Genomic DNA, 230,686 nt, shown 5'->3' on the forward strand with positions numbered 1-230,686 from the left:
GCGCGGTACGCCCTCAGCACGGCTTCCGAGATCTCCTCGGCCGTCGAGAACTGCGGAGTGTCGGTATCGCCGACCCACTGCTCGATGCTCGGCATGCGACGGAACTGGAAGTACCCGACCGCCTTGCGCCCGACGAGGTAGAACACGACCTCTTTGCCCTGCGAACGCAGGAGCTCCGCCAGCTCGAGACCCTCGCGGAGGATCTGCGAGTTGAAGGCGCCGGCCAGACCGCGGTCGGAGGTGAAGATGACCACGGCCGAACGGCGGATGGTCTCGCGCTCGGTCGTCAGCGGGTGGTCGACGGACGAGTACGTGGCCACCGCGGAGACGGCGTTCGTCACGGCCCGCGCGAAGGGGGATGCCGCGCGCACACGCGCCATCGCCTTCTGGATGCGCGAGGCCGCGATGAGCTCCATCGCCTTGGTGATCTTCTTGGTCGTCTGAGCAGAGCTGATCTTCTGCTTGTAGACCCGGAGTTGTGCGCCCATGATTTACGTTCTCGTACCGTCGCGCTTAGCGACGGCCCTTGACGATCCGCTCCTGGTTGACGTCTTCCGCCTCGGCGGCGTCGACCTTCTCGGCGCCGACGACGCTCTGGTCCTTGCCGGGCTGGAATTCCTTCGTGAACGCGTCGATCTTCTGCTCGAGCTCTGCGAGCGTGTCGTCACCGAGCACGTTGGTCTCGCGCAGCGTGTCGAGCACCGTCGAGTTGCGACGCAGGTAGTCGAGCAGTTCACGCTCGAAGCGCAGCACGTCGGACACCTCGATGGTGTCGAGCTTGCCGTTGGTGCCGGCCCAGATCGAGACGACCTGCTCCTCGACCGGGTAGGGCGAGTACTGCGGCTGCTTGAGCAGCTCGGTGAGACGGGCACCGCGAGCGAGCTGACGACGCGAGGCCGCGTCGAGGTCGCTGGCGAACATCGCGAACGCCTCGAGAGAGCGGTACTGCGCGAGCTCGAGCTTCAGCGTTCCGGAGACCTTCTTGATCGACTTCACCTGAGCGTCGCCGCCCACGCGCGAGACCGAGATACCCACGTCGACCGCGGGACGCTGGTTGGCATTGAAGAGGTCGGACTGGAGGAAGATCTGGCCGTCGGTGATGGAGATCACGTTGGTCGGGATGTACGCCGAGACGTCGTTGGCCTTGGTCTCGATGATGGGCAGACCCGTCATCGAGCCGGCGCCGAGCTCGTCGGACAGCTTCGCGCAACGCTCGAGCAGACGCGAGTGCAGGTAGAAGACGTCGCCGGGGTACGCCTCGCGGCCCGGCGGACGACGCAGGAGGAGGGACACGGCGCGGTAGGCCTCGGCCTGCTTCGACAGGTCGTCGAAGATGATCAGGACGTGCTTGCCGCCGTACATCCAGTGCTGGCCGATGGCCGAACCGGTGTAGGGGGCGAGGTACTTGAAGCCGGCGGGGTCGGAGGCGGGGGCAGCGACGATGGTGGTGTACTCCATCGCGCCGGCGTCTTCGAGGGCACCCTTCACCGAAGCGATGGTCGAGCCCTTCTGGCCGATCGCGACGTAGATGCAACGCACCTGCTTGTTGACGTCGCCGGACTCCCAGTTGGCCTTCTGGTTGATGATCGTGTCGATCGCGATGGCCGTCTTGCCGGTCTGGCGGTCGCCGATGATGAGCTGACGCTGACCGCGGCCGACGGGGATCATGGCGTCGATCGCCTTGATGCCGGTCTGCAGCGGCTCGTGAACGCTCTTGCGCTGCATGACGCCCGGAGCCTGGAGCTCGAGGGCACGACGACCCTCGATCGCGATCTCGCCGAGACCGTCGATGGGGTTGCCGAGCGGGTCGACGACGCGGCCCAGGTAACCATCGCCGACGCCGACCGAGAGCACCTCGCCCGTGCGCGTGACGCTCTGGCCTTCTTCGATGCCGGAGAACTCGCCGAGCACGACGACACCGACCTCGTTCTCGTCGAGGTTCTGGGCGAGGCCGAGCGTGCCGTCCGCGAAGCGGATGAGCTCGTTGGCCATGACGCCGGGAAGGCCCTCGACGTGAGCGATGCCGTCGGCCGCGTCGACGACGGCGCCGACCTCGGTCGCCGCAGCGCCGGTGGGCTCGTAGGCGGTGACGAAGTCCTTCAGCGCGTCACGAATGACGTCGGGGCTGATAGAGAGATCTGCCATTGTCTTCCTTCGTTCGTGGGGCTCTTGGCCCCCAGATCCACACCCTGACGGGCGGAAAGTCTTCAGCCTGCGATCCGCTGGCGGAGGTCCGCGAGACGTGCGGACACGCTCGCGTCGATGACGTCGTCTGCGACCTGCACGCGCAGTCCGCCGACCACCGTCGGGTCGATGACGGTGTTCAGCGTGACCGCTGAACCGTAACGGGCGCTGAGCGCGTTCTGCAGACGGGTCTGCTGCTCGGCGCTCAGGGGCGCGGCCGCCGACACCGTGGCGACGATGCGCGAGCGCTGGTCGGCGACGAGACGCTCCGCGCGGCGCAGCAGCGCACGAACGCGGCGGCCACGCGCGTGCTCGACGAGCGAGGACACGATCAGCGCTGTGCCGGCGCTCGCGCGACCGTCGAGGAGGGTCGAAACCAAGGTGCCCTTCGCCGAGGCGCCGCCCATGCGACCGCCCAGGGCGAGTTCGAGCTCTCCGTGAGTGGCCACGGTGCGAGAGAACGAGAACAGTTCTGCCTCGATGTCGCCCGTCTCGGCAACGGCCGTCGCGCGGACGGCGAGTTCTTCGAGTCCCTCGACGAACTCGGCTGCGCTGGACCAGCGCTGCCGTGCCGCGCCGCTGAGCAGTCCGACGGTGACGGGGCTGTACGACGGGCCGAAGACCGCCGAGACGAGCCCCGCACGGGCATCGGACGGCACCGACGAGTCGGACAGCGCGCCGCTCAGCTGCGACGATCCGCTCACGGCGGCGACGGCCGCGAACAGCTCGCGCGCGACGTCGAGATCGACGGCGGACGTGGAGGTGAGGGCCTCCGACGTCGCGGTCCGGGCCTGAGTGGTCGCGCTGCCCATTACTTGGCCGCCTTCTCGGATGCTTCGAGCTCGGCGAGGAAGCGGTCGACCACGGCGTTCGCGCGGGCGTCGTCGGTCAGGGTCTCGCCGATGACGTTGCCGGCGAGGTCGACCGCGAGGGTCCCGACCTCGGAACGCAGCTGGACGAGGGCCGTCTGGCGCTCCGCCTCGATCTGCGCGTGCGCGGACGCGGTGATGCGGGCGGCGTCGGCAGCCGCGGTCTCGCGCGCCTCGGCGACGATCTTGCGGCCGTCCTGAGTGGCGGACTCGCGGATCTCACCGGCTTCGCGACGCGCCTCGGCGAGCTGAGCGGTGTACTGCTCGAGAGCGGCCTCGGCCTGGCGCTGGGCCTCGTCGGCCTTGGCGATGTTGCCCTCGATGGCAGCACTGCGCTCGTCGAGCAGCTTCGCCATGCGCGGCAGAGCGACGCGCCACACCACGACGGCGATGATGACGAAGCACACCGCCGACCAGATGATGTCGTACGCGGCAGGCAGGAGCGGGTTGTGCGCTTCTTCGCCCGCGGGCTCCGCGGCGAGTGTGACAAGAGCGTTCAGCATCCTGTCTCCTTACAGTGAGTCGAGAGCGGCCGGATCAGGTGAAGATGAAGCCGGTCGCGATACCGATGAAGGCGAGCGCCTCGGTGAAGGCGATACCGATGAACATCAGGACCTGCAGGCGGCCCGCGAGCTCGGGCTGACGGGCGACACCCTCGATCGTCTTGCCGACGACGATGCCCACGCCGATGGCGGGGCCGATGGCGGCGAGGCCGTAGCCGATCGTGGCGACGTTACCGGTGACCTGGGCGAGAACCGTAGTTGCGTCCACGGGTTTTTTCCTTTCGTTGGGTGGCTCGGCGTGCGCCGGGCCGCTCAGTGCTCTTCTGCGACCGCGAGCTGGATGTAGACCGCGGTGAGGATCGCGAAGACGTACGCCTGGAGGAAGGCGACGAAGATTTCGAACAGGGTGAAGGCGAGACCGAAGGCGAGGGAGCCGGCGCCGAGCGCCGTCCACCAGCCGCCGAGCCCGACGACGAAGAACTGCGTCGCCGAGAAGAACAGCACCAGCATGAGGTGACCGACGACCATGTTCATCAGCAGACGCAGCGTCAGCGTGACGGGACGGATGATGAAGGTCGAGAGGAACTCGAGCGGGACGATGATGATGTACAGCGGCCACGGCACACCCGAGGGCAGCAACGCATTCTTGAAGAACCCGCCGGGGCTCTTCTTGATGCCGGCGTAGATGAAGGTGACGTACGCCACGATGGCCAGCAGCATGGGCACGGCGATGACGCTCGTACCGGCGATGTTCAGACCGGGGATGACACCCGTGATGTTCATGAACAGCACCATGAAGAAGATCGTGGTGAGGATCGGCAGGAAGCGCTTGCCGTCCTTGCGTCCGAGGATGTCTTCGGCGATGTTGACGCGGACGAAGTCGAGGCCCATCTCGGCGATGCTCTGGAAACGACCGGGGACGACCTTCATGCGGCGCGTGCCCAGCACGAGGAAGAGCACCAGCGCGAGCGTGGCCAGCATCTGCGTGAGGTTGATGCGCGTGATCGCGAAGATCGTGCCCTCGAACAGCACCGCGTCGGGGAAGAACTCCGAGATGGACGGCGGGTGGAACTCGGCACCCGCGGACGCGAAGTTCGTGATCAGGGTCGCAGCTTGAGTAGTCAGCGCTGGCTCCAGCTTCGGGGCATCGGTGTGAACCGTTGCGACGATGGTCGGTGATGGTACCCGAAGTGCAGACCTGGAGGAGAGTTCCTATCGCGGGTGGGTACTTATGCCACCCTATCAAACTCCCAGCCTGTGCATGCGTCCGGGGGGGGCGATCGTCTCGCCGCCGGAGTAACGCGCACGACGCGGCCGGCCCGCGGGCGAGGCGCCGCGTGTCACGCGCGCCGGTCTCCGGCCTCGGGGTCGGTGGGCAGCATCACATCGCTCGCACTGGGCACGCGCATCCTCATCAGCACGACGACGTCGACCGCCAGCGACGCGAGGACGCTCACCACGAGCGCCACGTAGAAGACGACCAGGTCCACCCAGTCCTGCCCGCGCAGCACGGCGATGGCGACGATGAAAAGAATGAGCTTGAGCAACCAGCCGCCGAGGACGATTCCGAAGAAGATGGGAACGTAGAGCGCGTCGCCGTACCAGCGGTTCGCGACGAGGATGCTGGTCGCCGTCACCGCCAGGAAGATCGCGCTGACGGCGACTCCCGCGAGGGCGCTGCCGAGCCCCGGCCCTCCCCCTACCAGGAAGCCGACGACGGCGCCGATCATCAGCAGGACGACGGTGACGATCCCACCCCAGACCAACGCGGTGCGAAGTACCGGCGTGCTCGAGAGGGGTCGAGGTGCGTCGGGCGTGGTGCTGCTCATGAGGGGGTCTCCGGTCGGTTCGGTCGGACGCGACGGGACAACCGCCGCAGACGATGCTGTGAAGGAAGAAGTGTGAGCACGGCGCACGCGGCCACTCCGGTCAGACCGAAGACGATGCCGATGGCGTAGTCGCCGGGCCAGCTCTGCTGGGTGCCGATGTACATCAGCAGGAACGCCAGGCTCACCACGGCGGTCCAGCTGTAGAAGATGAGCACCGCGTCGCGGTCGGTGTGGCCCATGTCGAGCATGCGGTGGTGCAGGTGCTTGCGGTCGGGCGAGAAGGGCGATCGACCGGCCCACTGGCGGCGGGCCACGGCGAGGCCGAAGTCGAGCAGCGGCAGCAACACGATCACCACGGGCAGCAGGATGGGGATGAACGCGCCGAGCAGTTGCGAGCGGCCGATCTTCTCGGGGTCGAGGACGGCGGGATCGAGCTGGCCGGTGATCGCGATCGCCGAGCTGGCCATCAGCAGCCCGAGCATGAGCGCGCCCGCATCTCCCATGAAGAGCTTGGCCGGCGTCCAGTTCATCGGCAGGAAGCCCAGACATGCGCCGATCAGCACCGCGGCGATGAACGAGGCGAGGTTGAAATAGGTGCTCGCTCCGGTGTCGCGCACCAGCAGGTACGAGTAGGCGAAGAAGACGCCGTTGGCGATGAGGCACACACCCGCGACGAGACCGTTCAGGCCGTCGATGAAGTTGACGGCGTTCATCACGACAACGAGCGCGAAGACGGTGAGCAGGAAGCTCACCCAGCTCGACCCGACGGTCAACGCCCCGATCGGCAGCGACAGGATCTGCAGCTGTCCGAACCACGCGATGATGCCCGCGGCCACGAACTGCGCGCCGAGCTTGATCATCCAGTCGAGATCCCAGAGGTCGTCCGCCACACCGACGAGCACGATGAGCAGTACCGCCCCCAGCAGCGACAGCACGGGCACGGGGTCCGCCCAGAGGATCGCGAAGTACGGGTTGCGGCTCGACAGGGCGAAGGCCGCCACGACGCCGAGGAACATCGCCACACCGCCCAGGCGCGGTGTGGGCGTCTGGTGCACGTCACGATCCCGGATGCCGGGATACAGCTTGAAGCGCAGGGCGAGCTTCCACACCACCCACGACAGCGCGAGCGTCACCGCCGCCGTGAAGAAGATGATGAGGAGATACTGGGTCACGGACCCGGCGCCTCGGCATCCGGTGTCGGCTCGATCGACGGCTCGGCGGGGGCGACGGTGTCGTCGACGGGGTCGGGCTCGAGGAGGTCGCCGAGCACCGCGCGCAGTCGCGTACGCGAGATGGCGCCCTCGCGGAGCACGCGCACCTGCGGCTGCGCACCGCCCACGAGAGTGGTGGCATCCACGATGGTCGAGGCGATGCCCGTCTCGCTGGGGCCGGCGTCGAGGTAGGCGGCGACGCTGTCGCGCAGCATGTCGCGCGCGGAGTCGATGTCGACGGCAGCGGCCATGCCGGTGAGGTTCGCGCTCGACACGGCGAGCGGGCCCGTCTCCTCGAGCAGCTCGAGGGTCAGCTTCTGTGCGGGCATGCGCACAGCCACCGTGCCGTGGGTGTCGCCGAGGTCCCACGACAGCGAGGGCTGTGCGGGCAGGACGATGGTCAGGCCGCCGGGCCAGAATTCGCGCACCAGATCGTCGACCGCGGGCGGGATCTCGGCGACCAGGGCGCGAAGCGTCGCGACGCCGGCCGCGAGGACGGGCGGTGGCTGCTGGCGTCCGCGCCCCTTCGCTTCGAGCAGGCCCGCGACGGCGCGCGCATTGAACGCGTCGGCGGCGATTCCGTAGACGGTGTCGGTGGGAAGCACGACGAGTTCGCCTCGGCCGATCGCCTGACGCGCGTGGCGCATCCCGGACAGCAGCTGCGACTCGTCACGGCAGTCGTAGACGGGTGACATGTCGCGCGCCAGTCTAGCCGGGCCGTGCGGGGTGCGTGATCAGGGGCGGACGGCGACGGTCGCGCGATCGCGCAGCGTGAGGTCCTGATGCGTGGCGGCCGAGCGCCACCCGTCGGCGGTGAGGATGTCGCGGATCGCGGCCCCTTGCCACTCGCCGTGTTCGATCACGATGGTGCCGCCGGAATGGGCGAGGCGCAGGCCCACCTCGCTGAGCCGGCGCACGGCATCCAGGCCGTCCGGTCCGCCGTACAGGGCGGCCGGCGGGTCGTAGAGGCGCACCTCGGGATCGCGCGGGATCGCGTCGTCGGGAACGTACGGCGGATTGGATGCCACCACCGAAACGGTTCCGTCCAGCTCCGGGAACGCCACGGCGAGGTCCGCGAAGGCGAGGGTGAGGTTGTCAGCGCCGACGCGCGCGACGTTGTGCTTGGTCCAGATGAAGGCATCGACCGAGTTCTCGGCGGCGAAGACGCGCGCGTGAGGAACCTCCGTCGCCATCGCGAGGGCGATCGCGCCCGACCCCGTTCCCAGATCCACGGCGATCGGGGAGTCGGATGCCACGGCGCGCAGGGCGTCGATCGCGAGCTGGGCCACCATCTCGGTCTCGGGCCGGGGAACGAACACGCCCGGTCCGACGGCGAGCTCGAGTGAGCGGAACGGCGCCACACCGGTCAGGTGCTGCAACGGCTCGCGCTGGCAGCGCCGGTCGACGAGCGAAGCGAGAGCGGTGGCAGCGGCATCCGGCATGCGGTCGCCGCGCACGGCCGCGGCCTGCACTCCCCCGCGCGAGGTGTCGAGCACGTGCGCAACGAGCAGCTCGGCGTCGACCTGGGCGTCGGGGACTCCGGCCGCACCGAAGCGGCGGGCGATATCGCGGACGATGTCGGTGACGAGAGCGGGGGAAAGCGGGGGCGAGGGCGTCTCGGGCATGACGGAACCCCAGCTTAGTAGCGCAACGTCATACAAGAACCGGTGTCGGAGGCCTCGCCTAGGATCATCACGTTCTGATCGACGGCGAAAGGCGCCCCATGCCCGGCATTCACTCCGACATCACTTCAGCATTCGGCGACACTCCTCTGGTGCGGTTGAACCGCGTCGCCGAGGGGACACAGGCGCAGATCCTGCTGAAGCTGGAGTTCTACAACCCGGCTTCGAGCGTCAAAGACCGTCTGGGCATCGCGATCGTCGACGCGGCCGAGGCGTCGGGAGAGCTCAAGCCCGGTGGCACGATCGTCGAGTCGACCAGTGGCAACACCGGCATCGCACTCGCCATGGTCGGCGCGGCGCGCGGCTACAAGGTCATCCTCACCATGCCCGCGTCGATGTCGAAGGAGCGCCGCACCCTGCTCAAGGCCTTCGGCGCCGAGCTCGTGCTCACCGACCCCACCAAGGGCATGAAGCTCGCCGTCGACGAGGCCAAGCGCATCGTCTCCGAGACCCCCGGTGCCGTCTGGGCCCGTCAGTTCGAGAACGAGGCCAACCCGGCCATCCACCGCAAGACCACGGCCGAAGAGATCCTGCGCGACACCGAGGGCAAGGTCGACTACTTCGTCGCCGGCATCGGCACGGGCGGTACCATCACCGGCGTCGGCCAGGTGCTGAAGGAGCGCGTCCCGGGCGTGCAGATCGTCGCGGTCGAGCCCGCCGACTCCCCCATCCTCACCAAGGGCCACCCCGGCCCCCACAAGATCCAGGGCATCGGCCCCAACTTCGTCCCCGAGATCCTCGACCGCGACATCCTCGACGAGGTCATCGATGTCGAGTTCGACGACGCGATCCGCCTCGCCCGCGAGACGGCGGCCAAAGACGGCATCCTCGTCGGCATGTCGTCGGGTGCCGCCATCTGGGCCGCCCTCGAGGTCGCCCGTCGCCCCGAAGCCGCGGGCAAGAACATCGTCGTGATCATCCCGTCCTACGGCGAGCGCTACCTCTCGACCGCGCTGTACGAGCACCTGCGCGAAGACTGACGGTGGGGGCACTCTCCCGCATCCGCGAAGACATCTCCTCCGCCAAACTCCGCGATCCCGCGGCGCGTGGCGGGCTGGAGATCGCCCTGCTGTACCCGGGCTTGCACGCCGTCTGGTCGTACCGCATCGCGAACCTCCTGTGGCGACGGGGCCTGCGCTTCACGGCGCGGGCTCTGTCGCAGGTGACCCGGTGGCTGACCGGCGTCGAGATCCACCCGGGTGCGACGATCGGCCGCCGTTTCTTCATCGACCACGGCATGGGTGTCGTCATCGGGGAGACCGCCGAGGTGGGCGACGACGTCATGCTCTACCACGGCGTGACGCTCGGTGGTCGGCAGCGGGAGGGCGGCAAGCGTCATCCCACACTGCACGACGGCGTGGCCGTCGGGGCCGGGGCGAAGATCCTCGGACCCATCACGTTGGGGGCGGGGACCGTGGTCGGCGCGAATGCCGTCGTCACGCGCGATGCACCAGCCGACAGCGTGCTCGTGGGCGTTCCGGCGAAGGCCCGCACGCGGCGTGCCGGCGAAGACACCCGCGCCCTGCTGACAACGCCGGAGTACTGGATCTGACAACCCTCGTGCGGGTCCGCCATCGCCGCGGACCCGCACGAGAGCGGCTCGGTCAGACCGACAAGCGGTTCTCCGCCGCGGCCAGGTGGTCGTATCCGGGGGTACGCAGCATCTCGTGCAGATGGCGGCGCCGCACGCCCATGTTGCCGCCGTCGTAGATCGGCAGGCACAGCACGTCCTGCATGATGTCGCCGAGCGGGACGCGGTCGCCGTAGGAGTCCACCCCGACCAGGCGCATCGCGTCGTAGACCGTCTGCACGGCGAGCTCCGAGTTGTAGATCTTGGACATGTTCGACAGCTCGCGGTCCAGTCCCCCGGTCTTGTCGAAGTGATCGGCCGCCTTCCAGGCGAAGTATCGCCCCACCTCGATCCGGGTCTTGATGTCGGCGAGCATGTAGCCGGCGTTCTGATGGTCGATGACGGGGACGCTGCCCGAGCGCTTCTCGGTCGAGACGAAGTCGTAGGCGATCTCGAACGCGCGGCGCATCTTGCCGACCGCCGCCGCGGCGATGCTGGAGCAGGTCCACGAGAAGGCTCCCTTCGTCAGCGCCATCCCGTCGCCGGGCGCACCGATGAGGTTCTCCACGGGCACGCGGACGTCGACGAAGTCGACATACGGCGAGTTCGTGGCGAGGTGGCCCATCGTGTCGATGATGCCCGAGAAGGTGACGCCGGGCGTGCCCTTCTCGACGACGATGATGGCGAGCGACTCCGCCGGGGGCTTGGTCTCGTCGATGCGGCAGACGACGCTGATGATGTCGGCGCCCTCGTCGTCCCAGCCCGAGGCGTTGGTCGTGTACGCCTTCCGCCCGTTGATGACCCACTCGTCACCGTCGCGGACGGCGAAGGTCTGCACGCCGTACCGGGGGTCGGGGTGGTCGAAGTTGGCGCCTCCCGCGGCCTCGGTGAACGCGATGGCCGCGAGAGCAGGGCTGCCGTCGACGAAGGGGGCGAGGAAGCGCTCCTTCTGCTCGGGCGTACCCGCCGTGATGATCGGGAACGTGCCGAGACCGGTACCCAGGACGATCGTCGGGGTGTTGATCTCGACTCGCGCGAGCTCTTCGCAGGCGAGGGCGAACTGCAGGTTGCTGAAACGATGACCGCCGTTCTCGGCGGGGATGAGTCCCTTGACGAAACCGGCATCCACCATCTGCTGGTAGAAGGGCTTCAGTGCGCGGAACCGGTCGAGCGGGTCGGGAATCGGCGCGATGACGTCGGGGACCTGGCTCAGAACGGTCTCGGCGAACTCGCGCGCCTGCAGGCGCAGACCGAGCTGCTCGTCGGAGAGGGTGAAGTCGATGGCCACGGGGGTGCTCCTCGTTCGTTCGGGTGAAGGTGTGGGTAGCGTCGCAACGACTCGCCCGGTGTGGATTGGACGCCCGTGCACGCCCGTATGGACCACGGTGCACCCGTGCCCGCGGTGAGCATTTCGTTACCGGTGCGACATGAGACGCGATGTCGCGGGAAACAGCTCGTTGCTCTGCTGAGTTCGTCGACCCGTTTCGCGCCCGCACCCGGGCGCCGAGGAGGAACCCATGCAGCGCTGGGACACGCGCGAGAGACCGCCGGCGGAGCAGTACGCCTACTGGCGCGAGGTGGTGTGCGCCGCGTTCACGCCATTGCGTCCCGCCGCTCGCGGCGCCCGCGACGACTGGCCCCGCACGGGCCTTGCGGGCCATGTCGAAACGCGCCCGTTCGGAGAGACCAACGGCGCGGAGATCGCCACCGTCGCCCAGGTCATCCACCATGGCCCGGAGGAGGTGCGACGGGTCTCGGAAGACGTCGTGTTCCTCAATCTCATGCTCAGTGGACGGTGCGTGGTCGCGCAAGACGGTCGTCGTGAGATGTCGGGCCCCGGGACGTTCTCGATCGTGGATGCCACCAGACCCTTCACCCTCGACTATCTCGACTCGTGGCGGACGGTATCGTTCCGCCTGCCCGCCGAGAAGGTCTCGGACGACCTCCGCCGAACCGCGACCGCACGCCGTTTCTCGGGCGCTTCGGGTCTGGGGGCGGTCGTCGCCGACACCCTGCGTGCGTCGTGGGCGCACGCCGCCACGATGAGCGAGGGAGAAGCGGATGCCGTCGGCACCGCCGTCGCGTCGTTGAGCAGGGCCCTCTCGCACGGGTCGTCCGTGCGGGCGCTCGGCGAGACCCAGGGCGGACCGCAGCTCCTGCGCGGAAGCATCGAACACCATCTCGAGCGCCACGTGCGCTTCGTCGACACCTCGCCGGCGGCCACCGCGCGGCATTTCGCCATTTCGGTGCGAAAGCTCCACCAGCTGTACGAAGACGCAGAGCTCACGTACGGACAGACGGTGATGCAGGTGCGCGTGCGGGGATGCGCCGACGAGTTGCGCGCCGAACGCGGTCAAGTGACGATGACCCATCTGGCCGCGAAGTGGGGCTTCAGCGACCTCTCTCACCTGCACCGGGCGTTCCGGCAACACCTCGGCATGACGCCGCGCGAGGTGCTCGCGCAGCTCGAGGACGATGCGACCGCCTGGGAACGCGCCGGCTGAACGTCGTCCGCCGCTTCTTTCCGCGCCGGCTCCCGTGGCGTCCTCGCGACCGTCCACCGTAGGCTCGATGCATGGCACCCCTGCACGACCTCTCGCTGGTCGCGCAGATCGCCGCCCTCCGCGAGGGCTCCGTCGGCCCGAGCGAGCTCGCGAGGCATTACCTCGACCGCATCGCCCGGTGGTCCGACCTCGGCGCCTTCGCGGAGGTGACCCCGGATGCCGCGCTCCGTCGCGCGACCGACGTCTCGGCCTCGCCCACCCGGGGTGCGTTGTGGGGCGTACCTCTCGCCGACAAAGACCTCGTGGCCCGCGCCGGCGTCCCTACCCGGTACGGCTCGCGCTCCCGCGCTCACCTGGTGCCGACGGCATCCGATCCTCTCGCCGAGGCTCTCGACGCCGCCGGCGCCGTCAACCTCGGCAAGACCAGCACGTCGGAGTTCGGGCTCACCGGCTTCACCGAGCCGCTCATCCACCCGCCCGCCCGCGACCCGTGGCGCCCGACGGCCAGCGCCGGGGGATCCAGCGGCGGAGCAGCCGTCGCCGTGGCGGCGGGGCTCCTGCCCGCCGCCGTGGGCTCCGACGGCGGCGGATCGATCCGCATCCCCTCGGCCACGGTGGGCGTGGTCGGCCTCAAACCATCGCGGGGTCGCCTGCCCCTCGGGTCGGGGTTCGACTCCCCCGACGGCCTGTCGGTCACGGGCCCGATCGCGCGCAGCACCGAAGACGCCGCGTTGCTGCTCGACGCCCTGGTCGCTCTCGCGCCCTTCACGTACGCCACGGCCGCTCCCGGCTCCGGCCCGTTCGTCGACGCGGCACGCCGCGATCCCGGCCACCTGAGGGTGGGCGTCACGACCGTCTCGCCCTGGGACGACGACGAGGACATCGTGCTCGACAGCGACGCGCGCGCCGCGTTCGACACGGCCGCCGACTGGCTGAGCGACACCGGACACGCGGTGGGGGATGCCGCGTGGCATCCATTCGGCTATGCCGCGCTCTTTCGCGTGCTGTGGCGCGCGAGCGCCGCGCGCATTCCGCTCAGCGACGACGACATGACCCTCGTCGAGCCGCTGACGGCCTGGCTCGTGCGGGAGGGACGGCGTCTGTCGTCGCTGGAACTGCTCGGTGCGCTGGCGTCAGCGCGTGCCTTCGAGCGTCGGACGATCGCCGAGTTCGCTGCGTTCGATGCCGTGCTCATGCCCGCGCTGGCCCAGCGTCCGCAGCCGGTGGGCGCGTACGCGGGCCACTCCCCCGAGCGCACCTTCGCGATGCAGGTCGAGTACGCGCCGTATTCGAGTTTCGTCAACGTCGCGGGCCTGCCCGCCCTGACGATGCCCGTGACGACGGATGCCACGGGCCACCCCGTGTCGGTGCAGCTCGTCGGCCGTCCCGGCGGCGAGGCCACCCTGCTGTCGCTCGCCGCGCAGCTCGAGCACCGTCGCGGCCCGCTCCCCCACCCGCCCGTCTGGGACGCCTGAGCGCCCACCCGCCCGCCCGTCCGGCCCGCCTGACCCCCACCCGGCCGTACGGCCCGCTTGACCCCCACCCGGCCGTACGGCCCGCGACCCTCCCGGTGGCTTGCGCCATATGCTCGCCTTTTGAGCCGGCCGGCGGGCATTCGCCGCAAGTCAGTGGCGGCGCGACCCGCACGCGTCCGCCACCAGACGGACGAGGAGACCGGGGCGCTGGAAGAGGACATCGCGAGTGACCCGCACTATGCGCCATCCCGCGGCGGCGAGTCGCTCGTATCGTTCGAGATCGCGCTGCCACTGCGCGGGGTCCGTCCGGTGCTGATCGCCCTCGTACTCGACACCGACGCGCTGGTCGGGGTAGGCGAGATCGACGCACGCGACGAACCCCGCACCGTCGTAGACGTCGTGATTCAACACGGGCTCGGGGAGCCCGCCGTCGACGAGAGTCAGCCTCGTCCAGGTCTCCGTTCGCGACCGCACTCCCGACCGCACGCGGGGCAGGGCCTCGCGGACGGCGATGATGCCCCGGCGTTTGCAAACATCCTCGACCACCCGCCCCAGGTCTTCGATCGACGCCAGCGCGTCGCGGACGACCCCTCCGTGCGGTCCGGCGACGCGCACCGGAGACACGATGGCATCCCCGACCGCCACGAGGTCGTACGGATGCCGAAGCCTCGACCCGAGGAGCGACCACGTCGTCGCCGGATCGGCGAGACGGACCCCCGGCTCGCTCTCGACGACCCGGACGCCGCGTCGGTGGAGCTGGTGCCCCCGAACGCCTCGTCCCGCCGGCGCGCGGGAGGGGGCGAGGACGGCGACGTGCAGGTCGTCGTCCGACAGAGGCGGCAGGGGAAGACCCCACAAGAGCGCGGCGGTGGTGTGTGAGAAGAACGCGTCGCGCCCCATGACTGTGCGGTAGGCATCCGCATGAGCGAGCAAATGCTGCTCGCGCTGGGTCGCCGGGTGCGCCAGGGCGTCCGGGCTCGTCCTCGGCATCCGGACACCGTGGAATGGGCGATCCCACTGCGGTGCGTCGACGAATCGACGTGTCGCACCGGCCCGGCGAGCCGCACCGGATGCGAAAGCGTGGGAGGGGGTCGATGACATCACGACATCCTGTCGCTCCCGGCCGTCATCCCCTCGGAGTTGTTCACAGCTCCCTCCCGCCCCTGCATTGACTTGCGCCATATGCACGGCAAACGAGCGAGCGCGCGAACATACGGCGCAAGTCACCCTGCCGACCACGCTTCTCCCCTGGCCACCACACTCCCCGACGTGACGCGCGCCGTATGCACACGGAATGCGCCAGCGCGCGGGCACGTGGCGCAAGTCATCGACAGAGAACGGGCTCCACGACGAGCGGGCCTCGAGAGCGCGACGCCCCCGACGTGACGCGCGCCGTATGCACACGGAATGCGCCAGCGCGCAGGCACGTGGCGCAAGTCAACGACAGAGAACGGGCTCCACGACGAGCGGGCCTCGAGAGCGCGGGGTTTCACTCGCCGGCGAGAGCCGCCAGACGCGCCTCCTCGTCGGCGGTGATCGCCGACTCGATGATGGGGCCGAGGGCGCCGTCCATCACCTGATCGAGGTTGTACGCCTTGTAGCCGGTGCGGTGGTCGGCGATGCGGTTCTCGGGGAAGTTGTAGGTGCGGATGCGCTCGGAGCGGTCCATGCCGCGGATCTGCGAGCGGCGCGCGTCCGCGGCGACGGCATCCCGCTCCTCCTGCTGCTTGGCGAGCAGGCGGGCGCGCAGCACGCGCATTCCGGCCTCGCGGTTCTGCAGCTGCGACTTCTCGTTCTGCATCGACACGACGATCCCGGTGGGCACGTGGGTGATGCGCACGGCCGAGTCGGTGGTGTTCACCGACTGCCCGCCGGGGCCCGACGAGCGGAACACGTCGATCTTGAGGTCGTTCGGGTCGATCGCGACCTCTTCGGGCTCGTCGACCTCGGGGAAGACCAGCACGCCTGTCGTCGAGGTGTGGATACGTCCCTGCGACTCGGTGGCCGGCACGCGCTGCACGCGGTGCACGCCGCCCTCGTACTTCAGGTGCGCCCATACGCCCTGCGCCGGGTCGCTGGATGAGCCCTTGATCGCGACCTGCACGTCTTTGTAGCCGCCGAGGTCGGATTCGGTGCGTTCGAGCAGCTCCGTCTTCCAGCCCATGGATGCCGCGTACTGCAGGTACATCCGCAACAGGTCGGCCGCGAACAGGGCGCTCTCGGCCCCGCCCTCGCCGCCCTTGATCTCCATGATCACGTCGCGCGCGTCGTCGGGGTCGCGCGGGATGAGCAGACGCCGCAGACGCTCCTGCGTCTCGGCGACCCGCTCCTCCAACGCCGGCACCTCGTCGGCGAACGCCGCGTCTTCTTTCGCGAGCTCGCGGGCGGCATCCAGATCGTCGGATGCCGAGACCCAGGCGTCATGCGCGGCGACGATGCGCGACAGCTCGGCGTAGCGCCGGTTGACGCGCTTGGCCCGCGCGGCGTCGGCGTGCACGGCCGGGTCGGAGAGCTCCTCCTGAACGGCTTTGTGCTCGTCCAGGAGGCCGCGCACCGACTCGAACATCGCGGGCACCGACATCGCGTCTGCGCCCCGGGTCAGCGGATGCTGTTGTCGTCACCGCCGCGCGCGGGCGCCGGGATCGACTTCTGCATCTGCACGAGGAACTCGACGTTCGACTGCGTCTCTTTGAGCTTGCCGAGCACGACTTCCAGGGCCTGCTGCGGCTCAAGGCCGGCGAGTGCGCGGCGGAGCTTCCAGGTGATCTTGACCTCGTCGTTCGACAGCAGCATCTCCTCGCGGCGCGTGCTGGAGGCGTTGACGTCGACCGCGGGGAAGATGCGCTTGTCGGCGAGCTGGCGGTTCAGGCGCAGCTCGCTGTTGCCCGTGCCCTTGAACTCCTCGAAGATCACGTCATCCATCTTCGAACCGGTCTCGACCAGCGCGGTGGCGAGGATCGTGAGAGAGCCGCCGTTCTCGATGTTGCGTGCCGCGCCGAAGAAGCGCTTGGGCGGGTACAGGGCCGAAGCGTCGACGCCACCGCTCAGCACACGTCCCGAGGTGGGGGCGGCGAGGTTGTACGCGCGACCGAGGCGGGTGATCGAGTCGAGCAGCACGACGACGTCGCGACCGAGTTCCACCAGGCGCTTCGCACGCTCGATGGCCAGCTCGGCGACCGTGGTGTGGTCTTCGGCGGGGCGGTCGAAGGTCGAGGCGATGACCTCGCCGCGCACCGTGCGCTGCATGTCGGTGACCTCTTCGGGGCGCTCGTCGACGAGCACGACCATGAGGTGGACCTCGGGGTTGTTCGTGGCGATCGCGTTCGCGATCTGCTGCAGAACGATCGTCTTGCCGGCCTTCGGGGGCGCGACGATGAGGCCGCGCTGGCCCTTGCCGACAGGTGCGACCAGGTCGATGATGCGCTGCGTGAGCTTCTCGGGTCCGGTCTCCAGGCGCAGACGCTCCTGGGGGTACAGCGGGGTGAGGTTGTTGAATTCGACGCGTGCGGCGGCATCGTCGACCGACAGACCGTTGATCGAGTCGACCTGCACGAGCGCGTTGTACTTCTGGCGTCCCTGCTGGTCGCCCTCGCGGGGCTGCTTGATGGCGCCGACGACCGCGTCACCCTTGCGCAGGTTGTACTTCTTCACCTGGCCGAGCGAGACGTAGACGTCGCTCGGGCCGGGGAGGTAACCGGTGGTGCGCACGAACGCGTAGTTGTCGAGCACATCGAGGACACCGGCGATGGGGATGAGGACGTCGTCTTCGCCGATCTCGGTCTCGAACTCGTCGCCCGTGGTGTTCTGGCCGCGACGCTTGTTGCGCTGACGGTTGCGGCTGTTCGCCGCTCCTTGCTGCTGCTGAGCCTGCTGGCCGTTCTGCTGCGCGTTGTCGCGCTGTGCGCCGCCCTGCGGCGCGTTGTCACGCTGCGCGCCGCCCTGCTGCGCGCTCTCGCGGGCGGTGTTCTCGCGGGCGGTGTTCTCGCGCGGGGCGTTCTGCGGCGCGTTGTCGCGCTGCGCACCCTGCTGCGCGGCGTCGGCCTCGTCGACGGGAGCCTCGGCCTTGTCGGCGGCTGCGTCGGGCCGGTTGCGGTTGCGCGAGCGCGAACGGCTGCGGCCACGGCCGCGGGCCGGAGCCTCGTCGGCCTGCTCGGCGGTCTCGGATGCCGTTGCGTCACCCTCGGCGGCCTCACCGGACTGTGCATCAGCCGTGTCGGCCTGCGGTGCGACGGCATCCGCCGCGGGCGTCTCGGCGTCGGCGACCGGCGTCTCGGTCGAGGCCGCGACGTCGTCGGCCACGTCGGCGGCCGTGGTGACCGGGGTGGTGGGCGTCTCGTCTGACGCGGCCTCAGGAGCGGTCACCTCGGCGGCGGGCGCGTCTGCACCCTCGGCGGCGGGCTTCTCGGCGGCGTCCGCGGGGTCGGCAGCGGCAGCCTCGGCGGCAGCGGCTTCGGCGGCAGCTGCTTCGGCGGCAGCTGCCTCGGCAGCGGCCTTCTCTTTGGCGGTCGCGGTGGTCGCACGACGGGGAGCGCGCTTGCGCGGGGCGCGGGCGGGCTTCTCGGCCGGCGCGGGCTCCTCGGCCGGCGCGGGCTCCTCGGCCGGCGCGGGCTCCTCGACCGGCGCAGCGGCCTCGGCCGGCTCGGCGGCGGGGGCCTCGGCCGACTGCTCGGCGGTAGCGGCGTCGGCCGGCGCGGCGTCGGGGGCACCAGCCGGCGACTCGGCGGCGGCGAGCGCCTCGTCGGTGAACAGCGCCTCGGGCTGCGCGTCGGCGTCGGACGAAGCGGCATCCGGGGCATCCGTGCCCTCGGTCGGCTCGGCCTCGCCTGCGGCCTGATCGATGTCGGTGCCCGGGGTGTCGGTGCCCGGGTTGTCGGCGCCCTGCGCGTCAGCCGTGGGCTGCTCGTCGGCGGGGTTCTCAGCGCCCTCGGGCGCGTCGACGGACTGGGTCTCGGAGATGGACTCCACGAGTGCTCCTCAGAATGAAACGTGTCAGATCGCGCTTCGGCGTGCAGATCGCAGACGAAGAGACACCAGCGGTTCGGGAGATTGCAGCCGATACCGGGTTCGCGATGTGTTGCGGATTTCGCAGTGGTGCAGAGGCTCAGATTCGCGAAGTTACGCGGAACCCTCTGCGTTTTTCACTGTACCACCCTTGACGTCGACGGCGAGCATGAGCGCCTGCCACGGGGTGTCGACCACGGATGCCATAAGATCCGCTGCCGCGAGGCGCTGCCCCGGCCCGTCGGCGAGCACCAGCACGCTCGGGCCGGCGCCCGAGACGACGGCCGCGTATCCCTCGGCGCGGAGCGCGCGCACGAGGCGGTCGGTCTCGGGCATCGCCTGCGCGCGATAGTTCTGGTGCAGCTTGTCTTCGGTGGCGGCCATCAGCAGCTCGGGGCTCTGCGTCATCGCGGCGATCAGCAGCGCCGAACGAGAGACGTTGAACACGGCGTCTTCTCGCGGCACCTGCAGCGGCTGCAGGCTGCGGGCGACGGCGGTCGACATCGTGAAGCTCGGCACGAACACCAGCGGCGACACACCGCGGTGCACGATGAGCTGCTTGTGCTGCGGGCCCTCGGCATCCATCCACGCGATCGTGAGACCGCCGAAGAGGCCGGGCGCGACGTTGTCGGGGTGCCCCTCCATCTCGGTGGCCAAGCGCAGCAGATCGACATCGCTGAAGTGCGCCTCGCCCTCGAGAAGGCCCTTGGCTGCCAGGATGCCGGCGACCACCGCCGCCCCCGATGACCCCATGCCGCGCCCGTGCGGGATGACGTTGTGGGCGGTCAGCCGCAGCCCGGGGAGGGTACGGCCGACCGATGCGTACGTGTGCGCCATCGCGCGCACGACGAGGTGCGACGCGTCGCGCGGCACGTCGACTGTGCCCTCGCCCGAGACCTCGATCTCGAGGCGGCCGTCGTCGATCTGCTCGACGACGAGGTCGTCGTAGACGCTCAGCGCCAGACCGAGGGTGTCGAAGCCGGGGCCGAGGTTCGCGCTCGTGGCGGGAACGCGGACCGCGACCCGGCGACCGGGGCCTGAGCTCACGCGGTCACCGGCTGCAGGTCGAGCACGGAGGCGACCTCCGAGGTGGTCGCGTCGACGACGGTGGGCGTGACGTCGGAGCCGTCGGCTTGGCGGAGAGCCCACTGGGGGTCCTTCAGACCGTGGCCGGTGACGGTCAGCACGACCTTCGCCCCGGCGGGGACGAGGCCCGCCTCGGCGCGCTCGAGCAGACCCGCGACGCTGATCGCCGAGGCGGGCTCGACGAAGACGCCCACCTCGCCGGCGAGGATCTTCTGCGCCTCGAGGATGCCGGCGTCGTCGATCGCGCCGAAGTAGCCGTCGGTGGCGTCGCGCGCTTCGAGCGCCAGCTCCCACGAGGCGGGGTTGCCGATGCGGATCGCGCTGGCGATCGTCTCGGGGTTCTTCACGACCTCGCCGCGCACGAGCGGGGCCGAGCCGGCGGCCTGGAAGCCGAACATGCGGGGCACGCGCGTCGCGACGCCGCGCGCGGCCTCCTCGCGGTAGCCGCGCGAGTAGGCGGTGTAGTTGCCGGCGTTGCCCACCGGGATGAAGTGGAAGTCGGGGGCGTCGCCGAGCTGCTCGACGACCTCGTACGCCGCGGTCTTCTGACCCTCGATGCGATCCGGGTTGACCGAGTTGACCAGGTGCACCGGGTAGTGATCGGCGAGCTCGCGAGCGATCTCGAGACAGTCGTCGAAGTTGCCGCGGATCTGGATGAGCCGACCGTTGTGGGCCACGGCCTGGCTGAGCTTGCCCATGGCGATCTTGCCCTCGGGCACGAGGACGGCGGCGGTGATGCCGGCGTGCGCGGCATATGCGGCGGCCGAGGCCGAGGTGTTGCCCGTGGAGGCGCAGATGACCGCCTTGGCGCCGTGCTCGACGGCGCGCGAGAGCGCGACGGTCATGCCGCGGTCCTTGAACGAACCGGTGGGGTTCATGCCCTCGAACTTCACCCAGACATCGGCGCCGGTGCGACGCGACAGGGCGGGAGCGGGGATGAGGGGCGTACCGCCCTCGCCGAGCGTGACGACGGTGGAGGCGTCGGTGACGCCCAGGCGGTCGGCGTATTCGCGGAGGACTCCGCGCCAGAGGTGAGCCATAATCAGTTCCCTTCCACGCGCAGCACGGACACCACGCGCTCGACGACGCCGCTCGCGGCGAGACGCTCGACGGTCTCGCTCAGGTCCTGCTCGCGGGCCTTGTGTGTTCCGATGACCAGGCGGGCGGAGCCGCCGGTCTGAGTGGTCTGGTCCGCCTCGATGACGGTCTGCTCGACGGTCGCGATTGACACGCGTCCTTCGCTGAGGATGCCGGCGACGGTGGCGAGCACGCCCGGCTTGTCGTCGACCTCGAGGGTGATCTGGTAGCGCGTGATGACGTGTCCGATCGGCACGGCGGGGAGGTTCGCACGGGTCGACTCCCCCACGCCCACGCCGCCGGCGATGTGGCGGCGCGCGGCCGAGACGACGTCGCCGAGCACGGCGGAGGCGGTCTGCACGCCGCCGGCACCGGCGCCGTAGAACATGAGGTCGCCCGCGGCTTCGGCCTGGACGAACACGGCGTTGTTCGCGCCGTGGACGCTCGCGAGCGGGTGGGTGCGCTCGACGAGCGCGGGGTAGACGCGCACGGAGATCGATTCCGAGCCGTCCTCGGCCGTGAGGCGCTCGCAGACGGCGAGGAGCTTGATCACGTAGCCGGCGTGACGCGCCGACTCGATCATCGCGGCGTCGACCGCGGTGATGCCCTCGCGGTGCACGGCATCCAAGGGGACGGTGGTGTGGAACGCGAGGCTGGCGAGGATCGCGGCCTTCTGCGCGGCGTCGTAGCCCTCGACGTCGGCGGTGGGGTCGGCCTCCGCGTACCCGAGGGCCTGCGCCTGCGCGAGCACGTCGGCGAAGTCGGCGCCCTCGGTGTCCATGCGGTCGAGGATGTAGTTCGTCGTGCCGTTGACAATGCCCATGATGCGCACGACGCGGTCGCCGGCGAGCGAGTCGCGCAGCGGCCGGATGATCGGGATGGCACCGGCGGCGGCGGCCTCGTAATACACCTCGGCGCCGACCTGGTCGGCGGCCTCGAAGACCTCGGACCCGTGGGTGGCCAGCAGCGCCTTGTTCGCCGTGACGACATCGGCGCCCGAGGCGATCGCGTGCAGCACCTGCGTGCGGGCCGGCTCGATGCCGCCCATCAGCTCGATGACGATGTCGCTGCCGACGATGAGGGTCTCGGCATCCGTCGTGAAGAGCTCGCGGGGCAGGTCGGCGTCGCGCTTGGAGTCGAGGTTGCGCACCGCGATGCCGGCGAGCTCGAGCTTCGCGCCCGCGCGATCGGCGAGTTCGTCGCCGTGCTTGAGCAGCAGATCGGCGACCTGCGAGCCGACGGCGCCGGCGCCGAGGAGCGCCACGCGGAGCGTGCGGTAGTCGGTCATTCGGTGTCTCCGTGGGGTGTGGCGGTCGTGTCGGATGCCGTGAGGCCGGCGTCGCGCGAGAGCAGGTCGTCGACGGTCTCGCCGCGGACGATGACGCGCGCGTGTCCGTCTCGGACGGCGACGACCGGCGGACGGGGGGTGTAGTTGTAGTTGTTCGCGAGCGAGAAGCAGTAGGCGCCGGTCGCGGGGACGCCGAGCAGGTCGCCCGGGGTCACGTCGCGCGGGAGGTATTCGGCATCGACGACGATGTCGCCCGACTCGCAGTGCCGGCCGACGACGCGCGCGAGCGCCGGCTCCTCGTGGCTCACCCGCGACACCAGACGTGCCGAGAAGTCGGCGCCGTACAGGGCGGGGCGGGCGTTGTCGCTCATGCCGCCGTCGACGCTGACGTAGGTGCGCTCGAGGTCCTCGGATGCCGCGACGGTCTTGACCGTTCCCACCTCGTAGAGGGTGACCCCGGCCTGGCCGACGATGACGCGGCCGGGTTCGGTGGCGACGTCGGGCATCGGGATGCCACGCACCGCGCACTCGTCGGCGATGGCATCCAGGATGCCGTCGGCGATCTCTTCGATGGGCTTGGGGTCGTCGACGGAGGTGTACGAGATGCCGAATCCGCCGCCGACGTTGAGCAGCGGGATCTCTCCTCCGGCCAGCAGATCGGCGTGCAGGTCGACCAGTCGCGCCGCCGACTCGCGGAAGCCGGAGGAGTCGAAGATCTGCGAACCGATGTGCGCGTGGAGCCCGACGAACCGCAGGCTCGGGAGCTCGCGGATGCGCGCGACGGCCTCGACCGCGCCCTCGAGCGAGAAGCCGAACTTCTGGTCTTCGTGTGCGGTGGCGAGGAACGCGTGGGTCTCGGCGTGGACGCCGGTGCGCACGCGCACGAGGACCGACTGCACCGCTCCGCGACGATCGGCGATGGCAGCCAGGCGCTCGATCTCGATGGGGCTGTCGACGACGACCGAGCCGATGCCGACCTCGACCGCGCGCTCGAGCTCGCCGACGCTCTTGTTGTTGCCGTGGAAGCCCAGACCCCCGGGCTCGGCTCCCGCCGCGAGGGCGACCTCGAGTTCGCCGCGGGTGCAGACATCGACGGAGAGCCCCTCGTCGACGACCCAGCGCACGACCTCGGTCGAGAGGAACGCCTTGCCTGCGTAGTAGACGCGGGCCCGGATGCCGTGTCGTTCGGCGGCGGAGTCGAAAGCGGCGCGTGCACGGCTCGCGTGCGCGCGCACCTCGTTTTCGTCGAGCACGTAGAGCGGTGTGCCGAAGCGGTCGCGCAGGTCGAAGACCGACACCCCGCCGATCTCGACCGAGCCGTCGTCGACGCGACGGGCGGATGCGGGCCAGACAGGGGCGACGAGCTCGTTCGCGTGGGCCGGGGCGGTGAGCCACTCGGGCACGAGCGCGGAGTGCGAGGCGGACACAGGGGGACCAATCGGGTTTGCGGCGACGCGACGGCCGCGGATCACGGCTCCCACCTCCGCGGAGAGTCACGCGAGAAGGTGGTGCTTGCAGTCTAGGGCACGGCGTATGCCGCTCCCTTCCCCCGCGGATCGACCGCCGCACCGAGCGGGGTCAGATGGCGAAGCGGCCGTCCACCGTGCGGACGATCTGCGTTGTCTGCGTGAGTGTGCCCGCCGGCTGATCATCCTGATATATCCGCACCCGTGTCGGTTCCGCGGACCTCACGACGAGCATCGCTTCGTCAGGCAGGACGAGACCGTTCAGGGCGCTCACGACCGATGCGGCGGAGTCTTCTCCCCGCACTGTGGCCGACGACACCACCCGGCCCGCGGAGGTGAGGACATCGACCCGGTAGTAGGTCGTACCCGAGAAGTACGAATGAGCGGGGTTCCCAAGGGATGTGGCGACGAGCCGCTTCCCATCGGCGCTGAGGCCGATCGAGCCGACCATGACATCCGCGAGGCCGACGAATTCCAGGACCGACACCGCGGTGACATCAACGGGCTGCGTCAACGCTTCCGACGCGCCGTCCCTCGCGCGCAGCACCGCGAACACCCGTCCAGCATTCGAACCGATCTGCGCCGCCACGACGCCGGTTCGGACGACGTCGCACCGGCTCCCGTCGGATTCCGTCGGAGAGGTCACCCGCACGCCCGCCGTGTCCGTCTGGCCCAAGTACACGGACCGGGGTACGCCCGAAAGACTCCCGGTCGGCGGACCGTAAGGCACGTTCCCTTCGACCGGTGAGTCGTTCGACAGCAGGGCAGTCCAGATGTCTTTCGCGAGCGGCGCCCTGCTCGCCGCGATCGCGAGCGACGAACGGGAGACACCGAGCCCCCACTGCGTGTAGAAGGGCCCCAGGTCGCGACCCGCCACTTCGGAAGTGACCTCCGCGAACAGGTCGATCTTCTCTTGATCCGAGAGGGGGGCTCGTTCGCCTGTCGCGCGGCGGATGCGATACGCCTGGCTCACGGCCGGGTAGAAGCCTTCCCCGAACGACCGCCGAAGCTGGTCGAACATCATCAACGGGAAGAAGGGGCTTTCGCTGACGAGGTCGGCGAACCGTCGGTCCACGATGGGCTGGGCGAAGTATCTGGTCAAGCGCTCCTGAACGTCGGGCGACCGATCGAGGGTGTTGCTCCCTCGATCCCGCTGTTCGATGGCCAACGACGAGATGTTGACCGTCACCTCGAGCAAGCCGCTCCAGGTGTAGTCGAGGGTCTGATAAGTGTGACCGATCTCGTGCCACAAGACCCATTGATCCGACCCCGAAGCCAATGCAGCGCTCGCTCCGTGGCTCACGTGCAGGGAAAGCCACCCCTCGGTCGCGAAGGCGTACGCGCCGCCCGAGTCGGGGCCAGCGATGTAGACGCGGCCGGGATGTTTTCGCGCGACGCCAACCGCCCCGTAGCGGAGTCCGTAGACGTCGTCCGTGTGGCTGCGGACGCGATCCAATCGCGCACATATCTCGCCGGGATCGTATGCGCGTGCCACGTCGGGCGTATCGAGCACGCTCCTCTGGATGTCGGCGAAGACGCGCTGAGAGACGTGTGTGACGACGGGCGCGGCGGCGAACGCCTGCATTTGCCGCCCGAAGTCGGCGGGGTCGGTGGATCCGTCGATCCAGACGGGATGAGCGTTCCCCCCGGAGATGTCCACGACGACGGCAGACCACTCGCTGTGATTCACGAGGAAGAGCAATCCGTCGCGCTTCGCGGTCAGGGTCGTGCGGCCACCTCGCAGAACCGTGCGCTCGAAGTCGACCGTGCCGTCGCTGCGAAAGACGGCCATCGGCCCGCGGGATCCGATCACCGCCTCCAGCCACCAGGTCGGGGACCCTTCGACGTCGAAGGTGAGCACATCACCCGAACGGACCCAGCGCCCGGTGGGCTGAAGGTCACTGTGCGACATACCCCGGTTTTCCGCAACTCGGAACTGCGTCTGATCTCCGTGCGGAAGCGCCACGACCCGAGTCGTCGTTCCATCGATCGAGTGGCGGATGAGGATGTCGTCGACGACTTCGAAGGTCGCCGACGCATGCGCCGACGCCGTCATGGCGGTGACGACCCCCGTACCCGGCTTGATACCCACTTCCACCCAGAGGAGTGCGGAGAGGATGCCACGGCCGTCGGTGATGCCGTCACCTGAATCGATGACGCCTGCGGCCCCGTCGACGGAGAGCATCACAGATACACCCGCTGACGGGGCGCCCGTGTCGTCGCGAACCTCCACTTCCAACGCGATGACCTCACCCGCGAGCACGGACGACCGCAGAAGGCGAACCGTGGGCAGGAGTTGTCCGCTCGACGCGAACGCCGGAGTAGCCACTGTCACCATCACCACCGGCACCGCGATCGCGGCGGACGTCAGAACGGCACGTCGGGGAACGAGCGGACCCACCTGCTGAGATGAGCGCCAGCCCTGCCGGTCGTTCTTCTCTGGGCCCATGTCTGATCCGCCTTCTCACAATTCATCGCCTCGACCAGCGAGCGGAACCCGAGAACCCGGGTCCCGCTCGCGTCCTCACGCCGTCTTCACGAGGAAGTAGGTGGCGCTGGTGGTGACGGAGGCGGTGATGATGGTGCTCACCGTCTGCCCCGACACGGGGGTCAACTGCGTCGGGGTAGCACGGTTGGTGGTGGTGCCATCGCCGAGCTGCCCGGCGGTGTTGTCACCCCACCCCCACACTTTCCCGTCGGAGGTCTTCGCGAACGCCGACGACCCCGTTCCGCTGAGGGTGGTCACGTTCGACAGACCCGACACCGCCACCGCGCTCAAGCGCGTCGTGGTCGACCCGTCACCGATCTGAGCCTGGTCGTTACCACCCCACGCCGTCACGGACTTGTCCGTCATCACCGCGTACCCGGTGGTGCCACCCGCCACGACCTGCGCAACACCAGTGAGAGACCCGCTCGCGCCCTGCACGGTTCCCATCGGCAGCGGACTGTTCGACGTCGGCTGACCCTGACCGGCCTGACCGGCGTAGTTTGCCCCCCACGACCGCAACGTCCCATTCGACATGAGGGCGTACCCCACGCCACCACCGGCGGCGATCTGCTGCACGTTCGACAGCCCCGACACCGTGATCGGGGCGCCCTGGTCCGCCGTCGCGCCCGCGCCGAAGCCGGCGTCACCGCGACCCCAACCCTTCACCGAACCGTCCGACAACAACGCGTACGCCTGTTGCGCCCCCGCCGCCACCTGCGTCGCCGTCGTGATACCCGACACCTGCACCGGCGTATTCCGCTGATTCCGCGTCGTCCCGTCGCCGACAGTGCCGAACCAGTTATCGCCCCACGCCCAGATCTTCCCCCCGGCCAACGCATAGAACGTCAACGCCCCCGACGCAATCTGCGTCACACCCGACAGCCCCGGAACCTTCGACCACGTGCTGCGCGACGAGGACGACCCATCACCCAACTGGCCGTACTCGTACGCCCCCGTCGTCCACACCGTCCCATCCGCCAACAACACCGCCGACGCCTGACTCGTCTTCTTCGAAGCCGCCACCTGCACAATCGGCGAGGGGAACTGCGTCAACAACTGCACCGGCTGCGACCGCGCCGACGAATCCGACTGCGCCAACGTCCCCAAACGCCCCGACGGATCCAACCCACACCCCACCGCATTCGCACCCAACACCGTCGTCGTCTGGCTCATCGACGAGTTGCTCGTGGAGGCCGAGACGAGGATGCTCGCCCCGGGATTGGTCCAAGCGCCGGGAGTGATGGTCACCGAAGCGTTGCCGCTCGAATCGGTGCTCACGGACGACGCGCTCAGCGCAGCCGAACCGGAGGTGGAGAAGTCCACGGTTGCGCCCGCGACGCCGGACGAATTCGCCGTGACCTTGGCTTGCACGACCGATGCAGACCCTGCCGGGGCCGGCACAGGAACGGTCAGCGCCAGCGTGGACGAAGCCGTGAGGAAGTAGGTGGCGCTGGTGGTGACGGAGGCGGTGATGATGGTGCTCACCGTCTGCCCCGACACGGGGGTCAACTGCGTCGGGGTAGCACGGTTGGTGGTGGTGCCATCGCCGAGCTGCCCGGCGGTGTTGTCACCCCACCCCCACACTTTCCCGTCGGAGGTCTTCGCGAACGCCGACGACCCCGTTCCGCTGAGGGTGGTCACGTTCGACAGACCCGACACCGCCACCGCGCTCAAGCGCGTCGTGGTCGACCCGTCACCGATCTGAGCCTGGTCGTTACCACCCCACGCCGTCACGGACTTGTCCGTCATCACCGCGTACCCGGTGGTGCCACCCGCCACGACCTGCGCAACACCAGTGAGAGACCCGCTCGCGCCCTGCACGGTTCCCATCGGCAGCGGACTGTTCGACGTCGGCTGACCCTGACCGGCCTGACCGGCGTAGTTTGCCCCCCACGACCGCAACGTCCCATTCGACATGAGGGCGTACCCCACGCCACCACCGGCGGCGATCTGCTGCACGTTCGACAGCCCCGACACCGTGATCGGGGCGCCCTGGTCCGCCGTCGCGCCCGCGCCGAAGCCGGCGTCACCGCGACCCCAACCCTTCACCGAACCGTCCGACAACAACGCGTACGCCTGTTGCGCCCCCGCCGCCACCTGCGTCGCCGTCGTGATACCCGACACCTGCACCGGCGTATTCCGCTGATTCCGCGTCGTCCCGTCGCCGACAGTGCCGAACCAGTTATCGCCCCACGCCCAGATCTTCCCCCCGGCCAACGCATAGAACGTCAACGCCCCCGACGCAATCTGCGTCACACCCGACAGCCCCGGAACCTTCGACCACGTGCTGCGCGACGAGGACGACCCATCACCCAACTGGCCGTACTCGTACGCCCCGTCGTCCACACCGTCCCATCCGCCAACAACACCGCCGACGCCTGACTCGTCTTCTTCGAAGCCGCCACCTGCACAATCGGCGAGGGGAACTGCGTCAACAACTGCACCGGCTGCGACCGCGCCGACGAATCCGACTGCGCCAACGTCCCCAAACGCCCCGACGGATCCAACCCACACCCCACCGCATTCGCACCCAACACCGTCAGAGACTGAGACGTGGAGTCTGATCCAGCGGTGGCGCCGAGGACGACTGACGAGCCTGGGGCGGCCCAGGTGCGCCCCAGCGTGAAGTTGGTTGTATATGTGCCGGTCCCGTCGGTGACACCGCTCGCGTTGGCGAATGAGGAGGGGGACGGGGCAGTCAGGGAGACGGGGGCGGCAGAGACACCAGCACCGGAGGCTTTGACAGAAACGCTGATGGGCACAGTGCTCGCGGCGGGGATGCCGCCGGCCGGTCCGCTGATCGTGACGACCCGAGCGACGGAATCCGCGAATGCCGGCGTTCCGGACACCATCGAGATCGCCGGCACGGCCCAGGCCGCACCGATCATGATCGTGCGCCGGCTGGGCCCTTCCGGTCCCCCGATGTCGCGGGTCGCATCGGTACGAACGGTTACTTCATCCATCAGTGGTCTCCCTCGGAAGTCGGCACCGCTGCACAGGTCGTGCGCATGCAGACATTACGAACCCACGACTCGAAGGGAACAGCGCCCCGCCCTGCAGCCGAGCGGGTGAAGTGCGAGCAGAGGCCTCGACGCGGTGCCGTCCTTCAGCTGGGTGGGCGGAACACTCGTCTCGTCGTTCGCTCGGCACCGGCTCGCGCGTCCCATTTCTGCGGTGTCCGACTCGCCGTGGAAGGCTCGACCCGCGAGCCCCGGTATGCCGGAGCAGTTCTCCATCGCTCGCCACTGTGCCTCGCCTCCATGCGCTGCGCACCGAGGAGAATTCACCTGTGGGGTGAACCTGCCCGCCATCGTGCCTGCCGGAGCCGGGGGGGGGATTTCGCCACGTCCCGCGCTGTCAGCGGACGGGGGGGTGGGCGCCGAGAGGACGCCCGTCGCAGCAGCCCCGGCGGGCGCGCTCTTCCAGGTCGGAGCCGCCTTAGGGTGAGGCGGTGCAGATCACGCCGATTCAGACCCCGCTCATCGTGGCCGCCGTTGGCGCGCGCGTCGGCATTGCAACCGACGGGCTGCCCGCCGCCGGTCGGCATGCAATCACCGCCGCGTGGGCCGACGCCCGCCTTCGGCGGCGGTCGGACGCTGACGTCACGGTCCGAACGCCGACAAGTGCAGACGAGCGTCAGAGTCTCTCCGACCTCTCGAGCCTCGTGACGCACGCGGCCATCTCGGCCCGACGCGGTGAGCTGTGGATGCTGCACGCGGCTGGGCTAGCCGCTCCTGATGGAGGCGTCGTCGTCCTGGTTGGACGTTCAGGTGCGGGGAAGACGACTGCCACGAAGGTCCTCGGCCGTTCTTTGGGGTACGTCTCCGACGAGACGATCGGCATCGAGGAGGACGGCACGGTCCATCCGTACCGCAAGCCGCTTTCGGTGATCACGCCCGGAGAACGATTCAAGCTGCAGCATCCTCCGCGCAGTCTCGGATTGCTCCCGCTTCCGAGCGCCAAGCTGCACGTTCGTCGGATCATTCTGCTCGATCGCGATCCGGACACCATCGGCGCCCGTCTGAGCAACGTCCCGCTGACGGAAGCCCTCGTCACCCTCAGCGAACAATCCAGCGCTCTGGCCGCGATGCCGACGCCATTACGCACCATGGCTTCGCTCATCCGTCGAACGGGAGGAGTTCTGCGCGCCTCCTACGCGGAAGCGCACTTTCTCACGAGCCTTCTCGACGACATCTTCACCGGTGAAACATGCCCCGCAGATGCCGCAGACGCACGAGAAGCCACCGTCACCGCTCCGCCGGTACATCCCGCCCCCCACGCCACGGACGTGCGCTACCGCCGCCGTTCGGACGTGGTCGACTGGTGCACCGTACCGGACGACCAGATCGCCGTTCTCACCTCGGAGGTAGACGGACGAGGCACTCTGCGTATTCTCGGTCCCCTGGCATCCGCCCTGTGGCGCGCGTCGGATGGGTCCACTCGGTACGAGCTCATGGCGGATTTGCCTCGCTGTTTCGCCGAACCGGACCACGCCGTTGACTTCACCCTGAGTCAGCTCGTCGAAGCCGGACTCCTCACCGTCGACATGTGACCGGCGCTCAGCCGCAGGTGCCGTCGCTCTGCAGCGCGGGGTCGCTGATGATCCCGCCGGCGATGTCGAAGGTCGCGACGAGGTCTAGCCCCTGCACCGTGGCACCGGTGAGGGTGAGGCCGGCGGGCAGGCGATCGGCGATGCACAGGTTCGACGTCTGCAGCACGGGATCGGCGATGCCACCGAACTGCCCTCGCAGCGTGTCGGCGTCGATCACGTTTCCCCCCACCGTGAACGAGGTGGGCGTCAGCGTCAGGTCACCCTCGGCCGCGCCCGGTGTGACGGCGACTCCGACGGGGATCGCGATCCCGAACAGCGACAGCGACGTCTCGAAGGTGACATCCGGTGCCGCAACGTCGACGGTGCCCGCGGGAACGTCGGGGAGCTGCGCGAGCAGGGCGCGAAGCTGCTCCCTGTCGAGTCGCACCGACGCCACACCGCCGTCGGCGGCGGAACCGCGAGACACCGGCACTCCCCGCAGATCCACCAGCACGTCGCCCTGCAGAGGCCCCAGAGCGACGTCGTTCGAAGAGACGGCGACCTCGTCGAGCCGCCCGCCGAGCACCTGCGGAAGCACCAGGCCGGCCACCTGCACGTCGACATCCTGGTCTTCGGGCAACCCGAGGTTCTGCACCACGAGAGAGCGCACGGTGCTGGTGACGACCGAGCGCGCGATGAATTCCGCCGCCACGACCGCGCCGACCAGCAGCACGACAGCGACCACGATGACGGCGATCCAGCGCCCGGTGTGTCGTCGGCGCGGGGCCGTGGCATCCGTCACGTCTACATCCGCTCCGGGGCGCCCACGCCCAGCAGGGTCAGACCGTTGCGCAGCACCTGACCGGTCGCGTCGTTGAGCCACAGGCGGGTGCGGTGCACCGGCTCGACGGGGGCGTCGCCCAGCGGGATGACACGGCAGTTGTCGTACCAGCGGTGGTACAGACCGGCGAGCTCCTCGAGGTAGCGCGCGACGCGGTGCGGCTCGCGCACCTCGGCGGCGTACGCGACGATGCGGGGGAACTCCTGGAGCACGCCCAGCAGCGCCGACTCGGTCTCGTGGTCGAGCAGTTCGGGCGCGAACTCCGACCGGTCGACCCCGGATGCGGCGGCGTTGCGCGCCACGTTGTGCGTACGCGCGTGGGCGTACTGCACGTAGAACACCGGGTTGTCGTTGGTGCGCTTCTGCAGCACGTCGAGGTCGATGTCGAGGTTCGAGTCGGCCGAGCTGCGCGTGAGGGCGTAGCGGGCGGCATCCACTCCGACGATCTCGACGAGGTCTTCGAGGGTGACCACGGTGCCGGCGCGCTTCGACATGCGCAGGGGCTGGCCGTCGCGAACGAGGTTGACCATCTGCCCGATCAAGACCTGCAGGTTGACGTGCGGTTCGTCGCCGAAGGCGGCGCACATCGCCATGAGGCGCTGGACGTAGCCGTGGTGGTTCGGCGCCGAGCATGATGATGCAGCGGTTGAATCCGCGCTCGCGCTTGTCGAGGTAGTACGCCAGGTCACCCGAGATGTAGGCGGGCTGCCCGTCGGACTTGATGATGACGCGGTCTTTGTCGTCGCCGAACTCCGTGGAGCGCAGCCACGTCGCGCCGTCGGCCTCGAAGATGTGGCCGAGCTCGCGCAGCCGCGCGACGGCGCGGTCGACGGCGCCGGAGTCGTGCAGATCGTTCTCGTGGAAGTACACGTCGAAGTCGACGCCGAACTCGTGCAGCGACTGCTTGATCTCGCCGAACATGAGGGTCACGCCGAGCTCGCGGAAGGCCTCCTGCTTGGCATCCGGCTCGAGGGCGTCGATGTCTCCGTCGTAGGCCTCGGCCACGCGCTTCGCGATGTCGTGGATATATGCACCGCCATAACCGTCTTCGGGCGTCGGGTCACCCTGGTGAGCGGCGACGAGGCTGCGGGCGAAGCGATCGATCTGGGCGCCGTGGTCGTTGAAGTAATACTCGCGGGTGACCTGGGCGCCCTGCGACGACAGGATGCGCGCGAGGGCATCGCCGAGGGCGGCCCAGCGGGTGCCGCCGAGGTGGATCGGACCGGTCGGGTTCGCGCTGACGAATTCGAGGTTGATAATCTCGTCGGCGCGGGAGTCGTTGGTGCCGAACGCGCTGCCCTGCTCGACGATCGTCTTGGCGAGAGCGCCTGCCGCCGCGGCATCCAGGCGGATGTTGATGAAGCCCGGGCCTGCGACCTCGACGCTCGCGATGCCGTCGACGGCTTCGAGGCCCGCGGCGATCTCGGCGGCGAACTCGCGCGGGTTGGCCCCGACGACCTTCGACAGCTTCAACGCGGCGTTGGACGCCCAGTCGCCGTGGTCGCGGTTCTTCGGCCGCTCGAGCGGCAGGTCGGCGGCCGAGAGCCCGGCCGAAGACCCCTCTCGTCGCGCCTCCGCGAGCGGGGCGATGACGGCGAGCAGGGCGGCGGAGAGGGCAGCGGGATCCATAGCCCTGCAAGTCTAGGCGGAGCGGGCTCGCTCCCCCGCCTGCGAACGCGACGCAGGAACACCCGTGGTTCGTGGCGGAACGACCTGTCCGTGGCGGGCCGAGGCCGCGATTCCTGCGTCGCGCACCAGGGGCGGGGCCGGGGCCTTCGCGGCACACGATGGCGGGCCGATCATGAAGCGCGGCGGATGCGTCAGCCGATCTGCACCAGAGACTCGTGGTCGTCGGGGGCAGCGGCATCCGGAACCTCGTCTTCGAGCACCGCGTCGACGTGCATGCGCTCGAGCCCGACGTACCCGCCGTGATAGCTGAGGAAGGCGCAGTCGGCGGCGTCGCGTCCGGTGGCGATGCGCACGAGGGAGCGACGGTCGGCGAGACGAGTCGCGTCGACGACGTACCAGACGCCGTCGATGTACGCCTCGGCGACGGCGTGGAAGTCCATCGGCTCGAGCCCGGGCGCATAGCAGGCGGCGTAGCGCGCGGGCATGTCCATGGCCCGCAGCAGCGCGATCACGACGTGCGCGTAGTCGCGGCAGACGCCTTGACCGGTCATCAGCGTCGTGACGGCGCTGTCGGTGCCGAGACTGAGCCCCGGCGTGTAGGTGACGGTGGATGCCACGAAGTTCGACACCGCCGCGAGCAGCTCGACGCCGGCGAGTCCGCGGAACTGGCGGCGCGCTTGAGCGAAGACCTCATCGGACTGGCAGTAGCGGCTCGGGCGGAGGTAGGTGATCGTCTCGAGATCGCTCGTGCGGGGGCTCTGGGCGGAACCCGTGACGACCGCTTCGTAGCGTACGGAGAGGGGTCCTTGCTCACCCGTCAGGCGGTGCAGACGGCTGCCGGACTGGTCGACGATCTCGGTCGGCGTGTAGACGCGCTCGCCCTGCGAGAAGGTGAGGCGCTCGTGCGCGAACGGCACCCCCTGCGCCGCGGTGATCTGGAAGATGAGATCGACGGACGCCCCCAGATCGAGGTCGAGTTCAGCGGTCACACGGCGCGGCACCGGGCAATCCTCGCACGCTGTCGGGCACCCCCGGACCACGCGGCGGCAATCCGGTCATCCGTCTTTCTTGCCCGGTTCCGACGGACCTTCGTCGCCGGGCTTCTTGTCGTCTTTCCCACCGGGTCCGCCGTTTCCCCGACCCTTGTTCCCGTTGCCGTTCGAGGGGGTGGCCTTGTCGTTCTCCGTCGGCTCGGAGGGGGTCTGCTCGGCCGTCTCGGAGGGTGTCGGTTCCGCGGTCTCCTCCGGCTCGACCGTCTCGTCCGGTTCGCTCGTCTGCTCTGGTTCGCTGGTCTGCTCCGGAGACGGCGTTGCCGACGACGTGGGCGCGGGGGCGGTCAGGTCGGCGCGGACGGTCGCGATGCGCGCCAGGATGGCGTCGGCCTCCGCCGTGGTGATCTCGCCCGCGTCGCGACGGGCGATGACGTCGGCCTCGAGCGCGTCGAGGCTCGCGAGCGCCGATGCGTAGTCGCCCGCCGACGCCTGCTCGGCGACGGTCCGGACGGACTGCTGCCACGCGGTGGGCGCGGCGGCCGGAGGCGTGCAGGCGGCGAGCGCGACGGTGGCGGCGAACACGAGGGTGGCGGCGGGGGCAGCGCGGCGTATCACGGCCCGACCTCCTTCCACAGGTCGTCCATGTGTTGATCCAGCGGCTGCGGGAGGGTCGGCAGGTTCGGGTCGGCGCTGCCGCCGGAGTTCGCCAGCGCGACGGCGCTGACCGCCACCCCCGCGGCGAGGAGAAGCGCGACCACGGATGCCACGATGACCCCCGTGCGCGGCCTGCGGCGCGGATCGCGATCCGGCGGGGACGAGGGCGGCCGGCCGGGCGTGGACGAGGCGGGAGCGGAGGAGAGTAGGCGCGTGCGATCGTCGGCCGCGGACGAACGGATGCCGTCGGGCTGCGCAACGGCGCGGGTGCGGTCGCCGTTGCCGAGGACGCGCGTCGGTGCGGTCGCCGATGGCAGGATCGCGGTGGCCGCGTCGACCGAGGAAGCACCCGCCGCGCCGCCCGCGAGCGTGCGCAGCGCCATGATGACGCCCGCGGCATCCGGTCTCTCGCCCGGTTCGAGGGCGGTCATCCGCTGCAGGACGTCTCGCCACGGTGGGGGGACGTTCGCGGGGATGTCGGGCGCCGAGACGATGCGAGCGGCGAGCGCTTCGTGCGGAGTCCGAGCGCCGAACGGACGGGTTGCGGTCAACGCCTCGAGTAGGACGAGCCCGAGCGCGTAGACGTCGCTCGCGGGGGCCGCCGGCATGCCCGTGGCCTGTTCGGGACTGAGGTACGCGGCGGTGCCGATCACGGTGTCGGCGCGCGTGACCCGCGTGACACCCACCAGGGCGGCGATGCCGAAGTCGGCGAGGGTCGCACGTGGCGATTCGCCGGTGTGCGCGGCGGGGCGGATCAGGATGTTCGACGGCTTCACGTCTCGGTGCACGATGCCACGGGCGTGGATGACGGCGAACGCCTCGGCGATCTCGCGACCGATGCGCGCCACCTCCGGTGCGGGCAGGCTGCCGCGCGCGATGCGGTCGGACAGGGTGGGCCCCGAGATGAGTTCCATCACGAGGTAGGCGGGGCTCCCCGCCAGCTTGGCGTCGTACAGCGTCACCAGAGAGGGATGCGAGAGCGAGGCGAGCAGCCGGATCTCGGAACGCACCCGCGCCACGTCGGCAGGGTCGGCCCCGTCGCCGTCGATGATCTTCAGCGCGACCGTCCGCTCGAGTGCGGTGTCCACGGCCTCGTGGACGCGCGCGTATCCGCCGCGGCCGAGGAGCCGACCGAGGCGGTACCGCCCGTCGAAGAGTTCGTCGTCGATGCGATAGGCGACGGTGGGCGTCTGATCGCTCACGACGGCGCCCCGGGGAAGAGCCCCGAGCGCATCAGACGAGGTCGTCGTTCGAACGCGTCGTCGACCGTGTGACCTGCGCGTCGCCCACGCCCTGGGTGCGGGTGACGGTGTCGGTCTGCCGGCGGCGCGCCAGCAGCACGATCCCGATGAGGAAGACGACGACACCGGCGCCCATCATGATGTAGCCGATCATGCTGAGACTGACGTAGTCGTTGGGAAGGTTCACCGCGAAGGCGAGGATGGCGCCGATGACGAACAGCGCGATGCCGGCTCCGATGCTCATGTCGAACCCCTTTCGAAGGTGGATCCAGCATCGCAAGAGCAGGCTGCACCGGCTCATACTCTTGACAACGACTGTCAAGTCGGGTGCCGTTCGCCCCCGCCGGGTGTGACATGGATGCCATGAGCGCTCACGATGTCACCACCCGATCCAACCGCGGCCAGTGGGAGAACGCGGTCGAGGGCCGCCCCGAGCTGTCCGCCAGCTTCTCGAGCAAGGAGGAAGCGGTCGATCAGGGCCGCGCCATCGCCGACGAACTCGGTTCGCAGCACATCGTCGAGGATGCCGAGCCGACCGGCGCAGTCACCGACGAGGAGTGAAGGCGGCGGAGACGACGAAGGCCGCGATCGCTGATCGCGGCCCTCTCTTCGTGGTGCCCCCGACAGGAATCGAACCTGCGACCTTTGGTACCGGAAACCAACGCTCTATCCCCTGAGCTACGGAGGCGGACAGCTTCAGGCTATCACCGCGAGGCGGGTCGCCCCGACGGTACGGGGCGGTGCGGCAGACGCCGGGCGCCGCCCCGCGGCATCCGGATCATTCGTCGCCGATGACGCCGATACCCGTGGCCTGGTGGTCGGCGTTCGGGTCGTCTTTCGTGGGTGCCTTCGATCCCTCGTCGGGGTCGTTCTCCTGGCTCGGCTTGACCGTGGGGTCGTCGCCGAGGTCGGCGGCGTCGTCGGTCGGCTGCTCTGCGGGGGCGGAGTTCTGGGGGTCGCTCATGGGGTGTCCCTTCGTCGCGTGAACTCCCAGCCTGGCAATGTCGGCCGTCGGGACGCAGCGGCTTGACCGCGGACGCCCGCGGGCTTAGCGACCGAGCAGAGCGCGCAACCGCCGTGCGAGAGGCTGGGTCAGGATGACCTGGCGCCCGTCCACGTCGACCGTGATGGTGGATCCGCCGAGACCCCGCCCCGGCGCGGGACGCGCGTCGCCGCGGACGTACGCCTCGGCGACATCGACGTACGCGGCGAGGAGTTGGGCGCTCTGATCCTTCGACGAATTCGCGTCCACGAGCTGCAGTCGATGTCCGGTGTCGGTCTCGACCGAGAACCAGCGCGAGCCCGGCGTCGACACGAGCGCCCACCGCCGCCCGCGCGTGAACCGCGCCCACGCCGCACCGTCGCGCACCGCCGTCGTGACCGACAGGTCGGCCTGGGCCACGCACAGCACCTCGAGCATGGCGAGGGCCTCCGCCGCGGTGACGTAGTCGCCGCGGTCCGCACCGAGTCCTCCCCACTCGAATCTGCGCTCGCTCATCCCCTCACCGTCCCTGGACTCATCCTCCCCAGAGGGTAAACCCCGGGGCAGCGGTCGGCGCCGTGCGAAGCGGCCGGGGGCCCACGAAAACCGCGTGGTCACCTCGTCACCGGTTTCAGCGGCGACCGACACCGCCCCGCGGGCCTGTTCTGACCGGACGGAACGGATGCCATGGACGCGGTGCAGCGTCCTTGGCATCCGAGTCAGTCGCCCTTCACGTCGACGATCTGACGCAGCGTGTGCCACACGGTCACCAGGTCGGCGGCATCCGCCATGACCCGGTCGATCGGCGTGCGATCCGCGGTCATCGTCTCGTCTTTCGTCGGCTGTCGCACCGAACGGCGCGGACGTGCGAACACAGCAGATGCCGTGGACCCCTCGCGAGTGCCATCCCTGTTGCCGAGGCGGGCCCTCGTTACGCCTGAGTCGGCTGATCGAAGTCCCAGTCGATCGGCTCGTCATCCTCGTCGAGCGTCGACGGAACGGCCCGCAGGTGCGGTCGCGGGAACAAGCGGTGCTTGCGCAGTTCTTCTGCGGCGGCGGTGAAGTCGGGTTCTTCGTCGTCCCACTCGACCGGGGACGACAGCACGTCGTTGCCGACGCCGATGACCAGTTCGGCCTGGGCGACCTTCTTGGCGTCCGTGACGATGGGGATGCTCACGGCTTCGGCATGACCTTCCTGCGCCACGGCCGCCGTCAGCTCGACGAGCGACGCGGCGACGTCATCGGTGGTGGTCACGGTCTCGCCGGCATAGGTCACGCATCGCATGCCCCCACCCTGCGGCCCCCCTCCGCGGGCCGGGGGTGGGTTGCCCGGACGACGCGAGTGGGATACGCCTCAGTCTCGCCGCTGAGCGGAGCGGAACATCGCCTCGTCGAGCTCGAACCACACGGCGCGCACCGTGTCGAACTCGGCGAACGGTTCGGGCTGCGGGTCGCTCAGCGGCAGACGATAGCCGCGAGGCAGGTCGTCGACGTGCTGTCCGTCGCGCGGGCCGCCGACGAGCACGTAGATCACGGGGAGTCGACCGCCGGCGTTTCGACCGCGACACCGTCGACGGCGTCGCTCATGCGCTGGAGGAACGCGACCACGGCCGCGGACTCCTCGGGCGTCATGTCGATGACGGCCGCGAGCATGCGATCGTGCATGTTGCCGAGCGTGCGGCGCACCTCGGCATCAGCCCTCGGTGTGACCTGGATGAAGATGCTGCGTCGGTCGTCGGGATTGGCGGCCCGGGTGATGTGTCCGGAGCGTTCGAGGCGATCGAGGATGGCAGTCGTCGACGCCGTCGAGAGACCCAGGTACTTCGTGAGCTCGCCCGGACGAACCTGCCGCGACGAATCGCGCAGCAGATACCGCAGCACGAGGAGTTCGTTCTCGCCCATCGACATGGAGTCGCGTGTGCGGCGACGCATGGCCACCTCGGCCGCTCGGTAGATGCGCAGGGCCTCGAGAACCGCTTTGCTGCGGTGGCGCCGATCTTGGGGTTCGTCGCCGTACCAATAGGTGACGTCGGCACCCGGCTGGCTCGTCGGGGGTACGCGGGGCGTGGTCTCGACGTCTGTCATGGCACACTCCTCCCGCTCGTACCGTGACTATACATCGGAAATAATAGTTAGACAAACTAGTTACTAAGCGAGTATGTTCTCAGTGCAGCTAATCGCTTTGAAGGGAGCACCCCATGGGCCACCTGTTCTACGGGACGTCGACCGAGTCGATCCAGATCCCCGACCGCCTTCTCGCGCACATCAAGGTCGTCGTCACGACCAAGCTCCGCCGCAGCGAGAGCTTCACCCTCAGCTGGGCACACGTCGACGGCGCCCCCGGGCGTTCCACCCTGTGGCTGCAGCCCGCGATACCCCTCCGCTTCGTCTTCGACTCGACCGAGCCCGAAGCCCTCAGCTCCTCGACCCTGAAGAGCATGGCCGACATGGCGAACTCCTCTGCGGGCCTCACGGTCGACCTGAAGGCGGAGATCCCCACGACCGAGCCGGCTCCGCGCCCGGCATCCGTTCGCTCTGCGGCGCCCGCCGCTCGCCGTCGCACTCTTCCCGTGGCGGCGTGACCATGTCCGATGTCTCCCTGACACCCCCTACGCCGCTCGTCTCCGCCCGCACCCTGTGGGCGAAGGTCGACACGGGATTCTGGGTGGCACACCGCGGCGGCGAGTACTTCGGATGCGTCGATGCCGTGGCGGGCGGATTCGTCGCCCGCGACGCACACGGTGTGCCCATCGGCCGGTACGACTCGCTCGAGACCGCGAAATCATCGCTGCGCTCGACCACCCACCCGGCCAACGCGTCGCGTCGGCGTCTCATCGACCGTACGGCACTGGTCGCAGCCACCGCGCTCGGCGGGACCGCGCTGGCGCTCGGCCTGACGGCGGGAGCACTCGCCCCCTACCTGTGAGCCGTCACGACGGTTCGCGGTCGACCCCCTGGACACCGCCCCGGCGGCGTGCAACCGTGTCATTTCTGCGTGCACGGGATGGAGAAATCATGACGCACCACGACGGCCACTCGAACGACGACCACTCCGCAGCGCCCGACGACGCATCGAACGGCGCCGGCAGCGAATCCCCGGAAGAGGGTGCCGCGGCCCAGAAGGACGCGGACGACGCCGCCACCACCGACGCCTCGCCCACCGGCGACATCGGCTGACCGCTCAGAACGCGTAGCGCACTCGGCAGTAGGGAAGTAGTCGCGCGATGAGGTCGGTGAGCGCGGCGACGGCCTGGGCCTTGAGCGGATGCCGATAGCGCACGTTGACGGTGCCGTTCTGCGAGCGCTTCTGTTCTTGCACCGACGGCGTCCACAACAGTTCTTCGCCCTTCGGATGCCACCCGAGGTTGACGTCGTGCAACCCCTCGTTGTGCGTGAGGAAGATCACCTCGCACGCGAGTTGTGCCTTGGCGCGAGCGTGGAGCGCCGCGTCGAGCTGGTCGAAGAGCTCAGCCCAGTCGGCGAGCCATGTCGGCGTGATGATGACGGGCGAGAAGTTCACGTGGACCTCGTAGCCGGCGTCGACGAAGTCGTTGATGGCGGCGATCCGCTCCGCCATGGGCGACGTGCGCAGGTCGGTGACACGGGCCGTTGCGGCGGGCATGAGCGAGAAACGGATGCGGGTGCGCCCGGCGGGGTCCCACTCGAGCAGGTCTCGATTGACGAACTTCGTCGCAAAGGAGGCCTTGGCGGTCGGCGACATGCGGAAGAGATCGCACACGTCGCGTACGTTCTCGCTGATCATCGCGTCGACCGAGCAATCGCCGTTCTCACCGATGTCGTACACCCACGCCTCGGGATCGCACTGGTTCGGCTCGCTCTTCGGCCCCCTCGCCGCGACATGCCGCGCGATGTGACGAGTGATCTGGTCGATGTTGGCGAAGACCGTGATCGGATTGCTGTAGCCCTTGCGCCGCGGCACGTAACAGTAGCTGCAGGCCATGGCGCAGCCGTTGGACAGCGACGGAGCGATGAAATCGGCGGAGCGGCCATTCACGCGCGTGGCGACGCTCTTCTTGGCGCCCAACACGAGCGCCTCGGTCTTGATGCGCACCCAGCGGGCCACGTTCGTCTCGTCACCGTGCACCTCGGGGATCTGCCAGTGCGACGCGATCGGCACGATCTCGGCCTCGGGCCACCGTGCCACGATCTCGCGGCCTCGCTCGAGCTCGAGTGCGGCGTCTTCGGCGTAGATGCGGGTGACGCGCAGCAGGTTCTCTCGTTCGACGGCCATGGTCTCGTTCTACTCCGGGGTTCCGACATCGGCCTCGCCGGGCAGGGGCTGACACCGTGGGCACCACCAGGTGCGTCGCTGCTCGGGATCGTTCGCCACCTCGTCCCTCACGCGCACCCGCGTGCCGCACCGCAGGCACGGACGGCCCGCCCGACCCGCCACCCAGTGCGACGCGCCCCTGCGGCGATCCCCGGTCGTGACCTGATACATGCCCGGCACCGTCGCCGAGATCCGCAGGCACCGCGCCGCCAGCGCGACGAGGGCGTCGAGATCCGTCGCCCCGATCGGGGCGAAGGGATGGATGCCGCGCAGGAAGGCCAGCTCGTTCACCCAGAGGTTGCCGAGCCCCGCGATACGCGTCTGATCGAGGAGGGCGGCCACGAAGGGCCGGTCGCCCCGTGCCGACAGGCGGCGCACCGCCTCCGCGGCATCCCAGTCCTCCCGTAGCGGGTCCGGGCCGAGGTGGCCGACGACGTCGCGCTCCCGAGAGGTCGCCACCATCTCGACCACGGGAAGATCGAGGCCCCACACCTCGCGTCCGTCGCCGAGGCGGAGGCGAACACGGGCCTTCTCTCGCGCAACGGACGGCAACGACCGGCCCGCGCGGGTGATCGTCCAGCTCCCCTGCATCCGCAGATGCGTGTGGAGCGTCGAGCGGTCGTCGAAGCGCGTCAAGAGGTGTTTGCCGTGCGTGGCGTACGACGCGATGGTCCGCCCCGCCAGCGACAGTCCGGCTGCGTTGCCCGAGCGCACCTCGCCGTCGATCACGCGACTGCCGCGGGTCGCGGCATCCAGCCGCTCCCGCAGACGGTAGACACTGTCCCCCTCGGGCACGATCAGGATGCCGCGGCGATGAGCTGATCCTCACGCGGGGCCAGGTCGGGGCGCAGGCGCGTGCCGAACTCGTGACGCAGCGCGCTGAGGGCCGCCTGCCAACCCGCGAGGCCGTGCACCCCCGGTCCGGGGCTCGTCGACGACGAACACAGATAGACGCCCTTCATGGGTGTGCGCCAGGGGTCGGGGGAGAAGACCGGCCGGCCGAGCAGCTGCAGGAGGGTCGGCGCGCCCGCGGAGATGTCTCCGCCGGGGAAGTTGGGGTTCCACGACTCGACATCGACGGCGGTGCGCGACGACGAAGCCAGGATCGTGTCGCGGAACCCCGGGGCGAACCGCTCGATCTGGGCAACGATGGCGACTTCGCGGTCGGCGGGGCTTCCCGCGGGGACGTGCGTGTAGGCCCACAGGGTGTGCGCCCCCTCCGGGGCGCGGGTGCGGTCGAACAGCGACGGCTGCGCCGCCAACACGTAGGGCGCGTCGGGCAGGTCTCCCCGGGCGACGGCGTTCTCGGCCGCGGCGATCTCGGCTCGCGTCCCGCCGACGTGCACCGTCCCCGCCCGCGCGACGTCGGCATTGGTCCACGGCACCGGCTCCGACAGGGCGAAGTCGACCTTCGCCACACCGCCGCCGTATCGGAACCGCTCCAGCGCGCGACGGTAGCCCGCCGGCATCCGTTCTCCCGCCAGCCGGATCAGTGCGCGAGGAGTGGTGTCGAGCAGCAGCGCGCGGGTCGGCGGCAGCTCATCGAGCGATGTCACCTCGACGCCGGCGTGCAGCACTCCCCCGTGCGCACGGATGTCGGCGATCATGGCATCGGCGATCGCCTGGCTGCCCCCGACGGGAACGGGCCAGCCACGGCCGTGCCCGTATGTCGCCAGGACGAGGCCCGCTCCCCCGGCCGCGAGGCTCGGCTGGTGCAGGATCGTGTGGGCCGACACACCCGTGATCAGGCTGGGCGCGACGTCCTCGCGGAAGCGCGCGTTCCACCACGGCCCGCCCTGCTCGAGCGCACGGATGCCGAACAGGACGGCCGCGAGGGGATCGCCGGGGACGCGCAGCAGCGCGTTGCCGGTGAAGTCGGCGACGCCGCGCAGGTGGTCCACCAGCGGGCGCATGAGCCGCGCGTAGGCGGGCCCGTCGACGCCCAGACTCTCGGCGGCGCGCGCGAGATCGCGGTAGGCCAATCCCGCTCGTCCGCCGTCGAGGGGATGCGCATACGACAGCTCGGGAACGACGAGGGGGATGCGACGGTCCAGGCCGAACTCCCGGAAGAACCATGATTCGAGCGCCAGGGGATGGATGGCCGATCCGACGTCGTGGCGGAAGCCGGGGAGAGTGAGTTCCGCCGTGGACGACGCGCCCCCGAACGACGCCGATCTCTCGTACACGGCGACCGACAGCCCCGCCCGGGCGAGCGTGACCGCCGCGGCCAGGCCGTTCGGCCCGGAACCGACGATGATCGCGTCGTAGCTCTCGTTCATCGGTCGATCGGCTCCCTCTCGGCCGTGGATTCGTGGCCGATGGCGTCGGCACCTCCCGTGGTGCCCGGCGCCCCGCCCTCGGCGAGGTATGCCAGACGGTGCAGCGTCTCGGCGTTACGCCACCGTGTGATCGCGTCGAACACCGTGTCGGGGAGGATCTTGGTGGGGCCGGTGACCGGCTCCTCCTGGATGCGCACGACGCACGCGTCGCCGCGGGGCTTGACGTCGAGGGCGACGCGGGCGATCCCGATCGGACCGCCGTGCGGTTCGAGAACCGCGCGATACGGCGGATCCCACACCCGCATGACGGTGGTGTCGTTCACCAGTAGGGGCCACGAGCCGAACGAATGGTGCAGCGTGGCCCCTTCCGCCGGCCACCTCTCGTCGACGTCGCGCATGCGGGAGGTCCCCACCACCCAGAGCGGGTACAGCCATCCGTTCGCGAGCACGCGGAACACATCGTCGGGAGTGCAGTGCATCAGTCTGACGTTGCGGGCCATGGATCGCTCCTCCTTCGCGACACGGGCGGATGCCACGGCTCTCACGCCGCGACAATGCCCACGCTACGGCGCGCCGGCGACGGTGGTCGCGGAGGTTGCGTCCGGGCGCGCCGCCGGGTAGCGCCGGGGCGGCCGTGCCGCCGCGGGCGCGACGAAACGGGCACGCCTGCCGCCGGGCGACCACGAGCGGCCTCGCCGCCGCGGGCGCGACGAAACGGGCACGCCCGCCGCCGGGCCCCGGACGGCTATGCCACCGCGGGCAGGACGAACCAGGCGCGCGTGCCGCCGGCGGGCGACTCGTCGAGGCCGATCGACCCGCCGTGCGCCTCGACGATGCGTCGACACGTCGCCAGACCGATGCCGATGCCCTGCACCTCGGGACCGTGCCCGCGCTCCATCGGCTCGAATACGCGATCGCGCAGCTCCGGCTCGACGGCGTCACCGTTGTCGTCGACATTGATGCGCCACCCGTCGGGCAGCGTCTCGACGAGCACGCCGATCCGCGGGACGCGCCCCGCGGCGACCGTGAACTTTACCGCGTTGGCGATCAGATTCTGCAGCAGGACGCGGAAGAGCGTGTCATCGGCACGCACGAAGACGGACGCGTCGACCGTCACCTCGGCGCCCGCGCGCAGGATCGCGCCGTCGAGGTCTGCGAGCACGGCATCCACCGCGTCGGCGACATCGATGTCGGTGACGTGCGGTCGCGTGCCGCCGATGCGCGCGAAGTCGAGCAGGTCGGTCACCATCGTCGACATGCGCGTCGCCGCCGCCTCCGCACGGGCGAGCGCCTGAGCGGCCCGCGGCGCTCCCCCCATCTCGGGGCTGTCCGCGGCGAGCTCGAGAAAACCGGAGAGCGCGGTAAGGGGGTTGCGCAGATCGTGGCTCACCTGCACCGCGAAGTTCTCCAGCATCTCGTTGGACTGCAGCAGATGCCGCTGCACACGGCGGAGCTCGAGCACGTCGATCACCTGCCGGGCGAGCAGATCGAGGCCGTGAGCCGCGTCGGGCGAGAGCTCACCCACCTCCGAGTCGAAGACGCAGAGGGTGCCGATGGCAACGCCCGCGGGTGTCACCAGGGGGCTCGACGCATAGAAGCGGGTGTGAGCGATCTCGCCCGTGACGAAGGGGTTCTGCGCGAACCGGGTGTCCAGCCGCGCATCGGGAACGACGACACGCCGCGGGTCGGAGATCACCGCGGCGCACATCGAGTCATCGCGCGCGCACGACGCCGCCTGCACACCGATGGCGGCGACCTGGTGCTGCATCCGGTCGTCGATGATGTTGATCACCGCGGTCGGCACCCGACACACCGTGGCCGCCAGCTCGACGAGTCCCTGCAGGTCGGGCTCGGGTGGTTCCCCGATCAAGCGGTATTGCGCGATGGCTTCCCGCCGCGTCACATCGTGTGCCGTCGACACGTCATCCCCCCGTGATTCGTTCCCGCGAGCCTATACGCCCGCGGTTACACCGTCGGGGACGCGACCGGAAGGGGCTCGCGGGCCCCTGGCCGCATCGAGCAGAGTCGACATATGAGCACCCCGGCCCCCTTCCCCCAGACACCGTCCGATCCCGGCATGCCCGCCCCCGCGGAACCCACCGCCCCGCACCCCTCGGAGCCCACGGCGCCCACGCCGGCCGAACCCACGATCCCGCTCTCCCCCGAGACGCAGCCGGCGCCCGCGTCGAGCGCCGACACGTTAGACGAGGTCAGTGCGTCGGGCGATGCGGCGGGCGCCTTCGCGCAGGACGACGACGACGCCGTCGGATCGGCGGAGATGGATGCCGACAACCCGGTCGAGCAGGACACCATCGACGCCATCGATCCCGGCGGTCGTCCCGACTGACCGACCCGGAGACGACGAGAGGGCGGAGCCGTTCGGCTCCGCCCTCTCGTTCATGGATGGGCGATCACGGGTTGCCGCGAGTCCACAGCAGCAGGATGGCGACGGCCTGGAGCACGAGGCATCCGACGAGGATCGCCGTCCGGCGTCGGGGCGTCGACGACCAGCGCTCGTCGCCGAGCAGGGGCGCCATCGGCATGAGCAGGCGGAACGTGCTCTGCTGCGGCAGGAAGACGGCGAGGATGTAGACGCCGTAGCTGAAGACGTAGGCGACGACCATGAGGCCGAGCTTGCGCACCGGGCGCGACCACATCAACGCGAGGAACCCCACGATCAGCGCGACCACGAGGATGACGCCCACGACGCCGAGGTGCGTCGAGGCCTGGCGGAACCAGGGCGTGAACGGCGTGAACTCGTCATTGCCGACGTAGTCGAGCCACCAGCCCAGCTCTGTGCGGATGTAGGCGTTGTGCGTGCCCGTGGCGTACTGAGCGATATGGTTCCACGACAGTCCGGTCACGGCGATGGCGAGACCGGATGCCATGAGCGGCGCCCATTCCTTCATCGGGAACGGATCCACCTTGCGACGGAAGAACCGCACGAGGAAGACGATGCCGAGGGCGAGTCCCAGCGCGAGGACACCCGGGCGCGTGTACGCCGTGATCACGCCGATCGGCAGGATCCACATGTATCGGCGTTTGATCGCCAACAGCATGCCCGCGAACATCAGCAGCATGAACAGGCCTTCGCTGTAGCCGATCACGAAGAGGAACGACATCGGCGCGAAGGAGAAGAACACGACCGCCCACCACGAGGCCTGGGGCTTGGTCACCGTGCGCATCAGCACGAACAGCAGCCACGTGGCTCCGAGGCTCGCACCCAGACTCAGCAGCACGGCGACCGGCTGCCACCCGAGGCCCGTGACATCGGAGATGCCGCGGACCAGCGCGGGGAACACCGGCAGGAACGCCCAGTTGTTGGGCAGGATGTCGCCGGAGACGTTCATCGGCAGCGACATGGGGTAGCCGTCGGCCGCGATCTGGCCGTAGCGGTCGGCATCCCATCCGGTGAGGTAGTCGAAGAAGGTGCCGAGGCGCTCGCTGTCGGGTCCGAAGCCCCAGCGCGCCGCCTTCGCGATGGAGTAGTACCCCCACAGCATGCCGAAGTTGACGACACGGGCGATCGCCCACAGCAGCAGCACGCGCGCGAACGCGCCGCGCTCGATCGGGACGATGCCCTCGGGCTTGCGGAGGACGTCGTGACCGTACTGGCTGAGGGCACGACCGACGCGCGAACCGCGCAGTCGATCGAGGCGACGCGGTCGCGCGATGACGCGCGACGGACGGGTCGGGGAGACAAGCTCGCTCGGCGGTGCGCTCACTCGGAACCTTTCACAAGGGAAGATGTGGGCGAGTGACGACGGTGTCGGGCCCGGACAAGTGCAAGAAGCCAGATGCTACCGGATGAAAATGAGCGTCCGATACCGTTGACTTTCAGGAAAACGCCCAGGTCAGTGGGCGTCTCCGACGAGTTTCAGCCCGATGACGCAACCGACGAGGCCGAGCACCAGCAGGACCTTCACCAGGGAGATCGCCTCCGTGCCGGTGATCATCGCCACCACCACCGTGAGCGCCGCCCCGATTCCTACCCAGACGGCGTAGGCGGTACCGGTCGGGATCTCGCGCATCGCGAAGGCGAGCCCGCCCATGGATGCCACCAGGGCCACCCCGAAGATCACACTGGGCCAGAGCTTGGAGAAGCCCTCCGACCGCCCGAGGGCCGTGGCCCACACGGCCTCGAGGACGCCGGAGAGGATGAGGACGATCCACGACATGACGATGCTCCTTGGCCAGTCTTGTCGCAGTCCGGGTACTGATCCCTCGTCCGGGGACGCGGCGGGCGTCCGGTGTCCACGATAGCGACCCCGCCTGGGCGCCGCCCGTGCAGTCCGCTCCGGCTCCCACCGCCCGGACGCCGTCGCGCGCACGCCCTGGCTACCCTCGCCCGGCCGCCGTCGCCCGCACGCCCCGGCTCCCCCGCCCGGCTGCCGTTCGCGTGTGCCCCGGTTCCAGCGCCGAGAAACGCTCTCTCGTGCAGGAAACGCCGCGGCGCACCATTTCTCACTCAGCGGAGCGTTTGTCGGTGCCCCGACCGGAGCCCGGGGCACGCGTCAGATGAGGAAGATGGATGCCGCACCGGGGTTGTGCGCGTGCACGAGCACGCCGAACACCACGGCGTCGAACAGCAGGTGCACCGTGACGACGTACCAGAGCGAGCGCGTCTTCAAGAAGAGGAAGCCCTGCACGATCGCGAACGGGATGGTGAGCAACGGGCCCCACGACTGGTAGCCGAGCTCCCACAGGAACGACACGAACACGACAGCCTGCAGCAGGTTCGCCGTGAGGTCGGGGAAGTGTCGGCGCAGCAGCACGAACACGGTGCAGATGAAGAAGAGTTCGTCCCAGATGCCGACCGCGCCGACGCCGACGAACAGGCGGGCGATCAGCTCGGGGGTGGTCACTTCGGGCCAGTTCCGGTAAACGCCGGAGGTGATGAAGTAGAACGGCAGGATGAGATAGCCGAGCACGATGACCCCGCCGAGCCACGCCCACTGCCACCAGGTCCAGCGGCCCCCGCCGCGCCACGGGAAGCGGATCGCATAGTCGCGGTAGACGAAGCGCGAGATGACGTAGGGCACGACGACCGCGCCGCCGAGAGCGAGGGTGAAGCGCACGAAGGCCGCATTGTCGAGCTCGGCGTGCAGCGGGATGAGGCTGACGATGAACTGGCCGATCGCGACCAGCGACACGTCGCGGGCGATGCTCGGCTCCTCGCCGCGGGCGAGGGCGACGCCCGCGCGGCGATCGACGAGAATCCCGGATGCCACGGCGAGCGCGAGCAGGATCCAGCCCAGCCACACGATCTGCACGACGAACAGCGCCGGGGCGGCGAGGCACACCAGCAGCGCCGGGACGAGTTTGGGCGTCCACGTGGAACGTTCGCGGACCGGCACCGCGGTGTGCGCGGTCACGGCGAGACCCGGGTGTAGGTCAGGTCGCGGATGTCGCGTCCGACCCGCAGGCCCTTGCGCTCGAAGGCCGTGAGCACACGGCCGTCGAAACGCTCGGCCCACTCCCCCTCGAACGCCCGCTCGAAGCCCGGGGCCTCGTCGAGCACGTCGCGCATCTGGTCGGCGTAGTCCTGCCAGTCGGTCGCCAGACGCAGTGTGCCGCCGGGGCGCAGCGCCTGTGCGGTGATGCGGGCGAAGTCGGGGGCCACCAGCCGGCGCTTGGTGTGCTTGTTCTTGTGCCAGGGGTCGGGGAAGAACACCCAGAGCTCGTCGATGGATGCCGCCGGCAGCAGGTGCTCGAGCGCCTCCGGCGCGTTGGCCTCCACCAGGCGCAGGTTCTTCACGCCCTCGCGATCGGCGTCGAGCATCGTGCGCGCGAGGCCCGCCGTGAACACCTCGACGGCGAGGAAGTCTTTCTCGGGGTGAGCTGCGGCCGCCGAGACGATCTGATGGCCCTGCCCCGAGCCGATCTCGACGACCAGCGGGGCGTTGCGTCCGTACACAGCGGCGGGATCGATCGCCGTCCCGGGCTTCACGCTCGTGGCGGCCGCGGCGCGCTCGACGGGCAGCAGATAAAACGGCGAGAGCTCGGCCCACGCACGATCCTGCGCCTCCGACATGCGGCCGCTGCGGCGCACGAACGACACCGGCTTGTCGCGGTAAACGGGCGCGGCATCCATGGCATCCAGGCTATCCGCCGCGTGAGGGGTCAACTTTTGTCGCCCAGACGACGCCGAAGCGACAGAATCTGACCCCTCACGCGAGAGGGCTCGCTTGCGGCCGCTCACGGGACGGTCACGAAGTCGATGAGTTCCTCGACGCGGCCGAGCAGGGCCGGCTCGAGGTCGCGGAACGTGGTGACCTTCGACAGGATGTGCTGCCACGCGCGGGCGGTGTCGGCCTGCTCCTCAGCGGGCCAGCCGAGGGCACGGCAGACGCCGACCTTCCACTCGATACCGCGGGGGACCTCGGGCCATGCGGCGATGCCGAGGGCGCGCGGGGTGACGCACTGCCACACGTCGACGAAGGGATGCCCCACGATCCGCACGTGGGCGCCGTGGCGGCCGCGGGCGATTTTTTCCGCGATGCGCGACTCCTTCGAGTTCGGCACGAGGTGGTCCACGAGCACGCCGTAGCGTCGCTCGGCGGTGGGGGGCTCGGCATCCAGGGTCTGTTCGAGCAGGTCGACGCCCTCGAGGAACTCGACGACCACGCCCTCGGCCCGGAGGTCTGCGCCCCACACCTTCTCGACGAGCTCGGCGTCGTGCTTGCCCTCGACGAAGATGCGGCTGGCGCGGGCCGTGCGCGCGCGCTGGTCGGCGACGGCGAACGACCCGGATGCCGTGCGCGTGCGCCCCTTCGGAGCCGCTGCCGGGGCGGTCAGCACCACCGGCTTGCCGTCGACGAGGAACCCGCCGCCGAGGGGGAACAGCCGGCGTTTGCCGAAACGGTCCTCGAGCTCGACGTTCATGCCGTCGACGCGGGTCACCGCGCCGACGTAGCCGTCGCCGGCGACTTCGACGACCAGATCGGCGGATGCCGCGACCTGGGCGGGCTTCACACGTCCGGCGTCGCGCCAGCCTCGGGCGAGCACATCGGTGCCGTAGCGGTCGTCCATCTGTACCTCCGAACGCCCGAGCCTAGGCCGCCGAGCCGTGCGCTGACAGCGGACGCGCCGGACCTACCCGGGTGTCGGAGGTCGTTTATAGGGTGGGAAGTCCAGCGACCGAAGGGGAACGCATGCGAAAGCCCAGGGCGGCACGAGTGATCGCCGCGCTGCTGCTCGGGGCCGTCGGGGTGCTGGCGGCACCGTTGACCGCCGTCGCCGTTCCGCCTCCCAGCCTGGGTTCGAGCTATGTGCTCGACAGCGTGGACGCCCTCACCGACGCCGAGGAAGCCGCCGTACAGAGTCGACTCGTCGCGCTCCGCGAGCAGACCGGGCTCGACATGTGGGCCGTGTACGTCCCGGAGTTCACCGATCCCCCCGCCGCCGCGGACTGGGCCAACGAGACCGCGAACAAGAACGAGCTCGGGCCCGACCAGTACGTCCTGGCGGTGGCGATCAGCGGCGACACGTTCGCCTACTACCTGTCCGGAGACGTCGACGACGGCGTGCTCTCCGCCGCGCAACTCGGCGACATCGAGCAGACGCGGATCGAGCCCGCCCTCGAGGCCGGCGACGACGCCGGAGCCGCGATCGCGGCCGCCGACGGCATCCGAGCCGCCTACGGCCAGGCCGGCGGCGGCGAGCCCGCTCCTCCTCCCACCCCCGCCACCCCGAGCGGGCCGGCCGTCGGTCCTGCCCTCATCGTCGGCATGCTGCTCCTCGGCATCGCCGTTGCGCTCGTCTGGTTCTGGCTGCGGCGGCGACGGCAGGCGACCGGGGATGCGCCGGGTGCGCCGGCCGAGGCCATTGAGAATCTCGCACGGCGCGCGGGATCGGCGCTGGTGTCGACCGATGACGCCATCAAGACCAGCGAGCAAGAACTGGGCTTCGCCCGAGCCCAATTCGGCGACGATGCCGCCGCGCCCTTCACCGACGTGCTCGCGCAGGCGAAAGCCGACCTCGACCGGGCATTCACGATCCAGCAGCAGCTCGACGACGACGTGCCCGAGACGCCGGAACAGCAGCGAGCGGGCTACGCCGAGATCCTCCGCTTGTGCACGAGTGCCGACGAGGCGCTCGATGCCAAAGCCGCCGCCTTCGACGAACTCCGCGCCCTCGAAGCCGACGCCCCGCGGGTCCTCGTCGCGGCTCGAGAGCAGCATGCCGCCGCCGAGGCGGCGCTCCCGGCAGCCGAGAACGATTTGACCCGGTTGCGCGAACGCTTCACCGACGATGCCCTCGCGCCCGTGGCGGACAACACGTCGCAGGCACGCGCCCGTCTCGAGGTCTCGACCGCTCAAGCGGCCGCGGCCGATGCCGCTCTCGCGTCAGGCCGCGCCGGCGAGGCCGCCGTCGCGATCCGTGCAGCTCAGGCCGCCGTCGCCCAGGCCGAGACGCTCGAGCGTGCCATCGCGACTCTGGGCGACGACCTCGCCGACGCCGAGAAGCGCGCCGCCGCGCTGGTCGCCGAGATCGAGGGCGACCTGGTCGCCGCGTCGCGGCTCGCCGACCCCGACGGGCGCGTCGCGGCAGCGGCGGCGTCGGCGCGCACCCAGCTCGACGCTGCGCGGGGAGCGCTCGGCCCGGGTCGCACCAGCCCGCTCCGCGCGGTCGAGACGCTGCAACAGGCCAACGCGACGATCGACGCGGTGCTCGGCGAAGCGCGTGACGCCGCCGAACGGCGGCAGCGGGCCGAGAGTCGACTCGACGCCGTTCTCGCGCAGGCACGCGCACAGGTCTCGGCGACAGAAGACTTCATCTCGGCGCGACGCGGAGCGGTCGGGCCGACCGCGCGCACGCGTCTCGCCGAGGCGGGCGCGGCGCTCGTGCAAGCCCAGCAGCTGCGCGCAACCGACCCGGTCACCGCTCTCGCCACGGCGCAGCGCGCCGCGCAGCTGGCGAGCGACGCCGCCTCCCTGGCGCAGAGCGACGTCGGCGCGTTCGGCGGCATGGGCGGACTCGGTGGCCTGACCGGCGGCGGCGGAAGCGGCGGCGGCATGATGGGCGCCATCCTCGGGGGCATCGCGGTCGACGCTCTGCTCGGCGGCGGGGGGCGACGACGGGGCGGTTTCGGCGGCGGCGGACTCGGGAGCCTCGGAGGGCTCGGCGGTCTCGGCGGCGGACTCGGCGGCGGCCGTTCTCGCAGCGGCGGCGGACTCGGCGGAGGCTTCAGCGGCGGCGGGCGCAGCCGCTCGGGTGGCGGCGGGGGCTTCTCCGGGGGCGGCCGCAGCCGTGCCGGGGGCGGCGGAGGCAGACGCCGCTAGTCCACCCCTCGCGGGTGCCCCGCTCGATCACAGACAATTCGTAGCATCCGACACCAGACTCGACACCGTCGCCCTCAGGAAGGAACACCCCGCATGGCCAAGCAGTCCATCTTCGGTCGCATCCAGACCCTCGTCCGCGCGAACGTCAACGCGCTCCTCGACCAGGCCGAGGACCCGCAGAAGATGCTCGACCAGCTCGTCCGCGACTACTCCAACTCGATCGCCGACGCCGAATCCGCCATCGCCGAGACCATCGGCAACCTGCGTCTGCTCGAGCGCGACCACCAGGAAGACGTGCAGGCTGCCGCCGAGTGGGGCAACAAGGCCCTCGCCGCCAGCCGAAAAGGCGACGAACTGCGCGCCGGGGGCAACGTCGCCGAGGCCGACAAGTTCGACAACCTGGCCAAGATCGCCCTGCAGCGTCAGATCACGGCCGAGGGTGAGGCGAAGGCCTCCGCTCCCACCATCGCGGCACAGACCGAGGTCGTCGACAAGCTCAAAGACGGCCTGAACGGCATGAAGACCAAGCTCGAGCAGCTCAAGGCCAAGCGCAATGAGCTGACCGCACGCGCCAAGGTCGCCGAGGCGCAGAACAAGGTGCACGACGCGGTGAAGTCGATCGACGTTCTCGACCCGACCAGCGAGCTCGGCCGCTTCGAAGACAAGATCCGGCGCGAAGAGGCGATCGCCGCCGGCAAGCAGGAGCTCGCGGCCTCGAGCATCGATGCGCAGTTCAACGCCCTCGAAGACGTCGGCGAGCTCACCGAGGTCGAAGCGCGTCTGGCCGCCCTCAAGGTCGGCGGCCCCCAGCGCGCGGCCATCGACGCCCCCAGCCCCGACCAGGTCTGACCCCTCGTGAGTGCACCGCCCGATCGGTCGGGCGGTGCACTCACGTCTTCCGGCGAGGAGCATCCATGACCCGTTTCATCGTCGCCCCGCAGTGGCAGGGCTCGTCATCCTCTCGCGCCATGCAGCTGATCGACGGCGCCGAGGCCATCGCGGGTGATCTGCCGCGCGCTTCCACCACGGTTCTCGAGGCTCCGACCGAGGCCGGCGATGCCCAGGGCACCGCCGTGCACCGCCTCAGCGCCCTGGTGCGCATGAGAGAGCGCATCGAAGAGGCCGTGCGGGGCGCCGGAGAAACCACCGTCGTGGTCGGCGGCGATTGCGGCGTCGCACTCGGCTCGGTGTCCGCGGTGGCCGGAGACGATCTGGCCGTGGTGTGGATCGACGCGCACGCCGACCTCAACACCCCCGCGTCCTCTCCCAGCGGCGCCTTCCACGGCATGGTGCTGCGCGCCATCACGGGCGAAGGCGAAGCGCTCCACCGCCTCGATCCCGGCATCCCACCCACCCGCGTCGTGCTCGCGGGCGCACGAGCACTCGACCCGGAAGAGAAACGCTTCATCGATGAACACGGCGTGCGTGTCATCACCCCGGGGGACCTCGCGGATGCCGAGGTGCTCGCCGACGCCGTCGCCGCCACCGGAGCTGCGCGCGTGTACGTGCACGTCGACCTCGACGTGCTCGATCCCGCCGAGATGTCGGGGGTCGCCCTGCCCGAGCCCTTCGGCGCACGCACCGCCGAGGTGGTGGCATCCATTCGACGTCTGCGCGAACGCTTCCCCCTGGCCGGGGCGACGCTGACGGAGTTCTCCCCCTCGTCGCCGGCCGCGGCCGTCGACGATCTCGGCACGATCCTGCGACTCATCGGAGCCCTCGCATGAGCCCGATCCCGCGCCCGCCGGCCGGCTGGAGGGAACGCGCCGACCGCGCCGTCGCCCGAGGGAGGAGGCTCGACCGCTTCATCCCGGCGATGCTGCTCGACTCCCCCGTCAGCCGTGTCGGTTACTGGTACGGGTGCGCCCTGGGGTGGACCTGGGGTTCGCTGTGGAGCACCGGTCGGATCGAGAAGCGGCAGGGCCTCTGGGTCTTCCGGGGGCTCCCCACCTGGGCCTTCCCCCGCGGAGGGGTGTGCGTCGGCGGCTGCTTCCTGACCGGCGACGAGCGCCCCACCGACACGGTCCTCGGTCACGAGGCCGTCCACCGGCGTCAGTGGCGCCGCTACGGGTTCCTGATGCCGGTACTGTACGCCCTCGCGGGCCGAGACCCGTTGCGCAACCGCTTCGAGATCGAGGCCGGCCTGGCCGAGGGCAACTACGTTCCGCGCGGAGGGTGAGCCGCGGGGCCACCCGTAGCGGCGGGGCGACGGGCGACGGCAGGCGCGCGAGGCCGCGTCACCGCGCGGTGGCGGCAGCGCCGTCGCGTCAGCGCGCGGTCGCGTCAACGTCCCGTCGCGTCACCGCGGGCGCGTCAACGTCCCGTCGCGACACCGCGGTCGCGTCACCGTCCCGTGGCGTCACCGCCATCGCGTCAGCGTCCCGTCGCGTCAGCGTGCCGTCGCGTCAGCGCGCGGTCGCGAGTCCGAAGCGTTCGGGCGTGTGGATCGCCTGCGCGTCGACACCGTGGCGGGTGGTGAGGTCGTCGACGATCTCGGCCGTGCCGAGGTAGCCGCCGAGCAGGACGACGCGGGTCGCGTCGTCGTCGGCGCACAGCATCTCTCCGGCCCAGCCCGAGACGGCACGGGCGAGGGCCTGACCGGCGGCGCATCCGCGACCGGTACCGGGCGCTCCCGCGCGGCGCGAGCGATCCAGCCACGTGAGGGTCATTCGCGCCGGGGCCGCGACGGGCGCGATCCAAGACTCGTCGGGCACCTCGATGAAGACGCGCCCCGTCGAGCAGATCGGCAGCGTCGCCAGGAGAGTCTCGAGCTCGACGAGGGAGGTCTCATCGGCGGTCACGAGGTGCTGCACGCGCGTGTGTCGCGAGGCGCGGCAGGCAGCGTCGTTGTGCTCGGAAGAGGGGGCCATGATGGCATCCACTATACCCCCGGCATAGGGTTGCCTAACCTGAGTTCACGCCCTGTATCTCGACGTCGAGGACACGAGGCAGCACGACCCGCGCCGAAGCCGGCCCTCCACGGCGCCGCCCGGATCGACCGCGATCGCCTGCGTCGCGTGGTGGACGACGCAGGCGGGCCCCGACGAGCGCGTCGTCAGCCGACGAGCACCGCCCGTAGGCGCTCGAGTTCGCCGTCACGCAGGCCGTGCGCCCGCAGATAGCCGGCCGCAGAGCCGTACTCGCGGTCGAGACGCTCCAGCAGAGCTCGTATGACCGGGGCGGGCGACCGCGTCGCCAGGGCCTCGGCGTGCACGGCCTCCGGATGCAGCGACCGGATGGCCCGCAGCACGGCGGCGTTGCGTTCGGGCGAGAGCAATCCCTCGGTGCGGGCGTAATCGGCGACGACCGCCTCACGGTCGACACCCGCCGCATCGAGCGCGATCGCGACCGTCACCCCGGTGCGATCCTTGCCGACGGTGCAGTGCACGAGGACGGGCTGTGCGGACAGGATGCCGCGCACCACCGACACCACCCGGTCGGCCGAATCGTCGACGATGGCGGCGTACAGCGCATCGAGGCTGACATCGCGCGCGAAGAACGACGCGACGGAGCCGAGGAAGAGCGGCTCGTGCTGCACCTCGATCGACAGGTCGCCGAGCCGACTCGGCGCGTGCGCCACCTCGCTGTCGTCGCGGAGGTCGATCACCCGCCGGATGCCGAGCTCGCGAATCGTCCGCAGGCCGGCGTCGTCGACGGCGACGAGGTTGCCGGAGCGGAACAGCACACCCTGCCGCGTGCGCGCACCACCCGCGGGCAACCCGCCGACGTCGCGGAAGTTGGTCGCGCCCGAGACCAACGACGCGGTCACGCCCGCTGCTCGCCGTGATCGTGCGGGCCCCGGGGCTCGGTGATCGCCGGGGGCGTGGCATCCGGGGCGATCTGTGCCGTCGTGCCCGTGCGCGGCGGCACGGGGTAGCGGCCGGCGATGGCCACCCGGTTGAAGGCGTTGATCGCCACGAGCACCCAGCTGAGCGCGACGTACTCCTGTTCGCTCAGGATGCCGCCCGCCTGATCGTAGACGTCGTCGGGGATGCCGTCCTCGTGGATGAACGTGAACGACTCGGTGAGTTCGAGCGCTGCGCGTTCCCGCTCGTCGAAGACGCCCGACTCGCGCCAGGTCGCGATCTGCGCGATGACGTCGGCGTCGAGACCGGCCTTGACCGCGGCGTCGACGTGGACGCGGACGCAGTAGGCGCAGCCGTTCAGCTGCGACGCGTGGATCTGGACGATCTCGCGCAGGCGGGCGTCGATGCCTGCGTCGGCGGCCAGACGGCCCACTGTCGTCGAGAACGACCGCAACGCCGCGTACGCCTCGGGGGCCTTCTTCGACAGGTGTACGCGCTTCTCCTCGCCCATGGGGAAAGCCTATGGCCGCGTCGCCCACGGGGCGCGGGAAGCTGGCGCGGTGTCGGCCCGGCCAGGCCGGCCGGCGTCGAGACGCGATGCGGAGATCGCGGGTCGGTCGCGTCGTGGCTCTCGCGCGAGAACCGGCCCCTTCGCGGAGAGTCCCGCGTCGTGTCCGCGCGGTCTCGGGCCGCCGCGCGCGACCCGCGGCACGGCGCCGACGGCGGGCGACGCGCGGTGACAGGCTGGGGGCATGCCCGCGCTCGACGAGTTCTCCTTCCTGCCCGCCCAGGCCGCCGCCCTCGGACGACCCGTGCCGCTCGTGGAGCGCGTGCGGCTGTCGCTCCCCGACGGCCGGACGCTGAGCGGCCTGCGATGGGGCGACGCGCCCCCGCGCGTGACGCTGCTGCACGGCGCGGGGCTCAACGCCCACACGTGGGACACCACGCTCCTGCACCTCGGCGAACCGTCCCTCGCCCTCGACCTCGCCGGACACGGCGACTCATCGTGGCGCGACGACGCCGCGTACGTCGCGCGCGTTCTCAGCCCCGACGTCGTCACCGCCCTCGAGACGTGGACCGACGGTCCGCAGACCCTGGTGGGCCATTCGCTCGGCGGGCTCACGGCGGCCGCCGTGGCGGCATCCCGTCCGGATCTCGTCGCGCGGCTCGTCGTCGTCGACATCACGCCCGGGGTCGATCCCAGCGCCGGCCCCGCCGAGATCCGTGCCTTCTTCGCCGGTCCCACCGACTGGGCGTCGCGGGACGAGCTCGTCGATCGCGCCCTGGCATTCGGCCTCGGCGGCTCCCGCGAGGCGGCGACCCGCGGCGTCTTCCTCAACTCCCGCGTGCGCGCCGACGGACGCGTGGAGTGGAAGCACCACTTCGCCCATCTCGCCGCGGCCGCGGCGAACGCCGGCAGCGACTCCTCGACCCCCGATGCCGTGCGCGCGGTGCTCGCGAGCACGGGGTGGGATGACGTCGCGGGGGTCACCTGCCCCGTCACCCTCATCCGCGGCGAGCGCGGGTTCGTCACGCCGGCGGATGCCGAGGAGTTCACCCGGCGCCTGCCCACCGCCGAGGTGCGGACACTCGACACGGGGCACAACGCCCAGGAGGAAGATCCGGCCGCGCTCGCCGCCCTCGTCCGCGGAGCCCTGCCGGCCGGCGGATCCGCCGCCACGTCCTGAGCCGACAGCTCCTCCCCCGCGTCACACATCGACGCGCACCGTCACAGACGGCTCGGAGGGAATACGGGTGAAAGTAGGCTGTTCCCACCCCTGCACGGCATCCACAGCACACCCGGATGCCGTCGGCCTGCGAAAGGACAACCCCGCAATGCTGCGCCGCACAGCCCTCGCCACGAGTGCGCTCCTGATCGGAACCCTGCTGCTCACCTCGTGCACCGGCTCGAACACCGCCCCGAACCCGACGGGCGAGGCAGACCCCGATGCCACCCTCACCGTGCGCCTGTCGCTCGAGCCGTCCAACCTCGACATCCGCCGCACCGCCGGCGCCGCCCTCGAGCAGGCGCTGGTCGACAACGTCTACCAGGGCCTGGTCACCCGCGACGCCGACGACGACAACGCCATCGTGCCCGCACTGGCCACCGAGTGGAACGTCTCGCCCGACGGCCTCACCTACACGTTCACTCTGCGTGAGGGTGTCACCTTCCACGACGGCAGCGAGCTGACCGCCGATGATGTCGTCTCGTCGCTGCAGACCGCCAAAGACGATGCCACCATCGCCGACAGCTCCGACCTGGCGGGCGTGACCTCGATCGCCTCCCCCGACGCCTCGACGATCGTGCTGACCCTCGCGCAGCCGAACATCGACTTCCTGTTCACCCTGACCGGGCGCGCCGGGCTCATCTTCCGCAGCGGCGACACCACCGACCTGCAGACCGCCGCCAACGGCACCGGCCCGTTCCGCGTCGACACGTGGAACACCGGCCAGAGCCTCACGCTCGCCCGCTACGACGGGTACTGGGGCGAGAAGGCCGGTGTCGCCGAGGTCGTGCTCGACTACATCCCCGACAACAGCGCCGCCGTCAACGCGGCCGTCAACGGCGATGTCGACGTCGCCCTCGAGATCGACCCCGAGCTGCAGAGCCAGATCGAGGGCGTCGGCACCTTCACCATCGAGTCGGGCCTCACGACCGACAAGGGCACCCTGGCGTTCAACAACCAGCGGGCACCCCTCAACGACCAGCGCGTGCGCGAGGCCCTTCGCCTGGCCATCGACCACGACGCGTTGATCGAGACGCTGGGCTACGGCGAGACCCTGTACGGTCCGATCCCGCCGCTCGACCCGGGCTACGAAGACCTCGCCGGAACGGTGGCCTTCGACCCCGACCGCTCGCGCGAGCTCCTCGCCGAGGCGGGCGTGCAGAACCTCGATCTGACCCTCACCATCCCCAACGTCTACCCCGGCACGATCGCGACCTTCCTGGTCTCGTCGTTCGCCGACATCGGCGTGACGCTGCAGGTCGAGCAGGTCGACTTCACCGCCTGGTTGCAAGACGTGTACACGAACAAGGACTACGACCTCAGCTTCGTGCGCCACGTCGAGGCGCGCGACTTCAGCAACTGGGCGAACCCGTCGTACTACTTCGGCTACGACAACCCCGAGGTGCAGAGCCTGTACACCCAGGCGCTCGCCACCACCGACGAGCAGCAGTCCTCCGACCTGCTCGCCGAGGCCGCCCGCATCGTGAGCGACCAGGATGCCGCCGACTGGCTGTTCCTGTCGACCCCGCTGACGGCGGTCGGCACGAACGTCGCGAACTTCCCGAAGAACTCCCTCAACGTGCGCCTGCCGCTGGCGGGTGTGACGGTCGCGGCGGAGTGATCCGCTACACGCTGACACGGCTGGGCCTGCTCGTTCTGGGCCTGGCCGTGGCCAGTGTGCTGATCTTCCTCTCGCTCCGGGTCCTCCCGGGCGACGTGGCACAGCTCATCGCCGGTGCCGAGGCCACGCCACAGCAGGTCGCCGCCGTGCGCGCGAGCCTGGGCCTCGACGCGCCCCTGTGGACGCAGTACGCCGACTGGATCGGCGGTCTGCTGCGCGGTGACCTGGGAACCTCGCTCGTCACCGGAACGTCGGTGGTCGGCGAACTGGCCGACAAGGCACGGGTCACGGTGCCGCTGGCGGCCATGTCGCTCACGGTCGCGCTCGTCATCGGCATCCCCTTCGGAGTGCTGTCGGCGCTCGGCCGTCGGCGCGCCGCCGGCACCGCCGTCAGTGTCGTCGCGCAGGCTCTCGCGGCGGTCCCGGTGGTGTGGGCGGGTCTGATGCTCATCGTCGTGTTCTCGGTGTGGCTGGGATGGCTTCCCCCTCAGGGCTTCCCCCGCGCCGGCTGGAACGATCCCGGTGCGGCGGTGCGCGCGCTGGTCTTGCCCGCGCTCACCATCGGCGTGGTCGAGGGGGCCATGCTGCTGCGCTTCGTGCGCAGCGCGACGCTGCAGGCGCTGGGTCAGGACTACGTGCGGACGGCCGCCGCGAAGGGCCTCACGCGCACGAGGGCCCTGCTCAGTCACGGCCTGCCCAGCGTGGGCCTGTCGGTCATCACGGTGCTGGGCCTGCAGATCGCGGGGGTCATCGTGGGCGCCGTCATCATCGAGCAGCTGTTCACCCTCCCGGGCATCGGCCGGATGCTGGTCGGTGACGTGGCATCCCGCGACCTGCCGAAGGTGCAGGGAGAGCTGCTCGCGCTGACCGGTTTCGTGCTCGTGGTGGGGTTCGTCGTCGATCTCGTGCACCGACTCGTCGACCCTCGACAGCGGGAGGCGGCATGACCACCCTGAAACGTCTGTGGGGCCTGGGAACCGGGCGGTTCGGCATCCTGATCGTCGCTCTCGTTGCGATCACCGCCGTCGTCTCGCTGTTCTGGACCCCCTTCGACCCGGCGGCCGTCGACGCCCGCGCGCGCTGGAGCGATCCGTCTTGGCCGCACGTGCTCGGCACCGACAACAGCGGCCGTGACATCGCCAGTCTGCTGATGGCAGGGGCCCGAACGACCGTCGTCGTCGCCATCGGGGCCGGGGTCGTCGCCTCGGTGCTCGGCATCGCTCTGGCCGCGCTCGGATCGCTCACGGCCCGGTGGCTTCGCGAGAGCGTCGCCGTGCTGGTCGACATCCTCATCGCGTTCCCGGTGCTCATCATCGCGATGATGATCACGGCGGTGTGGGGCGGTTCGCTGGCCGTGGTGATCTGGGCGGTCGGCATCGGCTTCGGTGTCAACGTCGCCCGCGTCACCCGGCCCGAGCTGCGCCGCGTCCTGCACAGCGACTACGTCCTCGCCGGCCGGGCGAGCGGCCTCACCACCTGGCAGAACCTGACCCGCCACCTCCTCCCGAACGTCGCGCCGGTGTTCATCGTGCAGCTGTCATGGGGCATGGCCGTCGCGGTGCTCGCCGAGGCGGGTCTGTCGTATCTGGGCTTCGGTGCGCCGGTGACCCAGCCCTCGTGGGGCGTGCTGCTGAGCGACCTGCAGGCTTACATCGCCGTTCACCCGCTCACCGTGGTGTGGCCGGGCCTGGCCATCACCCTGACGGTGCTGGGGCTGAATCTGCTCGGTGACGCCCTGCGCGAGGCCGGCGATCCCACGCTGGCGGAGCGGGCGCCCTCCGCCCGCACGCACGTTCCGGGGGTGGTCGCGTGAGCCTCGAGGTGACCGACCTGCGCATCGAGATCGGTGGACGACCCGTCGTCGACGGCATCTCGTTCGACGTGCCCGACGGGGCCCGCGTGGGCCTCATCGGCGAGTCGGGCTCGGGCAAGTCGCTCACCGCGCTGGCGGTCCTCGGCCTCCTACCCGACGGCGCGAGAGCCACCGGCAGCGTCCGCTGGAACGGCCGCGAGATCCTGGGGCTGTCCGACCGGGAGCTGGCGGCGCTGCGCGGCGACGACATCGGCATGGTCTTCCAGGAGCCGCGCACCGCCCTCAACCCCATCCGCACCGTGGGTCGGCAGATCGGCGAGTCGGTGCGCATCCACGAGCGCGTCTCGCGCCGGGAGGCCCTTGGGCGAGCCGTCGTCGAGGCCGAGCGCGTGGCACTGCCCGATCCCGAGCGCATCGTCTCGCGCTACCCGCACCAGCTCTCGGGCGGACAACGTCAGCGCGTCGCCATCGCCATGGCCCTGGCGTGCCGGCCGCGCCTGCTCATCGCCGACGAACCGACCACCGCGCTCGACGTGACCATCCAGGCCGGTGTTCTCGAGCTGCTTCGCACCCTGGTTCAGGATGCCGGCATGTCGCTGGTCTTCATCACGCACGACCTCGCGGTGCTGGCGCAGGTCGCGACCCACGCGGTCGTGCTCGAGCACGGTCGCGTGGTCGAGCAGGGCGAAGTGGCCGCGCTGCTGCGCGCGCCGTCGTCGCCGGTCACGCGCGCCCTCCTGCGCGATGCGACGGCCACCCTGTGGCATCCCGAACGCTCGGCGGATGCCGTGACTGCGGGCGCGGGCGGGGACTCGGCGGGCCGGAGCCGAGAAGACCGCCCTTCTTCCCCGACGGCACCGGATGAGGAGCAGACGCTGTGACCGAGACGCTCATCCGTGCGCGCGGGCTCACCCGCGACTACCCCGCTCCGCGTGCGCGGGGGTTCGGACGCGCCGAGCGCACGTCCGGCCTGGCCGACGTCGACCTGTCGGTGCTGGCGGGCTCCGCGGTCGGCATCATCGGCGAGTCGGGGTCGGGCAAGTCGACGCTCGTCCGTCTGCTGCTGGGTCTCGACGTCGCCACCGCGGGCACGGTCGACGTCGACGGACGCGCGGTGGACGCGCGCGGGTCGGCTCGCTCGCTGCACTGGCTCCGCCGCGCGACGGGCATCGTGTTCCAAGACCCGTACGCCTCGCTCGACCCGCGGATGAACATCGGACGGATCGTGGGCGAGCCGCTGTGGGCGCTCGACATCTCGGGGGATCGGCGCGCGCGTGTGCGCGAGGTGCTGGAGCAGGTCGGGCTCACGGCCGACATGGCCGAGCGCTTCCCGCACGAGTTCTCGGGCGGACAGCGTCAGCGCATCGCGCTGGCCCGGGCCATCGTGCACCGCCCGCGCATCCTCGTCGGCGACGAGCCGCTGTCGGCGCTCGACGTGACCGTTCGGGCGCAGATCCTGCGGCTGCTGGCCCGCCTGCGCGCCGAGGAAGAGCTGACCCTCGTGCTCGTCTCGCACGACATCGGTGTGGTGCAGAACGTCTGCGATCAGGTCGTCGTGATGAAAGACGGTCGCATCGTCGAGCAGGGCCCCACCGAGAAGGTGCTCCTCCAGCCGCAGGCCGCCTTCACGCGGCGCCTGCTGGCATCCATCCCGACGCTGCCGGGCTGACCGGCGGCTCCTCCCCGGGCGGCCCGGGTGGGAATCCGCCCCCCAGAGCGAGGGCAAGGGATGCCGGGATGTCGGAGGTGCGCGCTAGCCTCGGGCGCATGATCGCCGGCATCGTTCCCCCGTTCCTGCTCGACCGTCTCGCCCAGACCGACGACCCCCGCCTCGCGCGCGCGGCCGCCGCCGCCCGCAAGACGCTGGCCATGCCGCGGCCGCCGCGGCCGTCGCGCACACGGCTGCGACTGTCGATCGACGGCGACGCCCTGGTCGCCGAGGCGGTGCCCGCCCCCGATCGCATCATCTCCGACGCCGGCAACACCGAGAACCTGCCGGGGCGGCGCGTGCGCAGCGAAGACGACGCGCCCACCGGCGACGCCGCCGTCGACGAGGCGTACGACGGCCTCGGGGCGACGTACGACTTCTTCTGGGACGCCTTCGCACGCGACGGCATCGACGCCGCGGGCGGCTCCCTGCTGGCGACGGTCCACTTCGGCGACGACTACGACAACGCGTTCTGGAACGGCGAGCGCATGGTGTTCGGCGACGGAGACGGCGAGGTCTTCGTCGGTTTCACACGCTCGCTCAGCGTCATCGCGCACGAACTCGGCCACGGCGTGACCGAGGCCGCCGGCGGCCTCGAGTACCAGGGGCAGTCCGGCGCGCTCAACGAGTCGCTCTCCGACGTCTTCGGGGCGCTCGTCGAACAGCACCACCTCGGGCAGACGGCCGATGAGGCGACCTGGCTCATCGGCGAGGGCATCTTCGCCCCCGAGGTGCAGGGCGACGCGTTGCGGTCGATGAAAGCACCCGGCACGGCCTACGACGACGACGTGCTCGGCAAAGACCCCCAGCCGGGCCACATGCGCGACTACGTCGAGACCGACGACGACAACGGTGGCGTCCACATCAACTCGGGCATCCCCAACCGCGCGTTCTACCTCGTCGCCACCGCCCTCGGCGGCCACGCGTGGGAACGCGCGGGGCTCGTCTGGTATCGCACGCTCACCGCCGGCACCCTCTCCCCCACCGCCGACTTCACGGCGTTCGCCGCCGCTACCCTCACGGCTGCCGCGGCGGAGTACGGTGAGGAGTCGGAGGAGGTCGCCGCCGTCCGCGCCGCATGGGCCGGAGTCGGCGTCGTGGAGGATGCCGCAGCCTGACGCCGAGAGCACGGAGCGTCTCACCATCATCGTGGTCCGTTCGGGCGGCATCGCCGGCTTGTCGAAGCAGTGGCGGGCGGAGGCCGACGCCGACCGGGCCCCGCGCTGGCGGGAGCTCGTCGAAAGCTGTCCCTGGGAGGCCGCGTCTACGCCGCCCAGCGGGGCCGACCGCTATCAGTGGCGCATCGAGGTGCACCACGGCGGCATCCCCGTTCACCAGGCGCGCCTCGGCGACGGCCAGGTGCAGGGACCGTGGCGCACCCTCGTCGACGAGGTTCGCGAGGCAGCTCCCCCCGCGCGCGCCCGGCGCTGACGGGCGGGAGTCGCTCGCGCACGGGTGACGGCTGCGAATCCGCACTTCGGCCCTGGAGTCTCGGCGGCTTCCTCCCCGACTGTCGCTGCGTGCAACAGGCTCGGTGCGCGGCTCAGCCGAAGAGCTTCCGCCGCTTCTTCTTCGACGGGATGCTCTTCTGCAGGTAGACCACGCCCAGCCAGCGGCCGAACTTGAACCCGACACGCCCCATGCGGCCGACCTCGGTGAAGCCGAGCTTCTCGTGCAGGGCGATCGACGCGTCGGCGCCCTTGTCGCTGATGGCGGCGACCATCTCGCGGATCCCCAATTCCTGGCACGCCTCGATGAGGGCCTCGAGCAGCGCGCGCCCGAGGCCTTTGCCCGCTGCGGCCTGGCCGAGGTAGATGGAGTTCTCGACGGTGTAGCGGTACGCCGACTTCGACTGCCACGGCTGCACGAGGGCGTATCCCAGGATCTGTCCGCTCGGGGACTGCGCCACCAGGAACGGCAGCTTGAGCTTCTCGAGCGTGGCGAATTTGTCACGCCATTTGGCGAGCGTCCACGCCTTCTCGTCGAACGTCACGACGGAGTTGCGGACGTAATAGTTGTAGATCTCCCGGATGTCGGGGATGTCCGCCGCCGTCGCCGGGCGGATCTCGTACGAGAACGGCCGCTCCGGCTCGGGCGCGCGGCGCAGATGCGCGGGCAGCCGCCGACGACTCTTCTCGTACTCCTCTTCCAGCACCCCGCCAGCCTACGGGCGTCGCGGTTTCCGGCGTGTGTCGGTCCGCCTCGACACGAAACCGCGTCCCGAGGGATCAGGCCGGCAGCCGCCAGTCCACGGCATTCGCACCCTGCTGCTCGAGAAGAGCGTTGACGCGCGAGAACGGCTTCGACCCGAAGAATCCGCGGCTCGCGGACAGCGGCGACGGGTGCGGAGACGAGACGACAGCCGTCTGCCCCAGCAACGGAGCGAGGTTCATGGCATCGCGGCCCCACAGCACCGCCACCAGCGGCGCATCTCGGGCGACGAGGCACCGGATCGCGTGCTCGGTGACGCGTTCCCATCCCCAGCCGCGGTGGGATGCCGGTGCGCCCGGGGCGACCGTGAGAACCCTGTTGAGCAGCATGACACCCTGAGCAGCCCACGCCGACAGGTCTCCGTGCGCCACGGGCGTGATTGCGAGATCGTCGGAGAGCTCCCGATAGATGTTCGCGAGGCTGCGCGGCACGGGCCGCACGTGCGGATCGACCGCGAACGACAGTCCGATCGGGTGACCGGGGGTCGGATACGGATCCTGGCCGACGATCAGTACGCGCACGGCGTCGAGCGGGGTGCGAAAGGCACGCAGCACCAGCTCCCCGGCGGGCAGGTACGGTTTCCCCTCCTGCCGCAGACGCTCACCGATCGCGGCGATGTCGTCGGCGACGGGCGCCAGCGGCGTCACCCACGTGGGGTGGATGAGCCCGGCCTCCGCGAGCTCGGCGAGAGACCTGGCCGTCACGCCGCGTCTTCCTCGGCCACCGATCCTCGGTGCGACCACGGGAACTCGATCCAGAGCGTGGTGTTCTTCCACGAGTAGTCGGGCGTCACGACGGTGGTCGGCTTCGTGTAGATCACCGCGGAACGCGCCTCGGCGCCGTGCCGGTCGAGCAGCTTGACGGCCAGGTCGAGGGTGCAGACCGCTGTCGGCGACGTCGTCGACGAGCAGCACACGGCGCCCCTCGAGGTACGACAGGTCCAGTGCGGGCGGCAGCACCTCCGGCGCGTCGAGCACCGTGCCCACACCGGTGTAGAACTCCACGTTCAGCGCCCCGCAGTTCTTCACGCCGAGACCGTAGGCGATCGCGCCGCCCGGCAGCAGCCCGCCGCGGGCGATGGCGACGACCACCTCGGGGTGGAACCCGTCGGCGACGATCGCGCGCGAGATGTCGCGCGTGGCGACTCCGAAATCGTCCCAGCTCAACCGCTCGCGCTCGTCCGTCACACCGGATCCTCTCGTCGACTGCTCTCACCCTAGGCGCTCCGGCGGGTGCCGCTGCGCCCGGGCACGACCGGGGCGTCGCGCCGCCGCGTCGCCGATCGCTTCGAGTCGGACACCCGTGGCGGGCGACCGACGTCAGCGCGTCGTCAAGGGCCCCCGCGCCAGCAGATGCTGCGCCGACTGCGCTACCGGGCGCATCGTCACCAGGTCGAGGTTGACGTGCCCGGGGGCGTCGAGAGCGTAGACGATGACGTCGGCCACGTCATCGGCCACCAACGGCGCTTCGACGCCCTCGTAGAGCTTGTCGGCGGCATCCTTGTCACCGCCCAGTCGATTGAGCGTGAACTCCTCCGTGCGCACCATGCCCGGTGCGATCTCGATCACGCGCAGCGGCTCACCGTTCAGCTCCTGTCGCAGCGCGTGCACGAGCATCGCCTCGCCCGCCTTCGCCGCGTTGTAGCCGCCACCACCGGGGTAGGCCGTCTGCGCGGCCGTCGAGGTGACGAACAGCAGGTCGGCGTGACCCGCGCCGTCGGCCGCTCGTCGCAGGCCCGGGAGAAGGGATGCCACCAGCCGCTGACCCGACAGGACGTTGACCTCGAACATCCAGCGCCAGTCTTCGGGGTCGCCGGCCTCGACGCGGTCGCTGCCGCGCGCACCACCCGCCACGTGGACGAGCGCATCGATGCCGCCGGTCTGGTCGAGCCAGCCGGCGAGGGCGGCGACGGCGTCGCCGTCGGTCAGGTCGGCGGCATAGGCCACCACGCCCGTCTCGGCCTCGAGCGCGGCGAGACGGTCGGCGCGCCGGGCGACGCCCACCACGTCCCACCCGCGGGCGCGCAGCGCACGCGCCGTCGCCTCTCCGATACCCGAACTGGCCCCGGTCACCACTGCGCGTCGCGTCATGGCATCCACGGTACTGCGCGCCCCCGACATCGGTCGGGCCGCGTGCGCACCACGCACGTGGAGCTCCCGCGAGGTTACGGCCCGTGTCCGGGGCGCTTGTCGGTGCCGGAGGGGGTGTCTACGCTCGCAGCAGGCCACGGCGACCGCCCGGCCACACGACCTGAGGAGCAGCCATGTCGGCACCCGAGAACTGGCGTTTCGAGACCAAGCAGATCCACACGGGCGCCCAGCCCGACCCGGTGACCAAGGCTCGTGCCACCCCGATCTACCAGACCACCTCGTACGTGTTCGACAACGCCACGCACGCCGCGAACCTGTTCGCGCTCGCGGAGTTCGGCAACATCTACACGCGTATCCAGAACCCCACGCAGGACGTCGTCGAGCAGCGCGTCGCGGGCCTCGAGGGCGGCACCGGTGCCCTCCTCGTCGCCAGTGGACAGGCCGCCGAGACCTTCGCGGTGCTCAACATCGCCCAGGCGGGCGACCACATCGTCTCGTCGAGCTCGATCTACGGCGGCACGTACAACCTGTTCAAGTACACGCTCGCCAAGCTGGGCATCGAGACGACCTTCGTCGAGAACCAGGACGACCCCGAGGAATGGCGTGCGGCGGTCCGCCCGAACACGAAGCTCTTCTTCGCCGAGACGATCGGCAACCCGAAGATCAACGTCCTCGACATCCGCTCGGTCGCCGACGTCGCGCACGAGGCCGGTGTGCCGCTCATCGTCGACAATACGATCGCCACGCCTTACCTCATCCGGCCCTTCGAGCACGGCGCCGACATCATCGTGCACTCGGCGACGAAGTTCCTCGGCGGTCACGGAACCACGATCGGCGGCGTCATCGTCGACGGCGGTCGCTTCCCGTGGTCCGAGCACTCCGACCGCTTCCCCGGCCTCACCACGCCCGACCCCTCGTACCACGGCGCCGTGTACACCCAGGCGGTCGGCGACGGCCTCGCCTACATCATCAAGGCGCGTGTGCAGCTGCTGCGCGACCTCGGCGCATCGATCGCCCCGCAGAGCGCGTGGCAGCTCATCCAGGGCATCGAGACCCTGTCGCTGCGCGTCGAGCGGCACGTGCAGAACGCCCAGGAGATCGCGGAGTGGCTGGAGTCGCACCCCGACGTCGCCAGCGTGAACTACTCGGGCCTGCCCACCTCGCCCTGGTACGCCGCCGCCAACAACTACGCCCCCAAGGGTGTCGGCGCGGTGCTGTCGTTCGAGCTCAAGGGCGGCGTCGAAGCCGGTCGCGAGTTCGTGAACGCGCTGAGCCTGTTCAGCCACCTCGCCAACATCGGCGACGTGCGCTCCCTCGTGATCCACCCGGCCTCTACGACGCACTCGCAGCTCACGCCCGAGCAGCAGCTGACCGCCGGCGTGACGCCGGGCCTCGTGCGCCTGTCGGTGGGCCTCGAGAACATCGACGACCTCAAGGCCGACCTCGACCAGGCCCTCGCCGCCGCGCGCCGCCTGTCCGAGGCCTCGCGCGTCTGAGTCTGTTCGAGAACGCCCCGGTCCGCACGCGGATCGGGGCGCTCCCCTTCGCCGGGAGCGACCCGACCGCCGGGGCGGGAGGCGATTCGGGCACGGGAGAACGAACATAGGCTGCGGCATCCTCCACTCCCCGAATCCCCTCCGCTCGAGGGCGTGGCCCGGCCGCTAGACCTTCTGACGCGGCCGGAGGCTGCCCAACCCGCCGTCGACGCCGATCACCTGCCCGGTCATCCAGACGTTCTCGGGCGCGAGCAAGAACTCCACCGCCCGCGCCACATCGTCGGGCTCACCGAGCGCGCCCGAGCGGGTGCATCGCCTCGGACACCTTCCGCGACATGTCGGTCGCCGTCAGCTTCTCGGTCAGCCGCGTCTGCACCAGACCCGGGGCGACCGCGTTCACGCGCAGACCGTGCGCGGCATAGCTCGCCGCGGCCGACAGCGTCAGCCCGATCACACCGGCTTTCGCCGCGGCGATGGCGTCGTGGTTCGACAGTCCCGCCAGCGCCGCCGCTGACGACACCAACACCACCGAGCCGCCTCCGCGCATGTGCGCCCCCGCAGCCCGCACCGCGGCGAACGCGGTGGTCAGCGACGCCGCGATGAGCCCGTCGTACTGCGCGCGCGAGGTCAGGTGCGCGGGCTTGAGCAGCATCGAGCCCGCGAACACCGCGATCCCGTCGAGCTCCCCCGCTTCGCCGACGACGCGGTCCACGGCATCGAAGTCGGTGGCATCCAGGGTGAAGTCCGGCTCGATGACCGAGGAGTCCCGCGCCGTGGTGACGACGCGGTGCCCCGCGTCGCGCAGTCGAGTCGCCGTCGCCCCGCCGATGTCACTCGAGGCCGCGATGAGGAGGAAGTTCGCCATGCCGCGATTCTGATCACCCCGCCCGCGCCCAGGCGGGGGCTGGACAACGGCGTAACAGTGCGGACCGCCCCTGTCGCACCCGGAAGAATGGATGCCATGGACTGGCAGATCTCCGAAGACACGGTGCCCTCGGCCCCGGTGACGGAGGCCGACGCCCGGTCCCTCCTCGGCCGCCCACCGGCGACCGGCGCCTGGCGTGACGGCGACCCCGCGGGTGAGCGCCGCTTCGCCTCCTTCGGGTCGTTCGCGACCGAGAACGGCGAGTCCCTTCCGCACGTGCGTCTCGCCTACGAGACGTGGGGGGAGCTCTCCCCCGCCCGTGACAATGCGGTGCTCATCCTTCACGCCCTCACCGGCGACAGCCACGTGCGCGGCGCCGCGGGTCCCGGGCATCCGACGGCAGGATGGTGGAGCGACCTCGTCGGCCCGGGGGCCGCCATCGACACCGACCGCTGGTACGTCGTCGCCCCCAACATGCTCGGCGGATGCCAGGGATCGACGGGACCGGCGAGCATCGCCCCCGACGGATACGAGTGGGCGTCGCGCTTCCCGTACCTCACGATCCGCGACCAGGTCGCGGCGCAAGCGCTTCTGGCCGACGCGCTCGGCGTCGCGCAGTGGTACGCCGTCGTCGGGGGCTCGATGGGCGGTATGCACGCTCTGGAATGGGCCGTGGGCCTGCCCGACCGCGTCGCCCGCGCGGCGATCCTCTCGGCCCCGCCCATCACGACCGCCGACCAGATCGCACTGAACTCGGTGCAGCTCGATACCGTGCGCGTCGACCCGCGCTTCGCGGGAGGCGAGTATTACGACGCCGGTGACGGCGACGGCCCCCACCGCGGTCTCGCCCTCGCGCGCCGCATGGCGTTGCTCAACTACCGAAGCCCTACCGAGCTGAACCAGCGCTTCCAGCGGTCGTGGCAGTCGGGCGTGAGCCCCCTGGGCCGCGGGGGACGCTTCGCCGTCGAGAGCTACCTCGACTTCCACGGCAACAAGTTCACCCGTCGTTTCGACGCCAACAGCTACCTCACCCTCGTCGAGGCGATGAACTCGCATGATGTCGGCCGCGATCGAGACGGCGTCGACGACGCACTCGCCCGCGTCACGGCCACCACGCTCGTGCTCGGCATCGACAGCGACCGGCTCTTCCCCATCGATGGACAGCACCGCATCGCCCGTGGCATCCCGCACACGCTCGACGGCGACGAAGCCGTCGTCCTGGCCAGCGACTTCGGTCACGACGGCTTCCTCATCGAGACCGCCGCGGTCGCCGCGCACCTGCGCCGGTTGTTCGCGGCCTGAGGCTCCGGATGCCGCGGGCTCCGGCATCCATCGCCCCCTGCCCCCTGTGCCGGCGGGCGCTCTCCTCGTCGGGGCTCGGCGGCACGGCTCGACGGCGCGACGGACAGCGGCCCCCGATCGGACGGGTCAGCCCTGGGTGGGGATCGATCCGGTGATGGCGGTCTGCGCGGCCTCGGCCGCCGGCATCCGGTGCGCGGGGTGCCGGCCGGTGCGGTCCTCGCGACGATACGAGACGACGGCCACGACGAGTCCGCCGAGGGCCAGCACCGCGCCGACCCAGGCGGGTGCCTCGAGTCCGAGGCCCAGCGCGATCCCGATGCCGCCGAGGAACGCACCGAGACTGTTGCCGATGTTCAGGGCCGAGTGGTTCAGCGCCGCGGCAATCGACTGGTTGTCTTCGGCGACGTCCATCAGACGGGTCTGGATCGCCGGGCTCAGCGCCGCCCCGCAGAAGGCGACCAGGAACGCGAACAGCACGAGGCTCACGATCCACCCCGCCGTGACGGCGGCACCGACGGATGCCGCGGCGAGGGCGATCAGCCCCACGTAGAGCCAGAAGCGCAGGTCTTTGTCGGCGAGGGTGCCACCCACGACATTGCCGACCGTCATGCCGACGCCCATGAGCACGAGCACGAGCGAGACGGCCCACTCCGGCTGACCGGCCACGTCGGTGACCATGGGCGCGATGTAGCTGTACATCGCGAACAAGCCCCCGAAACCGATCGCGCCGATCCCGAGTGCGAACCACACCTGACCGATGCGAAACACGCGCAGCTCATCGGCCAGGCGTCGACCGGGCGAGCCGGGATGCTTCGGCACGAACAGGGCGATGCAGATCGTCGCGAGCACGAAGATGCCGGTGACGACGGCGAACGCCGCGCGCCAGCCCACCTGCTGGCCCAGTAGCGTCCCGAGCGGTACGCCGACGACGTTGGCGATCGTCAGTCCCGTGAGCACGAACGCGACGCCCTTCGCGCGGTTGCCGGGTCCGAGGGCGTCGGCCGCGACGAGTGCGCCGATGCCGAAATAGGCGCCGTGCGGGAGCCCGGCGAGGAAGCGGGATGCCGCGACGAGCTCGAAGGTGGGCGCGATGACCGTCAGCAGGGTGAAGAACGCCAACGCGGCGGCCAGCACGATCATCACGCGGTGTCGCGGAAAGCGCGCCACGGAGCCTGCGATCGTGGGCGCGCCGACGACGACGCCGAGGGCGTACAGCGAGATGAGCCAGCCGGCCTGGGCGATGGCGTCATCGGGCGAGGCGGCCCAGACGCCCGGAACGAGTTCACGAGCGATGTTGGGCAGCAGGCCCATCACCACGAACTCGGTCATGCCGATGCCGAAGCTGCCGATGGCGAGAGAAAGGAGCGCCCGCATCGCCGCACCTCTCGAGGTCGTCGAAGAGGTCACGCACCGATCGTAGCGGGATCGGCACCAGAGGCCGAATCGTTTCGACGCCTCTCGACCCGGTGACATCGGCGTGGTCCGAGTGTCGCGGTTCCTCCCCACCCGGCAACGTCGATGAGTTCTCCCCGACCCGCGACATCGGCGGATTTCACCCGCTCCGAACGTGGCACTCTCTGACTCCTCGCCACACAATGAAGGGATGCCGGAGATGACGGAACCACAGGTATGGGTGCTGATCGGAACGTTCGCCGCCGCCGTCCTGGGTGGGATGACGTTCAGCACGAACCTGATCATGGGCTCGCTCTCCAAAGTCATCACGGCGAACACCGACCGCCTGGAGTCTCGGATCGACGCGCTGCGCTCCGAGACGATGTCGGAGTTCCAAGCGACGCGGTATCGAATCGACAGCGTCGAGAGCGGGCTGAACGCCAAGATCGACCGCGTCGAAGCCGGACTCACCGCCAAGATCGAGACCGTCGAAGCCCGCCTCACTTCCCAGATCGAGACCGTCGAGAGTCGGCTGCGCGGCGACATGGCCCGCATCGATGCAGACGTCACGGCCATCGCGAAGCGCGTCTGGACAGAGCCACCCGCCACGTGACGATGCGGCGCCGAGACGGTGCAGCAGTTGCCGGAGTGGTCGTCTCGGCCGGTCCGGAAACCCAGGGAGGCGAAGCGCGTGACGCCGAGGCCTGATGGGGCTCAGTCGGCCCGGCGCTCGAGGGCCTCTTCGAGTCGCTCGACCTTGCCGTCGATCTCGCCCGTGCGTCCCGGGCGGATGTCGGCCTTCAGCACCAGTGACACGCGCGATCCGTAGGGCAGGACGGCATCCGTCGCCGCCTTGACGACGGCGAACACCTCGTCCCACTCCCCCTCGACCTCGGTGAACATCGAGGTTGTGCGGTGAGGCAGGCCCGAGGCCCGCACGACGGCGACCGCCGCGGCGACCGCGTCATGGACCGATCCGTCGGGATTCTCTGCCGAGGCGGAACCGATGCCGGAAGGAGCGACCGAGAAAGCGATGAGCATGCCACGAGACTACGTGTCGCGCGTCGCCGCGCCGAGTGCAGTGGGTATCGGCGTCTCCCCGGCGCGTGGCAGCACGATCCCGCGCGCCACGATCTCCTGGGGCCGTGGCGGCGCGGCGAACGCCCGGCCAACCGCGCGCCACGATCTCCTGAGGCCGTGGCGGCGCGGCGACCGCCCCGCCTGCCGGGGTGTGCGAGACACCCGCGAGGTCAGCGTCCCGCAGGAATCCGCGCCGGAGTCGGCCGTCGACCCGTCACGATCTCGCGCAGGCCCGCGGGCGGGCGTACGCGACCGGTCGGTGCCTTCACGACGCGCACGATCGCCCAGACCAGGAGCACCAGCGCCAGGAGGTTGCGCACCTCGAGCACGATCACGGGGAACGGGTTGGGGTGCGTCGCCATGAGGCCGTCGTACAGCAGCGGGTACATCCATTGCGTGAGGCCGGCGATCACCAGGGTCATCCCGGCGAAGGCGTACCAGCGGCGACGATCGAGCATCAGTCCCAGCGCCACGGGGGCGAACAGCCACACGTAGTACTGCGGCGATCCCACCTTGTTCAGGGCGATGAACGCCGTCACGAGCGCCAGGGACAGTGGCGGGAAAAGGGTGAGGTAGGTGGCGCCGTGACGCAGCTTCCACACGCCGACGGCGGCCACGCCCGCCATGACGAGCAGCATGATCGGCGTCATCGCGGCGATGAGCGGCTCCGCGCCCGGCCCGGTCACCTGGAAGGTCAGCACGTCACCGTCGTAGTAGACCTCGCTGCCGGGCACGTAGAAGGCGGCGAGGAACATGTACAGGCCACCGACCGGAGCCTCCATCTGAATGCCGCGCGTGGTCTGATCGCCGACGAAGCCGAAGACGAAGGGAGCACCGCCGAGCGCCACCACGGGGATGATCGTGGCCAGCGACACCGCCACGGCTCCCCAGACGAGCGCGAGCCGGCGGCGGATCACGACGAGACCGGCCGCCAGGATGGCCGCGGGCCACACTTTCATCCACACCGCGATCGACAGCAGCAGGGATGCCACGAAGGGGCGGCGCAGCATCCAGATCCCGCCGAGCAGGGCGAGGGGCACCGTAGTGCCGTCGATACGGTAGATGCCGACCGGGCCGATGAGAAGGATGGCCGCGAGCCAGAACCACGCCGCGATCACGCGGCCGCGCGAGCGCCCCCGGCCGACGAGCACGAGGAAGGCGACGAGGTTCACCAGCGACACCGTCAGCGCCCACGCGGGCGTGTAACCGATGGCCCAGGCGAAGACCCACGCGAAGGTCATCGGCAGGAAGGCGAGCTGGGGGTAGATCCACTTCTCGGTGATCCCCGGCCACTGCCAGGTGTCGCTGCGCGTGCACGAGGTCACGTCGATGCCGCCGAACAGGGCGCAACGCGACCACGGCTCGTACACCAGGTACACGTCGCCCATCGGCTCGTTGGGCTGTTGATAACCCAGAACGGCGACGACGACGTGCACGGCCACGAACGCGATCAACAGGGGAACGACACGCCTCAGCACCGGCCAATCCTAAGCGGCGCCTCCTGAGCACCCGCACGTACGCCCACTCCGTCCGCGTCACCACGCGCGCATGAGCACCGAACGTTATGCGATCGAGTCCCCGATCAGGGCAGCGACCACCCCCGGCAGCGCCTCGGCGACATCGAGAGCGGTGATCGGGCCTCCCCCGCCGCCGTGCGCGAGCGACGCGGCGACACCGGCACGGCCGTGCACCCACGCCGCCGTCGCCGCGCACGCCGCCAGGTCGTCCGTCGCGGTGCGTCCGGCCGCGACCGCGCCGGCGGTGATGGCCCCGAGCACCCCGCCCAGCACATCGCCCGTCCCCGCCGTCGCCAGCCACGGCGTCCCCGCCGAGACGCGACGGCTCCACCCGCCCGGTGCCGCGACGATCGTCACGGATCCCTTCGACAACACCACCCCGCCGAACGCCTCCGCCGTCTCGCGGGCGACGCCTTCTCTCGCGTCATCGTCCCGCGCATCGTCGACCCCCAGCCCCAGCGCCTCGCGCAGCCGCGTCAGTTCACGAGCGTGCGGGGTGACGATCACCGGCGCCGATGCCCCCGGCACGAGATCCAGCGCACCGGCGTCGACGACGACCGGCACGGCCTCGTTCAGGATGCCGCGCAGCGCGGCCGTCTCGGCGGCGCCGCGCTCGGCGGCATCCGTGCCCGACCCGATCACCCACGCCTGTACGCGCCCGTCGGCGGTCACCGTCTCGGGCCGCCGCTGCAGCACGAGGTCCTGCGCGCGGTCGGGTCCGAGGTAGCGGACCATCCCCGTACCGGTGCGCCACGCGGCCTCGACACCGAGCACCGCGGCGCCGGGGTACCGGGTGGACCCGGTGCGCAGCCCCACGACACCGCGGGAATACTTGTCGTCGTGGGCCGTTGGCCTCCGCAGTACGCGGGCGGCATCCAGCCCGCCCCACTCCCTCGCCGTCATGGCGTCACCCTAGAACGCGAAGGTCCCCGTGAGCGCCCTCTTCACACCCCTGTCCATCCGCGGTATCGAGATGCGCAACCGTCTGTGGGTGTCGCCGATGTGTCAGTACAGCGCCGTCGACGGGATGCCGAACGACTGGCATCACGTGCACCTCGCCCAGTTCGCCGCCGGCGGTGCGGGCCTGGTGATCGCCGAGGCGAGCGCCGTCTCACCCGAGGGGCGGATCTCGCCCGACGACGCCGGACTGTGGAACGATGCGCAGGCCGCCACATGGGCACCGATCGTGGCGGCAGTCCGTTCGCGCAGGGCGGTCGCGGGCGTGCAGCTCAGCCACGCCGGGCGCAAGGCCTCGACCACGTCGCCGCTCACCGGTGGGCGGGGCACGGTTGCGCGTGACGCGGGCGGGTGGACCACCGTGGCGCCGTCCGCGCTCGCCTACGACGCCTTCGCCGAGCCGGTCGCGCTCGACGAGAAGGGCATCGAGAAGGTCGTGGCCGACTTCGCCCATGCCGCCCGCCGGGCCGTGGGCGCCGGCTTCGAGGTCGTCGAGGTGCACGCGGCCCACGGATATCTCCTGCACCAGTTCCTCTCGCCGCTGACGAACCGTCGTGACGACGAGTACGGCGGGTCGTTCGAGAACCGGGTGCGCCTGCTCGTGCGGGTCACGGAGGCGGTTCGGGCCGCGGCACCCGACGCAGCCGTGTTCGTTCGGTTCTCGGCGACCGACGCGGCCGAGGGCGGGTGGGATGTCGCCGATACGGTCGCCGCCGCCCGGGTGGCGGCCGAAGCCGGAGCCGACCTGATCGACGTCTCCAGCGGCGGACTCGTGCCCGAGCAGCACATCGTCCCGGGCCCCGGCTACCAGGTCGACTACGCCGAGACGGTCCGCCGCGAGACCGGCCTGCTCGTCGCCGCCGTCGGCATGATCGACGACCCGACATTCGGCGAGCAGATCCTCGCCGACGGCCGCGCCGACGCGATCCTGTCGGGCCGCGAGTGGCTGCGCGACCCCCATTACGCGCTCCGCGCCGCCGCGGCCCTCGGGGCGGACCTTCCCGCTCCCGCGCAGTACCTCCGCGCCTACTGAGCCGGCGGGCCGACGCGGGAGAGGTTCGGTGCGCGCCTGTCGCCGCGGAGCCGTTTCCTCGCAGACCACGACGCCATCGCTGCGAACAGGGCGCCGGTGGCGGAGGCCGTCCGTTGCGCCGGATCAGCCCCAGCCGGCGCCCGCACACCCGCGTTCGCCGGAACAACGGATGCCACGAGGCCCAGGCCCCGTGGCATCCGTTGTTCTGCTGTCAGGCGAAGCGGCGACGCTCGGTGGCGTCCTGCACCTCGCCCACGAGCTCTTCGATGACGTCCTCGAGGAACAGCACGGCCTGCACGTCGCCCTGCTCGTCGCGCACCTGGGCGAGGTGCCGACCGGAGCGGCGCATGAGCGCGAGGGCGTCCTCGAGGTCGGTCGTCTCCAGCACCGACACCATGTGGTGCACGCGCTTGCTCGGGATGGGCCGGAGCATGTCGGCATCCGCCCCCTCCGCCGCGCGCAACACGTCTTTCAGGTGCACGTAGCCCGTGGGGTTTCCTCCGCGGTCGACGATCACGTACCGCGAGTACCCGTGCTGCGCGACCGCACGCTCGATCTCGGCGGGGGTCGTGGTCTCGGGGAGAGTGACCAACTGCCCCATCGGCACCGCGATGTCGGCGGCCTTCTTCTCGGTGAACTCCACCACCGCCGTGACCGTGCCCGCGGAGTCGTCGAGCACGCCCTCCCGGCGCGACTGCGTCACGATCGTGGCGACCTCGTCGAGGGTGTACGTCGAGGCGGCCTCGTCTTTGGGCTCCACCCGGAACAGTCGCAGCACGTGGTTGGCCGTCCAGTTCAACGCGACGATGATCGGGTAGAACGCCTTCGACACCGCCACCAGGGGCGGCGCGAGCATGAGCACCGCACGGTCGGGCAGCGAGAACGCGAGGTTCTTCGGCACCATCTCGCCGAACACGACGTGCAGGTACGACACGATCAGCAGCGCGACGATGAACGAGGCGATGTCGACCGCGGCCTCGGGGATGCCGGTGAGGCCGAGCGGCCCCGCCAGCAGGTGGTGGATCGCCGGCTCCGACACGTTCAGGATCAGCAGCGAGCAGATCGTGATGCCGAGCTGACAGGTCGCCAGCATGAGGGTGGCGTGCTCCATGGCGTAGAGCGCCGTCTTGGCGGCACGCGAGCCGCGATCGGCGTGCGGTTCGATCTGCGAACGACGCGCCGAGATGACGGCGAACTCTGCGCCGACGAAGAAGGCATTGGCGACCAGCAACACGACCAGCCACGCGATTCCCGCCCAATCGCTCATCACTGATCACCGCCCTTCGCCGCGCGGACGAGGTCGTCGACGTCCTGCTCCTTCGGGGTGGGGGTGAACTGCACGCGGTCGACGCGACGGCCGTCCATGCGCTGCACGGCGAGAACACCGTCGTCGATGTCGACGGTGTCGCCCACCACCGGGATGCGCTCCAGGGCAGCCATGATGAAACCGCCCACGGTGTCGTAGACCTCCCCCTCGGGCACGCGCACACCCGCGCGATCGAGCACTTCGTCGGGTCGCAGGTCGCCGGGGAAGGTGACGGATGCCGCGGAGCGCACGACGCCCGCGCGCGAGCGGTCGTGCTCGTCGAGCACCTCGCCGACGATCTCCTCCACGAGGTCTTCGAGGGTGACGACGCCCGCAGTGCCGCCGTACTCGTCGACGACGATCGCCATCTGATACCCGCGCGAGCGCAGTTCCGAGACGAGGGTGTCGAGGTGCACGGTTTCGGGGACGCGCAGCGGCTCGGTCGACAGAGCCGCGACCGGCACCTCCGCACGCTTCTCGCGCGGCACCCCGATCGCCGCCTTGAGGTGCACGACGCCGACGATGTCGTCCATCGACTCGCCGTACACCGGGAAGCGGCTGTGGCCGGTGCGCCGCGCGAGCTGCACGACGTCGTCGGCCGGGTCGCCCGCGGCGAGCGCGTGCACGCTGGGACGCGGGGTCATGACGTCGGCGGCGCTGAGGCGGGCGAAGGTGAGACTGCGATCGAGAAGGGATGCCGTGTCTTTCTCGAGCATGCCGGCGCTGGCCGAGCGCTTGACCAGGCTCGACAACTCCTCGGCGGAGCGGGCGCCCGACAGCTCCTCCTTGGGCTCGACGCCCATGGCGCGGAGCACGCCGTTGGCGCTGCCGTTGAGAACGACGATCGCGGGTTTGAACACCGCGGTGAAGGCGACCTGGAACGGGATGACGAGCTTCGCCGTCTGCCGCGGAATGGCCAGGGCGAAGTTCTTCGGCACGAGCTCACCGAGGATCATCGACAGCACCGTGGCGAACCCCACGCCGATCACGGCGGCGAGCGAGACGATGAGCGCCTCGGGCAGCCCCCACGATTGGAAGACGGGACGCAACAGGTTCGAGATCGCCGGTTCCATCGTGTATCCGGTGAGCAGCGTCGTCAGCGTGATGCCCAGCTGAGCGCTCGACAGGTGCGTCGACGTGATGCGCAGGGCGTCGATGGTCAACGACAGCCGTGATTCGCCGGCGTCGCGGCGCGATTCGAGGTCGGCGCGGTCGAGGTTGACGAGGGCGAACTCGCTGGCGACGAACAGTCCGGTTCCCACGGTGAGAAGCAGCCCCACGCCCAGCATGACGTAATCCATCAGGCATCACCCCCGCTCGAGCGTTCGGCGGAAGGGGGTCGGTGGGGCGTGGGTCTACAACTGGGAGGGTCGTCCATCGTGCCGTCGATTCTATTCGCACCCCGGCTCCCCGGCATCCCGTTCCTCCACACCCTTCGCGCTGGGGAGGATGGACGAATGGATGCCCGTTCTCCGGCGCAGGTGCGCGCGATGGCGGCCGAATCGGCCGTCGTGCGCCGCTATGTGCATCGCTTCGGTCCGGTCGCGTGGGGCCACGCCGCGACCCCCGGTGTCGACGGCGCCCGCACCTGGCACTACTGGTGGCATGCGCACCTGCTCCACGTACTCCGCGACGCCCAGGAGCATCGGCCCGATCCGCGCCGAGCCCGTCTGCTGCGCGCGATCCACCGCGGCATCGCCGTTCGCACGCTCGGACGCTGGACGACGCCGTTCTACGACGATGTCGCCTGGATGACCCTCGCCCTGCAGCGCTACGACCTACACGACCGGCGCATCGACCGCCTCACTCGCCGGCTGGGCGACGCCCGTGACCCGGAGGTCGGCGCCCTCCCCTGGGCGGTCGGCAGCGTGCTCTACAACGCCCCCGCCAACGGCCCGGCGGCGATCGCCCTCGCCTGGTCCGCGCGTCGGGGCATCGCCGTCGACCTCGACGCGTGGGTGGCGACGACGCTCGACGACCCGGCGACCGGACTGGTGCGCGACGGCATCGAACACGGCGTCGTCCGCCCCGAGGTCTGGACCTACAACCAGGGCGTGGCGATCGGGTCCGCCCTCGCCCTCGCCGAGGGGGCGCCCGACGCCGACGCCCGCGAGGCGCACGAGGCGCGGGCGATGGCGCTCGTGCACGCGGTCGAACGGTGGTGCGAGCCCGACGGCGGCCTCTTCCCGGCGGCCGGCGGCGGCGACGGCGGGCTGTTCGCCGGCATCCTCGCCCGCTATCTGGCGGAGGCCGCGGTGTGGTTCGCCCGCGACGTCTCGAACGACGAGCATCGGCAGGCGTCCCGCGTCGCAAGCGAGCTCGTGCATCGCAATGCGCACGCGCTGTGGCTCGGCCGACGCGAAGGGTTCTTCGCCGCGGATCCCCGGCGCCCGGCCCGCGCCGAAGACGCCGACCTCGACCTGTCGGTGCAGCTCGGGGCGTGGATCACGCTCGAGGCCGATGTCGAGGTGGCGCGCTTGGTCACCAGCTGACGGGGAGCGCCTTGCCTTCTTCGTACCCGGCCGCCGACTGCAGGCCCACGCGCGCACGCTCGTGGAACTGCGCGACCGTCGAGGCCCCGGCGTAGGTGAACGACGAGCGCACGCCAGAGGTGATCATGTCGAGCAGGTCTTCCAGACCCGGCCGCTGCGGGTCGAGGTAGATGCGCGACGACGAGATGCCCTCGGCGAACAACTCCTTGCGGGCGCGCTCGAAGGGATCGAGGCGGCCGAACCGCCCCTGCACCGCCTTGGTCGACGCCATGCCCCACGACTCCTTGTAGAGCAGACCCGCATCGTCGGTGCGCAGACGCCCGGGCGACTCGATCGTGCCGGCGAACCACGAGCCGATCATGACGGATGCCGCGCCCGCGGCCAGCGCGAGGGCGACGTCGCGCGGGTAGCGGACACCGCCGTCGGCCCAGACGTGTGCACCGACGCTGCGCGCCGCCTCGGCCGTCTCGAGGACCGCTGAGAACTGCGGTCGACCGACGGCGGTCATCATGCGGGTCGTGCACATGGCGCCCGGCCCGACGCCCACTTTCAGAATCGTCGCGCCGGCGTCCGTGAGGTCACGCACGCCCTCGGCGGTCACGACGTTTCCGGCGGCGATCGGGATGCCGAGATCCAGCGCTGCCACCTCGCCCAGCGCCCGCAGCATCTGCGCCTGGTGCCCGTGCGCGGTGTCGACGACGAGGACGTCGACCCCGGCCGCAGCGAGCGCCCGCGCCTTACCGGCGACGTCGCCGTTGATACCCACGGCCGCGGCGACGATGAGGTGTCCGTCGGCATCGACGCCCGGGCGATAGACCGAGTCGCGCAACGCGCTGCGCAGCGACAGGGTGCCGACCACGCGATCACCGTCCACGACCGCGACGACATCGGCGCCGGTCTGCTCGATCAGCGCGAACACCGCCCGCGGATCGCCGACGCGGGAGACCTCCACGAGCGGGGTTTCACCGCGGGTGATGTCGCCGAGCGTGGCGTCCAGAAGAGCGCTCGCCAGACGCGGGGCCGGCACGATCCCGCGGAAACCGGCGAGATCGACGACACCGTCCTCGCGCGTTTCGGCGACCACGATGCCGCGACCGGCGACCGGCGGCATGAGCAGACGCGCGTCGGCCACCGTCGCACCCGGAGGCAGCACCAGGGGCGCGTCCCACGCGACGGGCTGCGACTTGACCCACTCGACCGCCTCGAGCATCTCGGGCAGGGCGAGGTCTTGCGGAAGAACGCCGAGACCGCCGCGACGCGCCAGGGCGGCGGCCAGCCTCGTGCCCGTGACCGAGTTCATGTTCGCCGAGACGAGCGGCAACGTCGCCCCGCTGCCGTCGGCGGGGGCGAGATCCACGTCGAGGCGACTGCGCACCTCGGAATGACGCGGGACGAGGAACACGTCCGAGTACGTCAGGTCGACATCGGGCTGTGCGCCGGAGAACTCCATGGCATCCACTTCAGCACACCATTCGAAAGTAAAGGCCTCGTAAAGGCCACGGCCCCCCACGGCAACCTCGACTAGGCTGGCAGACGCGCAGGACGCGAGTCGTCTGTGACGGTGACGTCGGCGCATCCACAGGAATCTTCATCGAGGAAAGCAGGCGATCGACTGTGTCGAGCCAGGTGACGGGCGTCGGTACTTCGAGCGAGGGCGAGTTCGGCGCGAACGAGTGGCTCGTAGACGAACTCTACGAACAGTTCAAAGTCGACAAGCACTCCGTAGACAAGGCCTGGTGGCCGATCCTGGAGGCGTACCACCCGGTCGTCGACGGATCCTCGGCCGCCGCTCCCCCGCCCTCCGCGCCGCAGGCGCCGACGGCCTCCGAGCCCCGGCCCGTCACGGCCCCGATCCCGGTGGTCGGTCAGGCACCCGTCGCCCGTACGACGACGAAGCCCGCGGCCCCGCAGCCCATCCCGGCGCAGGCGCCGAACGTCGTCCCCTCGACCGGTGCCGACAGCACCGAAGAAGACCGCGTGACCGTGCTGAAGGGGATGCCGAAGGCGCTGGCATCCAACATGGACGACTCGTTGACGGTGCCCACCGCGACCAGCGTCCGCACGATCCCGGCCAAGCTGATGATCGACAACCGCATCGTCATCAACAACCACATGTCGCGCACGCGCGGCGGCAAGGTGAGCTTCACCCACCTGATCGGCTGGGCGCTGATCCAGGCGCTCAAGGAGTTCCCGAGCCAGAACGTCTACTACGCCGAGATCGACGGCAAGCCCTCGGTCGTCGCCCCCGCGCACGTCAACCTCGGCATCGCGATCGACATGCCCAAGCCCGACGGCTCGCGCGCGCTGCTCGTGCCCAGCATCAAACGGGCCGACACCCTCACGTTCGGCGAGTTCCTCGCCTCCTACGAAGACCTCGTGCGCCGCGCCCGCGGCAACAAGCTCACCCCCGGCGACTTCCAGGGCACCACGGTCTCGCTGACCAACCCCGGCGGCATCGGAACGGTCCACTCCGTCCCGCGCCTCATGCGCGGTCAGGGTGCGATCATCGGCGCGGGCGCCCTCGACTACCCCGCCGAGTTCATGGGGGCGAGCGAGAAGACGCTCAACGAGTTGGCGATCGGCAAGACGATCACCCTCACCAGCACCTACGACCACCGCGTCATCCAGGGCGCCGGCTCGGGCGAGTTCTTGAAGAAGGTACACGAGCTGCTCATCGGGCAGCGCGGCTTCTACGACGACATCTTCGCCGCACTGCGCATCCCCTACGCCCCCATCCACTGGGCGGCCGACATCAGCGTCGACGTCTCCGAGCGCATCGACAAGAGCGCGCGCGTGCAGGAGCTCATCAACTCCTACCGCGTGCGCGGTCACCTCATGGCCGACATCGATCCGCTCGAGTACGTGCAGCGCACGCACCCCGACCTCGAGATCGAGTCGCACGGCCTGACCTTCTGGGACCTCGACCGCGAGTTCGTCACCAACGGCCTGGGCGGCAAGCGCGTGGCGAAGCTCCGCGACATCCTCGGCGTCCTGCGCGACTCGTACTGCCGCACCATCGGCGTCGAGTACATGCACATCCAAGACCCCGCGCAGCGCCAGTGGTTCCAGAGCAACGTCGAGGTCAAGTACACCAAGCCCGGCCACGACGAGCAGCTGCGCATCCTGTCGAAGCTCAACCAGGCCGAGGCCTTCGAGACGTTCCTGCAGACCAAGTACGTCGGCCAGAAGCGCTTCAGCCTCGAGGGCGGCGAGTCCCTCATCCCGCTGCTGGACCAGATCCTGCAGGGAGCGGCGTCGGCCGGACTCGACGGCGCTGCCATCGGCATGGCGCACCGCGGACGCCTGAACGTGCTCACCAACATCGCCGGCAAGACCTACGGCCACGTCTTCCGCGAGTTCGAGGGTGCCGTCGCCGTGGGCAGCAAGCGCGGCTCGGGCGACGTGAAGTACCACCTCGGCACCGAGGGCACGTTCGTGGGCGACGCCGGTGACGAGCTCCCCGTGTACCTCGCGGCTAACCCCTCGCACCTCGAGACGGTCGACGGCGTGCTCGAGGGCATCGTGCGGGCCAAGCAGGACCGCAAGCCCATCGGCACGTTCTCGTGGCTGCCCATCCTCGTGCACGGCGACGCCGCGTTCGCGGGCCAGGGCGTCGTGGTCGAGACGCTGCAGATGTCGCAGCTGCGCGGCTACCGCACCGGCGGCACGATCCACGTCGTGGTCAACAACCAGGTCGGCTTCACCACCACCCCGACCGACGCGCGCACCTCTGTCTACGCAACCGACGTCGCCAAGACCATCCAGGCGCCGATCCTCCACGTCAACGGCGACGACCCCGAGGCCGTCGTGCGTGCGGCGGAGCTCGCGTTCCTGTACCGCGAGGAGTTCCACCGCGACATCGTCATCGACCTCGTCTGCTACCGCCGCCGCGGCCACAACGAGGGCGACGACCCCTCGATGACCCAGCCCCTGATGACCAACCTCATCGAGGCGAAGCGTTCCGTCCGACGGCTCTACACCGAATCGCTCGTCGGTCGCGGCGACATCACCGAAGACGAGTACGAGCAGGCCAAGCAGGACTTCCAGAACCGCCTCGAAGTGGCCTTCGCCGACACGCACGAAGCCGAGACCGGCACCAACCCGGTCGTCACCACCGACGCGGCCGACGAGCCCGCGGTGGGCGCTCCCGAGACCACCGGTGTCTCACGCGAGATCGTGCAGCACATCGGTGACGCGTTCGTGAACAAGCCCGACGGCTTCACGGTGCACACCAAGCTCCAGCAGCTGCTCGACAAGCGCCTCGACATGAGCCGCAACGGCAACATCGACTGGGCCTTCGGCGAACTCCTCGCCTTCGGCTCCGTGCTGATGGAGGGCACGCCGGTGCGCCTCGCGGGTCAGGACTCGCGCCGCGGCACCTTCGTGCAGCGCCACTCCGTGCTGCACGACCGCAACAACGGTCAGGAATGGCTGCCGCTGGCGAACCTCAGCGAGAACCAGGGACGCTTCTGGGTCTACGACTCGCTGCTCAGCGAGTACGCCGCGATGGCGTTCGAGTACGGCTACTCGGTCGAGCGCTCCGACGCGCTCGTGCTGTGGGAGGCGCAGTTCGGCGACTTCGCCAACGGGGCGCAGTCGGTCATCGATGAGTTCATCTCGTCGGCCGACCAGAAGTGGGCGCAGCAGTCGAGCGTCGTGCTGCTGCTCCCCCATGGCTACGAGGGCCAGGGCCCCGACCACTCGTCGGCCCGTATCGAGCGCTACCTGCAGATGTGCGCGCAAGACAACATGATCGTCGCGCGTCCGTCGACTCCTGCGTCGTACTTCCACCTGCTTCGCCGCCAGGCGTATCAGCGCCCGAGGCGCCCGCTCGTCGTGTTCACCCCCAAGGCCATGCTGCGTCTGCGCGGCGCCACGAGCCCGGTCGAGGACTTCCTCGAGGGCCGCTTCGAGCCGGTGCTCGACGACGACCGCGGCATCGACCGCGGGGCGGTGAAGCGCGTGCTGCTGCACGCCGGCAAGATCCACTGGGATCTGCGGGCGGAACTCGACAAGAACCCCAACCCCGAGATCGCCCTCGTGCGCCTCGAGCAGTACTACCCGGCACCGGCCGAGGAGCTCACGCGGGTGCTCGCGGAGTACCCGAACGCCGAACTGGTCTGGGTGCAGGACGAGCCCGAGAATCAGGGCGCCTGGCCGTTCATCGCCCTCGAGGTCGCCGACCAGCTCGGGGGGCGCCCGGTGCGCTGCATCTCGCGGGCGGCGGCCGCATCGACGGCCACCGGCTCGCCCAAGGTCCACGCGAACGAGCACGCCGCGATCATGAAAGAGGCGCTCGCGCGCTGACATCATCGCAGAAAGGGCCCGGTCGACTTCGGTCGACCGGGCCCTTTCTCCATGTGTGCCGGCTCTACCCGCGGCATCCGCTCACATCACGACGGTGGCGCCGCCAGTCCCAGAACGGGTGCCAGCGCAGGGATGGCGTAGGCGAGACTGCCGTCCAACGCCTCGCCCGTGTGTCCGGCACCCTGCACGACGTATGTCAGCACCGTGAACCCCGCCGCCTGCGCCGCCTGGGAGTTCGCCTTCTGCCCCGGGCCGTAGGTGGTGTCTTCACTGCCCCACGTGAAGATCGCCGTGTGACCGGAGTAGGTCCCCGCGGGGGCCGCTCCCATGAGCACCGACGGCTTGTTGGCCTGGAACGCGTTCGCGTCGCCGCCGAACACGTCGGCGATCGTCTGAGAGACGTGCTCGGAACCGGGGAACTCGTTACCCATCACGTCGAGGATCTGACCCCACGTGTTCGGGTACTTCGCCCCGTACGTGACCGCGCACGATCCGCCGTTCGAGAAGCCGCCGATCACCCGATACTTCGCGTCTTTGATGATGTTCAGGTTCTTCTCGGCCCACTGCGGCACGAGCTGGTTGATGTACGTCGAGACGGCACCGAACGTCGCGGAGTCGGCGCACGCGGGGTCGCGGTCGGGCGCCGACAGCTGGTCGACGACGATCGCGATGGGAGCGAGGCCTTTGTTCTTCGCGGCGAACGCGTCGAGCGCTTTCGCCAGCGCGGTCGGATCGGGCGAGCCGGGCTGGCCCATCATGAAGACGAGCAACGGCAGCGCGGGCGGATCCGGAACCTGTGCGGCAGGCGGGAGGTACAGCGACGCGTCACGTGCGGCGTACTGTCCGGTGGGGATCTTCGTACTCCCGGTCAGCGCGCTCACCGATCCCTGCGCGGGCATCCCCGCGGGGGGCTCCCACCTCTGATAGAGCGTCGCAGGGTCGCCGGAGCTCGATTCGCTCGGGGGAAGGGAAGCGGGGTCGAGCGCCTGCACACCGAGAATGGCGGCCAGATTGTGGGTGACGCCGTAGCCGGCATTGACGCCGAGCGCGCCGGCCAGGAGCGCGGCGATCATGGTGACGACACCGATCACCCGCCGGGCCCAGGGGCGCCGGCAGATACCGACGACACCGATCGCGGCGGCCGCCACCGCCCCGGACGCCCACCCGATCGCCGACCCCGGCAGCGGCCCCTGGAAGAGGTCCATCGCTTCGAGGACCTTCGCGATCACCAGCATGACGACGCCCGCCACCGCACCCGCGATGAGCGTGCGGAGGATGCGACGGGGGGACCACACGATGACCGCGATCACTCCGAGGGCGGCGACGACGGCCGCAACGGTCAGCAGGGGGCTGTCGATCAGCTCGAACGACAGAATGAACTTGTTCACCGGCGCCCCTCCCAGGCGGTTCTCGCCAGGGCGACCATCTCATGCCGCGAGGCGTCGGGAAGGTAGGCGCGTCCGACGGCGGCGCCGATGCCGGGGAGTTCGAGCGGATCGCGGTACGCCAGGGCGAGCGGGCGGTAGCGCGGGCGGAACTTGCCCTTGAAACGGAAGAGCGACGCGAAACCGTACGCCGGCTCCAGCACCTCGGCGAGCCGGCGCAGCAGGGCCCGAAGGGGAGCGGGATCGCCGTCGGCGGGTTCGTCGGGGTCGTCGGCCAACGGCGCCCCCGACAGGCTCAGGACGATGGCGCCCTCCTCCTGAAGGTGCAGGGCGGCCTTGGCGATGAGGAACTCCATCATGCCGTTGGGCCCGTCGGTGCGACGACGCATGAAGTCGAGCGTCCAACCGGTGATCTCGCCATCGGTCCAGCTCGGCATCCAACTCGTCACCGCTTCGATCCGCTGGTCGGGTCCGACGGCCAGGAGCAGTCGCACGTCGCGGTCGCGGAGCTCGTCGATCGAGCCGAGGGTGAACCCCATCTCCGGGAGAGCGCGGTCGGCGACCCATTCCTCGTCGATGGCGACCACCTGCGACGCCTGTGCGACGCTCAGCTCGTGCCACCGCGACCAGACGGCGGTGAAACCCTCGCGCTCCGCCCGGGTGAGGGGCTGTCGCACCTTCTGCCACGTCTTGCCCGCGAACGTGAGGCCCGGCAGATCCATGACGGTCTCGACCCCCACCGGCACGTGGCGCCAGCCCAGATCGACGAGGTCGTCGAGCGTGTCGGCATGCACGCTGTAGAACGCGGGAGTCCACCCGTGCTCGACGCAGAAGTCGGTGAAGCCGCTGAGGGCCTCGGGACGACGACCGGCGGGCGCGAGAGGATCTGCGACGGCGAGGGCGACATCGCCCACGAGGCGATAGGCGACGGCGCACTCGGCGTCGTCGGAGTACCAGTGCCGGTTGCCGTCCCAGGTGCCGAGGAATCCGAGAGTGTCGCTCTCGCGGCGCAGCAGGTCGCGGTACCGCTGGTCACCCCCGCCGTCGGGGCGTTGCACGCGCCGGTAGAGCCACAGGATCGCGACGACCACGATGGCCCAGAACAACACGCCCACCCACTGGTAGGCGAACAGGGCGGGGCCGCTGTGCGGAAAGGCCGTCGCGCCTCCGGGGTGCGTGAACGCCGGCGGCAGGAAACGACGCAGTGTCACCCCGACGAGGTCGAGGATCGAGACGTCGCGGTCGAACGCGCGCTTGCCGATCGCCTCGACGACGAACAGCGTCGTCGCGCAGGCGAGGAACGCCAGCGCCACGACGACTGCCACCGTGCGCGCGGCTCGAGGCGTCGCACGCACCGAGAACCGGCGACGAGCCACGACCAGAGCCGCAGCCAGCGCGAGGGGGATCACGATGCTCGCGATGGCCCAGAGAACGTACTCCGCGCCACTGCCGTCGACCCACGGGTCGATGCGCAGGCGCCCGTCGGCGAGCGAGACGAGGGGGAGGACGGCGGATGCCGCCAGCACGAACACCGCGACGATCCAGGCGGCGCGTCGCCCCTGCCGCAACCCCCACGCCGCCACCAGAAGCAGCACGAGAGGCGTGATGGCCAGCAGCGCCGGCCCGGCACCGCGCGTCATCAGCAGGGCCACCTGCTCGTCGCAGACGGATGCCGCGACCGACCCGCATTGCGCGAGCAGTTCGTCGTCGTACTGGGTGTAGGCCTCGACGACGAGCGAAAGCGGACCGCGCCCGCCGCCGCTGACGAGCGCGACGATCGGCCCGCTGCCCACCACGGCCACCAGAAGCGCCAGGAGCGTGCGGGTCTCTCGCGTCGAACTGCGGTGCCAGGAGCGACGCTCTCGTCCACGGGCGAGGACTGCTCCGACGACGAGTCCGATCGCCGCGGCGCTGAGGCGGTACCAGGAGTCGGCGTCGCCGGCGTACAGGGCGAACAGGGCGAGAAGCGCGAACCCGACGAGTCGCAGACGTCGCCGCCACAGCGTGGTCGCGAACGCCGACGCCGCCATGACGGCACCGGCGATGGGGGTGGTCGGGTCCAGAACGGGCACCTCGGCTGCGACGACGGGTCGGAGGTCGGTGAGTGTCCAGGCCGCGGCGTGGAGGCCGATGCCGACGAGGAGCCCCGCCACGCCCGTGACGGCGAGCAGAGCCGCGATGCGACGCGACCCGAGCAGACTCTCGCTGTAGGCCAGGACGGTGAAGGCGAGCAGCACCGACGACACGGCGTCGACGGCGGAATCCGGCACAATCAGGGCGGTGAACACCGTCCACCATCGCCCGCTCGCGAACGACGCCAGCGGCCCCGCTCCCCACACGAAGGCGCCGTCGTCGTTCCAGAGCGCGCCGGTGACCGCGGCGGCGGAGAGGACGACGACCGCCGCACTGACCGAGACGGGATGAAGGGCGACGTAGCGGCGGAGGAAGGGACCGACCGCGCGCAGGCGCGACGGCGCTGTCACGCCTGGCTCGGGTGGTGCTGTTTCGGACATCGGCGAAAGCCTAGAAGCAAATGCCGATGCGGCGGGGTCAATACCAGATGTCGAGCAGCGGAGTCATAGCCGGCGCAAAGGAACGGTCGATGGCTGCGAGAGCCGCGGGATCGCCCGTTGCGAGCCCCGCCGCCGACAGATCGGCGAGACGCACACCGCCCAGCAGCAGCGATCCGAGGGCGTTGACGGTCAGTTCGACGTAGACGTCGCCGCCGGGGGCCGATGCCTCGACCACCGCCTCGCCGTCGTCGCCGACCTTCACGCTCCACGCACCGTCGGCGAACCCGAGGGGGTCGCTCACCCGCAGCGCCGCGCTCAGCGGTGCGCTGTACGTCCGTGACGTGAGTGCGCGCGGCACGTCGAGGATCCGCAGCCAGTGGTGGTCGGTCAGGGTGGCCGTCACCGCGCGCCGATCGGCGACCATCCACTGCACGGGCGGAACGGGCGCCTGCAGCCAGGCTCTCACCTTTCCGACCAGGTCGTGCTCGAGGAGGAACCGCCACAGCGCCGCGTAGGCGTCGGGCGTCTCGGCGAAGAGCGCCCGGACGTCGAGATCGTGCGCGGCGAAGTCATCGCGCTCGGCGATGGTGTAGACGACGATGCCCCGCTCGACGCCCTCTGTGTCGCGGTAGACCACGCCGCGCACCTTCTCACCGTTCTTGTCGCCGGGCGCGACCCCCGCGAAGCCCCGCCACCGCCCGTCCCAGCCCGGCACCGACCCGGGGCGCTGGCGCCGGACCCGCTCGTGCACCTCACCGATGCGCGCGGCGAGACCATCGCGGGGCACGAAATCGATGCGTCCGGGAGCGATGGGCCCCGCCCAGCGGGCACGGGCGGTGTCGACCTCGACGTCGGAGGCCCACGCCGCCGGCGAGAAACCCCATCGGCCGTAGATCGTCGCCTCGGTGACGGTGAGACCCGCCAGCGCGAAGCCGGCGGCCGCGGCCGTGCGCAGCTCACCGCCGAGCATGGCGCGTGCGATCCCCCGCCGCCGGTGGGTGGGCGACACCGTGACAGCGCTGATGGCCCAGAGCGCCGCCTGGCGCCCGGGCGAGGTGGTGAGCTCGGTGGCCCAGGAATCGACCGTGCCGACGGGCACCTCCGGCTCCACGGACCCCCGGTCGTACACGCCGGTGAGTCGGCGCGTGCGCAGGGTCAGCCGGGCGTTCTCCGCCTCTTCATCGGTGGACTCTCCGCCCAGGAAACCGCGCGCCACCGCGCGCTGGAACGGACGATAGCCGTCGCCGTCGGCATCCACGCGGGCATACTCGAGGCCCGCGGCCGCCAGTTCGTCGGCGGAGGTCTGGTCGAGGGGCAGCGTCAGGGTGTCGAGGGATGCCATGACCCCAGCCTACGGACCCCCACAGACACCGCCGCGGGCGGGATCAGTGGGTGGCTTGGACCGCCCGCAAGCGCGCGAGCACTTGATCGCGCAGCTCGTCCGGTGCGCTCTCTTTGCAGGCCCGGGCGACCACCTCGGTCAGGGTTCGCGCGACGAGCGCCTCATCCTGGCATCCGGGGCAGTTCTCGAGGTGCTCGCGGATGTCTTTCGCCTCGGTCTTGCAGACCTCATTGCGAAGGTACTCCTCCAGGTCGCGCCGTGCCTTGTCGCAGCCGCAGTCGCTCATTTCTTCTCTCCCGTCGCGGCCGTGATGCCGCGCTCCGTGGCGTAGTCCGACAGCAGGTCGCGCAGCAGCCGCCGGCCGCGGTGCAGACGGCTCATGACCGTGCCGATCGGGGTTTTCATGATGTCGGCGATCTCCTGGTAGGCGAAGCCCTCGACGTCGGCGAGGTACACCGCCATCCGGAAATCTTCGGGGATCGACTGCAGCGCGTCTTTGACGACGGATGCCGGCATGTGGTCGATCGCTTCGGCCTCGGCCGAACGCGCGTTGCTCGCGGTGGTCGACTCGGCCCCGCCGAGTTGCCAGTCCTCGAGATCGTCGATGGCGCTCTGATAGGGCTCGCGTTGCTTCTTGCGATAGGTGTTGATGTACGTGTTCGTCAGGATGCGGTAGAGCCACGCCTTCAGGTTGGTCCCCTGCGTGAACGTCGCCCATGAGCCGAAGGCCTTCACGAAGGTCTCCTGCACGAGGTCGGCCGCATCAGCGGGATTGCGCGTCATGCGCATCGCCGCGGCGTAGAGCTGGTCCATGAAGGGCAGAGCCTGCTCTTCGAACTGTGCGCGCGGCTCCGCCTTCGAGCCCGCTTCTGCGGTGTCGTCCATCGCGCGCCAGTCTACGTCGGGCATGTCAGCAGCCGGCAGGGGTGTCGCCTGCGGGCGTCGGCGCTCGAGAAGTGCGGTCACGTGTCGTCCCCTTTCAGTAGGCTAGGAACCGATGACTCCGCTCGGGTATTCCCCTTCCGCCGCCACCCCCCGCGGCGCGTGGGTCGCGCCCCTCGCCGCCGGTCCCGTGGATGCCACGGTCACCGTGCCGGGCTCCAAGTCGCTCACCAACCGCGAACTGGTGCTCGCCGCGATCGCCGATGGCCCGGGCACGCTGCACGCCCCGCTGCACTCCGACGATTCGGCCCGCATGATCGATTCGCTGCGCGCGCTGGGTGTCGGCATCGAAGAGATCGAGACGGATTCGCCCTTCGGGCCCGACCTGTCGGTGACGCCCCCGGAGTCGTTCGTCGGCGGCACGACCGTCGATTGCGGCCAGGCCGGCACCGTCATGCGCTTCGTCGCGCCGCTCGCGGGCTTCGCCCGGGGCGACGTGCACGTCACCGCGCACGAGAGCGCTCTGCATCGCCCCATGGGCGCGATGATCCGCGCCCTGCGCGACGTGGGCGTCGACATCGACGACGGCGGTCACTGGTCGCTGCCGTTCTCGGTGCGCGGACACGGTCACGTGCGCGGCGGCGAGGTCGACATCGACGCCAGCCAGTCCAGTCAGTTCGTCTCGGGCCTGCTGCTGGCGGCTCCCCGGTTCGACGTCGGGCTGCGGCTGCGTCACGTGGGCTCCCGTCTGCCGAGCGTGCCGCACATCGACATGACCGTCGAGGCGCTCGCGCACCGCGCGGTGCACGTCGAGCGTCCGGCCCCCGGAGAATGGATCGTCCCCGCGGGTCCCGTGCGCGCCAAAGACGTGGCGATCGAGCCCGACCTCTCCAACGCCTCCCCGTTCCTGGCGGCGGCGATGGTCACGGGCGGCTCGGTCACGGTCACCGGCTGGCCGCTGCACAGCACCCAGCCCGGGGCGTTGCTCGTCGACATCCTCGCCGAGATGGGCGCGCGGGTGAGCCGCCGCGGCGGTGCGCTGACCGTCGCCGCCGGCGATGACGGCATCCTGGGTGTCGAACTCGACCTGTCCGCCGCGGGCGAGCTCGCCCCCACGCTCTTCGGTCTGGCCGCCTTCGCCGACGGGCCGACGACGCTGCACGGCATCGGGCACATCCGCGGGCACGAGACCGACCGCATCGCCGCCCTCGTGGGCAACCTCCGCTCGCTCGGCGGCGAGGCGCACGAGCTCGACGACGGCATCCGCATCGTGCCCCGCGCACTGCGCGGCGGCGAGTGGAAGGCGCATCACGACCACCGTCTGGCGACGACGGGAGCCCTCATCGGGCTGCGCGTGCCCGGCGTCGAGATCGACGACATCGGCACGACGGCCAAGACCCTTCCGCAGTTCGCCGCGCTGTGGCACGCCATGCTGGGCACGGATGCCGCGGTCTGACCCATGAGCGGCACAGGCGCGTGAGCTGGCTCGCCGACGACGAAGACGACGACGATCTCGCCTACGACGAGTCGTCCATCCGGTCGCGTCCGAATCCCAAAGCCAACCGCCCGCGCACGAAGCGGCGACCGGCTCACGCCGACGCCCGGGTGGCGCGCGTGCTGGGGGTCGACCGCGGGCGCTACACCGTTCTCGTCGACGAGGACGCACCCGACGAGCGCCGGGTGCTCGCGACGCGTGCCCGCGAGCTGCGCAAGCAGCCCATCGTCAACGGCGACCGCGCGCGCGTGGTCGGTGACCTGTCGGGCGACGAAGGGACCCTCGGCCGCATCGTCGGGATCGAGGAGCGCACGTCGCTGCTGCGCCGCAGCGCCGACGACACCGATCAGGTGGAGCGCGTGATCGTCGCCAACGCCGACCAGATGCTGATCGTCGTCGCGGCGGCCGACCCCGAGCCCCGCGAGCGGCTCGTCGACCGTTATCTCGTCGCGGCCCTCGATGCCGGCATCCGCCCGCTCCTGGTGGTCACGAAGACCGACCTGGCCGACCCGACCGAGTTCCTGTCGCACTTCGCGGGCATCGATCTGCGCGTCTTCACCAGCGCGCAGGACGCCATGCCGCTCGACGAGATCGGGGAGGCCATCGCCGGCCACTCGACGGTGTTCGTCGGGCACTCGGGTGTCGGCAAGTCCACGCTCGTGAACGCCCTGACGGGCTCGGAGCGCGCGATCGGCCACGTCAACGTCGTCACCGGACGCGGACGACACACCTCGTCGTCGGCGGTCTCGCTGCGTTACCGCGGACCCGCCGGCTCGGGCTGGGTCATCGACACCCCAGGTGTGCGGTCGTTCGGCCTGGGGCACGTCGACCCGGCGCACGTGCTCGGGGCGTTCACCGATCTCGCTGAAGTCGCCGAGGACTGCCCACGCGGCTGCACGCACCTGCCCGACGCGCCGGACTGCGCGATCGCCGAGGCGGTGGCATCCGGGCGCCTCGGGCCGGGCGCCGAGGCGCGTCTGGATTCGCTGCATCGACTGCTGACCACGTTCCAGGCGATCGAGCGTTCTAGGCTGGAGGGGTGACGAATCTCGAACCCGGCACCGCCGCGCCCGACTTCACCCTGCTCGACCAGGACGAGCACCCCGTTTCACTCGGCGACTTCCGTGGTCGCCGCGTGATCCTGTACTTCTACCCGGCCGCGCAGACACCCGGATGCACGACTCAGGCGTGCGATTTCCGCGACAGTCTCGCCTCGCTGCAGGGCGCCGGGTACACGGTGCTGGGCATCTCGCGCGACACCCCCGAGAAGCTCCGGGCGTTCCGCGACAGCGACGGGCTCACGTTCCCGCTGCTGAGCGACCCCGACCACGCCGTGCACGAGGCGTACGGCGCCTGGGGCGAGAAGCAGAATTACGGCAAGACCGTGACCGGTGTGCTGCGCTCCACCTTCGTCCTCGACGAGGACGGCAAGATCGTCGAGGCGCTCTACAACGTCAAGGCCACCGGCCACGTCGCGCGCCTGCGCAAGACGCTCGGTCTCGCCGCCGCCTGACCCTCCCTTTCACGAACCCCGCCCTCCGCTTCCGCGGTCGGCGGGGTTCGTCGTTCGCCGGGTGGACCGGGGCGGGATACGCGGGGAAGCGTCAGTCGTCGTCGCTGCGTCGCGGCGCGGCCCGGCGTACGGCCCCCACCAGCAGCACGAGCCCGACGACGGCGGGCGCGGCGATGAGCGCGGCGGCGCCGCGGGCGGCCCACTCCCCCGTGATCGCGCCGATGGCGACCGAGAGGATCAGCAGCTGGGTCACGATGCCGCCCGAGCGGCCCGCCGATACATCGCGCGCCGTCGCCACGCCGAACGCGCCGACGATCGCCGCCCCGGTGACGGTCAGCACGATGAGTGCGATCGAACTCACCACCGAGTCGGTGTCACCGCCGATGAGCGCGACGACCTGCCACCCGGCGAGGGCCAGGATGCCGAGAGCCTGAAGGCCCAGAAGCACGGCGGCCGCGAAACGGATCGGCATCCGAAACCCTCCGAAAGGCGCACCGGCGCCGTCATGATCCGGAAACCTGCCGGTTACCTCTTGATCAGGGGGAACCGCTATGGGAGCATGGAACAAGCCGTGTGCTCCCACAGCGAAGTGGGGCGAGCAATCGCTCGCGTTCCCACCAGGGTACCGGACCCGATAGCCGGTGCCGAATCGACCAACATTTCTGTAACAAGGAGCACCCTATGGATTGGCGCGACAAAGCAGCCTGCCTGACCGTCGACCCCGAGCTGTTCTTCCCCGTCGGCAACACCGGCCCCGCGGTTGACCAGATCGAGAAGGCCAAGTCGGTCTGCGCACGCTGCACCGTCACCGAGATCTGCCTGCAGTACGCCCTCGAGTCCGGTCAGGATTCGGGCGTGTGGGGCGGCCTGAGCGAAGACGAGCGTCGCGCGCTGAAGCGTCGCGCCGCTCGCGCGCGCCGCGCCTCCTGACGACACGCATCCACGAAGACGCCCGCCCCCTTGGGGCGGGCGTCTTCGCGTTTCGCGGGGGCAGCCACCTCGATGCGCGACCGCTCGCGAATTCGCGCATTCCTGGCCAGAAGTCACCCACGCCCGCGGGGAACGCGCCCGCTCGCGAGAATGCGATCTATCGACAGGTCACGGCGGAGCCGCGCACATTCCGTCGTCAATACGCGATTCCCCCGCACGATGTCCTGCCCCATCTGCGAGGAATGCGCTTATCCGCGAGCGAGGCGGTCGGTCAGATGCCCGATTGCGGAGCGGCGTACGCATCTGTCGCGCTTCCGCTCGTTCTTCCCGGAGCGGCATCCGCGAACGTCGAGCGACGCCCACTCGCGCGCAGCACAACGCCCTCCCGCAGAACGGGTTCCCCGGTGCGGGGAAGCGCCGGCGAGGCGCCGCGTCCGTCGGGAGGGAGAGCGGATGCCGTGCGGCGAGCGTCAGGCGGAGGCGCCGCCGATATAGCGCAACGGAATCTCGATCGTGACCTCGGTGCCGCTGCCCATGAGCGTGTGCCAGTCGATGGTGCCGCCGAGTTCGCCCTGGATCAGCGTGCGCACGATCTGCGTGCCGAGGCCCCGGCCGACCTGCCCCTCGGGCAGGCCCACGCCGGTGTCGCGGACGCTGACCTCGAGCATCTCGCCGGTGCGTTCCGCCGCGATCTCGACGTCGCCCTCCTGGCCGGCGAGGCCGTGCTCGACGGCGTTAGTGACCAACTCGGTCAGTGCGAGCGCGAGGGGCGTGGCGAATTGGCTGGGCAGGGTACCGAACTGACCCGTCGAGCGCGTGCGGGCGCGGGTGTTGGGAGCCGCTGCCACCTCGGCGACGAGCTTGAGCACGCGGGCGAAGACGTCGTCGAAGTCGACGTTCTGCGCCAGTCCCTCCGAGAGGGTGTCGTGGACGACGGCGATCGCCGACACACGCCGCATGGCCTGGGTGAGAGCGTCGCGCGCCTCATCGGAGTGCGTGCGGCGCGCCTGGATGCGAAGGAGGGAAGCCACGGTCTGAAGGTTGTTCTTGACGCGGTGGTGGATCTCTCGAATGGTCGCGTCCTTGGTGATGAGTTCCTGCTCCTGGTGGCGGATCTCGGTGACGTCACGGCTCAGCACGATCGCGCCGATGCGGGTGCCACGGTCGCGCAACGGGATCGTGCGCAGCGACACCTGCACGCCCCGCGCCTCCATGTCGGCGCGCCAGGGCGCTCGACCACTGACGACGACAGGGAGCGACTCGTCGACGTCCTGACGCTTGGCGGGCAGGATGCGCGCGGTGACTTCGGCGAGGGACTCCCCCTCGAGCTCGTCGTCGAAGCCCATGCGGTTGAACGCCGACAGCGCATTGGGGCTCGCGAATGTGGTGATGCCGTCGACGTCGAGCCGGATGAGGCCGTCGGAGGCGCGGGGAGCGCCACGACGCGGGGCGGTGGGAGCGGCGAGGTCGGGGAACTCGGCGGAGGAGATCATGCCGAACAGGTCGTCGGCGCAGTCGTTGAACGTGATCTGCTGGCGCGACGGGGTGCGCGTCTCGCCGAGATTGGTGTGGCGGGTGAGCACGCCAACCGTGGTCACCGCGTCACCCTCGCGCGAGAGCTCGCGCACGATCGGCACCGCGCGCACGCGCGTCGGGGTCTCTTCGAACCAGTCGGGGGATGCCGAGTCGACGATGCGTCCGCTCTGGAACGCCTCGCGCACCTGCGTGCGCCACTGGGGTCGCACCCGGTCACCGACGATGTCGCGATAGAACAGGGTCGCCGCTCCCCCGGGCCGGGTGTGGGCGACGGCGACGAACGAGTCGTCCTGCGTCGGAACCCAGATCACGATGTCGGCGAAGGCCAGGTCGGCGAGCAATTGTCCGTCGCCGGCGAGCCGGTGCAGCCACTCGACGTCGGCCTCGCTGGAGCGGCCCTGGGCGTAGACGAGTTCACTGAGTGTCGACACCCCTCCACCCTAGAGGAGGGGTCGTAGACCACCCGTTCACGGGCGGGATACGGGCGGGAGAGATGAGTGCCCGGGTGAACGAGTCGCCGGCACCGCCCACGTCGGAGCGGATACATGCCGCGTGCGGGCCGCAGCGGATATCGAGATCGTTCACCCGCTCCGGCCCTCGGCGGGTGAGCCGCCGTCATCCCCCGAACGGGGGACATCGTGACCGCCGGTTCTCCGGATGCTGATTCTGCGCCTGTTTCTTCGCCGGCCGGTGGGACTCGATCCACCGGGTGCCGGCACGCCTGGGGCACTCCGGAACGGACACGGCACGGGCGACGTCGCCTCTGTACCTCGGAACGCATCGCACCCGTCGCCCGGCGCCGCCGCTGAGACCACGACGCCCGCCGACACGGGGTATCGCGGCTTGTCGGGCGCCCGGCTAGCACGCAGGACGACGAGACCGCATACGCCGAGGACGCACGCCGACCCGCCCGACCGCCGACACCGGGAGGTCACCATCACCCTCGCGCATTCCTTCCACAGGGGCGCCCGCCGCACCTCCGCGCGGGACGAACCTGCCCTACTGTCGGCGTCACCCCCCGCCCACTCGCCGCATCACATCCACGGAGGGAACCATGTCACAGCAGAACGTTCACACCGCCACGAGCCCGACGCGACGGTCGCTCACCGCAGCCCGATCGGAGGGATATTTCGACCGGCAGAAGACCTCAGCGCACGATCTCCCGTCGGCCGAGACGTTCACCCTCAACATCGTCCGCGGCGTGCTCGAGGTGCTCGCCGGCGTCCGCGAGGTCGATCAGCTCGCGCGATGGCTTTCGGAAGACGTCTACCGCACCGTGGTCGTGCGGGCGAACCTCGCGGCTCGCGCGCGCAGCGCCCGCGGCGTGCCGGCGCCGCGAGCGACGCACATCATTCAGAGCGTCCACCTCTCCTCCCCCGCCGACCATGTCGTCGAGGCCACCGTCACCGCCGCGACCCGCCTCCGTACCCGAGCGGTCGCTCTCCGCCTCGAAGGTCTCGATGGACGCTGGCGTGTGACCTCGCTCGGCTTGCTGTGAGCGGGCGACGCCGCGATGAGCGCCCGGACCGACCGCGCCCGTGACGAACGGGATCGCACCGGAAACCTCTGCCCCCAGAGCGCCCACGACGTGCCCCCGAGGCGACGACAATCGCACTGATAACGTCGGGGCCATGAAGAAGAGACTCGGAGGTGCTGTCGTCGGCATCCTTCTCGTGGGGATCTTCCTCGCCTGGATGCTTCTCAAGGGTACGAGCGCGGTCCAAGCGTGGATCGATCCGAACCCGGTGCTCGGCTTCGTCGCATGGGGAGTCGCGTGGCTCTGTGTACTGGGCGGAGCCGCACTGCTTGCCCCATTCGCCTTCCGTCAGGGCTCGACTCCAGCGGACGAGACCCACTAGGAGCGTTTCCCGGAGGGGCGGGCCGATGCGGCGATGCTGGAGCGGCGTCGCGTTCTGGATATGGCGGAAGCCCTGAGGAATCTGATCGGCGGGTTCTCGCTCGCATGGTTCGTCCCGGGAACCTCACCTCACCTGGGCCGCGAGAACGCACCGGGCTGGATCGGGCCGGTGTCTGTCATCCCCCTTCGCGCATGCGCAACGGGCACCGTGGTCACGGACGCACGTCATCGCCGCGACGCGGCGAGGGAAGAAGCGGAGCAGAAACGAGAGCGGTGATACATCCCTTCGCCGCGACGGGCGCGGACTCCCACGTGGGGTTCGCGCCCGTCGACGGGTGTGGCCGAAGCCACCGACTCGCCGGTCAGGGCCTCCACGACGCGAGGAAGTTGCCGAGACGCTCGATGGCATCCGAGATCACCCGCGCCTCGGGAAGGGTCACGATGCGCACGTGGTCGGTCGCCGGCCAGTTGAAGCCCGACCCCTGCACGAGCAGCACGTGCTCGGCGAGCAGGAAGTCGCGCACGAACTGCCCGTCGTCGGGGATCTCGTACACCTCGGGATCGAAACGCGGGAAGGCGTACAGCGCACCCCGCGGGAGCACGCACGAGACACCCGGGATGGCCTCGAGGCCCTGCCAGGCGGCATCCCTCTGCTCATGGAGACGGCCGGTCGGGGCGATCAGCGCGTCGATCGACTGCACGCCCGAGAGAGCGGCCTGCACCGCGAACTGCGCCGGCACGTTCGGGCACAGACGCGTGGATGCCAGCAGGTTGATGCCGTGCAGGAAGCCCTGCGCGTGGTCCTTCGGGCCCGTGATCGCGAGCCAGCCCGAGCGGTATCCCGCGACGCGGTAGGTCTTCGACAGGCCGTTGAAGGTCAGGCAGAGCAGATCGGGCGCGACGGTCGCCATGGGGATGTGCACGGCGTCATCGAAGACGATACGGTCGTAGATCTCGTCGGCCAGCAGCAGCAGCGAGTGCTCGCGGGCGATGTCGGCGATGCCCTCGAGGACCTCGCGCGAGTACACCGCACCGGTCGGATTGTTCGGGTTGATGATGACGATGGCCTTGGTGCGGGGCGTGACCTTCGACCGGATGTCGTCGAGATCGGGCTGCCACTCGCGCGACTCGTCGCACAGGTAGTGCACCGGCGTTCCGCCGCCGAGGCTGGTCATGGCCGTCCACAGCGGATAGTCGGGCGCGGGGATGAGCACTTCGTCGCCCTCGTCGAGGAGTGCCTGCATCGTCATCGTGATGAGCTCGGACACACCGTTGCCGAGGAACACGTGGTCGGGATCCACCGCGGGGAAACCCGGCACCTGCTCGTAGCGCGACACCACCGCGCGGCGAGCGGACAGGATGCCGCGGCTGTCGCTGTAGCCATGCGCGTTCGGCACCGACGCGATCATGTCGCGCACGATCTGGTGCGGGGCCTCGAAGCCGAAGATCGCCGGGTTACCGGTGTTGAGCTTGAGGATCGCGTGCCCCTCGGCCTCGAGACGGTCGGCCTCGACCAGGGCCTCCCCCCGGATCTCGTAGAGGACGTCTTTCAGCTTCGACGACTGATCGAGGGGGCGTAGCGGGCTCATCGGATCAGGATATCCCCGCCGTGATCGGGCCAATCGACACCGAGTGGACCACGCCTGCGTCACCGGGAACGACGGATGCCGCGCCCCACGGCCGGGGACGCGGCATCCGCTGACGGGTGTTACTTCTTCTTCGCGGCGCGACGATCGGCGCGGTTGGACGCGGCCGACTCGTCGGCGACGTCGGTGCGCTGACCGAAGGCCCCGCGCGCGCCGGTCGGCACCGGCTCGGCAGCCGGGGCCGCCTGCTGCTGCGTCGCCTGACGGAGGCGGTTGGTCGCCGCCTGCTGCACCTGGCCACGGTCGTTGCGCACCTCGACCTCGCCTGCGTCGTTGGCGGCCGAGTACTCCAGGCGCTGCGTCTCGACGGGAGTCGGGGTGAGGCCCTTCGCCTCGACCTGCGCCTCGTCGCCGTCGACCTTGCGGACCTCGACCTCGAGGTTGTAGAGGAATCCGACCGACTCCTCCTTGATCTGCCCCATCATCGACTGGAACATCTGGTAGCCCTCACGCTGGTACTCGATGAGCGGGTCGCGCTGGGCCATGGCCCGCAGGCCGATGCCGTCTTTCAGATAATCCATCTCGTAGAGGTGCTCGCGCCACCGGCGGTCGAGCACCTGCAGCACGACGCGACGCTCGAGCTCGCGCAGCGCCTGCTCGCCGAGCTGCTTCTCGCGGTTCTCGTAGGCGATGCGGGCGTCGGAGATGATCTCGCGCTTGAGGCCCTCGGGGGTGATGCGCCCCTTGTTGCCGCCGGCCTCGGCCACGACCTCGTCGATCGTGACGCTCACCGGGTACATGGTCTTCAGCTCGGTCCACAGCGCGTCGAAGTCCCACGACTCGGTGTGACCCGAGCCGGTGTGGTCGTCGATCACGGCGGTGATGGCGTCTTCGATGAAGTGCTGCACGCGGTCGGCGATGTCGTCGCCCTGCAGCATGTGGCGGCGGTCGGCGTAGATGGCCTCGCGCTGACGGTTCAGAACGTCGTCGTACTTCAGCACGTTCTTGCGCATCTCGGCGTTGCGCGCCTCGACCTGCGACTGAGCGCTCTTGATCGCCCGCGACACCAGACCCGACTCGATCGCGACGTCGTCGGGGAAGTTGGTGCGCGCGAGGATCGCCTCGGCGGCGCCCGACTGGAACAGACGCATGAGGTCGTCGGTGAGCGAGAGGTAGAAGCGGCTCTCGCCGGGGTCGCCCTGACGGCCGGAGCGACCGCGCAGCTGGTTGTCGATGCGACGCGACTCGTGACGCTCGGTGCCGAGGACGTAGAGTCCGCCCGCCTCGGTGACCTTCGCGGCCTCTTCGGCCACGGTGTCGCGCACCGACTGATAGACGGAGTCCCACTCGGACTCGTAGGCCTCCGGGGTCTCGACCGGGTCGAGGTTCTTCGCCTTCATCTCTTGCACGGCGAGGAACTCGGCGTTGCCGCCGAGCATGATGTCGGTCCCGCGACCGGCCATGTTGGTGGCGACCGTGACCGCACCGAGGCGACCGGCGCGGGCGACGATCTCGGCCTCACGCGCGTGGTTCTTGGCGTTGAGCACCTCGTGACGCACGCCCTTCTTGGCGAGCAGCCGCGAGAGGTACTCGCTCTTCTCGACGCTCGTCGTGCCGACGAGGACGGGCTGCCCCTTGGCGTGACGCTCGACGATGTCTTCGACCACCTGCGCGAACTTCGCTGTCTCGTTCTTGTAGACGAGATCGGACTGGTCTTTGCGGATCATCGGCTTGTTCGTGGGGATGGGCACGACGCCGAGCTTGTAGGTCGACATGAACTCGGCCGCCTCGGTCTCGGCGGTACCCGTCATGCCCGAGAGCTTCTCGTACAGACGGAAGTAGTTCTGCAGCGTGACCGTGGCGAGCGTCTGGTTCTCGGCCTTGACGGGCACACCCTCTTTGGCCTCGATGGCCTGGTGGATGCCCTCGTTGTAGCGACGACCCACCAGGATCCGGCCGGTGTGCTCGTCGACGATCATGACCTCGTCGTTCATCACGACGTAGTCGGTGTCGCGCTTGAACAGCGCGATCGCCTTGATGGAGTTGTTGAGGAACGAGATGAGCGGCGTGTTCGCCGACTCGTACAGGTTGTCGATGCCGAGGTAGTCCTCGACCTTCTCGATGCCGGGCTCGAGCACACCGATCGTGCGCTTCTTCTCGTCGACCTCGTAGTCGACGCCGGCCTCGAGGGTACGGGCGAGCTTGGCGAACTCCGCGAACCAGCGGTTGGCCTCACCGGATGCCGGTCCCGAGATGATCAGCGGGGTGCGCGCCTCGTCGATGAGGATCGAGTCGACCTCGTCGACGATGGCGAAGAAGTGCCCACGCTGCACGAGGTCTTCCTTGCGCCAGGCCATGTTGTCGCGCAGGTAATCGAAGCCGAACTCGTTGTTCGTGCCGTAGCTGATGTCGGCCTCGTACTGCTCGCGACGCACCTCGGGCGTTTGACCGGCGACGACCGTGCCGGTCGTCATCCCCAACGCGCGGTAGACGCGACCCATGAGCTCGGACTGGTAGCTCGCGAGGAAGTCGTTGACCGTGATGACGTGGACGCCCTTGCCGGCGATTGCGTTCAGATACGCCGGGAGGGCGGCGGTCAGCGTCTTGCCCTCACCGGTCTTCATCTCGGCGATGTTGCCGAGGTGCAGGGCGGCGCCGCCCATGATCTGAACGTCGTAGGGGCGCTGGCCGAGGGTGCGCTTGGCAGCTTCTCGGACGGCGGCGAATGCCTCGGGCATGAGCTGGTCGAGCGTCTCGCCGGCCTCGTAGCGGGCGCGCAGCTCGATGGTCTCGTTGCGCAGCTCATCGTCGGTGAGCTGCTCGTAGTCCTCTTCGAGCGCCCCGGTCGCCTTGACGACGCCCTGCAGGCGGCGCAGGATGCGGCCCTCTCCGGCGCGCAGCAGTCTCTCGAGCGGATTTGCCACGAAGAATCTCCATCTGTCGGGTGCAGCGCCTGTGCAGACGCCGGCCTGCGAACAGGCATACGTCGCCCATGTTATCCGTGTTACCGGTTCGTGACCTGCGAGTGAGCCGCAATCCCTCGGCCGGGTTGCGCGCCCGCAGCGAACACACGGCGACGCGCGCGGACCCGCCGCCTAGGATCGAGCCATGGCGGGTTTCTGGGGCAAGAGGAAGCGCGAAGAGCAGGATGCAGCGGACGCCGATCTGGCGCGCCGGGCGGAGCTGGCGATCGTCGCGGCCGACGAGCGGGTGCGGCTGACCTCGGACGAACTGGACTTCGCCCGGGCGGAACTCGGCGACAAAGCCACCGAAGACCTCGGCGCAGCCCTCGACTCCGTGCGCACCCACCTCGCCGAAGCATTCCGGCTGCACCAGCTCAACCACGATGAGATCCCCGACACCAAGGAGGAGCTGCGCACGCGGAACGCCCGCATCATCCAGCTGTCCGAGTGGGCGGAAGACCTTCTCGAAGAGCGCACGCAGGTGCTGCAGCCCAAGATCGACGCCGTGCGTCGTGCACCCGAGACGCTGGCGCGGGTGCGCGCCGACCGCGACCGCCTGGCCGAGCGCATCCCGAACGCCCGCGACGTCGTCGCGCGCCTGTCACGGCGGTACAGCGACTCCGCCCTGGCGCAGATCGGGGGCAACCCCGACGAGATCGAGCAGCTGCTCGATTTCGCCGTGCACACGGCATCCGTCTCCGAGCGCCGCCGCGACGCCGGCCAGCGCGAGCAGGCGTCTGTGGCACTGGAGGCGGCCACCGAGGCGGTCCGCCGGGCCGAATCGCTCCTGGATGCCGTGGACACCTTCGAAATCGAGGCGCTGCGGGCCGAATCGACGCTGGCGGCGGTCATCGACGACTCCCGCAACGACCTCATCGAGGCACGACGCGGCGCGCAGACACCGGCCGTGACGCAGGCGATGGCGACACTGCAGAGCGCGCTCGCCGCCCTTCCGGCGTCGGGCACCCGGAGCGATCCGTTCGCCGCGCTGTCGTCGCTGCGGCAGGCGAACGCCGACCTCGACCTCGCGCGCGAACGCGCCGCGCGCCCCGTTCCCTCGCAGCTGCAGGTCGAGCACGCCATCGACGACGCCGACCGACAGCTGGCGGTCGCCCGCGGCCTGATCACCGGCCACCGCGGCTGGATCGGTGCCGACGCGCGCACCCGTTTCGTCGAGGCCGAGCGGCTGCGGGCAGGACTGCCGCTCGGACCGGTGGCCGAAGACCAGCGCGAGACGGTGCTCGCCACCGCTCGCCGCGCGGGATCGCTGGCCTCCGAGGCGCTGCAGATCGCCCAACGCGACATCGAGCAGTCCCGACCGAACGACTGGGGCGGCGGCGACGGCTACGGCCGCGGCGGCGGGTACGGGCGCGGCGGCGGTATGGGCGGCGGCAACATGGTCGGCGGCATGCTGGGCGGTCTCGTCATCGGCTCGCTGCTGGGCGACATCTTCGACGGCTGACCGGCTCGCACGGCGCCTCGGCGGCCCGAGTGACGGCACGGACGCCGAGCGGTGCAGACTGCGCCGGAGATCTTCGACGGTCGACCGGCTCGCGCGGCGCCTCGACGGCCCGAGTGACGGCGGGGCGCACACCGCGGGGCACCGGTCGCGCCGTGCCGTCGGCGCGCCGACACGACGATGCCCCCAACCCTTTCGGGCCGGGGGCATCGCGGACGGATCGGGTCAGGACGCGACCTGGGCCGCGGGAGCGGCCTGCGTCGCGAGGGCGATCACGCCGTAGTCCCAGCCTTTGCGGCGGTAGACGACGCTGGGGTGATCGGTGCGGGCGTCGATGAACAGGAAGAAGTCGTGCCCCACGAGCTCCATGCGGTCGACGGCGTCTTCGACCGTCATCCATTCGGCACCGAACTCCTTCTGTCGGATGACGACGGGCGAGTAGTCCTCGTCGTCGGCGGCGCCGTCGTTCTGCACGGGGACGGACCCGGTGGCGACGGCACGCAGCACCTCGACCGAGGCGGGCTCGACGTCGATGCCCGAGAGCTCACCGGTGCCCTTCTCGAAACGGGCGCCGCGGGGGTGGTTGCGGGCGTCGACGCGCTTGTCCTTCGCGCGGCGCACCTGCTCGGAGATCTTGTCGACCGCGAGGTCGAGTGCGGCGAACTTGTCGGCGTCCGTGGCCTCGGCGCGAACCACGGGACCCTTGCCGTCGAGGGTGAGTTCGACGGTGTCGTCTTCCATTCGCCCGTTGCGATACGAACGATGCGTGACCTTGACCTCGAGCGCCTGGGCGCGCGGCGCCAGGTGCTCGATGCGGCTGACCTTCTCTTCAACCACCGAGCGGAAACGATCGGTGATACCGACTCCCACGCCGACGATGTTGGTGTCCATCCGTGACCTCCTTGTTCCGGGTTCCGCCCGGTCTAAGGGCGGAACTTCCGTCGCCTTCAGTCATCCCCACGCTAGTGGGAGGCCACCGTCGTGTCACGTCGTAATCACCTCCGATTCATCTCGGGATCCGCTGCGACGCGGCGTGTGCGCGAGCGCGACGGCCCGCACGTCGCCAGCACCCGCCGCGCGCAGGGCACGAACCGCCTCCGCGAGGGTCGCACCCGTCGTCACGACGTCGTCGACGACCACGATCGGACCATCGAGCGCAACGCGGGCGCTGAACGCCCCGCGCACGTTCTCTCGACGAGCCCGATCACCGAGGCCGCGCTGATCCGCCGGGGTGCGCCGCAGCCGCAGCAGGCGTTCCGGTCGCCACCCCGCTCGCCGCACGAGGATCTCCACCGGGCGGTAGCCGCGACGGCGGAAGGCTGCGCGCGACGACGGCACCGTCGTGACCCGCGCACCGGGCGGGACGGATGCCGCCAGGGCTGCTGCGAGGGCGGGAGCGAGGTCGCGCGCGAGAGCCGTGCGACCCTCCTCTTTGAGGGCCCGGACGACCCGTGCGGCGATCCCCTCGAAGCGCAGCCCGCAGACGACCGTCAGGGACGGCTCCACATGGCGCCTCGACGGGCGAGGCGCGAGAGCGGCGCGGCATCCGTCGCAGAGCGAGACGTCGAACGCTCCGCATCCCGCGCACGCCAGCGGCAGCCAGAACGTCAGCGCGTCGCGCAACCCGGCGACGATGAGGGCGACAAGCGTCATGCCGCCAGCCTCGCCTCCGACCGCGCCCTCACACCGGCGCGGATCACGTCTGTGGACGACGGTCCGGCTGGGGAGGAGGGTCAGGAGGTGGTGCCCTGCTGCGCCGCCAGGACGCGGATGCCCGAAGCGACCAGCGTCCACGAGCTGCCACGACGGCTGAACAACCGTGCCTGGTCGTCGAGCACGCGCACGCTCGTGCTGCCCGCCGCCAACGACCGGGTTCCCTCCGGGGCGACCGAGTCGATGCCGCGGCCTCCCACGCCCAGCTCGTGCAGCGTGCTGACACCGTCGGAGCTCGAGAGCACGCCCACGGTGGTGTCGTCGAGCCAGGCGAGGTCGAACGATCCCGGCTGCGAGAACGACAGCACATGGGGCGGACCGAGATCGATCTCACCGCTGACACGCTGGATGCCGGCCACCCAGACCTCCCGCGCCCCCGAGACAGTGACGATCGCGGCGATACGCGTCCCGTCGCGCGAGATCTGCATGGCCGTGATCTCGCCGGCATCCGGCCACGCATTGCCGACATTGCGGGGAACGCCCTCGGCAGTGATGGCGCGCACCTGCGAGGGAGCCGACGCGGGAACGCTCCAGATCGCGCCCTCGGCGTCGATCGAGGGGGTGATGAGGCCCGGACGGTCGTCGAGCAGGAACGTCCGGCCGTCGGCCAGGGCACTCGCGACCGCCCCCTGCCGCGTACGGACGGCCGCGAGACTGCGATCCGCCTCCAGTTCGACGGCCGCCGGCTCCAGCGACTCGACCGCGTCGGAGAGCCCGGCGATGGGTTCGACCGTGTCGCCCGCCAGCGACCCGAACGCTCCCGCCGTCGTGAGAACGGCGGGCGAGGGGTCGACGCGAGTGACGCGCACCTGCACCTCGGTGGCGGCGATGGGCGTGCCGTCGACGGTCATCTGCACCTCGCTGATCCCCGCGGTCGCGAGGCTGCGGGCGAGCTGGGTCTGCATGCGGTCGAGCCGCGTGCGGTCGAGACTCAGCGCCGCCTGAGGGAGCTGCACCTGGGCCACGCCGTTCTGCGACAGCGTGACGGAGCGTCCGACGAGGGAGAGCTCGTCGGGGAAGGCGGAGGCCACCGCGCCCGCCAGCCACGCACTGGGCTTCCCGTCGACCAGCGCGGTCGCCACCCGGCTGGCCACCAACGCGCGAGGGAACCAGCGGACGTCGGGGACGATGAAGTCGAAGTTCGGATCGAAGTAGGCGATGGAGGCCGTCTGGTAGACGGTCGGGAACACCTCCTCGTACAGCACGACCCCGTCGGGTGCCGAGGTGATCCGCCACTGATCATCGACCCGGGCCAGCGAGAACGACAGCGTCGCGGCCGTGCCCGAGGCCGCGGGGGCATAGGCGCCGTTGGCATCCACCTCGGCCGTGGCGGTCAGCGACACCGACACCGACGTGCCGTCGCCGGCCGCGGCGGAGCGGCGGTCCACGAGACGGTCGATGGTCACGCGCGCCCGCGGATCCCACTGCGTCCCCGGGGCGAGGAAGAGCTTCGCGGTCGCCCAGTCGTCGGCGGGGCCGGAGCCCGCGCGCAAGAACCCTTCCACGATCTCGGTGGGCGTGGCGTCATCCTGCGGCCCGTCGGGGACGAACGCGAACGCCTGCGTGTCGTCGGTCTGCGGGCCGCGACCCGGATTGACGTATCCGGTCGTCGGCAGCCCCGTGCACGCGGCGAGCGCGAGCACGAGGGCCAGGCTGACAAGAGCGAGGATGCGTCTCATGACGACCTCCGAACGCCGGGACGGGTGGCGATGGGCTGGGTGAGGCCGAGTGCCTCGAGGGCACCGCCCTGCTCGTCTTCCGGCACGAGCGGCAGGGGCGAACCGGTCACCGGTCTGCCGTCGCGCGGAAGGGTGAGCACGAAGTTCGACCCCCGACCGAGCTCCGACCACACCGCGAGCGTGCCGCCGTGCAACCGCGCGTCGCCGAGGGCGATCGAGAGTCCGAGGCCCGTGCCCCCGATCGTGCGCACGCGGGAGGGGTCGGCGCGCCAGAAACGGTCGAACACCCGCTCGACGTCGTCGCCGCGCATGCCGAGACCGAAGTCGCGGACGCCGAGGGCGATGGCATCCCGATCGCTGTCGACCGACACGACGATCGGTCGACCCTCGCCGTGCTCGATGGCGTTGCCGAGAAGGTTGCGCACGATGCGGCGGATGCGACGGGCGTCCATGTCGACAGGGGTGTAGCCGCCCGGGGCGACGAGGCGCACGTCGGAGCCGTGACCCTCGGCCAGCTGCTCCATGGAGACGATGACGTCTTCGGCGAGGTGGGCGAGACTCGTGGGCTCGAGTTCGAGTTGCACGGAGCCGGCGTCGTAGCGGCTGATCTCGAGCAGGTCGGTCAAGAGCACCTCGAAGCGCTGCACCTGCGCGTGCAGCAGCTCGGCCGCGCGGCCGGTCACGGGATCGAATTCTTCGCGCTGGTCGTTGATCATGTCGGCGGCGAGCTTGATGGTCGTCAGCGGCGTGCGCAACTCGTGCGAGACGTCGGAGACGAACCTCTGCTGGACGAGCGAGAGGTCGGCCAGCTCCTTGATCTGCGACTCGATGCTGTCGGCCATGGCGTTGAACGAGCGGTTCAGGGTCGCCAGCTCGTCTTCGCCGCGCACCGGCAGACGCACGCCCAGGTCGCCCGCGGCGAGCTTCGCGCTGGTCTCGGCGGCATCCGCGATCGGGGTGGTCACCGACCGCAGCACGAACCACGCGATCGCCCCGATGAGCACGACGAGCACGAGCCCCACCACCCACAGCAGCACCTGCACGAACGCGAGCGTCTGCGACGCGCTGACGAGGTCGTATCCCATGTACAGCTCGTAGGAATCGACACCGTCCGACGCGGGGAAGCGGAGCTGATGCCCGACGAGGATGCCGGGGACCTCGCGGCCTCCGTCGGAGGGCAGCGCCACCGACTGCCACCACTGCAGATCCGGGCTCGACTGCACCTGCGTGCGCAGGGCGGTGGTGACCAGTTCAGAATCGAAAGCGGGTGAAATGAAGGGCTGGGGGGCGAGCGGCGACGGCGGTCCGATGCGGTACAGCGCGATGAGATCGCTGGAGGACTGCTGCGACAAACGCGTCGCGATGCCGTTCATGAGGGTCTGTGCGGCCGCGGGATCGGTGGAGTCGACGGCGGCGTCGAGCGTCGCCTGCGCGGCCGCCGTCGCCCGTTGCGCTTCGAGCAGCACCTGATCCTTGCGCGCGGTGAACAGCTCGTTCTGGATGACGAGCGCCATCGCCAGGCATGTCGCGAGGATCGTCACCGCCGTCAGCGTGACCGTGATGAGGATCGTGCGAAAACGCAGCGAGCGGCGCCAGAGCGTGCGGAGCCGATCACGCACCCGCCGCCAGTCGCGGAGTCCGCGCGCCCGGGGCGGGAGGGTTCGCACCGCCCCCGTCATGAGCGGCTCAGGCCACCGCGCCGGCGCGGTAGCCGACACCGCGCACGGTGGTCACGATCCGCGGGTTGTCGGGGTCGGCCTCGATCTTGGCGCGCAGGCGCTGCACGTGCACGTTCACCAGACGGGTGTCGGCCTTGTAGTGGTAGCCCCAGACCTGCTCGAGGAGCATCTCGCGCGAGAAGACCTGCTGCGGCTTCTCGGCGAGGGCGACGAGGAGCTCGAACTCCAGCGGGGTCAGAGCGATCGGGGCGTCGCCCCGGCGCACCTCGTGCGCCGCCACGTCGACGACCAGATCGCCGATGCGCAGGGTCTCATCGATCGGCGCCTGCACCGGACGCAGGCGCGTGCGGATGCGGGCGACGAGCTCCTTCGGGTTGAAGGGCTTCATGATGTAGTCGTCGGCACCCGACTCGAGCCCCTTCACCACGTCGGCGGTGTCGGTGCGGGCGGTCAGCATGATGATCGGGACGCCGGACTCGGCGCGCACGCGCGTGCAGATCTCGATGCCGTCGACGCCGGGCAGCATCAGGTCGAGCAGGATGAGGTCGGGGCGCTGCGTGCGCCACGCATCGACGGCCTGCGCGCCGTCGGCGCAGAAGACGGTGTCGAATCCTTCGGTGCGCAGCACGATGCCGATCATCTCGGCAAGCGCTGTGTCGTCATCGACAACCAGGATCCGTGAAGTCATTCGGGTGTGCGTCTTCCAGCTCGGACCCGCTCGGAAACGGGCATGTCGCCCCGGTGGGGGCACGTCTCATCGAGAGTAGTCGACCTCCCTGCACGCAAGGCGAGCGTGTCGGGGGTGTGTGACACGATGAACGGACCGCCATGTGACGAGGAGGCGATACCGTGACCGCGTATCCGGCCTGGACTCCGGCATCCCGCCCGGGGATCGTTCCGCTGCATCCCTACGGGTTCGGAACGATCCTGGGCCGCTCGTTCGTCGCCCTGCGTCACAACCCGAAGGTCCTCCTGGGCTTCGCGCTGATCGCCCAGACCATCGCCTACCTCGTCCTCACCGCCGCCGTCGCCGGCGCGGCGGTCGCGAGTTTCACGCGGCTCGACACGGTGACCCCCGGCAGCGACGACTACGACGCGATCCTGGCCGGCTCGATCGTGCTGACCGCCGCCACCGCCCTCGTGCTCGGCGTGGCGACCGGGGCGTTGAGCGTCATCGTGCAGGGCGTCGTCGTGGCCGAGGTCGCGCACGCGGTCGTCTCCGAGAAGCCCACGCTGAAGGCCGTCTGGGCGCGGGTGAAACCGGTGGTCTGGCGCCTGATCGGCTACAGCGCCCTGACCCTGCTCGCCACCGTCGTCGCGATCGGCGTGCTCGCCGGCATCGTGGCCCTGCTGGTCATGTCGGTGCTGTGGCTGGGTATCGTCGTCGGCATCATGGCGGTGCTGGGCCTCATCGTGGTGGCGCTGTGGCTCGCGGCGAAGCTGTTCCTGGTGCCGTCGGTCATCATCCTCGAGCGCTCACCGGTGTTCCGCGCCATCGGCCGTTCGTGGCGGCTCACGCGCGGCCGGTTCTGGTCGACGCTCGGCGTGGTGGTCGTCATCACGGTCGCGTTCAGCGTCATCGCGCAGATCATCTCGATCCCCTTCAGCCTCATCGGCAGTCTCGTGCCGGCGATCCTCGCCCCCACCGGCGAGACCGAGAGCGGCGCAATCATCGGCGTCATCGGCGTGCAGATCGTCGGCCAGATCGGCATCCTGCTGGTGCAGTGCATCGCGCTCGTCGTGCAGTCGACCTCGGCGGTGCTGGTGTACGTCGACGCGCGGATGCGGGTGGAGGCGCTCGATCACGACCTTCAGACGTATGTGGAGGCGCGTGACGCCGGGGCGACCGCTCTCGACGACCCGTACCTGGTCGGTGTGGGGCGGGTCGTCGCGCGGCCGACCTTCTCCGGGATGCCGGGTCAGCCGGGGTATGGCTCGGCGCCGGGGTACGGCGCTCCCGCCGGGACGCCGGGCTACGGCGCTCCCGCCGGGCAGCCCGGCTACGCCGCTCCCGCCGGGACGCCGGGCTACGGCGCTCCCGCCGGGCAGCCCGGGTACGCCGCTCCCGCCGGGATGCCGGGCTACGGCGCTCCCGCCGGTGATGTCGCGCCGACGTCGTCCTCCCCCGCGCCGCCCACGACCGAGCCGCAACCAAAACCGCAACCGCAGGGTCCGACCACCTGGGCGGCCCCCGGCTCGAACGGCGACGCGTGACGTCCTCCCCGCTCGCAGCGACGATTCCGCTCCTCCCCGATCCCGACCAGGCCCGGGAGTGGGCCGAGCGCGAGCTCGCCGACCCCGCCTACGAGGCGGCGGAACCGACGATCATCGACCGCATCGCGCAGGCGGTGGGCCGCTTCCTCGGCGACCTGCTGCGCGTGCCCGACACCTCGGGATGGGGCCCGTCGGCGCTCATCGTTCTCGCGATCGTCGTGGCGGCCCTGATCGTCGTCGCCCTCCTCATCTGGGGGCGCCCGAGGCTCGCGTCGCGCGCCGCGCCGGCCGCCCACGCGCTTTTCGACGCCGACGACGCCCGCTCCGCGGACGAGTTGCGTTCCGACGCCGCCCAGGCCGCCGCGCGCCAGGACTGGAACGAGGCCATCGTGCTGCGTTTCCGCGCCTTCGCGCGCGGTCTCATCGAGCGCGGGCTGGTCGACCCTCCGCCCGGCGCGACTGTTCGCGCATTCTGCCGCGACGCGGCGGCATCCCTCCCCTCCCTCGCCCCGTCGCTCGACGACGCCGCGGAGATCTTCGACGACGTGCGCTACCTCCGCCGTCCCGGCACCGCCGAGCACTACCGTTCGGTCGCCGATCTCGACGATCAGGCCGTGCGGGCGCGCCCGACACCGGCGGTCACCGCGTGAGCGTCGCCGTGGCGCCGGCCCGGTCCCGGCGCCGGGGGGTGCTCGGCTGGGTGGTGCTGGTCGCGGCGGTGCTCGCGGTCGCCCTCGTCGGCGGCACCCTCGTCTACGGCGGATACTCGCAACGTGCCGCTCTCGATCCGGAGTCCGCGGGGGCCGACGGCACGCGGGCGGTCGTGCGGGTCCTCCAGCAGCAGGGCGTGCGCGTGGTCATCGCCCGCGACCGCGCCGCCGCCGAGCGCGCGCTGGAGGGCGGCGAGGCCTCGCTGGCGATGCGCGACGCCCCCATGCTGTCCGACGAGGCGCTGCGCGATGTGACCGGTCGCGCCGAACACGTCGTGCTGCTCGAGCCGCGGGCGCGCACGCTCGACGTGCTGCTGAACGGCTCGCGTCCGGGCGGTTTCGCCGACGATCGGGCGGTCGCCGCCGACTGCACCGTGCCCGCCGCCGCGAACGCCGCGACGGCACGGGTCGGCGAGTTGATGACGCCCGGCACGGGAGTGCAAGGGTGTTTCCCCGTCGACGGCGAGGTCGGCCTGCTCCACTTCGCCTCGGAGGGCCGTACGGTCACCGCGCTCGACGCCCTGGCCACCGCGACGAACGCGACCCTCCCGCTCGACGGCAATGCCGCGCTGGCCCTGGCCGTTCTCGGGCAGACCGACACCCTCGTCTGGTACATGCCCTCCCCCGCCGACGCCGACCGCGCCGCCGACGCTCCGACGCTCGGCGAGCTGACCCCGCCGTGGGTCACCCCCGGCATCGTGCTGTTCCTCGTCGCCGCCCTGGTGGCCGCCGTCTGGCGCGGGCGCCGGTTCGGCCCCCTCGTGACCGAACGCCTGCCGGTCACCGTGCGGGCGAACGAGACGACCGAGGGCCGCGCGCGCCTGTACGCCACCGCGCGAGACGCGCCGCACGCCCTCGACGAACTGCGACGGGCAGCGCGCTCGCGCCTGCAGCGGCTGCTGGGGTTGCCGACGCGGAGCGCGCCCGACCAGGTGGTCGACGCGGTCGCCGAACGACTGGGGGCGGATCGCGCTCGCGTGCGCGCCATCCTCGTCGATGACCGGCCCCGCAGCGACCGCGATCTCGTCGCGGCCGCCGATCGACTCCGCGACCTCGAGGCGAGCGTGCGCGCCGCCGTCCGAACCGAAGGGACCTCCCGATGACCGACAGCCCCGAGAACCCGGCCTGGCCCGCTCCGTCGTACCCGGGCGCGGACGCCGTCCCCGAGGCGCCCACGCCGGCCGATGGCACCGCCCCCGCGTCGATCGTCCCCGACACGCCCGCACCGGCCGACGGCACCACCCCCGCACCGTCCCCCGAGGCCCCCGCCACCACGCGCGCCCGGGCCCGCGCCGACGACGACGCGGCGCTGCGCGAGGCGATGCACCGCGTGCGCGTCGAGGTCGGCAAGGCCGTCGTCGGACAGGACGGCACGGTCACGGGCCTGCTCATCGCGTTGCTCTCGCGCGGACACGTGCTGCTCGAGGGCGTCCCGGGTGTCGCCAAGACCCTGCTCGTACGCTCGTTCAGCACGGCGCTGGGCCTCGACACCCGTCGCGTGCAGTTCACCCCCGACCTGATGCCGGGCGACGTCACCGGCTCGCTGGTCTACGACGCGCGGGCGGGCGGCTTCGACTTCCGCCCCGGCCCCGTCTTCACGCACGTCCTGCTGGCCGACGAGATCAACCGCACGCCCCCCAAGACCCAGGCGGCCCTGCTCGAGGCGATGGAGGAGCGGCAGGTGTCGTCCGACGGAGAGAGTCGTCCCCTGCCCGATCCCTTCCTCGTCGCCGCGACCCAGAACCCCATCGAGCACGAGGGCACCTACACGCTGCCCGAGGCGCAACTCGATCGCTTCCTGCTCAAGCTGATCGTCGACCTGCCCGGGCGCGACGCCGAAGTCGACGTGCTGCGCAGACACGCCGGCGGCTTCGACCCGCGACGACTCGGTGACGCAGGGCTCGCGCCGCAGGTCACGGCATCCGAGATCCTCGCGGCGCAGCGGGCCGCGGCATCCGTCGCCGTCGACGACGACCTGCTCGGCTACGTCGTCGACCTCGCCCGCGCGACCCGGCAGAGCCCGTCGGTGCTTCTGGGTGTGAGTCCGCGTGCGACGACGGGACTGCTGGCCGCCGCGAAGGCCTGGGCGTGGCTCGGCGGGTATCCCGCGATCACCCCCGATCACGTGCAGACGATGCTCGTGCCCGTCTGGCGTCATCGCATCCGCCTGCGTCCGGAGGCGGAGATCGAGGGCGTCTCGGTGGATGCCATCCTCACCTCCGTCCTGCAGCAGACCCGCGTCCCCATCTGATGGTCGTCACCGGCCGCCTCGCCCTGCTCGTCGCCCTCGGCGTCGTGCCCCTCGTGCTGCTCAGCAGCGCGGGGGTCTCGGCGTGGATCGTCGCGGGCGGATGGGTGCCCCTCTGCGCGGTCCTGGCGGCCGTCGACGTCGCCGGGGCGGGTGATCCGCGCCGCGTCCAGATCACGCGCACCCTGCCGGAGCGAGCGCTGCGCGACGAGCCGGTCGCGGGCGAGATCCGGGTGCGCAACCTCGGCACCCGCCTGCTGCGTGCACGCGTGCGCGATGCGTGGCAGCCGACCGCCGGGGCGCCGTCGCAACGGCAGGCCGTCACCGTGCCGCCGGGCGAGCGCCGGGGGGCGACACTGCGACTGCTCCCCCGCCGTCGCGGCGAGCTGCGCAGCGCCTTCGTTGTCGTGCGCTCGGTCGGCCCGCTCGGTCTCGCCGGACGGCAGGCCGTGATCGACGCCCCCGCGCGCCTGCGGGTGCTGCCGCCGTTCACCTCGCGCCGGCACCTTCCCTCGCGCCTCGCGCGCCTGCGCGAGCTCGACGGCAACACCACCCTGCAGGTGCGGGGTCAGGGCACCGAGTTCGACAGCCTGCGCGAATACGTGCGCGGCGACGACGTGCGCTCGATCGACTGGCGGGCCACCGCGCGCGCCGGCACGACGATGCTGCGCACGTGGCGGCCCGAACGCGACCGCCACGTCGTCATCGTCATCGACACGGGGCGCACGGCCGCGGCCCGGGTGGGCGACGGGGTACGTCTGGATGCCGCGATGGAGGCGGCACTGCTGTTGTCGGTGCTCGCGACGCGCGCCGGCGATCACGTGCACCTCCTCATGTTCGACCGCGTGACCCGCGCCCGCGTCACCCGGATCGAGGGGTCGCAGCTCCTGCCCGCACTGGTGGATGCCATGTGCCCGGTCGACCCGCAGCTCATCGATACCGACTGGGATGCCGCCTTCGCCCAGGTACGCGGCCTCTCGGTACGCCCCGCCCTCGTCGTGCTGCTCACCGCCGCCGACGACCCCGAAGCGGCGCGCGCGTTCCTCGCGTCGCTGCCTGCCGTCGCTGCGCGCTCGCGCCTGTTGGTGGCCACGGCCACCGATGGGCCGGGTCACACCCCCGCGCACCAGGATGCCGCCGACGTCTACGCCGCGGCCGCGACGGAACGCGCCCGCCACGACGCCGAACGCGTGCGCGACGCGGTGCTGCGCGCGGGCGGTGATGCGGTCTCGGCCTCGGCCGACGACCTTCCGCCCCTCGTCGCCGACCACTACCTGGCGCTCAAGGCGGCGGGCCGGCTGTAGCACACCCAGCCCCCATGCAGCCCCGGACATACGTCGCGGCTTATCCTGAGGGGTACCCTTCGAGCCGTCCGCGCGTCCCCTCCGTGCCCGGCTGCGCCGTCTACGCACAGGATGCGGGAGCTCTCTTGCCAGGTAACGCCACCACGCGCTTCGATGATGTGGCCCTTGTTTCGGTGGCGAGCGTCCTGCCCAGCCGCGTGACGACGTCCGACGACATCGAGGCGAGGTTGGCTCCCGCGCTCCAGCGGCTGAAGCTGAAGCCGGGCCTGCTGCGCCGCGTGGCGGGCGTCAACGAGCGCCGCAACTGGGCCGAGGGCGAGTCGTCCGACGAGGCGACGATCGCCGCGGGCAAGCAGGCTCTGGCCGAGGCAGGGGTGCACCCCAGCCAGATCGGTCTGATCATCAACACCTCGGTGACGCGCAAGCACCTCGAGCCCTCGGTGGCCGTGCGGCTGCACCACGGCCTGGGGCTGCCGAGCTCGGCAATCAACTTCGACGTGGCCAACGCCTGCCTCGGGTTCATCAACGGCATGAGCCTCGCCGCCGGCATGATCCAGTCGGGCCAGGTCGACTACGCCCTCATCGTCAACGGCGAGGATGCCGACGAGATCCAGGTCAACACCATCAACCGCCTCGTGCGCGAAGACCTCGACCGCGATGCGTTCATGCAGGAGTTCGCCTCGCTGACCCTCGGGTCGGGAGCGGCCGCCGCGGTTCTCGGCCGCGCGAGCGCCCACCCCGAGGGCCACCGCATCGTGGGCGGCGTCACGCGCGCGGCGACGCAGTTCTACGACCTGTGCGTCGGCAGTGTCGACGGCATGTTCACCGACGCCAAGGCCCTGCTCAAGGGCGGTCTCGACCTCGTCGTCTCGGCCTGGAAAGAGGCGAAGGACGAGTTCTCGTGGACGGGAATGGATCGCTACGTCACGCACCAGGTCTCGTCGGTCCACACTTCCGCCATCGTCCGCGCGGCCAAGCTCGACCGCAGCAAGGTGCCCGTCACCTACCCGACCCTGGGCAACGTGGGTCCGGCATCCATCCCCATCACCCTCGCTGCGGAGCAGAAGACGTTGCGCCGCGGCGACCGCGTCCTGCTGATGGGAGTGGGCTCCGGGCTGAACACCGGCATGCTGGAGCTGGCCTGGTGAGGGTCACCGCCCTCGGCGCCACCCTTCCCCCCGTGGGTCTGCCCGGACTCGACCCGGCGCTCTCCCGCCTCGTCGCCGTCGACGGTGTCGCCGCCGACGCCGGTTCCACCCGCACCTGGCACGTGCTCGACACCGGCGACGCGCTCGACGCGCGCGGCATCGAGCCCGTCGGCACCATCGTCGCCGTCCACGGCAACCCCACGTGGTCGTACCTGTGGCGGGCGCTCATCGCCGCCTCTCTCACTCGTGCCGATACCGGCACCGCGTGGCGCGTCGTCGCCGTGGATCAGCTCGAGATGGGCTTCTCGGAGCGCTCCGACATTCGTCGCACCCTGGCCCAGCGCGTCGCCGACCTCGACGCGCTCGTGAACGAGCTCGGCATCCGGGGTCCGATCGTGACCATCGGCCACGACTGGGGCGGACCGGTGTCGCTGGGGTGGGCCGTCGAGAACCGTGACCGCCTCGCAGCCGTCATCGCCCTGAACACCGCCGTGCATCACCCCGACGGCGCGCCGCTGCCGTTCGCGCTGCGCGTGGCCACCGCTCGCGGAATGCTCGCTGCCGGCACGACCGGCACGACGGCGTTCCTCGACACCACCCTCGCCCTCGCCGACCTCGACCCGGCCGTCCGCGCCGCCTTCCGCGCGCCGTACGCCACGGTGGCGCGCCGCCGCGGCATCGGCGGGTTCGTCGCCGACATCCCCGCCACCGCGGCGGATGCGAGCACGCCCGCGTTGCGCCGGATGTCGGCGGGGCTGCGCGAACTCGACGTGCCGGCCCTGCTCCTGCGCGGTCCGAAAGACCCCGTGTTCGGCGAGGGGCACCTCGACGACCTCACCGAGCGCCTCCCCCACGCCGACGTGCACCGCTTCGAGGGCGCCGGGCACCTGATCGCCGAAGAGCGCCCGTACGCCGATGTGGTGCTCGACTGGCTCGACGAGAAGGTCATGGATGCCGGTGACGCGGGCACGACGGCCACGGCAGCCGCGACGCGCCGCACCGCCGCCGGCCGCGGCTCGAAGCCGACCACACCCGTGGAGGCCGCGTCACCCTCCCGTGGGCACCTCTGGGACGCCCTCGACGCCCGCCGCGACGACGACGACACCGCGGTGATCGACATGACCACCGTCCGCGACGGCGAGCCGCTCCGGGTGAGCTGGCGTCAGCTCTCGGCGCGCGTCGACGAGATCGCCGCCGGCCTCGACGCCTTCGGCGTGCAGGCGGGCGACCGCGTGTCCCTCCTCGTGCAGCCCGGCCCCACCCTCACCGCCGCGCTGTATGCGTGCCTGCGCATCGGCGCCGTTGTCGTCGTGGCCGACCGGGGGCTCGGCATCCGGGGTCTGTCTCGCGCCGTGCGCGGTGCCGTGCCCGACGTGATCATCGGCGAGCTCGCGGGGCTCGCCGCCGCACGCGCCCTCGGCTGGCCCGGGCGCCGCATCTCGGCCGCGGCGCTACCCGCCGCGACGAGCCGCGCGCTGGGGGTCGAGGCGAGTCTGTCCGACCTCGCCCGCGCCGGCCGTGGTCGCGCGCTTCCCGAGGCGCCCGCCCCCGACGCCGAGGCCGCCGTGCTGTTCACCTCGGGTTCGACAGGCCCAGCGAAGGGCGTCGTGTACACGCACGCGCAGCTCACCGCGCTGCGCGATACCCTCGCCGCCCACTTCGGCGTGACCGCCGACACGGGCCTCGTCACCGGGTTCGCGCCGTTCGCGCTGCTGGGCCCGGCGCTCGGCACGCGCTCGGCGACACCCGACATGGACGTCTCGGCGCCCCGCACCCTCACGGCCGCGGCCGTCGCGGCGGCGGTGCGCGCCTCCGACGCGCGGATGGTGTTCCTCTCACCCGCCGCCGTCGCCAACGTCGTGGAAACCGCTGGAGCGCTCGCTGCCGACGACCGCGCCGCCCTGGAGCGCGTCGAGACCTTCCTCTCGACCGGCGCGCCCGTGGGCGTCGACCTGCTGCGCCGCGCGCAGCAGCTCATGCCGAACGCGGTCGCGCACACCCCGTACGGCATGACCGAGTGCCTGCTCGTCGCCGACGTGACCCTGCCCGAGATCGAACAGGCGGCGGGCGACCGCGGCGTCTGCGTCGGTCGGCCGCTCGGCACGGGCCAGGTGCGCATCTCGGCGATCGACGCCGACGGTCGCGCGGCGGGCGAGCCGACGACGGATGCCGGCGTGACCGGTGAGATCGTGATCTCTGCCCCCCACCTCAAGCGCGGCTACTTCCGCCTGTACCTCACCGACCGCGAGGCCCGCCGGGGACTCCCCGAGCGCTGGCACCGCACCGGAGACGTCGGGCACCTCGACGCCGAGGGACGTCTCTGGGTCGAAGGGCGCCTCCCCCACGTCATCACCACCGCCGAGGGTCCGGTCACCCCCGTCGGCATCGAACAGGATGCCGAGACCGTCGACGCCGTGACCCGCGCCGCCGCGGTCGGGGTCGGACCCGTCGGCCGCCAGGTCGTCGTCGTGGTCGTCGAGGCGGGCGCGCGGCGCCCCGGGCTGGCATCCCCCTCGCTCGCCGACGACGTGCGCGCAGCCACCCGGCAGCGCCTCGCTGCCGTGCTGACGGTGCCGACCCTCCCCACCGACATCCGGCATAACTCCAAGATCGACCGCACGCGCGTGGCCGCCTGGGCGGAACGCGTTCTCGCGGGCGAGAAGCCGACGGCGCCGTGAAGGTGCTCGCGACCGGCGCGTCCGGCTTCCTCGGCCGAGCCGTCGTGCGTGCCCTGCACGATGCCGGGCACGACGTGCGCACGCTGCAGCGCCGCCCGTCGGGTGTCGACGGCGTCGAAGACCACCTCGGTTCCGTCACCGATCCGGATGCCGTGGCATCCGCCCTCGACGGGGTCGACGGCGTGGTGCACCTGGCCGCGAAGGTGTCGCTCGCGGGCGACCCGGCGCAGTTCCGCGCCGTCAACGTCGAGGGAACGCGCACGCTGCTCGATGCCGCCGCGGCGGCGGGGGTCACGCGCGTCGTGCACGTGTCGTCGCCGTCGGTCGCGCACGCCGGACACGCCCTCGCGGGCGTGGGGGCCGAGCCCGCGGATCCGGATGCCGCGCGCGGCGAATACGCCCGCACGAAGGCCGAGGCCGAGCTGCTCGCGCTCTCGCGCGCGGGCGATGACATGGCGCTCGTCGCGATCCGCCCGCACCTGGTGTGGGGACCGGGCGACACGCAGCTCATCGCGCGCATCGTCGATCGCGCCCGCCGGGGTCGCCTGCCGCTGCTCAACGGGGGCACGGCGTTGATCGACTCCACGTACGTCGACAACGCGGCATCCGGGATCGTCGCCGCCCTCGACCGCGTCGACGACGTCAGCGGACGCGCGTACGTGCTGACCAACGGCGAACCGCGGCCGGTCGGCGACCTGCTCGCGGGGATCTGCCGCGCCTCGGGTGTCGAGCCGCCGCGATTTAGCGTCCCTGCCGGGCTCGCTCGCGCGGCGGGCGCTCTGGTCGAGCGCGTCTGGGCCGTGCGCCCCGGCGAGGACGAGCCGCCCATGACCCGCTTCCTCGCCGAGCAGCTGTCGACGGCGCACTGGTTCGACCAGACCGAGATCCGCCGCGACCTGCGCTGGGCGCCGGCCGTGTCGCTGGACGAGGGCCTGCGCCGCCTGTCTTTAGCCTGACCTCCTCTCTCCCCCGCACGCGTGTGTCCCACTATGTGCAGGGGCGTTTCGCCTGCACGAAGTGGGACACGCGCCTGCGTCCCGGCGTGCCAGGCCGACAGCCCCGTACCCATGTCCCACTTCGTGCGAGCACAAGGGGCTTCATCTGCACGAAGCGGGACAGGCGCCTACGTCCCGGCGAGTCAGGCAGACAGCCCCGTACCCATGTCCCACTTCGTGCGAGCAAAAGGGCCTTCACCTGCACGAAGCGGGACACGCGCCTACGTCCCGGCGTGCCAGGCAGACAGCCCCGTACCCATGTCCCACTTCGTGCGAGCAAAAGGGCCTTCACCTGCACGAAGTGGGACACGCGCCTACGTCCCGGCGTGCCAGGCCGACAGCCCCGTACCCATGTCCCAGGATGTGCGAAGAAGCGCGCCGGAACTCGCACGAAGGGGGACACGGCGACACGGCCGGCGACCACCAGGAACGACGGAAGGCCCGCCCCCGCGAGGGGACGGGCCTTCGGTGCGGCGTGACTCAGACCAGGTCGAACCGGTCGAGCTCGGTGACCTTGCGCCAGGCGGCGACGAAGTCGCGCACGAACTTCTCCTTGGCGTCATCCGAGGCGTAGACCTCGGCGAGCGCGCGCAGCTCGGAGTTCGACGAGAACACCAGGTCGACGCGCGTGCCGATCCCGACCTTCTCGCCCGAGCCGTCCTTGGTGCCCTGGAACGCGTGCTTGCCGCTGTCGAGCGGCTTCCACGTCGTGCCGAGGTCGAGGAGGTTCGCGAACACGTCGTTGGTCAGGGCACCGGGGGTCTCGGTGAAGACGCCCCAGTCGCTGCCGTCCCAGTTCGCACCGATGGCGCGGAGGCCGCCGACGAGCACGGTCATTTCGGGAGCCGTCAGCGTCAGCAGGTTGGCCTTGTCGAGCAGCAGGAACTCCGCCGGCAGGCGCGCCTCACGCGAGGCGTAGTTGCGGAAGCCATCGGCGATCGGCTCGAGCCAGCGGAACGACTCGATCTCGGTCTGCTCCTGCGACGCGTCGGTGCGGCCCGGGGTGAAGGGCACCTCGACCTCGACGCCCCCGGCGAGAGCGGCCTGCTCGACACCGGCGTTACCGGCGAGCACGAGCAGGTCGGCGATCGAGACCTTCTTGCCGTCCGTCGCCTGCGCGTCGAACTCGGCCTTGATCTTCTCGAGCACGTCGAGCACGGATGCCAGCTGCTCGGGGTTGTTGACCGTCCAGCTCTTCTGCGGCTCGAGGCGGATGCGCGCACCGTTCACGCCACCGCGCTTGTCGCTGCCGCGGAACGTGGATGCCGCAGCCCACGTCGTGGTGACGAGCTGCTGCACCGTGAGGCCGCTGTCGAGGATCTGCTGCTTCAGCGCCGCGGCGTCGGCGGCGTCGATCAGCGGGTGATCGACGGCGGGCACCGGGTCCTGCCACACGAGCACCTCGGCGGGGACCTCGGAGCCGAGGTAGCGCTCGCGCGGGCCCATGTCGCGGTGGGTCAGCTTGAACCAGGCGCGGGCGAAGGCGTCCTGGAAGGCCGCCGGGTCCTCGGCGAAGCGACGAGAGATCTTCTCGTACGCCGGGTCAACGCGAAGCGCCAGGTCGCTGGTGAGCATGCGGGGCTCGCGGCGGCCGTTCGAGTGCGCCTCGGGGACCATGTCGGCTCCCCCGCCGTTGACCGGACGCCACTGGTGTGCGCCCGCAGGGCTCTGGAAGAGCTCCCACTCATAGCCGAAGAGGATGTGGAAGAACTCGTTGTCCCAGCGGGTCGGGTGGTAGGTCCAGGTGACCTCGAGACCACTGGTGATGGTGTCGTCGCCCTTGCCGGTTCCGTGGTCGTTCTTCCAGCCCAGGCCCTGGTCGTTGATGTCGGCGGCCTCGGGGTTGGGCCCGACGTGCGAGTCGCTCGCCGCGCCGTGCGTCTTGCCGAAGGTGTGACCACCGGCGATGAGGGCCACGGTCTCCTCGTCGTTCATGGCCATGCGACCGAACGTCTCGCGGATGTCGTGGGCCGACAGCTGCGGGTCGGGGTTGCCGTTGGGGCCCTCGGGGTTGACGTAGATGAGGCCCATCTGGACCGCTGCGAGCGGACGCTCGAGCTCGCGGTTGCCCGTGTAGCGCTCGTCGCCGAGCCACGTGGTCTCGGGACCCCAGTACACGTCGTCATCCGGCTCCCACACGTCGGTGCGGCCGCCGGCGAAGCCGAAGGTCGGGAAACCCATGTCTTCGAGCGCGACGTTTCCGGCGAGGATCATGAGGTCGGCCCACGAGATCGACTGACCGTACTTCTTCTTGATGGGCCAGAGCAGGCGGCGGGCCTTGTCGAGGTTGACGTTGTCGGGCCAGCTGTTCAGCGGCGCGAAACGCTGCATGCCCGCGCCCGAGCCGCCACGGCCGTCGGTCACGCGGTAGGTGCCCGCGCTGTGCCAGGCCATGCGGATCATGAGGGGGCCGTAGTGACCGAAGTCGGCGGGCCACCAGTCCTGCGAGGTCGTCATGACCTGCTGGATGTCGGCCTTCACGGCGGCGAGGTCGAGCGCCTCGAACGCGGCCTTGTAGTCGAAGCCATCGTCGAGCGGGTCGCGCTGCGCGTTGTTCTTCGCGAGGATCTTCACGTTCAGCGACTCGGGCCACCACACGCGGTTGGCGGATCCCTGGGTCGGGTGGGGCAGGGCACCGGCGGGCTCGCTGTCGGCGGGGGCTTCGCCGACCGGCAGTCGGTTGTCGTCGGGGGCGGCGCCGTCGTGGAAGACGGGGCATCCGTTCAGAGTGTCGCTCATCGGGATCCTCTCGGGTTTTCGGCTTCGGACTTCGCTCGACAATCGGAGCACACGCCCCAGAACGTCACCTCAGCGGTTTCGATGAGAAAGCCGCTGCCCTCCGGAACGTGCAGGCAGGGTGCCGCGCCGACGACGCAGTCCACGTCGTCGATGCGGCCGCATCCGGTGCACACCACGTGGTGGTGGTTGTCGCCCACGCGCAGCTCGAACGTGCCGGCGTGACCGGCCGGTTCGATGCGGCGTGCGAGCCCCGCGTCGGAGAAATCCCCGAGCGCGTTGTACACGGACTGCTTGCTGGTGCCGGGAAGGATGCCGCGCAGCTGCGCGTACACGGCGTCCGCCGTCGCATGCGGGTGCGCGCGCAGGGCCTCGAGCACGGCGACGCGCGTCGCCGTGACCCGCAGACCCGCGTCGCGGATGAGGGCATCCGCGGCGGCATCCGGTCGACTGTCGAGCATGAGATGAGCATAGCTAGTTTTGAATGAATCAAAAATGACACGCCGGTGAAGATTCGGATCTCCCGCGACGCGCGGCACCGGGACCAGCGGGGGACGGCACGCGGCGGTTCCGTCGCCGGCGGCCTCCGCGACAGGGGCACACCGTGCTCGTCAGCGCGGATCTGCCGCGTCGTGTCGCTTGGAAGCCGTCACGCCGAACGCCCGGCTGGGCACCGGGACCCGGGATGCCGTCACCCCGCGGTGAGCGTGGGGGTGCCGGCCTCGTACTCGGTGAGATCGCCCGTCTCCCCCGCTCGCGCGGCGCGGCGCCCCACCCACAGCATGTAGAAGAGGAAGACGCCCAGCGCCGCCGCCCCGATGGCGATCTTGACCTGCCACGGCCATTCGCGGGGAGTGACGAACCCCTCGACGAGACCCGACAGCGCCAGCGCGAAGACGAGACCGACCGCCACCGTCGCGAGCGAGCGTCCGGCCGCGGCGAGCGCCGCCGCCCGTGTCCGGCGTCCGGGCGCCACCCACGCCCAGAAGATCTGCAACCCCGCCGCTCCCGCGACGAAGATGCACGTCAGCTCCAGCAGACCGTGCGGGAGGATGAACTGGAAGAACACGTCGGCACGGTCGAAGGCGATCATGATCGCGGCCGACTGCCCCACGCCCACGGCGTTCTGCATGATGACCATCACGGGCCAGACGCCGGTCACCCCGAACATCACGCACTGCGCCGCGATCCAGGCGTTATTCGTCCAGACCGTCCCCGCGAAGATCGCGTTCGGGTTCTCGCGGTAGTAGTCGACGAACTGCTCGTCGGCGTAGTTCTGCAGATCGCTCTGCGCGCCGAGCGCGGCGACGGTCGCTGGATCGCCCGAGATCCACACGGCGACCAGCGTCGACACCGTCAGGAAGAACAGCGTCACCGCCAGCGTCATCCACCGCACCCGGTACAGAGCCGCCGGCAACTGCAGCAGGAAGAAGCGCGGCAGCTGCTTCACGACGTTCTCGCGCACACCGGTCAAGCGCAGACGCGTCCGCGCGAGCAGGATCGACACGTAGTCGCCCTGGGGCGTGCGCCCTGCCGAGCTCTTGATGTCGGCGAGGTCGGCCGACGCCGCTCGGTAGCGGGTGACGAGTTCGTCGACCTCGGCGCCGTTCAGACGCCGCGTGCGCCCGAGCTCGTCGAGGCGTGCCCACTCGTCGCGGCGAGCGGCCGTGAGGGCGTCGAGGTCCATGTGGTCAACTGTACGCATGGCTTCGTCGACGCCCCCGGCCCCCGCGGCCTCCCTCGTGCACATGAGCGCCGACGAGATACTCACCGGCGAGGCCGTGGCCCTCGACGTGCAGCCGGTCGGACTCTTTCTGCGGGCCGTCGGCGCGCTCATCGACTTCCTCGTCGGCGTGGCCCTGCTCATCGGCGGTGGTCTGCTGCTGGTCGCCATGGTCGGAGAAGGCACGCTGCCCGAGTCGGCCATCGGTATCGGGGTCATCTCGCTGCTGGTGCTAGTGACGGTCGTGGTGCCCACCACGGTCGAGACGCTCTCGCGCGGGCGGAGCCTCGGCCGCCTGGCCGTCGGGGCACGTATCGTGCGCACGGACGGCGGCGCGGCGGGCTTCCGCCACGCGGTGATCCGCGCGCTGGTGGGGGTGCTCGAGCTGTGGTTCACGCTCGGCGCGATCGCCGCGGTGGTCGGCATGTTCACTCCCCGCGCTCAGCGGCTCGGAGACCTCCTCGCGGGAACGGCCAGCGAACGCACCCGCACGCGCCCCCTCCCGCCCGCCGCTCCCGGACTCCCGCCCGGGCTCGATGCCTGGGCCGACGTGGCCGACGTCTCGCGGCTGCCCGACCGCCTCGCCGCCCGTGTCTCGCGTTTCGTGCGCGGCGCGGACGCCCTTGAGCCGGCCGCGCGCGCTCGCGTGTCGGCATCCCTCGCCGAGGCGGTGGCGCCCTTCGTCTCCCCTCATCCGACGGTGGATGCCGAGACCTTCGTGAGAGCCGTGTCGGCGGTGCGACGCGATCGGGAGTACCGCGCGCTGCTGCTCGAGAACGAACGCGCCGCAGCGCTCACCGAGCATCCCTGAGGCTCGGAGGCGGCGCCGTCAGCTCGGCGCGGGGCGGGGCACCGCCGCCGGCTTCGCGCAGTTTGGGGCGGATTCCGCCGTTCGGGGCGGGAATTCACCGCCCCGAACCGCCGATCCCGCCCCAAACCGTTGATGCCGTCCCAAACCGTCGATGCCGTCACAAAACGGCCGACGACGCCCGAAACCCGGTGAGTCGTTTCCGGATGCCGCGGGGGCGGCGTCAGGCGCGCAGCGTCTCGTGGCGCACGACGACCCAGCCCTGGGGAACCGACAGCCGGTCGGCGTGGATGGCGCAGAGGTCGTGCGCGTGCGGATCTCCGGCGCGGCCCAGGGGGCCGAGCGCCGCCATCTGATCGCCGTAGTCGTAGGTGAGGGTGCTCATCGCCTCGCGGGCGCACCCGACCTTCGAGCAGAGTCTGTCTCGCATCGCGGGCCAGCCTAATCAGCGGGCCCCGCGCCGCTGCGACGCCGCGCCGTCTCCCCGCGGGCCGGCCCGAGCACAACGGCAGAACTCGCGGCTGACACGCCGGCCGCCGGTGCCGGGCGCCGCGCCGTCTCCCCGCGGGCCGGCCCGAGCACAACGGCAGAACTCGCGGCTGACACGCCGGCTGCCGGCGCCGGACCCGCGGCGTGTCCGCACGGACCCTGCCGTTGTGCTCGGCCCCGACGACGATGTCCCTCGTGAGCGGCGGGGTCCACCGGCGACCGTAGGATGGGCGAATGATGCGTCGCCGATCCCGCGCGGCACGACCGGTCATCCGCCCGTCGCGACACGGTCGTCACGGGCGCGAGAACCGCAGCCCGGTGGTGCGCCCGCCGCTCCCCCCGATCGACACGCGCGTCGAACGCTTCGACGTCGCGGTCAGCACGGCGGCCGAGTTCCTGCGCTCCGCGTGGTCGGAGCTGCGCGACGTCTCCTTCGAGATCAGCATCATGCCGCCGGCCGCGGCCGACGGCATCCCGAGGTGGACGGTGCTGCGCGACGAGAAGCGCATCATCCTCTACCGGGTCCCCATCGAGCGCCTCGGTCACCCGCACCAGGATGACGACCTGCACCGCCGCATGATGATCGAGGGGGCGGTGTTCCGCGCCGCGGCGGAGTACCTCGATCGCGACCCCTGGGACCTCGGGCCCGAGCGCTTCCGCTTCTTCTGAGTCGCCGCACCACGCGGGCTCGCGGCGTGCGTGGGTGACCGTGGCATCCCTCCCCGTCAGGGAAGGACCGTCACCGCCGCCGCGGCCGAGTCCGCGGGCCAGAGGGGGTACGACGCCAGCGCCGACGCACCGGCGTAGGTCACCGCGGCGTGGACCGGGGCGGTCGTCTCGAGGCGGTAGACACCCTCCGCCAGCGGCACGACGACACTCGCGCCGGCGCCGACCGCGGCCGAGACGGCGCTCCCGCCGTCGACGGGGGTGAGCGTCACATCCGCCTCGCTCGCGCCACCGGCGAGCACCACCGATGCTCCGACGCCGGGGGCCACCGCGATCACGCTGGGGTCGGCGATCTCGGGGGCGGCGGCGTACCAGGCGAAGTCGGCGCCCTGCCCGAAGCCCGTGGTCGACCAGGCCGCCCCGACGACGGGCGCGGTGGCCGAGACGTCCACGGTGTAGGCCCCGGCCGCGATGCCCGACAGATCGACGGACAGCGGCAGCGCCGCCGTCAGCGGGACCTCGATCGGGGCGGGGGCGGTGGCCGTGGCATCCACCGGCACGAGGGTGACGGTCGCGGTGGCGTCCGCACCGGGGGCCAAGAGACGCAGAAGCGTTCCGGCTTGGCCCGCGGTCGTCTCGACGACCTGCACGCCCGGTATGACCAGCCGGGTGTCGGCCTCGGCGGTCGGTGCCACCTGCTCCACCCCGCCGGGCAGCAGCACGCGGGTCACGCTCGCCTGCAGCGCCGCGTGCACGGGCGCGCCGGTCGACACCACACGCACGACCGGGCTCTCCTCCCCCAAGAGCAGGCCCGCGAGGGGGACGACGCGGCGCTCGCCCGCCGCGACCACGATGTTCTGGCCGCTGGGAGGCGCCGACACTCCCTGGGCTCCGTACACCGACAGCTGCACCGTGGCCGGGACGCTGCCGGGGTTCGCGAGCTCGATGAGGTCATTGGCGCCGGTGGTGCTCGCCCCGCCGACGAGCCACGACTCCGCCAGCGGCGGGCGGCAGGCGGATGCCGCGAACCCGACGAGGTCGTCGGAGGCGGCGGTGGCGGAGGTCGCTGCGGCGAGGAAGGAGCGGACGCCGTCGCGCGGCGCGGCGCGCAGCACCGGCGCATCGCCGTCGGAGGAGCCGGTGCCGCCGCTCAGCGTGTCGGTGGAGGCCCCGGCGTCGGCGGGCCCGCTGACGAGGTCGGAGGCCGCCGCCGAGCTGAGGCCGCTCGCCGAGTCGGCGCTGCGTCCGAGGGCGAGGAGCGGCCCGTCGCACGCGAGCACGGTGTCGCTGGGCGCCGGGGTCGTCTGCAGGCGTACGGGTTCGGCGGTGTACTGCGGCCAGGGAGCGGCGATCGCGGCGACGGTGCCGACGACGGCCGCCGCGGCGACGGCGGCTCCGGCCACGAGACGGGCGCTGGTGGCGGCGTAACGGACGAGGCGGCGCTCGCTCATCGCGAACCTCCCGGATTCGGCCCGACGATACGCGGGGTGCGCCGGGCGACGCGCCGCGAGGCGGCGGTGGGGACGGCCAGCAGGAGCGCGACGACCAGCACGGCGAGCGACCCGAGCGCGACGAGGCGCTGGAGGGCCGCGCGGTGATCGTTCAGCGGTGCGCGCGGGGTGACCTCGGCGTTGACGCGCCAGAGGTCTCCGCGGGAGGTCGCGCCCACGGGGTCGAGCAGGTCGCGCTGGTCGAGCGACGTCGCCGCTCCCAACCGGTCGCCCAGGGCCACGCCTCCCTCGCTCGAGGGTGCCGGCGCGAGCAGGACGAACCCGATGCCCCGCTCCGCGAGACGCGCCACGGCGTCGTCGGTCGACGGCGACACCAGGTCGACCGCGAGGGCGGCGAGCTCTCGATGCTGGGCGTCGGCGGAGGTGCGGGTGGCCTCCACAGTGCTCTGGCCCGACAGAGTGGCACTGCCGCCCCAGACGACCTGCACGCGCAGGCCGTCGCTGCGCGGATCGAGCACGAGGGTGCCGATGGACAGCGAGCCGCGACCTTCCGCGGCGATGTAGGCGGGCAGCGTCGAGACGGGGCCGTTCGTCAACGCCGTGCGGTCGCCGCCGGTGTCGGACAGTTGCGCGGTGAGCGCCGGTGCCACGGCGACCGCGAGCGCCAGCACCGCCGCGAGCCCGCCGATCGGGCGCAGCACCCGCGCACGCTCGGGGATCCCGGCATCCAAGGCGATGACGCCCGCCCCCACGAGACCGATCCACGCGAGGCTCAGACCCGAGCCGGGCCAGATCGGCACGGCCACGGCGTCATCGAACGACACCGCGATGCCGATGGCGGCGAACGCCGTGGCGAGACCGGTGGCCACGACCACGATGAGGGCGGATGCCGTGACCCAGCGCCGCGTGAGCACCGAGAGCACCGCGAGCACGGCGAGGGGCGCCACGAGCAGGCCCACCCACCACACCGGGTGTCCGAGCAGGCTCGCCCATCCCCCGGGGTCGGAGGTGGGGAATCCCGCCGCGAGCAGCGCACGGCCGATCGGGTCGGGCGAGACCTCGGCGCCCGCGTACGGCACACCGGGGTCGGCGGGCAGGCCCCAGGGGTTGCCCGCCCGCACCTGCGACCACACCAACGGCGCGAAGATCACGGCGGAGGGGATGACGAGCCACACCACGCGAGCGACGCCGCGCCCCGCGACCAGGGAGACGACCACCAGGGCGGCGCACCAGAGCACGACGGCGGCGGGCGCGAGCGACGGCGCGCAGGCGAGCACGGCGACGAGAAGAACGGATGCCGCCCCCGCCGGTGCCCACGAGCGGTGGGCGACGCTCGCGGCATAGAACAGCCACGGCAGCAGCAGATGCGCGAGGACCCCCGCGGGTCGGCCCTCGACGAGTGCCGACGCGAAGGTCGGCGCGAGGGCCCAGGCGACCGCTGCGACGATGCGCAAGGCGGGGGACTCCGTCACACGGGTGGCCGCGAACCACCCGCCCAGCACCGCGAGGGGCAGCGCGAGCACCCACAGCACGACGAACGCGCGCGAGGGATCGGCCGGAGACAGCGTGCCCAGCAGTGCGACGACGGCGGAGAACGGGTCGGCGGGGCCGACGGCATCCAATCCGAGGGGGCGCAGCCCCCAGGCGGCGTCCTGCCAGAGCTGCCCGACGTTCGCGCGCAGCGGTGCGAGCGCGCCGCCGCCCAGCACCGGCCACGCGAGCAGCGGGGCGAACAGCGCCACCGAGACGGCCAGGGCTCCCAGGACGGCCCACGCGCCGCCGCCGACGAAGAAGTGCAGTTCGCTGCGCACGGGCGCATCGGGGTCGCCCACGTCGCCCTGCCACCGCACGCGCATCTCGGCGCGCGAGACGCGCAGCGGGGCGATTCGCGACCAGCCGACGTTGCGCACCGCGCGGATGCGGCGCCGCGCGCGCGCGACGGCCGCCGCACGGGCCATCACCAGCAGCGTCGCCCCCCATTCGGGCAGCACGCGGTGGGGCGCCTTCGTCACGAGGTGCGCAAAGGTTCGCCACAGCGCCAGCGGGAGGAACGACAGCCAGTGCAGCGGCACCGCGGCTGCCGGGGCGTAGACCAGTCGGCGGTGCAGCTGCGCCGTGCGGGTCGCGAAGGCTCGGCGCCGGGCGCGTCGACGACCGCGCGCCATCGCCGCCACCCCGTCACCGGCGACGGCGACCCGCGCCGAGGGGACCACGGCCACGAGACGCTCGGCCAGGCGCGCACGCACGCCCAGGTCGAGACCCTCGTCGGCTCCCCCGAGTGCAAGATCGAGCCCGCCGAGCGCCGTCCACGCTTCGCGTCGCACCAGGATGCCGCGCACATCGGCGCCGAGCACGTCGGAATCCCGATCGCGCTGGCCCTGGTCCAGCTCGCCGGCGGCGAGTTCGACGGTGCCGCCGTAGCGGTTCATGCTCACCCCGAGCGAGCGGATGACGTCGCGGTCGTCCCAGTCCACGAGCTTGGGAGCGGCGATCACGAGGGGCGGCGAGAGTTCGAGGGCGCCCGCGAGGCGCACGAGCGCGTCAGGGTCGGGAGCGGTGTCCTGCGCGAGGAGCCAAACCGCGTCACCCGTCAGGCGGGGCGTCGCCAGGGCCGTGGCGGTGGCGAACGACGTTCCGGCGGAGGCGGTGATCACGCCCTCCGCACCCGATTCGGCCGCCAAGCGGGTCAGCTCGGCGTCGGGACCGCACAGCACGATCGTCAGGGCGTCGACGGGGCGGGTCTGCGCCGCAAGGGCGGCAAGAGTGCGTTGCAGATGGTTCGCCGCGGGGGTGCGTCCTTCGGGACGCACGACGAGGATGGCGTGTACACGGTCGGGCATGACGCCGATCAGCCTAAGTCCGCCTCCGAGCGATCGCGGACGCCGCGCCGTCGGCGGGCGGATCGCTCAGCAGTGCGGATCAGGCGCGTCGCTTGAGCTTGCGGCGCTCGCGCTCGCTCAGGCCGCCCCAGATGCCGAAACGCTCGTCGTTCTGCAGGGCGTACTCGAGGCACTCGCTCTTGACGTCGCACGAGGTGCAGATGCGCTTGGCATCGCGCGTGGAGCCGCCCTTCTCGGGGAAGAACGCCTCGGGGTCGGTCTGCGAGCACAGTGCGTCGGTCTGCCACGCGAGGGTGTTCTCTTCGGTGGTGTCGATGTCGCGACGTACACCGGGAACGCCGAGGTCGACCGGATCTACGAACCAGTTGTCCGGAACACCGGACCGGTACTGCGACGTCGCCATATCATCCTCCCCCTCGTTCGAGCCCCCATGACGCGGCCTGCGCGTACAGATAATTACACCCGTGTGATTCGAATTGGTCAAGTCGCGGATGCTAAACCCTCAAGGGCGGCGTGAACCTTAGGCTGAGCCCCGGCGTGTCGCGTTCATGCCCCCGGCATCGCGACGAAGACCTCACCGGCACCGTCGCTCGACAGCGGCGACTCGTCGGGGGTGACCAGCGCGGCCTGTCCCGGAGCGAGCGTCAGGCTCTCGCCTGAGGCGCCCGTCAGCGTCGTCGACCCGGCCACGCCGAGCGCGATCGACACACCCCGCAGATCGAGCTGCGCCGCGTCGCCCGCCACGAGGTGGCCCAGCGCGAAGTCCGCGATGCCCGGGGCGAAGACCTCGGCGCCCTCGCCCGCCGTCGTGGGACGCAGGTAGGGCGGCTCGGCCGGACGGAAGTCGACGAGCGCGAGCAGTTCGGCTACGTCGATGTGCTTGGGCGTGAGCCCGCCACGCAGCACGTTGTCGCTCGCCGCCATGATCTCCACGCCGAGCCCCGCGACGTACGCGTGCAGCACGCCCGCGGGCACGAAGATCGCCTCTCCCCGGCGCAACTCCACCAGGTTCATCAGAAGGGCGACGACGATGCCGGGGTCGGCCGGGTACGCCGCGTGCAGCGAGCGCGTCAGCTCGAGCTCGGCGGCGAACTCCGCGGAGTCCGCGGCTGCCGCGGCATCCACGATCTGCGCGATCTCAGCCGCGTCGGCCTCGCCGAGGAGCCAGCCGATCGTCTTGCGCAGGGCGTCGGAGGCGTCGTGCGCCGACAGGTGGGCGCGGAGCGTGGCGACCGCCGGCGCATCACCCAACGCGTCGACGAGAGCGCGCGTGCGTGCGAGGTCGCGCAGACCGGCGAGCGCGGTGAAGGTGTCGCTGAGGGCGACGATGACCTCGGGTTTGTGATTGTCGTCCTTGTAGTTGCGCGAGCCGGCGTTGCGAGCGAGCCCCGCCGCCTCTTCGCGGGCGAACCCCTCGACGGCCTGCTCCTTGGACGGGTGCACCTGGATCGACAGCGGCGCACCGGCCGCGAGCAGCTTCAACAGGTACGGCAGCTTCGCGGGCACGTCGTGCTCGCCGGCGGCGGCGGGCAGCCACGCGTCGAGCGTGCGGTCGGTGCCGTCGTGCACCTCGGCGGGCGAACCGGGGTGATCGCCGAACCAGATCTCCGCCTCGGGGGCTCCGGTGGGCTCGCGTCCCTCGAGATCGGCGATGAGCGTCGGGCTGCCCCAGGCGTAGTCGCGGGGCGTGTTCGAGATGGCAACAAGCACGGGCGTCAGCCTAGCGGGAGCACCGGACGCCTCCGGATGCCGAGCGGTACCCTGAACGCATCATGGCCATGTACACGAACCACCCCGTGTCGGCCCTGCCGACCGCACCGCCGCGGGAGACGACCGGGCACCTGCTGCTGCGGGCCTGGTGCGTCTTCGTCATCGTCCTCGCCCTCGGCGGTGTGGGCCTGGTCAACGCCGCGGGTGCCGTCGTGGCAGCGGTCGTCGCCGTCGCCTCGGCGGTGGTCTCCGCGGTCGTCTGGGCCGTCACGCGACCGCCGGTGTCCGTGAGCCGTCTGCCGTGGATCGCCTTCGGCTACATCGCCTGGGCGATGGCGTCGATCGCATGGAGCGCGTGGCCCCTGGCATCCGTGCTCACCTGGCTGCTGCTGGCGATCACGACCTTCCAGGGGCTGTTCGTGGGAGCCGTGCTCACCTGGCGTGACGTCGTGCGCGCGATCACCGACGCAGCCAAATGGGTCGTGGGGCTCTCCCTCGTCTTCGAGGTGGCGGTGTCGCTGCTGGTGCGCGAACCCCTCCTCCCCGGGTTCGTCGTGCCCGAGGAGCGCATGGACCCGGCGCTGTACTGGTCGCGCGACAACCTGTTCGACGGCGGGCGCATCCAGGGCGTCTTCGGCGACGCGAACCTGCTCGCCGTCGTCATGCTCCTCGCCATCATCGTCTTCGGCGTGCGGATGGCCTCCGGCGCCCCCCGCCGTGTGCTGCTCATCGCCTGGACCGCGCTCGCCGGGTTCCTCTTCGTGCGGGCGGGGTCGGTGACCGCGTTCATCGCGGCGGCGTTCGTCGCCCTCGTGCTGGGCACGGTGCTGGTCATGCGCACCGCCCGGCGCCCCGGCGAACGCACCCGCTGGTACCTGCTCTACGCGGCGATCGGCCTGGGCGGGGGCGCCGCCCTCTGGCTCGGCCGCGAGACGGTCTTCGGCGTGCTCGGCCGCGGGGCCGACCTGCTCGGCCGCGAGGGCATCTGGGCCGACGTCGTCGAACGCGCGCAGCAGCGCCCGATCGCCGGGTGGGGGTTCTCGACACCCTGGATTCCGACGGAACCGCTGATCGACGGCTGGATCGTCGACGACGGCCAGACGGCCGTGCAGGCGCACAGCGTCTGGCTCGACGCGTTCCTGCAACTCGGCGCCGTCGGCGTCGCCCTGCTCGCCCTCGTCGTGCTCGCCTACCTGTGGCGCTCGTGGTTCTTCGCCGTCGACCGCCCCCGCTGGGACCTGCGCGACGACCGGCCGTACTCGCCGCTGACACTGCTGCCGACCCTCATCGGGGCGCTGCTGGTGGTGCAGGGGCTCACCGAATCCGCTCCGCTGCTGCTGTGGGGCTGGATGTTCGTCATCCTGTTCGGCTCGAAGATCAAGCAGACGCCGTTCGTCGGCCACGGTCCCGGCGAGATCAGCGCGTCGGTCGAGGGCGGCGAGCGGCAGAGGTAGTGCCCATCGACGCCACCGGGGGCGCGCAGACGCGCCGGGTAGACTTCCCGCTGGCCGTCCGCGGCCGCGGCTCCTAGACGAAAGACCTCTTCGTGACGTACACCCTCCAGAACGCCGTCCTTCCTCTCGACCGCGATCCCGACCTCCTGCCTCTGTACGTCGACCCCGAGACGTGGTCCACGATCGACGAGGAGCCGGTGCGGGTCACCAACGTCGCTCAGCTGGCGAACATCCTCGACCGCCACCGTGCGCGCATCGTCGCCGGCCGGCGGGTGTCGTTCGGCACGTACTTCAACGCGTTCCCGGCGTCGTACTGGCAGCACTGGACGAGCGTCCGCCAGGTGCGCCTGACCGTGCGCACGTCGGGGGATGCCACGCTCCTGGTCTACCGCTCGAACGGTGGCGGAACCAAACAGCGTCTCGACACCCGAGAGGTGCGGGGCGAGAACACGGCGACGACGTTCGATCTCGTGCTCGATCAGTACAGCGACGGCGGCTGGATCTGGTTCGACATCGCCGCCGATCGCACCGATGCCACGTTCGAGGGCGCGGAGTGGACGACCGAGCACGAACCCGCCCGCGACGGCAAGGCGAGCATCGGCATCACCACGTACAACAAGCCCGACTACTGCGTCGAGACGCTGGGCGCCCTCGCCGACGCCCCCGACGTGCTCGACGTCGTCGACCGCGTCTTCATCATCGATCAGGGCACCGACCTCGTCGAGGCGCAGGACGCCTACCCCACGGTGGCCGAGCGACTGGGCGAGACGCTGCGGATCATCCGTCAGCCCAACCTCGGCGGCTCCGGCGGCTTCGCCCGCGCGATGGTCGAGACCCTCGCGCGCGAGGGAAGCGACTTCGTCCAGCTCCTCGACGACGACGTGCGCATCGAGCCCGAGTCCATCCGCCGGTCGGTGGTGTTCGGCCGGTACGCCTCGGTTCCCACCATCGTGGGCGCGCACATGTTCGACCTCCTCGACCGCCCGAAGCTGCACGCGTGGGCCGAGGTCGTCGACGACGCCCCCTTCATGTGGCGGGCGCTCTTCCAAGAGCGTCTCCCCCACGATTTCAGCGTCGCGAACCTCCGCCAGTCGCCCCTGCTGCACATGCGGCTCGACGCCGATTACAACGGCTGGTGGATGTGTCTCATCCCCACCAGCATCCTGCGCGAGATCGGACTGGCGCTTCCGGCTTTCATCAAGTGGGATGACGCGGAGTTCTGCGTCCGGGCGCGGGATGCCGGCTACCCCACCGTCTCGATGCCCGGCGTGGCGCTCTGGCACGTCTCCTGGGTCGGCAAGGACGACTCGATCGACTGGCAGGCGTACTTCCACGCGCGCAACCGCATCGTGGCGGGGCTGCTGCACTCGCAGTCACCGCGGGGCGGCACGCTCATCCGTCACAGCCGACGTGTCGACCTGAAGCACCTCATGATGATGCAGTACTACCCCGTGGAGCTGCGTCTGCGTGCACTGCGCGACGTGCTGTCCGGGCCGGATCACATGCGCGCGAACCTCGCCACGGCCATGCCCGATGCGCGCGCCGTGGCCAAGAAGCATCCGGAGACGACGGTCCACAAGGATTCCGGCGTCCCCCTGCGCTCCCGACGCGGTCGACAGGTGTTCAAACGTCTCAAGCAGCACCAGTTCGACAGCCCCACGGGCATCGCGTTGCGCACGTTCACCGCGCGCACGCTGCTGTCGCACTGGCTGCACACGCCGAAGCCCGAGAACGTCGCCCAGCCCGAGGTGGAGTTCGGCAAGGGCGACGCGAACTGGTGGCGCGTTCCGCAGTACGACAGCGCGCTGGTGAGCGCCGCCGACGGCTCCGGCAAGAACGTCTACACGCGTGATCGCGCGATGTTCCGCCGCATGCTCGCGGAGAGCTGGCGCCTGCACCGCCGCCTGCAGCGGGAATGGCCGCGCCTGTCCCGCCAGTACCGCCGTGCGTTGCCCGATCTGGTCTCGGAGCGACAGTGGCGCACGACGTTCGAGGAGCTCTCGTGACCGCATTCGATCCCGCGACCGCCACGATCGTCGTCGTCACCTACAACCGCACGCACCTGCTCACGCGTCTGCTCGAGAGCATCGAGCGGATGTCGCCGGCACCGGGGCACCTGGTGATCATCGACAACGCCTCCACCGACGACACCACCGCCGTCGTGGAGTCGTTCCGCGACCGCCTGCCCACCGAGCTGGTCTACCGCCGCCTCGAGACGAACACCGGCGGGTCGGGCGGGTTCAGCGAGGGCATGCGCGTCGCCTACGAGCTGGGCTCCGAGTGGATCTGGCTCATGGACGACGACGTCGAGGTCGTCACCGACGGGCTCGCCCGCATGGGGCACTGGGCTCCGCGGTTCCGCAGCATCCAGGGCCGCCGCTACGACTACGACGGCAGCGAGTTCTACTGGCAGTACCGCATCGCCGAGTCGATGGCGATCCCGATCCCCTACGCCCCCGCGGCCTTCGACGAGTCCGGTTTCAAGCCGATGAACTCGGGGTGTTTCGAGGGCATGTTCATCCACCGCGACATCGTCGCGAAGATCGGCCTGCCCGATCCCCGCTTCTTCATCTACTGGGACGACCAGCTCTACGGCTGGCTCGCATCGCGCGAGACGCCGTCGGTCATCGTCAACGAGTTCGTGCTGCGCCGCACGCGCGAGATCAAGCAGTGGGACATGGGCATCCGCCACATGAACGCCTCGAGCGACGCCTACCGGTACTACATCATGCGCAACCGCGCGTACCTGCAGAAGTACTACCGGGCACTCGGCGTCTACCGCGCACTCCCCTTCACCGCGGGCACGGCTCTCACCTTCGTCAAGGAGCTGATCCGCCTCGTCGTCGTGGAGCGGAAGATCAGCGGCACGAGCCACCTGTTCCGTGGCCTGCGTGACGGCCGGGCGATCTCGCGCGACGAATCGTGGGAGCCGATGCCGCCGCTGGAGACGCAGCCCGTCCGCTGATGCCGCTGCGACATCGGCCGCGGGCCGTCGTCACCCTCTCGCTCGTCGAGCCGGGCGCGTCGGGCGATCAGCCGAACTGCGCGGGGAGCTGCTCCGCCAACGTCGGAGCGAGCGTGCGCGCGTAAAGGCGCGTCAGGTGGTTGTCGTCGTGGTACACCGCGACATTCCCGATCACGCCCACGCACAGGTCGTCGGGGCAGATCCACGGCGTGAAATCGAGCACGCTCACGCCGGGGCCCGCGAGGGCGTCCGCGGGGTTGCTGTCGGCGAGGGATGCCGAGCGGGGGACGGCGCAGTCGAGGGGGTCGACGGCATCCACGACGCACGCGAACATGTCGAACGCGAAGCGCGGGTTGTCCCGGACGGCGAGCACGTCGACCCCCGCCGCCGCCATCCGGTCGACGAACCGCTCGACGCCGGGGCGGACCTTCTCGTCGTCCTCCCCCGCGTCGGAGCGGGTCACCACGGTCAGCACCGCGTCGGGCTGCACCTGTTCGACGAGGCTGATCGCCGCCTCGCGCCAGGAATCGCAGCGCTCGTCCATGCCGGGCTCGTCGAGTCCCATGGAGCATCCGCCCTTGATGAGGTGGACCACGCCCCATCCGTTCGTCTCGGCCGCCGGCAGCAACGCTGCCGTGATCTGCTGCGCGTGCGAGTCGCCGACGACCGCGATCGTGTGCCGAGCGCGCGCGGTATGCGGGCTCTCGTGACAGGTTCCCTGCAGCTCCTCCGAGAGGACGGCCCAGTCGCCCGTGCACTCGCGCTCGAGTTGCACCCACTCGTCATCGAGCAGTGTCGCCAGCGGGAGCAGCGTCGCATCCGCGGGGATCTCCGCCAGCGCGGTGTCACGCAGCACCGCGGCGCCGGGGTTCATGACCTGGGCGCGCGCCTCGACCTCACGTTCGTGCAGCCACGTGGTCGTCTGCCAGGTTCCGACCGGCAACACGACCACGCCGGCGGCCGCGGCGAGCACCGCGACGGGCACGAGCGGCGACGAGTCGCCGCCGCGCCATGCTCGTACCGGCCGGTCGACGGCCCACGTCAACGCGCGCGCCAGCAGCAGCGACAGCACGACGATCCCCAGCCCCCCGACGAGTCCGACGTCGGCGCCGTCGCCGGCGACCATGAACGTCACCAGCACCGGCCAGTGCACGAGGTACAGCGCGTAGGCGTCGCGACCGACCGCGCGCAGCGGGCGCGACGCGAGCAGCCGGGTCGGCCCGAAACGGCCCTCCCCCGTGCCCGAGACGACGATGGCGGCCGCACACAGCACGGGCCACAACGCGAGGAAGCCGGGGAAGCCCCCCTGCACGTCCAGGACCATGCCGAGCACGAGCAGCCCCGCCAGTCCGGCCCACCCGATGACGGCCCGCCACGCCTCCGCGAGGCGCAGGTGCGGCAGGGCCACGACGAGCAGCGACCCGGCGGCGAACTCCCACAACCGCGCGCCCGTGTCGAAATACGCGGCCTGCTGCGCGGTCGCCGTGCGGATCACGGAATAGACGAACGAGAGTGCGAACACCCCGCCGAACACCCCGCCGACGACGCGGTCCGGCGACAGGCCCCACCGGCGGACCGCGACCTGGCACACCCCGAGCAGTACGATCCAGAGCGCGAAGGCCTGGCCCTGCACCGACATCGACCAGAAGTGCTGCAGCGGACTCGGCATCTCCGTACGCGCGTAGTAGTCGACGGCATCCGCCGCCAGCAGCCAGTTCTGCGAGTACAGGAGCGAGGCCCAGGTCTGCTCCCACACCGGGCGCCATGACGTCTCCGGATACGCCACCCACACCACGGCCAGGATGCCGACGAGGGTCACCGCGGCGGCCGGCAGCAGCCGGCGGAAGACGCCCAGCAGGTGCGTCACCGGCCGCACGGGGGCAGGCCCCGCCATCCTCCGGATGAAGCCACGGGTGAGGAAGAACGCCGACAGCATGAGGAAGACGTCGACGCCACCGGACACCCGACCGAACCACACGTGGTACGAAACGACCAGCAGGATGGCCACGGCGCGCAGCCCGTCGATGTCGGGCCGGTACGCCCAGCGTCCCTCGTCCGCCCGGTCGACGCTCGTCGACAGGGGCCTGGACCCGAGGGTCAGACGCACGGGGACGTCACGCGAGCTGGTTGTTCCACATCGACAGCGCCGCCCCGATCGCCATGTGCATGTCGAGGTACTGGTACGTTCCCAGACGCCCGCCGAAGTGCACGTCGCGCTCGCCCTTGGCGAGCTCGCGATAGGCCAGCAGCCCGGTGCGGTCGTCGGCGGTGTTCACCGGGTAGTACGGCTCGTCCGCCCGCGTGGCGAAGCGGGAGTACTCGCGCACCACGACGGTCTTGTCGGTCGGGTAGCGGTCGGCGCGTTCGGGGTGGAAGTGCTTGAACTCGTGGATGCGCGTGTACGGCACGTCGGCATCGGCGTAGTTCATCACGCTCGTGCCCTGGAAGTCGCCGATCGGCAGCACCTCCTGCTCGAAGTCGAGCGTGCGCCACGACAGCTCGCCCTCGGCGTAGTCGAAGTACCGGTCGACCGGGCCGGTGTAGACCACGGGCACCTGTCCGACGGTGTCCTTCTTGTTCAGCGGCTGCGACTCGTCGAAGTAGTCCGTCGACAGCTTCACGTCGATGTTCGGGTGGTCGGCCATGCGCTCCAGCCACGCGGTGTAGCCGTCGACCGGCAGTCCCTCCCACGTGTCGTTGAAGTAGCGGTTGTCGTACGTGTACCGCACCGGAAGGCGCGAGATGACCTCCGCCGGCAGGTCCTTCGGATCGGTCTGCCACTGCTTCGCGGTGTAATCGCGGATGAACGCCTCGTACAGCGGGCGGCCGATGAGAGCGATGCCCTTCTCCTCGAGGTTCGCGGCATCCTTCGCGTCGAACTCCCCCGCGAGCTCCTGCACCAAGGCCTTCGCCTGATCGGGCGTGTAGGCGGCCTGGAAGAACTGGTTGATGGTGCCGAGGTTGATCGGCAGAGGGAACACGACGTTCTTGTGCGTCGTGTAGACGCGGTGGACGTACGAGGTGAAATCCGTGAAGCGGTTGACGTACTCCCACACCGTCGGGTTCGACGTGTGGAACAGGTGCGCACCGTACTGGTGCACCTCGATACCGGTCTCGGGCTCGTCCGCCGAGTAGGCGTTGCCGCCGATGTGGTGACGACGGTCGATGACGGTGACCTTGCGGCCCGCGGCGGCCGCGCGCTCGGCGATGGTGAGGCCGAAGAAACCCGAACCGACGATGAGGAGATCCATACCGAGCACACGACTTTCACGTCAAGAAGAAGGGGACGCCCCACCGGGGACAACGCTCGATACTACCCACGCTGCCTGCACGGTCACCGGGGGCGCTCAGCGGCCCCGCAGTGACCGTCCGATACGATGACGTGTCGAAAAGCCGCGGATGGGGACGAAACTGCATGGGTGATTGGGTCAGCGCGATTCCGTCGTACCTGGTCGCCGCGGCCGTTCTGATCGTGCCCGGCCTCACGGTCGTCGTCGCCGGTTGGGGGTGGCGGAGCCCAGGACGCCTGTTGCTGGCGCCGGCCGTTTCCGCGACCATCGTGGCCGTCGCGGCCACTCTCGCCCCCGTCGTCGGTCTGACGTGGAACCTGCTGCCAGTCGCTCTCGTCACGATCGTGGTGGTCGCCATCGCTCTCCTGCTCCGCCGCGGGGCGGGGGTCGACGCGGCACCAAACGGCCGACGCGCCCCTCTTGTAGCACTCCTCTCGCTGGCCGCCGCCGCCGCGGTGAGCCTCGTCTCCTTCGTCCGCGCGTTCGGCGAGCCGGAGAACATCGCGCAACGCTTCGACAACATCGTCCATCTGAATGCGATCGGACTCGCCCTCAAGTCGGGCAGCTCGTCCCCCTTCCAGATCGGCGCGACCTCCGACATCGGTTTCTACCCGAATGCGTGGCACGCCCTCACCACCCTCGGAGCCGAGCTCACCGGCGCAACGGTGCCGGTCGCTGTGAACGGGGCGAACCTCGCCATCGTCTCCATCCTCTGGCCGGCGTCGACGATGGCTCTCGCCGGCGCGTTCTTCGCCCAGCGGCGCACCGCTTTCGTCGTCTCGGCGGCTCTGTCCACCGGTTTCGGCGCATTCCCCGCGCTGTTCTTCAATTGGGGAGTCCTCTACCCCAACCTCGTCGGCTACGCGATGGTGCCGGCCGCATTGGCTGCGGTGGTCTCCTCGTTGCCGGAACGCGGAGCACCGGCCGGGGTCCGCTCGGCGTTGCTGATCGCCCTGCTCTCCGGGGGGACGTTCCTCGGACACCCCAACGCCTTCCTCAGCCTGCTGCTCTTCGCCGCCGCATTCGTCGTCACCTCCCTGGCGATCGCCGCCGTGATCGCCCGGACGCGTTCCTCGGTCATCGCGCTCGTCGCCGCGACGGCCGGTCTCGCGGCCGCATCGGCCGTCACCCTCCTCCTGTTCCGCACGGGTGCGGAGCACTCGGGATGGACGCCGTGGCAGCAGACGGCGCAGTCGCTCGGTGAGGGCCTGTTCGCGGCCCCCCGCGGGTACACGCCGACCGTGCTGGTGACCCTTCTGCTCGTCGTCGGCTTCATCACGGTCGCCCGGATGCCGCGTCTGCTGCCCGTGATCGCACCCTTCGCCGTCGGCGTTCTGCTGTTCGTCGTCGCCTCCGGGCTGCGTATCGACCACCCGTTGCGGCAGCTGCTGACCAACCCCTGGTACAACGACTCCAACCGCTTGGCCGCTCTGCTGCCCCTCGTCGCCATCCCCGTCGCGACCCTGGGCGCCCTCGTCATCGTCGACGTGGCTCTCCGCCTCGCAGCCCACCGACGCGTTCGCGCCTGGGTGACCCCGGTCGCAGCGATTGTCGGCATCCTGGCCGTTTTCTCGGTGGCGCTCGGCCCCAACGTCCGCATCGCGCTCGGTCAGGTCAACGAGGCCTACGCCTATACCGACAGTTCTCTCATCCTCTCGTCCGATGAAGAGGCGCTACTGGGGCGCCTCGCCGACGAGACCCCGCCCGACGCCCTGATCGCCGGCAGCCCTCGCACGGGCGCCTCGCTCGCCCTGGCGTTCTCGGGCCGGGAGGTCACGCAGCGCCACATCTTCGGCTCGCCCTCTGACGAGCAGCTGTTCCTGAATGCGAACCTTCGCGATATCGAGTCCGACCCGGCCGTCTGCCGGACCATCGACGACATCGGCATCGATTATGTGCTCGACTTCGGCCGTCAAGACGTCATCGACCCCGCGGGCGCCGCCGCCTACGACGGCATCCAGGACCTTGCGCCTTCGCCGCATCTCGTGCTCGTGGACTCGCAGGGCCCCAACGCCCGGCTCTTCCGCATCGAGGGGTGCTGAGTGGCGCGCTCTTCGACGGTCGCCGTCGCCTACGACTGCCTCTTCCCGTTCACCACCGGTGGCGGAGAGCGCCAGTACCGCGCGGTGGCAGAGACGCTGAGTGAGTTGGGCTTCGATGTCGACTACCTCACAGCGCTCCAGTGGGACGGACCCGTGCCGACCGACACCCTCTTCCGCACGGTGCCGATCACGCCGCGCCTGTCGTTGTACGACGCCCGTGGCGTCCGCCGGATCCCCGCCGCTCTGCGCTTCGCCGCATCGTTGTTCGGCGCTCTCGCACGCCGCCGCCGCGACTACACGGCGGTCATCGTCAGCGGTTTGCCGATCTTCAACGTCTTCGCCGCCCGCCTCGCCCTGCTGGGTTCCGGCACGAGGCTGGTCGTCGATTACCTCGAAGTGTGGCACCGCCGGCAGTGGGTCGAGTACGCGGGTGCGGTCACCGGCACCATCGCCTGGGCGCTCCAGCGCGCGGCCATCGCCGTGACGCCCCTGGCCACGTGCCACTCGCAACTCACGGCCTCCCGCCTGCGCCGCGAGGGTCTGCGCCGACCACCCCTGGTGAGCCCGGGCCTCATCGACGGCGCAGCCGACGTCGCCCCGCCCGCCCCGGCGGCGAACCCGCCGTACGTCCTCTACGCGGGACGCCACATCCCCGACAAGCGCGTCGAGGTGCTGCCCGCCGCCGTCGCCGCGGCCCGCGAGCAGATCCCCGACCTCCGGCTCGTCATCCTGGGCACGGGGCCCAGCTCCGAGACCATCCGCGCCGAGGTCCGACGCGTCGGCGGCGAGACCTGGACCGACTTCCCCGGTTTCGTCTCGGATGCCGAACTCGACCGCCTGCTGCACGGAGCGGTGGCCCTGGCGAACCCGTCGCGCCGCGAGGGTTACGGCCTGGTCGTCGTGGAGGCCAATGCCCACGGCACCCCGGTCGTCCTCGTCGCCGACGAGGGCAACGCCGCCACCGAACTCATCGACGCCGGCGTCAACGGCGTCGTCTCGCCCACCACCCGACCCGACGACCTCGCCCGGGCCATCCGGGACGTCGTCGACGGCGGTGACGACCTGCGCCGCACCTCGCGCGCCTGGTACGACACCGCCGTCGGCACCCGTACCATCCGCCGCACCGTGGAGAACATCCTCTCGGCCCTGCCGCTGCCGATCCCGAACCCGGTGAAGACGAAAGAAGACCGCACGTGAGCATCCCCGCCCCGACGGACGTCGAACTGACGATCCTCATGCCCTGCCTGAACGAGGCCGAGACCCTGGAGGTCTGCATCCGCAAGGCGCAGGGGTTCCTTCAGCGCAGCGGCATCCGGGGTGAGGTCCTCATCTCCGACAACGGCAGCACCGACGGCTCGCAGGCCATCGCCGAGCGCCTCGGCGCGCGCGTCTCGCACGCCCCGCGCCGCGGGTACGGCGCCGCCCTCATCAACGGCATCGACACGGCCCACGGCCGGTACGTCATCATGGCGGATGCCGACGACAGCTACGACTTCGAGAACCTCGAGCCGTTCGTCGAGCGCCTCCGCGCCGGCGCCGACCTCGTGATGGGCAACCGCTTCCGCGGCGGGATCGCGCCCGGCGCCATGCCGCCGCTGCACAAGTACCTCGGAAACCCCGTGCTCTCGTTTATCGGCGAGCTGTTCTTCCGCCCCGGCATCCGCGACTTCCACTGCGGCCTGCGCGGCTTCAACCGCGCCCGTATCCGCGCGCTCGACCTGCAGACCACCGGCATGGAGTTCGCCTCCGAGATGGTCGTGCGCGCCTCGCTCGCGCGCTACCGCATCGAAGAAGTGCCCACCACGCTGAAGAAGGACGGCCGCTCCCGCCCGCCGCACCTGCGCAGCTGGCACGACGGGTGGCGCCACCTCCGCTTCCTGCTGCTGTTCGCGCCGCGCTGGCTCTTCGTCTACCCGGGTCTGGTCGCGTTCTTCCTGGGTGCGATCGCCGTCGGCGTGCTCGCCTTCGGCGGGGTCAACATCGGCGGGGTCGGTTTCGACGTGACCACGATGGTCTACGCCAGCGCCCTGTGCGTCATCGGGTTCCAATCGCTGCTCTTCTTCTGGCTGACCAAGCTCTACGCCACCCAGGAGGGATTCCTTCCGACGAGCGAGAGATACCGGCGCATCGTCGCCAAGTGGTCCGCGGAGCGCGGCCTGCTCATCGGCGTGGGACTGTTCTTCCTGGGCATCATCATCGGCATCGTGCAGGTGGCGGTGTGGGGCAACCTCGACTTCGGCGCGCAGAACGCTGCGCAAGCGGTGCGAATCGCCGTGCCCAGTGCGCTGCTGATCATCCTCGGGTTCCAGACCGCGATGATGAGCTTCTTCTCGGGCGTGCTCACCACGCCCCGGCGCGAGCAGCGCCCCGAAGCCGTCATCGAGAGCTAGGACCAGCCATCGCTGCTCCGGCATCCGACAGCCGAGCCACTCGACGGCGTCTCCTCGGCTTCACCGTCCTGCCTGCCCTCGCCGCGGTCTCCCCCCTCGTCGTCCTCCCCTTCCTCGCCCGCACCACGGGTCCGGAAGGGTGGGCGAGTGCGCTGGCGGGCGAGGCGGTCGGCACCTTCGCCGCGATCGCCCTCGCGTTCGGCTGGACCACGGTGGGCCCGGCGATGGTGGCAGTGGCGTCCGACGCCCGACGGGGTCAGCTCTACCGGGAAGCGGTTGTCGTCCGGTCATTGACGGCACTCATCGCCCTGCCGTTGATGGCGGTCGTCTGCGCGCTCGTCGCCTCCGACGGGTATGCGCTGCTCGCCGTGCTGATGGGCCTGCAAGGGGCTCTCATCGCGCTGTCGTACACGTGGTTCGCCGTCGGTCTGGGCGACCCCTGGTCGATCGCCCTCTACGACGCGGTGCCTCGAGTCGTGGCAGCGATCGCCGTGGCCGGCGCCATCGGTTTCCTCGGTGCGCCGGTGGAGCTGTATCCCCTGTCCGGCATCGCGGTGACACTGGTGGGGACGACGCTCTACACCTCGCGCATCCTCGGGCGCTTCCCGGCGGCGTGGCCCTCCCGCCGCAGCATCCCGGGATTGTTCCGTCACACGGCCCCCGTCGCCGTGAACGAGGGAGCCCTGGGTCTCTACTCCTCCGTCCCCGTTCCCCTCGTCACGGCCGTCGATCCCGCGGATGCCGCGGGCTACGCCTCCGGCGACAAGATGGTGAAGCTCGGCCAGTTCCTGCCCATCACCCTTGCCAACGCTCTGCAGTATTGGACGGCGGAGGTCTTCGGCGAGGCCCGCGCGCGGCGGCTGCGCCGCGCCCTCGGACTGCACGTCGCCATGGGACTGCTGGGATGGGTCGCGCTGGGGTCGCTGGGGTCGTTCGTGAGCCTGGTGCTCTTCGGCGAGCAGGCGGCGGCACCGCTGGGCATCGTGATCGTGCTCGGCTTCGCCTTCGCGTGCTACTCCGCCCGCACCTCGATGATCCGGCACTTCCTGTTCCCCGCGAACGCCGCCTCCACGGTGATGGTCGCGACCCTCGTCGCCAGCGCCGTGGGTCTGCCGATCATGATCGCGCTGACCTTCGCCGTCGGTCCTCTCGGAACGGCGGTGGGCTACGCCGTGACCGAAGCCATCTCGACGGCGTGGATGATCCGCCGGACGAAGCGTTCGTACACCCACCTCGTGTCGGAGCCGGCGAGAGCGGATGCCGCCGCCCCGGGCCCCGTGGACCCCGACGGTAGGATCGCTCCGTGACCCGCGTGCTCGTCGACCTGTTGTTCTTCACCGGAAAGCAGGGCGGCACCGAGACGGTGGCGCGCCAGATCTACTCGCGGCTTGGCGGGAGGCCGGGGTGGGAGTTCGTCGGCTACGCCAGCAGCGAGCTCGTGTCAGCCGGCGTGGACTGGTTCCCCGGTCGTCTGATCGATTCGGGACTGCAGTGCGACAAGCGTCCGCAATGGGCGTGGGGCGAGGTGTTCGGTGTCTCTCGCGCCGCCCGGGCAGCCGGCGCCGACCTGATCCACGCCCCGGCGAACTTCGGGCCGCCGCGCCCTTCCGCCCCGATGCTGCTAACGCTGCATGACGTGCTGGCATTCAAGCGACCGGAGTTCCTCCCCAGCAAGCTCGGCGTGATCCCCACGAAGCTGCTGATCTCGGGCGCCGCTCGTGCCGCGACCCACATCGTGACCGTCTCCGAGGCCGCGCGGACGGACATCCTCGACGTCACCGGCCGCGACCCAAGCGACGTCACGGTGGTGCATCCGGGTGGTTCCGGCGTGACCGAGCCGGACCCGAACCGACCCCGCTCGGGCTTGTTCAGCCTCGGCAACCGGATGCCGCACAAGAACTTCCCCCGCCTGCTCGAGGCGCTCGCCCTCATCCCCGAGGCGGAACGCCCCGTGCTGACAATCTCCGGGAGCCACGGAGACGACCCGCTGCGGGCCGTCGCATCGGAGCTCGGAATCGAGAAGTGGGTCGACCTCCGCGGGTGGCTGACGAACGACGAGGTCGAGAACCTCTACCGCAGCTCCGCGGCCGTCGTCTTCCCGACGCTGTTCGAGGGCTTCGGACTGCCCGTCCTCGAGGGAATGGAGCGCGGGTGCCCGGTGATCTGCTCCGACATCCCGGTGCTGCGCGAGGTGGGCGGAGACGCCGTGCGATATTTCGACTCGACCGATCCGGCGGCCATCGCCGCGCAGATCCGGCGCACGCTCGGTGATCCGACCGACCGCGCGCGCATGGTGGCCGACGGGTACGACCGCGCGCAGCGCTTCACCTGGGACGCCTCGGCCGAGGGCATGCTCGAGGCTTTCGAGCGCACGGCTCGCTCTGCGCGCTGACGCCCGGCCGCATCCCTCACCTCTGGCGTGCCGTGCCCCTGTGGACTCGGCCGTCTCGACCGAACGGGTCAGCGCGCGTCGAGGGTGATCCAATCCGGGGCGAGGAGGTCGGCCTTCGCCGTCCCCCCTGCGGTCCACGGACGCGGCGCGATCACGATCGGCGACGCCCCCCGGTGCGACATGAGCGCGGCGGCCCACCAACTGAAGCTGGAGTTGCTCATCACCATGGCCGAACCAGATGCCATCGCCTTGATGGTGCTCCAGATACCGAGCGAGCCGTCGTCCTCGACGAAGTCGAAATCCGCGTCGACATCCGCCAGTTCCGCCTTCACGAGATCCACGGAATCGGAGAAGACGCGCACGGGAAGACGGACGCCGAGATCGCCCAGCAGGCGGAGGGACCGCCGTGCATAGCCGACGGATGCGATGAATTGACGCTCCGTGGGCACCGCCAAGTAGTCCCCACGGCGCAAGTGGAGCGTTACGGCAGGCTCATCGCGCATGCGACGGAGGATGGCCGCCTCCCCCTCGCTCTCGGGCATCGAGTCGATGGCATCCAGCAGTCGGGTCCCCACCGTGGGAAAGTAGCGGGGCGACTGAAAGTAGCCCACAAGGGTCGTTCCCGGCCGGACCGATTCGATGGACGGCGAGTAACGGTCGGCGTCGCGCTCGAGGTGGATACGGCCGAAACGGGTCGGGAACGGCAGCACGCGCTCGGATGAGATGCGGACGGAGCGCCAACTCTCCCCCGCATCCAGCACCTCCGCGGGTGTGCGCAGAGCGTCGAGTTCGAAGCCGCGCGTTCCCGCGACTCCGAAGTGGGAGCGGTCCAGCAGCAGCGGCACGCCGAGGCGTTCTGCCTGCTCCCACGCCGCGCCGAGGATGAAGAGCTGGTTGCCGAGCCCCCCGGCGATGTACGCGGTGATGCCTTCGCGGCGACGATTCATCGAACACTCCGATCTGACGACGGGCGCCTGAGCTTGATCATCATCGCGGCGACCAGTACGCCGCAAAGGACCCAACCGAGCGCGCTGAACGCCGTCAAGGCGGCCGTCACATCGGGCAGGAGGCCGACGAAGACGACCGCCTGGATACCCACCGCGACGAGGAGTGCCGCGGCTGCCGGTCGGGAGGCATCCGAGATCAACTGGATCAGCAGTCCCTGGAGGATGATCCACGGGACGTACGCCGCGGCGATGGGAACCAGCAGGGCTTTCGCGCCCGCGTAGGCGTCGGAGAAGACGATGTCGATCACCAGTCCGCCCGCGAGCCAGAACGCCAGCAGAAGAACGAGTCCCGCTGCAGCCGACACCCCGATGGAGGCGTACACGCCGACGCGGGTGAGGTCGACGCTCTCCCTGTTCCGGGCGAAGCGCGGCAGCAGGTACAGCGAGAGGGTGGACGGCAGAATGAAGGACGCTTTGACGAGCACGGCCACAGACGCGTACTCGCCCGCGAGGTCGGGCGCGGCGAGCATACGCAGGAAGAAGACATCCGCACTGGTCAGCCAGGCGAGCGCGATGGTGATGACCATGATGGTCGCCCCGTCTGCGCTGAAGATGGACCGCCGCGGGGAGGGCGCTCGACGTGCGGCGAACGCGGCCCCGAGAGCCGCCACGCCCGTGGCGGCAACGACGGCCCCGGCCGCTCCGCCGACGCCGGCGCCGAGCAGCAACGCGGGTACGGCGAGCAGGACACGCAGGATGAGGGATGCCGTCGACCATCCGACGGCGGCCGTCGCGCGACCCGCACCCTGGATGCGCCCCACGTAGGCCGCGAAGAGGAAACTCAGCGGAATGCTCACGGCGGCGGCGATGACGACTCCGACGCTGGCGCCGAGGGCGGTGCTCAGGGCGGGGGCTGCAGCGACGACGACTCCCCCGCCGAGGAGACCGACGAGGAGGGCGTCGACGGGGATGCGCCAGCCCGAGTGCTCCGACGCCTCCCCGTCGGCTGCCGTCTGCACGGCGACGGAGTTCTGGAGGGCGGAGCTGCCGATGGCTGCGACATTGACAATGGAGAAGAAGGCGGCGAGCAGGCCGAAATCGGCCGTTCCGAGCAGTCGAGCGGTCAGAATCTGGAACGCGAAGGCGGCAGCGGCGCCGACGATGCTCGCGATACCGACGGACCCGAGAGCCGCCGCGTGGGCGCGGACGTGACCCCACCGCCCACTCGAGGTCACGCTCGCCCGCCGAGCTGTTGGCGACGTTCCGCGCGCGTCGACGACGACGCGACGGAGCCGTCGTCACCGCGATCGGCCGGGACGATCGTCTGGGCGTCGTCCTGGACTCCCCTCGGGCGCGCGAATTCCCCGTCCGCGGCCTCGGCCGCACGACTCGGCCATGCCAGCGTGAGCAGAAGCCCGACCATCGCCGCGAACGAGAGCGTGCCGATGAGCCAGAGGCCCATGGGAGAGACCGGAGCGTTCCACCACCATTCGATGTCGCGATCGAGGTTGACGCCCACACGGTCGAGACCGGTGACGTACCGTCGGAGGTTCACGTGCAGCGCCACGCTGTTGGCGACCACCAGACCGATCGCCGCGACGCTCAGCTGAACCTTCCCGAGCCCCAACGACGACCGGGCGAACCCGAAGACCGCGATCCCGGCGAACATCACGATCAGGGGGAAGACGTACCGGGGCTGGACACCGTTGCCGACAACGACGCCGTCGTGCATCAGGATGTACAGCGGAACCGCGATGACCCCCGCGCCCACGCCCGCCAGGGCGAGCCACTTGCGCGCGTCCCCGAGGCGGAGTCCCCAGAAGACCAGGGCACTGAACACGGTGAGCGCCGTCACCCACACGATGCCGGGCATGTAGGTGTCGAGCCACCCCAGGCCCCAGGTGCCGAGGAAGCCGGCGAGGAGCTGCGGCAACGCCTTGATGTTGATGAAGAGCAGTTCCGAGAAGGTGTACGTGTCGTTCTTGACCACGGTCGCTCCCCCCACCACGGCGGACTGGCCGGCGGTGAAGAAGAGGGCAGCCGAGACGACGACGAGACCGACCGGAAGCAGAAGATCGCGCGCGTAGCGACGATCACGGCGGAAGGCCAGCACCGTGCCGGCGATGAGCGCCAGCACGGCGTACGCCGCCGAATCGCCGCGCGCGCCCGCACCGATGACGACGAGCAGGACGGTGAGCACGGCCGCAGCCGCCTTGCGCCAGCCCGATTGCACGAAGAAGGCCCATACGGCCACCCACAGACCGGATGCCGAGAGGACGGCCCAGGAACTCGGGTTCACGCTGGCGACGATGAAGACCCCGAGCGGGACCGAGGTGACGAGCGCTCCCCAGACGAGCGCCCGTCGCCCTGTCGCGGGGATGACGAAGAAGAGCACGGCGAGGATGCCGACGTACAGCATGGCGTTCGCCGCACGGATCGCGACGACCGAAACGGAGAGGTCGTGACCCGCGAACGCATGCATGACCGCGTAGTACACCGGCGGGTAGGCCTCACCGTTCCAGTTGCCACGCGTGCTCAGCTTCGTCGCATCGGGGTTCAAGGCGCAGGTCGCCGCCTTGTCGGGGTCGAAGGCGAAACAGCTGGCCGCCTCCAGGACATCGGTGGCCAGTGCGCGTTCGGACGGCACGCCGGTCTGCTCACAGAGGTCGGTCGAGTCCACGGTGCCGCACCAGATACTCGCCATGTGGTAGTCGTCGTCGGGGCTGGACCCGGGAGGGGACGACACCGCCCAGGTCAACAGCGCCACCAGGGCGGCGACGATGACGAGAGCCGGACGAACGGCGCGGTTCAGACGGCTGAGTCGCATGGATCCAGGCTCCTGGTGAACGAAAAGCGGGAGAGGTACGGGCAGAGAAGTCGACGCCGGCGGCACGGCTAGTCTGAGTACGTGTCTCCTTGCCCCGCTTCATGTTATCCGTCGCGGTGCCGCGGACCTGAGCGCGACGTGCGCACGGGAGGTGCCGGCCGCCGATGAGCTCCACGGATGCTTCCCCCGAATTGAGCGTGGTCATTCCGTCATATGACTCTGCGCCATGGCTGCCGAGCACCCTGGCAGCGCTGAAAGTCGCGATCGAGCGGGCCGGTCTCGTCGCGGAGGTCATCGTCGTCGACGACGGCTCGACAGACGACACACTCACCGTGCTGCGCCCGTGGCATGACGACACGGTCGCGCCCGTGTCGGTCGTCTCGCAGGACAACGCCGGACGCTTCGCCGCGCGCCGAGCCGGCCTGCGGGCCGCGTCCGCTCCGACGATCATGCTGCTCGACTCGCGAGTGCTCATCGGCCCCGACAGTCTCGCGAGCATCTGGGGGGAAGTAGGCGATGGCGTGCGCGTGTGGAACGCGCACATCGAGACCGACCCCGCCGCTCCGCTGGTGGGCAGGTTCTGGGATGTCCCCACCCGATTGTTCTGGGGCGAGTACCTCCGTCGACCCCGCGCCATGACGCTCACCGCAGACAACTTCGACACCGCCCCGAAGGGCACGACGCTCCTGCTGGCCCCCGCGTCGCTGCTCGGCGACGCCTTCCGGTTCGCGGCCCCCACGGTGTCTTCGCCGCTGGTCTCGGACGACACCAAGCTTCTGCGGTGGGTCGCCGAGAATCACGGCATCCGAATCGACCCGCGATTCTCGGCGATCTACCGTCCGCGAACGACCGTTCGCGGTTTCCTGCGGCACGCGAGGGACCGCGGCACGCTCTTCGTCGACTCCTATGCCGGAACCTCCCCCGCGCGATCGGCGATCCTCATCGGCCTCGCCGCCGCGCCCGTCGCCCTCGTCGTCCTCCTCGGGACTCTGATCCTGCGCGGGAGAGCACCTCTTGCGCTGGCCGTCGTCGCCTCCGGCGGTCTCGCGGTGGCGATTCCGGGCGTCATCGCCGCCGCCCAGCGCGCCCCGCGCCGCTCCGTGCTGGCCTACCTCGCGTACGTCCTCCCCTTCGCCGGCCCGTTCTGGGCAGGGATCGTGCGAGGCGTCGTCGTGCACCGCTCCGCCTTCTCGTCCGCGCCGAAAGAACCGAATCCATGATCGTCTTCATCTACGGAACAACCGCAGAAGCCATCAAGCTCGCCCCCGTGATGCGTCGCCTCGACGCGCGCGGCGTGCCCTACCAGCAGTGGGTGACGTTCCAGCACACCGACGCGTTGCGCACCGCGATGCCCCAACTGGGTCTGCGTGCTCCCGACCGGATCCTCGCGGACGGCTGGCGGGGCAAGCCGTTGAAGAAGCCGATCCACATGGTCGGGTGGATGACGGCCGTCGGGTGGTGGACGCTGAAGAACCTCGGCGCACTGCGCCGCGCGCCGCGTCCGAGCGTCGTCCTCGTCCACGGAGACACGATGACCACCGTGTTGGGCACCTTCATCGCCCGACTGGCAGGCGTCCCCGTCGCGCATGTGGAGGCCGGCCTCCGTTCCGGCGACTGGCGGCATCCGTTCCCGGAAGAACTCGACCGGCGCATCGTGGGCCGCCTGGCAGAGGTTCACTATGCCCCCACCCCCGAGACGGCACAGAATCTCGCCGGCCGACGCAACGTGATCGTGACCCAGGGCAATACGGTGAAAGACGCGGTGCGCGATAGCGCCGAGAAGCGTCGAGCGGGCTCGGGGACCACGTCGGACGACGAGCCGTATGGACTCGTGCTGCTGCACCGCTTCGAATTCATCTCCAACCTCACCTTGGTGCGCGAGACCCTTCAGACGTTGAACGATCACACCCCCGTGACCTTGCAGGTCGTCGTGGACTCGTACTCGCGTGACGCGATCGAGGCCGTCATCGGCGAGCTGGGCTTGTCCCGCCTCACGACCGCGCCGAAGCTCGAGCACGCCGCGTTCGTCGAACGCCTGCAGAACGCGCGGTTGATCGTGACCGACTCCGGCGGTGTGCAGGAGGAATCGGCGGTCTTCGGCATCCCGACTCTGATCCACCGTATGGCGACCGAGCGCAACGAGGGCCTGGGGACGAGCGCGCTCCTGTCGCGGTGGGACCAGGAAGTGGTACGTGAGTTCCTCGTCGAGGCCGAATCGCACCGCGGGACCAACGACGACGCCGCGGCGTCGCCGTCGGACATCATCGTCGACGACCTCATCCGGCGGGGCTACGGCACGCCCGCCTGAGCGCGGAACTGCGGGTATCGGCGTCGATCCTGCGGGGCGTGAAAACCGCCGGGGCGCATCCTCGATACCGACGGGCCCGCTGGAATGACGGGTGCGAGACTCGCGTAGCGCCACGGCCGCTGGTCGGGCGGCGGAACGTGAACCGGCGGGATGGCCGACTGCTCTCCGATGCGTGTGGCGGCGACTCTGGTGACTGCGCCGACCGGCTCGTCGCGCACTCCCTCCGGATCCGTGTCCTGGCGCAAGACCATACGGGCGCGGAGCGCTGCCCCGCCGGTCACGCGGAGCCCCGCGATCGCACCCGCGTTCTAGTCCGCTTGGACTCGACCGTCGCCGTCGGAGGAAGCCGACGACGCGGGTGCATGCAATCTCTCCACATCCGCGCGCAGGATCGCCACTTCCTCGGCGACACGGCGGATCTCCTCTTCGGCGCGAGACAGCTCCCACGAGAGGTGGAGCGTCACGCCGATCAGCAGGGCGACGGCGAGAGCGAAAAGGAGATTCGACGGGACGATCACCCCGAGGAGCCCGGCGAGTGCCCCGAGAAGGTCGGGGAACAACGCCAGCACGAGCATGGCGGCGCCGATGAGGAGCCACATCACCGCGTATTTCTCACGAAGGTGGCGACGCATGAGCATCGTCACGATCAACGCGAGGATGACGAGGGCGAAGGCGATCCCGATGGGGACGATCATGCGCGAGGCCTCCGGCGTAGCGCACCACGCATGAGCGCGAGCGAGATGGCGAACACGGACCGCACGAGGTACACCGTGGACCCGATGACGTTCTGGCTGGGGCGGCCGTGCATGCGGGGACGCATGGCGACAGGCACTTGGGTCACGGTGAGCCCCGAATGCACAGCTTCGACCAGCGAGTCGAGGGTGTCTCCGAGGTACTCCGCGGGGTAGTACCGGACGTACTGGCGGATGGCGCGCTCGTTCGCGGCTCGGAACCCGCTCGTGACGTCGGTCAAACGCACTCCGGCCACCCTCGAGACCACGAATGCCAGGAACACCATCGCCCACTTGCGCGGACCCCGCACCGAGTAGTCGCCGACGTCGGCGAATCTCGCACCGATCGAGATGTCGGCGCGCTCGAGTCCGTCGAGGACCAGACGGATGTGTTCCGGATTGTGCTGGCCGTCGGCGTCGACCTGGATGGCGCGGCGGTACCCGCGGCGGTCGGCGAAGGTGAAGCCCGTACGCATGGCGCCGCCCACGCCGAGATTGAACGGCAGGACGAGCACCTCGGCTCCGGCTTCTTGCGCGGCCGCTCGCGTGCCGTCCGTCGACCCGTCGTCGATGACGATGACGTCGTACAGCGGGTCGGCCGAACGGATCTCGCGGACGGTATGGCCGACGTTGCGGACCTCATTCCACGCCGGCACGAGCACGGCGACGCGATCACCAATTGCGGTCATAACACCCTCAGTCTAGGGGCCGGCCGGTTCACCCACCGGCGCTCATCGTCTACCGGGGCTGTTCGTATACTCGGGGGATGCTGAGACGAGCCCGAGCCGTCTGGAGGCAGGCCCGCTCCCTTCCCGTTCTCGCTCCCCTGATGCGGGAGGTCGATCGGTGGTGGTGGGCTCGGACCATCGCCATGGCCGACGTCGTCGACATCGAGTACGTCCGAGCGCAGGGCGGTCCCCGGAGCACGCGCGCAGCCATCAGGCGCTACACGCGCGGAGGCTTCCGGTCGGACTTCGCTGTGAACCCGCTCTTCATGGAGCGCTTCGTCTCAGCCCAGCTCCCCGAACCCGGTCGAGTGCCCGCGCTCTACGCCTACCTCGTGAGCGACGCCTCGAACATCATCGTCAGTGTCGCCTGGGACGCCGAGGCGTACGACCGACGCACGCCTGCCGCGCGAGGGGACGCCGGGCGCTCCCTCGGGCACGCGTGGCGGGCGGCTCGCGCGACGGGAAGCATCGCTCTGCGTGGCGCGGGCGGCGAGATCGCCGTGCCGTGGTCGAGCGCACACCGCGGTGCGACGGACGCCGCCGCGGGCCGCATCGCCGGGCATGTCCCCCCATTGAGCGGCGTCGTGGTCGTCGTCCGCCTGGCTCGCGACGAGGGCCTTCCCTCACGACCGCTCGAAGAAGGAGTCGCGGCTGCCGACTCGCTGTCGGCCACGCTCGTTCTCAGCGTGGAGAGCGGGGCCGTCGAGGCGGCCACGGCGGCCGCGCTCCTGTCCGCAGCTCGTCCGGGAACGATCGTGATCTCCGACGACGAGTCCGTGCTCGACCGGCTCATCGAGGGGGCCTCGTCGGGCACCACCGTGGTGGTCCGCGGCCCGCACAGCGAAATATCCGCCGCGTCGCTGGTGGAGCTGGCCACGGAGTCAGCTCGAGGGCCCGTGGCCCCATTGTGGCTGGGCTGGGACGGCGCGATCGCCTCCGCCGGTGTCGGTGTGCACGACGGTCGACCTTTCCACCTGCTCGCCGGACTACCCGTCGAGGATGCTCTGGCCCTGGGACCGGCTCTTTCGCCGTGGCACATCGCCGGAGGGACATTCGCTCGCCGCGTCGGCGACGACGCTGCCGTGCATCGCACTCTGACCACCTCGGTGGTGCGCGCGCCCTCCTCGCGCGAAGATCTGAGACGCGACGCCTCCGCGGCATCGGACAGCGACCTCGGTTCGCTCGCCGAGCAGCGCGGGTGGCGCGTCGTCGGGTGGGGCGAATCCGGGCCCAGCTTCGTGCGACGACCCACCATGGCGACTCTCAACGACGGCAGTCGCGTTCCGTCGCTGCGCTGGGCCCTCAAGATCGCGGCTCCCCCGGGACCTCCGGGGGAAGCGTGGGGCGATACGCATTTCGCCCGCGGTCTCGCCGAGGCCCTGCGCCGTCAGGGCCAAGAGGTCGTCATCGATGCGTACGCCGCGCGCAACCGCGCGACGACGAGTCTCGACGACGTCGTGGTGGCTCTGCGCGGCCCGGAGCCCCTTCACCCTCAGCCGGACGCAACATCCCTTCTCTGGATCATCAGCCATCCCGACGAGATCGGCGAGCGTGACGTCGACGGTTTCGACGCCGTGTTCGCCGCATCGCAGACGTGGGCGGCCGAGCGATCCGCCGCCTGGGGGCGCCCGATCTCACCGTTGCTGCAGTGCACCGACACGAGGCGCTTCCATCCACGGGGCACGGCCCGGGGCGGGCGCTTCGTCTTCGTCGGAACCGCGCGCGGCATCGCTCGCCCATCGGTCGTCGAGCCGGTTCGGGCGGGCCTTCCCGTCGACGTGTACGGGCCGGACTGGCGCGGCTACATCCCCTCGGCGGCCATCCGGGCGACCGGCGTTCCCAATGCAGACCTCCCACCCCTGTACGAGGGGGCGCGCGCGGTTCTGAACGACCACTGGCCTGCGATGCAGCGCCACGGATTCATATCGAACCGTCTTTTCGACGTCGTCGCCGCGGGCGGCCGAGCTGTCAGCGATGATGTGAACGGTATCGCCGAGCTGTTCAACGGGGCCGTCGTCACCTACCGGTCCGTGCCCGAGATGCTCGACATCCTCGGAAGCCGGCTCGATGACAGCTTCCCCGCTGACGAGCAGCTCGTGCAGATCAGCGAAGCCGTCCGCCGCGATCATTCCTTCGACGCGCGCGCCCGCACGCTGCTGCAGACGGTGTTGCAGCAGCGTCAGTGACCGCCGATCGAGACGGACACATCAGCCGTCGCCGTTCCGAGAGTCTGCTCCGCGGTCTCGACGGTGAAGGTCGCCCCATGTGAGATGCCGTGCACTCCGCCTTCTTCCGTCGCAACCGCGTTGGCATGGACGTGATAGGTGCCGGCTCCGAGATGAAGGGCGTCGACGCGGAACTCGAGGGTGAGGGTTCCGTCGATGACCGGGAGGGATGTGCGCAGAAGATCTGTGTTCGACGCGAACACCATGTGCCCCAGCGGCGTGTTGACGCTGAACCCCGCTGCCCACCGCGGAATGGGGCGGTCGGACTCGAGACGGAGCCGGATGCCGATCGACTCCGCCGACCCGAAGCTCCGATCCCGCTCGCCGCTGTCGTCGAGGATGTCGACACCGGCCACCCGTATGGGAGCCTCCGCCGCGGCCTCTGCCGCGCTCGCCTCGTCTCGTCCCTCGAGCACGTCTCGGAGCACGCCGATCGCCTCGTCGATGTCTCCGTCGTGGACGATCTCGCCCTTGCGCAGCACGATGCCGCGGTCGCATAGCTCCGCCACCTGCTGGGCGGAATGACTCACCAGGATGATGGTGCACCCCTCCGCGCGGAACCGGGCGATGCGGTCCATGCACTTGCGTTGGAACGCCTCATCCCCGACGGCGAGGACCTCGTCGACCAGCAGGATGTCGGGATTCGTATGGATCGCGACAGAGAAGGCGAGTCGCACGTACATGCCGGAGGAGTAGAACTTCACCGCGGTATCGATGAAATCGGCGATCCCGCTGAAAGCCACGATGTCGTCGAAGCGAGCATCGATCTCCGCACGGGTGAGCCCCAGGATCGACGCGTTCAGGTAGACGTTCTCGCGTCCGCTGAGGTCGGGGTGGAAGCCCGCCCCGAGTTCGAGCAGTGCCGCCATTCGGCCGCGAGTGCGGATCGTTCCAGAGGTGGGAGCCACGATCCCGCCGATCAGCTTCAGCAGTGTGCTCTTGCCGGATCCGTTCGCCCCCATCAGGGCGACCGTCGTGCCCGCCTCGATGTCGAGCGAGACGTCTCTGACCGCCACGAAGTCTTCCCGGTGCGTCTTCCCGTGACGCCCGAAATGCACGATCCGGTCTTTCAGGCTGTTGTCTTTGCGCACCTTGAAGCGCTTGCGCACTTTCTCGATCCGAACGACGACCGGGGGTTCGGTGACACCCATCACAGCTCCTGAGCGAAGTTTCCCTGCAGCCGGGTGAAGACCCGGTGCGAGACGACGAGAAAGACCATTCCGATGACGCCGGCCACGAGTATGCGCAACTCGAGACCCGTCGGGTAGTCAGCGGGGGTGCCTGCTCCCCAGAAGGCTTTGTGGAACCCCAGAATGGCGAGAGTCAGCGGATTCGCCAGATAGATCTCGAGAACCCACGACGGCAGCGAGAAGCGTGCGATCACGTCACTGACCATCCGCCACGAGTAGACGATGGGCGATGCCCACATGGCGAGCATGAGCACCACATCGGTGAGGTACTGGATGTCGCGCAGGTACACGTTGACGGCGCTCAGCAACAGGCCGATCGCCGTTCCGTAGATGAGGACGACGGCGAGAGCAGGGAAGAACCAGAGCATCTGCGCCGGGTCGGGGAGAGCCTGGAAGATGAGCGCGGCGATCACGAGAACGGCCAGTTGCACCAGGAACATGAACCCCGCGCCGCCCACGCTCGCGAAAGGGAAGATTTCACGTGGCAGATAGATCTTCTTGACCAGGCCGGCGTTCGTGAGGATCGAACCTGTCGCGCCTGCGACGGTGTCGTTGAAGAACTGGTACAGCGTGAGGCCCGCGAACAGATAGATCGCGAAGTTCGGGATACCCTCGGCGGCACGAAGGAACTGCCCCAGCACGATGAAATACATCAAGAACTGGATCAGTGGCCGGATGACCGTCCACAAGAATCCGAGGAAGCTGTCGCGGTACCGGGCCTGCAGATCACGCCGGACCAGGAGAAACAGCAGATCCCGCCGCGAGAAAAGCTCTCGGATCTTCCCGCCGCGGCCGGGGTAGCTCATTCCGTTCGCGTCGACCGTGGAGAACGGGAGCGCCTCGAGGGCCGCGAATCTCTCTGTTTTTTCCAAGCCTGACCATCGTCTTTCGGGAGAGCTCGATCCTACCCGGCACGGACCGGGGGCTTTCGCATCCGCCTCACAGGCAGATCATCCCCGCCCAGCCGCACCGAGACGTTGCGTGAGCGCACGCACCGCCCGCCTGGGTGCCGTCACGACGTCGCGGACGCGCTCCCAGCGGGCAACTGTCTCCGGCTTGTTGAACCGCAGATACATCCAGAAGAAGTCGGATGCGCGCCCCGTGCCGATCCAACCCGCTCGATGCAGGAAGAGTGTCTTGTCTCGAAGGGAACCCGGGAGGGTGGCGGCCATCTCGTCGACTTTGAACTCGAGCGAGGTGTGACTGAGCGCGGCGTACTCGGCGGTCAGAACGGTGCGGGTGTGGAAACCGCGCTCCGCCGCGGCGTACGAAGGCAGTCGCTCCAACACGTGGGCGAGGCCGCCGTCCTTGTACGCGTCCTTTCCTCCGAACTCCTCGTATCGCCAGTCGCGCTCGGCGAGCAGTCTCAGCGCCGCCGGTCTCGCCGCGTACATGGAGCCGAACGGGGCGAGCGGTGAGACGTCGTCGACGGGGACCGAGATGCCCAGCTCCGCGGCGACGCGCTCGAAACGCGGCCGATTCCCCCACCACGCGTGCCCCAGCGTGCCGTGACCGATGTGGATCATGGGCGGATAGGCCAGACCGAGCCCTTCGTCGTTCTGGAACAGGGCGATGAGGTTGGCGGCGTAGCCTGCCGAGGGGAGCAGATTATCGAGTTGCTGCCCCTTGAAGTGCTGTCCGACCGTGTACCCCTGCTGCGGTGTCCGCTTGGTGTGCACCTTCACGATCACGTCGTAGCGGTCGTCGATGATGAGGTCGCGACATGCGATGAGGAAGGCGCTCTGATCGCGCCCGTCGTTCGACGGCAGCACCCGGACCTCGGTCCGACGTCCCGGACGCCGCCGTGAGTGGAGGATCTCCTCGATCTCGCGTGCACGGCGCGCATCGGGAGTCGTCACGACGAGGTCGTAATCGCAGGGCAGCAGATCGCCCCGGTCGAGGATCTCGTCCGTCATGTCGACGTAGAAGATATGCGCCACGAGAACGACCCGAAGAGGACGATCCGGGTCATACGACACGTCGATGTCCGGAAGGATGTCGAGCATCCCGAGGTCGGTGGTGAGATCACGCGGAGGGGAATTGCGAGCCAGGTTGGGCATGATCAGTTCCCGCGGATAGCCGAAGGACTCGACCTTCTCGAGAACCCACTTGCCGATCGACGCTTCATGGTCCATCGTCACCGGCCAGAAGAAGAACGGCTTGCGCTTGATGATCGGGCACCCGTCGTCGAGCATCTGCTCGGCGTTGAAGATGGACGGGTTCTCGGTGTCGTAGCGCTCGTGACCGAACGCCACCCGATGCTGGAATCCGAGAGACGCGAACCGTTCGGTGAAGGTCACCTCGTGTCGCGTCACCGCCTCGGTCCAGTCATCCAGGACGGGCAGTGAGCGCCAATACTCGCGCCACGCCTCCGAGCCGAGCATTCGACGACGAACGGCGATCCAGAACGACTGGAGGTGGTACGGGATGGTGTCGCCCGTCCACGACGCCTCTCGTTCGACGCGCGGGTGGTCGGTGAGTCCCCAGAAATCGACCTGCTCGGCATCCATCTCGTCGAAGACGGGGGCGAACGGACGAACGGGACCGAACCACGTGTCGTTGGTCAGGATGACCTCGTCGTAACGGTCGATGTCGTCGCCCAGCAGATCGAGACCGGCTTTCTGACCCCAGATGTCCATTCCGGTGTTCTCACGCTGGAGGACGTCGTCTGCGACAGCTTCCAGACGTGTGCGGGCTTCATCGAGAAGCTTGCCGTTGACGACCGCGACGATCCTCTGCGCATGCGCCCGCAAGTGCGTGAGTGCGTGGATGATGAAGTCGTCGACCCGCCCGCGACGGTCGTAGATCACGAAGACGACAGCACGGCTGCCCCCCTCGGGGAAACGCTCGGGAGCGGCCATCAGTTTCCCCCTCGGTGCGCGCGAAGACCTCTCGTCACTCGCCGCGCGCCCCGCGCGACCCGACCGACGACCGACGCCGCGCGCAACCAGTCGGGGTGTCGATATCGAAGCCACATGCGCGCGAAGTCGACGGCTCGGCCGGATCCGACCGGTCCGGCGCGGTGAAGAAGAGCCGTGTAGCCGGCCGGATAGCCGTACGACGTCATCGCCATGTGATCTCCGATGTACTCGAGCGACCCGTGGCTCAGCCCCGCGTGCTCACTGGTGGCGACTGTGCGCGTGTAATAACCGCGATCACCCGCGACATACGCGTGCAGACGAGAGTGCACGGCACTCACGTCGGGGCCGGTGCCCCACCGTTCCTCGGCGAGCCGGCGCACGGCCTCCGGACGCGCCCACCACATGCCTCCGAGGGGCGCGTGGGGGCTCGCCCAGTCGAGAGGCACGTCGACGCCGAGCCTGTCGAGGTGACGCTCGACCTGCTCGCGGTGGCCGAGCCACCCGTCTCCGAGCGTCGACATGCCGATGTGCGGCGTAGGGGGGAAGACGAGGCCGAGCTCCGGCTCGCGACGAAACAGTTCGATGAGGTTGGCGGTGTAGCCGGGGCCGTCGCCGAGCAGGCAGTCGAGTTGCTGCCGGCGGAAGTAGCGCCGGGCGTTACGTGACATCTTCGGGTCGACCCCGGTGTGCAACGCCAGGATCAGATCGGCGTCGTCGGAGTTGACGACGTCGCGGCACTCGTCGAAGACGACGATGGTGTCGGGAGTGCGGCGCGCGGTGGCTGGGCGGGTCTCGAACGGAATCGGCTCAGCCGCGCACGCGGATCTCCAGGCCGCTTCGACGGCCGGGCGCGCGTTCTCGTCCGCCAGCGTGAAGACGCAACGCGCGAGTCCGGGCACCACGACGAGGCGGGCCATGATGTCGGGGATGTCGATCGTGTCGACGACGTGGACGACGGCGATGACCCGCAGCGGCTCACGTCGGGACGCACGCTCCACCGGGGGGAGGATCTCCAGCATGGCGCCGTTCGTGTGCAGACGCTTCGGCGCGCTGGAACGGGCAAGATCGGACCACATGAGTCCGACCGGGTATCCCCGCGTCGCCATGGCGGCCGCGATACGTCGACCGACGATGGCGTGCTGATCGTAGAAAAGCGGGTAGCCGTCGAACACCTCGCGAGTGACAGCGGGGCAGCCGTCCTCGACGAGGAGGTCGACATTGAACGTGTCGGCATGCTCGGCGGGGTAGTCATCGCTGGGGAAGGCCGCTCCGATTCGGAAGCCTGCCTGGACGACGACCTCGCTGAGGGATGACTCGATCTGACGAACCTGCCAGCCGTGGTCGGGGCGCGAGGGCAGATCGGTCCAGAACCTCCGCCAGGCCTCGGACTCGCGAACGCGGCGGCGCACCGCCAGCCAGTACGTGCTGAGACGCACCTCGCCGTCACGACCCTCGGAACGATCGTGGGGCCTCCCTTCGCGACGGTCGGTCAACGACCACATGTCGACGTAGCGGACGTCCATACGCTCGATCACGGGAGCGAGGGGACTGATCGGACCGAACCACCCGTCGCCGGTCAGGATGATTTCGTCGAAAGAGGACTCTCGAGATCCCCATGCGCGAAGCGCGGCGGCGTAGGCCCACAACCCCGTGACATCGGATGCCACCGTGACGACCTCATCGCAGTGGGAATCCACGACGGCCCGCCCCTCGGCATCGAGCCCGCCGACGACCACCGCAAGGTGGTCGACGTGTTCGCGCACGGCCGCCAGCGACAGGAGCGTGGCCGGAGTCGGACGCCCCTTCCGCGCCTGCAACGCGAAGACAGCGGCCCGGGAGCCGCCGAGGGGGAAGCGAGGGGCGACGCCGGTCTCACTCACCCGAGCGCACCTGCCCCTGGGCCAGAGCCTTGATGAGGTACGTGCCGTAACCGCTCTTCTCGAGGCTCTTCGCGCGGGTGAGCAGTTCGTCGTCTGTGAGGAAGCCCATGCGCCAGGCGACTTCCTCAGGACATCCGATCGACAGGCCCTGTCGTTTCTCGACGGTGCGGATGAACTCGGTGGCCTCGCTGAGCGAATCGAAGGTGCCGGTGTCGAGCCAGGCGGTACCGCGCGGCAGCAGCTCGACGCGCAGACGCCCCTGTTCGAGGTAGGCGCGGTTGACGTCGGTGATCTCCAGCTCTCCGCGCGGGGAGGGCGCGAGGCCGCGCGCGATCTCGATGACGTCGTTGTCGTAGAAGTAGAGGCCCGGCACGGCATAATCGCTCTTGGGGACGGCCGGCTTCTCTTCCAAGGACACCACCCGTCCATCGGCATCGAACTCGACGACGCCGTAGGCGGTGGGGTCGGCGACGCGGTACCCGAAGACGACCCCGCCATCGAGCTGGGTGTACTGGCGCAGTCGTGTTCCCATCCCCTGGCCATAGAAGATGTTGTCTCCGAGCACCAGCGCGACCGAATCGGAACCGATGTGGTCCTCACCGAGGAGGAACGCCTGCGCGAGACCATCGGGCGAGGGCTGCACGCGATAGGTCAGGGAGATGCCGAAACGCGAGCCGTCGCCGAGAAGACGTTGGAACTGCTCGGAGTCCTGCGGCGTCGTGATGATGAGGATGTCCCGGATGCCGGCGAGGATGAGGGTCGACAGCGGGTAGTAGATCATCGGCTTGTCGTAGACCGGCACGAGCTGCTTCGAGATGCCCAGCGTGATGGGGTGCAACCGCGAGCCTGTGCCGCCCGCCAGAATGATTCCGCGCATGAGGCCCAGTCTTCCCTATCGCCCACCGGGGACCAATCCGGCGTCGCGGTGGGCGAGTTCGCTCCCCGGTAGCCTTAGCCGCATGAGTCGTCTTCTCGTGACCGGTGGCGCCGGTTTCATCGGTTCCAACTTCGTGCACCACGTCGTCGCGCACACCGACCACACCGTCACCGTGCTCGACAAACTCACCTATGCAGGCAATCGCGCGTCCCTTGAAGGGCTCCCCTCGGATCGGGTGCGCCTGGTCGTCGGTGACATCGCCGACGCCGATGTCGTGTACCCGCTCGTCGCCGAGGCGGATGCCGTCGTGCATTACGCCGCCGAGTCGCACAACGACAACTCGCTGCACGACCCGCGCCCCTTCCTCGACACGAACATCATCGGCACGTACACGCTGCTGGAGGCGGCGCGTCGTCACGACGTGCGCTTCCACCACATCTCCACGGACGAGGTCTACGGCGACCTCGAACTCGACGACCCGGCGCGATTCACCGAGAACACGCCATACAACCCGTCATCGCCCTACTCGTCGACCAAGGCCGGTTCCGACCTGCTCGTGCGCGCCTGGGTGCGGTCGTTCGGGGTGCGCGCCACGATCAGCAACTGCTCGAACAACTACGGCCCGTACCAGCACGTCGAGAAATTCATCCCCCGCCAGATCACCAATGTGCTTCGCGGAATTCGCCCGAAGCTGTATGGCACCGGAGAGAACGTGCGCGACTGGATCCACGCCGACGATCATTCGTCGGCGGTGCTGACCATTCTCGACCGGGGCGAGATCGGCGAGACCTATCTGATCGGGGCCGACGGCGAGAAGGACAACAAGAGCGTCGTGGAGTTGATCCTGCGGATCACCGGGCAGCCCGTGAACGCTTACGACTTGGTCACCGACCGCCCGGGGCACGACCTGCGTTACGCGATCGACTCGACGAAGCTGCGCACCGAGCTCGGCTGGGAGCCGACGTACGGCGATTTCGAGTCGGGTCTGGCGGCCACGATCGAGTGGTACCGCGACAACGAAGCGTGGTGGGCACCCGCCAAGGATGGCGTCGAAGCCTTCTACGCCAGCAAAGGCCAGTGACGATGTCGATCTCTTTCGGCAAGGCGCTGTCCGTTCGCGAGACCCCCATCCCCGGTCTGCTCGTGGTGGACCTCCCCGTCCACGGCGACGCACGCGGGTGGTTTAAGGAGAACTGGCAGCGCGAGAAGATGACCGCCGGCGCCGTCGGGGTTCCCGATTTCGGTCCGGTCCAGAACAACATCTCGTTCAACGATGCCGTGGGCACGACCCGCGGCATCCATGCCGAGCCCTGGGACAAGTACGTCTCGGTCGCCACCGGCCGCATCTTCGGAGCGTGGGTCGACCTGCGCGAGGGCGAGTCGTTCGGCACCGTCTTCACCGCTGAACTCGATCCGTCCACCGCGATCTTCGTTCCGCGCGGCGTCGGCAACTCGTACCAGACGCTCGAGCCCGACACGGCGTACGCCTACCTGGTGAACGACCATTGGTCGCCGGAGGCGACCTACACGTTCCTCAACCTCGCGGACGAGACCGCCGCGATCGAGTGGCCGATTCCCCTGGCCGAGGTGGAGATCAGCGAGAAGGACAAGAACCATCCTCGCCTGGCCGACGTCGTCCCGATGCCTCCGCGGAAGATCCTCGTCACGGGAGCGAACGGTCAGCTCGGTCGAGCGTTGCGCGAAGAGTTCGGCGACCACCCGTGGATCGAGTACGCCAGCCGCGCCGACCTCGACCTGACCTCGCCCGAGCTGCATTCCGCCCGCCGTTGGCGCGATTACGGAGCGATCATCAACGCCGCGGCATACACGAAGGTCGACCTCGCAGAGACTCCGGAGGGACGCGTCGAGGCCTGGGCGGCGAACGTCAGCGCCGTGTCAGGACTCGCGCACGTCGCCATCGCGAACGGCATCACCCTGGTCCACGTCTCGAGCGACTACGTCTTCGACGGCACCTCGGATCTCCCCTACACCGAGAACTCGGCGCTGTCGCCCCTCGGCGTGTACGGGCAGACGAAGGCTGCAGGAGAGGCGATCGCGGCGACCGTGCCGGAACACTACATCGTCCGTACGAGCTGGGTCATCGGCGATGGTTCCAACTTCATCCGCACGATGGCCTCTCTCGCCGAGCGGGGGGTCGATCCCCGGGTCGTCGACGATCAGACCGGGAGGCTCACTTTCGCCGATGACATCGCCCGGGCGATCCGCCACCTCCTGGTGGCGCGCGCCCCATTCGGCGTTTACAACGTCACCGGTTCGGGTGAGTCCCTGACATGGTATGAGGTCGCCCGGGAGGTCTTCCGCTTGACCGGGCACGACCCGGAACGGGTTGGCGCGGTATCCACAGAGGCGTATTTCCGCGATTCCGCTGTTCCCGTCTCGCCCCGGCCGCGCAACAGCGTGCTCGAGCTGGAACGCGCGCATGCGGCAGGGGTTTCCACTCGATCCAGCCTCGACGGGCTCCGCCGCTACCTCGGGGCGTGACGGCCCCCAGCGCGATCGACCCCACCACCCGGGGGAGGGCGACCGGATCACCGGCCGCCCTCCCTCGGGTCAAGGGACGTTGGACGTCCGGCAACCCAACAGGAGGTTCGGACCGACGCCGTTGTCATTGATCGCGTAGACGCAGACGTTGTGCGATCCGCGGCTTGCCGGGACGGACGCGGAGAAGCCATGCCGGTCGCCGAGTCCGAACGCCGCACCGATGTCGCTGCGCGGCACGTCGGCCAGAACCGCTCGTCCGATGCCGTCGACGTACACGTGCACTGCGATCGGATCCCTCGTGTCGAGATCGAGAGCCCAACCGCCGACGATCACCGCACCGGCGGAAGTACCGACCGACTCGAGGTTCCCCGTGGGAGGCCGCGAGTGATCGGGGATCGTGACGGACCGGCATCCGATCAGCGAATTCCCTCCGTCGCCGTTGTTGATCGCGTAGACGCAGACGTTCGACTGCCCCGGCGGGGCGGGGATGCGCTCGGAATAGCCGTGCTTCGCCCCCTGCAGGGGGTAGACCTCGCCCACGTCGGGGCGTGACTTGTCAGCAAGATAGGCAGCGCCCGCGTTTCCCACATAGATGTGGACGGGGATGGACGCGGTCGTGTCCAGGTCGAGTGCCCACCCGCTCACGCTGACCGAGGTACCCGATACCGAGATGTCGTCGATCGTGCCGATGGGCGCACGGGAGAGGTCGGGAACGGGGACCGTGACGGACCGGCATCCCAGCGTCGCGTCGCCGCCTGAGCCGTTGTTCACGGCGTACAGGCATACCTGGTAGGTGCCCCCCATGAGCGTGAGCCGGGCATCGAACCCGTGATTGGACCCATAGCTGGGGTACGCCGCGCCGACATCTGCCCGAGGAAGATCGGCGGTCGTCGTCGATGTCTTTCCGCCGGCGACCATCCGCACCTGGATGGGCAGCGCCGTGTCGGGGTCGATCGCCCACCCGCTGGCCGAGACGACCGCCCCGTTGACCGCCACGGCGTCGAGCGCACCGAAGGGCACTCGCCCCTGATCGACCGGGGCGGGGACCACGACTGTTCGGCAGCCGAGCTGAACGTTGCCACCCAGGGCGACGTTGATCGCGTATGCGCAGACCGTTCGCGACCCGGCCGAGGCGGGCAAGACGGCACCGAAGCCGTGGTTCGCACCGTACGCGGGGTGGGCCGATGCCACATCCGCACGTGCACTGTCGGCTGTGAGCGCCGTACCGACACCGTCCACATAAACGTGAACCGCGATCGGCGAAGTGGTGTCCGGGTCGATCGCCCAGCCGCCGACGGAGACCGCCCCGGCCCGCGCATCGACGCCCTCGAGATTGCCGAAGGGAGATCCGGCCATCGCGGTCACACTCGAACACTTCAGCTGCTGGTCACGCCCGGCACCGACGTTGACACCGACGACGCAGACGTTGTTGCTGCCCTCTCGCACCGCGGGGACGGTGGCGGCGAAGGCATGGTTGCCACCCAGGGCGGGGTAGGCGGCGGCGACATCGGCACGGTACCCGTCCGCCGTCACCGTCGTCACAACGTCTTCGACGCGGATCTGAAGCTGAATGGGGTTGGACGTGTCGGGATCGGCCGCCCACCCCTCGACACGGAAACCTCCCGGGACGGCGCGGACAGTGTCCACCGCGCCGAACGGCCCCGAGGGATTGCTCTCCACACGCGTCGAGCCGAACCAGTCCGTGAAGGTGCGCCAGAAGTTGCGGTTGCCGTAGGCCGAGCAGCCGTCGCCGGTGCCGTAGAGGTTGTTCAAAGCCGCTTGGTTCGGGACGTACGGCGTGTAGATGTACAGCCCGGCGGTGGCCTGATTCTCGATGTAGACGCGTTGGGTGCCGCAGTTGCCGTTGGGGTTGTAGAGGATGTTGTTGTATCGGCCGGCCTGGTAGCCCCACGAGGTGGGGGAAAGCCGGTAGATCTCGAACTGCCGCGCGGCGTAGTACACCTGGTAGAAGAAGCCCGAGGTCGAGGCGTCGCAGGGGGCGGTGTCCGGGCACCCCTGCCCGGTCGCGGCGGAGTAGTTCCACGCCGACGGCGCCGTCGAGGTGATGAGTCCCTGCTCCTTCTGCAGCAGCACGAGGAAGCTCTTCTGGCTGATCCCGCAGGAGCGGGCCACGCGGTCGATGATCGTCGACGCGCTCTCGTTCGCGCGTCCCGTGTAGCCGTCGCAATACCGGTCGGCGGGGCGGTTGTCGGTGTTCTGGCGGTAGTCCTTGATGCAGGTGTACCCCGACTGGCAGGTGCGCACCTGCTTCTCCATGAACGCCTGGACCTCCGACGCGCCCATCGCGTTGCTGTCGTAGAAGACCGCATCGTCGATGATGTTGCCCGCGTTCCAGTCCGCGGCGTTCGCCGCCGACGCCGACGGCGCCGGTGAGACGGTGGCGGGAAGGGCGACGAGCACCGCGAGGGCGCACGCCCAGATGGCGACGAACGCCGCCGCGCGCCGACCCACGGTCGCCGCGCGGGTCACGCGGCGGGCTCGACCGTCGTGAGCGACGATTCGGCCTTCGTCGTCGCGGACGCGTACGACACGGTGAAAGCGAGGTCCTGCGTCGGTCCCGTGACCTCGATCGACATCACTCCGCAGTATGTGACGTCTTTGCCCTCGCTCGCTTGTGTCGTCACGCTCGCACCGGATGACGGCACCGTCAGCGTGCAGGTTCCCCCTGATTCCGCGACTGCCGGCACCATCGCCGTGACCTCGAGACGACCGTCTCGCACCTCCGACGTCACGATGAGGATCTGACCGTTGAAGGGCTCGTCGGTCACCGTCGTCCGCGAGGGGCTCGACGTGGGCGAGGGCGTGGCGCTCGCCGAAGGTGTCGACGACGCGGGCGGCGGCGTCGATGTCTCTGAGGTCGGGCTCGGGGATGCGGGACCACCCGGGGTCGCGCACGCGGAGAGGCCCAACAGCCCGACGACGGCGGCCGTGGCGAGCACGAGACGCGGGCGCCGGGAGGGCCGAGGGACGACGGCGTCGATGAGGTGCTTCACGGGATCATTATGAACGGGTGGCGTCGGCGTAGTCGCTGCCACGCCGCAGGCGGGCCGCCGTCACCCGCGACCGAGGCGCCGTCGCAGTCGCCGGAGTCGAGACCAGACGGGCTGATGCGCGTCCAGTTCGTGGCGCAGATCGTCTCGGATACGGGCATGCAAGGTGCGCTCCAACGCCTCGAACCGGGCGTCGATGTGCGCGATGGTCTCCGCGTGGAGCGACGCCATGTACAGCGGCAGGCCCGCGCCCTCGCGGCGAACCCACTCCACGAGCGCCCGGTCGCGCACGCGCGCGTCGTCGACCGCGTGCTCCGCGGTCAGAGCGAACATGCTGTTGGCGTCAAGGCCGGTGGCATCCGGTCTCTGCGCCCAGAACGCGAGCGCCTCGCCGGGGAGGAAGGCGATGTCGCCGCGGCGAAGGATGCGCAGATAGAGGTCCCAGTCCTCCACCGCGTCGAGAGTCTCGTCGTACCACCCGATGTCGTCGTGGAGGGAGCGACGGTAGAGCACGGAGATGGGCACCGCGCGGTTCACACTCAGCATCTCCGTCAGCGAGATGCGCTGCATGCCGGCCCAGAACGGAGCCCGCCCGACCTCGGTCCACGAACCCTCGCGCTGCTCTTCGTAGACGATCTCGGTGGGCACGGCCACCGCCGAGTCGGCGGGGTGGGTGTCGAGCCACGCGACGGTGCGCGCGAGGAACTCAGGATGCCAGCGGTCGTCGTCGTCGTGCAGCACGACGTACTCCGTGCCCGCGTCGCGGACGCCGAGGTTGGCCGCGACGCAACGGCCCCCGGCGCCCGGAGCGATGTGGTGCACCGCCACCGCGTCGAGACCGGAGGCGACGACCACCCCGTCGACCTCGGCGGCGTCTCCCCCGTCGTTGACGACGACGACGCGGAAGTGGCGGAACGACTGCGCAGCGATGTCGGCCAGCGCGCGCCGCAGGAACTCCGGCCGCTGCCGGGTGCGGACGACGATCCCGACGCGTTCAGTCATGGTGTCGAGCTTAGGGCCGTGATGTGCGCCCGCCCGCGAGCGTCACAGCTCGGCGTGCAGCGCCCACACGCGGTCTGCGGCGGCGTTCCAGGCGAAGCCCTTCGCGCGGTCGCCGGCGAGCACGCGCAGGCGCTCGGCGTCCTCCCCCAGCGCACGCGCCAGCGCGTCGCCGAGATCCTCGGCGGGAGCGAAGGCGGCGGCGTCGGCCAGCACCTCGCGATGCACCGCCGTGTCGACAGCGACGATCGGTACGCCTACGGCGAGGGCGTCGACCGCGCGCCACGGCCAGTCGGATCGGCCGCAGGCGGCGACGAAAGCGGCCGCGTGCGAGAGCACGGCCGCCCGGTCCCATCGGTCGAGCGCGCCGCGGCTGTGCACGCGGTTCTCGGCGACGCCGGCTGCAGCGGCGAGGTCGGCCACGGCCGGCTCCTCACCCTCGGGCACGTCGAGGACGACGACGTCGCCCTCCCACGTCGAGGCGGCGACGGCGGCGAAGGCGGCGGCCAGCCCGTCGGAGGGCGCCGCGCCGCCGGCGAGCGCGAGGAACGACGACGGCAGTTCGAGCGCGCGGAGGCGACCCACGGCATCCGAGGGCACGCGCATGCCGGCCGCCGGCGCGCCGCCGATGACGCGCACCTTCTTCGAGAGCTTGCTCTTGGCGACCTCGGCGAGACGCTCGGCCATCGCGTGCGTGGGCACGATGACGGCGTCGGCGTGCTTGGTCACGCGCGCGAGCAGCGCGCGGCACGCGAGGATCTCGGCCTTGGGCAGCTCCTCGGGCGTCTCCCAGGCGCGCAGCTCCCACAGGGTCACCACGATCTGGTGCGTGTCGTTGACGCGGTCGTGCCGCACGAGCGGAGCGAGCGCGGTCGGCGAGTGGATGAGTCCCTTGCCGATGCCGGGGGCGACGCCCAGCTGCCAGGATGCCGCGAGCTCGCGCCGGCGCACGGCTAGGCGCGTCTCGGAGCTGAGCCCTGCGACTGCGGCGCTGTCGGGGATTCCCGGAGCGGGCACGATGGCCGACACGTCGCAGCCGCGCGGAGCGGTCGCGATGAGGGCCTCGGTGAGCGATGCCGACGCCTCGGCGAGATCGGGTGACGTCGGGGCCACCAACTGGTCGAGGACGACACGCAGGGAGACGGTCATGATGCCGGTGCCTGCGTTTCGGAGGCCGGGTGCAGCGCGTCACGCACCATCTGCTGCACCTGGGCGTAGTCGGGGTCGAATTCGTCGACCCCGCCCGCGGGTGTGAGTTCGAGGGTGTTGACGGGCTGGTCCTTGGCCTTGAGCGCCAGATCGACGAGGGTCGGCGCGATGAGGCTCTGCGGCAGGTCGGTCTGAATAGTGTTCGTGGTGGACTCGGCGACCTGCTGGAACCGCGCGAGGACGACCTGCGGGGTGAACTGCGCGAGGACGGCCTCCTGCAGTTCCCTCTGGCGGCGCATGCGGTCGAAGTCGCTGGTGGTGTACCGGGAGCGGGCGTACCACTGGGCGGTGTCGCCGTCCATGTGCTGCGCGCCGGGCTCGATCCATCCGAAGGCCCAGTCGTCGACGGGCTGGCCGTCGTAGGCGGGTCCGCCCTTGGGCAGGCGCTCCTGCACGGTGATGTCGACACCGCCGAGCGCGTCGATCACGTCGGCGAAACCCTTCATGTCGATGAGCACGTAGTACGGGATCTGGATGCCGAGGATGCCCTCCGCGGCATCCTTCGTCGCCTCGATGCCGGGTTCGGAGTTGTTCGCGCCGGCGTCGGGATAGATCTCGGCGCCGTTCTGACAGACCTCGACCTCGGTGCGCAGCTGGTTGATGCCGCTCCCCCACCCGCAGGTGGGATCGGCGTGGCCTTGATGGCCGTCCGGGTACCTGTCCTGCATGGGGCCGGCGGCGAAGGGGAAGTGCGGCATGTCGCGCGGAATACCGGTGATCGTCGTCGCGCCGGTATCGGCGTTGACGGAAATCACCGAGATGCTGTCGAAACGCATCGAGTCGCGGCCCTCTCCGGAGTCGCCGCCGAGCAGGAGGATGTTGTAGTAGCCGTCGGACGGCGGCACGACCGGGCCGGTCTGAGCGAACAGCGACGAGAGCGCATCGCGCGTGCTCCCCGCGATCCCGGCTGCCCACGCCGCGCCAGAACCCGAGACGACGAGCAGGACCACGGCCACGACCGCCATCGCGATCCGTGCCAGGGGGCCGACCCGCACGAGCCGCACGAGGCGGAGGGTGTCGACGGTCAGTACGATCCACAGCCCGACGTAGGCGAACAACGCGATCTGCACCAGCGTCAGCGGCACGGGCCGGAGCGCCGAGAGGAAGTCGGGGAAGAACGACCCGGTCAGCAGCGTGAACAGCCCCGTCGGCCAGAGCAACCCCGCCAGCGCGCCGAGCGCGAGGAGGGTCCACATCACCAGCGTCGCGCCCAGGCCGATCCGCCCGAGACGACGGCCGCCGGCGAGCACCTGAGCGGAGCCGGGAATGAGGAAGTTGAGCACGACCAGCCACCAGCCGCGCCGTGTCATGACTTCCGTGGAGCCGGCGTCGGGGTTGCGCAGCGGACGGGGTTCGATCGCCGGGACTCGCACACCCGGCCGCGCCGCGGCGAGCGTCACAGGAAGTCCTTGAGGCGCCGGTTCTTCTCCTCGACCTGCGCCTCCAGGTCGCGCGCGTAGGTCTCCACCCTGTCGGCGAGCACCGCATCGGCGCTGCCGAGGATGCGCGCGGCGAGGAGCCCGGCGTTCTTCGCCCCGTTGATCGACACGGTCGCCACGGGGATGCCGGCGGGCATCTGAACGATGCTGAGCAGCGAATCCATCCCGTCGAGCGTGGCCAGCTGCACCGGGACGCCGATGACGGGCAGGGCGGTGACGGATGCCAGCATGCCCGGCAGGTGTGCGGCACCGCCGGCGCCGGCGATGATCGCGCGCAGACCGCGGCCGCGCGCCTCCCGGCCGTATCGCACGAGCTTGTCGGGCGTGCGGTGGGCCGAGACCACTTCGACCTCGTGCGGGATGCCGAACTCGGTCAGCGCCTCGCTGGCGGCGTTCATCACGCGCCAGTCGGAGTCGGAGCCCATGACGACGCCGACCACGGGCGTCTCGGAGGAATGCAGCGGCCGGGTCACCGGTCCAGGCTAGGGGCGCTCGCTGGAAGATCGCGGAACGGCACGCGACATGCTCAGTCGAAGAACGACGCAGCTCCCCGCGCCTCGTAGACGATCTCGTCGAGATCGTCGCCGACGACGTTGACGTGCCCGACCTTGCGGCCGGGGCGCGGCGCCTTGCCGTACGTGTGGATCTTGGCGGCCGGGTACTCTTCCATCGCCGCGGCGAAGCGGTCTTCGAGGCCGCCTTCGGCGGGGCCGCCCAGCACGTTGATCATCACCGACCAGGGCGCGATGACATCCGTCGACCCGAGGGGCAGATCGAGCACGGCGCGCACGTGCTGCTCGAACTGGCTCGTGACGGCACCGTCCTGCGTCCAGTGGCCGCTGTTGTGGGGCCGCATGGCGAGTTCGTTGATGAGGATGCGCTCATCGGCGGTCTCGAACAGCTCCACCGCGAGCATGCCGGTGACCCCCAGACCCTCGGCCACCGCCACGCCGATCTCGGCCGCCACGCGCTGAACCCGGTCGTCGGCACGCGGAGCGGGCGCGATCACCTCGGCACACACCCCACCGCGCTGCACGGTCTCGACGACCGGGTAGGCGCGCACCTCGCCCGATGGACGCCGCGCCACCTGCTGCGCGAGCTCGCGCCTGAAGTCGACCAGCTCCTCGGCCAGGAGCGCACCCCCGTTGCCGTCCTCGGCGAGGGCGGCGAACCAGTCGTCGGCTTCAGACGCCGCCGAGACGACACGCACGCCCTTGCCGTCGTATCCCCCGCGGGGGGTCTTGACCACGGCACGGCCGCCGTGGGCGTCGAGGAACGCCTGCAGCTGGGCCGTGTCGGCGACGGCGGCCCAGTCGGGCTGCGGCAGGCCGAGCTCGGCCATGCGCGCGCGCATGACGAGCTTGTCCTGCGCGACGCCGAGGGGCGCGGGACCGGGGTGCACCGCGACACCGGCGTCGACCAGGGCGGCGAGGACGTCTTGCGGCACATGCTCGTGATCGAAGGTGATGACGTCGACGTCGCGCGCGAACGCCAGCACGGTGTCGGCGTCGCGGTAATCCGCCGACGGCGGTCGCGGCGAGCGCCGCCGACATGCCCTCGTCCTCCGCGAGCACCCGGATCTCGACACCCAGCTCGACCGCGGGCGCGATCATCATCCGCGCCAGCTGTCCGCCACCGACCACTCCGACTCGCAGCGCCATGCCGCTCCTTCCGTCGGCATCCATTCTGTCGGGGCGCCCGCGAGGATGCGAGCCGGGTCGGGCGGGTGCGGAGGCCCCGGAGGCTTCGACAAGCTCAGCCACCTCGGTCGAGGGGACGTGAGCCCGGGTCAGAGGCCGACGGAGCCCGAACCGAAGGTCTGAGAATCGCGGTGGGCGAGGATCTGATTGACCTCGACCTGGTCGACGAGCGTCTCGTGCACCAGCACGGCGTTCGGGATGTTCTTCAGCCGCAGCGCCGGCTCCACCCCGTTCGAGAGGGTGAGGGTGCCCGCCCCCCACATGCGCTGCAGGATGCCGCGACGCAACTGGATCGCGTAGCCGCGCACGTGCGAGATCTCGCGACGGTTGGCGCCGAACGGTCCGGACCGTTCGATCACCCGCCGGGTGGTGATCGTCCAGGTGCGCGACAGCCAGACGAGGAAGGGGAGCACGACGAGCAGCAGCACGAGCACGCCGGCGGCCGTCAGCAGCATCCAGTTCTCGTACGGTGCCGGCAGGTTGTCGTAGAAGTACGCCGTCGCCCCGGCCACGCCGATCAGCACCAGCGCCGACCATCCCAGCCGCCGCGCGTGCGAGCGCAGCCGCGCGATGCGAAGCTCGGGCGCCGCCGCTCCCGGCGCCGGCATGCGCGGGCGTCCGAGGGGGGTGGAGGGCTGGCTCATGCCTCCCATTGTGCGATGCGACGGCGGCGCCCCACCGGTGCCACGCGGGAGGGGGACGTCAGCGCACGTGCACGACGTCGCCGGCCGACACGACCGTCTCGATGGTGCCGGCCTCCACGACGAGGCGGCCGTCGGTGTCGAGGCGCGCGGCCGTGCCGTGCAGGGTCGACCCGTCGGGCAACGACACGGTGACCTCCCGGCCGACGGTGGCGCAGAGCTTCTCGATCTCTCGGTGCACCCGATCGATGTCGTCGTGCGCCAGCCGGGCGAGGGTCTTGTCGAGGTCGTCGAGGAAGTCTGCCAGCAGGCGATCGTCGTCGCACTCGGCCCCGATCGCCGCGAACGACGTCGCGGTGGTCACAGGGAGGTCGGCGCGGCTCATACGCGTGTTCACGCCCGCCCCGACGACCACGGTGTCGGCGGAGCCGGGCACGACCTCGGCCAGGATGCCGCAGATCTTGCCGCCGTCGACGAGCACGTCGTTGGGCCACTTCAGCTCGGCGGTCGCCCCGTGGCCGGTGAGCTGGTGCCCCACGGCCCGCGTCATCGCGGCACCGGCGGCGAGCGGGATCCAGCCACGCTGGGCGGGCGGGATCATCGTGGCGTCCACGACGACCGAGACGGCGAGCGCCGTACCGGCGGGAGCCGTCCAGGATCGGTCGAGGCGTCCGCGCCCCGCGCGCTGGTCGTCGGTGATGAGCACAGAGAGGTGCGGCCACCCGGCGGGATCGGCCGTGACCGCGGCGACGACGTCGGCGTTGGTGGAGTCGGTGGTCTCGACCACCTGGACGCGGGGACTGTGGGCGGCGGTGCGCGGGTATCCGGCGGCGGGGATCGGCATGCCCACACCCTAGGGAATGCGCGAAGTGATGGCATCCGGTTGCGGGGACGACGGATGCCGCCGCCTGGAGGATGCCACAGCCGCTCGGCCGTTCACTTGTGCGCACCCTCCAACGCCCGCGCCGGTGCGGTCGCTAGGGTGGGAGGGTGACCGACCAGCCCGATCTCTACACGACCGCCGGCAAGATCGCGGACCTGCGCAACAGGTTCCAAGAGGCGGTCGTCGACGCCGAAGCCGCCGCGCGCACCAAGCAGCACGCGAAGGGCAAGCTCACCGCCCGCGAGCGCCTCGAGATGCTGGTCGACCCGGGCTCGTTCGTCGAACTCGACGAGTACGTCCGCCACCGCACCACGGCCTTCGGCATGGACAAGTCCCGCCCCTACGGCGACTCGGTCGTGACGGGGACCGGCACCATCCACGGGCGCAACGTCGCCGTCTACGCGCAGGACTTCTCGACCTTCGGCGGCTCGCTCGGCGAGGTCGCCGGCGACAAGATCATCAAGGTCATGGAGCTGGCCCTCCGCAGCGGCATCCCGATCATCGGCATCCTCGACTCCGGCGGAGCCCGCATCCAGGAGGGCGTCGTCGCCCTCGGCAAGTACGGCGAGATCTTCCGCCTGAACACCGCGGCATCCGGTGTCATCCCCCAGATCTCGATCATCATGGGCCCCGCCGCCGGTGGCGCGGTCTACTCCCCCGCCCTCACCGACTTCGTCATCATGGTCGACAAGACCAGCCAGATGTTCGTCACCGGCCCCGACGTGATCAAGACCGTCACCGGTGAAGACGTCGGCATGGAAGAACTCGGCGGCGCGCACACGCACAACACCCGCTCGGGCGTGGCGCACTACCTCGCCGACGACGAGGACGACGCGATCGACTACGCGCGCGGCCTCATCAGCTACCTCCCCGACAACAACCTCGCCGAGATCCCCGTCTACGACACCCCGTTCGAGTTCGAGACGACGGATGCCGACCGCTCGCTGAACACGGTCATCCCCGACTCTCCGAACCAGCCGTACGACATCCACACCGTGATCGACGGAATCGTGGATGCCGCCGAGTTCCTCGAGGTGCAGCCGCTGTTCGCGCCGAACATCGTCATCGGTTTCGGACGCATCGAGGGTCGCACGGTCGGCATCATCGCCAACCAGCCCTCGCAGATGGCCGGAACGCTCAACATCGACGCGGGTGAGAAGGCCAGCCGCTTCGTGCGCTTCTGCGACGCGTTCTCGGTGCCGATCGTGACCCTCGTCGACGTCCCCGGCTACCTCCCCGGCACCGACCAGGAGTGGACGGGCGTCATCCGCCGCGGCGCGAAGCTGCTCTACGCCTACGCCGAGGCGACCGTGCCGCTGGTCACCGTGATCCTGCGCAAGGCCTACGGAGGCGCCTACATCGTCATGGGCTCCAAGCAGCTCGGCGCCGACATCAACCTCGCCTGGCCCACGGCCGAGATCGCCGTCATGGGGGGTCAGGGCGCCGTCAACATCCTCTACCGCGGCGAGATCAAGCGCGCCGAGGAGGCCGGCGAAGACGTCGCCGCCGTGCGGACGCGCCTCGCCAACGAGTACACCTACAACGTGGCATCCCCGTTCCTGGCCGCCGAACGCGGCGAGCTCGACGGGATCATCGAGCCCGCCCAGACGCGCGTGTCGATCGCCAAGGCCCTGCGGGCACTGCGCAACAAGCGCGCGAGCCTGCCCGCCAAGAAGCACGGGAACATCCCGCTGTGACCGGCGCCGACGACGCCCGGGAGCTTCCGCCGGTCGTGGTGGAGGTGGTGCGCGGCGCGCCCACCGAGGAGGAGCTGGCGGCGGCGATCGTCGTCGTCAGCGAGGAGTATGCGCGCGAAGTCGCCGGCGCGACCGTCGCCGACGAGCCGGTTCGCTCGCGGTGGGAGCTCGACGCCCGCGGTCTGCGTGCGCCCCTCGACCGCGCCGCGGGCTGGCGCGGCTTCACGGGCTGAAACTGTCCCCCGAAATACCTACAGACGGCGGTACGCGCTTCTCGGATACTGGAGGAGCTGGAACGCATCATGCGTTCGGCCGGGCCGCTCCCTCCGAGCCGGTTCCGGCCTTGCGGACGGTTTTCGGGTAACCGTTCGCCAGGGGTGAGGGGCTGGCGTATCGCCGCCTCTCACCCCTCATGACTTTCCGGGCCTGGGCCGGGCACGGCGAGTGTCGGTCGCGGGCGATGCGTCGGTGGGTGCGGCGTTTCTCGCGGGGCGGCGACGTGTCAGCGCGGGGCGGCGCGGTCGGCGCGGGGCGGCCGTTCACGGCGAGCGCCCGGCGCGGGCGGCGCGGGGCGGCGCGTCAGCGTGAGGCGGCCGTTCACGGCGAGCGCCCGGCGCGTCGGCGCGGGGCGACACGTCAGCGGGGCGGCGCGTCAGCGCGGGCGGCGCGTCAGCGCGAGGCGGCACGTCAGCGCGAGGCGGCACGTCAGCGCGAGGCGGCACGTCAGTACGGGCGGCGGATCTCGCGGAACAGGTCGACGTGGTCGTCGTCGCCCGTGGCATCCTCGCCGCGTGAACGCCCCACGACGGTGACGGCGATCTCGTCGTCGGGAGAGGTGCGGATGATCACGCGATCCGACACCGAGGCGCGCACGATCGCTGCCAGCTCCCGACGTACCGTGGCGAGCTCCTCGGCGCCGAGACCATCGAGACCACCCTCGTCGAAGAGGCTGATGGCGACCCCCCGACAGCGGGCGGCGTCGATCTCGCTTCGCACGTCGTCGTCGAGCAGACGATTGCCGCGCAATTCGTCGCGCAGACGGGCCTCCGCGCGTCGCGCCGCTTCTTTGTCGGAGGGACGCAGGTTGCCCCCGTTCTCGATGGTGCGCGACAGGATCGGACCGGCCGTCTGCAGCGCACGCTGCACGTGCAGACGGCGCTCGCGCTGACGCCCGCTCTGCGACGCCTGCCAGGCCGACGCCGCCTGCTGCAGTTCCGAGAGCCGCTCGGCATCGCGTGCCGCCCGGTCGAGCGCGAAGACCACCAGCTGGGCCGCGGCCACCCAGACGATGGAGCCCACCAGGCCGAGACTCAGCGCCTGCACGGGTCCGAGCCACAGCGACGTCGCCACGGCGAGCAGAGCGATGCCCGTCCACGCGGCCACCGGGCGTCGGCGGGTCATCACGACGATCATCAGCGCGCCGATGGCGCCGATCACCCACGTCACGAACGGCTGCGCGCGTCCCTCCTCGGTGACGGCGAGGAACGTGATGTTCGACACGACGACGGTCGTGGCCAACGCGAGCACCACCTGCCATCCCGGTGCCCGCGGTGGCGGGGTGCCCGGAACCTCTTTCGGCCGGTCGCGCACGCCGATGGCGAAGATCCACAGCCACGTCACCGGCAGGTAGATGACCAGCGCGAGCACGAGCAGCCAGCCGCGCTCGACCGTCTCGGGCGAGGTCCAGATGAGACCGCGCGCCGCCAGATACGCCGTGAGGGCGACGCCCAGGCACGACAGGATGGCGCGGACGGTCACCAGCGGTCACCGCTCTCCCACTCGAGGGTCACGGTGGTGCCGCCCGAATGGGACTCGATCTCACTGTGCCCGCCGACGGCGGCGAGACGGGCGTGGATCGACCCGCGGATGCCGAGACGGTCGGGCGCGATCGTGGCGACATCGAAGCCGGGGCCGCTGTCGCGCACGCGCACAGCCACCCCACCCGGGGAGACGGACCCGGTCAGCTGCACCGCGAGCCCCTGCGCGTCGGCGTGCTGGACGGCGTTGGCGACGGCCTGCAGCGCGGCCAGCACGAGGGCCCGGGCCACACGACCGGGCACGCGCGGCGTGCCGTCTTCGAGCTGTCGGCTGACGCGCACCTGCACGCCCATCTCCTCGGCGGCAGACTCGATCTCGTCGGCCAACCGTGCGGCCGGGACCGGTTCGTCACTGCCCTCCAACGGATCTTTCTCGGCGTTGGCCAGGCGGGTGAGCGCTTCGCGCGCCATGCTGACGGCGAGGGTGCGCTCGCGCGGCGTCGAGGCACGCTCGGCAGCCAGAAGGGCGCCCAGCACGCTGTCATGCATCAGGGCCGCCACCGCGACCCGCTCGTTCTCGGTCGCCGCCGTCGCCGCCGCCGAGGCGTAGCTGGCCACGGCGGCCGCGCGCGCCTGATCGACGTTGGACGCGATGGACCGGTACATCCAGCCGAGGGTGAGCAGGACGCTGCCGAGGATGAGGGCGAACGACACGTCGAGCGCGATCGTCACGACGGAATCACCCTCGAGCCGGACCTGCATGAGGCGGATGACGCCGTAGAGGATGGGCGTCGCCACCGTCCAGACGATCTGCAACGCGAGCGGGAAGGCGACGACGCCGGCGACGGTCGCCACGTTCACGAGGTAGAAGATCCACGGATCTTCGGCGGACGTCGCCGCCGGCCCCGCCGAGGTCGCCACGGGCCACACCCACAGCGTCACCACGAACACGACCGCGAAGATCCCCGCGAACACGCGGGTGAACCGGCCGATGAGACACGCGACGATCATCGCGGCGAGCGGCACGAAGACCGTCACCATGAGGGGGACGTGCCACCCCACCGCGTCGGCGGGCGAGCCGAGAGCCGCGGCGAACGCCTGCGCGCCCAGCACGAGCGACCCGCAACCGGCGATGAGATGGATGACGCGTTCGATCCGCGTCTGGGTGAAGGAGCCCTGATCGGCCTGGGTCTCGCGCGATTGCGGGATGCGCCCCCATGCTTCGTCGAGCACCGACCTCCCGGTCTCAGTCATGTCGCGCGGCGCCGTCGGGAGCGTCCTGCAGAATGCCGTCTTCCATGGCGCGGCGCAGCAGGTCGACCTTCGTGGGCGCCGGGCGCCCCACCTCGACGTACTTCACGCGCACCCGGGTGATGTTCTCTTTGGCGGTCGAATACGCGACGCCGAGCCGCTCGGCCACGGCCTTCAACGGCAGACCCGCCGCGTACAGTCGCAGCACCTCGCGTTCACGGGTCGACAGCTGGGCGCTCGCGAACTCGCGATCGCCCTCGACCGCGCTTGCCCACTCGACGTTGTCGAGCAGCTCGCCGCGCGCGACCGTGCCGATGGCGCCCAGCACCTCGTGGGTCGGCGACGACTTGCTGACGATGCCCGCCGCCCCCGCGGCGAGCGCTTCGCGCACCGCCGCCGGTCGGTCGGCGACGCTGTGGATGATGACGCTCGAGCCGTCACGCACCACCCGGTCGACGTTCTCGGACACGGTCGTGCCGTCGCCGAGCGTCAGGTCGAGCACGACCACGTCTGCGGGGGATGCCACCGCCGCCTGCCGCCACGTGAGATAGGCCGCGACGTTGGCCCCGGAGAAGACGACCTCGGTCGACTCGGTACGGGCGAGCGCCGCCTCCAACCCGAGCCGGACGGACTCGTGATCATCGATGAGCGCGACGCGGGTCATCACTACATCGTATCCGCGCCGCGCGCCAAGGTGCGGGAGATTCCCGCACCTGTGGACATCAGCGCCGCAGGACCGCGACGGCTTCCACGTGGTGGGAATTCGGGAAGAGATCGACGCCGCGGATGCCGTCGTGCGCGCGGTAGCCGAGCTCGGCGAACGTCGCGAGATCGCGGGCCAGGGCGACCGGGTCGCAGGCGACGTACACGACAGCGGACGGCGAGAGCGCCGCAATCCCGGTCACGACCTCGGCTCCCGCGCCGGCACGGGGCGGGTCGAGCAGGACGACGCCGCGGGCGAGACGCTCCCGCTCGCGTGCGGACGCGTCGGCACCCACCCGGGAGACGAAGCGGTCGACGCGTGCGGTCTCGGCGCGCGCCCCCACCCATTCCGCCAGGTTCTCACCGGCGTGCTCGGTGGCGCGCGGGTCGGACTCCACGCTCACCACCCGCGTCCCGCTTCCGCCCAGTTCGCCGAGCGTCGCCGCGAACAAGCCGACGCCCCCGTAGAGGTCGAGGTGGGTCGCTTCGGGGTCGAGCGCGCCGACGGATGCCGTGAGCTCGGCCGAGACGAGGGAGGTCAGCGTGCGCGCCGCGAGACGGTGCACCTGCCAGAAACCGCCGGCGTCGACGCGGAAGACGCGGTCGCCGACGCGTTCCTCCACCACTTCGGGGGTTCCGTGCGATCGCGCGCCCTCGGGGCGCGGCAACACGCGCACGTGCCCGTCAGCGGGCTGCACGAGATCGACGCGACCCGGCTGCGCACCCGAGCGCACCTCCGCCGCAGCGCGGGAGACAGCGTCGGTCGCAAGCGGCAGATCCGGGGTTTCGACGACGCGGTGCGACCGCGCAGCGTAGGCGCCGACCCGCCCCTCGCCGTCGACGTGCAGGCTCACGCGGGTGCGCCACCCGGTGCCGTCGGCGGTCTCGGCGTCGCCGGGCTCCCCCGCAGGACGCACGTCGACGGGCAGCTCGAGCCGACCCACCCGCTCGACCGCCTCGCGGATCACGCGCTCCTTCAGCGATCGCTGGTGCGCGAGCTCGATGTGCCCGAACTCCGCACCGCCCACCCGCTCGGCGGGATCGACCTCGATGGCCGCCGCACTCCAGACGTGCGGGCGCCGCTCGGGCGCGGCTTCGAGCACCTCGACCGCGTCGGCGCGCCAGAACGCCTTCTTGCGCGTGTCGGTCAGCCGGGCGCGGATGCGCTCGCCGGGCAGGGTGTCGGGCACGAAGACCACGCGGCCCTCGTGCCGCCCGACGAACACACCGCCATGGGCGATGCCGGTGATGTCGAGTTCGATGAGGTCGCCGTCGTGCATCCTCCGAGCCTGACACATGAGGCCGGGATCGCGCCGGGGGCGGACGCTTCGGTTGACTCGGCCGCCTCGCGAGCCACGACCCTGAGCCCGTCGGCGGGTCCGGGCCCTCATCGATGTCTCGGGGACGTCAGCGGGCTCAGCCCACCTCGCGTCGCCGGGCGGCGAGCCGCAGATGGGTAGCGTTGTCGCATGCGCGTGTGCTTGGCATCCACTTCTCCGGCCCGTCTCATGCTGCTGCGCCAAGCGGGCATCGAACCCGAGGCGCGGGCGCCGCAGGTCGACGAGGAGGCCGTGATCGCCGAGGTCGAAGCGGCCGAGGGGCAACGGCTGCCGGCAGCGGAGCACGTGCTGCTGCTCGCGCGTCGCAAGGCCGAAGACGTGGCGCGACGCCTGCATGCCGAGCAGCCGGACTTCGACGGGTTCGTCATCGGCGGCGACTCGATGTTCGCGCTGGGCGAGGAGATCCTCGGCAAGCCGTACACACCGGAGGCGGCCACGGCCCGGTGGCGCGACATGCGCGGGCGCACCGGCATCCTGCACTCGGGACACAGCGTGTTCCGCCTCGCGCCCGGCACGGAGCCGCGCGAGGCCCACGCAGTGGCCGAGGCGTCGGTGACCTTCGCCGCCGACGTCGACGAGCACGAGATCGCCGACTACGTCGCGAGCGGCGAGCCGCTGCTGGTGGCGGGGGCCTTCACGGTGGACAGCCTCGGCGGCGCCTTCATCGAGCGGGTGGAGGGCGACCCCTCCACGGTCGTCGGCATGTCGCTGTCGACCGTGCGCCGACTCGTTCGCGAGCTCGGGGGATCGTGGACCGCCCTCTGGAATCGTCCGTAGACTTCCGCACACGTTTTCCGACGTTTCTTGTGGAGGGGCGTCAAAAAGCGGGCAGGTGCCCTCGCTAGGCTGGGACGATGCCGAAGATCGCCAAGGTCCTTGTCGCCAACCGCGGCGAGATCGCCGTCCGTGTCATCCGCGCCGCCCGTGATTCGGGCAAGGCGTCCGTCGCCGTCTACGCCGATCAGGACCGCGACGCCCTGCACACGCGCCTCGCCGACGAGGCGTACGCGCTCGATGGCGCGACCAGCGCGGAGACCTACCTGTCGATCGAGAAGATCCTGTCGGTGGCCCGCCGCTCCGGCGCCGACGCGGTGCACCCCGGCTACGGCTTCCTCGCCGAGAACGCCGACTTCGCCCGCGCGGTGACCGCCGCGGGCCTCGTGTGGATCGGCCCCTCCCCCGAGGCGATCGAAGCGCTGGGCGACAAGGTCACCGCCCGTCACGTCGCCGAGAAGGTCGGCGCCCCCCTCGCTCCCGGCACCCCCGGCCCCGTCTCGGGCGCCGACGAGGTCATCGCCTTCGCCAACGAGGTGGGCCTTCCCATCGCCATCAAAGCGGCCTACGGCGGCGGCGGGCGCGGCCTCAAGGTCGCGCGCGAACTCGACGAGGTCGCCGAGATGTTCGAGTCGGCCACGCGCGAAGCCGTCGCCGCGTTCGGACGCGGCGAGTGCTTCGTCGAGAAGTACCTCGACAAGCCGCGTCACGTCGAGACGCAGTGCCTGGCGGATGCCGCGGGCAACGTCGTCGTCGTGTCCACGCGCGACTGCTCGCTGCAGCGTCGTCACCAGAAGCTCGTAGAAGAGGCCCCGGCCCCCTTCCTCAGCGACGAGCAGAATGCCGTGCTGTACTCGGCATCCAAGGCCATCCTGAAGGAGGTCGGCTACGTCGGTGCGGGCACGTGCGAGTTCCTCATCGGCGCCGACGGCACCATCTCGTTCCTCGAGGTCAACACGCGCCTGCAGGTGGAGCACCCCGTCTCCGAAGAGGTCACCGGCCTCGACCTGGTGCGCGAGCAGTTCCGTCTCGCGGAGGGCGAAGAGCTCGGGTACGACGACCCGGCACCGACCGGCCACTCGATCGAGTTCCGCATCAACGGCGAGGACCCGGGCCGAGGCTTCCTGCCGCAGCCCGGACCCATCCACGTGTTCAAGACGTTCGGCGGTCCCGGCATCCGCCTCGACTCCGGCGTCACCGCGGGCGACAGCGTCTCGGGCGCGTTCGACTCGCTGCTGGCCAAGATCATCGTCACCGGCCGCGACCGCGCCGAGGCGCTGGAGCGCTCGCGCCGCGCGCTCGACGAGTTCGAAGTCGCCGGCATGCCCACCGTGCTGCCGTTCCACCGCAAGGTCGTTCGCGACCCCGCCTTCACGGCCGACGACGGCGAGTTCGGCGTGTACACGCGCTGGATCGAGACCGAGTTCGTGAACGACATCCCCGCGTGGGACGGCGAGCTCGAAGCGCCCGCCGCCGCCCCCGGCCGCCACACCGTGGTCGTCGAGGTCGCCGGCAAGCGCCTCGAGGTGAGCCTGCCCGACCGCATCACCGCCGCGGCTCCCCAGGCGGGTCGTCCGGCCGCCGCTCCGCCGACGCGCCGCTCGCACGGGGCCTCGCCCACCGCAGGCGCCACCGGCGACGCCGTCAAATCGCCCATGCAGGCGACCATCGTCAAGGTCGCTGTCGAAGAGGGCCAGCAGGTCGTCAAGGGCGACCTCGTCGTCGTGCTCGAGGCGATGAAGATGGAGCAGCCCATCCAAGCGCACAAAGACGGTACGGTCGCGGGCATCGACGCCAACCCGGGTACCACGGTCTCGGCGGGACACCAGCTGCTGCTGATCAACTGACGCGTCCCGCACGGATCACGGCGCCGCATCCCCTCGGGGGTGCGGCGCCGTCGTTCGCGGTGGGGGCACGGCACGGGTGCGGTGGGGCGGCGGGTGCGCGGCGGGGCGCGGCGCGGGGGGTGCGGCGGGGCGCGGGGGGTGCGGTGGGGCGCGGGGGGGCGGTGGGTGCGGCGGGTGCGGCGGGGCGCGGCGGGGTGAGGCGCGGCGGCAGCGAGAAACGGCATCCGCTGGCACAAACGCCACGACGACGCGTTTCTCCCCGCGAAACGCGTTTCTCGGCGACCCGAGCAGGGGCACAGCCGCGCGGCGCGACCGAATCGTGCGTCGCGTCGCTGCGGCGGTCAGACAGCAGGAGAAACGGCATCCGCACAAACGCACGCCACGACGGCGCGTTTCTCCCCGCGAAACGCGTTTCTCGGGGGGGGGGGGGCATACCGGCTTGAACCGCACAGCGCGCGACAGAGGGGTGCGGGCTGCGCAATTCAACACCCCCGCCCGCGCGCCGATCGAACGGCAGCGAGAAACGGCATCCGCTGGCGCAAACGCCACGACGACGCGTTTTTCCCTGCGAAACGCGTTTCTTACGGGCCCACCGGCTAAAACCGCACAGCGCGACAGCGGGGGGGTGCGGGCTGCGCAATTCAACACCCCCGCCCGCGCGCCGGTCGAACGGCAGCGAGAAACGGCGTCCGCTGGCACAAACGCCGCGACGACGCGTTTCTCCCCGCAGAACGCGTTTCTCACGGGGCACACTGGCTAACCGCACAGCGCGCGACAGAGGGGTGCGGGCTGCGCAATCCGACATCCCCACCCGCGCGCCGGTCGAACGGCAGCGACAAACGGCATCCGCTGGCACAAACGCCACGACGACGCGTTTCTCTCCGCGAAACGCGTTTCTCGCTGGCCCCGGCGTCGCTCACCGGCCCCCACCGACCCCCGGCGTCGCTCACCGGCCCCCGGCGTCGCTCACCAGCCCGCGGCGTCGCTCACCAGCCCGCGGCGTCGCTCACCGGCCCCGCGCCACTCGCCGGCCCTCGCGACAGCACGACCGCGCGGCGCGACGACGCCGTGCGTCGAGGTGCTCCGGCACGGCGGTCTGGCGGCAGCGAGAAACGGCATCCGCGCGGGCAAATGCCTCGGCGGCGCGTTTGTCCGCGCAGATGGCGTTTCTCGGCGGGAGGGCCGGTCGACACCGCTATCGCGCGGTAGAGATCCCGCGCGGGCGACGAGCGGGGCGAATGCCGCGGAGAGCAACGAGCCGGACGGACAGCGCGAGACCGACCCGCAGGAGGGACGCTCAGTCCTCGCCGGGGTCGTCGCGGTCGACGATGTGCATCGCGCGGGCGGCGTCGGTGATGCTCGACGTGAGCGACGGGTACACCGCGAACACCCGCGCGACCTGGTCGACCGTGAGACGACGCTCCACGGCGATCGCGATCGGGTAGATGAGCTCCGACGCCTTGGGGCCGACGATCACGCCGCCCATCACGGTGCCGCTGCCCTTGCGGGCGATGAGCTTGACGAAGCCGTCGGTGATGCCCTGCATCTTCGCGCGCGGGTTCGCCGACAGCGGGAGTTTGCGCACGACGCCGGCGATGCGGCCCTCGGTGACGTCCTGCTCGCTGAAACCGACCGTCGCGATCTCGGGCGCGGTGAAGATGTTCGCCGTGATGCGGCGCGTCTCGAGCGGGATGACGATGTCGCCGAGCGCATGGAAGATCGCCTGACGCCCCTGCATGGATGCCACCGAGGCCAGGGGGAAGAAGTTCGTGCAATCGCCGGCGGCGTAGATGTTGGGCACCGAGGTGCGCGCGACACGGTTGACGCGGATGTGACCGGATGCCGTCATCTGCACACCCGCCTGCTCGAGGCCGAGACCGGCGGTGTTGGGGATCGACCCCACGGCCATGAGGCAATGGCTGCCCTCGATGGTCTGGCCGTCGGCGAGGGTGACCACGACACCGTCGCCGGTGTTGACGACGGACTCGGCGCGCGCCTTCGCCAGCAGGGTCATGCCGCCGCGCTGGAAGACGCGTTCCAGCACCGCGGCGGCATCCTGATCCTCACCGGGGAGCACCTGGTCACGGCTCGAGACGAGAGTGACCTTCGCGCCGAGGTTCATGTAGGCCGAGGCGAACTCGGCGCCGGTGACGCCGGAGCCGACGACGATGAGGTGCGAGGGCACCGACTTCATGTTGTAGAGCTGCGTCCACGTGAGGATGCGCTCGCCGTCGGGCTTGGCGGAGGCCAGTTCGCGGGGCGAGGCGCCGACCGAGACGACGAGCGTCTCGGCCTCGACGCGGTCGAAATCGGTCCCGCCGGCCTCGGTCGACACCACGACCGCGCCGGAACCGTCGAGACGGCCGTGCCCGGAGATGATGCGCACCCCCGCCTCGAGCAGCGACGAACGCATGTCGTCGGACTGCTGCCGCGCGAGCGAGAGCAGGCGCTGGTTGACGGCGGCGAGGTTGATCGCCACCTCGGGGGTCAGCGGCTTGCCACGGTCGTCTTTGGCGAACAGTTGCACGCCCAGGCTGCTGGCGTTTCGGATCGCGACGGCGGCATCGGCCGTGGCGATCAGGGTCTTGGAGGGCACGACGTCGGTGATGACGGCGGAGCCGCCGACACCCGCACGCTCGACGAGGGTGACGTCGGCACCGAGCTGCGCCGCGGAGAGGGCCGCTTCGTACCCACCGGGGCCGCCGCCGACGATCGCGACGGACTGCTTGCGCTCGAAGCTCTGCACCATGGCATCCATTCTGTCAGCGCTGCGGACCTCGACGTCCCGCCCGCCTCGCCGGTACGACACGCGCACCGGCCGGGCGCTGCGTCTGGCCCGCGAGCGCCGCGGTTTCTAGAGTGGGGGGATGTCCAACAGCACTTCACACCCGCTCGACGACCCGGCGGTCGACCCGTTCGAGGTCGCCCAGGCGGCGGCGGACGACATCGCCCGCCTCTCGGGCGTCGCGCACCACGACATCGCCGTGACCCTCGGGTCGGGCTGGGGCCGCGCCGCCGAACTCATCGGCGAGGAGACGGCGTCGTTCCCCGCCACCGAGGTCACCGGCTTCTCGAAACCGGCCCTCGAGGGGCACGTGGGCACGCTCCGCAGCGTCCTCACCCCGGGCGGCAAGAACGTGCTCGTCATCGGCGCGCGCACGCACTACTACGAGGGCCACGGCGTGCGCCGGGTCGTGCACAGCGTGCGCACGGCGGCCGCCACGGGCGCGGCCACGATGATCCTCACGAACGGCGCCGGCGGCATCCGCGAGACGTGGAAGCCCGGTCAGCCCGTGCTCATCAGCGACCACATCAACCTCACCGCCGACTCCCCTCTCGAGGGCGCGACGTTCGTCGACCTCACCGACCTCTACTCGTCACGGCTGCGTGAGATCGCGCGCGGGATCGACCCGTCGCTCGACGAGGGCGTGTACTGCCAGTTTCGCGGCCCGCACTACGAGACACCGGCCGAGGTGCAGATGGCGAAGACCATCGGCGGGCACATCGTCGGCATGTCCACGGCTCTCGAAGCGATCGCCGCGCGGCAGGCGGGCATGGAGATCCTCGGCTTCTCGCTCATCACGAACCTGGCCGCCGGCATCCAGCAGACGCCGCTCAGCCACGCGGAGGTGCTCGAAGCCGGACGTGACGCCGAGCCCGTCATCTCGGCGCTGCTGGCCCGCGTGATCGGCGCGCTGTGAGCGGCTACGTCGACGCCGCCCGCGCCTGGCTCGCCCAGGACCCGGATGCCGTCACCCGCGACGAACTCACGGCCCTGCTGACGCGTGTGGAGGAGGGGGATGCCACGGCGGCGGACGACCTCGCCGATCGCTTCTCCACCCGCCTGGCGTTCGGCACGGCGGGGCTGCGCGGAGCACTCGGGGCCGGCCCCAACCGCATGAACCGCGTGCTCGTCGCCCAGGCCGCGGCAGGTTTCGCCGCCTACCTGCTCGAGCGTTCCGCCGGGGGGACGCCGACCGTCGTGGTCGGCTACGACGGCAGGCGCAACTCCGACGTGTTCGCGCGCGACTCGGTCGAGATCTTCGCGGGAGCGGGGCTGAACGCCGTCCTTCTCCCCCGGACTCTCCCGACACCCGTGCTCGCCTTCGCCGTGCGCCACCTCGGCGCCGACGCCGGCGTCATGGTCACCGCGAGCCACAACCCGCCCGACGACAACGGCTACAAGGTCTACCTCGGCGGTGCCGACGACGGGGCGCAGATCGTCTCGCCCGCCGACGCCGAGATCGCCGCGCACATCCAGCGGGTCGCCGACGCCGGCGACGTCACGGTGCTGCCCCGCTCGGTGGGCTACGCCAATGCGGCCGAATCGCTGGTGCAGGCCTACGTCGCCGCCACCGCGGCCGTCGCCCCCGCACCCGCGGGCGCCGAGGGCCTGCGCTGGGTCTACACCGCGATGCACGGCGTCGGGTGGGAGACCGTCTCGCGAGTGCTCGCCGAGGCCGGATACCCGGCGCCGATCCTCGTCGAGGCGCAGATCGAACCCGACGGGCGCTTCCCCACCGTCGCCTTCCCGAACCCCGAAGAGCCGGGCGCGATGGACCTGGCGTTCGAGACCGCGCGGGCGTCCGACGCCGAGCTCGTCATCGCCAACGACCCGGATGCCGATCGCCTGGCGGTCGCCCTCCCCGACGCCGACGCCGAGGGCGGCTGGCGACGGCTCACCGGCAACGAGATCGGGCTGCTGCTCGGTTGGCGGGCGGCGCGGGCGGTGGCGGCGGCGCGCGATGCCGCGGCCAGCGGTGGAACGGCGGGCGCGGATGCCACGGCCGGCGGTGGCACGGCGGGCGCGGATGCCACGGCAGGCGGTGTCACGGCGGACGCGGATGCCGCGGCGGGCGCCGGCGTTGGGGCCCCGGCATCCCTCGCCTGCTCCCTCGTCTCGTCGCCCGGGCTCCAGGCGGTCGCCGAGCACTACGGGCTCGACTTCCACGCGACGCTCACCGGGTTCAAGTGGATCTCACGGGCACCGGGCATCGTGTTCGGCTTCGAGGAAGCGCTCGGCTACCTCGTCAACCCGCGCACCGTCCGCGACAAGGACGGGATCTCCGCTGCCGTGGCGATGCTGGAGATGGTCGCCGAGGCCCGCGGCCAGGGGCGCACCGTCACCGACCTGTTGCAGGAGTTCCGCGACACCTTCGGCGCGTTCGCGAGCGACCAGATCTCCATCCGGGTCAGCGACGTGAGCGAGATCGCCGGGATGATGGCATCCCTGCGCGCGAACCCGGCGGCGGCGGTCGGCGGGGTCGCGGTCGCACGCATCGACGATCTGCTCACCGGTGTCGACAGCCTGCCCCCGGGCGACGTGCTGCGGCTGTGGCTCGACGACGGGTCGCGTCTCATCGTGCGTCCGAGCGGAACCGAGCCGAAACTGAAGCTGTACCTCGACGTGCGCGGGGCGTCGGCCGAGAAGGCGCATCGCCGTCTCGAGGCCTTGCGCGCCGGCGCGGAGGAGCTGCTCGCGGCGGCGCGCTGACGCGAGCCGGGCCGGACGCGTCAGCGACCCTCGGGGTGGTGTCGCGGCCCGGCCCGCTCGACCGCGGTCTGCGCCGCGGGTCGAGCGCGTCAACGGCGCGCGAGCGGGCGAGCGCCCTCGACGAGGTGCGCGAACCGCTCGTGGCGGCTCATGCCGAGACGCGTACGGGCGTGGTGCAGGTGCGACTCGACCGTGCGCACCGACAGGCCGAGGCGCCTGGCGATCTGCGCGTTGGACGCGCCCGATACGGCGAGATCCACCACCTCCCGCTCGCGCGAGGTCAGCTGCTCGACCGCGCGCGGCATGTCGACGCGAGCCGTCGTCGGGATCTCGGCGAGGAAGACGTCCAACGGCGCCAGGTCGAACCGCGCGGCCAGCACCTCGGCCCGCGCGCGCACCTGCGGCAACGCGACCCCCGCCGCCACCAGCACGCGCAGGAGCGCCGGCAGAAGCATCGGCATGCGGCGTTCGGCCTCGCCGATCGCCCGGTCCGCGCGAGCGGCGGCGGCCTCGAAGCGTCCACTGGCGATCTCGAACCGCGCACGCACCGTTTCGCGCAACACCCCGAAAGAGCCGCGCGCTCCGTCCGCCGCGGTCAGGTCGATACGGTTCAACGCCTCGGCGGCGTGAACGAGATCGGCACGGGCGATGAAGGCGATCGCCCGCACCGCGTCGTACCAGACGCGCAACGACTCGGGGGGCGCGATGCGCGGTGTCTGCAGGCTGGTGAAGGCGACATCGGGTCGCCTCCGTTGCAGCTGGATCGAGGCGTCGAGCAGCGCGAGCACCGCGACCTCGTCCTGGCGATCCCCCCAACGCGCCGACAGCAGGCGCCGCCGGGTCGCACTCTCGACGACCTCGAGGTCGTCGCCGACCATGACCATCGTGTACGCGTGCAACAGGAACAGGGTGAGATCGCTCTCCACGTCCCATCCGTGCGTCTGCTGACGCTCGCGCAACAGCGCACGAGCGCGGGCCGCATCGCCGCGAGACGCCGCCAGCGCCGCGCGCAGAGCGTCGCTCATCGCCGAGGAGTCGGGGCGGGTCGCCTCGGTGGGCGCCGTCAGGACGCGCCCCGAGAACGACGCACCGTTGGGCAGCGACAGCATGGCCGCGGCGTGCGCGACGCGGATGCGCCACTGCTGGTCGTCCGGCGCCCAGCGCACGAGATCGCGGATGCGACGGCGTGCGACACCGGCTCCGGCGTGAGTGGCGCACACGGTTCGCACGAAGACGTGCAGAGCGAGCTCCCGCTCGGCGGCGGTGACCGGAAGAGGCAGCCAGTCGAGCAAGCGCTCCGCCTCGGCGTACTCCTCGAGGGCGATACGCGCGAGCACCAACGCCGCCGACGCGCGCAGGTCGGGACCGTCATCGAGCACCCGCGAGATCACCGCCAGCGCGTCGCGCGGGGTCCCCGATCGCGCCAGCGACAGCGCGGCACGCGGCAACAGCGCCGTCAGGGGCTCGACCAGCGGCCCGCCGGCATCGAGGGTGCCCGCGAAACGCGCACAGAACACCTCCTCCAGGGGAGTGAGCGCGACGCCCTGCCGGCTCAGTGCGAGCAGGCGGTGGGCGATACCACGGCGTTCCTCGAGGTGCTCGCCGCTCGGCGCCGACTCCCGGATGACCCGTGCGATCAACGGACTCACCGCCGCTGCGCCCACCTCGACCGAGGCGACGACGAGGTTGCCGTCGTGAAGACGGGCGAGCACGTCCGACGGCACCACCGACGCGACGTGACTGAGCGGGATCGCACCGAGCTCGAACACCGCGCCCAACAGGCGTCGCTCGCGGGCGTCGAACGGCGCCAGCAGACGAGAGAGGGAATCGACGAGCGCACCGGGCAGAGCGTCGGCGAACGGCTCGATCGGGCACACCGCGTGCATCCGACCGCGATCGGCCGCGACGTCGACGAGTTCGGCGATGAGGGCGGGACTGCCGCCGCTGAGGTGGTGGAGGGCCATCATCCAGGCGGCGTCGGCGGGTCCCACCCCGTGCCGGCTCGCCCGCCGGTCATTCGCCAGCGCCGTCGTCTCGGCGAGGGCCAGCGGGGCGACGGCGACGGTGAGTCGGTCGGCGTCCTCGACCAGAGGTCGCAGCAGGTCCCAGCGCTGCGGTGACCGTCGCGCGACCTCGTGCCGCGGGGCGAGTGCGGCGATGAAGACGGCGTCCGCATCGCCGAGCGCCTCCACGAGAGGACGCGCCACGGCATCCGGCAGCAGATCGATGTCGTCGACGACGATGACCCCGCCGCGGCCGACGGCGTCGGCGATCAGACCCTCGACGTCGTCGACGCCGGCCAGGAGCCGGTGCTCCGAGGCACCCGAACGCGCGCTGACGGCACCGGCGCGCGACTCGATGACGAACGACGGTCGCGGCTGGGCGCGGACGATCGCTGTCATCAGATGCGTCCGGCCACTGCGGGCCGGCCCCGTCACCAGCACGCTCCGCCTCTCGCGCAACGCCTCCGCCGCGATCAGCGTCTCGCGCCCTCGCCCCACCAGTGGTCGACCTGCACCCATGCGTGACTCCCGTTACTCCGCGCGTCCACGCACGCGCGCCCCAGTACGTTCCTACACCGGATCACGTCGTTCCTCCGAGGTTTGGACGCTGAATCAGTAGTTCACGCAGGGCACCGAGACTCCGGGCACCTCCCTAAGTAGTTCGGTTCCGTACGGGGCACGGATGCCCGCACCCGATCCCCCGCCTAGCTTCGCCTTGCACCGCACCGCCGGCCCGAGGTGGGTCCGATGGTGCTCCGCCGTCCAGGAAGCAGGCATCCATGACCATTCGTCCACACACCTCCGCCCGTACGTGGCGGACCGTGCGCGCCGTCGGGGCCACCGCCACCGTCGCCGCACTCCTCGTCCCCGCGACGGCTGCCCAGGCCGCGCCGCCGACGTCGTGTCGCAGGGCACGGGCCGTCTCGTGCAGACGTCGCTGCTCGGCACCGACGTGCTCGACAGCCTCGTCGCCCTCCGCGGTGCCGAGGCCGTGAACACCGACGCCTCGGGCGACGTCATCGTCGACCGGCCCCTCGACGCCGACGCCGTGAGCGGCCTCGTCACCGTGCAAGCCGGCTCCACCGACCTGTTCGGCGCCAACGGCGTCATCCAGCTGGGTGCCGTGGGCCAGTACGCCCGCGCCAACGACGACGGCAGCTCGTCGGCGTTCTCCGGCGCGGTGTCGGCTGCGCCCAGCCTCATCGGCGTGGGCACTGTCACGCCCTCGGACGTGGGCGACCCCACCGCCGACGACACCGCCACCATCACGGTGGGCAGCTCCGACGCGCTCGCCGGACTGCGGGTCGACATCGGAACGCTCGCGGCATCCGCCGTCAACACCGCCGACGGCGCGCAGAGCGGCGACTACGTCCTCGCCGACGTGGGCGTCGTGGTCGACGGCACGCTCGTCTCCGGAGTGCTGAACACGCTCAACCCCGCCCTGAACACGCTTCTGGCCGCCGCCGCCGTCGCGGGCCTCGACCTGGACAACCCGTTCGCCTCGGGCACCGTCACCCTGACCGAGGACGACCTGCTCGCCGCGGCCGGCGTCGCCGACCTCAACGACCTCGCGCCCGGCACCGACCTGCTCTCGTACGTGCCCGCCGCGGTCGTCGCCGAGATCACCTCGCAGACGAACGACATCCTCGACGCCGTCCAGGCGCGCGTGGACGAGCTGGGCCTGCTCGGCGCCGTCCTGAACGCGGCCTTGGGCACGGCGCGCGGCGTCATCGAGCCCGTCCTCGACGGCCTCGGCGACAGCCTGCAGGGGCCGCTCGGCGAAGCGATCACCGCGCTGGCGCAGCTGCAGGTCAACGTGCAGTCGACCGTCGACGGCACCTTCACCCAGACCGCCCTTCGCGTGGGCCTCGGCACCGCGGGCGCGATTGCCACGGTCGACCTCGCCACCGCCTCGGTCGGCCCCAACGCCGGCCAGCTCGCCGTGCCCGTCGCCGGGCCCGAGTCGCTCGCCATCGCCGGCGGCGGCTTCGGTCTCGCCGCCGTACTGCTCGCCGCGGTGATGCTGCGTCGTCGCAGCCAGCGCGCGGTCGCACCGGCTCAGGGCTGACCCGTGTACCGCAACGGTGCGATGGGCGGCGGCGCCGTCGGCATGATCGCGGTCACCGGCTACGCGGCCCCGACGGCGACCCTCGCCGTCGTCGGGGTCGGCGCCGCCCTGATCGGCGGTCTGCTGGCATGGCGCTCGCGGCGCCATCGGTCTCAGGATGCCGTCGACCCGGCGTCCGGAGAGGACGCGACCCGATCGTGAACGCCCTCGAGTTCCTCTTCTCGCTCTCCTTCGTCTTCCTGGTGATGTTCCTCACCTACACGACGCTCATCGTCGTCCCCTTCGTGCGCCGCCGCGCGGCGGTGGAGGGCGACCCCGGGGCGTTCGAGTGGCACGCGTTCATCCCCTGCCGAGACGAGGCGACCGTGATCGCCGAGACGGTGAAGAGGACTCGAGAGCGCTTCCCGACCGTCCACCTGTGGATCATCGACGACGCCAGCACCGACGGCACCGGAGACATCGTCTCCGCCTTCGCCGACACGGACCCGCTGGTGCACGCCGTGATCCGGCGGCTCCCCGACGCCCGCACGGGTAAGGGAGCCGCCCTGAACGCCGCGTACGCCCGGCTAGCGGAGTGGCGGGAGCTGCGCGGAAACCGCGGCGTCGAGGACGATCGCACGATCGTGATCGTCCTCGACGCCGATGGCTCGCTCGCCGAGAACGCCCTCCGGCAGGCGGCCGGCCCTGCGGCGTTCGGTGCGCCCGATGTCGGCGCGGCCCAGGTGGCGGTGCGCATGAGCAACCGCGACGACCCGGCCCCCGCTCCCGGGCAGGGACGCCTCGGCCAGGCGTGGGCGCGCTATCTCATCCGCATGCAGGACATCGAGTTCCGCACCACGATCGCCGCGATGCAGGTACTGCGCATGCGCACCGTCTCGGTGGGCCTCGGCGGCAACGGGCAGTTCACCCGGCTGAGCGCCCTGCGCGCCGCGTCGGCCGACGCCGGCGTGCCGTGGGGCGACGCGCTGCTGGAGGACTACGAGGTCGGCCTTCGCATCATGCTCGCCGGGTACCGCACCGTGTACGCGCACGACACCTTCGTCTCGCAGGAAGCCCTCCCCTCGGCGCGGCGCCTGCTGACCCAGCGCACCCGCTGGTGCCAGGGGGGCCTGCAGTGCGCGCGTTATCTCCCCAAGATCTACGCCTCGCGCACCTTCACCAACGCGGGTGCGCTGGAGGCGGCGTACTTCCTCGCCATCCCCTACATCCAGCTCATCGGCTTCGTGCTGTGGCCCACGGTCACCATCGCCATGGTCGTCTCGGGCGCGCTGTCGCCGGGGGGTCTGTTCGGCTGGCTGGCCGGCGCCACCTGGATCATCCCGCTGTGGGTGCTCACCGGCATCCTCCCCTTCGCGCTCTGGCCGCTGGTCTACGTCACGCGCGAGGAACGGCATCCGCTCTGGCGTGCGGGATTGTGGGGCCTCGGGTACTGGCTGTACATGTACCAGAGCTACATCTGCGTGGTGCGCGCCTTCGGCCGCATGGTGGCCGGACGCCGCGGGTGGACGAAGACCCGCCGCAACGCCGAAGCCGGACGACTGCTGCTGGCGGTGGAGTCGTGAGCGTCGCCGCGGCCCCCCTCCGCACCCGCACGAGGGCCCGCGATCGGCGCGGGCGTCTCGGCCGGTTGCTCACCGCGGGAGCGCTCGCATTCGCCGCCGGGGCCCTCATCGCGACCGAGGCCACCACGCGCGCCGCCGAAGCGCTCCTCGCGCGCGAGTTCATCGGACTCGTCGCCCCCGGCCGAGCCGTCGCCGCGGGCCCCATCGTCTGGTTCGGCATCGGCACCCCCGAGGTCACGGGGCTGATGATCACCACCATGTGCTCCACGACCGTGCTCGCCGCGCCCCTGCTGCTGCTCGCCGTCGCGATCACGGGCATCACCCGGGCGCCCACGGGTCGCGTCGGCCTCGGTCTGCTCGTCGGGCTCGGTCTCGCGATCACGTGCAACATGATCCGTTTCGCCTCGGCCGCCTGGGCGTACGGCGCCTACGGCCGCGAGGGCTTCGACCTCGTGCACCGCTACATCGGTTCGCTGTTCGTCATCGTCGGGTTCGTCGTGGCGATCGTGCTGCTGCTGCGCATCTCGCTGCGCGAGCGCGGTCCCCGGCCGAGCGCCGCCCCTGCGCGCGTCACCCGCTCGACTGCCGCCGCCACGGCCGCGACCCCCTCGACGACCGTCGACCCGACCGCACCCCGCCCGGACGAGGAGAGCCGCCCGTGACCACTCCCTGGATCGACGTCGTCTACGGCACGCGTCCCGAAGCGATCAAGTGCGCCCCGCTCGTGGCCGAACTACGCCGCCGCGACGGTATCCGCACGACCGTGACCGTCACCGGCCAGCATCGCGAGATGGTCGCCGAGATCAACGCCTCGTTCGGCATCCACCCCGACGCCGATCTCGACGTGTTCCGCCGCGGCGCTGGCCTCGCCGAGACGACCTCGGCGATCTTCTCGGCTCTGTCCGCGCGCTGGGCGGACGCCGCCCCGGATGCCGTCGTCGTACAGGGCGACACCGCCAGCGCCGCCCTCGCGGCGGTCGCCGCGTACTACGCCGGAGCCCGCGTCATCCATCTCGAGGCGGGGCTGCGCTCGGGCGACCTGCGCTCGCCCTTCCCCGAGGAGGGCAACCGCCGCCTCATCGCGCCGCTGGCCTCCCTCCACCTCGCGCCGACGGATGCCGCCGAGCGCAACCTCCTGGCCGAGGGCGTGCGTGCCGACGACATCATCGTCACGGGCAACACCGGCATCGACGCGCTGCACCGGCAGAAGACGCACCCGCAGCGCTTCGACGACCCCACCATGGAGGAGATCGCCGTGGGCGCCGAGCGCGTCGTGCTGGTCACGGTGCACCGCCGCGAATCATGGGGCGGACCCCTCGGCCGCATCGCGTCGGCCGTGGCCGAGGTCGTCACCGCCCGTCCCGACGTGGTGGCCGTGCTGCCCCTGCACCCCAACCCGGCGGTGCGCGCCGAGGTGCGGGCGGCGGTGGGTGAGTGCGAACGCGTCGTGCTGTGCGAGCCGCTGCCCTACGCGCAATTCGGACGCATGCTGGCGCGGGCGTACTGCACGGTGACCGACTCCGGCGGCGTGCAGGAGGAGGCACCGGCCCTCGGCGTCCCGGCCCTCGTCGTGCGTGAGACGACCGAACGGGGCGAAGGGGTCGCCGCGGGAGCGGCGCGTCTGATCGGCACGCGCCGCGAGGCGGTCACCGCGGAGCTGTCGGCCCTGCTCGACGACCCGGCCGTGCACGCGCGCATGTCGCGCGCGCAGAACCTGTACGGCGACGGGCGGGCCGCGCCCCGCGCCGTGGACGCCATCGAGCGGCTGCTCGGCGTCGGGGTCCGGGTGCCGGCGCCGGCCGTCGCGCCCGCGGAGGCGGCGCTCGTCGGATGAGCGCGCGGGCGGTATGCCGGGTCGTGTCGCTGTGGTTTGGGGCAGGATCGGCCACTTGGGGCGAGGTTTTTCCGCCCCAGAACGCCGAATCCGCCCCGAACGCGGTCGCGCTCGCAGCCGCGACCGCGCCATCGTTTGGCGCGGACGCGTTTGGGGCAGGATTGGCCACTTGGGGCGAGATTATTCCGCCCCAGAACGCCGAATCCGCCCCGAACGCACTCGCGGTCACCGGGCGCACGGCTCCTCCCTCGCGGTGTGATCGGCGCCGGCGCTGACAGAAGCGGGCTCGCAACGGATGCCGGCTCCTCGGCGGGGGGCATAGTCGAGCTCATGTTGGCCCCCGCACCTCTGTTGTCACGGGACGACCTGCGCGCCAACGGTGTGAGTGCGTCATCCATGTCTCGCATGCTGCGGTCGGGCGAGCTCGTGCGGCTGCGTCCGGGGGTCTACCTGCGGGTCGCGCCGGACCGACCACCCACGCCCGAGGAGTGGATCGTGGCCCGAGCGCACGCGCTGGCCATGACGAGCCGGAACCCGCCCGTGTTCTCGCACCTCACCGCGGCCGCGCTGCACGGACTACCTGTCCGCGCGCCCTCGTCGGCGAAGGTCCACGTCACCCTTCCTCCGGAGCGGCCCGGGGCGCGCAATCTCGTCGTGCGCCACCGCGGCGAGGTCGCCGACGACGAGCGAGTGCAACGCCACGGCATCCACTTCACCACCCTCGAACGGACAATGGCCGACGTCGCGCGCACGGCGAGCTTCGAGACAGCAGTGTGCGTGCTCGACGCGGCGCTTCGACCGGTGACAGCCCCCAAGGCGGGAGTATTCGACGGGGCTGCCGCCGACGCCCTTCGCGAGCAGGTACGCGCGATCGTCCAACGGTCGGCGCACGGGCGCGCTCGTGCGTGGCGAGCGCTGGGCTTCGCCGACGGACGCGCGCAATTGCCGGGTGAGAGTGTCAGCCGCATCCGGCTCGCGGAGCTCGGGTTCGCCCCGCCCGACCTGCAGGTGGCGGTTGCGGGCCCCGCAGGCCGCGACTACTTCATCGACTTCGGGCTCGGCGACGTGCCGGCGTGGGGTGAATTCGACGGGGAGGGAAAATACCGGGACGAGGCGGTGCGTTCCAATCTGACTCTCGAGCAGGTACTGCTCCGCGAGAAGCAGCGCGAGGACTGGATCCGCGGGGCGACGCAGCGACCCTTCGTCCGGTGGAAATGGGAGCACCTCCGCACGCGAGACACCCTGGGCGCGCGGCTGGCGTCGTTCGGCATCCGGCCGGGGTGACGAGCTGCGCGGCCCCGCCGTCGCTGTCGAGTCCGTTTCGGGGCGAGATCGGCCACTCGGGGCGGCAAATTCACGCCCCGAAGCGCCGAATCCGCCCCAAACACGGGAGGAAGCTCCTCCCTCGCAGGCGCCGGAAGACGCCGCCGAGTGGGCGAGGCCGAGGGCGTCAGCCGTCGATTACCGCGACCAGCTCGTCGAGGAATGCGGGGAAACTCGTCGCCCGACGCACGATGCGCTGCACGCTGTCGCGCTCGCTGAAGACCTCGACGAACTGCTCGAACACCGTCTGGAACGCCTCGCGGTCGGTCTCGCTGAACGCCACGAGCGCCACCACCTGCACGCGCCCCTCGCCCCACGCGATCGACGGGTCGGCGATGCCGATCGCGATGCGGGTCTGCGTCGCGGTCATGCCCATGGCGTGCGGCACGGCGAGCGCGTCGGTGAACGCCGTCGACGAGATGGCCTCGCGCTCCACGGCGCGGGTCACGTAGTCGTCGTCGATGACGTCCTGCTCCACCAGCAGCCCGCCGAGGCGCTGGATGACGCCGGCCTCGCCGGCGGTGGCGTCGAGGCCCCGCACGAACGCCTCGGGCGCGAAGTAGCGCTCGAGTTCGGCCCGCAGGCGCGCGAGGCGCCGGCCGCGGCGGATGCGGCCGGCGGCGGCCTGGACGCGTTCGACGTCGGCGTCGGTGAGGAACGGCTGGATCCGCACGAACCGGTCGCCGGGGCGCGGCGGGTCGATCGTGGTGAGCACGAGGTCGGTGTCGATGGCATCCCACGCCGGGTCGATGCGCGTCTCGACGCCGACGACCTCGATCGCCTGGCCGAGCGAGCGGTCGACCGAGGAGCGCAGCAGCTCCTGCATCTCGTAGTAGCCGGGGCAGACGATCGTCGCGGTCAGCAGCTGGTCGGCGCGACGACTGCGTTCGAGACGCCCGCCGACGTGCATGGCGATGTAGGCGATCTCGTCGTCGAGGATCGGGATGCCGAGACCGTCCTGCAGCCCCTTGGCGATGTAGACGGCGACCTCGAAGATCATCGGGTACGTCGACTTCAGCGACCGCGTGAGCGGATTGCGCGACCACGCCTGCTCCCGCGCGCGCGCCAGCAGATTCTGCACGTGCAGCGCCAGGCGCAGGATGAAGTCGTCGTGCGCGATGTCGACGAGGAATTCGGATGCCGCGTTCTCGACGACCAGGCGCACGGCCGCCTCCACCGCGGGGTCGAGGCGCGCGCGCACGTCGTCGCCGCCGGGCACGCCGGGGGCGACGATGCGGGTGAGCACGAGGGTGGCGAGGTGCCGCAGGTCGCCCGAGCCGAGCTGCACGCCGATGTGTTTGAGGGTGAGCCGGTCGAGGAGGGTCACGACGGCCGCGGCCGCGTCGGAGGAGTCGCCGCCGGGCGAGCCGAGGGCCCGGTCGCGGGTGGTGCGGTCGGCGGCGATGGCGATGTGCATGACCACGTCGCCGATGCCGATCTCGTTGACGTAGTAGCCGAGCGCTCCGAGCTCGGCGACCAGCTCGGCCTTGAACGGTCCGAAGGCGCGCGCTCCGACCGAGCGCTCCCCCAGCGTCCGCCGTAGCGCGTCGAGGTCGAAGAGTCCGGCATCCATCTCGTCGTGCGCGAGCTTCGACAGCAGGCGCCGCTGCGCGACCTCGGTTCCGCGCAGGCGCGCGGTGGATGCCGAGCGCTCGAGGGTCAGCTCGGTCCCGCCCAGCAGGCCCCGCACCCGCGACAGGTCGGCCTCGAGGGTGGCGGGACTGACGTGCAGCGAATCGGCCGTGTCGAAGACGTCGATACCGTCGGCCGCATCCAGCAGCCGGCGCACGAGGGTGTGCAGGCGGTCGCGCGGGGTGCCGGCATCCGATCCGGTGGCCGTGCGCAGGGCGGCGGCCGCGTTGCCGCCCGCGCGGTAGCCGAGCGGGCCCGACTCGATCGCCGAAGCGCCGGGCACGCGGGCGTTGACGGCCGTGACATAGGAGCGGATGCTGCGCGGGGTGACCCCCAGAGCGTCGGCCAGCGATGCCGCGGTGGACCATTCCCCATCGCGTAGCAACAGGGCCACGAGGCGGTCTTGGCGAGCCTTCGTCGTCACGATCCGTCCTCCGCACCGCCCCGGTGGGCAGCGTCGTTTCCATCCAACCACGCGAGGCGCGGAGCGGGGCTCGTCGCGAGCGTGCTCGGCACCCGGCGCGTCGCGATTCGACGGATTCATCGTGGCGAGTCGGCGCACTTGTCGTGATTCTGGTCGGGGATGAGCCATCATGGGCAGACGACCATCCCCCGATCGCAGCCGACCGTCGGAGAGCGTATGCCCCCCAGCTGGAGACGACTCATCCCCCGGAGCGTGCGCCTGCGCAGTCGGCTGCGGCTCAAGAACGGCCGGTGGCGCCTGGCGACGCCCGACCGGGTGATGCTCGAAGACGTGATCGCGCCCGAGTTCCTCGGACGGCGCGACATCCGGCGGATGCTCGACGTGGGGGTGGCCTGGTACACGCGCACCTACCCGCGCTTGTACCGGGGCATCGAGTACCACTCGATCGACGTCGATCCCGCGATGCAGCGGATCGCGGGACGCCGTCATCACACGCTCTCGCTGACCGACCTCGCCACCGTCTACCCGGCCGACACGTTCGATCTCGTCGTCTGCAACGGCGTGTTCGGATGGGGACTGGACACCGCGGAACAGGTCGCGCGCGGGCTGGACGCCTGCGCCGACGTGCTCCGCCCCGGCGGGTGGCTCGTGGTGGGGTGGAACGACATGGAGGGTCGGCGAATCCCCGACCTCGACGGCCTCGCCGGCCGCCGGTTCGACCGCGCCGTGCTCCCCGCCGCGCGGGCCGACCACCTGGTGACGCCCACGCACTACGCGCACCGATACGACTTCTTCACCCGACGATGACGGCAGCGGCGCCGATGATCGCGGGGATCTGGGCTCACTACGACGACGACCTGCTCTTCGGCACCCCGACGATCGATCGCGCCATCCGCCGCGGTGGCAGCGTGCGGAACCTGTTCTTGACGGCCTCGGATGCCGGGACCGGTATGTCACCGTACGTCGCGGGCCGGGAACGAGGCATCCGCGCCGCCTACGACGTCATGCGCGGGTCGTCGACGGCCTGGTCGGACCGCGAGACGGTGCTGACGAACGGCGTCGCGGTCACCACGACCTCGCCCGACGACGACCCCCGGATCACGCTCGCCTTCCTCCGCCTCCCCGACGGCGGTCTCACCGGCGGCGGGTGGTTCGCCAACGGCTACCGCACGATCCCCCGCCTGCGCAGCGGCGAGATCCCGTCGCTGACGACGCTGGACACGGGCCAGGAGTTCACCGTCGAACGGCTCGTCGCGACGATCGCCGCGTTCGTCGCCGGCTCGGGCGCGACGTCGGTGCTGACGAACATGCCCGCCTTCTCACCGGGCGGCGACGGCGACCACCCCGACCACGGCGCCACCGGCGCACTGGTCGCCGCGGCCGTCGACGCGGGGCTGATCGACGGGGCGAGCGTGCGCTACGCCATCGGGTACCCGCGCCACACGTGGCCGGCCAACCTCGACGCCGAGTCCGTCGCCCGCAAGCTCGCCGTGTTCGCCGCCTACGGCGAGCACGATGAGATCCTGCGCCGCGACCCCGACGACTATCTCGCGCTCGCCGGGCTGGGCGAGTGGCTCCGGCGGGAGCATCTCCTCGACGACCACGACGTCATACGAACCGACCGCCGCCGCTGACCTGCGGAACCACCTCGTTCGACGCGTCGCCGCCCGACGACACCCGGCGAGGGTCCACCTCCGCACCCACAGTCGTCGCACCCGCCCCCGGCGCCTCGGGGCCAGCGCCTGACGGGGTGCGCCCGGCAGGGCTTTCCGCGACGCGCGCACGCACGTTCCGGGGGGTGGGAAACGAACCTGGTTGTCGGCTGAGAACGGGGTGCGCACAATCGTCAAGGAGAAAGGCCGGTCGATGAGGATCCTCGTGGTGTGTGGAGCGGGTGCGTCGAGCACGTTCGTGGCGCAACGCGTCCGTCGTGCTGCCCTCGGGCGCGGCCTCGAGTACTCGGCCTCAGCCGGCACCGCACACTCGCTCCCGACCGACCTCGACGCCGCCGACATCGTGCTCGTCGGCCCGCACCTCGCCGGCGAGCTCGACGGCATCCGCTCGGCTGCCGCGACCCGCGGCGCGGCGGTCGTGCTGCTGCCCGACGATGTCTTCGCCGACATCACGGGCACCCGGACCCTCGACCTGGTGGAAGAGGCGCTCCGCGTGCGCCAGCCCGCCGACACGATCTGACCTCGACGGAAAGGACCCCATGCCTCAGCTCACCCGCACCGTCCGCATCGGATCGTCGCACGGCCTGCACGCCCGCCCCGCGAAGCTCTTCGCGCAGGCGGCGAAGGACTCCGGCATCCCCGTGACCATCGCCAAGGACGCGGGCAAGCCGGTGAACGCCGCGAGCATCCTCGGCATCATCGCCCTGGGGCTCGAGCAGGGCGACTACGTCACCCTCACCGCCGACGGCGACAACGCCGAGGCCACCATCGACCGCCTCAGCGAACTGCTGACCACCGACCACGACGCCGAGTAGAGAAGCCGCGTGAAAACGTCGGCGGACCAGGCCCAGCAAAGGAACAATCACATGACGGAACTCCGTGGAGTCGGAATCGGACTGGGCGTCGCCCAGGGACCCATCGCGCGCATGGCCGAGCCGCTGCCCGCACCCAAGGACGCCAAGAGCGAGCTGTCGATCGACGACGAGACGGCCCGCGTCCGCGAGGCCATCGGCGCGGTCGCGCGCGAGCTCGAGGCCCGCGGCGCACAGGCCGGCGGCGCCGCCCGCGACGTGCTCGAGGCCCAGGCGATGATCGCCGAAGACCCCACCCTCGAAGCCGAGGTCGACAGCCGCCTCGCCGCGGGCAAGACCGGCGAGTTCGCCGTGCACGACGCCTTCGCGTCGTTCCGCGAGCAGCTCGTCGCCCTCGGCGGCTACCTCGGCGAGCGCGCCGCCGACCTCGACGATGTCGCCCAGCGCGTGATCGCCCGTCTCCGCGGCGTCGCCGCCCCCGGCATCCCCGACCCCGGGTATCCGTTCGTGCTCGTCGCGAAGGACCTCGCCCCGGCCGACACCGCGCTGCTCGACCTCGAGAAGGTGCTGGCCCTGGTCACCACCGAGGGCGGTCCCACCTCGCACACCGCGATCCTCGCTCGCGAGAAGTCGATCGTCGCCGTGGTCGGCGCCGCCGACGCGAAAGACCTCGTCGACGGCCAGACGGTGATCGTGGATGCCGCCGCGGGCGTCGTCACGGTCGACCCGAGCGCCGACGACCTGGCCCGCGCGCAGAACCGCGCCGACGCGCGGGCCGCCGCATCCTCGGCCCCGATCACCGACGGTGCCCTCGCCGACGGCACGAAGGTGCCGCTGCTGGCGAACCTCGGAAAGCCCGGCGGCGCCGCCGAGGCCGTCGAGCTCGGCGCCGAAGGGGTCGGTCTGTTCCGCACCGAGTTCCTCTTCCTCAGCTCCAGCTCCGCCCCCACCGTCGAGGAGCAGCGCACCGCGTACACCGAACTGCTCAGCGCCTTCCCGGGCAAGAAGGTCGTCGTGCGCATGCTCGACGCCGGTGCCGACAAGCCCCTGCCGTTCCTCAACGACGCGCACGAGGAGAACCCCGCGCTCGGCCTCCGGGGTCTGCGCGCCCTCCGCGCCAGCGAGGACATCCTGCGCGAGCAGCTGACCGCCCTGGCCGAAGCGGATGCCGCGACGCGGGCGACCGAGGCCGGACCCGCCGACCTGTGGGTCATGGCACCGATGGTCTCCACGGTCGAAGAGACGCAGTACTTCACCGCGTTGGCGAAGGACTACGGCCTGAAGACGACGGGTGTCATGGTCGAGGTGCCCTCCTCGGCGCTGCTGGCCGACCGCATCCTGCAGATCGCGGACTTCGCCTCGATCGGCACGAACGACCTCACGCAGTACACGCTCGCCGCCGATCGCCTGCTCGGTTCGGTCGCGTCGTTCCAGGACCCGTGGCATCCCGCCGTCCTCCGCCTCATCCGCGAGGTCGGCGCCGCCGGACGGACCCACGGCAAGCCCGTCGGCATCTGCGGCGAGGCGGCGGCCGACCCGCTGCTGGCCGTCGTGCTCGTGGGGCTCGGCGCCACCACGCTGTCGATGGCCCCCACGGCCCTCGCCGACGTGCGCGCCACCCTGCTCCTGCACACCCTCGATGACGCCCGCCGCATCGCCGAGGCCGCCCTCGGCACCGACGACGCGGCATCCGCCCGGGAAGCGGCTCAACGCGCCGCCGCCCTCGCGCCCACCCCGTGAACGCACGGGGGCGGCCCTGGCCGCCCCCGCCGACACCGCGGCGCGAGCCGCTCCCCCCATCGCACGGCCCCCGCCGTGCACCACACCAAGGAGACACAGCAATGACGACGACGTCACCCGCCAAGAAGCCGGGAGGAGCGCGGATCGCCGTACAGCGATTCGGCACGTTCCTGTCCGGCATGATCATGCCGAACATCGCGGCATTCATCGCATGGGGCTTCATCACCATGCTCTTCATCCCGAAGGGCTTCTTCGGGGCGGAGAGCCCCTTCGGCCCTGCGTGGCACTGGGCTCCGGTCGCCGAGATCCTCGGCGGCGGCGGTGACGCCGCCACGATCGGCTGGCCCGGCGCCATGACCGCCCTCAGCGCGACCGAGGACGGCACGACCTACCAGGGCTACGTCGGCCTGGTCAGCGTCATGATCACCTACCTGCTGCCCCTGCTCATCGCCAACACCGGTGGACGCATCGTCTACGGCGCCCGCGGCGGCGTCGTGGCGACCATCGCCGTGATGGGTGTGATCGCCGGTACCGACATCCCGATGTTCCTCGGCGCCATGATCATGGGCCCGCTCGCGGCCTGGATCACCAAGCAGATGGACAAGCTGTGGGACGGCAAGATCCGCCCCGGCTTCGAGATGCTCGTGAACAACTTCTCGGCCGGCATCCTCGGCATGGTCCTCGCGATCGTCGGCTTCTTCGCCTTCGGTCCGGTCTTCCTCGGCATCAGCGCCGTGCTCGGCGGCATCGTCGCGTTCCTCGTGCAGTTCAACCTGCTGCCGGTGCTGTCGATCATCGTCGAGCCCGCCAAGGTGCTGTTCCTCAACAACGCGATCAACCACGGCGTCTTCACCCCGCTCGGCGTCGAGCAGGTCGCCGACACCGGCAAGTCGATCCTCTTCCTCATCGAGGCCAACCCCGGCCCGGGCCTCGGACTCCTTCTCGCCTTCACCTTCTTCGGAGTGGGCGCGGCGAAGGCCTCGGCCCCCGGTGCGATCGTCATCCAGTTCCTGGGCGGCATCCACGAGATCTACTTCCCGTACGCCCTCGCCAAGCCCATGACGATCCTCGCGCTGATCGCCGGTGGAGCCTCGGGAGTCGCGACGAACATGATCTTCCAGGGGGGCCTGGTCTTCCCGGCGGCCCCGGGCAGCATCATCGCGGTCACGGCTGCCGCCGCCGGCGGTGGCGTTGCGAACGTGCTCGTCGTCCTGCTGTCGGTGGTCGTCGCCGCTGTCGTGACCTTCCTCATCGCGGGCGTCATCCTCCGCGCCTCACGCAAGCGCGACCAGGAGGCCGAGGGCGACAGCTTCGCCGCGGCCATCGACCAGACCGCCGCCAACAAGGGCAAGGAGTCGTCGGCCCTCGGCGCCCTCCGTACCCGCGCCGCCGGCACCACCGGTTCGGGCACCACCGAGACGGCCGACCGCGACGTCGACGCCGCCCTGGGCGGGCTCGGCGGCGCCACGGCCACGAAGCAGCTGAACAACATCGTGTTCGCCTGCGACGCCGGCATGGGCTCGTCGGCCATGGGCGCCAGCGTCCTGCGCAACAAGATCAAGAAGGCCGGCATCGACGGCGTCACGGTCACCAACCAGGCGATCGCGAACCTCGACGGCTCGGCCGACCTGGTCATCACGCAGAACCAGCTCACCGACCGCGCGAAGGCGCAGTCGCCCGACTCCGTGCACGTCTCGGTCGACAACTTCATGAACTCGCCGCGGTACGACGAGGTCGTGGAGATGGTGCGCGCGCAGCACGAATCCAAGTAACCCCTAGCACGGAGGGGCCGGGACACAACCCCGGCCCCTTCGTCTTCCCGTCCGGCCCGCGTTTTGCGAGGCTGGACAGCACGACGAGAAAGGCGAGAACCATGTCGAACGTCCTCCGCATCGAATCCGTCCGCATCCACCCCGGGAGCGCCACCCGCGAGGAGGCGATGAAAGAAGCCGCCGACCTGCTCCAGGCTTCCGGCTCCGTCACCGCCGACTACTTCGCCGCCATGCAGGCCCGTGAAGAGACCGTGTCGACGTACATGGGCAACGAGCTCGCCATCCCCCACGGCACCAACGAGACCAAGCAGGCGATCCTCGCCTCGGGCCTCAGCGTCGTCCGCTACGACGGCGGCGTCGACTGGGGCGGGGAGCCCGTGACGTTCGTCGTCGGCATCGCCGGCAAGGGCGACGAGCACCTCGAGATCCTGTCGCAGATCGCCATCCTCTTCTCCGAAGAGGACGATGTCGCGCGCCTGAAGGCCGCCTCCTCCCCCGAGGAGCTCTACGAGGCCCTGTCGGGTTCCGTCAACGCATGAAGGCCGTCCACTTCGGCGCCGGCAACATCGGCCGGGGCTTCGTCGGACTGCTGCTGCACGAGGGCGGCTACGACCTCGTCTTCTCCGACGTCTCCGCGGCGCTGGTCGCGGCGATCAACGACGCCTCCTCGTACACCGTCCACGAGGTGGGCGAGGGCGGCGTCGACAAAGAGGTGACAAAGTTCCGCGCCATCGACAGCTCGGTGGACGCCGAGGCGCTCATCGACGAGATCGCCACGGCCGACGTGGTCACCACCGCCGTCGGCCCGACCATCCTGAAGTTCGTCGCCCCGCACATCGTCGCCGGTCTGGCGCTTCGCGACCCCTCCCTCGCGCCGCTGCAGATCATGGCGTGCGAGAACGCGATCGGTGCGACCGACCAGCTGCGCGAGCACGTCATCGAGCTCGCCGGCGAGTCGTGGGACGCCCTGGCCGCGCGGGCGGTGTTCGCCAACACCGCGGTCGACCGCATCGTTCCGGCACAGGCGCAGGGCGGTGTCGACGTCACCGTCGAGCCGTTCTACGAGTGGGCGATCGAACGGGCGCCCTTCGGCGACACCCCGCCGCGCATCCCGGGTGCGCACTTCGTCGACGACCTCGAGCCGTACATCGAGCGCAAGCTCTTCACGGTGAACACCGGGCACGCCACCACGGCGTACTTCGGCGCGCAGGCCGGCGTCGAGCGCATCTCCGACGCCCTCGCCGACCCCGCGATCGCCGCGAAGGTGGAGGCCGCGCTCGAAGAGACCAGCGCGCTGCTCGTCGAGAAGCACGAGCTGGATGCCGCGGTGCAGGGCGAGTACCGCGCGACGATCCTGCGACGCTTCCGCAACGACGCGCTGCCCGACACGGTCTGGCGCGTGGGCCGGCAGCCGCTGCGCAAGCTCTCGCGGCACGAACGGTTCGTCGGCCCCGCGGCCGAGGCCGTCGAGCGAGGTCTTCCCGTCGACGCGCTCGTCGCCGCGATGGCCGCGGCCCTGGAGTTCTCGGATGCCGAGGACGCCCAGGCCGTCGACCTGCAGCGGATGCTCCGCGAGCTCGACGCCGACGCGTTCACCGCCGAGGTCACCGGCCTCTCGCCCGATCACCCGTTGTTCGCCCGGATCGCCGAGATCGTCACGGCCCGTCAGGGGGCTCTCGCGGTCTGAGCACCGGGTTACCCTCGGAGGGTGACCGACACGACCCCGTCCGGCGCCGGCGGAGCGCCCCGAGCGCCCCGCCGGCGCCGTCGTGTTCTGCGGTGGATCCTCGGGGGCCTGGGCGCCCTCGTCGTGCTGCTGGTCGCCGGCATCCTGATCTACAGCCAGGTCGGTGTCATGGGAGCCGAAGCCGAACCGCTCGCCGCCGCGCGGGCGAACCCGGGGCTGTCGATCACCGATGACGGTGCCGGTATCGTCCTCTCCCCCACGGCCGCGGCGACCGGGCAGGGCCTCGTCTTCATCCCGGGCGCGAAGGTCGAGGCCGAGGGGTACATCGCGACCCTCGCCGACACGGTCGTCGGCGACGGCATCACGGTCGTCATCACCAAGCCCTGGCTGAATCTGGCGTTCTTCGACCCGCGTCCCCTGTCGACCTTCACCGAGCTGGCCCCCGACGTCACCACGTGGGCCGTCGGCGGACACTCCCTCGGCGGCGTGCGCGCGTGCCAGCTGGCCTCCGACGCCGACGCGTTGGTGCTGTTCGCCTCGTATTGCGCGAACGACCTCTCGGCATCCGATCTCCCCGTCCTGAGCCTCTCCGGTTCGGAAGACGGCCTGTCCACTCCGCAGAAGATCGCGGATGCCAGGAGCCAGCTGCCGGCGACGGCGACCTTCGTCGAGATCCCCGGCGCCTCGCACGCCTCTTTCGGCGCCTACGGCCCGCAGCCCGGAGACGGCCGGCCCACCGCCGACCCGTCCGAGGTCGACAGCATGATCGCCGAGCAGCTCGCCGGCTTCCTGCCGCGACGCTGAGCGGGAGCCCTCGCCGCCTGGTCGCGGTGCACCGACCGCCGCGGACCCGCGACGGACGACCGGCGGAACGAGCGCGGCGGCTCCGTGCCGCCCGACCCGAGCTCTGATGCGCGCGCCACGCGGCTCTCTCGACGCTGCCTCGAGCCGACCTCGACCACAGCTCACGGGCGCCGTCGACCCCGGCTCGCGGGCGCCGTCGACCCCATCGCGGTGAACGGAAGGAGCCGTCGTGCAAGGGCCGTCGTCTCGCACGGGCCCCGGCGAGAAACTACGCAGTTCCTAACCAGTAGTGAACTAGGTAGTTCCTCCACTCCCTGGAAACGCCCGCTATTCCTACGATTCAAAGAGCCGGTCCTCGTCTGTTCCTAACCACCGGGAAAGCACCGGAACACGTCCGCTTCTCGAATCCGCCCTCCCGTCGGCGACGATTCGTCGACCGACGCGGCGCCGAGCGTCGCGCGAAAGGGCCAAGTTGTCGTCGCGCCGATCCGCCGCGCGTCCCGCGCGGACGCGTGCCGTCTCCACCGCCGCCGCCGTGGCCGTGCTGGCGGTGCTGCTGGGTTCGGGCGTGACGGCGGCCAGCGCCGCGTCGTCCGTTCCCGCGACACCGGCACCATCCGCATCCGCGCCGATGCCCACGCCCGCCCCGTCCGACGAGGGCACCTCGACGCCGCCGTCGCCCGAGGGCGCGGTCGATGACGCCACGAAGCCATCGGCGACACCGGTTCCCGATACACCGGACGTGCCCGAACAGCCCGACGACGCCGACGCGTCAACGGCCCCGGCGCCCGACGCGTCCGCCCCGCCCGATGACGCCCGAGTCCCGACCGCACCGACCGATGAGTTCGCACAGACGCCGGACGCCGCCCCCGACGCTTCCGTCGACGACCTCGGTCGGTCGGTGCAGCTGCGTGCCGCGCCCGAGGACGCGCGCGTCGGGATCCTCGCGGCGGGCGTGCCGGAGGCGCCCATCGAGGTCTGGGGCGAGAACTTCGAGCAGGGCCTGAACACGACGAGCCCCTCGGCCCTCACCGCGTACGCGGGCGGCCGGTACGCGGCCCCCGGATGGTCCACGCCCTCCACCTGCACCGGCGTGCTGGTCAACTACACCGCCGCGTACTACCCGACCGAGACGAGCAGCTGCCCACGGCAGGTCTTGAGCAACGGGCTGTTCTCGACGCTCGCCGCGCGCGAGGTGCGCCGTCTCGCCGACGTGCTCGGCCAGGTCGCGGCGGGCGTCGCCGGGTCGCAGTCATCGACGGCACCGGCCGTCGGGTCGACCGACGCGACACGCACCAACCACGCCCTGGTGGGCTACCCCACCGCGACGCCCGGCGGCACGACCGTGGCGGAGTCGAACGCCGCGCTCGGCATCACCGCGGCCGGGTCGAGGTACTACACGCTGCGGCTGAACGCCGCCGCCGCCGGCTGTTCGACGGGTGCGCCGTCGCTGACACCCATCCTCTTCTCCGGCTCGACCACCCTTCTCGCCCCCTTCGCCGCCCCCCTCACCCCCTGCAGCCTGACCGGATCGGTGTACTACAGCTCCTCCCCCGTGCTGGAGCGCACCGGCGGCGTCATCGCCGGTGTCGGCGATCCCGCCATCACCACCTCGGCCCGCGCCGCGGTCTACACCGGCTCCTCCGCGGCTCTGCTCACCCCGGCGCAGATCGCCTCCGCGCGTCTGCGCCTGTCGAACAGCGCCACCGGCACCGGCAGCGGCTTCGGCGTCGACAACCTGCGCGTGCTCGACGTCACTCCGAGCCTCGACTTCTCGTTCAGCCCCGCGAGCGTGCCGGTCGGGACGCCCTCGACCCTGACCTACACGATCACCAACACGTCGGAGGCCATCGCCAAGAACGACTGGTCGTTCACGAACACCCTCCCGGCGGGCCTCACGGTCGCGCCGACCCCGGCCGTGGGCGGCACCTGCACCCAGGTCGCCGGAACGACCTTCGCCGTCACCGCCCTCGCAGGATCCGCGAGCATCGCGGCGGTGGGGGGTGACCTCGCCTCCGGAGCGAGCTCGTGCACGATCACGGTGAACGTCGTGGCATCCACGGAGAACACCTTCACCAACGCCCCCGCCAACGTCGTCACTCCGCTGATCGCCCCCGAAGCCGCCACGCTCACGGTCACGCCCGCCTCGCGACTGACCGTGCGCAAGAACCTTCCCGCGCGCCTCGCCTCCACCGACCAGTTCACCCTGTCGGTGCGCAGCGGCACCACCGTGATCGCCTCGGCGACGACCACGGGCACCGCCACGGGCGTGCAGGCGGCGCAGGTGTCGCGGCAGATCGTCGAAGCCGGAGCCACGTACACGATCGCCGAGACGCCCACCGCCGGTGTCGCACTCGGCTATGCCAGCTCGTACGAGTGCACCCGCGACGGGACGGTCATCGCCGCCGGCACCTCGCGCTCGGGCCCGCTCACCATGCCCCAGGACGACGGCGCCGAGGTCGTGTGCACCTTCACCAACACCGTGCAGCAGCCGCGCCTGTTCTGCGACAGCGGGCTGTTCTACAGCGTCACCACCAACGGCGCGCTGATCCAGGCCGACGGGTCCACCGGCGCGCAGGCCGGTGTCGGCTCGTGGAGCAACGTCACCGGAGCCAACGCGCTCGGCGTCGCCGCGGGCGGCACCGCCGCCTACGCCCTGAACCGATCGACGGATGCCGCCAACGTGCTGTCCATCCTCAAATGGACGCCGACCGGCGGCTTCGAGACGCTCGCCAACACCGCGTACACGACGGCGGATCGCACCGGAACGGCGATCGGCGGCAGCATCGTCGCCGGAGCGATCGACCTCGTCACGGGCCGCTATCTGTTCGGCAAGTACAACAACGGCTCGTTCTACGTATGGAGCTTCACGGAGTCCGCGCCCACGGCATCCCGCTTCACCTACCTCGGGTCGTTCAGCGCCGGAACCGCCCCCAACGGCAACGGCGACATGGCCTTCGACAACCGCGGCAACCTCTACGTCCTCGGCGCCGCCACGGTCAACAACGCCAGCAGCGCGGCCATCTTCACCGTCACCGCCGACACCCTCGCCGCCGCCACTGGCGGCACCCTCGCCGTCAGCACGTCGACGACGCGCACCCTGAACGGACTGGATGCCACACCCGCCTTCGGCAGCGTCAACGGCATCGCCTTCTCACCCCGCGGCACCATCTACCTCTCCAGCGGCACGAGCACTTACGAGTTCGATCCCACGACGTGGACGCGGGTCGCCGGCAGCCCGCGCATCGACATCGCCTCGACCGACCTCGCCAGCTGCAACAGCCCCGGTACCGTCACCGTGCAGAAGAACGTCGTCGGGCGCGCGGCAGCCGCCGACCAGTTCCAGCTCACCCTCGCCGACGCGAACGGCACGCTCGGCACGGCCACGACCACGGGCGCGGCCACCGGGCGGCAGGCCGCGCAGGTCGGCGCCTTCCCCGCCACCATCGGCTCGACACTGACCGTGTCGGAGACGATGGCGGCGGGATCGGCCTCGGCCATCGGGGTGTACACCGTGCGCTTGGAGTGCTGGAGCGACGGCATCCGCCTCACGAGCGCCAGCGCGGCAACGGCGACCGTGACCATGCCCGACCGCTTCGGCGCGAACGTCGTGTGCACCTTCTTCAACTCCCCCAGCCCCGTGGCCACGGTGACGGTGACCAAACGCGTCCTCGACCCGGCGACCAATCAGTCGACACCCGCGGCCGGTTGGAGCCTGGGCACGGCGGCCACCGCCACCGCCGGAACGGCGACCGTGCTGCCCAGCGAAGCGCCACGCCAGACCAGCGACGCCGCGGGCAACGCCGTGTGGAGCGTGCTGTTCGGCTCGGCGGCGTCGCGCGCCACCCTCACGATCTCCGAGGTGCAGCAGACGCGCTTCACCTTCGTCAGCGGGACGTGCACGGTCAACGGCACCGACCGGGCCGTCACGTTCACCACCACGGGCGGGGTGGTCAGCGGCATCCTCACCGGCATCGCCCCCTCGGCGGTCGTCGCGTGCACGCTGGTCAATCAGCCGGTCACTTCTCTCACCCTGGTGAAGACGGTGTCGTCGGGCTCGGCGGCCGCGACCGACTGGACGGTGACCGCGACCGGCCCCCACCGGCGCGCTCCCGGGTCCCACCGGCCGCACCGGCACCGCGGCCACCACGAACATCCCGGTCTCGCCCGCGCGCCCGTATCGGCTCAGCGAGACCGGAACGAATGCCGCCTACGTGCAGGTCGGCGCCTGGCGCTGCGTCGAGGCGACGGGCGCGGAGGTCGCCGTCACCGCCACGAGCGACGTGACGGTGCGCACCGGCGCCGCCGTCACCTGCACCGTCACCAACGCCACCGCCACCATGACGCTGCTGAAAGACGTTACCGCCCCGAGCCCCGGCTTCGTCCCCTCCACCTGGACGGTGACCGCCGCGCCCGCGGTCCTCACCGGCGCGACCCTGCCGACGCAGAGCCGCGTGGGTGCGGCCTACGACCCGGTCGCCGGCAACGCCGCGAGCACGTTCGAGGTGCGCCCGGGGCACGGCTATACGCTCAGCGAGGCGCCCACCGTGGCGGGCACGCGACTGGCCTACCTCACCCTCCGCCTCGAGCGACTCGACGGTTCGACCTGGACGCCGGTCACCGGTCGCAGCGTCACGGCCCCCGCCGCCGGCCAGAACGTCGTCTACCGCTTCGTCAACGCCCCGGTCGTGGGTCCCGTGCTGCCCCTCACGGGCGGTGTCGGCGCCGACACGTTCGCCATCGCCGGAGGCCTCCTGCTCGCCCTCACCGTCGTGGGCGCCGTCATCCATCGCAGACGCAGGGGAGGGAGCCTTCCGACATGAGCCCTCCCGTCGCGCGACGCCGCCGACCGCACCACTTCCGCATCACACTCCACCGTCCGAGAGGAACCACCATGTCCATCCGCAAGAAAGCGGGCGCCGTTCTGAGCGTCCTCGCCATCGGGGCCCTCGCCGCCGTCGGTGCCGTCTCCCCGGCATCGGCGGTGACGCGAGAGGGCAACATCGACCCCACGATCAACCGCACGTTGACGCTGCACAAGCACGCGCTCGGGCCCTCGACGCCGCTGAACCCGACCTCCACCGGCCAGCAGCTGGCCACGCCCCCGGCCGACCCGCTGGCGGGCGCGCAGTTCACCGCGACGCTCGTGTCGGGCATCGACCTGACCACGGCCGCCGGCTGGACGCAGGCAGCCTCCCTCACCCCCGCGCAGGCCGCCCAGCGTCCCAACACGGTGAGCTTCGTCTCGTCGGAGTCCAACGCCGCGGGCATCGCGACGTTCTCGCCCGATCCCGTGCAGTACCCCACCGGCCTGCCCATCGGCGTGTACCTCGTGACCGAGACCCAGCTGCCCGAGACCGCCACCAACCCGGCGGCGCCGTTCCTGGTGACGCTGCCCACGCCCACGGGAGCGGCGGGCTCCCCCGCCAACCAGTGGATCTACGACGTGCACGTCTACCCCAAGAACGCCGTCACCCAGCTGACCAAGACGCGCGTGCCCGCGCCCGACGGGTCGGTCGAGCAGCGCAACCCCGACCTGATCCGCTGGGCGATCGCCTCGTCGATCCCGACGCTGGCGGCCGGTGACGCGATCGACGTGTTCACGTTGACCGACGTGCTGCCCGCCGAGCTGACCTACTTGACCGCGGCCACCGTGCCCCCGGGCGTCACGCCGTCGAACGTGGTCGTCACCAACGCGGCCGGCACGGCGCAGACCTTCACCGAGGGCACCGATTACACGATCACCAACACGGGCGGCAACCTCGTGCTGGACTTCACCGCCGCCGGCCGCACGCGTCTCGCGGGACTCCAGGGCGGAACCGTGACGTTCAACGTGCTGACGCGCGCCACGGCGATCCCCGCCAGCGGCGTCATCATCAACACCGCCACGGCCAACGTCAACGGAGCGACCGAGTCGGTCACCGGCTCGACGCCCATCGGCCAGCTCACCGTGTCGGCCTACACCACCTCGAACGGCGCGCGCGTGCCGCTCGCCGGCGCGGTCTACCAGGTGTTCCTCACCGAGCAGGATGCCATCAACGGCGCCAACCCGATCGTGATCAACGGCTCGTCCACCTGGACGACCGGCGCCGACGGCAATGTCGTCATCCCGATCATCACGCCCGGCAACTACTGGGTGCGCGAGACGGTTCCCCCGACCGGGTACCAGCTGCCCTCGCCCGACCGCGTCGTGACGGCGGTCGTGCCCGGCCCGACCTCGACGACGGGCACCGTCCGCAACTACGTCGAGTTCGCGCACAACCAGGTGCCCGCGTTCGCCCTGCCCATCACCGGTGGCGACGGCGGCCTGTGGTTCGGCGTCGGAGGTGCTGCCCTGCTGACCGCCATGGTCGGCGCGGCGTTCGTCGTCTCGCGTCGCCGCTCGCGCGCGGTCGAGGCTGCGGCCTGATCGCTCACCGTATGAAGAGGGGGACGACGGTGCGGCGCGATGCCGCCCCGTCGTCCCCTTCGTCGGCTCCGCTCCGGCGCGATCGCCGTCGCCCCGCGTGGAAGCTCTCGCCCGTCTCCCTGGCCCTCGCGATCGGCGCCCTCGCGGGAGTCGGGCTGCTGATGTACCCGACGGTGGCCGCGTGGTTCGCCCAGTACGTGCAGTCGCAGGTCATCGACGGATACTCGAACCAGATCCGCGACCTGGGCGCCGACACCCTCGCCGACCAGCTCGCCGCCGCCCGCGCGTACAACACCCGCCTCGTCGACGGCGGTGCCGAGATCGCGGCGAACGAACGCCTTCCGTTGGCCAACTCCCCCGATCAGTCCAGCGACTACGCCGAGCAGTTGCGGTCGGATGCCGCGGGTCTCATGGCGCGGGTGAAGATCCCCGCCATCGCCGTCGATCTGCCGGTGTACCACGGCACCAGCGAGAAGGTGCTTTACGAGGGCGTGGGCCACCTCGAGGGAACCGCGCTGCCGGTGGGCGGCGACACCACCCACTCCGTGCTCACCGCGCACCGCGGGCTCGCGACGGCCGAGCTCTTCACCCACCTCGACCGCGTCGGCCTCGACGACACCTTCACCATCGAGGTGTTCGGCGAGGTGCTCGTGTACCGCGTCGTCGACACGCGCGTGGTCGAACCGGAGGACACCGAGTCGCTCGCGCCGGTCGTCGGCCGCGACCTCGTCACCCTCGTCACCTGCACGCCGCTGGGCGTCAACAGCCACCGCATCCTGGTCACCGGGGAGCGCGTCATCCCCACTCCCCGAGCCGACCTCGACGGCGCGGGCGCTCGCCCCGACATCCCGACGTTCCCGTGGTGGATCTTCGTGCTCGCCGCCGCGGTCGTGGCCGCGGGCGTCTACGTGTGGTGGGCCGGCCGGCCGCCGCGGCGCCCGCTCTCTGGCCCGCGCGACCTCCTCGTCGCGGGTTCGACGGCCGATCTTCCGCGCGTGATCCGCGCCCCGCGGGCAACGCCGTGAACAGCGTCGGGTGTCCGAGACGCGCCGGATGCCACGGACTGTGGCGACGTGTCTCGGACACCCGATCGGATGCACCGGGGCGCTATCGGCCAGGCGGATCCTCACGAGCGGCGCGGGCCTTCTCGGCCGCCAGCTCCGCGCGGATCGTCTCGGTGCGCACGTCGGTGGGACGCTCCCCCGGCTCCCACAGGTGGTCGACCGCCGCCTGCGGGTGCCCCTCGGTCGCGGCCAGCGACGCCTCGAGGGCCCGCTCGTAACGGCTCTGGCGGCGCTTGAGCCACAGTCCCGTGACGAGGAAAACCGCCAGCACGACGTACGCCGACGCGGCGAACGGGTGCAGGAACAGGTCGGCGACATTGCCCTGGCTGAGCTGCAGCGCCTTGCGCAGCTGCTGCTCACCCATCGGCCCGAGGATCAGCCCCACGATGAGCGGTGCGATCGGGAAGCCGAAGCGCCGCATGAAGTACCCGAGCGCGCCGACGATCAAGAGGATGACGATGTCGAGCGTCGAGAAGCTCACCGCGTAGGCGCCGAGCACCGCGAAGGTGAGGATGCCGGCGTACAGGTACGGCCGCGGGATCTGCAGCACCTTCACCCACAGCCCGGCCAGCGGCAGGTTCAGCACGATGAGCAGCACGTTGCCGATGTACAGGCTCGCGATCAGCGCCCAGACGAGGTCGCCCTGGTTCTGGAAGAGCTGGGGTCCGGGCTGGATGCCGTACGACTGGAAGGCCGTGATGATGATGGCCGCGGTGGCCGTCGTCGGAAGGCCCAGGGTCAGCAGCGGCACCAGCACACCCGCCGCGGCGGCGTTGTTGGCGGCCTCGGGTCCGGCGACGCCCTCGATGGCGCCGCGGCCGAACTGCTCCTTGTTCTTCGACAGCTTCTTCTCGCTCGCGTACGACAGGAAGGTCGCGACGTCGGCGCCGCCGGCCGGGATGGTGCCGATGGGGAAGCCGATGAAGGTGCCGCGCAGCCACGGCTTCCACGACCGGCGCCAGTCCTCACGCGTCATCCAATTGCGCCAACCCCGCGTGACCGGGATGACGGGGATGGGCCCTTGTCGCAGGCGTGCGGCGACGTACAGGGTCTCCCCCACCGCGAAGAGGCCGACGGCCACGAGCACGACGCTCACGCCGTCCGACAGCGCGAGGATGCCCATCGTGTACCGAGCCTGCCCGGTGGTCGCCTCGGTGCCGATGAGGCCGACGAGCAGGCCGATGCCGAGCGAGGCGAGACCGCGAGACGGCGACGACCCCAGCAGTGCGCCCACCGTGACGAAGGCCACCACGATGAGGGCGACGAAGTCCGCCGGTGAGAGGTTGACCGCGAATCGGGCGAGCAGCGGCGCGAACAGCGTCAGCAGCGCGGTCGCGATCGTTCCCGCGATGAACGAGCCGATGGCGGCCGTCGCGAGGGCCGCGGCTCCGCGCCCGAGCTTGGCCATCTTGTTGCCCTCGATGGCGGTGATGACGGATGCCGATTCACCCGGGGTGTTCAGCAGGATGCTGGTGGTCGAGCCACCGTACATCCCGCCGTAGTAGATGCCCGCGAAGGTGATGATGGCCGCCGTGGGCGACAGCGAGTAGGTCAGGGGCAGCAGCAGGGCGACGGTCATGGCCGGGCCGATGCCCGGGAGCACTCCGACCGCGGTTCCGATCACGACGCCGAGCAGGGCGAACAGCAGGTACTCCGGCTGCAGCGCCGTGGCGAAGCCCTCCACGAGGGCGTTCACTGAATCCATGTCGACGGTCTCCTAGCCGAACAGGGGTCCGGGGCCGTACCACCAGTCGAAGGCGGCCCCGCGGGGAAGGAAGAGGCCCAGGCCCTCGCCGAAGAGGAGCTGGGTGCCGATGCCGATGACCAGCCCGACCAGGAACGCCACCCAGGGGCGCTTCGCCCCGAGGGTCCAGGCGACGCCGCCGAACAGCAGGGCGGCGACCATCCACCACCCGAGCAGTTCGAGCAGCAGCAGCACGGCGACCAGCAGCGCGACGAGCTTGAGGATCGTCCACCAGTCGGTCTTGGCATCCGGGTCGATGTCCTCGCCCTCTTCGCGCGGCGCGACCTGGCCGCGCAGCGCCGCGACCACGAGCGCGCCACCGGAGCCGAGCAGGATCAGCGCGACGGCGAAGGGGAACACCTGCGGGCCGATCGCCTGCCCCGCCGGGACGCGGATGGCGAAGGCGCCCACGAGGGCGAAGACGCCGAGGCCGAAGACGACGCCGGCGAAGATCGCGTTGCCGATCCGGTCGGCGCCCCACCGGGGGCGGGCGGTGCCCGCCCCCGGTGCCTCGGTGGTCGTCACGAGATCAACCCGATGTTCTTCAGCGTCCCCGACACGTCGACGATGTTCTCGTCGACGAAGGAGGTGAACTCCGCCCCGGTCAAGAAGGCGTCGGTCCAGCCGCGCTCCTCGAGCACGTCCTTCCACGCACCCGACTCGTGCATCGAGGTGACCAGGGCGGTGAGGCCCTCGGCATCCGCCTCGCTGATGCCGCCGGGGGCGAGCAGGCCGCGCCAGTTGGTATAGACGACGTCGAAGCCCTCCGAAGTCATGGTGGGCACCTCGGGCAGCAGGGTGGCGGCTTCTCCGCTCGAGACGGCGAGCGCGCGCAGGTCGCCCGACTCGACGTACTCGGCGAATTCGCCGACACCCGAGATGCCGGCCGCGGCGTTGTTGCCGAGCAGCAGCGAGACGGCCTCGCCGCCACCGGCGTTGGGCACGTAGTTGAGCTTCTGGGTGATGTCGGCGCCCGAGAGTCCGGCCTCCTCCAGCAGGAGCCCCGCGAGGATGTGGTCGGCGCCGCCGGCGGAGCCGCCGGTGATGGTGACGCCCTGCCCCTGCGCGACGATGGCGTCGACGAGGTCCTGGAGCGTCTGGTACTCGCTGGCGGCGGGCACCACGACGACGAGCGGCTCCTCGGTGAGGCGGGCGATCGGCGTGGTGTCCTCGATGCGGTTCTCGGCGGCGTTCGTCTCGACGGCACCGACCATGACAAGGCCCGTCACCATCAGCGTGTAGGGGTCGCGTTCGTTGGCCAGTGAGGCCAGGCCCACCGTGCCGCCGGCGCCGCCGACGTTGCTGACGGCGGCGGTGCCCACCAGGCTCTCGCCGGTCAGCACGTCGGAGACGGCGCGACCGGTCTGATCCCAGCCGCCGCCCGGGTCGGCGGGGACGATGATGTTGACGGAGTCGATGGATGCCGCATCCTGCGAGGCTGCGGCCCCGCCGGCGCCCGCACCCTGCGGGTTGCAGCCGGTGAGAGCCGCGAGGGAGAGCGCAGCCAGGGGGACGAGGGCGATGGTGGTGCGACGCATGCGCGGTACTCCTCTTCGAGTTCGGGGAGGCGCCGTCGCCTCTCCGCTGATGGCTCACCGTAGGCAGCGACTGTGGGACGCGTCGCGCTTGTGCAACTAAGAACGAGTTCGGCAACTATTGGTCGCGCACGGGACTGCGCCTACCGCCCGCCCCGGGAGACAATGAACCGTGGTCCGAGCACTGTCGCTGAGACTGCAGCTGTTGCTGCTGCAGGCGTTGATCGTGTGCGCCGTGACCCTCGGGGCGGGCGTGGTCACCGTCTGGATCCAAGAGAGCGCGATCCGCGACTCCTACCGCGAGCGCATGGTCGGGGTGGCCCTGTCGATCGCTCGACTGCCGGTCATCGTCGACGCCTTCGACGACCCCGACCCCTCGACGGCGATCCAACCGGTGGCCGAGGTCATCCGCGAGGCGTCGGCGTTGACCTACGTCGTGGTGACCGACCTCGACGGCATCCGCCTCTCCCACCCGAATCCCGACCGCATCGGCGAGATCGTGTCGACCGACCCCTCCATCCCGCTGTCGGGCCAGGTGTGGTCGGGCACCGAGACGGGCACACTGGGCCAGTCCTACCGGGTGAAGGTGCCGATCTTCGCCGACGGCGACGACGAGACCGCCCCGGTCATCGGCGCGGTGTCGGTCGGGGTGCTCGAGTCCGAGCTCGCCGCCGACCTGCAGTCGCGGCTGCCCGGGCTCTTCCTCGCGTTCGGCGGGGCCGCCGTCGCCGGGGTGTTCGGCGCCGCCTGGGTGTCGGCGCTCATCCGCCGCCGCATCCTGGGCCTCGAGCCCGATGAGATCGCCGAGCTGGTGGGCGAGCGCGAGACCATGCTGCACCGCCTCAGCGAGGGGGTGATCCGCGTCGACCACCGCGGCATCGTCGCGAGCGCCAACGACGCCGCCGAACGCCTCATCGGCCGCGGCCCGCTCGGCGGGCGCCGCGCCGGCGAGACGCTGGACGGCCCGCTCCTGCAGGTGATGGAAGACGGCGAGCCCGAGGGCCGGCTCGTGCTGGCCGGCGAGCGCCCCGTGATCGCCCGGTCGACGGGGCTTCGCGACGACCGCGGCCGGGTGGTGGGCGGCACCCTGCTGCTGCGCGACCACAGCGAACTGCACGAGGCGCTGCGCAGCATGGACGGGCAGCAGTCGCTCACCGAGGGCCTGCGCGCCCAGGCGCACGAGTTCGCCAACTCGCTGCACGTGGTGTCGGGGCTGCTCGAGCTCGGCGCGTGGGACGACGCGCGGGAGTTCATCGCCCAGGTGCGACCGGGCGGCCCGCTGGATCCGGGACCGGATGCCGCGACCCTCGGCAGCGAGGTGACCGCTCTGCTGTCGGTCAAGCTCGCCCGCGCACGCGAGCTCGACGTGGCGCTCGACGTGGTCGCGCACGGCACTCCGCCGCCGGACTCCGTGGGCGATCTCATCACCGTGGTCGGGAACCTCGTCGACAACGCCCTGGAGGCGTGCCGGCCCGGCGACCGTCTGCGGGTGACGGTGGATGCCGACGACCATGCGGTGCGGGTCCGGGTCGACGACAGCGGCGCCGGCGTCCCCGACGCCCTGCGTGCGCGCGTGTTCGACGAGGGCGTGAGCACGAAGGGCACGAACGCCCGGTCGCGCGGCATCGGTCTCGCGCTCGTCCGGCGGGTGGCCCGTCGCCGCGGTGGCGACGCCCGTGTCGAGCGCTCCCCGCTGGGCGGTGCGCGCTTCGAGGTGGTCCTCCCCGCGGCGGAGCGGGTGTCGTGATGCTGCGCGTTCTCGTCGTCGACGACATCCCCGCCGTCGCCTCGCTGCACGGGCGGTTCGTCTCGGCGCACTCCGCGTGCGAGCTGGTCGGCACCGCCGGAAGCGGACCGGATGCCGTCTCGGCGGTGGCCGAACTCCGTCCCGATCTCGTCCTGCTCGATGTGCATCTGCCGGGCTTCTCGGGCCTCGACGCGTTACGGGCGGTGCGCGCGGACGGCACACTCGTGCAGCCGGAGGTGATCGCCGTCACCGCGGCCCGCGACGTCGACACCGTGCGCACCGCGCGTCTGATGGGCGTGCAGCACTATCTCGTGAAACCGTTCACGGCTGGCGAGCTGCACGCGCGGATCGACGACGTCCTCGCCGAGCGCCGATCGTCGGCGGCGGTGGCGGGCTCGCTCGACCAGCGGGGCGTCGACGCGGTGCTGCGCCCCATGACGCGCCGCCCGCTGCCGAAGGGACTGTCCCGCCCCACCCTCGACCTGGTGCGGACGGCCCTCGGCGAACTGGGGTCGGCCACCGCTGCCGAGGTCGCCGACCATCTGGGTCTGTCTCGGGTGAGCTGCCGGCGGTACCTCGAGCACCTCGCCGAGGACGGCGAGTGCACGCGCAGCCTCGACTACAGCACCGCGGGGCGACCGAGCACGCGGTACACGATCGTCGTCCCCGCCTCCTGAGCGTCCCGCGCCGCCCCCGACCCGAGTGGCGGCCGCGACTCGGCCGGCGTCAGCGCCGGAAGCCCTCCGAGATGATCTCGATGAGTTCCTCGCGCTCCTCCACCGGCAGGAACGCTCCGGCGGCGGCGTTGAGCTGGAACGCCTCGAGGTCGTCGAGGTCGTACTCGAACGCCTGCGCCAGCAGCCCCAGCTCGCGGGTCAGGGTGGTGGCGCTCATCAGGCGGTTGTCGACGTTCACGGTGACCGAGAAGTCCAGCTGGTAGAGCAGGTCGAACGGGTGCGCGTCCATCGTGTCGCCCCACGCCGTGACGGCCCCCGACTGCAGGTTCGACGTCGGCGACAGCTCGAGCGTGATCTCGCGATCGCGCACCCAGCGGGCCAGGTCGCCGAAGGTGACCTGCACCTCTTCGCCCTCGCGCGAGACGACGTCGAGGTCGTTGGCGATGCGCACGCCGTGGCCGAGCCGCAGGGCGCGCCCGTCGATGAGGGCGGAGCGGATGGATGCCAGACCGGCACCCTCTCCGGCGTGCACGGTCGTGGGGAAGAACTGCGCGGCCAGGTAGTCGAACGCCTCGCGATGACGCGACGGCAGGAAGCCGTCTTCGGGGCCGGCGATGTCGAAGCCGACCACGCCGCGTCCGCGCCACGAGACGGCGAGCTCGGCGATGTCACGCGCGTTGTCGTTGTGGCGGAGCGCGGTGAGCAGTTGACCGACGCGGATGTCGTGACCGCGCGCGTCGGCGGCATCCTCTCCCTGCTCGATACCCTCCTGCACGGCGTCCACGACCTCGTCGAGGCTGAGGCCGCGGGTGAGGTGCTGCTCGGGCGCCCAGCGCACCTCGCCGTAGACGACGCCGTCGGCGGCGAGGTCTTCGACGAACTCCTTCGCCGTGCGCACGAGTCCCTCGCGCGTCTGCATCACGCCGACGGTGACCGAGAACTTCTCGAGGTAGTCCTCGAGCGAGCCGCCGTCGATGTGGTCCGAGAACCAGGCCTCGAGCCCCTTGGCGTTGTCGGCGGGCAGGTCGAGGCCGATCTCGTCGGCGAGCTCGAGCACCGTCTGGGGGCGCAGCCCGCCGTCGAGGTGGTCGTGCAGCGAGACCTTCGGCAGGTCGGCGATCTTCGTGCGGCCGATGCGGAACTCGTCGGATGCCACGGTGCTCTTCTTTCCGGATGCCATTACGCGGTGATCCGCTCACGCACGAGGGGCGATGCGGCGGGGGCGGTGTCGCCGATCTCGAGTGCCCCCTCGACGGCTCCGAGCGCACGCTCGAAGCGCGACTCGTCGTCGGCCGACAGGGTGAACAGCGGTTGACCGGCGGTGACCGCCCGGCCGACGGTGACGTGCAGGTCGATGCCGGCGGCATGCACCACGGCGTCCTCGGCCCGCGCGCGACCGGCGCCCAGGCGCCAGGCGCCGATGCCGAAGAGAAGGGCCTCGACGCGGGTGACGACGCCCGAGCGCTGCGCCACGACCGTGTGCGTCTCGCGAGGCGTCGGGAGCGCGGCATCCGGATCGCCGTCCTGCGCGCGGATCATGCGGTTCCACACGTCCATCGCGCGACCGTCCTTCAGCGCGGCCTCGACGTCGGCGTCGGGCTGACCGGCGAGGGTCAGCATCTCGCGGGCGAGGGAGACGGTGAGCTCCACCACGTCGGCGGGCCCGCCGCCGGCGAGCACCTCGACCGACTCGCGCACCTCGTTGGCGTTGCCGATCGCCAGGCCCAGCGGGGTGTTCATGTCGGTGAGCAGCGCCGTGGTGTTCACGCCCGAGTCGGTGCCGAGGGCGACCATCGTCTCGGCGAGTTCGCGCGCACGGTCGATGTCCTGCATGAAGGCGCCCGAGCCGAACTTCACGTCGAGCACGAGCGAGTCGGTGCCCTCGGCGATCTTCTTCGACATGATGCTCGACGCGATCAGGGGGATCGCCTCCACGGTGCCGGTGACGTCGCGCAGCGCGTAGAGCTTCTTGTCGGCCGGGGCCAGGCCCGTACCCGCCGCGCAGATGACCGCGCCCACGTCGGCGAGCTGCGCCATGATCTCGTCGTTCGACAGCGCCGCGCGCCAGCCGGGGATCGACTCGAGCTTGTCGAGCGTGCCGCCGGTGTGACCGAGGCCGCGGCCCGACAGCTGCGGCACCGCGACGCCGAACGACGCCACGAGGGGTGCCAGGGGCAGCGTGATCTTGTCGCCGACGCCGCCGGTGGAGTGCTTGTCGACGGTGACCTTGCCGAGGGAGGAGAAGTCCATTCGCTCGCCCGAGGCGATCATCGCGTCGGTGAGCACGCGGATCTGATCGCGCCCCAGTCCGTTCAGCAGCACCGCCATCGTGAAGGCCGACATCTGGGCATCCATGACGTACCCGCGGGTGTACGCATCGACCAGCCAGCGGATCTCACCCTCGGTGATGGCGCGCCCGTCGCGCTGCGCGCGGATGATGTCGACCGCGTCGTACTGCTCGGCGCTCACCGGGCCGCCTCCTCGAGGTCGCGCGGACCGAACGCATCGGGCAGCACCTCGTCGATGGTCCGGATGCCGCTGACCGTCTCGAGCAGCATGCCCGGGATCGCGTGCTCGAACAGCAGCTGACGGCAGCGCCCGCACGGCATGAGGGTGCGCCCCTCGCCGTCGACGCAGACGAACGCGACCAGCTGGCCACCGCCCGACATGTGCAGCTCCGACACCAGTCCGCACTCGGCGCACAGCGTCACCCCGTAGGAGGCGTTCTCGACGTTGCATCCCGAGACGATGCGGCCGTCGGCGACGAGCGCGGCGGCGCCCACCTTGAAACGGGAGTAGGGCGCGTACGCGCGGTGCATGGCATCCGTCGCCGCGGAACGGAGTTCGTCCCAGTCGATGTCGGTCATCGTGGAGTGAGGGGTCCTCTCGTGAAGGGGGAAGGGCGTCGACCTCGCGTGACGGAAGCGTCAGCCGGTGAAGCGGGGGTCAGCCCTTGATATACGGTTTGCCGGCCGCCGCGGGCCCGCGGACCTTTCCGACGAGCCCTGCCACGGCGAAGATCGTCACCACGTACGGCAGCATGAGCATGAACTCGCTGGGCACGGGCGAGCCGATCACGCCGAGGGTGTTCTGCAGGTTCGAGGCGAAGCCGAACAGGAGCGCGGCGAGCGTGGCGCGGATCGGATCCCACTGGCCGAAGATGACGGCCGCCAGAGCGATGTAGCCGGCGCCGGCCGTCATCTCCTTGTTGAACGCACCCACGGAGCCGAGGGTGAAGAACGCTCCGCCGAGGCCGGCGATGGCGCCGCCCAAGGACACGTTCCAGAAGCGGGTCTTGGCGATGTTGATCCCGACGGTATCGGCGGCCTGCGGGTGCTCGCCCACCGCGCGGAGCCGCAGGCCCCAGCGGGTGTGGAAGAGGCCCACGTAGACCAGCGCGACCGTCACGTACATCAGGTAGACGATGACGGTCTGATTGAACAGCATCGGCCCGATGATCGGGATGTCGGCGAGCACCGGGATGGGCAGGCGAGGGAACCGCGGCGGCGAGTTGAGGGTCGCCGCGTTCGGCGCCAGCAACTGCGAGAAGAAGAAGCTCGTCAGACCCACCACCAGCACATTCAGCACCACACCGACGATCACCTGGTCGACGAAGTACTTGATCGCGAAGGCGGCGAGCACGAACGACACCAGCACGCCCGAGACACCCGCGGCGAGGAGCCCCACGAAGGGGTTCCCCGTCGCCGTCGCCACGACCGCCGAGGTGAAGGCGCCCGCCAACAGCTGGCCCTCGATCGCGATGTTCACGACGCCGACGCGCTCGCTGAGCACCCCGGCCATGGCGCCGAAGATGAGCGGCACCGACAGGCTCAGACCGCCCGCCAGCAGACCCGTGAGCGGGATGACCGAGGTCGTCGCGCCGGCGGCCGCCCACGTGAGGAAGCCCACCATGAACACCACAGCGAAGATGATCGCCAGCCACAGCGGCGGTCGACGGTGGGCGCGCACGAGCAGCACGCTCGCGACGGTGATGAGGGCGAGCAGCACGGTGCATACCGCACCGGTCACCACGCCGCCGAGCACGACCTCGGGCAGTTGCAGGAACTCCCCCGGGCTCGAGATGCGGAAGACGGCGTCACCGTCCTGGCGCGCGATGACGAACAGCACCGCGGCGAGCACGGTGATGACGCCGTAGACGACCGGCGCCTTCCAGCTGATGACGACGGTCTTGTCGAGCGCGTCCGATGTCGGCGACGCCTCGTGGTGCGGGGCGGTGGTGCTCACTTGGCCGCCTCCTTCTTCTTGAGGGTGCGGGTCTTGACCGGGCGCGCTCCCGGCGCCGGGAGGCGGAAGATCGCCCGCACGAGCGGCGGTGCGGCGATGAACAGCACGATCAGCGACTGCACGACGAGCACGATGTCGATCGGCACACCGTTGGCGGCCTGCATGGCGAAGCCGCCGGCCTTGAACGCACCGAACAGGATTCCGGCGACGAGCACGCCGACGGGGGTCGAGCGCCCCAGCAGCGCGACCGTGATCGCGTCGAAGCCGATGCCGGCGTCGATACCGCTGGAGAAGCCCGTCGTCACCGTCCCGAGGACCTGATCGACACCGGCAAGGCCGATGAGTCCGCCGGAGATGAGCATGGCGACCACGTACATCGACTTGACGTTGATGCCGGCCACGCGCGCGGCGTTCGGGTTCAGGCCCACCGCACGGAAGCGGAAGCCGAGTGAGGAACGCTCGAGGATCCACCACACGAGTGCGACGGCGGCGAGCGACAGGATGAAGCCGAAGTGCAGGTTGTAGGCCGGTCCGAACAGGTCGGGGAAGACCGCGGTGTCCTTCATCGCCGGCGTCGTGGGGTTGCTGGAGCCCGGGGCCTGCAGCAGCCCGGGGGTACGCAGCAGGTAGTAGACGAGGTAGAAG

The 230,686-nt window shown here is 70.7% G+C and carries 197 protein-coding genes, 1 tRNA gene, 5 pseudogenes and 1 riboswitch (2 of these 204 running past the window's edge); of the genes and pseudogenes, 85 read left to right on the top strand and 118 right to left on the bottom strand.

Features of this window, described 5'->3' with window-relative positions:
* The 10 genes from QE410_RS11320 to prmC all read right to left on the bottom strand — a co-directional run.
* A protein-coding gene (locus tag QE410_RS11320) for a F0F1 ATP synthase subunit gamma (protein ID WP_307331878.1) crosses the window boundary here: on the bottom strand, positions 1-488 show its 5' portion. Its footprint begins 412 nt before the window's first position; 488 of the gene's 900 nt are visible here — the first part of the coding sequence; it begins with the start codon at positions 486-488; its stop codon lies off the left edge, out of view.
* Positions 489-513: 25 nt separating this feature from the next.
* Positions 514-2,145, bottom strand: a complete 1,632-nt coding sequence (gene atpA, locus QE410_RS11325) for a F0F1 ATP synthase subunit alpha (protein ID WP_307331881.1) — start codon at positions 2,143-2,145, stop codon at positions 514-516.
* A gap of 62 nt (positions 2,146-2,207) precedes the next feature.
* Positions 2,208-2,996 carry a F0F1 ATP synthase subunit delta gene (locus QE410_RS11330; RefSeq protein WP_307331882.1) on the bottom strand — a complete coding sequence of 263 codons (789 nt, stop codon included), beginning with the start codon at positions 2,994-2,996 and terminating at the stop codon, positions 2,208-2,210.
* A complete protein-coding gene (locus tag QE410_RS11335; RefSeq protein ID WP_307331885.1) occupies positions 2,996-3,556 on the bottom strand; it encodes a F0F1 ATP synthase subunit B in 561 nt (186 codons plus the stop codon). Before QE410_RS11335 ends, QE410_RS11330 begins: the two co-directional genes overlap by 1 nt.
* A 34-nt stretch (positions 3,557-3,590) precedes the next feature.
* Entirely contained in the window at positions 3,591-3,824 is a 234-nt protein-coding gene (gene atpE / locus QE410_RS11340) for a F0F1 ATP synthase subunit C (RefSeq protein WP_043360904.1), read from the bottom strand.
* A gap of 44 nt (positions 3,825-3,868) precedes the next feature.
* Entirely contained in the window at positions 3,869-4,588 is a 720-nt protein-coding gene (atpB, locus tag QE410_RS11345; protein WP_373459343.1) for a F0F1 ATP synthase subunit A, read from the bottom strand.
* Positions 4,589-4,896: 308 nt separating this feature from the next.
* Entirely contained in the window at positions 4,897-5,385 is a 489-nt protein-coding gene (locus tag QE410_RS11350) for a hypothetical protein (RefSeq protein ID WP_307331889.1), read from the bottom strand.
* Complete coding sequence (locus QE410_RS11355; RefSeq protein WP_307331893.1) at positions 5,382-6,557, bottom strand: MraY family glycosyltransferase; 1,176 nt, start codon at positions 6,555-6,557, stop codon at positions 5,382-5,384. The genes QE410_RS11350 and QE410_RS11355 overlap by 4 nt, the downstream gene beginning before the upstream one ends.
* Entirely contained in the window at positions 6,554-7,291 is a 738-nt protein-coding gene (locus QE410_RS11360) for an L-threonylcarbamoyladenylate synthase (RefSeq protein WP_307331895.1), read from the bottom strand. The genes QE410_RS11355 and QE410_RS11360 overlap by 4 nt, the downstream gene beginning before the upstream one ends.
* Positions 7,292-7,330: 39 nt before the next feature.
* Positions 7,331-8,221, bottom strand: a complete 891-nt coding sequence (prmC, locus tag QE410_RS11365; RefSeq protein ID WP_307331900.1) for a peptide chain release factor N(5)-glutamine methyltransferase — start codon at positions 8,219-8,221, stop codon at positions 7,331-7,333.
* A gap of 98 nt (positions 8,222-8,319) precedes the next feature.
* Here prmC and cysK point away from each other — a divergent pair, with 98 nt between their 5' ends.
* A complete protein-coding gene (gene cysK, locus QE410_RS11370; RefSeq protein WP_307331903.1) occupies positions 8,320-9,258 on the top strand; it encodes a cysteine synthase A in 939 nt (312 codons plus the stop codon).
* Positions 9,259-9,260: 2 nt separating this feature from the next.
* Positions 9,261-9,830: a serine O-acetyltransferase EpsC gene (gene epsC / locus QE410_RS11375; RefSeq protein WP_307331906.1), complete on the top strand. Its 570-nt coding sequence runs from the start codon at positions 9,261-9,263 to the stop codon at positions 9,828-9,830.
* A gap of 52 nt (positions 9,831-9,882) precedes the next feature.
* Here epsC and QE410_RS11380 read toward each other — a convergent pair whose 3' ends face one another.
* Positions 9,883-11,136 (bottom strand): acyl-CoA dehydrogenase family protein, encoded by a 1,254-nt coding sequence (locus QE410_RS11380; protein ID WP_307331909.1) that lies wholly within the window; start codon positions 11,134-11,136, stop codon positions 9,883-9,885.
* Positions 11,137-11,365: 229 nt separating this feature from the next.
* Here QE410_RS11380 and QE410_RS11385 point away from each other — a divergent pair, with 229 nt between their 5' ends.
* Together QE410_RS11385 and QE410_RS11390 are read left to right on the top strand one after the other, a co-directional pair.
* The gene (locus tag QE410_RS11385) at positions 11,366-12,352 is read left to right on the top strand and encodes a helix-turn-helix domain-containing protein (RefSeq protein WP_307331912.1); all 987 of its coding nucleotides are present in this window, start codon (positions 11,366-11,368) and stop codon (positions 12,350-12,352) included.
* A gap of 71 nt (positions 12,353-12,423) precedes the next feature.
* Complete coding sequence (locus tag QE410_RS11390; RefSeq protein ID WP_307331915.1) at positions 12,424-13,827, top strand: amidase; 1,404 nt, start codon at positions 12,424-12,426, stop codon at positions 13,825-13,827.
* 150 nt (positions 13,828-13,977) lie between these two features.
* Here QE410_RS11390 and QE410_RS11395 read toward each other — a convergent pair whose 3' ends face one another.
* The 9 genes from QE410_RS11395 to QE410_RS11435 form a co-directional block, all read right to left on the bottom strand.
* On the bottom strand, positions 13,978-14,817 hold the full coding sequence (locus QE410_RS11395; RefSeq protein ID WP_307331917.1) for a hypothetical protein: 840 nt from the start codon (positions 14,815-14,817) through the stop codon (positions 13,978-13,980).
* A gap of 499 nt (positions 14,818-15,316) precedes the next feature.
* Positions 15,317-16,393 (bottom strand): peptide chain release factor 1, encoded by a 1,077-nt coding sequence (prfA, locus tag QE410_RS11400; RefSeq protein WP_307334500.1) that lies wholly within the window; start codon positions 16,391-16,393, stop codon positions 15,317-15,319.
* 32 nt (positions 16,394-16,425) lie between these two features.
* Positions 16,426-18,792 carry a transcription termination factor Rho gene (rho, locus tag QE410_RS11405; RefSeq protein WP_307331920.1) on the bottom strand — a complete coding sequence of 789 codons (2,367 nt, stop codon included), beginning with the start codon at positions 18,790-18,792 and terminating at the stop codon, positions 16,426-16,428.
* Between the two features lie 150 nt (positions 18,793-18,942).
* Positions 18,943-19,875, bottom strand: a complete 933-nt coding sequence (gene thrB / locus QE410_RS11410) for a homoserine kinase (protein ID WP_307331922.1) — start codon at positions 19,873-19,875, stop codon at positions 18,943-18,945.
* Entirely contained in the window at positions 19,872-20,954 is a 1,083-nt protein-coding gene (gene thrC, locus QE410_RS11415) for a threonine synthase (protein WP_058232197.1), read from the bottom strand. Before thrC ends, thrB begins: the two co-directional genes overlap by 4 nt.
* A 2-nt stretch (positions 20,955-20,956) precedes the next feature.
* Entirely contained in the window at positions 20,957-22,279 is a 1,323-nt protein-coding gene (locus QE410_RS11420) for a homoserine dehydrogenase (protein ID WP_307331924.1), read from the bottom strand.
* Positions 22,276-23,706 (bottom strand): diaminopimelate decarboxylase, encoded by a 1,431-nt coding sequence (lysA, locus tag QE410_RS11425; RefSeq protein WP_307331927.1) that lies wholly within the window; start codon positions 23,704-23,706, stop codon positions 22,276-22,278. The genes QE410_RS11420 and lysA overlap by 4 nt, the downstream gene beginning before the upstream one ends.
* A 151-nt stretch (positions 23,707-23,857) precedes the next feature.
* The gene (locus tag QE410_RS11430; RefSeq protein ID WP_307331931.1) at positions 23,858-26,194 is read right to left on the bottom strand and encodes a M60 family metallopeptidase; all 2,337 of its coding nucleotides are present in this window, start codon (positions 26,192-26,194) and stop codon (positions 23,858-23,860) included.
* A 75-nt stretch (positions 26,195-26,269) separates the two neighbouring features.
* Positions 26,270-28,579: a hypothetical protein gene (locus QE410_RS11435; protein ID WP_307331934.1), complete on the bottom strand. Its 2,310-nt coding sequence runs from the start codon at positions 28,577-28,579 to the stop codon at positions 26,270-26,272.
* Positions 28,580-29,684: 1,105 nt separating this feature from the next.
* Here QE410_RS11435 and QE410_RS11440 point away from each other — a divergent pair.
* Positions 29,685-30,785, top strand: a complete 1,101-nt coding sequence (locus tag QE410_RS11440) for a hypothetical protein (RefSeq protein WP_307331936.1) — start codon at positions 29,685-29,687, stop codon at positions 30,783-30,785.
* A gap of 7 nt (positions 30,786-30,792) precedes the next feature.
* Here QE410_RS11440 and QE410_RS11445 read toward each other — a convergent pair whose 3' ends face one another.
* From QE410_RS11445 to QE410_RS11475, 7 genes and pseudogenes are all read right to left on the bottom strand, one after another.
* The gene (locus QE410_RS11445) at positions 30,793-31,566 is read right to left on the bottom strand and encodes a DUF2993 domain-containing protein (protein ID WP_307334503.1); all 774 of its coding nucleotides are present in this window, start codon (positions 31,564-31,566) and stop codon (positions 30,793-30,795) included.
* 2 nt (positions 31,567-31,568) lie between these two features.
* Positions 31,569-32,294: a DALR anticodon-binding domain-containing protein gene (locus QE410_RS11450; protein ID WP_307334506.1), complete on the bottom strand. Its 726-nt coding sequence runs from the start codon at positions 32,292-32,294 to the stop codon at positions 31,569-31,571.
* Positions 32,295-32,307: 13 nt separating this feature from the next.
* Positions 32,308-33,234 (bottom strand): annotated as a pseudogene (gene argS / locus QE410_RS11455) (arginine--tRNA ligase); the annotation flags it as partial.
* A gap of 191 nt (positions 33,235-33,425) precedes the next feature.
* Positions 33,426-34,235 (bottom strand): transglutaminase family protein, encoded by an 810-nt coding sequence (locus tag QE410_RS11460; RefSeq protein WP_307331939.1) that lies wholly within the window; start codon positions 34,233-34,235, stop codon positions 33,426-33,428.
* A 54-nt stretch (positions 34,236-34,289) separates the two neighbouring features.
* A complete protein-coding gene (locus QE410_RS11465; protein WP_307331944.1) occupies positions 34,290-34,841 on the bottom strand; it encodes a hypothetical protein in 552 nt (183 codons plus the stop codon).
* The gene (locus QE410_RS11470) at positions 34,838-36,082 is read right to left on the bottom strand and encodes a serine/threonine-protein kinase (RefSeq protein WP_307331946.1); all 1,245 of its coding nucleotides are present in this window, start codon (positions 36,080-36,082) and stop codon (positions 34,838-34,840) included. Before QE410_RS11470 ends, QE410_RS11465 begins: the two co-directional genes overlap by 4 nt.
* Positions 36,083-36,113: 31 nt before the next feature.
* A complete protein-coding gene (locus QE410_RS11475; RefSeq protein ID WP_307331949.1) occupies positions 36,114-36,365 on the bottom strand; it encodes a DUF6458 family protein in 252 nt (83 codons plus the stop codon).
* A gap of 119 nt (positions 36,366-36,484) precedes the next feature.
* Here QE410_RS11475 and QE410_RS11480 point away from each other — a divergent pair, with 119 nt between their 5' ends.
* Positions 36,485-36,682: a DUF2188 domain-containing protein gene (locus QE410_RS11480; protein WP_307331951.1), complete on the top strand. Its 198-nt coding sequence runs from the start codon at positions 36,485-36,487 to the stop codon at positions 36,680-36,682.
* Positions 36,683-36,733: 51 nt separating this feature from the next.
* On the opposite strand, the gene QE410_RS11485 is transcribed toward QE410_RS11480, so the two are convergent.
* The 6 genes from QE410_RS11485 to QE410_RS11510 all read right to left on the bottom strand — a co-directional run bounded on the left by QE410_RS11485 (position 36,734) and on the right by QE410_RS11510 (position 39,188).
* Positions 36,734-36,809: transfer RNA gene (locus QE410_RS11485), tRNA-Arg, on the bottom strand.
* Positions 36,810-36,899: 90 nt separating this feature from the next.
* Positions 36,900-37,085, bottom strand: a complete 186-nt coding sequence (locus tag QE410_RS11490; protein WP_307331954.1) for a hypothetical protein — start codon at positions 37,083-37,085, stop codon at positions 36,900-36,902.
* A gap of 84 nt (positions 37,086-37,169) precedes the next feature.
* Entirely contained in the window at positions 37,170-37,619 is a 450-nt protein-coding gene (locus QE410_RS11495; RefSeq protein WP_307331956.1) for a hypothetical protein, read from the bottom strand.
* A gap of 415 nt (positions 37,620-38,034) precedes the next feature.
* Positions 38,035-38,358, bottom strand: a complete 324-nt coding sequence (locus QE410_RS11500; RefSeq protein ID WP_307331959.1) for a hypothetical protein — start codon at positions 38,356-38,358, stop codon at positions 38,035-38,037.
* Between the two features lie 99 nt (positions 38,359-38,457).
* The gene (locus QE410_RS11505; RefSeq protein WP_307331961.1) at positions 38,458-38,637 is read right to left on the bottom strand and encodes a hypothetical protein; all 180 of its coding nucleotides are present in this window, start codon (positions 38,635-38,637) and stop codon (positions 38,458-38,460) included.
* Positions 38,634-39,188 (bottom strand): MarR family winged helix-turn-helix transcriptional regulator, encoded by a 555-nt coding sequence (locus QE410_RS11510; RefSeq protein ID WP_307331963.1) that lies wholly within the window; start codon positions 39,186-39,188, stop codon positions 38,634-38,636. The genes QE410_RS11505 and QE410_RS11510 overlap by 4 nt, the downstream gene beginning before the upstream one ends.
* 113 nt (positions 39,189-39,301) lie before the next feature.
* Here QE410_RS11510 and QE410_RS11515 point away from each other — a divergent pair, with 113 nt between their 5' ends.
* From QE410_RS11515 to QE410_RS11525, 3 genes are all read left to right on the top strand, one after another.
* On the top strand, positions 39,302-39,685 hold the full coding sequence (locus QE410_RS11515) for a hypothetical protein (protein ID WP_307331964.1): 384 nt from the start codon (positions 39,302-39,304) through the stop codon (positions 39,683-39,685).
* Positions 39,682-40,029, top strand: coding sequence for a hypothetical protein (locus QE410_RS11520; protein ID WP_307331966.1), 348 nt, complete (start codon positions 39,682-39,684; stop codon positions 40,027-40,029). Before QE410_RS11515 ends, QE410_RS11520 begins: the two co-directional genes overlap by 4 nt.
* An 89-nt stretch (positions 40,030-40,118) precedes the next feature.
* Positions 40,119-40,280 (top strand): hypothetical protein, encoded by a 162-nt coding sequence (locus QE410_RS11525; RefSeq protein ID WP_307331970.1) that lies wholly within the window; start codon positions 40,119-40,121, stop codon positions 40,278-40,280.
* 4 nt (positions 40,281-40,284) lie between these two features.
* Here QE410_RS11525 and QE410_RS11530 read toward each other — a convergent pair whose 3' ends face one another.
* From QE410_RS11530 to QE410_RS11550, 5 genes are all read right to left on the bottom strand, one after another.
* Positions 40,285-41,355, bottom strand: coding sequence for a spore photoproduct lyase family protein (locus tag QE410_RS11530; RefSeq protein ID WP_307331973.1), 1,071 nt, complete (start codon positions 41,353-41,355; stop codon positions 40,285-40,287).
* 9 nt (positions 41,356-41,364) lie between these two features.
* Positions 41,365-42,189: a DNA-formamidopyrimidine glycosylase family protein gene (locus tag QE410_RS11535; protein ID WP_307331974.1), complete on the bottom strand. Its 825-nt coding sequence runs from the start codon at positions 42,187-42,189 to the stop codon at positions 41,365-41,367.
* A gap of 2 nt (positions 42,190-42,191) precedes the next feature.
* Positions 42,192-43,673 carry an NAD(P)/FAD-dependent oxidoreductase gene (locus QE410_RS11540; protein WP_307331977.1) on the bottom strand — a complete coding sequence of 494 codons (1,482 nt, stop codon included), beginning with the start codon at positions 43,671-43,673 and terminating at the stop codon, positions 42,192-42,194.
* Positions 43,670-44,173 carry an SRPBCC family protein gene (locus QE410_RS11545; protein WP_307331980.1) on the bottom strand — a complete coding sequence of 168 codons (504 nt, stop codon included), beginning with the start codon at positions 44,171-44,173 and terminating at the stop codon, positions 43,670-43,672. The genes QE410_RS11540 and QE410_RS11545 overlap by 4 nt, the downstream gene beginning before the upstream one ends.
* Before the next feature lie 245 nt (positions 44,174-44,418).
* Positions 44,419-45,594, bottom strand: coding sequence for an ATP-binding protein (locus QE410_RS11550; protein ID WP_307331983.1), 1,176 nt, complete (start codon positions 45,592-45,594; stop codon positions 44,419-44,421).
* A gap of 111 nt (positions 45,595-45,705) precedes the next feature.
* Between QE410_RS11550 and QE410_RS11555 the strand changes: the two genes are divergently transcribed.
* Positions 45,706-46,020 (top strand): hypothetical protein, encoded by a 315-nt coding sequence (locus tag QE410_RS11555; protein ID WP_307331986.1) that lies wholly within the window; start codon positions 45,706-45,708, stop codon positions 46,018-46,020.
* A 64-nt stretch (positions 46,021-46,084) separates the two neighbouring features.
* Here the strand turns inward: QE410_RS11555 and QE410_RS11560 are convergent, their stop codons facing one another.
* The 5 genes from QE410_RS11560 to QE410_RS11580 form a co-directional block, all read right to left on the bottom strand.
* The gene (locus tag QE410_RS11560; RefSeq protein ID WP_307331988.1) at positions 46,085-47,398 is read right to left on the bottom strand and encodes a hypothetical protein; all 1,314 of its coding nucleotides are present in this window, start codon (positions 47,396-47,398) and stop codon (positions 46,085-46,087) included.
* A gap of 129 nt (positions 47,399-47,527) precedes the next feature.
* Entirely contained in the window at positions 47,528-47,851 is a 324-nt protein-coding gene (locus tag QE410_RS11565) for a multidrug efflux SMR transporter (protein ID WP_307331992.1), read from the bottom strand.
* A gap of 10 nt (positions 47,852-47,861) precedes the next feature.
* Positions 47,862-47,925: riboswitch (guanidine-III (ykkC-III) riboswitch) on the bottom strand.
* A 262-nt stretch (positions 47,926-48,187) separates the two neighbouring features.
* Positions 48,188-49,048 carry a CPBP family intramembrane glutamic endopeptidase gene (locus QE410_RS11570; RefSeq protein WP_307331995.1) on the bottom strand — a complete coding sequence of 287 codons (861 nt, stop codon included), beginning with the start codon at positions 49,046-49,048 and terminating at the stop codon, positions 48,188-48,190.
* On the bottom strand, positions 49,045-49,767 hold the full coding sequence (gene trmB / locus QE410_RS11575; RefSeq protein ID WP_307331997.1) for a tRNA (guanosine(46)-N7)-methyltransferase TrmB: 723 nt from the start codon (positions 49,765-49,767) through the stop codon (positions 49,045-49,047). Before trmB ends, QE410_RS11570 begins: the two co-directional genes overlap by 4 nt.
* Positions 49,768-49,871: 104 nt before the next feature.
* Positions 49,872-50,705 (bottom strand): DUF3097 domain-containing protein, encoded by an 834-nt coding sequence (locus QE410_RS11580; RefSeq protein ID WP_307332000.1) that lies wholly within the window; start codon positions 50,703-50,705, stop codon positions 49,872-49,874.
* 122 nt (positions 50,706-50,827) lie between these two features.
* Here QE410_RS11580 and QE410_RS11585 point away from each other — a divergent pair, with 122 nt between their 5' ends.
* From QE410_RS11585 to QE410_RS11600, 4 genes are all read left to right on the top strand, one after another.
* Positions 50,828-52,957 carry a TPM domain-containing protein gene (locus tag QE410_RS11585; RefSeq protein WP_307332003.1) on the top strand — a complete coding sequence of 710 codons (2,130 nt, stop codon included), beginning with the start codon at positions 50,828-50,830 and terminating at the stop codon, positions 52,955-52,957.
* A 93-nt stretch (positions 52,958-53,050) separates the two neighbouring features.
* Complete coding sequence (locus tag QE410_RS11590; protein WP_058232168.1) at positions 53,051-53,806, top strand: PspA/IM30 family protein; 756 nt, start codon at positions 53,051-53,053, stop codon at positions 53,804-53,806.
* Positions 53,807-53,871: 65 nt separating this feature from the next.
* Positions 53,872-54,684, top strand: a complete 813-nt coding sequence (locus QE410_RS11595; protein ID WP_307332007.1) for an arginase family protein — start codon at positions 53,872-53,874, stop codon at positions 54,682-54,684.
* Positions 54,681-55,136: a Fe-S oxidoreductase gene (locus QE410_RS11600; protein ID WP_307332010.1), complete on the top strand. Its 456-nt coding sequence runs from the start codon at positions 54,681-54,683 to the stop codon at positions 55,134-55,136. The genes QE410_RS11595 and QE410_RS11600 overlap by 4 nt, the downstream gene beginning before the upstream one ends.
* 226 nt (positions 55,137-55,362) lie before the next feature.
* Here QE410_RS11600 and QE410_RS11605 read toward each other — a convergent pair whose 3' ends face one another.
* The 3 genes from QE410_RS11605 to QE410_RS11615 all read right to left on the bottom strand — a co-directional run bounded on the left by QE410_RS11605 (position 55,363) and on the right by QE410_RS11615 (position 57,274).
* On the bottom strand, positions 55,363-55,827 hold the full coding sequence (locus tag QE410_RS11605) for an SIP domain-containing protein (protein ID WP_307332015.1): 465 nt from the start codon (positions 55,825-55,827) through the stop codon (positions 55,363-55,365).
* Positions 55,828-56,012: 185 nt separating this feature from the next.
* On the bottom strand, positions 56,013-56,726 hold the full coding sequence (locus tag QE410_RS11610) for a tyrosine-protein phosphatase (protein ID WP_307332018.1): 714 nt from the start codon (positions 56,724-56,726) through the stop codon (positions 56,013-56,015).
* Positions 56,723-57,274, bottom strand: a complete 552-nt coding sequence (locus QE410_RS11615; protein WP_307332021.1) for a carboxymuconolactone decarboxylase family protein — start codon at positions 57,272-57,274, stop codon at positions 56,723-56,725. Before QE410_RS11615 ends, QE410_RS11610 begins: the two co-directional genes overlap by 4 nt.
* 241 nt (positions 57,275-57,515) lie before the next feature.
* Between QE410_RS11615 and QE410_RS11620 the strand changes: the two genes are divergently transcribed.
* The 8 genes from QE410_RS11620 (at position 57,516) to QE410_RS11655 (ending at position 65,063) form a co-directional block, all read left to right on the top strand.
* Positions 57,516-58,451, top strand: a complete 936-nt coding sequence (locus tag QE410_RS11620) for an alpha/beta fold hydrolase (RefSeq protein WP_307332024.1) — start codon at positions 57,516-57,518, stop codon at positions 58,449-58,451.
* 148 nt (positions 58,452-58,599) lie between these two features.
* Positions 58,600-60,111 carry an ABC transporter substrate-binding protein gene (locus tag QE410_RS11625; protein ID WP_307332029.1) on the top strand — a complete coding sequence of 504 codons (1,512 nt, stop codon included), beginning with the start codon at positions 58,600-58,602 and terminating at the stop codon, positions 60,109-60,111.
* Entirely contained in the window at positions 60,108-61,058 is a 951-nt protein-coding gene (locus QE410_RS11630) for an ABC transporter permease (protein ID WP_307332032.1), read from the top strand. Before QE410_RS11625 ends, QE410_RS11630 begins: the two co-directional genes overlap by 4 nt.
* Positions 61,055-61,924, top strand: a complete 870-nt coding sequence (locus tag QE410_RS11635; protein ID WP_307332036.1) for an ABC transporter permease — start codon at positions 61,055-61,057, stop codon at positions 61,922-61,924. The genes QE410_RS11630 and QE410_RS11635 overlap by 4 nt, the downstream gene beginning before the upstream one ends.
* On the top strand, positions 61,921-62,805 hold the full coding sequence (locus QE410_RS11640) for an ABC transporter ATP-binding protein (protein WP_307332039.1): 885 nt from the start codon (positions 61,921-61,923) through the stop codon (positions 62,803-62,805). The genes QE410_RS11635 and QE410_RS11640 overlap by 4 nt, the downstream gene beginning before the upstream one ends.
* The gene (locus QE410_RS11645; RefSeq protein ID WP_307332042.1) at positions 62,802-63,593 is read left to right on the top strand and encodes an ABC transporter ATP-binding protein; all 792 of its coding nucleotides are present in this window, start codon (positions 62,802-62,804) and stop codon (positions 63,591-63,593) included. The genes QE410_RS11640 and QE410_RS11645 overlap by 4 nt, the downstream gene beginning before the upstream one ends.
* Before the next feature lie 98 nt (positions 63,594-63,691).
* The gene (locus QE410_RS11650; protein WP_307332045.1) at positions 63,692-64,750 is read left to right on the top strand and encodes a M4 family metallopeptidase; all 1,059 of its coding nucleotides are present in this window, start codon (positions 63,692-63,694) and stop codon (positions 64,748-64,750) included.
* Positions 64,737-65,063, top strand: coding sequence for a protealysin inhibitor emfourin (locus QE410_RS11655; RefSeq protein WP_307332048.1), 327 nt, complete (start codon positions 64,737-64,739; stop codon positions 65,061-65,063). The genes QE410_RS11650 and QE410_RS11655 overlap by 14 nt, the downstream gene beginning before the upstream one ends.
* 112 nt (positions 65,064-65,175) lie before the next feature.
* Here the strand turns inward: QE410_RS11655 and QE410_RS11660 are convergent, their stop codons facing one another.
* From QE410_RS11660 to QE410_RS11675, 4 genes and pseudogenes are all read right to left on the bottom strand, one after another.
* A complete protein-coding gene (locus QE410_RS11660; RefSeq protein ID WP_307332052.1) occupies positions 65,176-65,787 on the bottom strand; it encodes a GNAT family N-acetyltransferase in 612 nt (203 codons plus the stop codon).
* Between the two features lie 73 nt (positions 65,788-65,860).
* Positions 65,861-66,547, bottom strand: a complete 687-nt coding sequence (locus tag QE410_RS11665) for a uracil-DNA glycosylase (RefSeq protein WP_307332054.1) — start codon at positions 66,545-66,547, stop codon at positions 65,861-65,863.
* Positions 66,544-67,030, bottom strand: a pseudogene (locus QE410_RS11670) (phosphoribosyltransferase). The gene QE410_RS11665 and the pseudogene QE410_RS11670 overlap by 4 nt, the downstream one beginning before the upstream one ends.
* Before the next feature lie 132 nt (positions 67,031-67,162).
* A complete protein-coding gene (locus QE410_RS11675) occupies positions 67,163-67,933 on the bottom strand; it encodes an SDR family oxidoreductase (RefSeq protein ID WP_307332057.1) in 771 nt (256 codons plus the stop codon).
* Positions 67,934-68,106: 173 nt separating this feature from the next.
* On the opposite strand from QE410_RS11675, the gene QE410_RS11680 reads away from it, so the two are divergent.
* Positions 68,107-69,429 carry a bifunctional o-acetylhomoserine/o-acetylserine sulfhydrylase gene (locus QE410_RS11680; protein WP_307332060.1) on the top strand — a complete coding sequence of 441 codons (1,323 nt, stop codon included), beginning with the start codon at positions 68,107-68,109 and terminating at the stop codon, positions 69,427-69,429.
* Positions 69,430-69,594: 165 nt separating this feature from the next.
* Here QE410_RS11680 and QE410_RS17120 read toward each other — a convergent pair whose 3' ends face one another.
* Both QE410_RS17120 and QE410_RS11685 read right to left on the bottom strand, forming a co-directional pair.
* Entirely contained in the window at positions 69,595-69,693 is a 99-nt protein-coding gene (locus QE410_RS17120; protein ID WP_373459344.1) for a hypothetical protein, read from the bottom strand.
* Between the two features lie 22 nt (positions 69,694-69,715).
* Positions 69,716-70,294, bottom strand: coding sequence for an SDR family NAD(P)-dependent oxidoreductase (locus tag QE410_RS11685; RefSeq protein ID WP_307332063.1), 579 nt, complete (start codon positions 70,292-70,294; stop codon positions 69,716-69,718).
* Between the two features lie 96 nt (positions 70,295-70,390).
* Here QE410_RS11685 and QE410_RS11690 point away from each other — a divergent pair, with 96 nt between their 5' ends.
* Positions 70,391-71,596 carry a homoserine O-acetyltransferase gene (locus QE410_RS11690; RefSeq protein WP_307332066.1) on the top strand — a complete coding sequence of 402 codons (1,206 nt, stop codon included), beginning with the start codon at positions 70,391-70,393 and terminating at the stop codon, positions 71,594-71,596.
* A gap of 126 nt (positions 71,597-71,722) precedes the next feature.
* On the opposite strand, the gene QE410_RS11695 is transcribed toward QE410_RS11690, so the two are convergent.
* The gene (locus tag QE410_RS11695; RefSeq protein ID WP_373459374.1) at positions 71,723-72,970 is read right to left on the bottom strand and encodes an MFS transporter; all 1,248 of its coding nucleotides are present in this window, start codon (positions 72,968-72,970) and stop codon (positions 71,723-71,725) included.
* 238 nt (positions 72,971-73,208) lie between these two features.
* Here QE410_RS11695 and QE410_RS11700 point away from each other — a divergent pair, with 238 nt between their 5' ends.
* A complete protein-coding gene (locus tag QE410_RS11700; protein ID WP_307332073.1) occupies positions 73,209-73,601 on the top strand; it encodes a hypothetical protein in 393 nt (130 codons plus the stop codon).
* 101 nt (positions 73,602-73,702) lie between these two features.
* Here QE410_RS11700 and QE410_RS11705 read toward each other — a convergent pair whose 3' ends face one another.
* From QE410_RS11705 to QE410_RS11715, 3 genes are all read right to left on the bottom strand, one after another.
* Positions 73,703-74,029, bottom strand: a complete 327-nt coding sequence (locus QE410_RS11705; protein WP_307332076.1) for a thiamine-binding protein — start codon at positions 74,027-74,029, stop codon at positions 73,703-73,705.
* A 209-nt stretch (positions 74,030-74,238) separates the two neighbouring features.
* Positions 74,239-75,546 (bottom strand): glycosyltransferase family 87 protein, encoded by a 1,308-nt coding sequence (locus tag QE410_RS11710; RefSeq protein WP_307332079.1) that lies wholly within the window; start codon positions 75,544-75,546, stop codon positions 74,239-74,241.
* Positions 75,547-75,630: 84 nt separating this feature from the next.
* The gene (locus QE410_RS11715) at positions 75,631-76,488 is read right to left on the bottom strand and encodes an ADP/ATP-dependent (S)-NAD(P)H-hydrate dehydratase (RefSeq protein WP_307332081.1); all 858 of its coding nucleotides are present in this window, start codon (positions 76,486-76,488) and stop codon (positions 75,631-75,633) included.
* Positions 76,489-76,516: 28 nt separating this feature from the next.
* Between QE410_RS11715 and QE410_RS11720 the strand changes: the two genes are divergently transcribed.
* Positions 76,517-77,575: an NADH:flavin oxidoreductase/NADH oxidase gene (locus QE410_RS11720; RefSeq protein WP_307332083.1), complete on the top strand. Its 1,059-nt coding sequence runs from the start codon at positions 76,517-76,519 to the stop codon at positions 77,573-77,575.
* A gap of 211 nt (positions 77,576-77,786) precedes the next feature.
* Here the strand turns inward: QE410_RS11720 and QE410_RS11725 are convergent, their stop codons facing one another.
* Together QE410_RS11725 and QE410_RS11730 are read right to left on the bottom strand one after the other, a co-directional pair.
* Entirely contained in the window at positions 77,787-78,842 is a 1,056-nt protein-coding gene (locus QE410_RS11725) for a hemolysin family protein (protein ID WP_307332085.1), read from the bottom strand.
* Positions 78,842-80,182 (bottom strand): hemolysin family protein, encoded by a 1,341-nt coding sequence (locus QE410_RS11730; RefSeq protein ID WP_307332088.1) that lies wholly within the window; start codon positions 80,180-80,182, stop codon positions 78,842-78,844. Before QE410_RS11730 ends, QE410_RS11725 begins: the two co-directional genes overlap by 1 nt.
* Positions 80,183-80,338: 156 nt before the next feature.
* On the opposite strand from QE410_RS11730, the gene QE410_RS11735 reads away from it, so the two are divergent.
* Entirely contained in the window at positions 80,339-81,373 is a 1,035-nt protein-coding gene (locus QE410_RS11735) for a glycoside hydrolase family 76 protein (protein WP_307332091.1), read from the top strand.
* Here the strand turns inward: QE410_RS11735 and QE410_RS11740 are convergent.
* Entirely contained in the window at positions 81,363-82,823 is a 1,461-nt protein-coding gene (locus QE410_RS11740; RefSeq protein ID WP_307332095.1) for a GuaB1 family IMP dehydrogenase-related protein, read from the bottom strand. The genes QE410_RS11735 and QE410_RS11740 overlap by 11 nt on opposite strands.
* Positions 82,824-82,987: 164 nt before the next feature.
* On the opposite strand from QE410_RS11740, the gene QE410_RS11745 reads away from it, so the two are divergent.
* A complete protein-coding gene (locus tag QE410_RS11745) occupies positions 82,988-86,680 on the top strand; it encodes a multifunctional oxoglutarate decarboxylase/oxoglutarate dehydrogenase thiamine pyrophosphate-binding subunit/dihydrolipoyllysine-residue succinyltransferase subunit (protein ID WP_307332097.1) in 3,693 nt (1,230 codons plus the stop codon).
* Between the two features lie 86 nt (positions 86,681-86,766).
* Here QE410_RS11745 and QE410_RS11750 read toward each other — a convergent pair whose 3' ends face one another.
* Genes QE410_RS11750 through QE410_RS11770 form a run of 5 tightly spaced genes read right to left on the bottom strand, consistent with a single transcriptional unit; the run spans position 86,767 to position 92,829 of the window.
* Positions 86,767-88,068 carry an esterase family protein gene (locus tag QE410_RS11750; protein WP_307332100.1) on the bottom strand — a complete coding sequence of 434 codons (1,302 nt, stop codon included), beginning with the start codon at positions 88,066-88,068 and terminating at the stop codon, positions 86,767-86,769.
* Positions 88,065-90,578: a bifunctional lysylphosphatidylglycerol flippase/synthetase MprF gene (locus tag QE410_RS11755; RefSeq protein WP_307332103.1), complete on the bottom strand. Its 2,514-nt coding sequence runs from the start codon at positions 90,576-90,578 to the stop codon at positions 88,065-88,067. Before QE410_RS11755 ends, QE410_RS11750 begins: the two co-directional genes overlap by 4 nt.
* Before the next feature lie 37 nt (positions 90,579-90,615).
* Positions 90,616-91,920 carry a GNAT family N-acetyltransferase gene (locus QE410_RS11760; protein ID WP_307332106.1) on the bottom strand — a complete coding sequence of 435 codons (1,305 nt, stop codon included), beginning with the start codon at positions 91,918-91,920 and terminating at the stop codon, positions 90,616-90,618.
* A 43-nt stretch (positions 91,921-91,963) separates the two neighbouring features.
* Positions 91,964-92,206 carry a zf-HC2 domain-containing protein gene (locus tag QE410_RS11765; protein ID WP_058232137.1) on the bottom strand — a complete coding sequence of 81 codons (243 nt, stop codon included), beginning with the start codon at positions 92,204-92,206 and terminating at the stop codon, positions 91,964-91,966.
* Positions 92,203-92,829, bottom strand: a complete 627-nt coding sequence (locus tag QE410_RS11770; protein ID WP_373459375.1) for a sigma-70 family RNA polymerase sigma factor — start codon at positions 92,827-92,829, stop codon at positions 92,203-92,205. The genes QE410_RS11765 and QE410_RS11770 overlap by 4 nt, the downstream gene beginning before the upstream one ends.
* Positions 92,830-92,917: 88 nt before the next feature.
* On the opposite strand from QE410_RS11770, the gene aroA reads away from it, so the two are divergent.
* The 3 genes from aroA to bcp are packed head-to-tail and all read left to right on the top strand — an operon-like array spanning position 92,918 to position 95,810.
* A complete protein-coding gene (aroA, locus tag QE410_RS11775) occupies positions 92,918-94,258 on the top strand; it encodes a 3-phosphoshikimate 1-carboxyvinyltransferase (protein ID WP_307332111.1) in 1,341 nt (446 codons plus the stop codon).
* Between the two features lie 20 nt (positions 94,259-94,278).
* The gene (rsgA, locus tag QE410_RS11780) at positions 94,279-95,340 is read left to right on the top strand and encodes a ribosome small subunit-dependent GTPase A (RefSeq protein ID WP_307332113.1); all 1,062 of its coding nucleotides are present in this window, start codon (positions 94,279-94,281) and stop codon (positions 95,338-95,340) included.
* The gene (gene bcp / locus QE410_RS11785; protein ID WP_307332116.1) at positions 95,337-95,810 is read left to right on the top strand and encodes a thioredoxin-dependent thiol peroxidase; all 474 of its coding nucleotides are present in this window, start codon (positions 95,337-95,339) and stop codon (positions 95,808-95,810) included. The genes rsgA and bcp overlap by 4 nt, the downstream gene beginning before the upstream one ends.
* Before the next feature lie 91 nt (positions 95,811-95,901).
* Here bcp and QE410_RS11790 read toward each other — a convergent pair whose 3' ends face one another.
* A complete protein-coding gene (locus QE410_RS11790) occupies positions 95,902-96,282 on the bottom strand; it encodes a histidine kinase (protein ID WP_307332119.1) in 381 nt (126 codons plus the stop codon).
* Positions 96,283-96,491: 209 nt separating this feature from the next.
* On the opposite strand from QE410_RS11790, the gene QE410_RS11795 reads away from it, so the two are divergent.
* Positions 96,492-96,740, top strand: a complete 249-nt coding sequence (locus QE410_RS11795; RefSeq protein ID WP_019182239.1) for a WhiB family transcriptional regulator — start codon at positions 96,492-96,494, stop codon at positions 96,738-96,740.
* 470 nt (positions 96,741-97,210) lie between these two features.
* Here the strand turns inward: QE410_RS11795 and QE410_RS11800 are convergent, their stop codons facing one another.
* Positions 97,211-98,707, bottom strand: coding sequence for a sensor histidine kinase (locus tag QE410_RS11800; RefSeq protein ID WP_307332121.1), 1,497 nt, complete (start codon positions 98,705-98,707; stop codon positions 97,211-97,213).
* A 623-nt stretch (positions 98,708-99,330) separates the two neighbouring features.
* On the opposite strand from QE410_RS11800, the gene QE410_RS11805 reads away from it, so the two are divergent.
* Together QE410_RS11805 and QE410_RS11810 are read left to right on the top strand one after the other, a co-directional pair.
* Positions 99,331-99,774, top strand: coding sequence for an Rv3235 family protein (locus QE410_RS11805; protein WP_307332125.1), 444 nt, complete (start codon positions 99,331-99,333; stop codon positions 99,772-99,774).
* Between the two features lie 133 nt (positions 99,775-99,907).
* Positions 99,908-100,135, top strand: a complete 228-nt coding sequence (locus QE410_RS11810; protein ID WP_307332128.1) for a hypothetical protein — start codon at positions 99,908-99,910, stop codon at positions 100,133-100,135.
* A gap of 361 nt (positions 100,136-100,496) precedes the next feature.
* Here QE410_RS11810 and QE410_RS11815 read toward each other — a convergent pair whose 3' ends face one another.
* Both QE410_RS11815 and secA read right to left on the bottom strand, forming a co-directional pair.
* Positions 100,497-101,723, bottom strand: coding sequence for a pyridoxal phosphate-dependent aminotransferase (locus tag QE410_RS11815; RefSeq protein WP_307332131.1), 1,227 nt, complete (start codon positions 101,721-101,723; stop codon positions 100,497-100,499).
* Between the two features lie 119 nt (positions 101,724-101,842).
* Positions 101,843-104,644 (bottom strand): preprotein translocase subunit SecA, encoded by a 2,802-nt coding sequence (gene secA / locus QE410_RS11820; protein ID WP_307332134.1) that lies wholly within the window; start codon positions 104,642-104,644, stop codon positions 101,843-101,845.
* Between the two features lie 184 nt (positions 104,645-104,828).
* Between secA and QE410_RS11825 the strand changes: the two genes are divergently transcribed.
* Positions 104,829-106,145: a hypothetical protein gene (locus tag QE410_RS11825; RefSeq protein WP_307332137.1), complete on the top strand. Its 1,317-nt coding sequence runs from the start codon at positions 104,829-104,831 to the stop codon at positions 106,143-106,145.
* A 222-nt stretch (positions 106,146-106,367) separates the two neighbouring features.
* Here the strand turns inward: QE410_RS11825 and hpf are convergent, their stop codons facing one another.
* The 5 genes from hpf to mtrA all read right to left on the bottom strand — a co-directional run bounded on the left by hpf (position 106,368) and on the right by mtrA (position 111,901).
* The gene (hpf, locus tag QE410_RS11830) at positions 106,368-107,033 is read right to left on the bottom strand and encodes a ribosome hibernation-promoting factor, HPF/YfiA family (RefSeq protein ID WP_307332140.1); all 666 of its coding nucleotides are present in this window, start codon (positions 107,031-107,033) and stop codon (positions 106,368-106,370) included.
* Between the two features lie 93 nt (positions 107,034-107,126).
* The gene (locus tag QE410_RS11835; RefSeq protein ID WP_307332143.1) at positions 107,127-107,795 is read right to left on the bottom strand and encodes a ComF family protein; all 669 of its coding nucleotides are present in this window, start codon (positions 107,793-107,795) and stop codon (positions 107,127-107,129) included.
* A gap of 80 nt (positions 107,796-107,875) precedes the next feature.
* Entirely contained in the window at positions 107,876-109,534 is a 1,659-nt protein-coding gene (locus QE410_RS11840; protein ID WP_307332146.1) for an LpqB family beta-propeller domain-containing protein, read from the bottom strand.
* Positions 109,531-111,213 carry an MtrAB system histidine kinase MtrB gene (gene mtrB, locus QE410_RS11845; protein ID WP_307332150.1) on the bottom strand — a complete coding sequence of 561 codons (1,683 nt, stop codon included), beginning with the start codon at positions 111,211-111,213 and terminating at the stop codon, positions 109,531-109,533. The genes QE410_RS11840 and mtrB overlap by 4 nt, the downstream gene beginning before the upstream one ends.
* Positions 111,214-111,220: 7 nt before the next feature.
* Complete coding sequence (gene mtrA / locus QE410_RS11850) at positions 111,221-111,901, bottom strand: MtrAB system response regulator MtrA (protein ID WP_307332153.1); 681 nt, start codon at positions 111,899-111,901, stop codon at positions 111,221-111,223.
* 161 nt (positions 111,902-112,062) lie between these two features.
* Between mtrA and QE410_RS11855 the strand changes: the two genes are divergently transcribed.
* The 8 genes from QE410_RS11855 to QE410_RS11890 all read left to right on the top strand — a co-directional run bounded on the left by QE410_RS11855 (position 112,063) and on the right by QE410_RS11890 (position 122,471).
* The gene (locus QE410_RS11855; protein WP_307332155.1) at positions 112,063-113,427 is read left to right on the top strand and encodes a glycerophosphoryl diester phosphodiesterase membrane domain-containing protein; all 1,365 of its coding nucleotides are present in this window, start codon (positions 112,063-112,065) and stop codon (positions 113,425-113,427) included.
* Complete coding sequence (locus tag QE410_RS11860; RefSeq protein WP_307332157.1) at positions 113,424-114,077, top strand: DUF4129 domain-containing protein; 654 nt, start codon at positions 113,424-113,426, stop codon at positions 114,075-114,077. Before QE410_RS11855 ends, QE410_RS11860 begins: the two co-directional genes overlap by 4 nt.
* On the top strand, positions 114,074-115,240 hold the full coding sequence (locus QE410_RS11865; protein ID WP_307332160.1) for a DUF4350 domain-containing protein: 1,167 nt from the start codon (positions 114,074-114,076) through the stop codon (positions 115,238-115,240). Before QE410_RS11860 ends, QE410_RS11865 begins: the two co-directional genes overlap by 4 nt.
* 218 nt (positions 115,241-115,458) lie before the next feature.
* The gene (locus QE410_RS11870) at positions 115,459-116,388 is read left to right on the top strand and encodes a MoxR family ATPase (RefSeq protein ID WP_307334512.1); all 930 of its coding nucleotides are present in this window, start codon (positions 115,459-115,461) and stop codon (positions 116,386-116,388) included.
* A complete protein-coding gene (locus QE410_RS11875) occupies positions 116,388-117,689 on the top strand; it encodes a DUF58 domain-containing protein (RefSeq protein WP_307332163.1) in 1,302 nt (433 codons plus the stop codon). Before QE410_RS11870 ends, QE410_RS11875 begins: the two co-directional genes overlap by 1 nt.
* Before the next feature lie 125 nt (positions 117,690-117,814).
* The gene (locus tag QE410_RS11880) at positions 117,815-118,837 is read left to right on the top strand and encodes a 3-oxoacyl-ACP synthase III (protein ID WP_307332165.1); all 1,023 of its coding nucleotides are present in this window, start codon (positions 117,815-117,817) and stop codon (positions 118,835-118,837) included.
* A complete protein-coding gene (locus QE410_RS11885) occupies positions 118,834-121,515 on the top strand; it encodes an alpha/beta fold hydrolase (protein ID WP_307332168.1) in 2,682 nt (893 codons plus the stop codon). Before QE410_RS11880 ends, QE410_RS11885 begins: the two co-directional genes overlap by 4 nt.
* A complete protein-coding gene (locus tag QE410_RS11890; RefSeq protein ID WP_307332170.1) occupies positions 121,512-122,471 on the top strand; it encodes an NAD(P)-dependent oxidoreductase in 960 nt (319 codons plus the stop codon). The genes QE410_RS11885 and QE410_RS11890 overlap by 4 nt, the downstream gene beginning before the upstream one ends.
* Positions 122,472-122,990: 519 nt before the next feature.
* Here QE410_RS11890 and katG read toward each other — a convergent pair.
* The 3 genes from katG to QE410_RS11905 all read right to left on the bottom strand — a co-directional run bounded on the left by katG (position 122,991) and on the right by QE410_RS11905 (position 126,933).
* The gene (gene katG / locus QE410_RS11895) at positions 122,991-125,249 is read right to left on the bottom strand and encodes a catalase/peroxidase HPI (RefSeq protein WP_307332173.1); all 2,259 of its coding nucleotides are present in this window, start codon (positions 125,247-125,249) and stop codon (positions 122,991-122,993) included.
* Positions 125,246-125,707, bottom strand: a complete 462-nt coding sequence (locus QE410_RS11900; protein WP_307332176.1) for a Fur family transcriptional regulator — start codon at positions 125,705-125,707, stop codon at positions 125,246-125,248. The genes katG and QE410_RS11900 overlap by 4 nt, the downstream gene beginning before the upstream one ends.
* A 230-nt stretch (positions 125,708-125,937) precedes the next feature.
* On the bottom strand, positions 125,938-126,933 hold the full coding sequence (locus QE410_RS11905) for a stage II sporulation protein M (RefSeq protein ID WP_307332179.1): 996 nt from the start codon (positions 126,931-126,933) through the stop codon (positions 125,938-125,940).
* Between the two features lie 16 nt (positions 126,934-126,949).
* On the opposite strand from QE410_RS11905, the gene QE410_RS11910 reads away from it, so the two are divergent.
* Complete coding sequence (locus QE410_RS11910; RefSeq protein ID WP_307332182.1) at positions 126,950-127,780, top strand: RDD family protein; 831 nt, start codon at positions 126,950-126,952, stop codon at positions 127,778-127,780.
* A gap of 220 nt (positions 127,781-128,000) precedes the next feature.
* Here the strand turns inward: QE410_RS11910 and QE410_RS11915 are convergent, their stop codons facing one another.
* The gene (locus QE410_RS11915) at positions 128,001-128,207 is read right to left on the bottom strand and encodes a DUF3499 family protein (RefSeq protein WP_058232113.1); all 207 of its coding nucleotides are present in this window, start codon (positions 128,205-128,207) and stop codon (positions 128,001-128,003) included.
* A 293-nt stretch (positions 128,208-128,500) separates the two neighbouring features.
* Here QE410_RS11915 and QE410_RS11920 point away from each other — a divergent pair, with 293 nt between their 5' ends.
* On the top strand, positions 128,501-128,935 hold the full coding sequence (locus tag QE410_RS11920; RefSeq protein ID WP_307332187.1) for a hypothetical protein: 435 nt from the start codon (positions 128,501-128,503) through the stop codon (positions 128,933-128,935).
* 56 nt (positions 128,936-128,991) lie between these two features.
* On the opposite strand, the gene QE410_RS11925 is transcribed toward QE410_RS11920, so the two are convergent.
* The 4 genes from QE410_RS11925 to manA form a co-directional block, all read right to left on the bottom strand.
* The gene (locus QE410_RS11925; RefSeq protein WP_307332190.1) at positions 128,992-130,383 is read right to left on the bottom strand and encodes a DUF5719 family protein; all 1,392 of its coding nucleotides are present in this window, start codon (positions 130,381-130,383) and stop codon (positions 128,992-128,994) included.
* Complete coding sequence (locus QE410_RS11930; protein WP_307332193.1) at positions 130,380-133,223, bottom strand: glycosyltransferase; 2,844 nt, start codon at positions 133,221-133,223, stop codon at positions 130,380-130,382. The genes QE410_RS11925 and QE410_RS11930 overlap by 4 nt, the downstream gene beginning before the upstream one ends.
* A 79-nt stretch (positions 133,224-133,302) precedes the next feature.
* Entirely contained in the window at positions 133,303-133,626 is a 324-nt protein-coding gene (locus QE410_RS11935; protein WP_055958404.1) for a WhiB family transcriptional regulator, read from the bottom strand.
* A 143-nt stretch (positions 133,627-133,769) separates the two neighbouring features.
* Positions 133,770-134,933: a mannose-6-phosphate isomerase, class I gene (manA, locus tag QE410_RS11940; protein ID WP_307332200.1), complete on the bottom strand. Its 1,164-nt coding sequence runs from the start codon at positions 134,931-134,933 to the stop codon at positions 133,770-133,772.
* A 62-nt stretch (positions 134,934-134,995) separates the two neighbouring features.
* On the opposite strand from manA, the gene QE410_RS11945 reads away from it, so the two are divergent.
* The 3 genes from QE410_RS11945 (at position 134,996) to QE410_RS11955 (ending at position 139,352) form a co-directional block, all read left to right on the top strand.
* Positions 134,996-136,387 (top strand): O-antigen ligase, encoded by a 1,392-nt coding sequence (locus QE410_RS11945; RefSeq protein WP_307332203.1) that lies wholly within the window; start codon positions 134,996-134,998, stop codon positions 136,385-136,387.
* A 92-nt stretch (positions 136,388-136,479) separates the two neighbouring features.
* Positions 136,480-138,393: a glycosyltransferase gene (locus QE410_RS11950; protein WP_307332206.1), complete on the top strand. Its 1,914-nt coding sequence runs from the start codon at positions 136,480-136,482 to the stop codon at positions 138,391-138,393.
* Complete coding sequence (locus QE410_RS11955; RefSeq protein WP_307332209.1) at positions 138,390-139,352, top strand: glycosyltransferase family 2 protein; 963 nt, start codon at positions 138,390-138,392, stop codon at positions 139,350-139,352. The genes QE410_RS11950 and QE410_RS11955 overlap by 4 nt, the downstream gene beginning before the upstream one ends.
* A gap of 67 nt (positions 139,353-139,419) precedes the next feature.
* On the opposite strand, the gene QE410_RS11960 is transcribed toward QE410_RS11955, so the two are convergent.
* Complete coding sequence (locus QE410_RS11960; RefSeq protein ID WP_307332211.1) at positions 139,420-141,459, bottom strand: acyltransferase family protein; 2,040 nt, start codon at positions 141,457-141,459, stop codon at positions 139,420-139,422.
* Positions 141,460-141,466: 7 nt separating this feature from the next.
* Complete coding sequence (gene glf / locus QE410_RS11965; protein ID WP_307332214.1) at positions 141,467-142,603, bottom strand: UDP-galactopyranose mutase; 1,137 nt, start codon at positions 142,601-142,603, stop codon at positions 141,467-141,469.
* 164 nt (positions 142,604-142,767) lie between these two features.
* Here glf and QE410_RS11970 point away from each other — a divergent pair, with 164 nt between their 5' ends.
* The 5 genes from QE410_RS11970 to QE410_RS11990 all read left to right on the top strand — a co-directional run bounded on the left by QE410_RS11970 (position 142,768) and on the right by QE410_RS11990 (position 149,466).
* A complete protein-coding gene (locus QE410_RS11970) occupies positions 142,768-144,684 on the top strand; it encodes a DUF6541 family protein (protein WP_307332217.1) in 1,917 nt (638 codons plus the stop codon).
* Positions 144,685-145,881 carry a glycosyltransferase family 4 protein gene (locus QE410_RS11975; RefSeq protein ID WP_307332220.1) on the top strand — a complete coding sequence of 399 codons (1,197 nt, stop codon included), beginning with the start codon at positions 144,685-144,687 and terminating at the stop codon, positions 145,879-145,881.
* Positions 145,878-147,074, top strand: coding sequence for a glycosyltransferase family 2 protein (locus tag QE410_RS11980; RefSeq protein WP_307332224.1), 1,197 nt, complete (start codon positions 145,878-145,880; stop codon positions 147,072-147,074). Before QE410_RS11975 ends, QE410_RS11980 begins: the two co-directional genes overlap by 4 nt.
* A 290-nt stretch (positions 147,075-147,364) precedes the next feature.
* Complete coding sequence (locus QE410_RS11985) at positions 147,365-148,381, top strand: hypothetical protein (RefSeq protein WP_307332226.1); 1,017 nt, start codon at positions 147,365-147,367, stop codon at positions 148,379-148,381.
* Positions 148,378-149,466 (top strand): glycosyltransferase family 1 protein, encoded by a 1,089-nt coding sequence (locus QE410_RS11990; protein ID WP_307332228.1) that lies wholly within the window; start codon positions 148,378-148,380, stop codon positions 149,464-149,466. The genes QE410_RS11985 and QE410_RS11990 overlap by 4 nt, the downstream gene beginning before the upstream one ends.
* 68 nt (positions 149,467-149,534) lie before the next feature.
* Here QE410_RS11990 and QE410_RS11995 read toward each other — a convergent pair whose 3' ends face one another.
* The 3 genes from QE410_RS11995 to QE410_RS12005 are packed head-to-tail and all read right to left on the bottom strand — an operon-like array spanning position 149,535 to position 153,240.
* On the bottom strand, positions 149,535-150,413 hold the full coding sequence (locus QE410_RS11995; protein WP_307332231.1) for an alpha-1,2-fucosyltransferase: 879 nt from the start codon (positions 150,411-150,413) through the stop codon (positions 149,535-149,537).
* Positions 150,410-151,648 carry a lipopolysaccharide biosynthesis protein gene (locus tag QE410_RS12000; protein WP_307332233.1) on the bottom strand — a complete coding sequence of 413 codons (1,239 nt, stop codon included), beginning with the start codon at positions 151,646-151,648 and terminating at the stop codon, positions 150,410-150,412. The genes QE410_RS11995 and QE410_RS12000 overlap by 4 nt, the downstream gene beginning before the upstream one ends.
* A complete protein-coding gene (locus tag QE410_RS12005) occupies positions 151,645-153,240 on the bottom strand; it encodes a DUF2142 domain-containing protein (RefSeq protein ID WP_307332236.1) in 1,596 nt (531 codons plus the stop codon). The genes QE410_RS12000 and QE410_RS12005 overlap by 4 nt, the downstream gene beginning before the upstream one ends.
* 164 nt (positions 153,241-153,404) lie before the next feature.
* Between QE410_RS12005 and QE410_RS12010 the strand changes: the two genes are divergently transcribed.
* On the top strand, positions 153,405-154,460 hold the full coding sequence (locus QE410_RS12010; RefSeq protein ID WP_307332238.1) for a glycosyltransferase: 1,056 nt from the start codon (positions 153,405-153,407) through the stop codon (positions 154,458-154,460).
* Positions 154,457-155,548, top strand: a complete 1,092-nt coding sequence (locus tag QE410_RS12015; protein WP_307332241.1) for a UDP-N-acetylglucosamine 2-epimerase — start codon at positions 154,457-154,459, stop codon at positions 155,546-155,548. Before QE410_RS12010 ends, QE410_RS12015 begins: the two co-directional genes overlap by 4 nt.
* 308 nt (positions 155,549-155,856) lie before the next feature.
* Here the strand turns inward: QE410_RS12015 and QE410_RS12020 are convergent, their stop codons facing one another.
* Together QE410_RS12020 and QE410_RS12025 are read right to left on the bottom strand one after the other, a co-directional pair.
* On the bottom strand, positions 155,857-156,243 hold the full coding sequence (locus QE410_RS12020) for a DUF2304 domain-containing protein (RefSeq protein ID WP_307332243.1): 387 nt from the start codon (positions 156,241-156,243) through the stop codon (positions 155,857-155,859).
* Complete coding sequence (locus QE410_RS12025; protein ID WP_307332246.1) at positions 156,240-156,968, bottom strand: glycosyltransferase family 2 protein; 729 nt, start codon at positions 156,966-156,968, stop codon at positions 156,240-156,242. Before QE410_RS12025 ends, QE410_RS12020 begins: the two co-directional genes overlap by 4 nt.
* A gap of 77 nt (positions 156,969-157,045) precedes the next feature.
* Here QE410_RS12025 and QE410_RS12030 point away from each other — a divergent pair, with 77 nt between their 5' ends.
* Positions 157,046-159,193 (top strand): glycosyltransferase, encoded by a 2,148-nt coding sequence (locus tag QE410_RS12030; RefSeq protein WP_307332249.1) that lies wholly within the window; start codon positions 157,046-157,048, stop codon positions 159,191-159,193.
* On the opposite strand, the gene QE410_RS12035 is transcribed toward QE410_RS12030, so the two are convergent.
* The 5 genes from QE410_RS12035 to rfbA form a co-directional block, all read right to left on the bottom strand.
* The gene (locus QE410_RS12035; protein WP_307332252.1) at positions 159,187-160,383 is read right to left on the bottom strand and encodes an ABC transporter ATP-binding protein; all 1,197 of its coding nucleotides are present in this window, start codon (positions 160,381-160,383) and stop codon (positions 159,187-159,189) included. The two genes, QE410_RS12030 and QE410_RS12035, sit on opposite strands and share 7 nt — an antisense overlap.
* Complete coding sequence (locus tag QE410_RS12040; protein ID WP_307332255.1) at positions 160,383-161,294, bottom strand: ABC transporter permease; 912 nt, start codon at positions 161,292-161,294, stop codon at positions 160,383-160,385. Before QE410_RS12040 ends, QE410_RS12035 begins: the two co-directional genes overlap by 1 nt.
* Positions 161,295-161,372: 78 nt before the next feature.
* Positions 161,373-163,283, bottom strand: coding sequence for a rhamnan synthesis F family protein (locus QE410_RS12045; RefSeq protein ID WP_307332258.1), 1,911 nt, complete (start codon positions 163,281-163,283; stop codon positions 161,373-161,375).
* Positions 163,283-165,163 carry a rhamnan synthesis F family protein gene (locus QE410_RS12050; RefSeq protein WP_307332260.1) on the bottom strand — a complete coding sequence of 627 codons (1,881 nt, stop codon included), beginning with the start codon at positions 165,161-165,163 and terminating at the stop codon, positions 163,283-163,285. Before QE410_RS12050 ends, QE410_RS12045 begins: the two co-directional genes overlap by 1 nt.
* Complete coding sequence (rfbA, locus tag QE410_RS12055; RefSeq protein ID WP_307332264.1) at positions 165,156-166,040, bottom strand: glucose-1-phosphate thymidylyltransferase RfbA; 885 nt, start codon at positions 166,038-166,040, stop codon at positions 165,156-165,158. The genes QE410_RS12050 and rfbA overlap by 8 nt, the downstream gene beginning before the upstream one ends.
* An 82-nt stretch (positions 166,041-166,122) precedes the next feature.
* On the opposite strand from rfbA, the gene rfbB reads away from it, so the two are divergent.
* On the top strand, positions 166,123-167,121 hold the full coding sequence (gene rfbB / locus QE410_RS12060; protein ID WP_307332266.1) for a dTDP-glucose 4,6-dehydratase: 999 nt from the start codon (positions 166,123-166,125) through the stop codon (positions 167,119-167,121).
* A gap of 2 nt (positions 167,122-167,123) precedes the next feature.
* Positions 167,124-168,542 carry a sugar nucleotide-binding protein gene (locus QE410_RS12065; protein WP_307332269.1) on the top strand — a complete coding sequence of 473 codons (1,419 nt, stop codon included), beginning with the start codon at positions 167,124-167,126 and terminating at the stop codon, positions 168,540-168,542.
* 69 nt (positions 168,543-168,611) lie between these two features.
* Here the strand turns inward: QE410_RS12065 and QE410_RS12070 are convergent, their stop codons facing one another.
* The 9 genes and pseudogenes from QE410_RS12070 to QE410_RS12110 form a co-directional block, all read right to left on the bottom strand.
* Positions 168,612-171,032 (bottom strand): hypothetical protein, encoded by a 2,421-nt coding sequence (locus tag QE410_RS12070; protein ID WP_307332272.1) that lies wholly within the window; start codon positions 171,030-171,032, stop codon positions 168,612-168,614.
* Positions 171,029-171,556, bottom strand: a complete 528-nt coding sequence (locus QE410_RS12075; protein ID WP_307332275.1) for a hypothetical protein — start codon at positions 171,554-171,556, stop codon at positions 171,029-171,031. The genes QE410_RS12070 and QE410_RS12075 overlap by 4 nt, the downstream gene beginning before the upstream one ends.
* A gap of 60 nt (positions 171,557-171,616) precedes the next feature.
* Positions 171,617-172,555 (bottom strand): glycosyltransferase family 2 protein, encoded by a 939-nt coding sequence (locus QE410_RS12080; RefSeq protein ID WP_307332277.1) that lies wholly within the window; start codon positions 172,553-172,555, stop codon positions 171,617-171,619.
* A 42-nt stretch (positions 172,556-172,597) separates the two neighbouring features.
* Positions 172,598-173,701, bottom strand: coding sequence for a glycosyltransferase (locus tag QE410_RS12085; protein ID WP_307332280.1), 1,104 nt, complete (start codon positions 173,699-173,701; stop codon positions 172,598-172,600).
* Positions 173,698-175,161 (bottom strand): LCP family protein, encoded by a 1,464-nt coding sequence (locus tag QE410_RS12090; RefSeq protein ID WP_307332283.1) that lies wholly within the window; start codon positions 175,159-175,161, stop codon positions 173,698-173,700. Before QE410_RS12090 ends, QE410_RS12085 begins: the two co-directional genes overlap by 4 nt.
* Positions 175,158-175,625 carry a 5-(carboxyamino)imidazole ribonucleotide mutase gene (purE, locus tag QE410_RS12095; protein WP_307334516.1) on the bottom strand — a complete coding sequence of 156 codons (468 nt, stop codon included), beginning with the start codon at positions 175,623-175,625 and terminating at the stop codon, positions 175,158-175,160. Before purE ends, QE410_RS12090 begins: the two co-directional genes overlap by 4 nt.
* 101 nt (positions 175,626-175,726) lie before the next feature.
* A pseudogene (locus QE410_RS12100) lies at positions 175,727-176,861 on the bottom strand (5-(carboxyamino)imidazole ribonucleotide synthase).
* Positions 176,862-176,989: 128 nt separating this feature from the next.
* Positions 176,990-177,544: a PH domain-containing protein gene (locus QE410_RS12105; protein ID WP_307332286.1), complete on the bottom strand. Its 555-nt coding sequence runs from the start codon at positions 177,542-177,544 to the stop codon at positions 176,990-176,992.
* A 58-nt stretch (positions 177,545-177,602) separates the two neighbouring features.
* Complete coding sequence (locus QE410_RS12110) at positions 177,603-178,385, bottom strand: biotin--[acetyl-CoA-carboxylase] ligase (RefSeq protein ID WP_307332288.1); 783 nt, start codon at positions 178,383-178,385, stop codon at positions 177,603-177,605.
* A 146-nt stretch (positions 178,386-178,531) separates the two neighbouring features.
* On the opposite strand from QE410_RS12110, the gene QE410_RS12115 reads away from it, so the two are divergent.
* Both QE410_RS12115 and QE410_RS12120 read left to right on the top strand, forming a co-directional pair.
* Entirely contained in the window at positions 178,532-180,121 is a 1,590-nt protein-coding gene (locus QE410_RS12115; protein ID WP_058232074.1) for an acyl-CoA carboxylase subunit beta, read from the top strand.
* On the top strand, positions 180,118-180,354 hold the full coding sequence (locus tag QE410_RS12120; RefSeq protein WP_307332293.1) for an acyl-CoA carboxylase epsilon subunit: 237 nt from the start codon (positions 180,118-180,120) through the stop codon (positions 180,352-180,354). Before QE410_RS12115 ends, QE410_RS12120 begins: the two co-directional genes overlap by 4 nt.
* Before the next feature lie 490 nt (positions 180,355-180,844).
* On the opposite strand, the gene QE410_RS12125 is transcribed toward QE410_RS12120, so the two are convergent.
* The 4 genes from QE410_RS12125 to QE410_RS12140 are packed head-to-tail and all read right to left on the bottom strand — an operon-like array spanning position 180,845 to position 185,111.
* Complete coding sequence (locus QE410_RS12125; protein WP_307332295.1) at positions 180,845-181,879, bottom strand: hypothetical protein; 1,035 nt, start codon at positions 181,877-181,879, stop codon at positions 180,845-180,847.
* The gene (locus QE410_RS12130; RefSeq protein ID WP_307332298.1) at positions 181,876-183,132 is read right to left on the bottom strand and encodes a sensor histidine kinase; all 1,257 of its coding nucleotides are present in this window, start codon (positions 183,130-183,132) and stop codon (positions 181,876-181,878) included. The genes QE410_RS12125 and QE410_RS12130 overlap by 4 nt, the downstream gene beginning before the upstream one ends.
* Entirely contained in the window at positions 183,125-183,793 is a 669-nt protein-coding gene (locus tag QE410_RS12135) for a response regulator transcription factor (RefSeq protein WP_307332301.1), read from the bottom strand. The genes QE410_RS12130 and QE410_RS12135 overlap by 8 nt, the downstream gene beginning before the upstream one ends.
* A 58-nt stretch (positions 183,794-183,851) precedes the next feature.
* Complete coding sequence (locus QE410_RS12140) at positions 183,852-185,111, bottom strand: class I SAM-dependent RNA methyltransferase (RefSeq protein WP_307332304.1); 1,260 nt, start codon at positions 185,109-185,111, stop codon at positions 183,852-183,854.
* 189 nt (positions 185,112-185,300) lie between these two features.
* On the opposite strand from QE410_RS12140, the gene QE410_RS12145 reads away from it, so the two are divergent.
* Together QE410_RS12145 and QE410_RS12150 are read left to right on the top strand one after the other, a co-directional pair.
* A complete protein-coding gene (locus QE410_RS12145; protein ID WP_307332307.1) occupies positions 185,301-185,948 on the top strand; it encodes a nucleoside triphosphate pyrophosphatase in 648 nt (215 codons plus the stop codon).
* A gap of 77 nt (positions 185,949-186,025) precedes the next feature.
* Positions 186,026-187,792 carry a biotin carboxylase N-terminal domain-containing protein gene (locus tag QE410_RS12150; protein ID WP_307332310.1) on the top strand — a complete coding sequence of 589 codons (1,767 nt, stop codon included), beginning with the start codon at positions 186,026-186,028 and terminating at the stop codon, positions 187,790-187,792.
* A gap of 1,297 nt (positions 187,793-189,089) precedes the next feature.
* On the opposite strand, the gene QE410_RS12155 is transcribed toward QE410_RS12150, so the two are convergent.
* Positions 189,090-190,550, bottom strand: coding sequence for an NAD(P)H-quinone dehydrogenase (locus tag QE410_RS12155; protein ID WP_307332312.1), 1,461 nt, complete (start codon positions 190,548-190,550; stop codon positions 189,090-189,092).
* 109 nt (positions 190,551-190,659) lie between these two features.
* On the opposite strand from QE410_RS12155, the gene QE410_RS12160 reads away from it, so the two are divergent.
* Both QE410_RS12160 and QE410_RS12165 read left to right on the top strand, forming a co-directional pair.
* Complete coding sequence (locus tag QE410_RS12160; protein WP_307332315.1) at positions 190,660-191,493, top strand: purine-nucleoside phosphorylase; 834 nt, start codon at positions 190,660-190,662, stop codon at positions 191,491-191,493.
* On the top strand, positions 191,490-193,286 hold the full coding sequence (locus QE410_RS12165; protein WP_307332316.1) for a phospho-sugar mutase: 1,797 nt from the start codon (positions 191,490-191,492) through the stop codon (positions 193,284-193,286). The genes QE410_RS12160 and QE410_RS12165 overlap by 4 nt, the downstream gene beginning before the upstream one ends.
* Positions 193,287-193,375: 89 nt before the next feature.
* Here the strand turns inward: QE410_RS12165 and QE410_RS12170 are convergent, their stop codons facing one another.
* Positions 193,376-195,688, bottom strand: coding sequence for a helix-turn-helix transcriptional regulator (locus QE410_RS12170; protein ID WP_307332318.1), 2,313 nt, complete (start codon positions 195,686-195,688; stop codon positions 193,376-193,378).
* 502 nt (positions 195,689-196,190) lie between these two features.
* On the opposite strand from QE410_RS12170, the gene QE410_RS12175 reads away from it, so the two are divergent.
* From QE410_RS12175 to QE410_RS12200, 6 genes are all read left to right on the top strand, one after another.
* Positions 196,191-197,357 carry a choice-of-anchor G family protein gene (locus tag QE410_RS12175; RefSeq protein ID WP_307332320.1) on the top strand — a complete coding sequence of 389 codons (1,167 nt, stop codon included), beginning with the start codon at positions 196,191-196,193 and terminating at the stop codon, positions 197,355-197,357.
* 3 nt (positions 197,358-197,360) lie between these two features.
* A complete protein-coding gene (locus QE410_RS12180) occupies positions 197,361-197,558 on the top strand; it encodes a hypothetical protein (protein WP_307332323.1) in 198 nt (65 codons plus the stop codon).
* Positions 197,555-198,919, top strand: a complete 1,365-nt coding sequence (locus QE410_RS12185) for a glycosyltransferase family 2 protein (RefSeq protein ID WP_307332325.1) — start codon at positions 197,555-197,557, stop codon at positions 198,917-198,919. Before QE410_RS12180 ends, QE410_RS12185 begins: the two co-directional genes overlap by 4 nt.
* Entirely contained in the window at positions 198,916-199,581 is a 666-nt protein-coding gene (gene xrtS, locus QE410_RS12190) for an exosortase S (RefSeq protein WP_307332328.1), read from the top strand. The genes QE410_RS12185 and xrtS overlap by 4 nt, the downstream gene beginning before the upstream one ends.
* Complete coding sequence (wecB, locus tag QE410_RS12195) at positions 199,578-200,753, top strand: non-hydrolyzing UDP-N-acetylglucosamine 2-epimerase (RefSeq protein ID WP_307332330.1); 1,176 nt, start codon at positions 199,578-199,580, stop codon at positions 200,751-200,753. The genes xrtS and wecB overlap by 4 nt, the downstream gene beginning before the upstream one ends.
* A gap of 330 nt (positions 200,754-201,083) precedes the next feature.
* Positions 201,084-202,037: a type IV toxin-antitoxin system AbiEi family antitoxin domain-containing protein gene (locus QE410_RS12200; protein WP_307332333.1), complete on the top strand. Its 954-nt coding sequence runs from the start codon at positions 201,084-201,086 to the stop codon at positions 202,035-202,037.
* A gap of 166 nt (positions 202,038-202,203) precedes the next feature.
* Here QE410_RS12200 and QE410_RS12205 read toward each other — a convergent pair whose 3' ends face one another.
* A complete protein-coding gene (locus QE410_RS12205) occupies positions 202,204-204,132 on the bottom strand; it encodes a transcription antiterminator (protein ID WP_307332336.1) in 1,929 nt (642 codons plus the stop codon).
* Positions 204,133-204,348: 216 nt separating this feature from the next.
* Here QE410_RS12205 and QE410_RS12210 point away from each other — a divergent pair, with 216 nt between their 5' ends.
* From QE410_RS12210 to QE410_RS12250, 9 genes are all read left to right on the top strand, one after another.
* Positions 204,349-204,939, top strand: coding sequence for a trans-aconitate 2-methyltransferase (locus tag QE410_RS12210; RefSeq protein ID WP_307332339.1), 591 nt, complete (start codon positions 204,349-204,351; stop codon positions 204,937-204,939).
* Complete coding sequence (locus QE410_RS12215; RefSeq protein WP_307332342.1) at positions 204,936-205,766, top strand: PIG-L family deacetylase; 831 nt, start codon at positions 204,936-204,938, stop codon at positions 205,764-205,766. The genes QE410_RS12210 and QE410_RS12215 overlap by 4 nt, the downstream gene beginning before the upstream one ends.
* A gap of 232 nt (positions 205,767-205,998) precedes the next feature.
* Positions 205,999-206,325, top strand: coding sequence for a PTS sugar transporter subunit IIB (locus QE410_RS12220; RefSeq protein ID WP_307332345.1), 327 nt, complete (start codon positions 205,999-206,001; stop codon positions 206,323-206,325).
* Between the two features lie 19 nt (positions 206,326-206,344).
* Positions 206,345-206,620: an HPr family phosphocarrier protein gene (locus QE410_RS12225; RefSeq protein ID WP_307332348.1), complete on the top strand. Its 276-nt coding sequence runs from the start codon at positions 206,345-206,347 to the stop codon at positions 206,618-206,620.
* 51 nt (positions 206,621-206,671) lie between these two features.
* Positions 206,672-208,357, top strand: a complete 1,686-nt coding sequence (ptsP, locus tag QE410_RS12230) for a phosphoenolpyruvate--protein phosphotransferase (protein ID WP_307332351.1) — start codon at positions 206,672-206,674, stop codon at positions 208,355-208,357.
* Between the two features lie 101 nt (positions 208,358-208,458).
* Positions 208,459-210,129 (top strand): PTS mannitol transporter subunit IICB, encoded by a 1,671-nt coding sequence (locus tag QE410_RS12235; RefSeq protein ID WP_307332353.1) that lies wholly within the window; start codon positions 208,459-208,461, stop codon positions 210,127-210,129.
* 101 nt (positions 210,130-210,230) lie between these two features.
* Positions 210,231-210,668: a PTS sugar transporter subunit IIA gene (locus tag QE410_RS12240; protein WP_307332356.1), complete on the top strand. Its 438-nt coding sequence runs from the start codon at positions 210,231-210,233 to the stop codon at positions 210,666-210,668.
* Entirely contained in the window at positions 210,665-211,816 is a 1,152-nt protein-coding gene (locus QE410_RS12245; RefSeq protein ID WP_307332359.1) for a mannitol-1-phosphate 5-dehydrogenase, read from the top strand. The genes QE410_RS12240 and QE410_RS12245 overlap by 4 nt, the downstream gene beginning before the upstream one ends.
* A gap of 21 nt (positions 211,817-211,837) precedes the next feature.
* Entirely contained in the window at positions 211,838-212,620 is a 783-nt protein-coding gene (locus QE410_RS12250; RefSeq protein ID WP_307332362.1) for an alpha/beta hydrolase, read from the top strand.
* A 333-nt stretch (positions 212,621-212,953) separates the two neighbouring features.
* On the opposite strand, the gene QE410_RS12255 is transcribed toward QE410_RS12250, so the two are convergent.
* Positions 212,954-213,325, bottom strand: coding sequence for a hypothetical protein (locus tag QE410_RS12255; protein WP_307332365.1), 372 nt, complete (start codon positions 213,323-213,325; stop codon positions 212,954-212,956).
* Here QE410_RS12255 and QE410_RS17125 point away from each other — a divergent pair.
* The 4 genes and pseudogenes from QE410_RS17125 to QE410_RS12265 all read left to right on the top strand — a co-directional run.
* Positions 213,252-216,242, top strand: a pseudogene (locus QE410_RS17125) (hypothetical protein); the annotation flags it as partial. The gene QE410_RS12255 and the pseudogene QE410_RS17125 overlap by 74 nt on opposite strands.
* 532 nt (positions 216,243-216,774) lie before the next feature.
* Complete coding sequence (locus QE410_RS17130) at positions 216,775-217,443, top strand: LPXTG cell wall anchor domain-containing protein (RefSeq protein WP_373459376.1); 669 nt, start codon at positions 216,775-216,777, stop codon at positions 217,441-217,443.
* Between the two features lie 80 nt (positions 217,444-217,523).
* Positions 217,524-219,029: pseudogene (locus tag QE410_RS17135) on the top strand (SpaH/EbpB family LPXTG-anchored major pilin); the annotation flags it as partial.
* An 11-nt stretch (positions 219,030-219,040) separates the two neighbouring features.
* A complete protein-coding gene (locus QE410_RS12265) occupies positions 219,041-220,054 on the top strand; it encodes a class C sortase (protein WP_307332372.1) in 1,014 nt (337 codons plus the stop codon).
* Positions 220,055-220,136: 82 nt separating this feature from the next.
* On the opposite strand, the gene QE410_RS12270 is transcribed toward QE410_RS12265, so the two are convergent.
* From QE410_RS12270 to QE410_RS12280, 3 genes are read right to left on the bottom strand one after another with little or no spacing between them, the layout of a single operon-like run.
* Entirely contained in the window at positions 220,137-221,798 is a 1,662-nt protein-coding gene (locus QE410_RS12270; RefSeq protein ID WP_307332375.1) for a tripartite tricarboxylate transporter permease, read from the bottom strand.
* Between the two features lie 12 nt (positions 221,799-221,810).
* Positions 221,811-222,362, bottom strand: coding sequence for a tripartite tricarboxylate transporter TctB family protein (locus tag QE410_RS12275; RefSeq protein ID WP_307332378.1), 552 nt, complete (start codon positions 222,360-222,362; stop codon positions 221,811-221,813).
* A complete protein-coding gene (locus QE410_RS12280; RefSeq protein ID WP_307332380.1) occupies positions 222,359-223,375 on the bottom strand; it encodes a tripartite tricarboxylate transporter substrate binding protein in 1,017 nt (338 codons plus the stop codon). Before QE410_RS12280 ends, QE410_RS12275 begins: the two co-directional genes overlap by 4 nt.
* A gap of 169 nt (positions 223,376-223,544) precedes the next feature.
* Between QE410_RS12280 and QE410_RS12285 the strand changes: the two genes are divergently transcribed.
* Positions 223,545-225,119, top strand: coding sequence for an ATP-binding protein (locus QE410_RS12285; protein WP_307332383.1), 1,575 nt, complete (start codon positions 223,545-223,547; stop codon positions 225,117-225,119).
* Positions 225,119-225,796: a response regulator gene (locus QE410_RS12290; protein ID WP_307332385.1), complete on the top strand. Its 678-nt coding sequence runs from the start codon at positions 225,119-225,121 to the stop codon at positions 225,794-225,796. The genes QE410_RS12285 and QE410_RS12290 overlap by 1 nt, the downstream gene beginning before the upstream one ends.
* A 49-nt stretch (positions 225,797-225,845) precedes the next feature.
* Here the strand turns inward: QE410_RS12290 and QE410_RS12295 are convergent, their stop codons facing one another.
* The 5 genes from QE410_RS12295 to QE410_RS12315 all read right to left on the bottom strand — a co-directional run.
* Entirely contained in the window at positions 225,846-226,976 is a 1,131-nt protein-coding gene (locus QE410_RS12295) for an adenosine deaminase (protein WP_307332387.1), read from the bottom strand.
* The gene (locus QE410_RS12300) at positions 226,976-228,265 is read right to left on the bottom strand and encodes a thymidine phosphorylase (protein ID WP_307332390.1); all 1,290 of its coding nucleotides are present in this window, start codon (positions 228,263-228,265) and stop codon (positions 226,976-226,978) included. The genes QE410_RS12295 and QE410_RS12300 overlap by 1 nt, the downstream gene beginning before the upstream one ends.
* Positions 228,262-228,663 carry a cytidine deaminase gene (locus QE410_RS12305; RefSeq protein WP_058231121.1) on the bottom strand — a complete coding sequence of 134 codons (402 nt, stop codon included), beginning with the start codon at positions 228,661-228,663 and terminating at the stop codon, positions 228,262-228,264. Before QE410_RS12305 ends, QE410_RS12300 begins: the two co-directional genes overlap by 4 nt.
* Before the next feature lie 79 nt (positions 228,664-228,742).
* Positions 228,743-230,041: an ABC transporter permease gene (locus tag QE410_RS12310; RefSeq protein WP_307332396.1), complete on the bottom strand. Its 1,299-nt coding sequence runs from the start codon at positions 230,039-230,041 to the stop codon at positions 228,743-228,745.
* Positions 230,038-230,686, bottom strand: the 3' portion of a protein-coding gene (locus QE410_RS12315) for an ABC transporter permease (RefSeq protein ID WP_307332399.1). It continues 707 nt past the right edge of the window; 649 of the gene's 1,356 nt are visible here — the last part of the coding sequence; its start codon lies beyond the right edge, outside the window; the stop codon is at positions 230,038-230,040. Before QE410_RS12315 ends, QE410_RS12310 begins: the two co-directional genes overlap by 4 nt.

This window comes from Microbacterium sp. SORGH_AS_1204, from assembly GCF_030818935.1.
GTDB lineage: Bacteria > Actinomycetota > Actinomycetes > Actinomycetales > Microbacteriaceae > Microbacterium.

Coding starts and splice junctions, on each gene's coding strand:
- atpA (WP_307331881.1), bottom strand. CDS start 2,145: ATGGCAGATCTCTCTATCAGCCCCGACGTCATTCGTGACGCGCTGAAG.
- QE410_RS11330 (WP_307331882.1), bottom strand. CDS start 2,996: ATGGGCAGCGCGACCACTCAGGCCCGGACCGCGACGTCGGAGGCCCTC.
- QE410_RS11335 (WP_307331885.1), bottom strand. CDS start 3,556: ATGCTGAACGCTCTTGTCACACTCGCCGCGGAGCCCGCGGGCGAAGAA.
- QE410_RS11350 (WP_307331889.1), bottom strand. CDS start 5,385: ATGAGCAGCACCACGCCCGACGCACCTCGACCCCTCTCGAGCACGCCG.
- QE410_RS11360 (WP_307331895.1), bottom strand. CDS start 7,291: ATGTCACCCGTCTACGACTGCCGTGACGAGTCGCAGCTGCTGTCCGGG.
- prmC (WP_307331900.1), bottom strand. CDS start 8,221: ATGCCCGAGACGCCCTCGCCCCCGCTTTCCCCCGCTCTCGTCACCGAC.
- cysK (WP_307331903.1), top strand. CDS start 8,320: ATGCCCGGCATTCACTCCGACATCACTTCAGCATTCGGCGACACTCCT.
- QE410_RS11385 (WP_307331912.1), top strand. CDS start 11,366: ATGCAGCGCTGGGACACGCGCGAGAGACCGCCGGCGGAGCAGTACGCC.
- QE410_RS11390 (WP_307331915.1), top strand. CDS start 12,424: ATGGCACCCCTGCACGACCTCTCGCTGGTCGCGCAGATCGCCGCCCTC.
- QE410_RS11395 (WP_307331917.1), bottom strand. CDS start 14,817: ATGCCGAGGACGAGCCCGGACGCCCTGGCGCACCCGGCGACCCAGCGC.
- prfA (WP_307334500.1), bottom strand. CDS start 16,393: ATGTTCGAGTCGGTGCGCGGCCTCCTGGACGAGCACAAAGCCGTTCAG.
- thrC (WP_058232197.1), bottom strand. CDS start 20,954: ATGGCTCACCTCTGGCGCGGAGTCCTCCGCGAATACGCCGACCGCCTG.
- QE410_RS11420 (WP_307331924.1), bottom strand. CDS start 22,279: ATGACCGACTACCGCACGCTCCGCGTGGCGCTCCTCGGCGCCGGCGCC.
- QE410_RS11430 (WP_307331931.1), bottom strand. CDS start 26,194: ATGGGCCCAGAGAAGAACGACCGGCAGGGCTGGCGCTCATCTCAGCAG.
- QE410_RS11475 (WP_307331949.1), bottom strand. CDS start 36,365: ATGAGCATCGGAGCCGGCATCGCGCTGTTCGTCATCGGCGCCATCCTC.
- QE410_RS11480 (WP_307331951.1), top strand. CDS start 36,485: ATGAGCGCTCACGATGTCACCACCCGATCCAACCGCGGCCAGTGGGAG.
- QE410_RS11490 (WP_307331954.1), bottom strand. CDS start 37,085: ATGAGCGACCCCCAGAACTCCGCCCCCGCAGAGCAGCCGACCGACGAC.
- QE410_RS11495 (WP_307331956.1), bottom strand. CDS start 37,619: ATGAGCGAGCGCAGATTCGAGTGGGGAGGACTCGGTGCGGACCGCGGC.
- QE410_RS11510 (WP_307331963.1), bottom strand. CDS start 39,188: ATGACAGACGTCGAGACCACGCCCCGCGTACCCCCGACGAGCCAGCCG.
- QE410_RS11515 (WP_307331964.1), top strand. CDS start 39,302: ATGGGCCACCTGTTCTACGGGACGTCGACCGAGTCGATCCAGATCCCC.
- QE410_RS11525 (WP_307331970.1), top strand. CDS start 40,119: ATGACGCACCACGACGGCCACTCGAACGACGACCACTCCGCAGCGCCC.
- QE410_RS11530 (WP_307331973.1), bottom strand. CDS start 41,355: ATGGCCGTCGAACGAGAGAACCTGCTGCGCGTCACCCGCATCTACGCC.
- QE410_RS11540 (WP_307331977.1), bottom strand. CDS start 43,673: ATGAACGAGAGCTACGACGCGATCATCGTCGGTTCCGGGCCGAACGGC.
- QE410_RS11545 (WP_307331980.1), bottom strand. CDS start 44,173: ATGGCCCGCAACGTCAGACTGATGCACTGCACTCCCGACGATGTGTTC.
- QE410_RS11555 (WP_307331986.1), top strand. CDS start 45,706: ATGAGCACCCCGGCCCCCTTCCCCCAGACACCGTCCGATCCCGGCATG.
- QE410_RS11565 (WP_307331992.1), bottom strand. CDS start 47,851: ATGTCGTGGATCGTCCTCATCCTCTCCGGCGTCCTCGAGGCCGTGTGG.
- trmB (WP_307331997.1), bottom strand. CDS start 49,767: ATGGATGCCGCGCCCGTTTACCGCGACAAGCCGGTGTCGTTCGTGCGC.
- QE410_RS11580 (WP_307332000.1), bottom strand. CDS start 50,705: ATGGACGACCGCTACGGCACCGATGTGCTCGCCCGAGGCTGGCGCGAC.
- QE410_RS11585 (WP_307332003.1), top strand. CDS start 50,828: ATGCGAAAGCCCAGGGCGGCACGAGTGATCGCCGCGCTGCTGCTCGGG.
- QE410_RS11590 (WP_058232168.1), top strand. CDS start 53,051: ATGGCCAAGCAGTCCATCTTCGGTCGCATCCAGACCCTCGTCCGCGCG.
- QE410_RS11595 (WP_307332007.1), top strand. CDS start 53,872: ATGACCCGTTTCATCGTCGCCCCGCAGTGGCAGGGCTCGTCATCCTCT.
- QE410_RS11600 (WP_307332010.1), top strand. CDS start 54,681: ATGAGCCCGATCCCGCGCCCGCCGGCCGGCTGGAGGGAACGCGCCGAC.
- QE410_RS11605 (WP_307332015.1), bottom strand. CDS start 55,827: ATGGCCCCCTCTTCCGAGCACAACGACGCTGCCTGCCGCGCCTCGCGA.
- QE410_RS11615 (WP_307332021.1), bottom strand. CDS start 57,274: ATGGGCGAGGAGAAGCGCGTACACCTGTCGAAGAAGGCCCCCGAGGCG.
- QE410_RS11620 (WP_307332024.1), top strand. CDS start 57,516: ATGCCCGCGCTCGACGAGTTCTCCTTCCTGCCCGCCCAGGCCGCCGCC.
- QE410_RS11625 (WP_307332029.1), top strand. CDS start 58,600: ATGCTGCGCCGCACAGCCCTCGCCACGAGTGCGCTCCTGATCGGAACC.
- QE410_RS11635 (WP_307332036.1), top strand. CDS start 61,055: ATGACCACCCTGAAACGTCTGTGGGGCCTGGGAACCGGGCGGTTCGGC.
- QE410_RS11650 (WP_307332045.1), top strand. CDS start 63,692: ATGATCGCCGGCATCGTTCCCCCGTTCCTGCTCGACCGTCTCGCCCAG.
- QE410_RS11655 (WP_307332048.1), top strand. CDS start 64,737: ATGCCGCAGCCTGACGCCGAGAGCACGGAGCGTCTCACCATCATCGTG.
- QE410_RS11675 (WP_307332057.1), bottom strand. CDS start 67,933: ATGACGCGACGCGCAGTGGTGACCGGGGCCAGTTCGGGTATCGGAGAG.
- QE410_RS11680 (WP_307332060.1), top strand. CDS start 68,107: ATGTCGGCACCCGAGAACTGGCGTTTCGAGACCAAGCAGATCCACACG.
- QE410_RS11685 (WP_307332063.1), bottom strand. CDS start 70,294: ATGGCGAACTTCCTCCTCATCGCGGCCTCGAGTGACATCGGCGGGGCG.
- QE410_RS11690 (WP_307332066.1), top strand. CDS start 70,391: ATGGACTGGCAGATCTCCGAAGACACGGTGCCCTCGGCCCCGGTGACG.
- QE410_RS11695 (WP_373459374.1), bottom strand. CDS start 72,970: ATGCGGGCGCTCCTTTCTCTCGCCATCGGCAGCTTCGGCATCGGCATG.
- QE410_RS11700 (WP_307332073.1), top strand. CDS start 73,209: ATGACGGAACCACAGGTATGGGTGCTGATCGGAACGTTCGCCGCCGCC.
- QE410_RS11705 (WP_307332076.1), bottom strand. CDS start 74,029: ATGCTCATCGCTTTCTCGGTCGCTCCTTCCGGCATCGGTTCCGCCTCG.
- QE410_RS11715 (WP_307332081.1), bottom strand. CDS start 76,488: ATGACGGCGAGGGAGTGGGGCGGGCTGGATGCCGCCCGCGTACTGCGG.
- QE410_RS11725 (WP_307332085.1), bottom strand. CDS start 78,842: ATGAGCGATTGGGCGGGAATCGCGTGGCTGGTCGTGTTGCTGGTCGCC.
- QE410_RS11730 (WP_307332088.1), bottom strand. CDS start 80,182: ATGGATTACGTCATGCTGGGCGTGGGGCTGCTTCTCACCGTGGGAACC.
- QE410_RS11735 (WP_307332091.1), top strand. CDS start 80,339: ATGGATGCCCGTTCTCCGGCGCAGGTGCGCGCGATGGCGGCCGAATCG.
- QE410_RS11740 (WP_307332095.1), bottom strand. CDS start 82,823: ATGGAGTTCTCCGGCGCACAGCCCGATGTCGACCTGACGTACTCGGAC.
- QE410_RS11755 (WP_307332103.1), bottom strand. CDS start 90,578: ATGTCCGAAACAGCACCACCCGAGCCAGGCGTGACAGCGCCGTCGCGC.
- QE410_RS11760 (WP_307332106.1), bottom strand. CDS start 91,920: ATGGCATCCCTCGACACCCTGACGCTGCCCCTCGACCAGACCTCCGCC.
- QE410_RS11765 (WP_058232137.1), bottom strand. CDS start 92,206: ATGAGCGACTGCGGCTGCGACAAGGCACGGCGCGACCTGGAGGAGTAC.
- QE410_RS11770 (WP_373459375.1), bottom strand. CDS start 92,829: ATGCCCGACGTAGACTGGCGCGCGATGGACGACACCGCAGAAGCGGGC.
- aroA (WP_307332111.1), top strand. CDS start 92,918: ATGACTCCGCTCGGGTATTCCCCTTCCGCCGCCACCCCCCGCGGCGCG.
- QE410_RS11790 (WP_307332119.1), bottom strand. CDS start 96,282: ATGCCGATCCGTTTCGCGGCCGCCGTGCTTCTGGGCCTTCAGGCTCTC.
- QE410_RS11795 (WP_019182239.1), top strand. CDS start 96,492: ATGGATTGGCGCGACAAAGCAGCCTGCCTGACCGTCGACCCCGAGCTG.
- QE410_RS11805 (WP_307332125.1), top strand. CDS start 99,331: ATGTCACAGCAGAACGTTCACACCGCCACGAGCCCGACGCGACGGTCG.
- QE410_RS11810 (WP_307332128.1), top strand. CDS start 99,908: ATGAAGAAGAGACTCGGAGGTGCTGTCGTCGGCATCCTTCTCGTGGGG.
- QE410_RS11815 (WP_307332131.1), bottom strand. CDS start 101,723: ATGAGCCCGCTACGCCCCCTCGATCAGTCGTCGAAGCTGAAAGACGTC.
- QE410_RS11825 (WP_307332137.1), top strand. CDS start 104,829: ATGGCGGGTTTCTGGGGCAAGAGGAAGCGCGAAGAGCAGGATGCAGCG.
- hpf (WP_307332140.1), bottom strand. CDS start 107,033: ATGGACACCAACATCGTCGGCGTGGGAGTCGGTATCACCGATCGTTTC.
- QE410_RS11835 (WP_307332143.1), bottom strand. CDS start 107,795: ATGACGCTTGTCGCCCTCATCGTCGCCGGGTTGCGCGACGCGCTGACG.
- QE410_RS11840 (WP_307332146.1), bottom strand. CDS start 109,534: ATGAGACGCATCCTCGCTCTTGTCAGCCTGGCCCTCGTGCTCGCGCTC.
- mtrB (WP_307332150.1), bottom strand. CDS start 111,213: ATGACGGGGGCGGTGCGAACCCTCCCGCCCCGGGCGCGCGGACTCCGC.
- mtrA (WP_307332153.1), bottom strand. CDS start 111,901: ATGACTTCACGGATCCTGGTTGTCGATGACGACACAGCGCTTGCCGAG.
- QE410_RS11870 (WP_307334512.1), top strand. CDS start 115,459: ATGCACCGCGTGCGCGTCGAGGTCGGCAAGGCCGTCGTCGGACAGGAC.
- QE410_RS11875 (WP_307332163.1), top strand. CDS start 116,388: ATGGTCGTCACCGGCCGCCTCGCCCTGCTCGTCGCCCTCGGCGTCGTG.
- katG (WP_307332173.1), bottom strand. CDS start 125,249: ATGAGCGACACTCTGAACGGATGCCCCGTCTTCCACGACGGCGCCGCC.
- QE410_RS11900 (WP_307332176.1), bottom strand. CDS start 125,707: ATGCTCGACAGTCGACCGGATGCCGCCGCGGATGCCCTCATCCGCGAC.
- QE410_RS11905 (WP_307332179.1), bottom strand. CDS start 126,933: ATGGACCTCGACGCCCTCACGGCCGCTCGCCGCGACGAGTGGGCACGC.
- QE410_RS11910 (WP_307332182.1), top strand. CDS start 126,950: ATGGCTTCGTCGACGCCCCCGGCCCCCGCGGCCTCCCTCGTGCACATG.
- QE410_RS11915 (WP_058232113.1), bottom strand. CDS start 128,207: ATGCGAGACAGACTCTGCTCGAAGGTCGGGTGCGCCCGCGAGGCGATG.
- QE410_RS11920 (WP_307332187.1), top strand. CDS start 128,501: ATGATGCGTCGCCGATCCCGCGCGGCACGACCGGTCATCCGCCCGTCG.
- QE410_RS11925 (WP_307332190.1), bottom strand. CDS start 130,383: ATGAGCGAGCGCCGCCTCGTCCGTTACGCCGCCACCAGCGCCCGTCTC.
- QE410_RS11930 (WP_307332193.1), bottom strand. CDS start 133,223: ATGCCCGACCGTGTACACGCCATCCTCGTCGTGCGTCCCGAAGGACGC.
- QE410_RS11935 (WP_055958404.1), bottom strand. CDS start 133,626: ATGGCGACGTCGCAGTACCGGTCCGGTGTTCCGGACAACTGGTTCGTA.
- QE410_RS11945 (WP_307332203.1), top strand. CDS start 134,996: ATGGCCATGTACACGAACCACCCCGTGTCGGCCCTGCCGACCGCACCG.
- glf (WP_307332214.1), bottom strand. CDS start 142,603: ATGGATCTCCTCATCGTCGGTTCGGGTTTCTTCGGCCTCACCATCGCC.
- QE410_RS11970 (WP_307332217.1), top strand. CDS start 142,768: ATGGGTGATTGGGTCAGCGCGATTCCGTCGTACCTGGTCGCCGCGGCC.
- QE410_RS11995 (WP_307332231.1), bottom strand. CDS start 150,413: ATGAATCGTCGCCGCGAAGGCATCACCGCGTACATCGCCGGGGGGCTC.
- QE410_RS12005 (WP_307332236.1), bottom strand. CDS start 153,240: ATGCGACTCAGCCGTCTGAACCGCGCCGTTCGTCCGGCTCTCGTCATC.
- QE410_RS12010 (WP_307332238.1), top strand. CDS start 153,405: ATGAGCTCCACGGATGCTTCCCCCGAATTGAGCGTGGTCATTCCGTCA.
- QE410_RS12015 (WP_307332241.1), top strand. CDS start 154,457: ATGATCGTCTTCATCTACGGAACAACCGCAGAAGCCATCAAGCTCGCC.
- QE410_RS12020 (WP_307332243.1), bottom strand. CDS start 156,243: ATGATCGTCCCCATCGGGATCGCCTTCGCCCTCGTCATCCTCGCGTTG.
- QE410_RS12025 (WP_307332246.1), bottom strand. CDS start 156,968: ATGACCGCAATTGGTGATCGCGTCGCCGTGCTCGTGCCGGCGTGGAAT.
- QE410_RS12030 (WP_307332249.1), top strand. CDS start 157,046: ATGCTGAGACGAGCCCGAGCCGTCTGGAGGCAGGCCCGCTCCCTTCCC.
- QE410_RS12035 (WP_307332252.1), bottom strand. CDS start 160,383: ATGGGTGTCACCGAACCCCCGGTCGTCGTTCGGATCGAGAAAGTGCGC.
- QE410_RS12045 (WP_307332258.1), bottom strand. CDS start 163,283: ATGGCCGCTCCCGAGCGTTTCCCCGAGGGGGGCAGCCGTGCTGTCGTC.
- rfbA (WP_307332264.1), bottom strand. CDS start 166,040: ATGCGCGGAATCATTCTGGCGGGCGGCACAGGCTCGCGGTTGCACCCC.
- rfbB (WP_307332266.1), top strand. CDS start 166,123: ATGAGTCGTCTTCTCGTGACCGGTGGCGCCGGTTTCATCGGTTCCAAC.
- QE410_RS12065 (WP_307332269.1), top strand. CDS start 167,124: ATGTCGATCTCTTTCGGCAAGGCGCTGTCCGTTCGCGAGACCCCCATC.
- QE410_RS12080 (WP_307332277.1), bottom strand. CDS start 172,555: ATGACTGAACGCGTCGGGATCGTCGTCCGCACCCGGCAGCGGCCGGAG.
- QE410_RS12085 (WP_307332280.1), bottom strand. CDS start 173,701: ATGACCGTCTCCCTGCGTGTCGTCCTCGACCAGTTGGTGGCCCCGACG.
- purE (WP_307334516.1), bottom strand. CDS start 175,625: ATGGGCTCCGACTCCGACTGGCGCGTGATGAACGCCGCCAGCGAGGCG.
- QE410_RS12105 (WP_307332286.1), bottom strand. CDS start 177,544: ATGAGCCAGCCCTCCACCCCCCTCGGACGCCCGCGCATGCCGGCGCCG.
- QE410_RS12110 (WP_307332288.1), bottom strand. CDS start 178,385: ATGCCGATCCCCGCCGCCGGATACCCGCGCACCGCCGCCCACAGTCCC.
- QE410_RS12130 (WP_307332298.1), bottom strand. CDS start 183,132: ATGACTGAGACCGGGAGGTCGGTGCTCGACGAAGCATGGGGGCGCATC.
- QE410_RS12135 (WP_307332301.1), bottom strand. CDS start 183,793: ATGACCCGCGTCGCGCTCATCGATGATCACGAGTCCGTCCGGCTCGGG.
- QE410_RS12140 (WP_307332304.1), bottom strand. CDS start 185,111: ATGCACGACGGCGACCTCATCGAACTCGACATCACCGGCATCGCCCAT.
- QE410_RS12145 (WP_307332307.1), top strand. CDS start 185,301: ATGCGCGTGTGCTTGGCATCCACTTCTCCGGCCCGTCTCATGCTGCTG.
- QE410_RS12150 (WP_307332310.1), top strand. CDS start 186,026: ATGCCGAAGATCGCCAAGGTCCTTGTCGCCAACCGCGGCGAGATCGCC.
- QE410_RS12155 (WP_307332312.1), bottom strand. CDS start 190,550: ATGGATGCCATGGTGCAGAGCTTCGAGCGCAAGCAGTCCGTCGCGATC.
- QE410_RS12160 (WP_307332315.1), top strand. CDS start 190,660: ATGTCCAACAGCACTTCACACCCGCTCGACGACCCGGCGGTCGACCCG.
- QE410_RS12170 (WP_307332318.1), bottom strand. CDS start 195,688: ATGACAGCGATCGTCCGCGCCCAGCCGCGACCGTCGTTCGTCATCGAG.
- QE410_RS12200 (WP_307332333.1), top strand. CDS start 201,084: ATGTTGGCCCCCGCACCTCTGTTGTCACGGGACGACCTGCGCGCCAAC.
- QE410_RS12210 (WP_307332339.1), top strand. CDS start 204,349: ATGCCCCCCAGCTGGAGACGACTCATCCCCCGGAGCGTGCGCCTGCGC.
- QE410_RS12215 (WP_307332342.1), top strand. CDS start 204,936: ATGACGGCAGCGGCGCCGATGATCGCGGGGATCTGGGCTCACTACGAC.
- QE410_RS12220 (WP_307332345.1), top strand. CDS start 205,999: ATGAGGATCCTCGTGGTGTGTGGAGCGGGTGCGTCGAGCACGTTCGTG.
- QE410_RS12225 (WP_307332348.1), top strand. CDS start 206,345: ATGCCTCAGCTCACCCGCACCGTCCGCATCGGATCGTCGCACGGCCTG.
- ptsP (WP_307332351.1), top strand. CDS start 206,672: ATGACGGAACTCCGTGGAGTCGGAATCGGACTGGGCGTCGCCCAGGGA.
- QE410_RS12235 (WP_307332353.1), top strand. CDS start 208,459: ATGACGACGACGTCACCCGCCAAGAAGCCGGGAGGAGCGCGGATCGCC.
- QE410_RS12240 (WP_307332356.1), top strand. CDS start 210,231: ATGTCGAACGTCCTCCGCATCGAATCCGTCCGCATCCACCCCGGGAGC.
- QE410_RS12245 (WP_307332359.1), top strand. CDS start 210,665: ATGAAGGCCGTCCACTTCGGCGCCGGCAACATCGGCCGGGGCTTCGTC.
- QE410_RS12265 (WP_307332372.1), top strand. CDS start 219,041: ATGAAGAGGGGGACGACGGTGCGGCGCGATGCCGCCCCGTCGTCCCCT.
- QE410_RS12270 (WP_307332375.1), bottom strand. CDS start 221,798: ATGGATTCAGTGAACGCCCTCGTGGAGGGCTTCGCCACGGCGCTGCAG.
- QE410_RS12280 (WP_307332380.1), bottom strand. CDS start 223,375: ATGCGTCGCACCACCATCGCCCTCGTCCCCCTGGCTGCGCTCTCCCTC.
- QE410_RS12290 (WP_307332385.1), top strand. CDS start 225,119: ATGCTGCGCGTTCTCGTCGTCGACGACATCCCCGCCGTCGCCTCGCTG.
- QE410_RS12295 (WP_307332387.1), bottom strand. CDS start 226,976: ATGGCATCCGGAAAGAAGAGCACCGTGGCATCCGACGAGTTCCGCATC.
- QE410_RS12305 (WP_058231121.1), bottom strand. CDS start 228,663: ATGACCGACATCGACTGGGACGAACTCCGTTCCGCGGCGACGGATGCC.